At 54.5% G+C, this 229257-nt stretch carries 216 protein-coding genes, 7 tRNA genes and 1 riboswitch (1 of these 224 only partly in view); of the genes, 118 read left to right on the top strand and 105 right to left on the bottom strand.

Features of this window, described 5'->3' with window-relative positions; all coding sequences use genetic code 11:
- Window positions 1–277 carry the 5' end (the start) of a hypothetical protein gene (locus BC440_RS22225; protein ID WP_071241431.1) on the bottom strand. Its footprint begins 302 nt before the window's first position, so the window shows 277 of its 579 coding nt (coding positions 1–277); the start codon lies at window positions 275–277; its stop codon lies off the left edge, out of view.
- A 144-nt stretch (window positions 278–421) separates the two neighbouring features.
- Window positions 422–4132: a vitamin B12-dependent ribonucleotide reductase gene (locus BC440_RS22220; RefSeq protein ID WP_071241456.1), complete on the bottom strand. Its 3711-nt coding sequence runs from the start codon at window positions 4130–4132 to the stop codon at window positions 422–424.
- Window positions 4133–5099: 967 nt separating this feature from the next.
- Here BC440_RS22220 and BC440_RS22215 point away from each other — a divergent pair.
- From BC440_RS22215 to BC440_RS22180, 7 genes are all read left to right on the top strand, one after another.
- Complete coding sequence (locus BC440_RS22215; RefSeq protein WP_071241430.1) at window positions 5100–5462, top strand: NADH:ubiquinone oxidoreductase subunit NDUFA12; 363 nt, start codon at window positions 5100–5102, stop codon at window positions 5460–5462.
- 156 nt (window positions 5463–5618) lie between these two features.
- The gene (gene mlaD / locus BC440_RS22205; RefSeq protein ID WP_071241429.1) at window positions 5619–6134 is read left to right on the top strand and encodes an outer membrane lipid asymmetry maintenance protein MlaD; all 516 of its coding nucleotides are present in this window, start codon (window positions 5619–5621) and stop codon (window positions 6132–6134) included.
- 155 nt (window positions 6135–6289) lie between these two features.
- Window positions 6290–6535 carry a hypothetical protein gene (locus tag BC440_RS22200; RefSeq protein ID WP_007091962.1) on the top strand — a complete coding sequence of 82 codons (246 nt, stop codon included), beginning with the start codon at window positions 6290–6292 and terminating at the stop codon, window positions 6533–6535.
- Window positions 6536–6541: 6 nt separating this feature from the next.
- The gene (locus BC440_RS22195) at window positions 6542–6985 is read left to right on the top strand and encodes a DUF2155 domain-containing protein (RefSeq protein WP_071241428.1); all 444 of its coding nucleotides are present in this window, start codon (window positions 6542–6544) and stop codon (window positions 6983–6985) included.
- Between the two features lie 421 nt (window positions 6986–7406).
- Window positions 7407–8000 (top strand): YceI family protein, encoded by a 594-nt coding sequence (locus BC440_RS22190; RefSeq protein WP_071241427.1) that lies wholly within the window; start codon window positions 7407–7409, stop codon window positions 7998–8000.
- Window positions 8001–8073: 73 nt separating this feature from the next.
- Window positions 8074–8628 carry a cytochrome b gene (locus BC440_RS22185; protein ID WP_071241426.1) on the top strand — a complete coding sequence of 185 codons (555 nt, stop codon included), beginning with the start codon at window positions 8074–8076 and terminating at the stop codon, window positions 8626–8628.
- A gap of 2 nt (window positions 8629–8630) precedes the next feature.
- Window positions 8631–9203, top strand: coding sequence for a YceI family protein (locus BC440_RS22180; protein ID WP_071241425.1), 573 nt, complete (start codon window positions 8631–8633; stop codon window positions 9201–9203).
- An 89-nt stretch (window positions 9204–9292) separates the two neighbouring features.
- On the opposite strand, the gene BC440_RS22175 is transcribed toward BC440_RS22180, so the two are convergent.
- The gene (locus BC440_RS22175) at window positions 9293–10903 is read right to left on the bottom strand and encodes a cache domain-containing protein (RefSeq protein ID WP_247643644.1); all 1611 of its coding nucleotides are present in this window, start codon (window positions 10901–10903) and stop codon (window positions 9293–9295) included.
- A 329-nt stretch (window positions 10904–11232) separates the two neighbouring features.
- The gene (locus tag BC440_RS22170) at window positions 11233–11931 is read right to left on the bottom strand and encodes an alpha/beta fold hydrolase (protein ID WP_071241423.1); all 699 of its coding nucleotides are present in this window, start codon (window positions 11929–11931) and stop codon (window positions 11233–11235) included.
- Between the two features lie 706 nt (window positions 11932–12637).
- On the opposite strand from BC440_RS22170, the gene BC440_RS22160 reads away from it, so the two are divergent.
- On the top strand, window positions 12638–13975 hold the full coding sequence (locus BC440_RS22160; protein ID WP_071241421.1) for an MATE family efflux transporter: 1338 nt from the start codon (window positions 12638–12640) through the stop codon (window positions 13973–13975).
- Window positions 13976–13995: 20 nt separating this feature from the next.
- On the opposite strand, the gene BC440_RS22155 is transcribed toward BC440_RS22160, so the two are convergent.
- Window positions 13996–14472 (bottom strand): Lrp/AsnC family transcriptional regulator, encoded by a 477-nt coding sequence (locus BC440_RS22155; protein ID WP_007091953.1) that lies wholly within the window; start codon window positions 14470–14472, stop codon window positions 13996–13998.
- Window positions 14473–14953: 481 nt separating this feature from the next.
- On the opposite strand from BC440_RS22155, the gene BC440_RS22150 reads away from it, so the two are divergent.
- Both BC440_RS22150 and BC440_RS22145 read left to right on the top strand, forming a co-directional pair.
- Window positions 14954–15451 carry a GNAT family N-acetyltransferase gene (locus BC440_RS22150; RefSeq protein WP_223305055.1) on the top strand — a complete coding sequence of 166 codons (498 nt, stop codon included), beginning with the start codon at window positions 14954–14956 and terminating at the stop codon, window positions 15449–15451.
- 4 nt (window positions 15452–15455) lie between these two features.
- Entirely contained in the window at window positions 15456–15902 is a 447-nt protein-coding gene (locus BC440_RS22145; RefSeq protein ID WP_007091951.1) for an Rrf2 family transcriptional regulator, read from the top strand.
- A gap of 86 nt (window positions 15903–15988) precedes the next feature.
- Here the strand turns inward: BC440_RS22145 and BC440_RS22140 are convergent, their stop codons facing one another.
- Window positions 15989–17968: a DEAD/DEAH box helicase gene (locus BC440_RS22140; protein ID WP_071241420.1), complete on the bottom strand. Its 1980-nt coding sequence runs from the start codon at window positions 17966–17968 to the stop codon at window positions 15989–15991.
- Window positions 17969–18182: 214 nt separating this feature from the next.
- Between BC440_RS22140 and BC440_RS22135 the strand changes: the two genes are divergently transcribed.
- Both BC440_RS22135 and BC440_RS22130 read left to right on the top strand, forming a co-directional pair.
- Window positions 18183–18743: a hydrolase gene (locus BC440_RS22135; RefSeq protein WP_007091949.1), complete on the top strand. Its 561-nt coding sequence runs from the start codon at window positions 18183–18185 to the stop codon at window positions 18741–18743.
- Window positions 18740–19477: an alpha/beta hydrolase gene (locus BC440_RS22130; RefSeq protein WP_071241419.1), complete on the top strand. Its 738-nt coding sequence runs from the start codon at window positions 18740–18742 to the stop codon at window positions 19475–19477. The genes BC440_RS22135 and BC440_RS22130 overlap by 4 nt, the downstream gene beginning before the upstream one ends.
- On the opposite strand, the gene BC440_RS22125 is transcribed toward BC440_RS22130, so the two are convergent.
- Together BC440_RS22125 and BC440_RS22120 are read right to left on the bottom strand one after the other, a co-directional pair.
- Window positions 19474–20406 (bottom strand): transporter substrate-binding domain-containing protein, encoded by a 933-nt coding sequence (locus tag BC440_RS22125; protein ID WP_175484520.1) that lies wholly within the window; start codon window positions 20404–20406, stop codon window positions 19474–19476. The two genes, BC440_RS22130 and BC440_RS22125, sit on opposite strands and share 4 nt — an antisense overlap.
- Window positions 20407–20655: 249 nt before the next feature.
- Window positions 20656–21270, bottom strand: coding sequence for a hypothetical protein (locus tag BC440_RS22120; protein WP_071241417.1), 615 nt, complete (start codon window positions 21268–21270; stop codon window positions 20656–20658).
- A 138-nt stretch (window positions 21271–21408) separates the two neighbouring features.
- On the opposite strand from BC440_RS22120, the gene BC440_RS22115 reads away from it, so the two are divergent.
- Entirely contained in the window at window positions 21409–21969 is a 561-nt protein-coding gene (locus BC440_RS22115; RefSeq protein ID WP_083379479.1) for a cytochrome b, read from the top strand.
- 23 nt (window positions 21970–21992) lie between these two features.
- Here the strand turns inward: BC440_RS22115 and BC440_RS22110 are convergent, their stop codons facing one another.
- Together BC440_RS22110 and parE are read right to left on the bottom strand one after the other, a co-directional pair.
- Complete coding sequence (locus BC440_RS22110) at window positions 21993–22913, bottom strand: glutaminase (protein ID WP_071241416.1); 921 nt, start codon at window positions 22911–22913, stop codon at window positions 21993–21995.
- 97 nt (window positions 22914–23010) lie between these two features.
- A complete protein-coding gene (gene parE, locus BC440_RS22105; RefSeq protein WP_037987749.1) occupies window positions 23011–24993 on the bottom strand; it encodes a DNA topoisomerase IV subunit B in 1983 nt (660 codons plus the stop codon).
- A gap of 274 nt (window positions 24994–25267) precedes the next feature.
- Between parE and BC440_RS22100 the strand changes: the two genes are divergently transcribed.
- The gene (locus tag BC440_RS22100) at window positions 25268–25693 is read left to right on the top strand and encodes an acyl-CoA thioesterase (RefSeq protein WP_071241415.1); all 426 of its coding nucleotides are present in this window, start codon (window positions 25268–25270) and stop codon (window positions 25691–25693) included.
- An 18-nt stretch (window positions 25694–25711) separates the two neighbouring features.
- Here BC440_RS22100 and BC440_RS22095 read toward each other — a convergent pair whose 3' ends face one another.
- The 9 genes from BC440_RS22095 to BC440_RS22055 all read right to left on the bottom strand — a co-directional run bounded on the left by BC440_RS22095 (window position 25712) and on the right by BC440_RS22055 (window position 33414).
- The gene (locus tag BC440_RS22095; RefSeq protein WP_071241414.1) at window positions 25712–26323 is read right to left on the bottom strand and encodes a hypothetical protein; all 612 of its coding nucleotides are present in this window, start codon (window positions 26321–26323) and stop codon (window positions 25712–25714) included.
- Between the two features lie 17 nt (window positions 26324–26340).
- Window positions 26341–27357, bottom strand: a complete 1017-nt coding sequence (locus BC440_RS22090) for a membrane dipeptidase (protein ID WP_083379478.1) — start codon at window positions 27355–27357, stop codon at window positions 26341–26343.
- 54 nt (window positions 27358–27411) lie between these two features.
- Window positions 27412–28176, bottom strand: a complete 765-nt coding sequence (locus BC440_RS22085) for an ABC transporter ATP-binding protein (RefSeq protein WP_071241453.1) — start codon at window positions 28174–28176, stop codon at window positions 27412–27414.
- Between the two features lie 16 nt (window positions 28177–28192).
- Window positions 28193–29035, bottom strand: coding sequence for an ABC transporter ATP-binding protein (locus tag BC440_RS22080; RefSeq protein WP_071241413.1), 843 nt, complete (start codon window positions 29033–29035; stop codon window positions 28193–28195).
- Between the two features lie 2 nt (window positions 29036–29037).
- On the bottom strand, window positions 29038–29961 hold the full coding sequence (nikC, locus tag BC440_RS22075) for a nickel transporter permease (RefSeq protein ID WP_071241412.1): 924 nt from the start codon (window positions 29959–29961) through the stop codon (window positions 29038–29040).
- Window positions 29962–29967: 6 nt separating this feature from the next.
- Window positions 29968–31035, bottom strand: coding sequence for an ABC transporter permease (locus BC440_RS22070; RefSeq protein ID WP_114094307.1), 1068 nt, complete (start codon window positions 31033–31035; stop codon window positions 29968–29970).
- Between the two features lie 15 nt (window positions 31036–31050).
- Window positions 31051–32640, bottom strand: a complete 1590-nt coding sequence (locus BC440_RS22065) for an ABC transporter substrate-binding protein (protein WP_071241411.1) — start codon at window positions 32638–32640, stop codon at window positions 31051–31053.
- 288 nt (window positions 32641–32928) lie between these two features.
- Window positions 32929–33005: transfer RNA gene (locus tag BC440_RS22060), tRNA-Asp, on the bottom strand.
- A 332-nt stretch (window positions 33006–33337) separates the two neighbouring features.
- A tRNA-Asp gene (locus BC440_RS22055) sits at window positions 33338–33414 on the bottom strand.
- Between the two features lie 268 nt (window positions 33415–33682).
- Between BC440_RS22055 and BC440_RS22050 the strand changes: the two genes are divergently transcribed.
- Window positions 33683–34021 carry a hypothetical protein gene (locus BC440_RS22050; RefSeq protein WP_071241410.1) on the top strand — a complete coding sequence of 113 codons (339 nt, stop codon included), beginning with the start codon at window positions 33683–33685 and terminating at the stop codon, window positions 34019–34021.
- Between the two features lie 67 nt (window positions 34022–34088).
- Here BC440_RS22050 and BC440_RS22045 read toward each other — a convergent pair whose 3' ends face one another.
- The 3 genes from BC440_RS22045 to BC440_RS22035 form a co-directional block, all read right to left on the bottom strand.
- Window positions 34089–34637 carry a hypothetical protein gene (locus tag BC440_RS22045; protein WP_007091655.1) on the bottom strand — a complete coding sequence of 183 codons (549 nt, stop codon included), beginning with the start codon at window positions 34635–34637 and terminating at the stop codon, window positions 34089–34091.
- Window positions 34637–35131, bottom strand: coding sequence for a response regulator (locus tag BC440_RS22040; RefSeq protein ID WP_037987743.1), 495 nt, complete (start codon window positions 35129–35131; stop codon window positions 34637–34639). Before BC440_RS22040 ends, BC440_RS22045 begins: the two co-directional genes overlap by 1 nt.
- A gap of 279 nt (window positions 35132–35410) precedes the next feature.
- Window positions 35411–35905 carry a dCMP deaminase family protein gene (locus BC440_RS22035; protein WP_037987742.1) on the bottom strand — a complete coding sequence of 165 codons (495 nt, stop codon included), beginning with the start codon at window positions 35903–35905 and terminating at the stop codon, window positions 35411–35413.
- Between the two features lie 310 nt (window positions 35906–36215).
- Between BC440_RS22035 and pyk the strand changes: the two genes are divergently transcribed.
- The 3 genes from pyk to BC440_RS22020 all read left to right on the top strand — a co-directional run bounded on the left by pyk (window position 36216) and on the right by BC440_RS22020 (window position 40396).
- On the top strand, window positions 36216–37640 hold the full coding sequence (gene pyk, locus BC440_RS22030) for a pyruvate kinase (protein WP_007091652.1): 1425 nt from the start codon (window positions 36216–36218) through the stop codon (window positions 37638–37640).
- A gap of 345 nt (window positions 37641–37985) precedes the next feature.
- Window positions 37986–39452 (top strand): DUF2336 domain-containing protein, encoded by a 1467-nt coding sequence (locus BC440_RS22025; protein ID WP_071241409.1) that lies wholly within the window; start codon window positions 37986–37988, stop codon window positions 39450–39452.
- Between the two features lie 5 nt (window positions 39453–39457).
- Window positions 39458–40396 carry a hypothetical protein gene (locus BC440_RS22020; RefSeq protein ID WP_007091650.1) on the top strand — a complete coding sequence of 313 codons (939 nt, stop codon included), beginning with the start codon at window positions 39458–39460 and terminating at the stop codon, window positions 40394–40396.
- Between the two features lie 38 nt (window positions 40397–40434).
- Here the strand turns inward: BC440_RS22020 and BC440_RS22015 are convergent, their stop codons facing one another.
- The 3 genes from BC440_RS22015 to BC440_RS22005 form a co-directional block, all read right to left on the bottom strand.
- Window positions 40435–40752 (bottom strand): ribbon-helix-helix domain-containing protein, encoded by a 318-nt coding sequence (locus tag BC440_RS22015; RefSeq protein WP_071241408.1) that lies wholly within the window; start codon window positions 40750–40752, stop codon window positions 40435–40437.
- A gap of 101 nt (window positions 40753–40853) precedes the next feature.
- Window positions 40854–41435: a DJ-1/PfpI family protein gene (locus BC440_RS22010; RefSeq protein WP_037987738.1), complete on the bottom strand. Its 582-nt coding sequence runs from the start codon at window positions 41433–41435 to the stop codon at window positions 40854–40856.
- Window positions 41436–41600: 165 nt separating this feature from the next.
- Complete coding sequence (locus BC440_RS22005; protein ID WP_247643643.1) at window positions 41601–42581, bottom strand: mechanosensitive ion channel domain-containing protein; 981 nt, start codon at window positions 42579–42581, stop codon at window positions 41601–41603.
- 244 nt (window positions 42582–42825) lie between these two features.
- On the opposite strand from BC440_RS22005, the gene BC440_RS22000 reads away from it, so the two are divergent.
- Window positions 42826–43725, top strand: coding sequence for an OmpA family protein (locus BC440_RS22000; protein ID WP_071241406.1), 900 nt, complete (start codon window positions 42826–42828; stop codon window positions 43723–43725).
- Window positions 43726–43898: 173 nt separating this feature from the next.
- Window positions 43899–44540, top strand: a complete 642-nt coding sequence (locus BC440_RS21995) for a hypothetical protein (protein ID WP_007091645.1) — start codon at window positions 43899–43901, stop codon at window positions 44538–44540.
- An 84-nt stretch (window positions 44541–44624) separates the two neighbouring features.
- Here the strand turns inward: BC440_RS21995 and BC440_RS21990 are convergent, their stop codons facing one another.
- Window positions 44625–45068 carry a CoA-binding protein gene (locus tag BC440_RS21990; RefSeq protein WP_071241452.1) on the bottom strand — a complete coding sequence of 148 codons (444 nt, stop codon included), beginning with the start codon at window positions 45066–45068 and terminating at the stop codon, window positions 44625–44627.
- Window positions 45069–45275: 207 nt separating this feature from the next.
- On the opposite strand from BC440_RS21990, the gene BC440_RS21985 reads away from it, so the two are divergent.
- On the top strand, window positions 45276–46157 hold the full coding sequence (locus BC440_RS21985) for a protein-methionine-sulfoxide reductase heme-binding subunit MsrQ (protein WP_071241405.1): 882 nt from the start codon (window positions 45276–45278) through the stop codon (window positions 46155–46157).
- On the opposite strand, the gene BC440_RS21980 is transcribed toward BC440_RS21985, so the two are convergent.
- Entirely contained in the window at window positions 46129–46764 is a 636-nt protein-coding gene (locus BC440_RS21980; RefSeq protein WP_071241404.1) for a LysE family translocator, read from the bottom strand. The two genes, BC440_RS21985 and BC440_RS21980, sit on opposite strands and share 29 nt — an antisense overlap.
- A gap of 87 nt (window positions 46765–46851) precedes the next feature.
- Complete coding sequence (locus BC440_RS21975; protein WP_007091641.1) at window positions 46852–47661, bottom strand: enoyl-CoA hydratase; 810 nt, start codon at window positions 47659–47661, stop codon at window positions 46852–46854.
- A gap of 155 nt (window positions 47662–47816) precedes the next feature.
- Between BC440_RS21975 and BC440_RS21970 the strand changes: the two genes are divergently transcribed.
- The 6 genes from BC440_RS21970 (at window position 47817) to rpsI (ending at window position 51557) form a co-directional block, all read left to right on the top strand.
- On the top strand, window positions 47817–48719 hold the full coding sequence (locus tag BC440_RS21970) for a hypothetical protein (RefSeq protein WP_071241403.1): 903 nt from the start codon (window positions 47817–47819) through the stop codon (window positions 48717–48719).
- Between the two features lie 258 nt (window positions 48720–48977).
- Window positions 48978–49265 carry a hypothetical protein gene (locus BC440_RS21965; RefSeq protein ID WP_071241402.1) on the top strand — a complete coding sequence of 96 codons (288 nt, stop codon included), beginning with the start codon at window positions 48978–48980 and terminating at the stop codon, window positions 49263–49265.
- Between the two features lie 29 nt (window positions 49266–49294).
- Window positions 49295–49828, top strand: coding sequence for a hypothetical protein (locus BC440_RS21960; protein ID WP_139192174.1), 534 nt, complete (start codon window positions 49295–49297; stop codon window positions 49826–49828).
- Between the two features lie 157 nt (window positions 49829–49985).
- Window positions 49986–50444, top strand: coding sequence for a PaaI family thioesterase (locus tag BC440_RS21955; protein ID WP_071241400.1), 459 nt, complete (start codon window positions 49986–49988; stop codon window positions 50442–50444).
- A gap of 160 nt (window positions 50445–50604) precedes the next feature.
- On the top strand, window positions 50605–51072 hold the full coding sequence (gene rplM / locus BC440_RS21950; protein WP_007091636.1) for a 50S ribosomal protein L13: 468 nt from the start codon (window positions 50605–50607) through the stop codon (window positions 51070–51072).
- On the top strand, window positions 51072–51557 hold the full coding sequence (gene rpsI / locus BC440_RS21945) for a 30S ribosomal protein S9 (protein WP_007091635.1): 486 nt from the start codon (window positions 51072–51074) through the stop codon (window positions 51555–51557). Before rplM ends, rpsI begins: the two co-directional genes overlap by 1 nt.
- Window positions 51558–51734: 177 nt before the next feature.
- Here rpsI and BC440_RS21940 read toward each other — a convergent pair whose 3' ends face one another.
- Window positions 51735–52898: an alpha-hydroxy acid oxidase gene (locus tag BC440_RS21940; protein ID WP_071241399.1), complete on the bottom strand. Its 1164-nt coding sequence runs from the start codon at window positions 52896–52898 to the stop codon at window positions 51735–51737.
- A 387-nt stretch (window positions 52899–53285) separates the two neighbouring features.
- Here BC440_RS21940 and BC440_RS21930 point away from each other — a divergent pair, with 387 nt between their 5' ends.
- Window positions 53286–54146: a GNAT family N-acetyltransferase gene (locus BC440_RS21930; protein ID WP_071241397.1), complete on the top strand. Its 861-nt coding sequence runs from the start codon at window positions 53286–53288 to the stop codon at window positions 54144–54146.
- A gap of 89 nt (window positions 54147–54235) precedes the next feature.
- Here BC440_RS21930 and BC440_RS21925 read toward each other — a convergent pair whose 3' ends face one another.
- The 8 genes from BC440_RS21925 to BC440_RS21890 form a co-directional block, all read right to left on the bottom strand.
- Window positions 54236–55594, bottom strand: a complete 1359-nt coding sequence (locus tag BC440_RS21925) for a hypothetical protein (RefSeq protein WP_071241396.1) — start codon at window positions 55592–55594, stop codon at window positions 54236–54238.
- A 38-nt stretch (window positions 55595–55632) separates the two neighbouring features.
- Window positions 55633–56733: a DegT/DnrJ/EryC1/StrS family aminotransferase gene (locus BC440_RS21920; protein ID WP_071241395.1), complete on the bottom strand. Its 1101-nt coding sequence runs from the start codon at window positions 56731–56733 to the stop codon at window positions 55633–55635.
- On the bottom strand, window positions 56730–57143 hold the full coding sequence (locus BC440_RS21915; protein ID WP_063093394.1) for an FdtA/QdtA family cupin domain-containing protein: 414 nt from the start codon (window positions 57141–57143) through the stop codon (window positions 56730–56732). Before BC440_RS21915 ends, BC440_RS21920 begins: the two co-directional genes overlap by 4 nt.
- Before the next feature lie 107 nt (window positions 57144–57250).
- On the bottom strand, window positions 57251–57919 hold the full coding sequence (locus tag BC440_RS21910) for an HAD hydrolase-like protein (RefSeq protein WP_071241394.1): 669 nt from the start codon (window positions 57917–57919) through the stop codon (window positions 57251–57253).
- Window positions 57903–59591 (bottom strand): thiamine pyrophosphate-binding protein, encoded by a 1689-nt coding sequence (locus BC440_RS21905; protein WP_071241393.1) that lies wholly within the window; start codon window positions 59589–59591, stop codon window positions 57903–57905. The genes BC440_RS21910 and BC440_RS21905 overlap by 17 nt, the downstream gene beginning before the upstream one ends.
- Window positions 59588–60661, bottom strand: a complete 1074-nt coding sequence (locus BC440_RS21900) for a carboxylate--amine ligase (protein ID WP_071241392.1) — start codon at window positions 60659–60661, stop codon at window positions 59588–59590. Before BC440_RS21900 ends, BC440_RS21905 begins: the two co-directional genes overlap by 4 nt.
- Window positions 60658–61602 carry a hypothetical protein gene (locus BC440_RS21895; RefSeq protein ID WP_071241391.1) on the bottom strand — a complete coding sequence of 315 codons (945 nt, stop codon included), beginning with the start codon at window positions 61600–61602 and terminating at the stop codon, window positions 60658–60660. The genes BC440_RS21900 and BC440_RS21895 overlap by 4 nt, the downstream gene beginning before the upstream one ends.
- Window positions 61603–61661: 59 nt before the next feature.
- Entirely contained in the window at window positions 61662–62363 is a 702-nt protein-coding gene (locus BC440_RS21890; protein ID WP_063093399.1) for a class I SAM-dependent methyltransferase, read from the bottom strand.
- Between the two features lie 103 nt (window positions 62364–62466).
- Between BC440_RS21890 and BC440_RS21885 the strand changes: the two genes are divergently transcribed.
- The 4 genes from BC440_RS21885 to argC all read left to right on the top strand — a co-directional run bounded on the left by BC440_RS21885 (window position 62467) and on the right by argC (window position 66958).
- Entirely contained in the window at window positions 62467–63450 is a 984-nt protein-coding gene (locus BC440_RS21885) for a GNAT family N-acetyltransferase (protein WP_071241390.1), read from the top strand.
- A gap of 72 nt (window positions 63451–63522) precedes the next feature.
- Entirely contained in the window at window positions 63523–64380 is an 858-nt protein-coding gene (locus BC440_RS21880) for a hypothetical protein (protein ID WP_063093400.1), read from the top strand.
- Window positions 64381–64391: 11 nt separating this feature from the next.
- Window positions 64392–65738, top strand: a complete 1347-nt coding sequence (locus tag BC440_RS21875; protein WP_071241389.1) for a hypothetical protein — start codon at window positions 64392–64394, stop codon at window positions 65736–65738.
- A gap of 173 nt (window positions 65739–65911) precedes the next feature.
- A complete protein-coding gene (argC, locus tag BC440_RS21870; protein WP_037987726.1) occupies window positions 65912–66958 on the top strand; it encodes an N-acetyl-gamma-glutamyl-phosphate reductase in 1047 nt (348 codons plus the stop codon).
- A 62-nt stretch (window positions 66959–67020) separates the two neighbouring features.
- Here argC and BC440_RS21865 read toward each other — a convergent pair whose 3' ends face one another.
- Window positions 67021–68427: a PLP-dependent aminotransferase family protein gene (locus BC440_RS21865; protein ID WP_139192173.1), complete on the bottom strand. Its 1407-nt coding sequence runs from the start codon at window positions 68425–68427 to the stop codon at window positions 67021–67023.
- A gap of 109 nt (window positions 68428–68536) precedes the next feature.
- Here BC440_RS21865 and BC440_RS21860 point away from each other — a divergent pair, with 109 nt between their 5' ends.
- A complete protein-coding gene (locus BC440_RS21860) occupies window positions 68537–69412 on the top strand; it encodes a DMT family transporter (protein ID WP_071241388.1) in 876 nt (291 codons plus the stop codon).
- Window positions 69413–69469: 57 nt separating this feature from the next.
- Here the strand turns inward: BC440_RS21860 and BC440_RS21855 are convergent, their stop codons facing one another.
- Window positions 69470–69955: a transporter substrate-binding domain-containing protein gene (locus tag BC440_RS21855; RefSeq protein WP_175484519.1), complete on the bottom strand. Its 486-nt coding sequence runs from the start codon at window positions 69953–69955 to the stop codon at window positions 69470–69472.
- Between the two features lie 202 nt (window positions 69956–70157).
- Between BC440_RS21855 and BC440_RS21850 the strand changes: the two genes are divergently transcribed.
- The 3 genes from BC440_RS21850 (at window position 70158) to BC440_RS21840 (ending at window position 73156) form a co-directional block, all read left to right on the top strand.
- Window positions 70158–70691: a gamma carbonic anhydrase family protein gene (locus tag BC440_RS21850; RefSeq protein ID WP_071241386.1), complete on the top strand. Its 534-nt coding sequence runs from the start codon at window positions 70158–70160 to the stop codon at window positions 70689–70691.
- Window positions 70692–70821: 130 nt separating this feature from the next.
- A complete protein-coding gene (locus BC440_RS21845; protein WP_071241385.1) occupies window positions 70822–71721 on the top strand; it encodes a DMT family transporter in 900 nt (299 codons plus the stop codon).
- Between the two features lie 136 nt (window positions 71722–71857).
- Window positions 71858–73156 (top strand): cytochrome c peroxidase, encoded by a 1299-nt coding sequence (locus tag BC440_RS21840; RefSeq protein WP_247643642.1) that lies wholly within the window; start codon window positions 71858–71860, stop codon window positions 73154–73156.
- 2 nt (window positions 73157–73158) lie between these two features.
- Here BC440_RS21840 and BC440_RS21835 read toward each other — a convergent pair whose 3' ends face one another.
- Together BC440_RS21835 and phaC are read right to left on the bottom strand one after the other, a co-directional pair.
- Entirely contained in the window at window positions 73159–74034 is an 876-nt protein-coding gene (locus tag BC440_RS21835; RefSeq protein ID WP_071241450.1) for an NAD(P)-dependent oxidoreductase, read from the bottom strand.
- Between the two features lie 73 nt (window positions 74035–74107).
- Window positions 74108–75910, bottom strand: a complete 1803-nt coding sequence (gene phaC / locus BC440_RS21830) for a class I poly(R)-hydroxyalkanoic acid synthase (protein ID WP_071241383.1) — start codon at window positions 75908–75910, stop codon at window positions 74108–74110.
- A gap of 265 nt (window positions 75911–76175) precedes the next feature.
- Between phaC and BC440_RS21825 the strand changes: the two genes are divergently transcribed.
- The 5 genes from BC440_RS21825 (at window position 76176) to BC440_RS21805 (ending at window position 82821) form a co-directional block, all read left to right on the top strand.
- Window positions 76176–77489 carry an OmpA family protein gene (locus tag BC440_RS21825; protein ID WP_071241382.1) on the top strand — a complete coding sequence of 438 codons (1314 nt, stop codon included), beginning with the start codon at window positions 76176–76178 and terminating at the stop codon, window positions 77487–77489.
- Window positions 77490–77626: 137 nt separating this feature from the next.
- Window positions 77627–78868, top strand: coding sequence for an LL-diaminopimelate aminotransferase (locus BC440_RS21820; RefSeq protein WP_071241381.1), 1242 nt, complete (start codon window positions 77627–77629; stop codon window positions 78866–78868).
- Between the two features lie 124 nt (window positions 78869–78992).
- The gene (locus BC440_RS21815; protein WP_071241380.1) at window positions 78993–80297 is read left to right on the top strand and encodes a homoserine dehydrogenase; all 1305 of its coding nucleotides are present in this window, start codon (window positions 78993–78995) and stop codon (window positions 80295–80297) included.
- Between the two features lie 137 nt (window positions 80298–80434).
- Entirely contained in the window at window positions 80435–81394 is a 960-nt protein-coding gene (glpX, locus tag BC440_RS21810) for a class II fructose-bisphosphatase (protein ID WP_062951815.1), read from the top strand.
- A gap of 134 nt (window positions 81395–81528) precedes the next feature.
- Complete coding sequence (locus BC440_RS21805) at window positions 81529–82821, top strand: Hsp70 family protein (RefSeq protein ID WP_071241379.1); 1293 nt, start codon at window positions 81529–81531, stop codon at window positions 82819–82821.
- Here the strand turns inward: BC440_RS21805 and BC440_RS21800 are convergent.
- Window positions 82818–83135 (bottom strand): hypothetical protein, encoded by a 318-nt coding sequence (locus tag BC440_RS21800; RefSeq protein WP_007091614.1) that lies wholly within the window; start codon window positions 83133–83135, stop codon window positions 82818–82820. The genes BC440_RS21805 and BC440_RS21800 overlap by 4 nt on opposite strands.
- A 204-nt stretch (window positions 83136–83339) precedes the next feature.
- Here BC440_RS21800 and BC440_RS21795 point away from each other — a divergent pair, with 204 nt between their 5' ends.
- Together BC440_RS21795 and recJ are read left to right on the top strand one after the other, a co-directional pair.
- Window positions 83340–83876 (top strand): peroxiredoxin, encoded by a 537-nt coding sequence (locus BC440_RS21795; protein ID WP_071241378.1) that lies wholly within the window; start codon window positions 83340–83342, stop codon window positions 83874–83876.
- Window positions 83877–83923: 47 nt separating this feature from the next.
- Window positions 83924–85726 carry a single-stranded-DNA-specific exonuclease RecJ gene (gene recJ / locus BC440_RS21790; RefSeq protein ID WP_083379475.1) on the top strand — a complete coding sequence of 601 codons (1803 nt, stop codon included), beginning with the start codon at window positions 83924–83926 and terminating at the stop codon, window positions 85724–85726.
- An 88-nt stretch (window positions 85727–85814) separates the two neighbouring features.
- Here the strand turns inward: recJ and BC440_RS21785 are convergent, their stop codons facing one another.
- On the bottom strand, window positions 85815–86324 hold the full coding sequence (locus BC440_RS21785; protein WP_071241377.1) for a hypothetical protein: 510 nt from the start codon (window positions 86322–86324) through the stop codon (window positions 85815–85817).
- Between the two features lie 554 nt (window positions 86325–86878).
- On the opposite strand from BC440_RS21785, the gene BC440_RS21780 reads away from it, so the two are divergent.
- The 5 genes from BC440_RS21780 (at window position 86879) to BC440_RS21760 (ending at window position 89633) form a co-directional block, all read left to right on the top strand.
- Window positions 86879–87703 carry a transporter substrate-binding domain-containing protein gene (locus tag BC440_RS21780; RefSeq protein ID WP_071241376.1) on the top strand — a complete coding sequence of 275 codons (825 nt, stop codon included), beginning with the start codon at window positions 86879–86881 and terminating at the stop codon, window positions 87701–87703.
- A gap of 123 nt (window positions 87704–87826) precedes the next feature.
- Window positions 87827–89080: an MFS transporter gene (locus BC440_RS21775; RefSeq protein ID WP_247643641.1), complete on the top strand. Its 1254-nt coding sequence runs from the start codon at window positions 87827–87829 to the stop codon at window positions 89078–89080.
- 249 nt (window positions 89081–89329) lie between these two features.
- Window positions 89330–89405: transfer RNA gene (locus tag BC440_RS21770), tRNA-Glu, on the top strand.
- Between the two features lie 38 nt (window positions 89406–89443).
- A tRNA-Glu gene (locus tag BC440_RS21765) sits at window positions 89444–89519 on the top strand.
- A gap of 38 nt (window positions 89520–89557) precedes the next feature.
- Window positions 89558–89633: transfer RNA gene (locus BC440_RS21760), tRNA-Glu, on the top strand.
- 90 nt (window positions 89634–89723) lie between these two features.
- On the opposite strand, the gene BC440_RS21755 is transcribed toward BC440_RS21760, so the two are convergent.
- Window positions 89724–91094 carry a DNA polymerase IV gene (locus tag BC440_RS21755; RefSeq protein WP_071241374.1) on the bottom strand — a complete coding sequence of 457 codons (1371 nt, stop codon included), beginning with the start codon at window positions 91092–91094 and terminating at the stop codon, window positions 89724–89726.
- 105 nt (window positions 91095–91199) lie between these two features.
- Window positions 91200–92450, bottom strand: coding sequence for an EAL domain-containing protein (locus BC440_RS21750; RefSeq protein ID WP_007091607.1), 1251 nt, complete (start codon window positions 92448–92450; stop codon window positions 91200–91202).
- Between the two features lie 321 nt (window positions 92451–92771).
- On the opposite strand from BC440_RS21750, the gene BC440_RS21745 reads away from it, so the two are divergent.
- From BC440_RS21745 to BC440_RS21735, 3 genes are all read left to right on the top strand, one after another.
- Complete coding sequence (locus BC440_RS21745; protein WP_071241373.1) at window positions 92772–94196, top strand: tetratricopeptide repeat protein; 1425 nt, start codon at window positions 92772–92774, stop codon at window positions 94194–94196.
- Between the two features lie 62 nt (window positions 94197–94258).
- Window positions 94259–95005 carry an SAM-dependent chlorinase/fluorinase gene (locus BC440_RS21740; protein ID WP_037987774.1) on the top strand — a complete coding sequence of 249 codons (747 nt, stop codon included), beginning with the start codon at window positions 94259–94261 and terminating at the stop codon, window positions 95003–95005.
- A gap of 103 nt (window positions 95006–95108) precedes the next feature.
- Window positions 95109–95933, top strand: a complete 825-nt coding sequence (locus BC440_RS21735; RefSeq protein ID WP_071241372.1) for an MBL fold metallo-hydrolase — start codon at window positions 95109–95111, stop codon at window positions 95931–95933.
- 29 nt (window positions 95934–95962) lie between these two features.
- On the opposite strand, the gene BC440_RS21730 is transcribed toward BC440_RS21735, so the two are convergent.
- From BC440_RS21730 to BC440_RS21720, 3 genes are all read right to left on the bottom strand, one after another.
- Complete coding sequence (locus tag BC440_RS21730) at window positions 95963–96655, bottom strand: flagellar motor protein MotB (protein ID WP_083379473.1); 693 nt, start codon at window positions 96653–96655, stop codon at window positions 95963–95965.
- 37 nt (window positions 96656–96692) lie between these two features.
- Window positions 96693–97487: a MotA/TolQ/ExbB proton channel family protein gene (locus tag BC440_RS21725; protein WP_071241370.1), complete on the bottom strand. Its 795-nt coding sequence runs from the start codon at window positions 97485–97487 to the stop codon at window positions 96693–96695.
- 273 nt (window positions 97488–97760) lie between these two features.
- Window positions 97761–99473, bottom strand: a complete 1713-nt coding sequence (locus BC440_RS21720; RefSeq protein ID WP_247643640.1) for a HAMP domain-containing methyl-accepting chemotaxis protein — start codon at window positions 99471–99473, stop codon at window positions 97761–97763.
- Window positions 99474–99734: 261 nt separating this feature from the next.
- On the opposite strand from BC440_RS21720, the gene BC440_RS21715 reads away from it, so the two are divergent.
- The 5 genes from BC440_RS21715 (at window position 99735) to BC440_RS21695 (ending at window position 102341) form a co-directional block, all read left to right on the top strand.
- Entirely contained in the window at window positions 99735–100001 is a 267-nt protein-coding gene (locus BC440_RS21715; protein WP_007091600.1) for a hypothetical protein, read from the top strand.
- A 240-nt stretch (window positions 100002–100241) separates the two neighbouring features.
- Complete coding sequence (locus tag BC440_RS21710; protein WP_007091599.1) at window positions 100242–100463, top strand: hypothetical protein; 222 nt, start codon at window positions 100242–100244, stop codon at window positions 100461–100463.
- A 123-nt stretch (window positions 100464–100586) separates the two neighbouring features.
- Window positions 100587–101114 (top strand): adenine phosphoribosyltransferase, encoded by a 528-nt coding sequence (locus BC440_RS21705; protein WP_071241368.1) that lies wholly within the window; start codon window positions 100587–100589, stop codon window positions 101112–101114.
- 125 nt (window positions 101115–101239) lie between these two features.
- A complete protein-coding gene (locus BC440_RS21700) occupies window positions 101240–101686 on the top strand; it encodes a hypothetical protein (RefSeq protein ID WP_071241367.1) in 447 nt (148 codons plus the stop codon).
- 112 nt (window positions 101687–101798) lie between these two features.
- Window positions 101799–102341 carry a hypothetical protein gene (locus BC440_RS21695; protein WP_071241366.1) on the top strand — a complete coding sequence of 181 codons (543 nt, stop codon included), beginning with the start codon at window positions 101799–101801 and terminating at the stop codon, window positions 102339–102341.
- A gap of 20 nt (window positions 102342–102361) precedes the next feature.
- Here BC440_RS21695 and BC440_RS21690 read toward each other — a convergent pair whose 3' ends face one another.
- Entirely contained in the window at window positions 102362–103417 is a 1056-nt protein-coding gene (locus tag BC440_RS21690) for a ChaN family lipoprotein (RefSeq protein ID WP_071241365.1), read from the bottom strand.
- Between the two features lie 48 nt (window positions 103418–103465).
- A complete protein-coding gene (locus BC440_RS21685) occupies window positions 103466–104647 on the bottom strand; it encodes a PLP-dependent aspartate aminotransferase family protein (RefSeq protein WP_071241364.1) in 1182 nt (393 codons plus the stop codon).
- Between the two features lie 69 nt (window positions 104648–104716).
- Between BC440_RS21685 and BC440_RS21680 the strand changes: the two genes are divergently transcribed.
- Window positions 104717–106039 carry an FAD-binding oxidoreductase gene (locus BC440_RS21680; RefSeq protein ID WP_071241363.1) on the top strand — a complete coding sequence of 441 codons (1323 nt, stop codon included), beginning with the start codon at window positions 104717–104719 and terminating at the stop codon, window positions 106037–106039.
- Between the two features lie 286 nt (window positions 106040–106325).
- Here BC440_RS21680 and BC440_RS21675 read toward each other — a convergent pair whose 3' ends face one another.
- The 7 genes from BC440_RS21675 to BC440_RS21645 form a co-directional block, all read right to left on the bottom strand.
- On the bottom strand, window positions 106326–107369 hold the full coding sequence (locus BC440_RS21675; RefSeq protein ID WP_071241362.1) for an MBL fold metallo-hydrolase: 1044 nt from the start codon (window positions 107367–107369) through the stop codon (window positions 106326–106328).
- 135 nt (window positions 107370–107504) lie between these two features.
- Window positions 107505–108458: an ABC transporter substrate-binding protein gene (locus BC440_RS21670; protein ID WP_071241361.1), complete on the bottom strand. Its 954-nt coding sequence runs from the start codon at window positions 108456–108458 to the stop codon at window positions 107505–107507.
- Between the two features lie 71 nt (window positions 108459–108529).
- Window positions 108530–109327, bottom strand: a complete 798-nt coding sequence (locus BC440_RS21665) for an ABC transporter permease (RefSeq protein WP_071241360.1) — start codon at window positions 109325–109327, stop codon at window positions 108530–108532.
- Window positions 109324–110148 (bottom strand): ABC transporter ATP-binding protein, encoded by an 825-nt coding sequence (locus tag BC440_RS21660; RefSeq protein WP_139192172.1) that lies wholly within the window; start codon window positions 110146–110148, stop codon window positions 109324–109326. Before BC440_RS21660 ends, BC440_RS21665 begins: the two co-directional genes overlap by 4 nt.
- Window positions 110139–110250, bottom strand: a riboswitch (TPP riboswitch). It overlaps the preceding gene by 10 nt.
- A 1060-nt stretch (window positions 110251–111310) precedes the next feature.
- Window positions 111311–112063, bottom strand: a complete 753-nt coding sequence (locus tag BC440_RS21655) for a hypothetical protein (protein ID WP_071241359.1) — start codon at window positions 112061–112063, stop codon at window positions 111311–111313.
- The gene (locus BC440_RS21650) at window positions 112056–113705 is read right to left on the bottom strand and encodes an RNA-directed DNA polymerase (protein ID WP_071241358.1); all 1650 of its coding nucleotides are present in this window, start codon (window positions 113703–113705) and stop codon (window positions 112056–112058) included. The genes BC440_RS21655 and BC440_RS21650 overlap by 8 nt, the downstream gene beginning before the upstream one ends.
- A 115-nt stretch (window positions 113706–113820) precedes the next feature.
- Window positions 113821–115227, bottom strand: a complete 1407-nt coding sequence (locus tag BC440_RS21645; protein WP_071241357.1) for a CoA transferase — start codon at window positions 115225–115227, stop codon at window positions 113821–113823.
- Window positions 115228–115328: 101 nt separating this feature from the next.
- On the opposite strand from BC440_RS21645, the gene BC440_RS21640 reads away from it, so the two are divergent.
- Together BC440_RS21640 and BC440_RS21635 are read left to right on the top strand one after the other, a co-directional pair.
- On the top strand, window positions 115329–116474 hold the full coding sequence (locus BC440_RS21640) for a citrate/2-methylcitrate synthase (protein WP_071241356.1): 1146 nt from the start codon (window positions 115329–115331) through the stop codon (window positions 116472–116474).
- 320 nt (window positions 116475–116794) lie between these two features.
- Window positions 116795–117391, top strand: a complete 597-nt coding sequence (locus tag BC440_RS21635) for a GNAT family N-acetyltransferase (protein WP_071241355.1) — start codon at window positions 116795–116797, stop codon at window positions 117389–117391.
- Window positions 117392–117426: 35 nt separating this feature from the next.
- Here BC440_RS21635 and BC440_RS21630 read toward each other — a convergent pair whose 3' ends face one another.
- Both BC440_RS21630 and BC440_RS21625 read right to left on the bottom strand, forming a co-directional pair.
- The gene (locus BC440_RS21630) at window positions 117427–118503 is read right to left on the bottom strand and encodes an alpha/beta hydrolase (protein WP_071241354.1); all 1077 of its coding nucleotides are present in this window, start codon (window positions 118501–118503) and stop codon (window positions 117427–117429) included.
- Window positions 118504–118548: 45 nt separating this feature from the next.
- A complete protein-coding gene (locus BC440_RS21625) occupies window positions 118549–118854 on the bottom strand; it encodes a DUF6506 family protein (protein ID WP_007090046.1) in 306 nt (101 codons plus the stop codon).
- A 151-nt stretch (window positions 118855–119005) separates the two neighbouring features.
- On the opposite strand from BC440_RS21625, the gene BC440_RS21620 reads away from it, so the two are divergent.
- From BC440_RS21620 to BC440_RS21600, 5 genes are all read left to right on the top strand, one after another.
- On the top strand, window positions 119006–120166 hold the full coding sequence (locus tag BC440_RS21620; protein ID WP_071241353.1) for an acetoin utilization protein AcuC: 1161 nt from the start codon (window positions 119006–119008) through the stop codon (window positions 120164–120166).
- Entirely contained in the window at window positions 120163–120609 is a 447-nt protein-coding gene (locus BC440_RS21615; RefSeq protein WP_007090044.1) for a DUF192 domain-containing protein, read from the top strand. Before BC440_RS21620 ends, BC440_RS21615 begins: the two co-directional genes overlap by 4 nt.
- Window positions 120610–120793: 184 nt before the next feature.
- Window positions 120794–120870 (top strand) — tRNA-Pro (locus BC440_RS21610).
- Between the two features lie 127 nt (window positions 120871–120997).
- Complete coding sequence (locus BC440_RS21605) at window positions 120998–121291, top strand: ETC complex I subunit (protein ID WP_062951849.1); 294 nt, start codon at window positions 120998–121000, stop codon at window positions 121289–121291.
- Window positions 121292–121436: 145 nt separating this feature from the next.
- A tRNA-Arg gene (locus BC440_RS21600) sits at window positions 121437–121513 on the top strand.
- A 936-nt stretch (window positions 121514–122449) separates the two neighbouring features.
- Here BC440_RS21600 and BC440_RS21590 read toward each other — a convergent pair.
- The 7 genes from BC440_RS21590 to hisI all read right to left on the bottom strand — a co-directional run bounded on the left by BC440_RS21590 (window position 122450) and on the right by hisI (window position 127471).
- Window positions 122450–123037, bottom strand: coding sequence for a hypothetical protein (locus BC440_RS21590; RefSeq protein WP_071241351.1), 588 nt, complete (start codon window positions 123035–123037; stop codon window positions 122450–122452).
- A 3-nt stretch (window positions 123038–123040) separates the two neighbouring features.
- Complete coding sequence (locus BC440_RS21585) at window positions 123041–123484, bottom strand: helix-turn-helix transcriptional regulator (protein ID WP_083379472.1); 444 nt, start codon at window positions 123482–123484, stop codon at window positions 123041–123043.
- 43 nt (window positions 123485–123527) lie between these two features.
- The gene (locus tag BC440_RS21580; RefSeq protein WP_071241350.1) at window positions 123528–123776 is read right to left on the bottom strand and encodes a type II toxin-antitoxin system RelE/ParE family toxin; all 249 of its coding nucleotides are present in this window, start codon (window positions 123774–123776) and stop codon (window positions 123528–123530) included.
- A gap of 176 nt (window positions 123777–123952) precedes the next feature.
- A complete protein-coding gene (locus BC440_RS21575) occupies window positions 123953–124591 on the bottom strand; it encodes a YitT family protein (RefSeq protein WP_071241349.1) in 639 nt (212 codons plus the stop codon).
- A 180-nt stretch (window positions 124592–124771) separates the two neighbouring features.
- Entirely contained in the window at window positions 124772–125602 is an 831-nt protein-coding gene (locus BC440_RS21570; protein ID WP_071241348.1) for an aldo/keto reductase, read from the bottom strand.
- A gap of 312 nt (window positions 125603–125914) precedes the next feature.
- Window positions 125915–127042, bottom strand: a complete 1128-nt coding sequence (locus BC440_RS21565; protein WP_071241347.1) for a GTP-binding protein — start codon at window positions 127040–127042, stop codon at window positions 125915–125917.
- A gap of 9 nt (window positions 127043–127051) precedes the next feature.
- Entirely contained in the window at window positions 127052–127471 is a 420-nt protein-coding gene (hisI, locus tag BC440_RS21560) for a phosphoribosyl-AMP cyclohydrolase (RefSeq protein WP_071241346.1), read from the bottom strand.
- Window positions 127472–127605: 134 nt separating this feature from the next.
- Here hisI and BC440_RS21555 point away from each other — a divergent pair, with 134 nt between their 5' ends.
- From BC440_RS21555 to BC440_RS21520, 8 genes are all read left to right on the top strand, one after another.
- Window positions 127606–128082 carry a Fur family transcriptional regulator gene (locus BC440_RS21555; protein WP_051682109.1) on the top strand — a complete coding sequence of 159 codons (477 nt, stop codon included), beginning with the start codon at window positions 127606–127608 and terminating at the stop codon, window positions 128080–128082.
- Window positions 128063–128911 carry a zinc ABC transporter ATP-binding protein ZnuC gene (gene znuC, locus BC440_RS21550; protein ID WP_071241345.1) on the top strand — a complete coding sequence of 283 codons (849 nt, stop codon included), beginning with the start codon at window positions 128063–128065 and terminating at the stop codon, window positions 128909–128911. The genes BC440_RS21555 and znuC overlap by 20 nt, the downstream gene beginning before the upstream one ends.
- On the top strand, window positions 128908–129711 hold the full coding sequence (locus tag BC440_RS21545; RefSeq protein ID WP_247643639.1) for a metal ABC transporter permease: 804 nt from the start codon (window positions 128908–128910) through the stop codon (window positions 129709–129711). The genes znuC and BC440_RS21545 overlap by 4 nt, the downstream gene beginning before the upstream one ends.
- Window positions 129712–129790: 79 nt before the next feature.
- Window positions 129791–130792, top strand: a complete 1002-nt coding sequence (locus BC440_RS21540; RefSeq protein WP_071241344.1) for a homoserine dehydrogenase — start codon at window positions 129791–129793, stop codon at window positions 130790–130792.
- Between the two features lie 78 nt (window positions 130793–130870).
- On the top strand, window positions 130871–131101 hold the full coding sequence (locus tag BC440_RS21535; RefSeq protein ID WP_244205018.1) for a type II toxin-antitoxin system HicA family toxin: 231 nt from the start codon (window positions 130871–130873) through the stop codon (window positions 131099–131101).
- Window positions 131098–131448: a type II toxin-antitoxin system HicB family antitoxin gene (locus BC440_RS21530; RefSeq protein ID WP_037992300.1), complete on the top strand. Its 351-nt coding sequence runs from the start codon at window positions 131098–131100 to the stop codon at window positions 131446–131448. Before BC440_RS21535 ends, BC440_RS21530 begins: the two co-directional genes overlap by 4 nt.
- Window positions 131357–131722: a metal ABC transporter permease gene (locus tag BC440_RS23660; protein ID WP_278371964.1), complete on the top strand. Its 366-nt coding sequence runs from the start codon at window positions 131357–131359 to the stop codon at window positions 131720–131722. The genes BC440_RS21530 and BC440_RS23660 overlap by 92 nt, the downstream gene beginning before the upstream one ends.
- Window positions 131723–131759: 37 nt before the next feature.
- Window positions 131760–132269, top strand: coding sequence for a DUF3429 domain-containing protein (locus BC440_RS21520; protein WP_071241342.1), 510 nt, complete (start codon window positions 131760–131762; stop codon window positions 132267–132269).
- A gap of 65 nt (window positions 132270–132334) precedes the next feature.
- On the opposite strand, the gene metC is transcribed toward BC440_RS21520, so the two are convergent.
- Window positions 132335–133519: a cystathionine beta-lyase gene (gene metC, locus BC440_RS21515; RefSeq protein WP_071241341.1), complete on the bottom strand. Its 1185-nt coding sequence runs from the start codon at window positions 133517–133519 to the stop codon at window positions 132335–132337.
- Between the two features lie 233 nt (window positions 133520–133752).
- On the opposite strand from metC, the gene BC440_RS21510 reads away from it, so the two are divergent.
- The gene (locus tag BC440_RS21510; RefSeq protein WP_071241340.1) at window positions 133753–134709 is read left to right on the top strand and encodes a threonine/serine dehydratase; all 957 of its coding nucleotides are present in this window, start codon (window positions 133753–133755) and stop codon (window positions 134707–134709) included.
- A gap of 127 nt (window positions 134710–134836) precedes the next feature.
- Here the strand turns inward: BC440_RS21510 and rpmF are convergent, their stop codons facing one another.
- The 5 genes from rpmF to BC440_RS21485 all read right to left on the bottom strand — a co-directional run bounded on the left by rpmF (window position 134837) and on the right by BC440_RS21485 (window position 138041).
- Window positions 134837–135016 carry a 50S ribosomal protein L32 gene (gene rpmF / locus BC440_RS21505; RefSeq protein ID WP_007090029.1) on the bottom strand — a complete coding sequence of 60 codons (180 nt, stop codon included), beginning with the start codon at window positions 135014–135016 and terminating at the stop codon, window positions 134837–134839.
- A 41-nt stretch (window positions 135017–135057) separates the two neighbouring features.
- Window positions 135058–135732, bottom strand: a complete 675-nt coding sequence (locus BC440_RS21500; protein WP_007090028.1) for a GNAT family N-acetyltransferase — start codon at window positions 135730–135732, stop codon at window positions 135058–135060.
- Window positions 135729–136286 (bottom strand): GNAT family N-acetyltransferase, encoded by a 558-nt coding sequence (locus BC440_RS21495; protein WP_071241339.1) that lies wholly within the window; start codon window positions 136284–136286, stop codon window positions 135729–135731. Before BC440_RS21495 ends, BC440_RS21500 begins: the two co-directional genes overlap by 4 nt.
- A gap of 17 nt (window positions 136287–136303) precedes the next feature.
- The gene (locus tag BC440_RS21490; protein WP_071241338.1) at window positions 136304–137161 is read right to left on the bottom strand and encodes a sulfurtransferase; all 858 of its coding nucleotides are present in this window, start codon (window positions 137159–137161) and stop codon (window positions 136304–136306) included.
- Between the two features lie 169 nt (window positions 137162–137330).
- Window positions 137331–138041, bottom strand: coding sequence for an alanyl-tRNA editing protein (locus BC440_RS21485; RefSeq protein WP_083379470.1), 711 nt, complete (start codon window positions 138039–138041; stop codon window positions 137331–137333).
- A gap of 282 nt (window positions 138042–138323) precedes the next feature.
- Here BC440_RS21485 and BC440_RS23020 point away from each other — a divergent pair, with 282 nt between their 5' ends.
- The 3 genes from BC440_RS23020 (at window position 138324) to BC440_RS21465 (ending at window position 140379) form a co-directional block, all read left to right on the top strand.
- On the top strand, window positions 138324–139133 hold the full coding sequence (locus BC440_RS23020) for a hypothetical protein (protein WP_139192170.1): 810 nt from the start codon (window positions 138324–138326) through the stop codon (window positions 139131–139133).
- 84 nt (window positions 139134–139217) lie between these two features.
- The gene (locus BC440_RS21470) at window positions 139218–139739 is read left to right on the top strand and encodes a hypothetical protein (protein WP_071241334.1); all 522 of its coding nucleotides are present in this window, start codon (window positions 139218–139220) and stop codon (window positions 139737–139739) included.
- A 361-nt stretch (window positions 139740–140100) separates the two neighbouring features.
- Window positions 140101–140379: a tyrosyl-tRNA synthetase gene (locus tag BC440_RS21465; RefSeq protein WP_071241333.1), complete on the top strand. Its 279-nt coding sequence runs from the start codon at window positions 140101–140103 to the stop codon at window positions 140377–140379.
- Window positions 140380–140460: 81 nt separating this feature from the next.
- Here BC440_RS21465 and BC440_RS21460 read toward each other — a convergent pair whose 3' ends face one another.
- Complete coding sequence (locus BC440_RS21460) at window positions 140461–141624, bottom strand: PA0069 family radical SAM protein (protein ID WP_139192169.1); 1164 nt, start codon at window positions 141622–141624, stop codon at window positions 140461–140463.
- 132 nt (window positions 141625–141756) lie between these two features.
- Window positions 141757–143382, bottom strand: coding sequence for an inverse autotransporter beta domain-containing protein (locus BC440_RS21455; RefSeq protein WP_071241332.1), 1626 nt, complete (start codon window positions 143380–143382; stop codon window positions 141757–141759).
- A 362-nt stretch (window positions 143383–143744) separates the two neighbouring features.
- On the opposite strand from BC440_RS21455, the gene BC440_RS21450 reads away from it, so the two are divergent.
- Complete coding sequence (locus BC440_RS21450) at window positions 143745–144377, top strand: LysE family translocator (protein WP_071241331.1); 633 nt, start codon at window positions 143745–143747, stop codon at window positions 144375–144377.
- Window positions 144378–144395: 18 nt separating this feature from the next.
- Here BC440_RS21450 and BC440_RS21445 read toward each other — a convergent pair whose 3' ends face one another.
- From BC440_RS21445 to BC440_RS21430, 4 genes are all read right to left on the bottom strand, one after another.
- A complete protein-coding gene (locus BC440_RS21445) occupies window positions 144396–144581 on the bottom strand; it encodes a hypothetical protein (RefSeq protein ID WP_071241330.1) in 186 nt (61 codons plus the stop codon).
- 4 nt (window positions 144582–144585) lie between these two features.
- Window positions 144586–146157 carry an L-lactate permease gene (locus BC440_RS21440; protein ID WP_071241329.1) on the bottom strand — a complete coding sequence of 524 codons (1572 nt, stop codon included), beginning with the start codon at window positions 146155–146157 and terminating at the stop codon, window positions 144586–144588.
- Between the two features lie 177 nt (window positions 146158–146334).
- Window positions 146335–147354, bottom strand: a complete 1020-nt coding sequence (locus BC440_RS21435) for an LLM class flavin-dependent oxidoreductase (RefSeq protein WP_071241328.1) — start codon at window positions 147352–147354, stop codon at window positions 146335–146337.
- Window positions 147355–147490: 136 nt separating this feature from the next.
- Window positions 147491–148402 carry a LysR family transcriptional regulator gene (locus BC440_RS21430; protein ID WP_071241327.1) on the bottom strand — a complete coding sequence of 304 codons (912 nt, stop codon included), beginning with the start codon at window positions 148400–148402 and terminating at the stop codon, window positions 147491–147493.
- Between the two features lie 111 nt (window positions 148403–148513).
- Here BC440_RS21430 and BC440_RS21425 point away from each other — a divergent pair, with 111 nt between their 5' ends.
- Window positions 148514–149794, top strand: coding sequence for an MFS transporter (locus BC440_RS21425; protein WP_071241326.1), 1281 nt, complete (start codon window positions 148514–148516; stop codon window positions 149792–149794).
- 64 nt (window positions 149795–149858) lie between these two features.
- Here BC440_RS21425 and BC440_RS21420 read toward each other — a convergent pair whose 3' ends face one another.
- Together BC440_RS21420 and BC440_RS21415 are read right to left on the bottom strand one after the other, a co-directional pair.
- A complete protein-coding gene (locus BC440_RS21420; RefSeq protein ID WP_007090011.1) occupies window positions 149859–150857 on the bottom strand; it encodes a cysteine synthase A in 999 nt (332 codons plus the stop codon).
- A gap of 130 nt (window positions 150858–150987) precedes the next feature.
- Window positions 150988–151620, bottom strand: coding sequence for an NUDIX domain-containing protein (locus tag BC440_RS21415; RefSeq protein ID WP_071241325.1), 633 nt, complete (start codon window positions 151618–151620; stop codon window positions 150988–150990).
- Window positions 151621–151928: 308 nt separating this feature from the next.
- Here BC440_RS21415 and BC440_RS21410 point away from each other — a divergent pair, with 308 nt between their 5' ends.
- The 3 genes from BC440_RS21410 (at window position 151929) to BC440_RS21400 (ending at window position 155714) form a co-directional block, all read left to right on the top strand.
- Entirely contained in the window at window positions 151929–153563 is a 1635-nt protein-coding gene (locus BC440_RS21410) for a diguanylate cyclase (RefSeq protein ID WP_071241324.1), read from the top strand.
- 47 nt (window positions 153564–153610) lie between these two features.
- Window positions 153611–154120, top strand: a complete 510-nt coding sequence (locus BC440_RS21405) for a GNAT family N-acetyltransferase (RefSeq protein WP_037988534.1) — start codon at window positions 153611–153613, stop codon at window positions 154118–154120.
- Window positions 154121–154253: 133 nt separating this feature from the next.
- Window positions 154254–155714, top strand: coding sequence for an aminoacyl-histidine dipeptidase (locus tag BC440_RS21400; RefSeq protein ID WP_071241323.1), 1461 nt, complete (start codon window positions 154254–154256; stop codon window positions 155712–155714).
- Window positions 155715–155770: 56 nt separating this feature from the next.
- Here BC440_RS21400 and BC440_RS21395 read toward each other — a convergent pair whose 3' ends face one another.
- Complete coding sequence (locus BC440_RS21395; protein WP_071241322.1) at window positions 155771–157141, bottom strand: DnaJ domain-containing protein; 1371 nt, start codon at window positions 157139–157141, stop codon at window positions 155771–155773.
- Window positions 157142–157328: 187 nt separating this feature from the next.
- Here BC440_RS21395 and BC440_RS21390 point away from each other — a divergent pair, with 187 nt between their 5' ends.
- Window positions 157329–158375 carry a methyltransferase domain-containing protein gene (locus tag BC440_RS21390; RefSeq protein ID WP_071241321.1) on the top strand — a complete coding sequence of 349 codons (1047 nt, stop codon included), beginning with the start codon at window positions 157329–157331 and terminating at the stop codon, window positions 158373–158375.
- A gap of 150 nt (window positions 158376–158525) precedes the next feature.
- Window positions 158526–158651 carry a type B 50S ribosomal protein L36 gene (gene ykgO, locus BC440_RS21385; RefSeq protein ID WP_007090004.1) on the top strand — a complete coding sequence of 42 codons (126 nt, stop codon included), beginning with the start codon at window positions 158526–158528 and terminating at the stop codon, window positions 158649–158651.
- A gap of 92 nt (window positions 158652–158743) precedes the next feature.
- On the opposite strand, the gene BC440_RS21380 is transcribed toward ykgO, so the two are convergent.
- From BC440_RS21380 to BC440_RS21370, 3 genes are all read right to left on the bottom strand, one after another.
- Entirely contained in the window at window positions 158744–160525 is a 1782-nt protein-coding gene (locus BC440_RS21380) for an adenylate/guanylate cyclase domain-containing protein (protein ID WP_175484518.1), read from the bottom strand.
- Window positions 160526–160679: 154 nt separating this feature from the next.
- Window positions 160680–162524 carry an adenylate/guanylate cyclase domain-containing protein gene (locus BC440_RS21375; protein ID WP_071241320.1) on the bottom strand — a complete coding sequence of 615 codons (1845 nt, stop codon included), beginning with the start codon at window positions 162522–162524 and terminating at the stop codon, window positions 160680–160682.
- A 45-nt stretch (window positions 162525–162569) separates the two neighbouring features.
- Window positions 162570–163007, bottom strand: coding sequence for an Lrp/AsnC family transcriptional regulator (locus BC440_RS21370; RefSeq protein WP_071241319.1), 438 nt, complete (start codon window positions 163005–163007; stop codon window positions 162570–162572).
- Between the two features lie 177 nt (window positions 163008–163184).
- Here BC440_RS21370 and BC440_RS21365 point away from each other — a divergent pair, with 177 nt between their 5' ends.
- Together BC440_RS21365 and BC440_RS21360 are read left to right on the top strand one after the other, a co-directional pair.
- Window positions 163185–164267 (top strand): saccharopine dehydrogenase C-terminal domain-containing protein, encoded by a 1083-nt coding sequence (locus BC440_RS21365; protein WP_071241443.1) that lies wholly within the window; start codon window positions 163185–163187, stop codon window positions 164265–164267.
- A 172-nt stretch (window positions 164268–164439) separates the two neighbouring features.
- Window positions 164440–166866 (top strand): tetratricopeptide repeat protein, encoded by a 2427-nt coding sequence (locus BC440_RS21360; protein WP_247643638.1) that lies wholly within the window; start codon window positions 164440–164442, stop codon window positions 166864–166866.
- A 55-nt stretch (window positions 166867–166921) separates the two neighbouring features.
- Here BC440_RS21360 and BC440_RS21355 read toward each other — a convergent pair whose 3' ends face one another.
- The 3 genes from BC440_RS21355 to BC440_RS21345 form a co-directional block, all read right to left on the bottom strand.
- Window positions 166922–167428 carry a universal stress protein gene (locus tag BC440_RS21355; protein WP_037988523.1) on the bottom strand — a complete coding sequence of 169 codons (507 nt, stop codon included), beginning with the start codon at window positions 167426–167428 and terminating at the stop codon, window positions 166922–166924.
- 241 nt (window positions 167429–167669) lie between these two features.
- Window positions 167670–168428, bottom strand: a complete 759-nt coding sequence (locus BC440_RS21350; RefSeq protein ID WP_037988521.1) for a TIGR02186 family protein — start codon at window positions 168426–168428, stop codon at window positions 167670–167672.
- Window positions 168428–169351: a sulfite exporter TauE/SafE family protein gene (locus tag BC440_RS21345; protein ID WP_007089996.1), complete on the bottom strand. Its 924-nt coding sequence runs from the start codon at window positions 169349–169351 to the stop codon at window positions 168428–168430. The genes BC440_RS21350 and BC440_RS21345 overlap by 1 nt, the downstream gene beginning before the upstream one ends.
- Window positions 169352–169439: 88 nt before the next feature.
- Here BC440_RS21345 and BC440_RS21340 point away from each other — a divergent pair, with 88 nt between their 5' ends.
- A complete protein-coding gene (locus BC440_RS21340; protein ID WP_083379468.1) occupies window positions 169440–169724 on the top strand; it encodes a sulfurtransferase TusA family protein in 285 nt (94 codons plus the stop codon).
- Window positions 169725–169769: 45 nt separating this feature from the next.
- The gene (locus BC440_RS21335) at window positions 169770–170252 is read left to right on the top strand and encodes a GNAT family N-acetyltransferase (protein WP_065702201.1); all 483 of its coding nucleotides are present in this window, start codon (window positions 169770–169772) and stop codon (window positions 170250–170252) included.
- Window positions 170253–170287: 35 nt separating this feature from the next.
- Here BC440_RS21335 and BC440_RS21330 read toward each other — a convergent pair whose 3' ends face one another.
- The 4 genes from BC440_RS21330 to BC440_RS21315 form a co-directional block, all read right to left on the bottom strand.
- Window positions 170288–171658, bottom strand: coding sequence for a DUF2336 domain-containing protein (locus BC440_RS21330; RefSeq protein WP_063092895.1), 1371 nt, complete (start codon window positions 171656–171658; stop codon window positions 170288–170290).
- The gene (locus tag BC440_RS21325; RefSeq protein WP_247643637.1) at window positions 171655–173361 is read right to left on the bottom strand and encodes a diguanylate cyclase; all 1707 of its coding nucleotides are present in this window, start codon (window positions 173359–173361) and stop codon (window positions 171655–171657) included. The genes BC440_RS21330 and BC440_RS21325 overlap by 4 nt, the downstream gene beginning before the upstream one ends.
- Before the next feature lie 29 nt (window positions 173362–173390).
- On the bottom strand, window positions 173391–175208 hold the full coding sequence (locus tag BC440_RS21320) for an EAL domain-containing protein (protein WP_247643636.1): 1818 nt from the start codon (window positions 175206–175208) through the stop codon (window positions 173391–173393).
- Between the two features lie 240 nt (window positions 175209–175448).
- Window positions 175449–176135, bottom strand: coding sequence for a GGDEF domain-containing protein (locus tag BC440_RS21315; RefSeq protein ID WP_071241315.1), 687 nt, complete (start codon window positions 176133–176135; stop codon window positions 175449–175451).
- Between the two features lie 149 nt (window positions 176136–176284).
- On the opposite strand from BC440_RS21315, the gene BC440_RS21310 reads away from it, so the two are divergent.
- Window positions 176285–176596: a DUF5818 domain-containing protein gene (locus BC440_RS21310; RefSeq protein ID WP_007089989.1), complete on the top strand. Its 312-nt coding sequence runs from the start codon at window positions 176285–176287 to the stop codon at window positions 176594–176596.
- 39 nt (window positions 176597–176635) lie between these two features.
- On the opposite strand, the gene BC440_RS21305 is transcribed toward BC440_RS21310, so the two are convergent.
- The 3 genes from BC440_RS21305 to BC440_RS21295 all read right to left on the bottom strand — a co-directional run bounded on the left by BC440_RS21305 (window position 176636) and on the right by BC440_RS21295 (window position 181460).
- Window positions 176636–177262, bottom strand: coding sequence for an SPOR domain-containing protein (locus tag BC440_RS21305; RefSeq protein WP_175484517.1), 627 nt, complete (start codon window positions 177260–177262; stop codon window positions 176636–176638).
- A gap of 156 nt (window positions 177263–177418) precedes the next feature.
- Window positions 177419–179680, bottom strand: a complete 2262-nt coding sequence (locus BC440_RS21300; RefSeq protein WP_071241313.1) for an ATP-binding protein — start codon at window positions 179678–179680, stop codon at window positions 177419–177421.
- Window positions 179681–180017: 337 nt separating this feature from the next.
- A complete protein-coding gene (locus BC440_RS21295; RefSeq protein ID WP_071241312.1) occupies window positions 180018–181460 on the bottom strand; it encodes a PLP-dependent aminotransferase family protein in 1443 nt (480 codons plus the stop codon).
- Between the two features lie 139 nt (window positions 181461–181599).
- On the opposite strand from BC440_RS21295, the gene BC440_RS21290 reads away from it, so the two are divergent.
- From BC440_RS21290 to BC440_RS21245, 10 genes are all read left to right on the top strand, one after another.
- Window positions 181600–181824 (top strand): DUF1127 domain-containing protein, encoded by a 225-nt coding sequence (locus BC440_RS21290; RefSeq protein ID WP_231858556.1) that lies wholly within the window; start codon window positions 181600–181602, stop codon window positions 181822–181824.
- 116 nt (window positions 181825–181940) lie between these two features.
- Window positions 181941–182909 carry a threonine dehydratase gene (locus BC440_RS21285; RefSeq protein ID WP_071241311.1) on the top strand — a complete coding sequence of 323 codons (969 nt, stop codon included), beginning with the start codon at window positions 181941–181943 and terminating at the stop codon, window positions 182907–182909.
- A complete protein-coding gene (locus BC440_RS21280) occupies window positions 182906–184339 on the top strand; it encodes a pyridoxal-dependent decarboxylase (protein WP_071241310.1) in 1434 nt (477 codons plus the stop codon). The genes BC440_RS21285 and BC440_RS21280 overlap by 4 nt, the downstream gene beginning before the upstream one ends.
- Window positions 184340–184385: 46 nt before the next feature.
- Window positions 184386–185213 carry a PhzF family phenazine biosynthesis protein gene (locus tag BC440_RS21275; RefSeq protein ID WP_071241309.1) on the top strand — a complete coding sequence of 276 codons (828 nt, stop codon included), beginning with the start codon at window positions 184386–184388 and terminating at the stop codon, window positions 185211–185213.
- A gap of 279 nt (window positions 185214–185492) precedes the next feature.
- Window positions 185493–187364, top strand: coding sequence for an SLC13 family permease (locus BC440_RS21270; RefSeq protein ID WP_037988504.1), 1872 nt, complete (start codon window positions 185493–185495; stop codon window positions 187362–187364).
- A gap of 161 nt (window positions 187365–187525) precedes the next feature.
- Window positions 187526–188731 carry a phosphoserine transaminase gene (locus BC440_RS21265; protein WP_071241308.1) on the top strand — a complete coding sequence of 402 codons (1206 nt, stop codon included), beginning with the start codon at window positions 187526–187528 and terminating at the stop codon, window positions 188729–188731.
- Window positions 188732–188874: 143 nt separating this feature from the next.
- Entirely contained in the window at window positions 188875–190041 is a 1167-nt protein-coding gene (locus tag BC440_RS21260) for an ATP phosphoribosyltransferase regulatory subunit (RefSeq protein ID WP_063092906.1), read from the top strand.
- Between the two features lie 36 nt (window positions 190042–190077).
- Entirely contained in the window at window positions 190078–191373 is a 1296-nt protein-coding gene (locus tag BC440_RS21255) for an adenylosuccinate synthase (RefSeq protein WP_062949251.1), read from the top strand.
- A gap of 243 nt (window positions 191374–191616) precedes the next feature.
- On the top strand, window positions 191617–193722 hold the full coding sequence (locus tag BC440_RS21250; RefSeq protein ID WP_247643635.1) for a serine/threonine-protein kinase: 2106 nt from the start codon (window positions 191617–191619) through the stop codon (window positions 193720–193722).
- A gap of 9 nt (window positions 193723–193731) precedes the next feature.
- On the top strand, window positions 193732–194208 hold the full coding sequence (locus BC440_RS21245) for a hypothetical protein (protein WP_007089976.1): 477 nt from the start codon (window positions 193732–193734) through the stop codon (window positions 194206–194208).
- A gap of 98 nt (window positions 194209–194306) precedes the next feature.
- Here BC440_RS21245 and rpoH read toward each other — a convergent pair whose 3' ends face one another.
- Both rpoH and BC440_RS21235 read right to left on the bottom strand, forming a co-directional pair.
- Complete coding sequence (gene rpoH, locus BC440_RS21240) at window positions 194307–195173, bottom strand: RNA polymerase sigma factor RpoH (protein ID WP_007089975.1); 867 nt, start codon at window positions 195171–195173, stop codon at window positions 194307–194309.
- Window positions 195174–195284: 111 nt separating this feature from the next.
- Window positions 195285–196286: an RluA family pseudouridine synthase gene (locus BC440_RS21235; protein WP_071241306.1), complete on the bottom strand. Its 1002-nt coding sequence runs from the start codon at window positions 196284–196286 to the stop codon at window positions 195285–195287.
- A 204-nt stretch (window positions 196287–196490) separates the two neighbouring features.
- Between BC440_RS21235 and BC440_RS21230 the strand changes: the two genes are divergently transcribed.
- The gene (locus BC440_RS21230) at window positions 196491–196856 is read left to right on the top strand and encodes a hypothetical protein (RefSeq protein ID WP_071241305.1); all 366 of its coding nucleotides are present in this window, start codon (window positions 196491–196493) and stop codon (window positions 196854–196856) included.
- Window positions 196857–196882: 26 nt separating this feature from the next.
- A complete protein-coding gene (locus BC440_RS21225; RefSeq protein ID WP_071241304.1) occupies window positions 196883–197335 on the top strand; it encodes a M67 family metallopeptidase in 453 nt (150 codons plus the stop codon).
- Here the strand turns inward: BC440_RS21225 and BC440_RS21220 are convergent, their stop codons facing one another.
- Both BC440_RS21220 and BC440_RS21215 read right to left on the bottom strand, forming a co-directional pair.
- Complete coding sequence (locus BC440_RS21220; RefSeq protein WP_071241303.1) at window positions 197336–198529, bottom strand: glycosyltransferase; 1194 nt, start codon at window positions 198527–198529, stop codon at window positions 197336–197338. It abuts the gene before it with no gap.
- Window positions 198526–199026 carry a winged helix DNA-binding protein gene (locus tag BC440_RS21215; protein ID WP_007089970.1) on the bottom strand — a complete coding sequence of 167 codons (501 nt, stop codon included), beginning with the start codon at window positions 199024–199026 and terminating at the stop codon, window positions 198526–198528. The genes BC440_RS21220 and BC440_RS21215 overlap by 4 nt, the downstream gene beginning before the upstream one ends.
- A 455-nt stretch (window positions 199027–199481) precedes the next feature.
- Between BC440_RS21215 and BC440_RS21210 the strand changes: the two genes are divergently transcribed.
- From BC440_RS21210 to rfbC, 15 genes are all read left to right on the top strand, one after another.
- Window positions 199482–201143, top strand: coding sequence for a type I secretion system permease/ATPase (locus BC440_RS21210; RefSeq protein WP_233421858.1), 1662 nt, complete (start codon window positions 199482–199484; stop codon window positions 201141–201143).
- Complete coding sequence (locus tag BC440_RS21205) at window positions 201140–202522, top strand: HlyD family type I secretion periplasmic adaptor subunit (RefSeq protein WP_063092914.1); 1383 nt, start codon at window positions 201140–201142, stop codon at window positions 202520–202522. The genes BC440_RS21210 and BC440_RS21205 overlap by 4 nt, the downstream gene beginning before the upstream one ends.
- 333 nt (window positions 202523–202855) lie before the next feature.
- On the top strand, window positions 202856–203650 hold the full coding sequence (locus tag BC440_RS21200; protein ID WP_007089967.1) for a calcium-binding protein: 795 nt from the start codon (window positions 202856–202858) through the stop codon (window positions 203648–203650).
- 69 nt (window positions 203651–203719) lie between these two features.
- A complete protein-coding gene (locus BC440_RS21195) occupies window positions 203720–205972 on the top strand; it encodes a glycosyltransferase (protein WP_071241302.1) in 2253 nt (750 codons plus the stop codon).
- Window positions 205969–206814, top strand: coding sequence for a class I SAM-dependent methyltransferase (locus tag BC440_RS21190; protein ID WP_071241301.1), 846 nt, complete (start codon window positions 205969–205971; stop codon window positions 206812–206814). Before BC440_RS21195 ends, BC440_RS21190 begins: the two co-directional genes overlap by 4 nt.
- Window positions 206811–208073 carry a glycosyltransferase family 4 protein gene (locus BC440_RS21185; protein WP_071241300.1) on the top strand — a complete coding sequence of 421 codons (1263 nt, stop codon included), beginning with the start codon at window positions 206811–206813 and terminating at the stop codon, window positions 208071–208073. Before BC440_RS21190 ends, BC440_RS21185 begins: the two co-directional genes overlap by 4 nt.
- Before the next feature lie 21 nt (window positions 208074–208094).
- Complete coding sequence (locus tag BC440_RS21180; RefSeq protein WP_063092918.1) at window positions 208095–208877, top strand: hypothetical protein; 783 nt, start codon at window positions 208095–208097, stop codon at window positions 208875–208877.
- A gap of 11 nt (window positions 208878–208888) precedes the next feature.
- Window positions 208889–209044: a hypothetical protein gene (locus tag BC440_RS23210; RefSeq protein WP_175484515.1), complete on the top strand. Its 156-nt coding sequence runs from the start codon at window positions 208889–208891 to the stop codon at window positions 209042–209044.
- Window positions 209037–211229: a hypothetical protein gene (locus tag BC440_RS21175; RefSeq protein ID WP_071241299.1), complete on the top strand. Its 2193-nt coding sequence runs from the start codon at window positions 209037–209039 to the stop codon at window positions 211227–211229. Before BC440_RS23210 ends, BC440_RS21175 begins: the two co-directional genes overlap by 8 nt.
- Complete coding sequence (locus BC440_RS21170) at window positions 211216–212538, top strand: glycosyltransferase family 4 protein (RefSeq protein WP_007089961.1); 1323 nt, start codon at window positions 211216–211218, stop codon at window positions 212536–212538. Before BC440_RS21175 ends, BC440_RS21170 begins: the two co-directional genes overlap by 14 nt.
- 36 nt (window positions 212539–212574) lie before the next feature.
- On the top strand, window positions 212575–213765 hold the full coding sequence (locus BC440_RS21165; protein ID WP_007089960.1) for a polysaccharide pyruvyl transferase family protein: 1191 nt from the start codon (window positions 212575–212577) through the stop codon (window positions 213763–213765).
- Between the two features lie 101 nt (window positions 213766–213866).
- Entirely contained in the window at window positions 213867–214865 is a 999-nt protein-coding gene (gene galE / locus BC440_RS21160; RefSeq protein WP_007089959.1) for a UDP-glucose 4-epimerase GalE, read from the top strand.
- A gap of 145 nt (window positions 214866–215010) precedes the next feature.
- The gene (locus BC440_RS21155) at window positions 215011–216165 is read left to right on the top strand and encodes a polysaccharide pyruvyl transferase family protein (protein WP_007089958.1); all 1155 of its coding nucleotides are present in this window, start codon (window positions 215011–215013) and stop codon (window positions 216163–216165) included.
- 84 nt (window positions 216166–216249) lie between these two features.
- Complete coding sequence (locus tag BC440_RS21150; RefSeq protein WP_071241442.1) at window positions 216250–217440, top strand: hypothetical protein; 1191 nt, start codon at window positions 216250–216252, stop codon at window positions 217438–217440.
- 12 nt (window positions 217441–217452) lie between these two features.
- Window positions 217453–218076 (top strand): dTDP-4-dehydrorhamnose 3,5-epimerase, encoded by a 624-nt coding sequence (rfbC, locus tag BC440_RS21145; RefSeq protein WP_071241298.1) that lies wholly within the window; start codon window positions 217453–217455, stop codon window positions 218074–218076.
- On the opposite strand, the gene BC440_RS21140 is transcribed toward rfbC, so the two are convergent.
- The 6 genes from BC440_RS21140 to proV all read right to left on the bottom strand — a co-directional run bounded on the left by BC440_RS21140 (window position 218055) and on the right by proV (window position 224755).
- A complete protein-coding gene (locus BC440_RS21140; RefSeq protein WP_139192168.1) occupies window positions 218055–219125 on the bottom strand; it encodes an HD domain-containing phosphohydrolase in 1071 nt (356 codons plus the stop codon). The two genes, rfbC and BC440_RS21140, sit on opposite strands and share 22 nt — an antisense overlap.
- A gap of 157 nt (window positions 219126–219282) precedes the next feature.
- Entirely contained in the window at window positions 219283–220302 is a 1020-nt protein-coding gene (locus tag BC440_RS21135) for a glycine betaine/L-proline ABC transporter ATP-binding protein (RefSeq protein ID WP_071241296.1), read from the bottom strand.
- Window positions 220299–221165 carry a proline/glycine betaine ABC transporter permease gene (locus BC440_RS21130; RefSeq protein WP_071241295.1) on the bottom strand — a complete coding sequence of 289 codons (867 nt, stop codon included), beginning with the start codon at window positions 221163–221165 and terminating at the stop codon, window positions 220299–220301. The genes BC440_RS21135 and BC440_RS21130 overlap by 4 nt, the downstream gene beginning before the upstream one ends.
- Window positions 221166–221370: 205 nt before the next feature.
- On the bottom strand, window positions 221371–222387 hold the full coding sequence (proX, locus tag BC440_RS21125) for a glycine betaine/L-proline ABC transporter substrate-binding protein ProX (protein ID WP_071241294.1): 1017 nt from the start codon (window positions 222385–222387) through the stop codon (window positions 221371–221373).
- A 63-nt stretch (window positions 222388–222450) separates the two neighbouring features.
- Entirely contained in the window at window positions 222451–223557 is a 1107-nt protein-coding gene (proW, locus tag BC440_RS21120; RefSeq protein WP_063092928.1) for a glycine betaine/L-proline ABC transporter permease ProW, read from the bottom strand.
- Window positions 223550–224755, bottom strand: a complete 1206-nt coding sequence (proV, locus tag BC440_RS21115) for a glycine betaine/L-proline ABC transporter ATP-binding protein ProV (RefSeq protein WP_007089950.1) — start codon at window positions 224753–224755, stop codon at window positions 223550–223552. The genes proW and proV overlap by 8 nt, the downstream gene beginning before the upstream one ends.
- A 240-nt stretch (window positions 224756–224995) precedes the next feature.
- Here proV and BC440_RS21110 point away from each other — a divergent pair, with 240 nt between their 5' ends.
- Window positions 224996–225490, top strand: coding sequence for a MarR family transcriptional regulator (locus BC440_RS21110; protein ID WP_071241293.1), 495 nt, complete (start codon window positions 224996–224998; stop codon window positions 225488–225490).
- A 135-nt stretch (window positions 225491–225625) separates the two neighbouring features.
- Here the strand turns inward: BC440_RS21110 and BC440_RS21105 are convergent, their stop codons facing one another.
- Window positions 225626–226630 (bottom strand): ABC transporter substrate-binding protein, encoded by a 1005-nt coding sequence (locus BC440_RS21105; protein WP_247643634.1) that lies wholly within the window; start codon window positions 226628–226630, stop codon window positions 225626–225628.
- Window positions 226631–227016: 386 nt separating this feature from the next.
- Between BC440_RS21105 and BC440_RS21100 the strand changes: the two genes are divergently transcribed.
- The gene (locus BC440_RS21100; protein WP_071241291.1) at window positions 227017–227850 is read left to right on the top strand and encodes a 3'-5' exonuclease; all 834 of its coding nucleotides are present in this window, start codon (window positions 227017–227019) and stop codon (window positions 227848–227850) included.
- Window positions 227851–228009: 159 nt separating this feature from the next.
- A complete protein-coding gene (locus BC440_RS21095) occupies window positions 228010–229026 on the top strand; it encodes a Fe(3+) ABC transporter substrate-binding protein (protein WP_110252310.1) in 1017 nt (338 codons plus the stop codon).
- Window positions 229027–229257 lie beyond the last annotated feature (231 nt).

Below are 229257 nucleotides of genomic sequence, written 5' to 3'. Positions count from 1 at the left end.
TTGCCAAATCGAAGAAAGACGGTCGATATGAAAATTTGTGATAAATTTCAGGCCAACCGATTGGAAAACCATTGAAATTTGGCGCGTTACTATAGTGCTTGGGCCACTCAATTCGGGCAAAGTCCAATGCGTTTTTCTTTACTGAGGACAGAGTAACAATATCCCAGCTATGCGGTCCGCCAGTTTTTCGGAAACGCTTGATAAAGCTATCTGCAACCTTTTGACGACTGATAAATTTCAAATGGTCGTAATAAGCCGCAGGGTTGCTATCAAGCATACAATACCTCGCATATAGATGATATTTTTCTAAATAATGATGCGCATGATTGTGTTTTGTCAACCTTGGGGCGAAACAAAACCGGCCGGGAAATTAATCCCGGCCGGTTTTTATTAAATCCGTTTTGCGGTGGTGCGGGGGCTCTTACGAGCAGCCCGTAGTGCTTCCGCAAGAGTCGCATTTAAGGCAGGTGCCGTTGCGGACCAAGGTGAAGTTGCCGCATTCGGGGCAGCCGTCGCCTTCGTAGCCTTTCATGCGGGCTTCGCGGATGCGGTCCAGTTTAGCATCCGTGGCCGACATGACTTCTTCGCTGGCGTTCAGGATCGCGGTTTCGCTGCTGGTCGGGGCAGCGGTGGTTGCGATGCTGGCGGTTTCGGCCTGATGGCTGTGGTCATGCGAGTGGGCATGATCGGTACCGGTTGCCTTCATGATCACGCGTTCTTCGACCGGGGCACCGCCATCGACAACGTAAAGGTTGCGACGCACGAAGCCGCTGGATGCGACCTTGCGGATGGTTTCGATTGCGCGGTCTTCGGCCTTGGCTTCCTCGCCAAGGTCGCCCTCAGCCACACCCTTGCCAACGGCGTCCGGCAGAACGTCGGACGGCTGGACATGGGCGAGGTCGTTACGACCAAGATAGGAAATGGCCAGTTCGCGGAACATGTAATCAAGGATCGAGGTTGCCATTTTAATGGCGTCGTTCCCGGAAACCATGCCGGACGGTTCGAAGCGGGTGAAGGTGAAGGCTTCGACATATTCTTCAAGCGGCACGCCATATTGCAGGCCGATGGAAACCGCAATGGCGAAGTTGTTCATCAATGAGCGGAAAGCAGCGCCTTCCTTGTGCATGTCGATGAAGATTTCGCCAAGTTTGCCGTCTTCATATTCACCGGTCCGCAGATAGACCTTGTGTCCGCCGACGGTGGCCTTCTGGGTGTAACCCTTGCGGCGTGACGGCAGGGAACGACGGTCGCCACGAATGACGCGTTCGATGATTTTTTCGACGATCTGTTCGGAAACAGCGGCCGCCTTGGTTGCGGTCGGCTGATCGGCGTAATCGTCTTCTTCGACCAGCGCCGCATTCAGCGGCTGGCTGAGTTTCGAGCCATCACGATAGAGCGCGTTTGCCTTGAGGCAGAGACGCCAGGACAGCATATAGGCGTCCTTGCAATCCTGGATCGAGGCATTGTTCGGCATGTTGATGGTTTTCGAAATCGCACCGGAGATGAACGGCTGTGCCGCAGCCATCATGCGGATGTGGCTTTCAGCCGACAGGTAACGTTTGCCGATACGGCCACACGGGTTGGCGCAATCGAATACCGGAAGGTCTTCGTCACGCAGGTGCGGGGCCTGTTCCAGCGTCATCGCGCCGCAAACATAGGTGTTTGCCAGTTCGATCTGCTTTTTGTCGAAGCCAAGGGCGGCCAGCATGTCAAAGTCCATGCTGTTGAGTGCCTTGGCATCAAGGCCAAGCTGCTTGACGCAATATTCTTCGCCAAAGGTGTATTTGTTGAAGACGAATTTGATGTCGAATGCGTTGGCAAGTGCGCCTTCGATTTTCGAAATCGCATCATCGTCAAAGCCCTTGGCCTTGAGATCGTCATGGGTAATGGTTGGCGAACCGACCAGGGTGCCATGACCGACCGCGTATTTTTCAATGTCGCGGATCTGGCGTTCGGTATAGCCGAGTGTGGCGAGTGCAACCGGAACGGTGCGGTTGATGATTTTGAAGTAACCGCCACCGGCAAGCTTTTTGAACTTCACAAGCGCGAAGTCCGGCTCGATCCCCGTCGTGTCGCAATCCATGACCAGACCGATGGTGCCGGTCGGCGCGATAACGGTGGTCTGTGCGTTGCGATAACCGTGCTTTTCGCCCAGTTCCAGTGCCTTGTCCCATGCGGCACGTGCGGCAACCGGAAGTTCGGCATAAGGAGAATCAGCAGCAACCAGCGGAACCGGATTGATCGACAGGCCTTCGTAGCCTTCCTGTTCGCCGTGCGCGGCACGACGGTGGTTGCGCATGACACGCAGCATTTCCTTGGCGTTATCGGCATAGCCCGGGAAGGCACCGAGTTCGGACGCCATTTCGGCCGAGGTCGCATAGGAAACGCCACACATGATTGCGGTCAGGGACGCGCCGATTGCGCGGCCCTCGTCGCTGTCGTACGGGATGCCCATGCTCATGAGCAGGCCGCCAATATTGGCATAGCCAAGGCCAAGCGTGCGGTAACGATAGGACAGTTCGGCAATACGATCCGACGGGAATTGTGCCATCAGAACCGAGATTTCCAGAACAACAGTCCAGAGACGCACGGCATGTTCATATGCCGCGACATCAACGCCACCGTCGTCAGAACGGAAGTTCATCAGGTTCAGCGACGCCAGGTTACAGGCCGTATCGTCAAGGAACATATATTCCGAGCACGGGTTGGACGCATTGATGCGACCCGAATTCGGGCAGGTGTGCCATTCGTTGATGGTGGTGTCGTACTGGATACCCGGATCGGCACAGGCCCATGCGGCTTCGCCGACCTTGTCCCACAATTCGCGGGCGGCAAGGGTTTTATGAACCTTGCCATCGGTACGGCGGATCAGTTCCCAGTCGCCATTATCGAGAACAGCCTGAAGGAAGTCGTTCGAGACGCGAACCGAGTTGTTCGAGTTCTGACCCGAAACGGTCAGGTATGCCTCGGAGTCCCAATCGGTGTCGTAGGTCTTGAAGCTGATTTCGGTGAAGCCCTGACGGGCGAATTCGATGATCTTGTTGATATAGCTATCGGGGATCATCACCGCACGGGCGGCCAGCACGGCTTCTTTGAGCTGCGGGTTGGCACGCGGCAGGAAGCGATCCTCGGAATCGGCGGCACCGTCCCAGTTGGTGCAGGCAGCCAGAACGTCGGTCAGGTGCTTTTCGGCCAGTTTCGAACCGGCGACGAGGGCTGCGACCTTCTGTTCTTCGACGACTTTCCAGTCGATATAGTTTTCGATGTCCGGGTGGTTGATATCGACCACGACCATCTTGGCCGCACGGCGCGTGGTGCCGCCCGACTTGATCGCACCAGCTGCGCGATCCCCGATTTTAAGGAAGCTCATGAGGCCGGAAGAACGGCCGCCACCCGAAAGCGTTTCGCCTTCGCCGCGCACGTTCGAGAAGTTCGAACCGGTGCCCGAACCGAATTTGAACAGGCGGGCTTCGCGGGTCCAGAGATCCATGATGCCGCCCTCGTTGACGAGGTCATCGGAAACCGACTGGATGAAGCAGGCATGGGGCTGCGGATGTTCATATGCGCTGGCCGATTTGGTCAGTTCGCCGGTTTTGAAATCAACATAGGAGTGACCCTGCGCCGGGCCATCAATGCCATAGGCCCAATGCAGACCGGTATTGAACCATTGCGGCGAGTTCGGCGCGCCCATCTGGTGGGAGAGCTGATAGCGCATTTCATCAAAGAAGGCCTGGGCATCGGATTCGGCATCGAAATAGCCGCCCTTCCAGCCCCAATAGGTCCAGGTGCCCGCAAGGCGGTCAAAGACCTGGGTGGCGCTGGTTTCGCTGGTGTAGCGGGACTCTGATGGCATTTTTTCGAGCTTGGCCTTGTCGGGCGCCTGACGCCAGAGCCAGGACGGAACGTCCTTTTCCTTGACCGGTTTCAGCGCGACCGGAACACCCGCCTTTCGGAAGTATTTCTGCGCCAGGACGTCACTTGCCACCTGCGACCAGGAGGACGGGACGTCGATATCTTTCATTTCAAAAACAACCGATCCATCGGGGTTTTTGATGACGCAGGATGACTTACGAAAATCGATGTCTGCGTAGGGGCTGACACCTTCCTGGGTGAACTTTCTGCTGATCCGCATGGTCTGCTCCGTTTTGGTCAGACTTGATGTCGTGCGCATAAGCACCAACACGGCCTGAACATTATATAGTTTGCTCAACGCTCATACGCTGCCCCCTGACCCTTATAAACGGCCATGATTGGGCGAACGGAATTCGGTAATCTGTGGTGGTGGTTCCTTGGTTGTCCCCCCTTGGAACCGTCCTGTCCGTGGGCAGGACTATAAGGGGAAAATTTCGGGCTCGTCCACCAAACTTTGTGGTTGACAGCAATTTTTATCACTAGATGTAGTGTTTCAATTGATGTCGCGCATATCTGATGTTTGGAAAATCTCGTTAAGATTGTTTAAACGCGCGGCAAGCCCGCGGAATACTGCGCTTTTGCCGCGGCGGCGGCGAGGGCAAGCCCGTAAGACTCGGACTACATGTTGTGCCGGGACGAGAGAACCCCCACAAGGCAAAAACAAGCTAACGCCGTTTGGATTTGAAATCCAGCATCAAGCACAAACAATCTTGTCCCTGTTGTTTTGTTAGCATGAAAAAGTTCGATAACATTTTGATATTTATGTGAAAATCGTTGTTTCCGTCCGGCGCGAATTTTCAAGCCGGGCAGGGTATGTTTCAAACCGTTCGCGTTGAAATGCTGTGGATAAACAGGTGGACAAGGCGGCGTGATGATTGTGTTGCAATGAGTCGGGCATACACAAGTGGTTGTGGGTTGTTTTGATGGTGTTTTCGCGGAGTCATACCCCATATTGTGTGTATATTGTGTGTCTGTGGCGGTTTCGGGCGGCCGTGTGCGGGAAATGCGATGTGATGGCCTGTCTGAAACATTGACTTTGCGCTAACATCACGACATATAAGGTCCTTATTGACCGCCGGACACAGGCCGCAAAATCAGACCCGCCAGCAAACACCGGTTTGCATATACGGGCCTTTTGTCTGCGCGCCGCCAAAGGCGGAAGAACCAGATCTGGAGAGAGACCACACATGGCCACCGTCGGGACCCGCATTTATACCGCGCTGTATGGCAAACGCGTCGGCGAAGACCGTTTTGGAAATATCTATTACACCGAAAAGAAAGCCGCCAATGGTCGCCGTGCGAAACGTTGGGTGATCTATAAGGGTATTACCGAGGGTTCCAAGGTTCCGGCTGAATGGCATGCATGGCTGCATTACACCGTTGATGCGCCGCTGTCGGAAAAGGCCGAAGACCGTTATGAGTGGCAGAAAGAACATCTGCCGAACCTGACGGGGACCAAGCATGCCTATCGCCCGAAAGGCCATGAATATAGTGGTGGCAAGCGTGCGAAAGCGACCGGTGACTATCAGGCATGGTCGCCGGAAGGCTGATCAAAGATCGGTATATTCTGCATCCGGGCGCGACAATATGTTGGCGCCCGGTTGTGTTTTTGCTGTGTTTTGCCTGATGGTAATTGACCCGGTTGTTTTTTCGGGTCGCACAAGACAATATGCAGATCAACAAGATACCACAGACGGATCGTATCCATGAGCAACAGACTGATCGAGAGCCTTGCCGGGGCAGCCGTAATCGCAGTGGCGGTCGGCTTTGCGGCCTATTCCTATTCCCGGGCGGGCATCGAGTCTGTTGACGGATACGAACTTTCGGCAAACTTCAACAGGGTTGATGGTTTGGTGGTTGGCAACGATGTGCGGATTTCGGGGGTCAAGGTTGGCTCGGTCACGGCACAGGAGCTGAACCCGCAGACCTATATGGCCGTCGTCAGGATGACGGTGCGTTCGGATATCGAATTGCCGACCGACAGTTCGGCCAAGATTGCATCGGACGGTTTGCTCGGCGGCAAGTTTGTATCGCTGGAGCCGGGCGGGGATATCGATATGCTGGCCCCGGGTGGCGAGATTGAATACACGCAAGGATCGGTCAATCTGGAAGAACTGATCGGGCAGGTGATTTATTCGTCCGGTGGTGGTGCCGGTGGTGGCTCCGGTGGGGGTGCCAATAATGAGGCGGGCAGCACTTCATTGGAAGAAAGCCCGCAATAGGCAGACAGGGCAGATCGGTACAGGCGGCCATGATTTTGCCGGTTTTGCAGGTCAGTTTCCCCAGAATATCCTTTGGGCAGCTTGCGTGAAGCGATGTCGACACCGATATTCTCGGCAGATATCCAAAGCAGATCGAAAGGCAGCGGAGCCAATTGATGAGCAAGTCTGAGAGCATGAACAAGAATTTCCCCACATGGCAGGACCCGAAAGGGGCGCCGCTTTCGTGTGTGGAGAAAATCAAGGTTCTGAACGAGAATTTCGGCGAACTGCGCGACATGATGCAGGACGCCATGGAAGACGCGTTGCTGATGGGCTGCGACGAGGAACAGTTCCGCCAGGTGATGCGCAGCGTCGTTGAAGAGCTGCACAATCCCTATGGCAAGCCAGACGATCAGGACTGATTATTGATGAAAACCAAGATAGTGTTTGGTGCTGCTGTTGGCGCGGTTGTTTCGGTGGCGGCAATGACGTCTGCCTTTGCGCTGGATTACCGCCCGGCCGAGATCGCCCAGCTTCAGGGGCTTGATAAAATCACCGCGCGTATTTCGACATTCGAGGTGCCGGTCGGCCAGATGGCGAAATTCGGCACGCTTTCGATCCGGGTGGATGCCTGTTATCGTACGCCGCCGGAAGAACGCCCGGAAAGTGCCAGTTTCCTTGAAATCTCGGACCAGCGCGAAGATGCCAGTGGCACGGTTGATCAACTGTTTTCCGGCTGGATGTTTGCATCTACCCCCGGTCTGTCAGCCCTTGAACACCCGGTTTATGACGTTTGGGTCAAGGAATGCATTGATGCAGGCGATCAGGGAACCGGGGCCACCGAACAGGGGCAACCGGCACCGGCCCAATAATCTTGCCGCCGGGAACGCGTGATGCGCCATGTGTTTTCAAAACCTTCGGAGCATCAATTGTTTCCCAATGCTGGCCGATGCAAAGTGTGTCGGCCACAATTGTTTGGACGGGATGATTTGTGACGGCGTGATTTCAAGCGGTTTGACGTTACGTCATGCGGGGGATTCGCGGTTTGGGTGATGCGCCGTTTGCCTGTTGTTGCGCGAAATTGCGGGCAAAGTGCAGTGATTTTAGTTTCAATATAAGACCGTTCTCATTCTGGATAAAATAAGGCGGAAACGCCGATGATTGTTTCCATATGAGAAAATGAGTGTTGAGGACTGCCCGACTTGAGGCGGCGGAGGTCAAGTGTCATTCTCTGTTCAGTTTGTTGCGATGCGGTATTGTGTGTCGAACGATTTTGAAACAAGGGATGTGCATATGTTTACTTCGATCAAAAAGGCCGGTTTTGTTCTGGCGATTGCGGCGGGTCTTTCGGGTGCGGCGGTATCGGCGCAGGCAGCCGAGAATTACAAACTTGATCCGACGCATACCAGCGTGATTTTCATCGTTAACCATCTTGGTTTTTCCAACTTCCAGGGCCGTTTTGGCGGCACGAGCGGCGAGCTTACCCTGGACCGTGAAAACCCGGCAGCATCGTCGGCCACCATTTCGATTGACCTGACACAGGTCGATAGCGGTGTCGAAGGTCTCGACAATCATATGAAAACCGCTGATTTCCTGAATGTTGAACAGAGCCCGACCGCGACGTTCAAAAGCACTTCGGTTGAGATGACTGGCGACAAAACCGCCACCATCACCGGCGATCTGACGCTTCTGGGGCAGACCAAGCCGCTGGTTCTGGACGTGACGCTGACCGGTGAAGGCGATCACCCGATGACCGGTGATCATGTTCTTGGCTTTGGCGCGACCGGCACGGTGACCCGTTCGGAATATGGCATGAACTATCTGGTTCCGGCTGTCAGCGACGAAGTCGAACTTCAGATTTCGGCCGAGTTCCTGAAACAGAAATAATGATACTGACACACCGGCGGCGGCAGATGATGGCCCCGCCGGTGTGTCTGTTTTTGATCAGAAAGGATCACATATGGCGCTTCGCAGTACGCAAACGGGCTTTGGTCCGGTGACCAAGGGGTTTCACTGGCTGATTGCGATCCTGTTTGTCACCATGTTTGCGATTGGCTGGTATATGGATCTTCTGCCGCTGGGACTGGAAAAGCTGGCATGGATTTCGCGCCATAAATCGATTGGTGTGACCATCCTTTTGCTGGTGGTTTTACGCATCATCTGGCGTCTGACCGAACAGACACCGGAAGGGCTGGGCGAAAAGGCATGGGAACGACAGGCCGCGAAGCTTGCGCATTTCGCGCTTTATGCCGTGATGCTGGCCATGCCGCTTAGCGGGTGGTTGATGTCGTCGGCGGCGAATTTTTCGGTCAGTGTGTTTGGCCTGTTCACGCTTCCTGACCTTGTCGGGCCGGACAAGGTGCTTTATGAACAGCTGCGTTTCACCCACTGGATACTGTCCTGGGCGATTGTCGGCCTTGTCGGGCTGCATGTGTCGGCGGCTTTCAAACATCATTTTATCAATCGCGATGCGACGCTCCGCCGGATGCTTCCGGGGACGGGGAAAGGGAATTGATCATGACGTCTTTGTTTAAAAATATTCTGCGGGCTTCGGTGATTGTTCCGGCGATTGCCGTTTGCGCACCGGCCTTTGCCGCCGATACATGGCAGGTCAAAGCCGATGACAGCGATATTAAATTTGCAGGCACCCAGCTTGGTGCGGATTTCGAAGGTGCGTTCGATAAATTTACCGCCGAGATCGTATTTTCGCCGGATGATCTTGCCGGATCAAAGGTTAGCGTTCTGATCGATATCGCGTCGGTTGATACCGAAAATGCCGATCGCGACAGCCAGATCATTTCCGCAGACTGGTTTGATGTCGCCCAGTGGCCGACAGCAAAGTTTGAAACCAAGTCGTTCCGGGAAATCGGCCCAGGCCAGTATGAAGCACTGGCTGATCTGACGATCCGTGACGTGACCAAGGAAGTTGCGTTGCCCTTCAATCTCGAGATCGAAGGCAACGAAGCCGACGCGGAAGGGACGCTTGTGATCAAGCGTACCGATTTCGGCGTCGGGCAGGGCCAGTGGAGCGACACCAGCCAGGTTGGTGATGAGGTCACCATTCGTATTGATATCGACGCGACCCGGTAATCCGGATCGCCGTCTGGTTCTGATCCATGCAAAACAGCCGCCCGGATTACAGGCGGCTGTTTTTATTTGGATCGCAGAGTTGGCTGAAATCAGGCCGAGGCGCTGCGACGCAATTCGGCAAGGAAGCTTTCGACGGCTTCGTCGAGGGATACGGCTTCGGTGACGAGCTTTTCGGCGGTCTGGGCAAGCTGGGTCGTGCCCGAAGATACCTTGCCCGCATTGTCATTGACGGTTTCAATGCGTTCGGACACTTCGCGGGTGCCGTTGGCGGCTTCTTCGACGTTGCGCGCAATTTCGCCGATGGCGGCGTGCTGTTCTTCGACCGCGGCCGCAATCGCGGTGGAGCTATCGGCGACCTTAGCAATGGTTTCGGAAATGCGGCGGATGGCCTCGACGGCCTCGCCGGTTTCGTTCTGGACCGAGGTGATCTGCTGATTGATTTCCTCGGTCGCCTTGGCGGTCTGGTTGGCAAGGTTTTTGACCTCGCTTGCGACAACCGCAAAGCCCTTGCCCGCGTCGCCTGCGCGGGCGGCTTCGATGGTGGCGTTCAGGGCCAGAAGGTTGGTTTGTTCAGCGATGTCACCGATCAGTTTGGCGACGTCGCCGATTTTTTGCGCCGCATCGGCAAGGCCGGTCACGGTTTCATTGGTGCGGGTGGCTTCGTCATTTGCCTGATTGGCGATATCGGCCGAATGCGCGATCTGCTGGGCGATTTCATCGGAGGAGGCGGTCAGTTCCTCGGTCGCGGCCGAGACGGTCTGAACGTTGCCCGATGTCTGGGCCGTTGCGGTTGCAACCGCGCCGGAAAGCTTGCTGTTCATTTCGGTCGCGGACTGCATGTTTGCCGTCGCTTTTTTCATATCGGCAATCGATGCTGATATAGACTGGATCAGCCCCTTTACCCGGCTTTCAAGATTACGGGCCATTTCAAGCACGTCTTGACGGCGTTTGTTATCCGCCTCGGTTTCCTGCTGTTTCTGGCGATCCTGAAGTTTGCGGTTTTCGCGTGCCTGTTCGCGGAAGGCAACGACGGAGCGTGCCATATCGCCGACCTCATCACTGCGTTCCTGGCCTTCGATGTGGCCTTCGAGGTCACCATTGGCGATGTGGGTCATGCGTTCGGAAAGTTTTTGCAATCCGTTGGCAATGTCGCGCCCGATCCAGATTCCCGTCACGGCAATCAGGGCGACAATGATGCCGCACAGGATCATGAAGGATGTTGCGGCCTCCCAGAAGGCGGTGTCGACATCATCGATATAGATGCCGGTGCCAATTACAGCCCCCCACGGCAGGGGATGCGCATAGGACAGTTTTTCAAAGGTCAGTTCTTTGGGTTGACCGGGTTTGGGCCAGAAATAGGTTGAAAAACCACCACCGGGTGTGCTGCCTGCCTTGACCAGATCCTTGATGAAATAGGCGCCGGTTGAATCCTGAACCGCAGAGAAGTCCTTGCCGGCCAGTGCGGGGTTTGCACCATGCATGACCATGGTGTTATCCTTGGTCAGGGCAAAGAAATAGCCGATATCGCCATCGTACTTGCCTGATGCCGCGACCTTGTAGAAGGCGTCGATTGCTGCCTGCTGGTCAAGCTCACCGGACTTGACGCGTTGCTGGAAATCATTGGCGAGCGAGACGACATATTCCGTGGTCGCACGGATTTTTTCCTTTCGGTCTTCAAGCAGCGTGGTTCGCAAGTTCATCAATTCCACGAAGGAAATGACGATAAGTCCGATAAGAGCAACTATTGAAAGACCCGCAATTTTTCGGCCAATTTTGATTTTTTGCAGCATGAGACGTTTTCTCCCGGTGACGCCAATGCGAAAATGTCGGGCGGGACACCCCGGCCCGAACCCCTGATAGTCTTTATATCTACCACCATTTTTGTATAGCTAGCTATCCTAAAGTGGTATGTTTGGGCGCGGTATTTCACGCGCAGATGTTAAACGTCGCGCGGGAATCGAAAACACCTGCCATCGGTTCGATGGCAGGTGCCCGTTGTGCGGCTATTCAGAAGGACCGGGCCCGATCATCAGCCGAGGTGTTTTTGCAGGAATTTTGTCGCCAGCATGATGCCTTCTTCGTCGATGCCGTGCTGAAGGCCGGGGCGTTCGTGCAGTTCGGTGTCAAAGCCGTTGGAGGTCAGGGTATCAAGCGCTAGGCGCGATGCCTCGATCGGGACGACCGGATCAGCGGTGCCATGGACCAGCAAAACCGGCGGTCTGGTTTTGATCGCACTTGCAAAGGCTTCGTCGCCCAGAAGCGCGCCAGAGAAACCGACAACACCAGCCAGGGCCGGATCGCGGCGCGGGGCGGTTTGCAGGGCCATCATTGTGCCCTGCGAGAAGCCGATCAGCGCCAGTTTATCCGCCGGAAGGTCATGTTCGGCGAGAAGGGTGTCGATGAAGCGGTCGATATAGGCGGCATTTTTCGCCGCCCCCTCGGCCATGGCGCGAAGCGCGCCGGACATGGTTTCCGGCTGGCGACGGAGGAATTCCGGATCATATTCGGCCAGACTGAACCATTGCCGCCCGAAGGGCGACATTTCGCATGGAAACGGGGCATTGGGCGAATAAAACGCGGTGTCGGGCAGGGCACGGGCAAAATGCGGTGCCAGCCCGATCAGGTCATTGCCATCGGCACCATAGCCATGCAGCAGGATCACGATGCTTTTGGTCGTGCCTGATGCGGCCGGCAGCATCGGGCCGTTCAATGCGGTTTCAGCGGTCATGTCAGATCAGATCCCTTTGTTTGTCTTTGTTCCTGATTAGCAATGCTGCGTGGCAACGACCAGTCTTTTTATATCTGCTTATATCTGGCGATTTCCTGTGGCCGCAATTTGACCGGCCTGGGTTCCCCTAAATGATGCGAAAGATGATCGGTTTGCCAAGGATTGCATCAGGCCAAAGAGCAGGTCCGTCGGACAAATGCCGGATGGGTATGCATCGGGCATGTAAATGACGGAACAGGGTAGTGATACGGGTTGTGATAGCGCCTGTGGATAACTTTGGGGATAATTGGTTCGGTATAGTCAGAATTGATCAGGATTTCTGCTGTGAAAGTATGAAATTGCGTCGAGAGACTATGCATTGGGATAGTATTTTGGACAGGAAACATGGCCAAATGGCCGAAAATTTTTTCATAAATTTATCGCAGTTTCACAGTCGTTTGAGGGGGATTGTGAAAAAACTGTGAAACGTCGTTCCACGACAAACCGGAAATTTACCGATGCCGGGTACGCGCAAAAATCACCTAAAGGGTGAATAAGCCGCGGAGGTTGTTCACGAATGTGGATTCTTTGATGCATAACAGTTCCAAAGGTGCCTTTTGCGCCGGTGCAAACTGTGTCACAAGAAGTCCTCCGGGTGATCCGGAATTCGCCCCATCCGATCAGACGATTTTCCGAGGCCCCGATGAGTTCCCCGACGAGTTCCCCTGTGAGCCGCACGCGTCGCTGGTTCGGCAAGGGGGATCGACGCGTTCTGGCGTTGACCCTGCCGATTATCCTTTCGAATGCCACCGTTCCGTTGCTGGGCGCGGTTGATACCGCCGTGGTCGGTCATCTGGACAGCCCGCATTATATCGGGGCGGTTGCGGTCGGGGCGCTGATTTTTTCCTATGTGTTCTGGAGCTTTGGCTTTTTGCGCATGGCGACCACCGGGCTTGCCGCACAGGCCGATGGTCGGCGTGATCCCAACGGGGTCCGGGCGGTGTTTGCCCGTGCGGCCCTGATTGCGGTGACGGCGGGGCTTGCGGTTATGGTGCTGCAATGGCCGATCATTGAGCTTGCGATGGCCTTGATCCGACCGACCGCGGCGGTCGAGGCGGCGGCACGGGATTATTTCCATGTGCGCATCTGGGCATCGCCCGCGACATTGATGCAGTACTGCATGCTGGGCTGGTTGCTGGCGATGCGTGACGCGCGCGCGGTGTTTATTTTTCAGGTTGTTCTGAACAGCCTGAACATGGTTCTGGATATCCTGTTTGTCCAAGGCTTTGGCTGGGACGTCAAGGGGGTGGCAGGGGCCACGGTGATTGCCGATTATTCCGGTGTGATGCTGGGCTGGTTTTTGATGCAGCCGCATTTAAAACGGCTTGGCGGGACGTGGCGCGGGATTGGTATTTTTGATCGAACCCAACTGGCGCGCCTGATGAAAATCAATGGCGATATCTTTGTGCGCACCATGGCGCTGACATCTGCCTTTGCAATTTTCACCAGTTTTTCCGCTCGCTTTGGCGAGGTGACATTGGCGGCGAATGCGGTTTTACAAAACTTCCTGATGTTTGGCTCCTTCGCGCTGGACGGGTTTGCCCATGCGGCGGAAACGCTTGTCGGGCAGGCATACGGGGCGGAGCGGCGCAAACAGTTCCTTTGGGCGGTGCGCAAAACCACGATCTGGGCGATTGTATCGGCGGTGGTTATGGCGGCGATCTTTGGCCTTATGGGGCCGTGGATCATTGATGGCCTGACGTCGATCCCGGAAGTCCGCGATGCGTCATACAGCTATCTGTTATGGGCGGTGATGTTGCCGATTACCGGGGTGCTTGGTTTTCAGTTCGACGGGGTGTTTCTGGGCGCGATGCAGACCAAACACTGGCGCAACATGATGCTGTTGTCGGTGGCGATCTATGCCGGGATGGCATGGGGGGCGGTGGTGGCGGACAGCAACCATCTGCTGTGGGCGTCGTTTAACGCGTTTTTCCTGCTGCGCGGGGTGACGCTGGCGGTGCTGTTTCCGACGATCATTCCTGCCCGCCGGGTTGCCACGGTTTAGGGCAGGGGGCCGCGTGTCCCTTATGCCTCTGGCACGGGCAGGGTGGTGCTGTTTTTGACTTCGTGCAGGGTGAAGCTTGATTTGATGTTGGCGACACCGGGCAGCTTCATCATGACGTCGGACAGGAAACGCTGATAGGCGGCCGGGTCCTGCACGACGATGCGCATCATGTAATCCTGATTGCCGACCATGGCATAGCAATCAACGATTTCCGGGTGGGATTGCACGGCGGTTTCAAAGCGGCGCAGCGACGGTTCGTCATGCTGGGTCAGGGACACGGTGACAAAGACATTCACACCCAGACGCAGATGTGACGGGGCCAGCAGGGCGACATATTTGCGGATCACGCCGCTTTCTTCGAGCTTGCGCAGGCGGCGCAGGCAGGGAGACACGGAAAGACCGACCTTATCGGCCAGTTCGACCATCGAGATGCGCCCGTCTTCCTGAATCTCGCGAAGAATTTTGCGATCAATTGCGTCGAAACCGTTGCGCGCCATGGCGTGCCCCACTCCTTATACTCGATGGATATTATTGTGATCCGGGTTGATTTTGCCGCATTGCGGGCTTTGCATAAATTACCCGCCAGCGCAAAAATCATGCTGCGCGATAAGCCATGACTTCGCGTTCCTGTCAATCCTTGCGTGATCCGGGCGTGATCTTTTTACGGTAACAGATTGTGATTTCGAAGCCGGACCAAAAGACCCCGAAATTCCCGGTTGCCGGGTAGGGCAAAACAGTCTGGTTTGCAGTGCGAAAAGCGTTAGGACTTGCATGGAACAAATATCGGCGTTATGTCGTTCAAATCCTTGCATTGCTTTGCTTTGTTCGCACTTGCGGCGGAACTTATCGTTGCCGCGCGTGGTAATGACAGTGTAGTATAATCGTACCAATTTACGTATTTTTACGGTGGTTATTCTCCTGTCAGGAGCTGGGGGGTTGGGGTTTTGCCAACCTGCAGGACAAGAAAGGCATTACGTGGTGGACGCTGCGCAAGATACACCGGGATATAACCTGGTCTCGATTGGCGAGCATAAAATCAATATCCGTCCGGCGGTCAAGGATGACCTTGCCAATGTGGTCGCGCTTGACGACCGCACAACGGGCCTTCGCAAGCCGGAATATTGGGATGACCTGTTCACCCGTTATGGCAACAGGAAGGATTCCCGGTTTTTCCTGATTGCCGAAGAAGGCGATACGTTGCTGGGCTGCATTTTCGGGGAAGTCCGGTCATGGGAATTCAACTCGGTCCCGTGCGGCTGGGTCGGCACTGTCAGTGTTGAGCCGAATTTGCGCATGGGCGGGATCGGCAGCATTCTTTACAAGGAAATCTGCCGCTGTTTCCGCAAGGCCGGTGTGACCAAGATCCGCACCATGATCCCGCGCGATGCGACCGACCTTATGTCGTTCTTCCGCGCGCAGGGCATGATGGCCGGACCCTTTATCCAGCTTGAAACCGATATGGACGAAGGGGTGTAACGCCATGATGTCTTTGCAAAAGGCGACCCTGTTTGCGCTGTATGCCGTGCTGGAACTGGCCGAGGATACCGACCGGCAGCTTTCGGCATCCGAAATCGCCGAGAGATACAATATTTCGACCAACCATCTGGCGAAGGTCCTGCGCGATCTGGGCCGGGCGGGGCTGGTTGAATCGGTCCGTGGGGCCGGTGGCGGTTATCGTTTCTGCGGCAATGCCAAGCGCACGACGTTGCTTGATGTTGTCAGGCTGTTTGAGGAGGTCGGTGCAGGCCCGACAAGCGGCATTGTGCAGGATACCAATGCTGGTGTCGCGCTGTCTCAGGTGATGGACGAGATAGAGGAAATCACCCATGCAACCCTGCTGTCGATTTCGATTGAAACTATGCTGAAACTGATGCGCAAGCGCCGACCGGAAAAACCGCGGTCGACAGGATTGTTCCGCGCGGTATAAGCCGCCATTTCAGATAATCGCACCAAAATCAAAAGGCCGTCAGAGCAATCTGACGGCCTTTTTCGCATTCGATGAACCGGTAGGGATCAGCCTTCGCTGCCGGTCGTTTCGGCGTCCGCAGTTTCGGTTTTGGCGGCCTTTTTCGGGGCCGGTTTTTTGCGCGGACGACGGGCGGCTTTCGGTTTTTCTTCCTTGGCGGGCGCGTCATCGGCCACCGGTGCAGATGCAGGTTCCTGAGCCGGAGCTGGAGCCGGAGATGCAGCAGGAGCAGAAACGACTGCTGCCTCGTCCTTGGTCTCTGGTGCCGGGCTTGCCTTTTTTGCGGTTGCCCGTGTGGTTCTGGTGCGGGTCGGTTTGGCGCGTGCGGTTTTCGCCGTACCGGTTTTTTCTGACGCGGATTTTTCTGACGCGGATTTTTCAGCCGTTACTTTTTCGGCAGAGGCCTTTGACGATGTTTTTCTGGCCGGTGCCTTTTTCTCGACCTCGTCGGCGCGCGGCTTGCCAAGGCTAGAGGCCGGGACCGGGGTCAGAAGGAAGGCCGGAGTATGGTCAGCAAAACCGATGACCGGCTTGTCGTCACGATCATGCCGGTCATGACGATCATAACGATCATCGCGATCACGACGCGACGCGGAACGGCCAGAAGAACGATCATTACGATCCTGACGTTCAGGACGGTTCGAACGTTCGTTACGCGGTTTTGCGTCACGCTGCGGCGTACTGTCACGCGGCTGCTGGGCCGGACGTGCGTCCTGCTGCTTTGCTTCTGGCGCGGCGGCAGGGGCATTGGCACCGGTATTGGCAGCCTTGCTGTCGCGTTCTGCGCGGTCGTTACGGTTATTGCTACGTGCCGGACGATCATTGCGCGGGGATGCATCACGCTGCGGCGCCTTGCGGCTTTTCTTCACACGGCGTTTCTTGCCGGTGAAGTCGAGTTCAAGGGTTTCGATGCCTTCAAGCTCGGTCAGCGGAATATCCATGTTGATGGATTTGTTGATCGCAGCAACAAGTTTGCCGTCTTCGGGCACGGCCAGCATGAAGGCCTTGCCTGCGCGGCCGGCACGACCGGTACGGCCGGTACGATGGACGTAATCCTCGGCGTTGAAGGGCACGTCGAAGTTAAAGACGTGCGAGACATCGGCAACGTCAATGCCGCGTGCGGCAACGTCCGAGCAGATCAGCAGGGTGATTTCGCCCGTTTTGAATTTATCAAGCGTTTCGGTGCGTTCGCTCTGGACCAGATCGCCATGCATGCGACCGGCATTGAAGCCGTGCTTGGTCAGCGATTTGAACAGGATATCGACGTCTTTTTTGCGGTTGCAGAACACAAAGGCGTTTTTGACGTCTTCCTGACGGACAAGTTTGCGAAGGGCTTCGCGTTTGTCCATTTCATCCATGACAAGGAGTTTATGTTCCACCGTGGTCGCCATGGTCGAGGGCGGGGAAACGGTGATTTCCTTGGGATTGGAGAGGAATTTGTCGGCAAGGCGACGGATTTCCTTGGGCATGGTCGCCGAGAAGAAAAGCGTCTGGCGCTGTTTGGGCAGCATATTGACGATTTTTTCAATGTCGGGAATGAAGCCCATATCAAGCATGCGGTCGGCTTCGTCGATCACCAGCAATTTGCAGTCCGACAGAAGCAGTTTGCCGCGTTCAAAGGTATCGATCAGGCGACCCGGGGTCGCGATGATGACGTCGGCACCTTTTTCGAGGATTTTCTGCTGTTCGACGAAGGATTCCCCGCCGATGATCAGTGCCTTGGACAGCGACATGTATTTGCCGTAAATGTCGAAGTTTGCTGCTACCTGGGTCGCGAGTTCGCGGGTCGGTTCGAGAATGATCGAACGGGGCATCCGCATGCGCGCACGGCCATGATGCAGGATATCAAGCATCGGCAGGACGAAGCCTGCGGTTTTGCCTGTACCCGTCTGAGCACAGCCCAAAATATCACGTGCCATCAGAACGGACGGAATGGCCTGGCTCTGAATGGGGGTCGGGGTATCATAGCCGGCGTCTGCGACGGCTTTGAGGATATCTTCGCTCAGACCGAGATCGGCGAAATTCATATGGTTCGTTTTCCCGCAATAGAATGCGTTATGATGTGATTATCGCTGCGATAAAGCAGCTTGCGTCGTAAAGCGAAGCCTTAATTAAGTCAAGAAAAACGCCTCAAAAAAGGGTTAAAGAGGCAAATTAACCCGGTGCGAGAGGCTTGTTTGCCACAGACCGGAAGCGTAATCTGGTGAAATAGACAATGAAACGGGGAGAAAAACGGTGTTGATGGATGCATCACGTGCAAGTCTGGTGATTATCGATGTTCAGGAGAAACTCTATCCGGCGTGTCAGGACCCTGATCAGACCGTCGAGAATTGCTGCTTTCTTGTCAAATGCGCCAATCGTTTGAATGTTCCCGTCATTGTGACTGAACAATATCCCAAGGGGCTTGGCCATACGGCGGCCCCGATCCTTGATCTGGTGATGAAGGCATCCGATACGGTCGATGGCGGCAATGTCGTTTCCAAGGTCAGTTTTTCAAGTGTGCCAGCCGACGGCTTTATGGAAAAGATCGAAGAAACACCGGGCCGCGACCAGATCGTCATTGCCGGGATGGAAACCCATGTTTGTGTGCTTCAGACCGTGATGGAGCTGATTGATCGCGGGCGCGAGGTTTATGTGGTGGCCGATGCGGTGACATCGCGCAGCATGCATGACAAGATTTTCGGCCTGGAACGCATGCGCGATGCCGGGGCGAAAATCGTGACGCGGGAAAGCGTGATGTTTGAATGGCTGCGCGTGGCAGGCACCCCGGAATTCAAGGAATTGAGCGCGCTGATCAAATGACGGCCAATCCCCATACGACCATTCCGGTCGTCTTTCTGTCGGGCATGCTGGCCGATTATCGGATGTGGCAACCGGTGATGGCCCGCATGGATGCGCGTGCCCGGCGGGGTGTTGCCCCGGCGATCACGCCGATTATCCCGGCACTTGATACCAAGGATGATGTGGTGGCCATGGCAAGGGATGTCCTTGAACAGGTGCCGGATCGTTTTGTGTTGGTCGGGATGTCGATGGGCGGTTATGTCGCGTTTGAAATCCTGCGCATGGCGCGGGAACGGGTATCGCATCTGATGCTGCTCAATACGCGCGCGACGGCCGATGATCCGGTGATACGTCGGCGCAGGCTTTTGCTTGCCCGGCTTTCGGGGCGGAACCTGCCGTTCAGGGGGATCAATGACGCGATGCTTGATGACATGCTCCATCCCGATCATCGGCACAATCGAGAACTTGTGGGCCTGCTTTCGGATATGGCGGAGGATCTTGGCGAGGATGTTTTCAAGCGCCAGATCATAGCCGTTGCCAACCGGCCGGACAGCATGGCGTTGTTATCGGAACTCGATATCCCCTGCACCGTGATGGTGGGGGAGGCTGATCGGGTGATCAGCCCGGCATCGCATCATGACATGGCGGCCCGCATTCCCGGTGCACGCATGATCGAGGTTGCCGGGGCCGGGCATTATGTGCCGCTGGAACAGCCCGATATATGCGCCGATGCGCTTTGTGCGCTTATTACCTAGGGCGTTGATGTTTTGGTGTCGGACGGGGTGAGTGTGTCGCTCAGGACCATTTCGATGGTGTTTTCATTGGTCAGATACTGCGCATAGAGTTTTTCCAATGCACCACTGCTGCGCTGTCTGGCGAGGTAGCTGTTAAAGTGCCGCATCAGGCGGGCATTGTCGGGGGTGGCGGGCAATATCAGGCGGTTGATCGTATTCATCAGCGATGTCGGGTGGATCGACAATGCGGCAATTTCATCATCGGTCAAATGGGCGATCTGTTTAAGCGATGCCTTTTGCGCATATCCGCAATAGATCAGCGCAACATCAACCCGCCCGGCAAGCAGCAGGGCAATTGACTGTCGAATTGAATTGAACCGGGTGATATCAAATCGACCGTCGCGCAGATGGCGGGCCAAGGGGCCATGCAGTTCAAGGCCGCGCGCGATGGAAACCTGAAGCCCGTCAAGGTCGGCGGCGGTTGTGATGTTCAGGTCGCGCTGCTTAAGGGTAAGGGCAAGAAGGCTTGTCGTGCTGATACCGTCCGAAAAGATGACGGTATTGCTTGCCGTGTTGCCGGGAATGCCGATGAAGCCCGCGCGATTGTTGCCGCTGTTTTCAAGCGCGCGTTTGAGCGGCAATTGCTGAAAGGACATATCGATCTGCTGAAACTTGCTGAAATCACGCAGCAGATCGTATAGCGCGCCATTGGCATGGCCGTTAAGCTGATAGCTTTGCGGATAGAATTCCTGATCGGCAAGCACGGTCAGATGCAGGTCATCGGCACTGGTTGCATTGGCGGCATTGGGCGCAACATCGGGATAGCCATCACTGGCCTTTGCCCCCGCGCCAAAACCGGTGATTGCAACGGCGATGACAAGACCGGCACATGCCATGCGGAACAAGGATGGCCGGATCGATTGCCAGACGGACAGAATATGCGACGTCAAGTGTACCCTGTTTTTCATTTCAGGGTCGCCAGCCAGTGCCAGAGGCAACCAGATGGGCGCGCGCAATTTGCCGATACGTGCCATTTCTGGCAACGGTTATTCCCCATTCGAGTAGTCTTCCCTGTTTTTATCGGCACTTATTTTCATGCCTGAAACCTACCCTTCAGAGTAGTTGGCAACAGGGTGCCCGGAATAAAGGGCAAGAGCAAGCATGATAGGGGCAAAATTATACCAATTGCTATTTCGGGTTTAGCAACCGGCACGGAACATGCCGCAACGACGATCACTGTCATCGCGGATTTCGCGTGGGAAAAGCTGTGCGATGATGCTACCACCATTATTGGTAACCTGTTGTTCAAAATCATCTTTTACGAAATTCGCACGCAGTTCCGAGATCGGTTTGTCGCCTGCGCAAAAGGCAATGCGTGTCGGGATTCTGGTTGTATCTGCGGGGTAGTTGGTAGCCTCGGGCGTGGTGCAGATTTTTTCACCCATCGTGGCTTGTGACGGGCTTACGACGACGACAACACGATACCCGTCGCGCAGGACCTGATTCGGGCCGAGTTGGGTGGCATCGGTGACGAAATCAAGGCGCGGTGGAAATCCGTGACCGGACAGGGCGGATGCCCATGTTTCGGGCGATACAGATGATTGCTTGTCGTGGACTTCGACCATCATGATCTGGTTTGGCGCACCGTAAACCTTGAAGGTCTGCACATCATTGACCTGATAGGTTGGCGGTTCAATCGTTGTGATGTTGCCACATCCCGCCAGCAGCAGGGCACTTCCCAAAACGCCCCCTGCAAGCACGCGCAAGGTGACACGCGGAGACAATCGTTTGGACGCATTGAAAAGGATTCTCATGGGGGCTCCTTGCGGGTGCGGGGCGATAAAAGTCCGGTCTGCGACAAATTGATACAGATGCGACAAAACCTTGCGAAACTTTGCGGCTAGATTGGTGCCGGGATCAGTTACGTCATAGTCAGCAATGAGGTTACAATTATGTCAGATGTCTCTGAAACGCAAATTTCGCGATGGCCACACTGGTCTGTTCCGGCGCTACACTGGATCATGGCATTGTTGATGGCGGCCGCCTTTGGCATCGGTCAGGTCATGGAAGAAGTCCCGCGTGCCGAACGGCCTGAAATCATGGGATATCATGCGCTTGTTGGCATTTCGGTGCTGGTCCTGTTCCTGCCGCGGATTTTGGCGGTTTTGCGCCTGTCCCCAGCAGCGGTACAGGACGATCCCCGTCTGGTTAAAATCATGGCGCGCATTGCGCATGGTTTGCTGTATCTGGCGATGATTGCGATGCCGGTCACCGGGCTTCTGGCGGTGATGACATCGGGACGCAATTTTCCGGTCGCAGGATTATTTTCCCTGCCGGATCTGGGGCGGATCGAATGGCTGCATGAAGGGGCCGAGGAAATTCACGAATTTTTCGTGCCGGTTCTGGTGACGCTGGTGGTGCTGCATGTGATTGCCGCCATTTGGCACCATTATATCCGCCATGATGATGTGCTGGCGCGTTATGTGCCATCGTTGCGAAGGCGCGATTCCTGATCCTTTTTGATCGGCAAACCCGGTCAGAAAACGGATCGTCCGATGGCGCGGATCAGCATTTCAAGCGCCTTGATGCCGGCGGCGGAATTGCCGCGTGTATCAAGGCGCGGCGACCAGACACAGACGGAAAATTCACCGGGAATGACGCCGATGATGCCGCCGCCAACCCCGCTTTTGGCCGGGATGCCAACGGTAAAGGCAAAATCGCCCACCCCGTCATACATCCCGCAAGTTAGCATCAGGGCATTGATCCGGCTGGTTTCTTCGGGCGTGATCACGGTGCGGCCATCAATGCCGACACCCTTGTTGGCAAGGAAGAAGGCCGCACGCGCCATTTCACGGGCCGTCATCGCGACCGAGCATTGCTTGAAATAGGCCCGCACGACGTCTTCGACCGGGTTGTCGAGCTTGCCGAAGCTTTTCATCAGATAGGCAATGGCGCGGTTGCGATCCCCGTGCTGATCCTCGGACAGATAGACATCGTTATCAACGCGAATGCCGGGATTGCCGCAAAGCTGACCAAGGAATTCGGCCACCGAACGATCCGGGTTGGCGTAGCGCGAGGCGATCAGATCAGCAACACGGATCGCCCCGGCATTGATGAAGGGATTGCGCGGGATGCCGTGTTCCTGTTCGAGCAGGATCAGGGAATTGAAGGCCGAACCGGATGGTTCGCGCCGCACGGCTTTCCACAAATCATCACCATGCGCACGCTGGGCCAGCACAAGGGCGAAGACCTTGGAAATGCTTTGAATGGAAAAGGGCAGGTCGGGCTGGCCAATGGCAAGTTCGTTTCCATCGGCGGTGCGCAGAACCATGGCAAAATGATCGTCGGGGACGCTGGCAAGGGCCGGGATATAATCGACCTTGCGGGCGTCGGCAAAATCGGCCTGCCTGATCGCGTCCGAAATATCCTGGAGGATGGCGGCATAATTGTGGGTCATTATGTGTCCGCTTTGTTTGGTGTTATGTTTTTCTGGTCGTCAGGGACAAAAAACCCGGCGCAAGGCACCGGGTTTTTGATGTGAAATTCTGTTCCGATCAGACGTCAATATCCTCGACAAAGCGGGCATGTTCCTGAATGAACTGGAAGCGGAGCTCCGGCTTTTTGCCCATCAGGCGATTGACCAGATCCTTGGTCTGGCCACGGGCATCGGGTTCGGCCGCATCGGGCAGGCAGACGCGCAGCAATGTCCGCTTTTTCGGTGCCATTGTGGTTTCGCGAAGCTGCGGGGGCGGCATTTCGCCCAGACCCTTAAATCGGGAAATCTCGACCTTGCCACGATTTTTGAATTCGGTATCGAGCAGGACCTCTTTTTCCGCATCATCCATCGCATAGATGGATTTTCCGCCCTGTGTCAGGCGGTAAAGCGGCGGCATGGCAAGATACAGGTTACCGTTTTCAATAAGGCCGGTCATTTCCTGATAGAAGAAGGTCATCAGAAGGGAGGCGATATGTGCGCCATCGACGTCGGCATCGGTCATGATGATGATGCGTTCATAACGCAGATCGGCAAGCCGGAAATCGGACCCGGAACCGCAGCCAAAGGCTTCGATCATGTCCTTGATTTCCTGGTTGGCCATCATCTTTTCACGCGTCGCGGATGCGACGTTCAGGATTTTACCGCGCAGCGGCAGGACGGCCTGTGTTTCACGATCACGTGCCTGTTTGGCAGAACCACCTGCCGAGTCACCTTCGACAAGGAAGATTTCAGTGCCAGCCGCGATGGAACGTGAACAATCGGCAAGCTTGCCCGGAAGGCGCAGGCGACGGGTTGCTGACTGGCGTTTGGTTTCTTTCTTTTCCTTGCGGCGCTGGCGTTCTTCGGCGCGCAGGATGATGCGTTCAAGCAGACGTTTGGCATTTTCGGTATCACCGGTCAGCCAGTGATCGAAATGGTCGCGAACCGCGGTTTCAACCAGCTTGGTTGCCGATGCGGTGCCAAGCTTTTCCTTGGTCTGGCCCTGGAACTGCGGATCGGGAATAAAGACCGATAACATGATGCAGCCACCGCCAAAGACGTCCTCGGCGGTGATGGCCGCGGCCTTTTTCTGACCGACCATGTCGCCATAGGTCTTGATCGCCTTGGTCAGGGCATAGCGGAAACCGGCTTCGTGTGTGCCGCCAAGCGGGGTCGGAACGGTGTTACAATAGGAATGGAAGTATCCTTCGCCGCCGTCCGGCCATGCAATCGCCCATTCAACGCGACCGGCACTTTCGGAAAACTTGGCTTCGCCGGCGAACGGGCGTTCGGTGATCAGATCACGACCTTCGATGGTCATGTTCAGGTAATCGAGAATCCCGTTGGGGAATTTCAGGACTTCGCTTTGCGGCGTCGGATCGTCGCTTGTCAGCAATTCCGGATCAACCGACCAGCGGATTTCAACGCCCTTGAACAGATAGGCCTTGGACCGCGCCATGCGGAAGATGGTGGCGGGTTTCAGTTTGGCCCGGTTGCCGAAAATTTCGGGATCGGGGCGGAAGATGACCGTGGTGCCGCGGCGGTTATTGACCGCACCGCCATCCTGAAGCGGACCCAGCGGGGTGCCTTTGGAATATTCCTGAAACACCAGTTTGCGATCACGTGCGACTTCGACCCGGAATTTGTCGGTCAATGCGTTCACCACCGACATGCCCACCCCGTGCAGACCGCCCGAGGTTTCATACGCCTTGCCCGAAAACTTGCCGCCCGAATGAAGCGTGGTCAGGATGACTTCAAGGGCGGATTTATCGGGGAATTTCGGATGCGGATCGGTCGGGATACCACGGCCGTTATCACGCACCATGACGGTGTTGTCGGTTCTGAGTTCCAGCTCGATCCAGTCGGCATGGCCGGCGACGGCCTCGTCCATCGAGTTATCGAGGATTTCGGCAACCAGGTGATGCAGTGCGGCATCGTCCGTACCCCCGATATACATACCGGGACGGCGGCGCACAGGCTCCAGGCCTTCGAGAACTTCGATATCCTTGGCGGAATAGGCGTTTGTGGTCGATTGGTTTGAATCTTCGAAAAGGTCGGTCATGCCCCGGAACGCAACTTCTTTATTATGTTAAAACAAGGTCCAACGACGCATATCTGTTGATTGATTTTACGGGGTTGGATGCCTTTAGGCTTAACGAGTATCATATGTTTTCAGATGCGACCCATAAAAATGTTTTTTGATCGCGAATGCAAGCGGTGGTCTTGCCAGAGATCATAATTTCGTTGTGGCAGCGCAGAAAACGGTGCCAGACTTGTCGCGAAAACCGAGACCGTCAGGTCCAATAAAAATACCGGCTCAGACAGGAGTAAGCCCGATGGCAAATGAGAGTGAGACCACACATGGTACCGACAACAGCATGCCGCGCGGCGACATGTGCACCCGAACCCTTGCCATGCCTGCCGACACCAACCCGAGCGGCGATATTTTCGGCGGCTGGCTGATGTCGCAGATGGACATCGCGGGCGGTGTGATGGCAAGCCAGATCGCCGAGGGGCGCGTTGCCACGGTGGCGGTGGATGGCATGACGTTCCATCGCCCGGTCTATGTCGGGGATGTGGTGTGCGTGTATGGCGATATCGAACGGATCGGCAATACATCGATGGTGCTGCATCTTGAAAGCTGGGTGCTGCGCAAAAACCAGCCGCCGCGCATCAAGGTGACCGAAGCAACCTTTACCTTTGTCGCGATTGACGCCGAAGGCCGCCCGCGCCCGGTGCGCAAGGATGAGGTTGCGGTCTGAGGTTGTTGACTAACCGTTTCAGGAGTCCTGCTTTGGCGCATCCCATCCGAAACGTGCTTTTGTGATTACGATGCTGTCAGGCAGGACTTTAAGCAGCGGTGCGTCGTCCCATAACTGCATTTCAATGAATGGCTGCCGCCCGGATTGCGTAGAGGAAAAGTTTGTCGGCATGCCCCATTTTTGAACGGCCTCTTTCAAACTTTTCAGTGTGAACAGCTTTCTGGGAAAAGGTGGCGATTGTTCGTCGCCAGCGTTCGTGTTTTCGAAGCAGCTCATGCTGTCTGAGTAGGTGAAGGTAACAACATCTTCTGGAAAGGTGTCCAAACGCATTCGAAGCGATTTGGGGCGCAACGGGTCCTTGCCGTCTGCAAAATCACCGACAAAAAAATAGATTGGCGTCTTTCGATTTGTTGATCCAATCAGTTTGTGACGTTCAGATCGCAACCATTCTTCTACTTTGAAACGACGATCAAGATAGTTTGCCTTAAGTCTTGATTGGTGGGCTTTACGTATTTCCTGAAGAATGAGTTCAGCTTCTGATCTTGGTAAATCGCAGATGTTCTGGAAACGGCCCCTGATGGGATCGTAATTATGTGTCACGATATCAGGAAGGCCGTTTTGTGTTCTCATTGCCGAGACTTAATCCATTACCAGCATGCCTTTGCCACGCGGACAAAGTTTTCACCCATGATTTTATCGACGTCGTCGGGTTTGTAGCCTCCGGCGATCAGGGCGTCGGCAAGGGCGGGGAGTTTTTTCGGATCAAACACGGCGGCACCACCGGCACCAGGGCCATAGCCGCGTTCGGCGGGCCAGTAAAAGGTGCGGTCAACGCCATCGGGGAAGTCGTTGGTGCCCGCGACACTGGGCATCGTATCAAGGCCGATGCCGACATGGTCCACACCGACCAGTTTTACCGCATAGTCGATATGGCGGATCATGTCAGGGACTTCAGGCGCGTTGGGTGATTTGATGAAGCGCTGGAAGCCGCAAATGCCGATCACCCCACCGGTATCGGCACAGGCCTTGATCTGTTCATCATCGATGCAGCGTTCATGCCCGCCAAGCACCTTGGGGTTGGCGTGGCTGAAGACGACCGGCTTGGTCGATGCCCGCATGATATCAAGGCTGCTTTGGCGGCCGGTGTGGGAGCAATCCATGATCATGCCGCTGTTATTGACGGCCCGGACCATGGCATGGCCCAGCGCGGTCAGCGGGATGTCATCATCATGACAGCCACCCGCCACCGAATTGTTGCGGTTATAGGCAAAGTGGATTTGTTTCACGCCCAGTTTGGCAAAGACCGGGACCATTTCGGGCATGTCCTGCAACATGACCGAGCCTTCGAGGTCGAAACCAACCCCCAGCAACCCCTTTGATTTGGCAATTGCCAGATCATCAAAACGTTCGATCTGCATGTATTTATCGGGGTGGGCGGCGATTTTGGCCCGGAAGGCGGCAATCACGCGCAGGATATGGGCAACGGAATTCATATCCATGCCGACATTGACACAGACATAATCAACATCACCCGCGACATAGTTATCAAGCAGGCTGATCGGTGTTTTGGGATCAAGCGGCAGGCAGGCATGCGCATCCCACGTGAAAGTGGGGCGATGGCGTGACCTGTTGGCGGACGTGTTCGGGGCGGTGGTGACGTTCATGATGTCCCTTGTTGTTCTGGCGCGTGGTTCTTCTGGCGCGTGCGGGGCCGCTGTTCAGTCCCAATCCACGAAGCTGTCGATGACGGCGCGGTCATATCCCCCGGCGGCCTTGAAAAGCTGCTGTGAATAGGGGTTTTCCAGTTTGCCGTCGGCAAGCTGGGCGGCGGTGGCGCGTTCGACGATGCGGCCGTGGTTCATGATCGCGATATCGTCGCACATATGGGCGACCACGGCGAGATCGTGACTGACCATGATATAGGTAAGTCCCAGATCATTGCGCAACCGGGTCAACAGGTTGAGCACCTCGGCCTGGATCGAGACATCAAGGGCCGATGTCGGTTCATCAAGCAGCAGGATTTTCGGTTCGAGAATAAGCGCACGTGCAATCGCGACACGCTGGCGCTGCCCGCCGGAAAGCTGATGGGGGTAGCGGAAGCGGAAGGAATTATCGAGACCGACCTGTTTAAGGGCTTCGACCACGCGGGCATCCGAATTGCCAAGCCCGTGAATATTGACCGGCTCGGTCAGGATGCGGTCAATGGTGTGACGCGGATGAAGCGATCCGAACGGGTCCTGAAAGACCATTTGCGCCAGACGGTAAAATGTCTTGTCGCGCTTTTTGGTCAGTTCCTTGTCATTGACGACAATATTGCCTTCCCAGTCATCGACAAGACCGGTGATGGTGCGAAGAACGGTTGATTTGCCCGAACCGGATTCGCCCACCAGACCGAACGATCCGTTGGCCGGGACCGAAATATCGACATCCTTGAGCACGTGGTTGTCGTCAAACCAGGCATTGAGTTTGGTGATTTCAATCATTGCAGTCATTTTTATCTCAGGCCTCCGCCCAGCTTGCTTCGCGGGTCAGGACGGGGAGTTCGGCGTGGTTGCCATCCATTTTCGGCAGGCAGTTCAGAAGGCCGCGCGTATAGGGGTGTTTGGCCTGATCGAGTTCGGATGCGCGGATTTCTTCGACGACATGGCCCTGATACATCACCAGAACCCGGTCGCAGAAGCTTGAGACCAGATGCAGATCGTGGCTGATGAAAACCAGCGCCATGCCGCGTTCACGCACCAGATCATCAAGGATCGCCATTACCTGGAGCTGTACCGTGACATCAAGAGCCGATGTCGGTTCATCGGCAATCAGGATTTCCGGATCGGGGATCAGCATCATGGCGATCATGACGCGCTGGCCCATCCCGCCCGATACTTCGTGCGGGTAGGATTTGAACACGCGTTCGGGATCGCGGATTTTGACCGCGGCGAGCATATCGAGGGCGCGGCGTTTGGCCTCGGTCGCGTTGACCTTGTGGTGTTCGCGATAGGCTTCGATGATCTGATCACCGATGGTCATGACAGGATTTAGCGAATATTTCGGGTCCTGCATGATCATGGAAATACGCGCACCACGGACCTTGCGCCAGTCACGTTTCGACAGATTGCGCAGGTCCAGATCGTGGAACTGCATCTGATCGGCGGTGATTTTGCCGTTTGCCGCCGTCAGACCCAGAATGGCGCGCCCGGTCTGGGATTTGCCCGAACCGGATTCGCCAACAATACCCAGCCGTTCACGTCCGAGATCGAACGACACACCACGCACGGCATGGACCGGCCCCTTGGATGTGGAAAAGGTAATGGCGAGGTTTTTGACAGACAGAAGGGTTTCGTTTGTCATGATCAGTCGCCCCCACGTGGATCAAGAACATCGCGCAGGCCATCGCCCAGAAGGTTGAAACCAAGGCTGACCACGAAAATTGCAAGGCCCGGTACGGTCGACACCCACCATTGTTCCAGAAGGAACTGGCGGCCTTCGGATACCATTGCGCCCCATTCGGGCATCGGCGGCTGTGCGCCAAGGCCAAGGAAGCCAAGCCCCGCCGCAATCAGGATCATGCCCGCCATATCAAGGGTGACACGCACGACAAGCGAGCTTATGCACATCGGGGTGATGTGGCCCAGGATCAGACCCATATTCGAGACACCCTGCAACCGGGCGGCTTCGATATAGTCGGACCTGCGGACGGTGATGGTTTCGGCGCGTGCAATGCGGGCATAGGGTGGCCATGCGGTCAGGGCGATGGCCAGAACCGCATTTTCGATCCCCGGTCCCAATGCAGAAACGAAGGCAAGGGCCAGGATCAGTTTCGGGAAGGCCAGAAAAATATCGGTGATGCGCATCAATGTCGCATCAATCCAGCCGCCAAAGAATCCGGCAGCGGTTCCGACCAGAAGCCCGACGGGGGCGGCGGTAATCACCACGAGGGCCACGATCATCAGGGTGTATTGCGCGCCGTAAATCAGACGCGACAGGATATCGCGACCCAGCTGATCGGTGCCAAACCAGTGTTCGGCACTGGGCGACTGGATGCGATTGGCAAGGTCGGCGGCCAGCGGATCATAAGGTGCCAGAAGCGGGGCAAATATGGTGACAAGGATCAGGGCAAGCACGATCGAAAGACCGATCATGGCGAGCCTGTTTTCAGTGAATTTAAGCCAGCCCAGCCATGCCCGGCCACATTTGGCCTGCCAGCGTGATTGCGGGGTGTCCGATGTCAGCCACTGTTTCAGGCCGGGTTTGACGGCGTTGCTTGTGATATTCATGGTAACCTATCTCCGTGCGCGCGGGTCAAGCAGGCGATAGAGCACATCGGACAGCATATTGACCCCGATGAACACCGCACCCACGACGACGGTACCGCCCAGAACCGCGTTCATATCGGCATTGAGCAGCGAATTTGTGATGTAAAGACCCAGTCCCGGCCAGGCAAAGATGATTTCGGTCAGAACCGATCCTTCGAGCAGGTTGGCGTAGGACAGCGCAATCACGGTGACGAGGGGCACCATTACGTTGCCAAGGGCATGACGCCAGATGATGCGGGTTTCGGAAATGCCCTTTACCCGTGCGGTCAGGATGTATTCCTGACTGAGCTGTTCCAGCATGAAAGAGCGGGTCATGCGTGCAATATAGGCCAGCGAGAAATAGGCAAGGATCGAAGCCGGCAGAATGATATGCGACACCGCATTCCAGAACAGGTCCATGTCGCCTTCGATCAGGGTATCGACCAGCATCAGACCGGTGGTCGGTTCGATGAAATCGACATAGAAGGCATCCAGTCGGCCCGGACCCGCAACCCAGTCGAGTTTCAGGTAAAACACCAGAAGCCCCATCAGGCCCAGCCAGAAGATCGGCATCGAATACCCGGCAAGCCCGATGATGCGCACGATATGGTCGGGCCATTTTCCCTTGTTGATCGCGGCAAAAACACCGGCCGGAACGCCAAGGAAAACACCGATGACGGTGGCAAGGGTGGCCAGTTCCAATGTGGCGGGGAAGACGCGTTTGATGTCTTCGAGGACCGGGTTTGATGTCAGAACGGATGTTCCGAAATCACCCTGAACAACATTGCTGATATAGACAAAGAACTGCTGCCAAAGCGGCAGGTTCAGGCCCATTTCTTCTTTGACGCGCTCATAGACCTGTTCGGAGGCATGATCGCCGACAGCGGCCAGTACCGGATCGATTGGCAAAACGCGCCCGATCAGGAAGGTGACCAGCAAAAGCCCGAAAAAGGTTATGGCGAGCGATGAAGCAATACGCACAAGGCTTGCGCCCGTGCTGGAAAAGAGACGGGCGCGTGTGCGCCCGTCCCGTGATTTTCGCGTAGCTGCGGTCATCCGACCGTTGCCTCCCTAGTCCTTGGTGACAAAACGATAATAGTTGTTATCGAACGACGGACCGAGGACGAAATTGTTCACATTGTCCCGCATCGCGGCGATTTCGGTTTCCTGGAACATGATTACGAACGGACCGCTTTCGAGAACCTTTTTCTGAAGGTCCACATACATTGCTGCACGTTTTTCGCCGTCACGTTCAAGAATGGCCTTGTCGACCTCGGCGGTCATGTCACCCGGGTTCCAGGAGTTACGCCATGCAAGCGGCTTGGCCGATGCATCGTCGGAATTGTCGGGGTTCCACGCGAAGGTGGAGGCGTTGGTGTGCGGATCCTGATAATCCGGGCCCCAGCGACCGATATAGATATCGTGCTGGCGGGCGCGGTATTTGGTCAGGGTCTGTTTGTTATCACCCGGAATGATTTCCAGATTGATACCTGCCTGTGCCCAGGTCGCCTGGATCGACTGCGCCATCGACATCACTGCCGTGGTGTTGCGCGTATCCATGGTCACCTTGAAGCCATCGGCAAGGCCAGCGTCGGCAAGCAGCGACTTGGCTTTTTCGATGTCAAGCGAGTAGGGGTTTTCGTTATAGGCGCCAAGGAAACCTTCGGGCAGGAATGCCTGATGGGTCTGGGCGCGGCCCGCCATGATGGTTTCGGTAATGCCATCATAATCGACGAGATATTTAAGCGCTTCGCGAACTTCCGGTTTGGACAGGAATTCGTTTTTCTGTGACAGGCCAAGATACCAGAGTGCGCCTTTGCCTTTGGACAGCAGCTTGATGTTTTCGTCACCCTTGACCGAGGCAAGCTGATCGGCTTCGAGGTTACGCGCAATATCGATATCACCTTTCTGCAACAGGAGCTGCTGGGAAGCGGCTTCCTTGACGTTGCGAATGATGACGCGCTTCATTGCTGGTGCGCCGTCCCAGTATTCCTCGTTCGCCGTCAGGCTAAGGCTCTCGCCCGGGGTCCATTTGTTCAGGACAAACGGACCGGAACCGGCATAGTTGGTTTTCATCCATTCTGCGCCCAGGTCGCCGTCCTTTTCATGTTCAAGGACGAGTTCCTTGTCGACAACAGCGCCCACGCCCGAGGTCAGGCAGTACAGCACGAAGCTAGGCGCATAGGGCTTATCGACTTCCATGACCAGCGTGTTTGCGTCGGTCGCGTGAATCCTGTCCTTGACGTTATCGGCGGTAAAGCCGAACTGGCCGAGAATGAAGGCCGGGGACTGATCCATCAGGACGACACGTTGCAGCGAGAAAGCGGCGTCTTCGGCGGTCAGGTCGTTGCCCGATGCGAATTTGATGCCGTCGCGAATCTTGAAGGTAAAGGTCAGGCCGTCTTCGGAGACGTCCCAGCTTTCGGCGACGACACCATAAATTTTCGAGACGTCGTCATTATCAAAGCCAATCAGGCGGTCATATGTGTTGCCAGCATATTCCAAGGCGGTAAATTCGAACATCCCGGCCGGATCGAGTGTGATGAGGTCGTCGATGGCAAATGCCATGACGAGGGCATTTTTAGGGGTTTCGGCCTGGGCGGCCATTGGTGCGGTAGCCAGTGCGGTTCCCAGAACCAGCCCTGCGATCAGTTTGCGCATTTTGCGCCTCCCGTTTTGTTGCTTGTTGGATCAACAGGTCATTCTGTGTGGGGCGACCTGTAGGATCTTCGACTAGAACCTGTAGAGCGAAGCATAAATTATACGATTAATCAATGACCAGACGGTCAGGAATGCCTAAAAAGCACGCAAGATATTGTGTGGTATCTTGCCTGTTCACGTTTGGGTTGTGATGGTCTGGTTGGTGAGGGGCAGGAGATGGGAGGGGGCCTGATTTCAGGCACAAAAAAAGCCGCTGTGAAAGCGACTTTCCGTACTCTTTAAAAAGAGTGGCGCGAGTGACGGGACTTGAACCCGCGGCCTCCGGCGTGACAGGCCGGCGCTCTAACCAACTGAGCTACACCCGCTTGGTGTGGCGCGGTTTATATAAGGGGTGGTTCGGTCTGGCAAGGGCTTTTTTTCAAAAAAATGAAGCCTTGATTGGTCAGGGTAAAGGGGGCTTTGCAAATGCGTTGAAAACCGGGAGACGAAATGCTTTGGCGGTCGTGTGGTCGCGCCGTTTTCGCGCAGCACGGAATGGGAAAATCGACCTGCCTGTTTTTTCGACGTGTTGCGTATGAGCGATGGACGCCACGTCGCTCGTCGGCATGTCAGTCCAATACGAAAAAGGGGATGAGAAACAAAAAAACGCCAACGGCGAACCGTGGCGTCTTTTTTGAACTTTCCATCAGGCGGAAAGTGGCGCGAGTGACGGGACTTGAACCCGCGGCCTCCGGCGTGACAGGCCGGCGCTCTAACCAACTGAGCTACACCCGCTCGGTGTGTGGCGCGGTTTCTAACAGCAGGTCCGAGGGGGCGCAAGACCTTTTTTGATCGTGTTCGATACTTTTTTGGCTGTCGCCACCATGGCGCGTTTTGTGTCGTGCAAAATATATCCTTGAGGTGATGGATATCTGCTGAAGATCGTTTCCGGGACCTGTTTGATGCTGATCAAAGTACAGGTCGCTAAGCAGATGTAAAAGTTTGGGATGATTCAAAAACAGGGTGCGGGGCCCTGACAGGGAATAACCGAAGCGGGGGCTTCATGGGGAACACGATCCTTGCCGTGCTTGATGATATAGATGCCGGGTTAAAAGCCGATCTTGCGACGAGATCAAACGCGATATCGTCTGCAATCCGCCCCAGAGGCGGCGTGACGTGCGATCTGCGGATCGTGCGCAGCCTGATTTTGCTGTGGAGTGGGCAGAACGCCGCCTTGGCCGGGGGGAGTGACGAAGTCCGTCAATGGATCATGGATCAGCTGCCCGAAATTACCGAGCGACTGGAGCGGATCGAGGCGCGCATGGAGCATGCCATTGATGACAATGAGGGTGACGCGGCGGGACAGATCATGCTTTTCGCTGTGAACGGGAACGCACGGTGATGGCATGCATCGCCAGTATCCCTGTCCGATGCGGGCAAAGGCCTTTGATGGCTGGTTTGCTGGCAGGCTATTCGCGTGGCAGTTCGTAGCGTTCGGCAAGCTTGGTCAGTGCGGCAACGGTTGCCTGTTCGACGGTGGTGCCAAACCCTGTCACGCGGCTTGCCAGAATGACGTAAAGAGAATCAATATGAAGCTGAATGACAAGAAGCTGCTTCATGTTGGCGGTGGTCCGGTCTGCGACAAAGATTTCAAGTGACTTTGCGATCTGTGTCATCAGCGGATACTGGAATGTTCCACCCAGTGCCTTCACCGAATAGGCAAGGTCGGCACTGTTTTCCAGCGCGGTTGATGCCTTTGAATTATCGCTGATGGCGGCAACGACCAGTTTGCGGCAGTCGGCAAGGTCCTTTCCTATATCGCGAACAAAGGTTTCCGTGCTGCGCTGGACGACCTGCTCAAGTTCGTCGAGCTGTTGAGGGGATAGATTGATGTCAAAGCCCTTGACGAAATTGACCGTACGTCGCTTCAGATCCGTCTGAGGCGGAATGATCTGGGCTTTTTTCTTTTTCTTTTCGGGCGTCACGATTGCTCCGGTCCCCCAGTCAAAATGGGTCATTAATCATCGGGGCTCCGTCTGTCGGGGCCGTCGAAGGCGACCTGTCTGCGGCGGCGATCCGGCCCGAAATAGGTGCCGGTATTGACGAAATGCCGCGGACGGGTGATGACCGATACCAGTCTGCTATAAAGTGCCTTGGCATTGAACGGTTTGGCAAGAAATTCCGTGATGCCAAGGTCACGCGCAGTGGTGACGTATCGCTGCTCCGAATGTGCTGTCAACATGATTACCGGAATGAACCGGTTGGGCGAATTGACCGAATTCCTGAGAACATCAAGGAATTCAAGGCCATCCATCCCGCGCAGACGCCATTCGGTGACGATGATATCAATCTGCTGGGTCCGGAGAACATCGAACGCATCGTTCGGGGAGCGGACACGCTGTACGGCTGTCGCACCAAGATACGAAAGTGTATCGAAAACTACCTGGGCCGAAATCTTGTCGCCATCGACGACCAGAAAACTGATTTTACTGAAATCGATCTTTGCGCTCATTCGGCCTTTTATCCTGTGCGTCGTCACGGTCCCGGTCCTTGTTCTGGTCAGGGCCTTTTTTCGCGTGATGATCGTACTAGCGTGATCCTAATTGCTTATACCTTTGTCTGATTAGCAGCAAGGCTAAAGCGGCGTTTTGTCAGCTTGGAATTCTGACAAATACTGACGCCTAACCTTGTGCAGATATTGAACAAACGACGTTTGCGTTCTTTTTGTTCATGCTCATGATCCCACAGATCACCCTATATTGGGCGGGTCTGCAAAATTAAAAGGGCAAGATCAGGAATGATCGGGAACGGTGTCGGGCAGGGGTTCGGTTGTGCCTTCTTCGTCAATGACCTGAACGGCCACGCCCGCCTCGCCAAACATTTCGGTCGAGATGGTCATGTCCTGTTGCCAGCGTTCGAGAAAATCGGGGGTCAGTTTGCTTTTATCGACAAATACTTCGGCGATGCCAGCCTGAATGATGGCGCGCGCGCAGTCACAGCAGGGGAAATGGGTGACATAAAGCGCGCAGCCGTCAAGCGATGTGCCGGTGTAGCTGGCATTATAGATCGCATTGCGTTCGGCATGTTCGGTATAGGCGTATTTTTCCGGGCGTTGATGGCGGCTTTCGACATTGTCATCGACACCGCGGGGAAACCCGTTATAGCCAACGGCGCGAATTTCTTTTTTCGGGCCAATGACAACCGCGCCGACCTGGGTGCTACGGTCTTTTGACCATTCGGCAATATGGGATGCCAGTCCCAGGAAGCGATGATGCCATTTGCTCATTTGTCCGATCCCCGATGTGTTCGCGCACGGTTGTAAATGTGCGGTTATCAAAAGCGATTGCCGGGCAGGGCCGCCTGCCAGCAATTGATTGCTGCACTGCTTCTTTAAAGGAGTGCCTGCTTGTAATTGTCCAGAGAAAAATCACATTTTTGTAAAGGCATTTAGCGAAAAGTCCCTGTTCAAACAGGGCTTGATTGACTATTAAGGGGATACCCCCAGAGAAAAATCAGGACGTCTCGACGCCTCGCCGGGAAGCTATGGCCGAAGCGGAGAGACCCAATGGAAACCAAAAAACAAGAGGTAAGAGCCGATGCGCCGACAACGTAAGGCGAAGATCATCGCAACCCTGGGGCCAGCGAGCTCTCATCCGGAAACTCTGGAAAAGATCGTAAGGGCGGGTGTTGATGTATTCCGGCTGAATTTCTCGCATGGTGAACATGCAGAGCATCAGGCGCGTTTTGAAACAATCCGTGAAGTCGAGGCCAAGCTTGGCCGTCCGATTGGCGTGCTGATGGATTTGCAGGGGCCAAAGATCCGCTGCGGTACCTTTGCCGACGAAAAGATCGAACTTGAAGCCGGTGCGACCTTCCATTTCGATATGGACAAGAAGCCGGGGGATAAAACCCGCGTTTCATTGCCCCATCCCGAAGTTTTTGCCGCACTCAAGCCCGGTGCGAACCTGTTGCTTGACGATGGCAAGCTGCGTATGCGGGTGGAAAAATGCGATAGCAAATCAGCCGAGTGCACCGTTATTACCGGTGGGCCGCTGTCGAACCGCAAGGGCGTTAACCTGCCCGACGTGATGCTGCCGATGTCGCCCCTGACCGACAAGGATCGTATTGATCTGGATTACGGTCTTGAGATGGGCGTTGATTTCGTCGCACTTTCATTCGTCCAGCGTCCCGAAGACGTTGCCGAGGCGCGCAAGATCATCAATGGTCGTGCGGCAATCGTTTCCAAACTGGAAAAGCCGCAGGCGATTGAGCATCTTGATGAAATCGTGGCACTTTCGGACATCATCATGGTCGCACGTGGTGATCTGGGTGTTGAATGCCCGCCGGAAGATGTTCCGATCCTGCAGAAACGCATCATCAAGGCGTGCCGCGAAGCTGGCAAGCCGGTGATTGTTGCGACCCAGATGCTGGATTCGATGGTCAGCAACCCGGCCCCGACCCGTGCCGAAGCATCCGACGTTGCGACCGCCATTTATGACGGTGCCGATGCGGTGATGCTGTCAGCCGAGAGTGCGGTGGGCAAATATCCGATTGAAACCGTCAGCATCATGGACCGGATCATGATCCGGGTGGAGCAGGACGAGCTTTATTATCGTCTGCGCGATGCCAACCGTCCGGATCCCGAGCATAATGCGCCGGATGCGATCAGTGCTGCGGCCCGTCAGGTTGCCGGAACGATTGGTGCCAAGGCGGTCGTGACTTATACCACGTCGGGTTCAACGTCGCTTCGTGCGGCGCGTGAACGCCCGGAAGTTCCCATCCTTGGACTGACGCCGAAAATCCAGACGGCACGCCGGATGACGTTGTGCTGGGGCGTGCATGCGGTCTTTACCCGTGATGCGACCAACTTTGCCGAGATGGTCGGCATTGCCTGCGAGGTGGCCAAACGTGAAGAGTTTGCGGCGGCTGGGGATTCGCTGGTGATTACCGCAGGTGTCCCGTTTGGGACCCCGGGGGCGACCAATATCCTGCGCATTGCGTGGTTGTCCGCGAAAAACTGATCAGACTATTGCGTGACGAAACGAGACGGGCGGCAACAAGCCGCCCGTTTTTTTGTGCGAGAGTTTCGCGATGTTTGAAATACCGGCCATACCGCCGGATAGTGGTTTGTATTGTTAATGTTTTTTTGAGTGTTTGCCGTGATAGTCAAAGTGTTCTGACCTGTATCCTTGGTATTTCCGAGAAGCGGTCATGACCATGAGTTTAAAAGGTTTTTGGCTCTTGTATTGTTGTTTGGGGTGGATTGCTTTGCTATAAGCGATCCAAGGCCAGATAAAAAATGTTGGCGTTGCAAGGGGTTGACGCCGATTTGCCGAAAGGCAGGGGACAGGGGAATTACTGCGATAATGCTGAACTGGATGTTCAATCGGCAGAAATCGAAGGATGACGGCGCGCTTGACGACAAGTCGGCGGCGAAACTTCGTGATCTGGCGGAAACGGTCCGGAGCATCGCGCCTGACGAGTTTGGCGCGACCGAACAGGCAAATTCGCGTGCCACCCGTATCCCGCGTAAAAAAGATTCCGATGGTCAACTGGCGCAAAGTGGCCTTGATTATGCCGCGCGCCTGTCGGCCGACCTTGCCGATGATGACGAAGATGAGGACGGCCAGCCGGATTTTGACAGCGACGTCCGCATGGATGTTGCGCGCCGCCTGCGCCGTCATCTGAATGATCTTAGCCCGTCCGAACGCCTTGATATGGTCGAGGAATTCGTAACGGCGATCGGCAATATGGCCGATTGTTATCGCCCGCAGGTCATTGCTCTGATCGAGCAGGAACTGAGCCATACACCTTATATGACACGCCAGGCCGCGATGCGTTTGCGTCAGGATATTGCGGCGATTGGCCGGGTGTCGCTTGGCGAATATGTCGAACTTTTAAGCGATGCCGATTTCCTTGATATTCTGCGTGGGCGCGGCGAGTTTGTGCAAACAGCCGCCGAGAAGCTGGAAGCCGAACAGGAGGCGGCGGCGCAGGCACGTCTGGCACGGGATCGTTCGGAAAAGGGCGGGTTGCTTAACCGGTTGCTGTCATCGGATGACGCGCCGCGCAATGTGGTGGCCCTGACCCCGAAATTCGGCAGCAGGAAAGAAGCCGCCAGCAAGACACCACATGATGAAATGGCGGATGGTCGCAACAAGATTTCCCGTCAGGCGCAGCGCCGTGTGGCGCATTTCATTCTGGCATCGTTGTTCGACACGCTGGTCGAACGCGGTCGCATGCGGGCCGAAGTGGCACGGGCCATGCGCCAATCAGTGCGCCAGCGTATTGAAAAAGCAAAGTTCGAGAGTCGCATTGTAAGCCGCACGGCACCGGTTCCGGTGGAACATGAGTTTGACGATGTGATGCATGACGATGCGGGCGAGCAGGGCGGACCGGTCGAGCCGGTCACCATTGATCATTACATTCTTGATGCGTTGTCGCGTAACGAAGACGCGCTGGTGGTTCAGAGCCTTGCGCATTATGCGCAGATGCCTGCTGCAATCGTTTCCAAAATCCTTGATTCGGGAAGTGCGCGCGCCATTACCGCCCTGGCCTGGCGCGCGGGTATGAGCGCCCCGTCGGCGGTTGTCCTTCAGATGAGCGCTGCGATCCCCGAAGACAGTATCGAGCGCCCGGCGGCGGGGGGCCGTTATGCCATGGCATCGACGGATATGGACTGGTATATCGATTTCTTTAACGAGCTTCAGCCTTCCGGACCGCGTGGTCGTGCGGCGGGTACGACGGCTGCGGCATCGCCGCACGGTTCCGAAAAGTCTGGTCGTACACGCCGCTTGCCGGATGAACGACCCCAGGGGCCGAAGGGAGAGTAAACGGGATGCGCAAGGATCTCGGAATCTCCTATGACGGGTTGAAATATGCCCTTTCCATCAAAGATAATTATCGCAGTGGCGAACCGCTGACCGTTACCGGGGCAGGGGCGCAGCAGCGGCTTCTGATGCCGGAGCATTTGCTGAGCAATGATCTGGCATTGATGCAGTATGATGATCCGCTGGCACTTGCGGTGATTGCAACCAAGGATCCGGAAAGCCCGATGGCATTGGCCGCCGCGATCCGTATGGGACCGCACGCCAAGTGCAAGGAACTTATTACCGGCGTTTTTGAAGTGGTGTCAGAAGCAACCAAGCATGAACTGGTGGCCGATTGTGCCAAGCTTCTGTCGCGGAATGCGTTCAGCCCGGAAGCGTTCCAGTTGGTGCGCAACCGCGCAAGCAACCATGTTGTCGAAATTCGCGAAGCCTATCGCCGGGCGATGGCGGGCAATTTGCGCGCGCTTCTGGATGGCAAGATGGCCGCGCGCGAATTTGTCGAGGAATTCATCGAACTGGCATCGCATGGCAATCTGCGGATTGATATCTATCGTCGTCTGGTGATGAAGCTGATGCGTTCCGACGCCGTGCGCCCAAGTGTTAAATTCATGCTTCTGGAGCGGCTTGATAAATTTCCGCAGATGGTCAAGCTGCAGATTGTTAACGAGGTTAACTCTGCGCCGGATACGCCGGAATACCAGACCCTGAAACAGGAACTGCGCTGGATCTACGAAAGCAAGGCGCGGGAAAAGACCACGCCAGAAGCACCGGAAACATCGAAAAACTGGTTTGGCGGTTCGTCACTTGATTACGGTGCCGCAGCAGGGCTTCAAAGCCGCAATGCGATCATCAAGCCCCAGCAGCCAACCCTGAAACGGCAAAGCGTTCCGTCGATGATGGCCAGTGGCGGGTTCAGTTCACGTGAAATTTCATCCTGGCTGAACTGATTTAAGCCAGACGTGCTGCAACACCCGGAAATGACTGTTCAGCCCGCCAGACGACTGGCGGGTTTTGTCGTTTCCGGGGGCTGCGTGGCCAGGCCTGCCTGATGTTCCAGATAAACCGTACAGACGACACGCAGAAGCGATGCGAAATTGGGAATATCGCCGCGCTGGCTGACAACTTCATCATGCAGTTTGCCAAGAAATTGCGGGGTGCTGAAGCCCTCGCCCGCGGCGATTTCATCAAGGATCTGCCAGAATCGCTGTTCAAGACGGACACTGGTTACAACGCCATTGATGCGCAAAGATCGACTGACGGACTGATAAAGTTCGGGATTGGTGCCGGAATAGATCTGACACATGATGACGACCTCTCCTGTTTTTGCCACCGACGATGGACGTCGGTGGCTGGTTACAGGGTCATGGTCCGGCAAACCGTGCCGAAAGGCAATCGCCGATTGTTCTAGAGGCTGATTTCAGTCCCAAGCAGGGTCAGGAAACCGGCCAGCCATTTCGGATGTGCCGGCCATGCCGGTGCGGTGACAAGATTACCGTCGATGCAGGCATCATCAATCGCGATTTCAGCATAAGTCCCACCGGCAAGGCGTACTTCGGGGGCGCAGGCCGGATAGGCAGATACACGGCGATCTTTGAGGATATCCGCCGCAGCAAGAATTTGCGCACCGTGGCAGACCGCGGCAATCGGTTTATCGGCATCGTTAAAGTCACGAACCAGACGGATGACATCCTCGTTCAAGCGCAGATATTCCGGAGCGCGCCCGCCGGGGATCAGAAGGGCATCATAGTCCTGCACCCGGGCTTTTTCGAAATCGGCATTCAGCGCAAAATTGTGCCCGCGCTTTTCGCTGTAGGTCTGATCGCCTTCGAAATCGTGAATGGCGGTCGCAATCGAATCACCAGCTTTTTTGTTGGGGCAGACGGCGTCAACCGAATGGCCAACGGCAAGCAGCGTCTGGAACGGAACCATGGTTTCGTAATCTTCGGCATAGTCGCCGACCAGCATCAGGATTTTTTTCGCTGACATTATTTTATCCTCCCGTTTGTTGTGATCCTGAAACTATAGATCATGGCGGGGATCAGCGGGTAACAGCGGGCTACTACGCGCGAAAACGGGCGAAACGGATTGCGTGAAACGAAAAAAGACGGCCCGGATGGGGCCGCCTTTGGCAGATCAAATTTTTATGACAAATCAGCTTTTGGTTGTTGTTGATTTGCTGGTGGCAGGCTTTTTGGCTGCGGCTGCCTTGGTTGCCGGTTTGGCCGCCGTGCTGCGCGCTGCGGGCTTTTTCGCCGGGGCGGACTTGGCAGGGGCAGCCTTGGCCGAAGCAGCTGTTGATGCTGTTTCGACACCTTCCTTGATATGAAGATCGCGTTGCGGGAAGGGAATCGAGAAACCGGCGGCTTCCAGTTCGGTTTTCGAGCGTCGGCTAAGATCCCAGAAGGCGGCCCAGAAGTCAGCCGTATTGGTCCAGCCGCGTGCCGTCAGATCGACAGAGCTTTCGCCAAGGTTGGCGACGAAGCTCATGGGTTCGGGGTCCTTTAGAACGCGCGGATCGCTTGCGACCAGATTTTTGAGGAAGTCGAGTGCGGCATCGACATCGTCGTCATAGGAAATACCAACCTTGATATCCAGACGACGGGTCGGGTTGCGCGAATAGTTTTTGATCGAGCTGTTCCAGATCTGCGAGTTCGGGGCCGACACATAGATACCGTCCGGCGTTTTAAACAGTGTGGTGAACAGGGTGATTTCGACCACGGTCCCGGAAACCGAACCGGCTTCGACAAATTCGTCGACTTTGATCGGGCGCAGGATAAGGATCATGACGCCAGCGGCAATGTTTGAAAGCGTGCCTTGCAGGGCCAGACCGATAGCAAGACCGGCGGCACCGAGTACGGCGATAATGCTTGCTGTCTGGACGCCGAAGTTCGACAGAACCGCGATCAGAACAAAGATCAGTATCAGATAGCGCACAATGCTTGCAGCAAGCGGCTTGATTGTAGAGTCGACGAATTTTGCGTTCTTCAGGGAATGGCGGACCAGGGCGGAGGCGCGACCAGCGACCCACCAGCCGACAATCAGAATAAGAACTGCACCCAGCAGGTCCATTCCGAAGCCCAGCGCAAATGCCTTCAGCATCTCGGCAATTGTCGCCATATCTGTTTCCATCATTTAAACCTCACTTGCTCAGATAATGTATGTGCTGCTAACATGGGTTGTAGTCTAAAGCCCACATACTAGCGTATGATGCTTCAGCATCGCAGGTTTAGGCGATCTTGAAAAGTGACCACAAAATACCACCTGAACCTAATGTTATGGAACTTTTCGTATTTTCGGTCGTTTAGAGACATAATATGACCATCATTGGTGATATTGTAGGTTACTGAATAACAACCTGAACTATAGGGGCAAAAACATGCAGCTTCGTCCGTCTTTTATCTGTGCTATCGGGGGCATCGCCCTTCTTAGCGCGTGTAGCAGTGTCGACAACTCGGGTACGGCCGTCATGTACGGTGGTAACCCGCTGACTTATGGCAACTCCGTCAACAGTGCCGTTACCGGTGCAGAGCCGACCACCGCGTTTGGCAAGGCACTTAAAGCCGAATACATCGCTTACGCACAGCGCGAAGCCGATGAATGGTACGATTTCTTCGACGCCGACTTCTTTGCTAAGAAAGCAGGCAAGGTCGCCGAAAACGAAACCATCCTTCCGGAAGATCCGGCCAACTGGCGTTTTGACGCCGAAGAAATCGCACAGAAGCGCGCCGTTCGTGATGAACTGATCGCTCTTCTTGACGATGGCAAGCGTGAAGCAAAACCGGATACAGCCGCAATTGCGCAGGCTCGTTTCGATTGCTGGATCGAAGAAAGCGAAGAAGGCTGGCAGACCGAACTGATCAGCCAGTGCTGGAAAGATTTTGAAGCCGCAATGACAGAATTGCGCGCAGAAGAGCCGAAAGAAATGGCACCGGCACCGGTTGCAGCCGCACCGCGCCTGTTCACCATCTTCTTCGACTTTGACAGCACCGCGATCACCCCGGTTTCCGAGCGTGTCCTTGATGCCGCTGCCGAGCAGTGGGCTTCGAGCATGAGCAACGTTACCGTTGTTGGTCACACCGATGCGTCTGGTTCGGCTTCGTATAACCAGGGTCTGTCGGAGCGTCGTGCTTCTTCGGCTCTGTCCGAACTGACCAAACGTGGTGTTAAAGGCGACATGGTTGACAGCGAAGCTGTTGGCGAGAGCGATCTGCTTATCCCGACTCCGGATGGTGTTCGTGAACCGCGTAACCGTCGCGTTACCATCTCGATCGACTAATCCGCGATCGTTTACCAAATCTTCGGCAACGGGGTGGCATGATGCCACCCCGTTGTTTTTTATGGATAGTCTATTAAATACAGAATCTATCCTGTGAATAACGGTTGAAATTGGACGCAATACACCTAATGTCTGCGGGGTATCCGAGCCGCGAAAGGGAGAGACGGGGGAAGATGATCAGAAATTTGTGCCGTTCATTGCGCGGTGCCGGTATCTGCGCGATGGCCGTTGTTATCATGGCCGGAAGTTTTGCCCGACCAGGGGCTGCTGCAGATAAAACGCCACCAGTACCATTTGAAAAGCTTTATGCCGCCGAGCGCGGTGACGGCAAGTATCTTCGTTTCAATGCCTTTTCGGGCGAAATTCCGGGCAAGCGGATCAAGGCACTTTTGCGGTCCGGTCAGGTCATCGGTGATCGCATCCTTCTTGCCGAGGACGTCGCGGTCTATTTCCCGGATGGTTATATCGTCCAGTCACAGGTTCGTTTTGGCAAATATATTCCGCGTCCCGGTCTGATTGCCGGTGCTGTTGCCAAACGTGATCATCTGATCGAAAACCCGCGCTATGCGCTTGTCGGGCAGTTTGACCAGATTCTTGGCAAGGAATGCGCCCGTACCGAATATGCCAATGGCTTTGCTGCGCTCCGGATCAAGTCAGATGGCGTGATGTCGCTGGTGATGGAAACGTCGGGACTTTATGACCCGCTGGTGGACGAAGCGACGACAACCTACACGGTGACCAGTGCCGTGCAGCCGGATTTCATCGGCAATCAGGGGCTGGTTCCCGATTTGATGAAAATGTGCGGGCGCGGCTGATTTCGGTCTGCTTGGTATGAAATGAAAGGCACCGCCATTTACGCGGTGCCTTTTGTGTTTTTGGCGTCGGTCCGGCGGGCCGTGTCAGGCGACTTTCCAGTCCGGAGCGAAAAGACGGGGGATTTCGATTGCCGGGCAACGGTTCATCACGACATCAAGCCCGGCATCCTGCGCGCGGGTGGCACCACTGATGTTGATGACGCCAAGCTGCATCCAAACGGATTTGGCACCAATCGCAATGGCCTCGTCAATCACACCACCGGCATCCTCGCTATTGCGGAAGATATCGACCATATCGACCGGCTCATTGATATCGGCAAGGGTTGCAAAGACCCTTTGGCCGTGAATTTCACCGCCGGCCTGACCGGGATTGACCGGAATGACGTGATAGCCGCGCGATAAAAGGAACTTCATCACACCGTTTGACGGGCGTTCGGCTTTCGGGCTGGCGCCGACCAGCGCAATTGTCTTGGTACGTTCAAGCAATGCCTGCGTGGCATTGTCGTCGGGATTTTTGAAATCGCTCATGTCATCTGCCTTTGGTTTGCGATGCGGCATCGTTATGTCTGTATGATACATAAGGTTTTGATCTGCTGCTGCAATCTTCTGGCGTCGGGATTATGTGATGCCGCGACGCTCGCAGAAAGTTGATGGCAAATTTAACTGACGGATTGAACGAAACAGGGTTGAGTAAGGATATATTGCCCATTACCCAAAACACCAAAGGTATCCCGCATGTTTCCATGGCTTGATCCGTCCGGCAGATTTTCGGTTTTTAAGCTGACCGTGTTTGTGCTGCTGCTTGTGCCGGGCTGTTTCATTCTCTGGCCGGTGATTGCCGAAGGCGGGGCGACCATTCCGGTCAAGGAAGCGATCCTTGAAAGCGGCGATTGGGCGATCAGGATGTTGCTGATCTCGCTTCTGATCACGCCGCTTCGCCGGATTACACGTGCCAGCAAGCTTGTCCAAATTCGCCGTCAGGTTGGTTTGGCGGCGTTGGGATATGCCTTAACCCATCTGTTGTTATATACGCTGAGCCAGTCATGGGATGTGCTGCGCGTGGCTAATGAAATTCTGGTACGGATTTACCTGACCATTGGCTTTGTCGCGCTGACGGGGCTTGTCATTCTTGGGATGACATCGACCAAATCAGCCATGCGCAAGCTTGGCAGGAACTGGACCCGGTTGCACAAGATCAGTTATGGCATTGGCGTGTTGGCGGCCCTGCATTTCTTTATGCAGTCAAAGATCGATGTCAGCGAAGCGACCCTGATGTCGGGATTTTTTGTTGCACTTATGCTGTATCGTGCGGCCCATGCGCGCGACTGGTCGCTGCGATCACCGTTCGTTCTGGTCTCAATCGCGGTTCTGGCCGGGCTGGCAACCGCAGGGATTGAATATGCGTGGTATGGGCTTGCGACCGGTGTGCCGCCGTCGGCCGTTCTGGTCGCCAATCTGGATTTCATGTGGCCGTTGCGACCGGCATGGAATGTGTTGCTGTGCGGATTGGGTGTCGCGGTGATCAGCCTGTTCGGGCGTGATGCGATCGGCCGTGAATGGCTGGGCCAGATCGCATCGACCCTGTTCGTCAGACCGCAGCGTTCGCGCGGCGGGTAAGGGCGGTCAGAAGGCCCGCACCGATCATGACGGCACCGCCTGCACGGGTCAGGCGCAACATCGCGGTCGGTTTGCGGAATTTTTCGCGCAGGGCACCGGCCATGATTGCCCAGATCGCAACATTGACCGCCGCCAGCGAGACAAAGGTCGCGATCATAATCACGAATTGCGGCAATATGGGCATTGAGGCATTGACGAATTGCGGCACAAAGGCAATGAAGAACACGATGCCTTTGGGGTTTAAGGCCGTCACGATATAGGCCTGCAGGAACATGCGTGACGGTCGGTTGCGTTTGGCATCCGGGTTATCTTCCAGTGCGCCCGGTTTTTCGCGCCACATCTTGATGCCAAGATAAATCAGATATCCCGCGCCGCATAATTTCAGCACCGTAAACGCATTTGCCGATGCCGCCAGCAACGCACCGGCACCGGCCAGCGAAACCGTCATCGCGGTCAGGTCGCCCAGCGCAACACCCGGAACCGTCGCCCATGCGGTCTGGCGGCCCTTGCCAAGGGCATAGCTGACCACCAGCATGATGGTCGGACCGGGAATGGCCAGCACGATTGAGCAGGCCAGAACGAAGGTAAGCCAGATTTCCAAATTCATCATTCCCCTCCTTCGGGTGATTTTCGGCAATTATCAAGCCAGAGCCGACGGGGGAAGTCGAGGGCAAAGTAAGGGGCGATATCGCGCCTATTCGTGTCGCCATTCCGGATGGCGTTTTTCAACGAATGCGCCGATCCCTTCGCGGGCATCGTGTTTTTGCATGTTGTCGGTCATCACCCCGGATGCATAGGCATAAGCGTCGGACAATGGCATTTCGAGCTGGCGATAGAATGCTTCCTTGCCCAGTTTTACCGTCATGCCCGAACGTGATGCGATGCGTTTGGCAAGGTCGTCAGTTGCGGTGATCAGGTCGTCATCTTCGACGACATCGGAAATCAGTCCCATCTGCCACGCGGTTTGGGCATCAATCGGGTCACCGGTCAACAGCATGCGCATGGCATGTTTGCGCGATACATTGCGGCTGAGTGCGACCATCGGGGTCGAACAGAACAGCCCGATATTGACGCCGGGTGTGGCAAATTTTGCAAATGTTCCGGCAACGGCAAGATCGCAGCTTGCCACCAGTTGGCAACCAGCCGCGGTCGCCACGGCATGAACGCGTGCGATCACCGGCTGGGGCAGGGTGACAATCCGCATCATCAGCGCGCTGCATTGGGAAAACAGGGCCGCATGGCCGTCGCAGGTGGAAATGCCGTTCATTTCCTTAAGGTCATGACCGGCACAAAAAGCCGGACCGTTTGCCGCAAGGATCACACAGCGAATGGCAGGATCGCCTGCGATCTGATCCAATGCCGTGTGCAGAGCCGCCATCATCGCCCCGGAAAGGGCATTGCGGCTTTTGGCGGCATTCAGGGTCAGGGTTGCGACCGGACCCTCGTCTTTGCGCAGGACAAGGCTGGTTTCATCTGTGTGGCTGTTGGGCGAGTTTCTGGTCATTTATGCCTCCCTGTGATGGCGCGCACTGTATGTTTTTTACTTTTACGTCAATATACTGTCGTTGTAGAATTTCACGTCCCGGTTTTGTTGGAAACCAAAAATACCACAATAATGATCCTGACCTGTGGGGCGGTCCCGTTTATGGGCAGTGGGAAATGACCGACGACGAAAAACGTAAACCACAGCGGGCTCCTGGTCGTTTTGTCACGACCAAGGAAATCGTTAAAAAGCGCCAGCCGGTTTCGCCGGTCGCCAAGACGAAAATGAAACGCTATGACCGCAAGGAGGCCATAGACTGGGACATGGAGCGTCAGCGCGCCGAGGCACGCGCCCGGTTGTTAAGCCGCGGGTTTGACGTTCCCGAAATCCTTCAGCCCCGCCGACCGGAAAAGGATCCGGATAACCCGGATGTCAGCGCCCTTGATCCCGATATGGCGCGTGATATTTCCGGGACGGCAATGGCGGGACCGAAACCCGCCGCGCCGAAAAAGATAAAGCCGGTTACCGCAAATGATCTGCGCAGTACCGGTAAACCGGGCGACAGGCCGAAACCCAATCGTCACGTCCTTGCCGGAAATGCAGCCCTGTATCAGGCCCAGCCCAATGGGGCGCAGACAAATGCCGCGCAGGAAGACCCGCGGGGCGGGGATGACGGGACAGGAAGTGCGTATAAGGAATATCTGGAAAGTCTGGGCGATGGGGCGCAAGCCGGTCTGGATATGCATAACGATATTGCCGGTCGAGTAGATGATCTGAAATCCACATCGCGCAATGGATCTGGCAATATCGATCTGCCTGATAACAGTGCAAACTGGCTTAGTCAGGAAGAAGCCCGACGACTTAATGCCGGTATTGTATCGCCGGCGCATTCGGCACGCGTGGGCGGCAGGAAAGCCGCCAAGCAGCGCCGGGCTAACAAAAAGGCAACGGAACGCAGAAATGCTTTGGCGCTTGATAAAGTCCTGCCCAAGCTGGGTGCATATATGGTTGCAGCCATTGCTGTCGGCTATGTTCTGGTACTGGTTTATACCGAGCTTGGCAAATTGATCAGCGGATAGCGTAAAGGCAATCCAGGATAGAATATCAATTTCTGAACTTTGCCTCAAACCTGCCTAAATGTGGGGACTATTATACCGTGTTGCACGCTGAAGCGTGTGACAGGGGATTTTATGATTCGTAATTATGCGTAATGGGGAGAGTGCAAGACGAGGGGGGCCCTGTATTGGCTGGCAAGGTATGCCGGGTTAAGGCAGGGTTGCTGGAATGTGACATTAACCCTTGTTGCAGGAGACGGCGGAGGTAGCGCCGTAGTCGCCATGAAAAGTGACGTAAAAGGTCAGGAAGACCGCCACCCGGTTTACCTTCCGGAAAACCGGTATCACTGGGCGTCCAACGATGAAGTGGACAAGCCCACAGTTATCCTGCGTGGTCCGGTCAGGCCAAGATTTAAACGTCCCACATCCGATATCAGTTCCAATTTCGATCTGAATGACTGGTTGCGGAAAAAATTACCGCGCGCCAGTGCATCCCTGATTGTCAGTATCGTAATTGCGAGTGTGATCCTCGCGACCTATTCAGAACTTGCTGTTCTGTTATCACGATGATGGCACGCATATCAGGGGTGGATCGCGCGGTGCCAGCGCGTCTGGTGTCGGCCGGTGTTCGCCGTCGGGCGCACATGCAGGGCATGGATAATCCCCAGTCAGATGGTAATATGTCGGGGGTGCAGGACCCGATTGATCCTAACCCGGATCAGGATGCCCGCGACAGTGATCCACGCGAAAGCGGGGAGCAGCCCAAAAAAACAAATCCCAGTATCGCAGCGACCGAAACGATATCCGAAGACGTTAAACCGTTTGCTGATTTCATTTCGATCCTGACGCCCTTTGGGTACCGCTCCGTTGCCCAAGATGGTGACGACACGATGCATTCCAAGCTCCCACAAACCCGGCCAGCTGTGTTTTCCGAAGCCTTGCCGGGGCATCCACGAGAAATTCCTGTTCATGCAAATGCGCTCAGGCCGACTGCATTGTCTGAGGCTGCCGTGAAGCGGCGTGGAGTGGAAAAGTGGTTACCCAATATCGGATCCTTCCTGATTACGGTCATTGTGATTCTGGCCGTGATCTGGATAACGGTGATCGAGCTTTCGTCAATTCTTGGCGGGTAGGAGAGGGGATTTTCGGGGGCGTTTCTATGCGGCACCGGTTGTGATCATCAAGGGGGCTGGTTCGAAAATATTGACGTTAACGTAAACGTTATGTCAGGCTGTGTGCAAAGGGAACAGCGCCACCAAAGGCAAGGGTGGCGACAGGGAGGAACCCGCAATGACAGCCATGCCACCCCGCACGGGCATAACGCCTGCTGATTTTGATGTGATCATGCGCGAGAAAGTTCCGTTCGTCGGGGATATGAACGTACGAACCGAAGAACTTTCGGGGGGGCGTGCCCTGTTACGTCTGCCGTTCAATGAACGGCATATCCGGCCGGGCAATGTGATTTGTGGCCCGGCAATCTTTGGATTGGCCGATATTGCGCTTTATGCGGTGGCGTGGCTTGTGGTACCCAAGGCCGATCTGGCGGTGACGACCGAGGCGACGGTGCATTTCCTTTCCGGGGCGAAGCCGGGTGATTTGCTGGCAGAGGGGAAAATCCTCAAAGCCGGAAAGCGTCTTCTGATTGCGGAATGCCATATCCGCTCAGTTGTTGATGGCGCACTTTGTGCACATGTCATCGGGACCTATGCCATGCCGCCGGAAAAGGGGGCGGAGCCGAAACCGGTATGAAAATGATGAAAATCAGTGTGGTAAAATAATACCTATTGATTTAAGTCGTTGAAATTCAACGAAATATTCCTGTTGCTTTCCTGTTTAATGCTGGCATACTGCGCCGACTTTCAACGAGGGGCGATTCCCTCCGTGGAACCCAGTTTTCGAGTATTAAATTATGAAAACCTTCACTGCGACACCGAGTGACATCGAGCGCAAATGGTTTGTAGTCGACGCAGAAGACGTCGTACTCGGCCGTCTTGCTGCCGTTGTTGCCAACCGTCTTCGTGGTAAACACAAAGCGATGTTTACCCCGCACATGGATTGTGGCGATCACATCGTCATCGTCAATGCCGAAAAAGTCAAACTGACCGGCCGTAAACTTCAGAACAAGAAGTTCTACTGGCACACCGGTTATCCGGGCGGCATCAAAGAACGCACCATGGACAAGCTGCTGAATGGCGAGCATCCGGAACGTGTGATCATCAAAGCTGTCGAGCGTATGATGTCCCGTGGTCCGCTGCGCAGCCAGGTTCTTTCCAAGCTGCACGTCTATGCCGGTACCGAGCATCCGCATGATGCACAGAAGCCGGAAGTTCTCGATCTTGCCGCAATGAACGACAAGAATAAGCGGAGTGCTAAGTAATGGCCGACACCAAAACTCTTGAAGATCTCAAAGATCTGGCACAGGGCGGTGAAGCTGCTGCTGCAGAAGGCACCCTGCCGGAACCGAAGATCGACGCACAGGGCCGTTCCTATGCAACCGGTCGTCGTAAGAACGCAATTGCACGCGTCTGGATCAAGCCGGGCTCGGGTAAAGTCACCGTCAATGGCCGCGAATTCGAAGATTACTTCGCACGTCCGGTTCTGCGCATGGTGATCAACCAGCCGTTCGGCGTTGCCAATCGTAAAGATCAGTTCGACGTCGTTTGCACCGTTACCGGTGGTGGTCTTTCCGGTCAGGCCGGTGCCGTTCGTCACGGTATCTCGCGCGCGCTGACCCTGTTCGAGCCGGCACTGCGTCCGTCGCTCAAGGCAGGTGGCTTCCTGACCCGTGACTCCCGTGCTGTTGAACGTAAGAAATACGGTCGCGCCAAAGCACGTCGTAGCTTCCAGTTCTCGAAACGTTAAGTCGTTTTCGGGCATCAGGCTCGCGATTTTATCGGGAAAGCGCCACCTTCTGGTGGCGCTTTTTCTTTTTGCGGGTTTGCTTTTTTCTGTGGGAAAAGCGAACAAAAAAACGGTGCCTTCACCAGTGAAGGGCACCGTTTTTGTTTCGCGTTTAACGGCTGAATAGTCTCGGTCGCGTTATTGCCAGCGATCCGAGAAATCGCGCGGGATCATCAGAATATCGCGATCCACCTTGGTCACGTCAGTATGGCCGCAAAGCGCCATCGAAACTTCAAGTTCCTTGTGAATGATCTCAAGCGCCTTGGTCACACCGGTTTCGCCCATTGCGCCCAGACCATAAACATAAGCGCGCCCGATATAGGTGCCCTTGGCGCCCAGTGCCAGTGCTTTCAGCACATCCTGACCGGAACGGATCCCGCTATCCAGATGGACCTCGATCTTGTCACCGACGGCATCCATGATGGCTGGCAATGCACGGATTGAGGACAGGGCGCCATCAAGCTGGCGTCCGCCATGGTTGGAAACAATGATGGCATCTGCGCCAACGTTAAGTGCTTCCAGGGCATCACGCGGATCAATGATCCCCTTGATGATCAAGGGCCCATCCCACATTTTGCGGAACTCGCGAATACGGTCCCAATCAAGTGATTCATCGAACGCTTCGGCGGTCCAGGTGCTTAGTGATGAGGGGTCGCCAACCCCCTTGGCATGGCCGACGATGTTCCCAAAGAAGCGGCGCTTGGTGCCAAGCATGCCCAGCCCCCACTGTACTTTTGTCATCATGTTGGCGACGGATTTGACGGTCAACTTGGGCGGGGCCGACAGACCGTTCTTCAGATCCTTGTGGCGTTGGCCCAGCATCTGAAGGTCCACGGTGATGACCGCGGCAGAGCATTTGGCTGCCTTCGCCCGATCAAACAGGCGCTTCATGAAGTCATCGTCCTTGAGCGTATAAACCTGCAACCAGAAGGGCTTGGAGGTGTTCTCGGCAACATCTTCGATCGAACAGATCGACATGGTCGACAATGTGTACGGGACACCAAACTTCTCCGCCGCGCGGGCAGCCTTGATTTCGCCGTCTGCGCATTGCATGCCGGTCAGTCCCACCGGGGCAAGGGCGACAGGCATGGCGACATCCTGACCGATCATCCGGCTTTTGGTCGAGCGCCCGGCCATGTCGATTGCGACCCGCTGACGCAGGTGAATATCCTGAAAGTCGGTGGTGTTTTCACGGAATGTTTGCTCGGTCCAGCTTCCGGATTCTGCGTAATCGTAAAACATGCGCGGTGCGCGACGTTTATAGATACGTTTCAGGTCTTCGACGCAGGTAATCACTGGCATGAGGTCAACTCCGAATAAAATGCGCTCGGTAATGGTAATACCAGTTTCGGAGGTTATCGCAAACCGAATTGAAAATCAGCTTCTTGCAGGGCTCAAATTGTTTCCGTATTCCGGAAGCAGGGTGATGTTGTGGTCGGAAAAGAATTTTAAAAAGAAGGATCGAAAATTCGGAAGGTTGTGATAATAACAATCCATCGAAGAGACATTTTTTGAATTCAAGGTGACATCCAATGGTTGGAACAATGCGACGAGCTTTCAAGACATAAGTGTTTGAACCTCTGTTGGATTACCTTGCGATATGTGAAGGGCCGCTAATGGAGCGGTCTTTTTTTATGCCAATTCGGAAGGTTGGCAATTACCTGAAGCCCAAAGAAAGGGACCCCCGATATGCAGTACAGAAAGCTGCACGACACCGATTTTGATGCCGCAACCGCATTCCTTGCCAAACATGCTGCGACTTGCATGGTGCTGCGCGGGAACCTGCGAGCTGCCGGTATCGAGCGACGTCGTCACCCGCTTTCTGGGAACTGGTTCGGGGAAGTTGCCCCTGATGGTGGCATCAGCGCGATTGTCGCGCAGTTTGGCAATGGTAAGGTGTTTGTTGAGGTTGGCGATCAGAAGGCTATCCCCAAGGGGTTGACTGCGGCGTTTATTGCCGATCCACTCAAGCCGGTTTCTGGTGTGTTTGGTGATGCCGACGCAGCGCAGGATATGCTGTGCCAGTTGGGGCTTGAGGACGCGGCCTACGCGATCAACGTATCGGATGTGCTTTACGAGCTTGATCTCAGCAATTTGATCGTGCCACAAAATGCACGCGCTGACGATTTTCAGATGGTCGATGCGGAAAAGATTGACCGCAATACCCTGTTGCGCTGGTTGCGCGCCTACGAGATCGAGGCATTGGGGGCAGAAGACACACCAAGCCTTGATAGTAAAATTGCTTCGCGCCTTGTCCATGCACTTGATGCAAGAACAATGTGGGGCCTGATCGTTGATGGCAAGAGCGTGTCGCTTTCAGGCTTCAACGCGATCGTGCCCGACATGGTGCAAGTCGGCCCCGTCTGGACCCCGCCAGAGGAGCGCTCCAACGGTTATGCCCGTATTCTTGTTGCCAAAACGCTTTTGGCTGTGCGGGCGAGGGGCGTTAAACGTGCTATTCTGTCAACCGATAGTGACCCGGCCGCGAAGGCCTATGAAGCGCTTGGGTTTGAGAAGGTCGGGCGGTATCGGTTGGCGTTGTTGAAGTGAGTATTGATGTGTTCAGCGAGCCTGCTTCGGAATGCATCAAGTAAGCTTTGCATGTTAGGACTAAAACACATGCCAAAGTGTTTCGGTTGCTATTGCTGCTTCGGTGAATTGATTTTGATGAACGGCGGAACGTAGAAGCGTTCTGATGATAACCATTGCTTTTGATAGAAAGTGAGGTCGATCTCATCAGCTTGAAAATCAAAGGGGACTTGCAATCGCCCCCCCGCGATGGTCGATTCAAGACGGTCCGCACATGTCTTTAGCGAAAACGTTTTACGAATGAACTCAGCTCGCTCCTGCAACTTTTTTATGTTCGGCCCGTCTTTTCTAAAGTGTTGTATTCGATCAATTAGTTCTGTTGTTGAGGCGGACAGGTAGTCGTCGCCGAACATGCCTCCCTTCGCTTTGCACCCAAAGATCGGGAGACACAGAAGCATCGCATTGGTAACTGACGTTCCTCCGCCTTCGGGGAAGCTGTCAATGTAAGCCTTGGCATTCCTCATCTGACGAATGGTAGCATCCCTGGTTTGTGTGCCGAGGATCTCCAAATTTCTTTTTGCCTTATCAGACAGCTTACTGAAGGGGGTGGCGTTACCCACTCCAATAATTTTAAGTTTTTCATCAAGTTTTCCACAAAGTTCTTCAACGAAATCTACGAAGATTGTGGAATTATCCAGATGATATTTGTGGGCGCCGCCGACAGTAATGAAGTAGTTGCCGGTAACTTTGTCTTCAGTTGGCTCATTACTGACATTCAGATCCGTACATGGAATTCCAAGAAAAGATTGGCTTTTGGGATGACGGAATGCTTGCGTTGATAACCAACTTCCTGCCGAGATTTCGAGTACGGTAGAGCATTGAGACGGCCCGTAACTGAAATGAATATCTGCATGGTTTACAAACAGACACGGTATCCCCTCGCGTTCTGCAAATATTGCTGCGCAACATGCGACGATGTCATCTGGATGGATGTGTAATACGACCGCCTTGCTCTGCAAAAACAAGTTCGTCAGGCTATTGAGCTTCTCTAGGTGTGAGCCGCTGCAGATGTGCGTAGCAATACCCGACTGCTTGATATCTGATGCTACATTCGGCGTGACATTTCGCGTGATCGCAAGTTGTACGTGCTCGCCTCGCTGAGCTTGCTCTTTTGCGAGGTTAACACACAGGGGGGTATGACCACCGACGTCGTACCCTTCGGACAGTACATGGGTTATCGCTCCCTTTGTAACTGTTTTACCGTTCGTCGTGATTGCGGAGGAAACTTTGTGAAATACGTGTCTTTCGACCTCCGGACATGCCCATCTACTGGTTGTATTCAGCCAGTGAAACTTCCCGTAATGTTCGGCCAGATTGAATAGCTGGTTTAAATCTTCACTTTTTTCTATAGCTTGTAGAAGTACACCATCAATCTTGATTGCGAGTTGTTCTTTAGCTGGGCCGTGCATTCAACTTGCTTTCTCTTTCGGGGGTCCAATAAGCTTTTCTAGCCGAGAAAATCAAGGACGTGGTCCGCGACAATATTTGCGTCCGTTTTGGACATATGTGGTCCCATCGGTAGGCTCAGGACCTCTTGCGCCATCTGATTGGCAATTGGATAGCTCGTAGCGGCAATTCGTAGTTCTGAATATGCTTCTTGACGGTAGGGCGGAATTGGGTAGTGAATTAGGGTGCCTATCTGATTGGCTGCAAGGGCTTTTTGCAGTTGATCCCGCTTTGGATACCTTATGACAAACAGATGCCATGCGTGACCACAGTTTGCGGGGCTGGTTGGGAGAACAAGTTCGGTATCTCTGAGTTTATCAAAATAAACATTCGCAATATCCTTACGGCGCGCATTCCAAGTGTCGAGGTACTTAAGCTTGACCTGTAGCATTGCAGCCTGAAGTGGGTCTAACCGACTGTTCATTCCTTTAAGCTGGTTCTGGTATTTGACCGCAGAGCCATAGTTTCGAATTAACTTTAGTTTGTGTTCGATCTTCTTTGAATTGGTTGTGATGGCGCCACCATCTCCGAAAGCTCCCAGATTTTTTCCTGGATAGAAGCTCCAGCAGACTGCATCTCCGTGGCTGCCAATCTTTTTGTTATTGTAAGTCGCGCCATGAGCTTGAGCTGCGTCTTCAATTAGAAAGATAGAGTTTCTTTTGCAGAACTGTTGTATCCCAACAATATCGGCAGGAAGCCCATATAGGTGTACTGCTATGACAGCACGCGTCCTGGGAGTTAGTGCGCTGCCAAGCTGTTCAGCACTCAGATTAAACGTTCGCTGATCGGGCTCGACTGCTACTGGCACAGCACCGACAGCGGACACAGCCAGCCAGGTCGCAATAAAGGTATGTGAGGGAACAATAACCTCGTCGCCTGGGCCTATGTCTAATGCCTTTAGGCTAAGCACCAACGCGTCAAGTCCACTTGCCACGCCAACACAGAAACGTGCTTCACAATATGTTGCAAAGTCACGTTCAAAATTCTCGACAAACTCGCCAAGTATATAAATGCCTGAATCCATAACCGTCTGATACGCTTGGTCGAGCTCTTCCTTGATCTCCAGGTAGCTAGCTCTGGGGTCCAAAAAGGCAACAGTCATTCGTTGCTCCATCGGGCACGCATGAATTCAGCGTAATCGCGATGATAATCTTCCTCGCGATAAACACTCGATGCGAGTACCATGCAGACAGACCCAGAGGAAAAGTTGTCGAGTTCACGCCAAATCATAGGGCAGATATAAAGGCCATAATAGGAGCGATTGAGATGGTAAGTTTTCTTATCTTTTCCGTCGTCAATGGTGATGTCAAAGCTACCTGACATTGCAACTATAAGTTGATGAAGGTTTTTATGGGCATGGCCGCCACGGACTCCACCTCCTGGAACGTCATAAAGATAATAAACGCGCGCTATATCGAAGGGGATATGGTGAGTTCCCTCAACAAAGGTCAGGCTGCCTTGATCGCTGGATATTTTTGGTAGTTCGATGATTTTGCACCCATCAATCGACATCGAAAGGGCCCCGTGGCTGTCTGTAAAACGCTTCAACTCCAACACAGTAGCACATTCTTTTGGGAGAATATAACGCTCAGTTTTCGCTTTTGTGTTTGGCAGAAGGTTTAGTTGGCTAGGTGTTTGCGTAGGAGCAGTTGTTCCCAGAGAGAAGCATCAAACATTGATACGGACGGAATAATGGCATCTGGAGAGCACGCTTCAAAGGCCGATTTAAGAGTGTGACCGGTTTCTACAGCTACGGTTAAGATATCTAGTGCTTTGCCCGTACAGATATCTTCGCAGGTATCCCCGACGATAATGTCGGCTGCGCGTGGGACTGTGAGCGACTTTATTGCTTCTTCCTTGCTCGATTTTGCGAGCGTGACGATTACATTTTTGAAAAACCTGCTCCAACCCAGATCTGCTAACTGTTTTTCCACGCCGATGGAGGACTGACGAGCAGTGACCAGATGCAAATCTGAGTAAGTCGATAACTTCGATAAAAAGTTCTCGGCGCCCGGGAGGGGACAGTCTAGTGCCAAAAGCTCGGGATTTTCGATCTCTGATAGCCATCCGGCTTTGAAGTTTGTGACTTGCCGAGGGTTTAACCGAAGAATATTCGTCAGCAGGGATTCTTGAGTCAGTCCGGTATTCTTGAGGTCCCAGTATTCTGAGAACGAAATTTTTCGGCTTGTTGGATTGAGTTCACTGAAGAGTCTGTACAGACGTTTGCTCGGATCAATCAACGTACCGTCAAAATCAACATAGAGGTTTTTGTCAGATGGAAGCGTCATTTATTCGCTCTGCCTCAAAAAACTCTGCTTCGTCGTATCTGTTTGACAGTTTTGAGTCGAATGCAATCTCGAGTTCAATTATGTAGGGCTTATGGTCGGCTAGAGACTCTTTGAGAGTGGAAATTTCATCGAGAGTCTTGATGCAGACATATTCGATACCGTACGCCGTCGCTACTGCATTTAAATTGACGCATTGAAACTCATCTCGATTGGAGCCGTAGTAATGATTGTTGTAATATCGAGACTGAACCTCTCTCATCATTCCTAGCGTATTATTATTAAATACTAGGCACTTGATGGGGAGTTTGCGGTGTCCAATGAACATCAACTCTTGGATGTTCATTTGTAATCCTCCATCACCAGTAAAGCAAATAACCTGCTTGTCCGGATGAGCTATTTGGGCCCCAATAGCGCAGGGAAGCGAAAATCCCATACTTCCCAGTCCGGAGGAATTTAGGATGCGCTGCTCCCCGCGGGATCTGAAACCTTGAGCGACCCACATTTGGTTGTGACCAACATCAGAAGTGATTATCGCATTATGGCTTATAATATCGGACAGTTTTTCGACTGCTTTAACGGGGTCGAGACCCACGGTGTTAAGGTAAGCATTTTTCTTATATTTTTTTCCCCACTCTTGGATTATCGCATGCCAATGAGAAAAGTCAGGAAATGAAAAACCGGCACACTCAGAGTTTATGTTTTGCAGGAAGTGCTTCAAGTGTGATTTTACGGTTATTTCTTCTTTAAAAATTCGATGAAGCTCATTTTCGTCTATGTCGACATGAACAACCTTAGCGCCACTGTATTTGGACGGGTCTTTTCCTACTTGCCGTTGCCCAAAACGCGCTCCTAGGGCGATGATAAGATCGGAATTCTGAATTGCCATATTGGCATAAGTATTTCCGTGAAGCCCCGCGAAACCATAGTTTTCTTCAACACTGTCCAAGCCCATTAGGGTAGCTATAACTGGTATACCCGACAGTTTTGCAAATTCTCGTACTTCTGTGTGGGCTTTTGCTGTTCGAATGCCACCTCCGACCAAAATTGTAGGACGTATAGAACCGGCAATCAGTTTTTTGATTTGGGGGATTTTTAGGTCAGGAATGCTCAGGGCTGGAGGGGTAAATCCGTGAAGGCTCTCAGGTACTATTTCTGCAAACTGAACATCTATAGGGATATCGAGAAGCACAGCACCAGGGCGACCGGATACCGAAAGATGATAAGCTTTTTCCAGCTCAAACCTGATTTCTTGTGGATTGTCGATAAGTTTGGCGTATTTTGTGATCGGCTTTACAATTGCAGTAATGTTAAGATCTTGAAAGCCATTTTGGCGTGCGTTTCCCTTTGTGAGTATATTGCTACGGTAATCTTGGCCAGTGATAAACAGTGTCGGGGTTGAATCCAGATAGGCATTGGCAATACCTGTAACCAGATTGGTGGCGCCTGGGCCAGAAGTTGCCAAAGCGACACCGACAGTATCGGTTACTCGACCATACGCATCGGCCGCAAAAGAAGATGCTTGTTCATGGTAGTTTTGAATATACACGATCTGTCCGGTTGCGACCATTTCGTCAAGCATCTTCAGAATGGCGCCACCAGAGTATCCAAAAACATGCCTTACATTTTTGGAAACGAGGAATTCAGCAATATATTTTGCGACATTCATTTTCATGGGGCCTCGTTGAGCAAAGCGCGAATTTCTGCTGCTGTCGTCAGAAGCGGGGCGCGATCCATAGCCCTTAACCAAAGCAATCCATCAGGAAGAGGATTCCGCATCTTGGCCTCTTTGGGAGGAAGGCGATTGTACAGTACGATGTCTTTCAGGATCGCAGGCATATTGAGGCCGGCTTCTGCGAAGAACTGAATCGTGGTAAAAAAACGAGAAATATTGATCTCTGTAGGGTTCGGGACGCCATTCTTATCGTAAGTCATATCGACACCATATATACCATTAGGCGTCTTACTTACGGCCCGAACGGCATTTTTTCCTATTTCCTCAACTTCGGGATCAGAACAGGTTTCACCAATTTTCGTAACCCCGGTTACCCCTGAAGGACTAAGGGAACTGTGGGCCCAGCCTTTGCGCCGCCTTGATTGGGAAACGACCAGATCGCCATCTTTCCAGATTGATAGCCAAGTCACTGTTTGGCTTGTTAACAGTTCTGCTGCAGAAAAATGTCCCCAACCATCATACCGCTCAATCCATTCGATTGCTTCATTTAAGTCGTTGGTGGGAAAGGCACCTTTTCCTCCGCCACCAATTTCAGTGGAGCGAAGCCAGATTGTGCCTTCTTCGTCGCCTAAATTTTCTAGTGCGACTTTTAAGTCTTGCGGAGTGTTAATTAGTATATTTTCTGGGACCACTAAGCCATGACTTTTGAATTTTTCCCAAGACTTGAATTTGTGAACGCAAGTATCAATCGTTTCAAAATCAGGGACCAGCATTCTTACGCCGGTGGCTTCAATCTCGTCACGAAATTTAAGCGCGGTCCAAAGCTCTAAGTCATGTTGAAAATGAATCATATCGGGCTTAAGTGCCGCGAGTGTTGCAAGAAATTTAGTCTTGTAATCAGGATGTTGTGAGTGTGGTATCAAGTAACGAACGTCGGCATCACACATCACTAGGTCGATTGGATCAGAGCCAAACCCGATGATTTGTTCGCCGCTGTTGGCCATGCGCAAACAATTTATAACCCCGTTAGCCTGAGCGCTTCCTGCACCTGTGATAATAATTTTTTTCATTGTTCTTGAGTGTCCGATAGGAGTTCGGCATAACCCATGCCATCCATACCGTAATGATTTCCACAGTAGAACAGATAGACCTTATCTTTGAATTGGAAGCGCTCGGCAAAAGCAATCATTTCGCTATCCCAACCTGAGTTGGACACATCAATACCGATCTCCTCGTCTCTTCTTTCAAAATCGATACCATTTTTTGAGATCGCATATCCAAGACGATACCCCTGCGAAAGGCTCCGAATTGAGTATATGATGTGGTGCAAGTTGGCTTCTTTCCATAGTGTGCATTTCGCAATTCCATGTTCATCGCGACTTTTGAACGTTAAAGAAGTTTTTCCGGGCGACCGAGGCCATTCCGTTGGGCTGTTGGAGGATAGGTATTTCAGGTCATAAAGCGGAAGCTTTTTGCCGTTGCTGTTGATCCAGCCGTCTTCAGTATCGGCAGTATACCACATACGGTAAGTTCCACCTTCTTTTAGCACGAAGGGAGCACACCGAGTTGACTTCTCTCCTGTCGTGCGATCAAGCATTGGTGAATGCGAACTGATTTTGCGGAAAGACTTGCCGTTGTCATCACTTACAGCTACGCCAGCAAAAATCATGTAGGGGACTTTTACGCATAGTTGATATCCAGAGTAATAAAGGAACAGCTTATTGCCATCCTCTAGAATGGAAGCGGTTACGACGCCATTGTCATCAAAGGCACCGTCGGCACCAATATCAAGAACGGGTTGTTGGCTGTAATCAAGAATCTCAGAAGGATTGCTTGGAGATACATCGACATAACCAATTCTGCCGACATTGTTTTCGTCGCACATGGTGACGAAAATGCGAAGTCGGTCGTCATTGATCAGATGAGGTACCGGAACCATGGTGTTGCGTTGGTACCAAGGTAAATTAAACGTCTTATTGTTGCAGATGAGACCTTTCTTTAACCACTGCATCCAAGATTCCATTCAATTTGAAGTGATTTTTGCATTTTCGCACATGCCTATGATCAGCATTAAGTTTTGGTGCAGACGACTAGCCATAGGTGAACTGCGTCGCCCCAAAAATCATCTTTGGCGCTACCAATGGAAATATCCTTAAACCCATGCGTCAAGTAACTTCGGACTTCGTCTTCGGTTTTGAACTGCTTCATCAATGTGCCAACACGAACGCCGTATGGGTCTTCGGTGATCCTCATATGGCCTTCCCCAGTATCAATCGCATTTCTCATGATGAACGTGCTGGGCATAGGCAGGGAATGAATGAAAAGCCCGCCGGGTTTTAAAACGCGGTGGATCTCTGCGAGATTATCCTCGTACTTGTTCCCTTCATCCATGTAGTACGATGAGCTACTAGCGACGATACAGTCGAAGAAGGAGTTCGCGAACGGAATTGAAGTATTGCGTCCAACCCGGGCGTCGACGCTGATGCCTTTTCTCTGATAGAGCCGTTCTGTGATCAGCTTGCATATGGATTCGGTGATCTCGGTGCCATAAAGCTCCATACCAAGATCATGAAGCAACTGAAAGTTGCGGCCATCGCCAAAGCCTAAGTCCAGAACTTTTTTGCCCCGGAGAAGTTTGTGGTCGATTTTGAGTTTTTCGTAGGTCCCCAAGAAGGCTCTCACCAGAAACTCCGACGGATACACGTCTACCTCGGATGCTTTATAATGCCCGGTATAGTCTGTTTTCTTCGTGCTACTGGGAGAAGAGCTCATCGCATCGGTCCTTATTTGGCGGATCAGGGTGTTTGTTCAAAACTTTAGCATGCGAAGTCTGCCGAAACATTCTAAGTTTGCGTGAGATTTGAACCAGCGTTAAATGATTGGTGCAAAAGTGATACAGAGTTCGGGCAATAACAGAGTTCATATAGTTCGATATGACGGTAGCTCAGCGGAAGCTTGGCGCTCAATAGTTGTTGTTGCCGACAACGGTCACTTTATGTTTGACCGGGCCTATATGGACTATCACGAAGATCGCTTTGATGACTGCTCTTTCCTCGTGTACCGGGATCAGCATCTAATTGGGGTTGTTCCGGGAAATATTCGAGGTGAGGCGTGGTGTAGTCATGGCGGTTTGACCTTTGGTGGTCTGTTGCTGTTGCCCAAGTTCAACAGAATATCAGTCGTTAAAGAAGTGTATGATATGCTGTTTTCCACTCTGCTCGGGCAGGGCGTTAAGGCGGCCTTCGTTAAACCAGTTCCATGGATTTATCATCGAGTACCCGCAGAGGGCGAAATTTATGCTCTTAACGCGATTGCTGATGCGAGGTGTTTGACTGAAGTTACGACAACTGTGGATTTGAAGGCAGATGCAAAGCCGTCGAGCCTGAGGCTGCGTGGTCGCAAACGCGCTTTGAAAGCTGGATTCTCAGTAGTTCAAAGTAATGATTTCTCGTCGTTCTGGAAAATTTTAAGCGCTCGGTTGCAAGAAAAGTATGAGCGAATGCCCGTGCATTCCTGTGAAGAGATCATCCTTTTGGCGGCTCGGTTTCCAAAGCAAATAAAACTGTTCTTGGTTAACGACGATCAGGGAATTCCACAAGGTGGTACCGTGATTTTTGAGACTGAGACTGTTGCGCATGCCCAGTATATTTCGGCGACCCCTGACGGAATGAATAACGGGGCTTTGGACCTGTTGTTTCTTGAGGTCATTGAACAGTATCGAAGTATTGGAAAACGGTACTTTGACTTCGGAATTTCAACGGAAAATGATGGGAAGTACCTGAACGAACAGCTTGCATCGTTCAAGGAGGGCTTTGGCGGGCGCAGTGTGGTGCACCACAAGTTTGAAGTCGGCCTTTAATTTAAAATTGATGTATCGCTGTCACCGTTGGCGGAAATCGTTCGCTTCTGCAAACAGAAAAGATTTTTGATTATGACTCCCCAAAGACTCTACAACATCTGTATCGTTCAGCCTCCTGGTTACATTCATTCGCTGGCGTTTGCAGAGTTGGCAGAGCTTCTGATGTATTCGATCCGCGATGCCGGGCGTCCGGCGCAGATCCAGACCAATCAGTTTGTGCAAGGGGCGGTTAACGTTATTGTCGGGGCGCATTTGCTTGGTGTGTCGGCTCTGCGTGCTGTGCCGGAGGGGACGATTATTCTCAATACCGAACAGCTGACCGGGGTTGCAGAAAAATGGCGGGAGCAACTTACGGGCTGGTTCGAGTCAGGCCTTGAAATCTGGGATTACAGCCCGGCCAATATCGATGTCATCAAGGCTCTGGGGGCCGAGAAGGTCCGCCACTTGCCGATTGGCTTCCAGAGGGAACTCCAGCGCATTGATATCAGTGTCGAACAGGACATTGATGTTCTGTTTTATGGTTCAATCAATGAGCGTCGGCGCGAAATTCTGACTGAGATCGAAGGCAGGGGGCTTAACCTCAAGGTGTTGATGGGGGTTTACGGCAAGGAACGGGATCAGTGGATCGCGCGATCCAAAGTCATCCTGAACCATCATTTCTATGAGAGTCAGATTTTTGAAATCGTGCGCGTGTCCTACCTTTTGACCAACGCCAAGGCCGTGGTGGCGGAAGTAAACCCCGAAACGGTGATTGATGACCGGTTCCGCAAGGGGGTTGTCGATGTCCCCTATGCCGGTTTGGTGGACGCCGTATGTGACCTGGTTCAAGATACGACCAAGCGCAAGGCGCTGCAGCGTCGTGCATTGAACAGTGTCATCAAATATCCGCAGGTTGATTTCACCAAACCACTTCTGGAATTCACTCATTAAGGCTGATCACCATGGCCAGAGCACTCACGCGTCTGAAAGTTACAGCGTGCCGTGCCGGTGCAGTGTTCGCGCTTGTGTGTGTTACTGTGTTTTTATTATTGCGTCCAACATCTGCGCAGGATCTGTCGCAAGTCCTCTATCGCTTTGAGAACCGCGCGCTGACATTGGGACGTTATGGCGCAGTGGCGGTGTTTCAGGAACGGCTTTTTAGTCAGGCGGCGAACTGTGCGGGCAAATCGGTCGGCAGCTATGGCGCGCCGGACGGCATTGTCGGTGCAAAGACACGACAGGCGATCATTGATCTGCAGACTTGCCTGAATGCGTCGGTGCGTGCTGCGTTGGGGGCCGAGAGTTACGGAGCCATTACGGTCGGGCTTTGGCGATTGATGATGCCAGCCCAAATGCCGCCGCCCGATGCCATTACCCGTGCCAATCATCTGACCTTCGCACTGGAAGGCACGGATTACGATGCGATCCAGTTCAATTTCTGCCAGTCGCGCAACCCGAGGAGCGGCAAGCGGTATCTGGAAGGGGATCCGTGGTGTTATACTAACGATCCCAATGCCTATCTGACCTGGGGGCCGCGCGGGGCGACCGCCGGGGCCGGGGCGGAAATCCAGCAGATTGTCTTTGCCGCTGAACGGGCCAATCCCGGCTTGCTCAATGCCGTCTTTGGCCCGCATACGGATGCGATGCACCGGTTGGCGCTGGGCAATAATCAAAGTGCGTTTGATATCCTGTGTGCGATCTGGATTGATCCGGATCGCCGGGCCGATTTCACCGCCCGGTTTGCACGGTACGGCGCATTGCCCGAAGTGCAGCGCGCCTATCGCCGCGTTTATGATGCAGCCAATGCCGATGGCGGAAAAATCGCCCGGTTTTTCAAGATTTATGCTGCGCTAAAGCCTGTTATCGGTCGTGATCCGACGGAAATTGATCTGGCCTATTTTATCGATATGGCGACCCATGGCATGGCCCCGCCCGGCAATGTTTCCGATCTGTCGTCAAAGATGGTCAAGTTTGCCAGCCGGACGCGCAAGGTGCCAAGCCCCGGTGAATTGCGCCGCCAGCTTGCCGCGTGGTTGCCATCCCAGCACAAATATAACGACCGGATCGCACGTGATGCGATTTTCCTGATTGATGATCCGGAAATCACATTGTCCGATACCCATCGCCGTATCTGGCAACAGCGATCAGGCTTGAAAGCCAGCGATTTTGGTCTTTCGGATCATCGATATGTTTCGGATTATCCGGTGGCAGCGCCGACGGGTTTTGAGAAAATCGAACGGTTTTATACTGTTCTGCCCGAGGATAAGCGCGCCTGTCCGGCCAATGTGCGCAAATCCCGACGTCCGTAAAAGGCAACTTTTCCCTGTGATGCATGTCATCCCTGCATGGGGCATGATCGCGCAATGCAGGGGAAAAGCCGCCTAAGGGCTTGCATCTCCGGGGCTTGTTTGCCAACATCCGCCCGTTAATCGCGCCCGGTGACCATAAAGGTCCGGGCGAGCCTAAAGGAGCAGGATTTGAAATGAGCGACGTTAAGGTCAAAGTCGGAATTCTCGGTGCCAGCGGATATACCGGGGCGGAACTGGTTCGTATTCTTGCGCACCATGCCGCTTCTGAAATCACCCTGCTGACCGCAGACCGACGCGCCGGGCGTCCGTTCGGGGAGGTTTTCCCGCATCTTGCCCATCTGAAATTGCCGACCATGATCCGGATCGAGGATGCCGACTGGTCGATGGTTGATGTCATTTTCTGTGCGCTGCCGCATGGCACGACACAGGAAGTGATTGCCGGTTTGCCTGATCATGTCAAAGTTGTCGATCTGTCGGCGGATTTCCGGTTGTTTGATGCCGCGACCTACAAGGAATGGTACGGGGCGGAACATGCCGCACAGGATTTGCAGAAGGATGTGGTTTATGGCCTGACTGAACTGCACCGTGAAAAGATCAAAAAGGCGCGTGTGGTGGCCAATCCGGGATGTTATCCAACCCCGGTGCAGCTTTCGCTGACACCGCTTCTGGAACAGAAGCTGGTGCATGCCGATGACATCATCATTGATGCGAAATCCGGTGTCACCGGTGCGGGCCGTTCGCCCAAGGAAGGCATTCTGTATGCCGAGGTCACCGAAGGCATTCATGCCTATGGCACCGGCGGGCACCGCCATGCGCCAGAAATCGAGCAGGGCCTTGCCTGGGCCGCAGGGCGGGATGTCGTGGTGAATTTTTCCCCGCATCTGATGCCGATGAGCCGGGGCATCCTTGAGAGCATCTATGTCAAAATGACCGATGGCACGACGGCCGAAGACATTCAGGCCGCCCTTGAAAAACGTTATGCCGATGAGCCGTTCGTGCGGGTCCTGCCGTTTGGCGTAACCCCGCAGACACGTCACGTACGTGGATCGAACTATGTTCTGATCGGGGTGGTCAAGGATCGGGTGCCGGGCCGGGTGATCATTGTGGCGGTCGAAGACAACCTTGTTAAAGGGGCATCTGGCCAAGCAGTTCAGAACATGAATGTCATGCTGGGCCTGCCGGAAACCATGGGGCTCGAGATCGAGCCGCTGTTCCCGTAATCCGGTATCGGATCGTCAAAACAAAAAAAATGGGGCGCTGTCCAAAAGGATTGCGCCCCTTTTTATTTTTCAAGCGCGCGTTCAAGCACCCTGAAGATACGTTCATCCTGACATTGGGCGACGTTAAAGCGCATCAGGTTTCCAGCTGTTTGCGAGATGCTGAAAACATTTCCAGGGGCAAGAACCACACCATCGGAAAGCGCGTTTCGGGCCAGGGGTGCCGCATCCATGTGATCGGGCAAGCGGCACCATAAAAACAGACCAGCATCGGGATTGATAGCCGGTGTGATGCCAAGGTTGCGAAGCCGGGTTTCTGTGATGGTCATCGTGCGTGCCAGTCTATCGCGCAGGGTTTCCATATATTTGCGATAGGTGCCGTCCTTGAGAACCGCAAAAATCAGTTCGGCGGATAAATTCGGACTGGAAAAACCGGTTGCGATTTTAAGATCGGTCAGACCGTCGATCCAGTCCGCAGAGGCCGCGATATATCCGCATCGAACCGACGCCGAGAGGGTTTTGGAAAAGCTGCCGATATGGATTACGCGCTCTAGCCCGCCCAGTGCTGCCAGCCGCGGGGCAGGGGTGTTTTCGAAATCGGCAAAGATATCATCTTCGATGATGATCAGGTCGTGTTCTTCGGCGATATTCAAAACCCGATGCGCAACCATTGGCGAAAGTGACGCACCGGTCGGGTTGTGCAAGCCGGAATTGGTAATGTAAAGGCGCGGTTTCGTTGTTGCGGCCATCCGGGCAAAGGCATCCACATCCGGGCCATTTTCGGTAAAGGGGACGCCAACGATATTGGCGCGATGCGCGCGCAAGAGTGCCTGAAAATTGAAGTAACACGGATCATCAACCAAAACCGTATCGCCCGGTGCGATCAAAAAACGGCACAGCATGTCGATTGCCTGGGTTCCTGACTCTGTCAGAAGCAGATGGTCGGGATGGGCATCAATGCCGTATCCCGCCATGCGACGGGACAGGAAATGACGCAAGGATGCCAGGCCAAGCGGAGTTCCGTAATCGACCAGTGTGGCGTCATCGGCGCGCGACAGGCTGCGCAAGGCGCGCCTGATTGCGGTTTCGGGCATCCAGTCCGCCGGAAGCCAGCCGCAACCGGGTTTTAGCATATCGGGGCGCGCATCAAGCGACTGTCGTGAGACCCAGAACGGATCAATCGCCCGATCCAGTTTCGGTCCGATCCGGGCGATTGAAAGCGGGGCGGTATGAGGGGCGACATAAAACCCCGATCCGCGTCTGGCCTTAATAACGCCTTCGGCCACCAGTCGATCATAGGCTTCGACAACCGTCGAATTCGACACCTTCATTTGACGGGCAAAGCCACGGATGGATGGCAGACGATCCCCCGCAAGCAGGTTGCGCGTGCCAATCCGGTCGCGAATGACATTCATGACGCGGGTGACAAGTGTTCCGTCATCGGGTTGTTTTGATGCCCCGTCAGGTGCCACTGTATTGCTCCTGTAATCGGTACAGTTTGTTCAAATTGTATTTTATTGTGTCTGTTCGGTTCGATGCTGGCAAGCCATAGATAAACCTTCGTACATGACGGAGGTTTTGATGGCAATTGCAGTTCAAAGATCAAGTGGCGGCTGGATCAGCGGGTTGATCGGTATCCTGATTTTCAGCGGATCGCTGCCTGCGACCCGGATTGCTGTCATGGATTTCGATCCGCTGTTTCTTACGGTGGCGCGTGCAACGATTGCCGGAGTGCTTGCCGCGACTTTGCTTCTGATATCGCGGCCAAACCGTCCACAGAAATCAGACTGGATGTCGTTACTGGTGGTTGCCGGTGGGGTGGTTGTCGGGTTTCCGTTGTTAACGGCCCTTGCGCTTGAACATATCACGTCAGCACGATCAATTGTCTTCATCGGTTTGCTGCCTTTGGCGACAGCGATTTTTGGCGTCTTGCGCGGTGGTGAAAGGCCACAACCCGTATTCTGGCTGTTTTCGATTGTCGGTAGCGGCGTGGTCGCCGGATTTGCCGCCACGGAAAGCAGTGCCGGGGCGTTACGCGGTGATCTTTTTATGCTTGGCGCGGTCATCGTTTGCGGGCTTGGCTATGCCGAGGGTGCAAAACTGTCGCGCCGTCTTGGTGGATGGCAGGTGATCTGCTGGGCGTTGGTGATATCGCTTTTGCCGATGGCGGCATTCTGCCTTGCGACTTTGCCAGATAGCTTTGCTGGAGTTGGCGGTCCTGCGTGGTTTGGTCTTGGTTATGTTTCTCTGTTCAGCATGCTGATCGGTTTTTTCTTCTGGTATCGGGGACTGGCGCTTGGCGGCATTGCCGGGGTCGGGCAATTGCAATTGTTGCAGCCGTTCTTTGGTCTGCTTCTGGCGGGAATGGTCTTGGCGGAACCTGTTGGCGTGACCATGATGGCGGTTACCGTCGGGGTCGTTGCCTGTGTTGCCGGGGCAAAGCGGTTTTCCAGATAGGGCGGCGGCTGCTTTATTCATTCGCTGTGGATTGGTTTGCCTGCATCCGCTGCATCGTCACTGGCAGGCCAGTAACGTGCATGTACCCTGGCAATAAAACCCTCTTCGCGCAGGTCGGTGATGATTTTCGATATCTGGTCTGTCTGGCTCATCAGTGGGGAATTGCGCGATGTGCGTATTTTTGCCTTGCCGGACATAGAAAACCGGGCTGACGCGGCTATAAGGTGGTTTGATGTAAAACGCGAATTTTTCGCGTTCGGCGGTGTAGGCAAAGCTTGAAAGAATATCGATATCGCCATCTTCAAGCATTTTAAGACATCGCCGCCACGGGCAGGGATATAGCGACAGAGCCTTGTCCATGCGATGGGCCAGTTCTGTCAGGATCGCCATGTCGATCCCGTGTCGTCCTGTTTCATCGTCGATCACGAATGGTTCCCAGACCGAAAATGCCACGCGCAATTCGCTTGAGCTTGGCCCGGTGGACTGCGCGTACGCATCGCCATTCGGAAGGATTGTGCCGCAAAACGCCGTTGCTGCCATCATTATCATGATGCTGGCGCGACGGAAGCCTGCAAAGAGGGAAAAATACTGAATTGCGTGCATCTTCACGATTTGAATGAGAACGGGGTTTCCATATCCACATGTTAGAATTTAAACTGCCAAATCAAGATGCCGCTATTTTCCCGGTAACGGGCAAGTGCAGTGCCAGTGAAAACCGATCCCAGAAGTGAAAGGTCGTCAGACCATGATCCTGTTCTATCGCGGGGTACGCCCGACTATTGACGAGACGGCCTTTATCGCGCCGAATGCGACCATCATTGGCGATGTTGAAATCGGGGCGGAAACCGGGATCTGGTTTGGCTGCGTCATTCGTGGTGACGTGCATGAAATTCGCATTGGATCGCGGACCAATATTCAGGACCTGACCATGGTGCATGTCGCCAAGGGAAAGTTTGGAACCTATATCGGCGACGATGTTACTATTGGCCATTCCGCCGTCATCCATGCCTGCACACTTGAAGACAGAAGTTTCGTCGGCATGAGTGCCACGGTCATGGATGGTTGCGTGATCGAGCAGGGCGCAATGCTCGGGGCGGGGGCGCTTTTGGCACCCGGAAAACGCATTCCGGCGGGGGAACTTTGGGCAGGTGTCCCGGCACGCAAGGTGCGAGATCTGACGCAGGAAGAAATCGAGTTTTTCAAAGTATCTGCGGATCGTTATGCCGATCTTGCGCAGGAATATCGTGTGACAATTCCCGATGACCTGAAATCTGAGTAACAATCGCGATTGTCAAACGCAAAGGATCTTCTTGCCTGTGGCAGGACGCTACGATAGCAAGTAATTCAGAAAAACCATATAAACAGGCCGCGCGCCACCACGCCCGGCAATCAGGAAACGGAACCGGGAAATGACGCGTTGGCAGGCGAACGGTGTAATCGTCTTTGTTGCCCTTATTTGGGGTACGACTTTTGTCGTCCAGCAAACCAGCATGGACAATATTGGCCCGCAATATTTTACCGGTGTGCGGTTCCTTCTGGGGACGTTTGTGGTGCTGCCGTTTGCGCTGCGTGAATTGCGCAAAATGAAGCGCGAAGGACGGACGCTTTCGAGGGTCAACACGCTTGGCCTTATCGTTACCGGCGTTTCAATGTATCTGGCCAGCATCCTGCAACAGATCGGCATCATGGATACGACCGTGACCAATGCTGCGTTTCTGACGGCGTTTTATGTGCCTCTGGTACCGGTACTGGCTTTCGCTGTTTTCCGGGCAAAGCCGCACTGGTCGGTTTGGCCGGGCGGAATAATGTGCGTTTTGGGTACATATCTTCTGAGTGGCGGGAACCTCTCGGCACTTGGTAAAGGTGATTTCTGGGTGATGGGAAGTGCGCTGTTCTGGGCTGTTCAGGTGGTGATGATCGGTATAATGGTGACGCGCACAAATACCCCCGCGCTGGTCGCTGCCGTTCAGTTCTTTATTACCGGTCTGCTTGGCATGGCGATGGGCGGCATGTTCGAGACTTTCAGCTTTGCCGATATCCAGAATGCCGGATTTGAAATTCTTTATGCCGGGATCATGTCGGCCGGAATTGCCTTTACCCTGCAGGCGGTGGCGCAGAATTATACCGAAGCAGCAGATGCCGCGATCATCATGAGTGCCGAGGCGGTATTTGCCGCAATTGCCGGGGCGTTTTTCCTGGGCGAGCGGTTGGCACCCGCCGAATATGCCGGATGCGGTGTTATCCTTGCCGCGATCATTGGGGTGCAGTTGTTGCCGATGATGGGGCGTCGGCCCAAAGTTGCCATTTGATCAATATCGGGGGTTTCATCGCCCCGAATTAAAGGACGGTAACCATTGACCTTTATCAAGGCAGGGTGCAATTAAGGTATTGTAAGTGATTATTGGTCGCGATCATGCGGCCACCAGTGAATACCGGATATCGAACATGCCTGTCTTGTCGCGCGTTTCCAGCATGCCCCTTCGCGGGTTTCTTCACCTTGGTTGTGCGTTTGCAACTACGATGCTGATGATTGGTGCCGGTGGTGTCGGGATTACCAGTGCAAAGGCGCAAAATGGCCTTGGCGCGCCGAATTCGTCCGCGGCCTTGCTGGCGGAACTGGCAAGCAATACGTCTTCGTTTGCAGATAAAGCGGCACTGGGCGAAGCACTTTATTTCGATACCAACCTGTCAAAAAACCGGACGCAGGCCTGTGCGAGTTGTCATGAACCGACAACTGGGTTCCGTGATCCGCGTTCCGAAATCGCCCATGGGGCCTATTCGCTTGGCGATGATGGTGCATCGCTTGGCGACCGCAATGCGCCGATGGCGGCATATGCGAAGTTCGCACCCGATTTCCATTTCAAAGAAGACGGCACGCCGGTTGGCGGGCAGTTCTGGGATGGGCGTGCGAAGGATTTGGCCGAGCAGGCCGGTGGGCCGCCGCTTAACCCGGTTGAAATGGGCATGCCTGACAAGGCAACCGTTGTCGCGCGCCTTCAGGAAGATGAAGATTACGTCGAAAGCTTCAAGTCATTGTTTGGTGACGATGTCTGGAGCGATACGAACCGTGCTTATGCTGCAATGACCGATGCGATTGCCGCGTTCGAACGCACCGATCAGTTCGCACCCTTTGATTCAAAATATGATCGTTTCCTGCGCGGGGAATACAAAATGACGCCGCAGGAAGAATTGGGGCGTGTGCTTTTCTTCTCGCAGCAATTCACCAACTGCAATGTCTGCCATCAGCTTAAATCGTCGCCGACGGCAGAGGGCGAGACATTCACAAATTACGAATATCATAACATCGGCGTCCCCAGAAACGTTGCCGTGCGGTTGGAAAATGCCAAGGACCCGGATTTTACCGACAATGGATTGCTTGATAATCCGGCAATTGATGATCCGGCCCATAAGGGCAAGTACAAAACGCCGTCGCTGCGCAATGTCGCCGTCACCGGACCGTATATGCATAACGGTGTGTTTTCCGATTTGCGCACGGTGATCAAGTTTTACAACAAATATAACAGTCGCGCGAAATCGGCCCAGTTGAATCCGGAAACCAAACAGCCGTGGGGCGATGCCGAAGTCCCCGAGACCCTTTCCCTTAAAGAGCTGGAGCAGGGGGACGCCCTTGATACCAAGCGCATAGATGCGCTGGTCGCGTTCCTTAAAACACTGACCGACGCCCGTTACGAGCCGCTTCTGGCCGAGCAGGAAGAAGTCGCAGCCAGGGCCAAGAAGAAATAGGATTACCGGCCGCGGATGGTTTCCAGCACGGCACTTTGTGCAAGATCGCCAAGTCCGGCTTCGATGGCGCGGTCAAACATTTCGGTGGCTGATCTGCCAACCGGCAGGTCAAGGCCAAGTTCATCGGCAAGCCACATGGCATAACCGGCATCTTTGGCGCGCAACGCGGTTGTGAAATGGATGCCTTCATTGTGATTGCCGCTGATCATGCCCGGGATCGTCATGACTCCGGCCCGGCTGGCAACGGCACCATTGGCAAATGCGTCTGCAACCAGATCGCCATCCAGTCCGGCCTTTTGTGCCACCGCAACCAGTTCGGCGGCAGCGGCAATGTGGACCGCCCCCAAAAGGTTGTTCATCAGCTTGTAGATTGTCCCCGATCCAATAGGCCCGAAATGCACGATACGGTTGGCAACGGCTTCCATGATCGGGCGTGCCTGTTTCAGGACGGCGTCATCCGCACCGATTAAAAACATGGTTTCGCCCGCGGCAACCTGTGCCGGCACTGCGGTGACCGGTGCATCGACATAAAGGCAGCCTGCCGTCATGATCTTGCCGGACAGTTCCAGAACGAACCCGTGCGAAAGGGTGGAACACTCGATGGCAAGCGCCCCCGGCGTCATTGCACCAAGCGCCCCATTTTCGCCCAGCCAGACGGTTTCAGATGCAATATCGTCGGCCATGAAGGAAAGGACCGCGTCAACATCACTTGCTGCCTCGGCCGGTGTCGCGCAGGCAATGGCCCCCTTGGCAACCAACGGTTCGATTTTGGCAGCACTACGGTTCCAGACCTTGACCGAATAGCCTTGTTCAAGCAGGCGCGAAATCATTGCAGACGCCATGCGGCCTGCGCCTAGGAAACCGATTTTCTGGGGCATGATATTTTCCTTCGGACCAAAGAAACGGCCCGCCACCTCGGGCGGGCCGGAAATTCCAGTTATCAAGAGGTGATCAGGAAAGCTGCACTTTGACATATTCACCCGGTGCCGGGCCAAGCACTTTAAGCTTGCCATCGCCCGGTTTGCGGGCGTCGACTTGCCCTCCGGAACGGCGGCTGATCCAGTTTTGCCAATCGGTCCACCATGATCCTTCATGCTGGACCGCCTTGGCGATCCAGTCGTCGGGATTGGCGGGATTGCGGTTGTATGTCCAGTAGCAATATTTCTTGGCGGCGGGTGGATTAACCACACCGGCAATATGACCCGACGCCGAAAGGACGAATTTCACCTGACCCGACATCAGTTGCGTTCCGGCATAGGTTGCCTGCCACGGGGCGATGTGATCTTCACGGGTGGACAGGAAATAGACCGGAATTTTGATATCGCGCAGGTCGATCTTTTCACCCAGAATCGTAATGCCACCGGGTTCGCGCAGCAGGTTCTTGTTATACATATTGCGCAGATAGAAACTGTGCATGGCTTTGGGCATCCGGGTCGAATCGGAATTCCAGTACAGCAGGTCGAACGGGAAGGGGTCCTTGCCCAGCATGTAGTTGTTCACCACGAACGACCAGATCAGATCATTGGCGCGCAGCATGTTAAACGACATCGCCATGTCGCGACCGTCAAGATAGCCTTCTTTCGACATCCGGTTTTCAAGGCTTTCGATCTGTTCGTCATCGACAAAGACCGAAAGTTCGCCCGGTTTTTCAAAGTCGGTCAGGGTGGTAAAGAAGGTTGCTGATTTGATCCGTTCGTCACCAACCTTGGCCATATAGGCCAGCATCGCTGATAGAAGCGTGCCGCCAAGGCAATAGCCGATTGCATTGACTTCTTTTTCGCCGGTGGCCTTTTCGATCATGTCAAGTGCTGCCAGTACGCCATCGCGCCCGTAATCTTCAAAGCTTTCTTCGGCCAGTTTGCTGTCGGGATTGACCCAGGACAGGACAAATACCGTGTGCCCCTGATCAACAGCCCACTTGATGAAGGAATTTTCCGGACGCAGATCAAGAATGTAATATTTGTTGATCCATGGCGGCACGATCATCAGCGGGCGCTTCGCGACCTTGTCTGTTGCCGGTTTGTATTGCAGCAATTCCATCAACGGCGTTCGGCCGATCACGGATCCTTCGGTGGTTGCGACATTCTCGCCGATCTTGAAAGCGTCCAGATCGGTCATTTTGATCTGAAGCTTGCCCTTGCCGCGTTCCAGATCGTCCAGAAGGTTGCTAAGTCCCTTAAGAAGGTTTTCACCGCCACTTTCGATGGTGGCGCGCAGGACTTCCGGGTTGGTCATCATGAAATTGGTCGGCGAAATCGCGTCCGCAAACTGCCGGGTATAAAATTCGACCTTTTGGGCGGTTTTTTCATCCAGCCCGTCAACATCATGGACAACATTCTGCATCCATTGCGAGGACAGCAGATAGGATTGTTTGATGAAATCAAAAAGTTCGTTGTTTTCCCACGCCTCGTCGCGGAATCGACGATCCCCCTTTTGCGGGAAGGCGACAGGTTCCGATTCCTGCCCCAGCATACGCATCGTTGTATTATGCCAGAGCATATAATATTGCTGCCACAGGTCCATTTGTGCTTCGACCAGTTTGGTCGGATTTTGCATCATATGGGTGGTCAGTTCGACAAATGCCGATCCGATATTAAGCGGGTCCGGGTCGGAAATTTCCGGATCTTCTGCCTGTTTTGCAAGGAAGTCTGACACAAGTCTTTGACTTCTCTCCGCTATTTCTGCCATCGCTGATGACAGCTCTTCGGGATCAGGAAGATGAATTTCGGTTTCTTTGGCCTGTTGATCGTTCATGGCGCATTCCCTTATGATACGGCCGCCGGTGCATCGGAACATAAAACGGGAAATCCGATCTTTGCGATATCGCAATCATTTTCCCGTTTTATGATCCAATGCTCTCAAACTGCGTGCTGGGTTGAAACTCTGCTTGATCCCAAGCTTATCATGGCCTTAGCCTAGCTCGCTGATGAGGGGTAATACAAGAATTATAAGGTGACGGATTTGTCGCAATCTTCAACGGCAACGTCACACATAACATAGTTTGGAGCAGCGAAATCAAATGGGCGTTCTGAAATCGACGACATGGCGGTGGTCGGGGCACGGGTCCGCGAAAGTTAAATTGCGGCCCTTGCTGCATGCGGGATCGGCACTTGCTGTTGTGCTGATGCTGGGCGCCTGTTCTTCGGTCCCTGATGCAATCAATCCGGTCGAATGGGGAAAATCGATTGGTGATGCTTTTGACGGCGACGAGGAAACTGCTGCCAAGTCGGATCAGCCGATTCCGGGTGAAGACGAAGATTATCCGCGTCTGGCCGATACGCCGGCCAAGCCGGTTGTGACCGGTGATGCGGAACGTGATGCGCTTGTCGCCGGTTTGGCAGCAGACCGCGCCAATGCGCAATATTCCCAGTCGGGCCGTCGTCAAAGCACTCCGCCGGTCAACGCGCTTCAGCCGCAGCCGCAGCAAAGTGCCGAAAGTGTTGATATGCCGACGATTGCGCCGGCACCAACCACATCTGTTAGCAGTAGCGCCATGGCGGAGCCGCAAAAAGCAGCTGAAACCAAAGCAGCCGCAACGGGCAGTGCTGTGACTTCGGCGCAGTCCGGTTCTAGGATTGCCGATGAATGGAGTGCTAAGGCACCGGCGTCTGGACCCGTTCCAACACCGCAACCTGCGCCCGAGAAGCCCGATGTTCTGAAATCTGAACAGGAAAGAGCCGAGTCTTCACAAGTCGCGCCCGGATCGTCAGGATCATCAACCGGTGACCCGGTGATGGACCAGTACAATCGGCGTCTTGCAGAAGGTCAGGGCGTGTTTGCCAATGAACCGCCGGCACAATCATTTGACTATTCTGCCTATTCCGATAACGGGGCGGTAATTGTCGATGAAAGCCAGCTTGGTAGCGGTGGCAATGCCTATCTGTCCGATTCTGCCATGCCCTATGCCGAAACCGCGAACGAGGTTCTGGCATCGCGTCTTGGTGTGCGTTCCGTTGATACGCTGGGACCAAGTGTGAATGGTGTGCAGGTCGCACAAATCCAGTTTGGCCATGGTTCGTCGAATCTGTCGGGCACGGATAACAATGTCCTGAGCCAGGTTGCCCAGGCTTGGCGTCAGACCGGCGGTATCCTTCGTATTATCGGCCATGCGTCGATGCGTACCGCGAATATGAGCCTTGAAGAACATCTGGCGATCAACCGTCAGGTTTCGGAACAGCGCGCTTCGGCGGTGGTGTCGCAGCTTGTGTCTCTCGGTGTTAACCCTGACGCGATCTTTGTCGGGGCCGACGGATCGGCTGACCCGCGCTATTATGAAGGCGTTCCTGCCGGTGAAGCCGGAAACCGCCGTGTTGAAATCTTTATGGATTATTGATCCTAAAAAAGGTACATCCTTCGAATTGTACGGCGCGCCACCCGCATTTTGTCGTGTGGCGCGCAATTTTTTTCAATTCGACGACCCGGTTTTCGCAGGAAATTCGAAAATCGGCGAAATGACGAGGATGTAGGATAATGTCCCAGGAATTCCATCGCATAAAACGCCTCCCGCCATACGTATTTGCTGAAGTAAATGCGATGAAAGCGGCGGCGCGGCGAGCGGGAGAGGACATTATCGACTTCGGCATGGGCAACCCGGACCCGGCCACCCCGCAACATATTGTCGACAAGCTGGTTGAAACGATCAAGAATCCGCGCACGCATGGTTATTCCATGTCGCGCGGTATCCCCGGTCTGCGCAAGGCGCTGGCGGCTTATTACGGGCGCCGGTTCGGGGTGGATATTGATCCTGAAACCGAAACCGTTGTGACGCTGGGCTCCAAAGAAGGGCTTGCGAACCTTGCCGCAGCCATCACCAGCCCCGGTGACATCATTCTGGTGCCCAATCCGTCCTATCCGATCCATGCGTTCGGTTTCATCATTGCCGGTGCGGCATTACGCCACATTCCGATTGGTCATGACGAACAGGGCGAATTCAACGCCGAAAGCTTTATGGAGCAACTGCATCGGGCTGTGAAACATTCGGTCCCGAAACCGAGTGCGGTGGTCCTGAACTTCCCGGCCAACCCTACATCGCTGGTGGTTGACCTTGATTTCTATAAGGAAGTTGTCGATTTCTGCCGGGCGCAGGAAATCTATATCCTGTCGGATATCGCCTATTCGGAAATCTATTTTGATGGCAACCCGCCGCCCTCGATCCTTCAGGTCGAAGGGGCAAAGGAGATTGCCGTTGAATTCTATTCGCTGTCGAAGACCTATTCGATGGCAGGCTGGCGTATCGGGTTTGCGACCGGTAACAAGAAGCTTATCAATGCGCTGACTCGTATAAAATCATATCTTGATTACGGTGCATTTACTCCGATCCAGGTGGCGGCAACCGCGGCGCTTAATGGCCCGCAGGATTGTGTCGAGGAATTCCGCAATCTGTATCGTGACCGTCGCGATATCTTTATCGAGGGGATGCAAAGTGCCGGATGGAATATTCCGGTCCCGGCGGCAACCATGTTTGCATGGGCGCCGATTCCCAAGGCGTTCGAGGAGCTGGGATCGCTTGATTTCTCCAAGCTTCTTTTGCAGGAAGCAGGTGTCGCCGTGGCCCCCGGTCTTGGCTTTGGCGAGTATGGCGATCGCCATGTTCGTATCGCCCTTGTTGAAAACAAGCACCGCATCCGGCAGGCCAATCGCAACATCAAGGCATTCTTCCAGAAATATCCCGATGCAGAATCTGCACGTGAACTGTTGAAGAAATCTGTCTGATATTCGATAAAGCATTCTATGTTTCGCCCGGGACATGTCCCGGGCGAAGTTTTGTGTGCGCACCGGATGTTGTAAAAGACTCCGTCACCTATGCGCAAATCCAACCACGGCATGAGGAGTTATCGTGCAAAACGTCGTAAAGATCGGTGTGGCAGGCCTTGGTACGGTCGGTGCCGGAACCGTTAAACTGCTGAGCGAACACAGGGATAATCTGACGGACCGTTCCGGTTCCCCGATGACTGTCACAGCAGTATCGGCGCGCGATCGAACTCGGGACCGTGGATTTTCGACCGAAGGCATTACCTGGTACGAAGACGCCCGTGATCTTGCAACCGACAAGAATGTCGATGTGGTTGTTGAAACCATCGGCGGTTCGAACGGCATTGCCTATGACGTCTGCAAGGCCGCCCTTGAAAACGGCAAGCATGTCGTCACCGCGAACAAGGCACTGATTGCCCTGCATGGTGTCGAACTGGCGCGCATTGCCGATGCAAACAATGTCACCATCGCCTATGAAGCGGCCGTTGCTGGCGGTATCCCGGTGATCAAGGCGCTTCGCGAAGGGTTGGCAGGCAATGCCATATCCCGCGTGACAGGCATCCTGAACGGAACATGTAACTATATCCTGACCACCATGCGCGAACAGGGGCGTGATTTTGCCGATGTTCTGGCCGAAGCCCAGAAGCTTGGCTATGCCGAAGCCGATCCGACCTTTGACGTTGATGGCATTGATGCCGCGCACAAGCTTGCGATCCTGACCAGCCTTGCCTTTGGCGTCGAGGTCGACTTTGACGCGATTGCGGTTGAAGGCATTCGCAGCGTTTCCGCCCTTGATATCCAACTGGCTGAAGAGCTTGGTTATCGCATCAAGTTGCTGGCGATTGCCAAACAGACGTCTGAGGGCATCGAGCAGCGTGTTTCACCGGTTCTTGTTGACCGCAGCACCCAGATTTCAAAAGTTGAAGGTGTGTTTAACGCAGTCGTGCTTGAAGGCGATTATGTCGGGCCGGTCGTCCTGCAGGGGCGTGGGGCGGGCGAACGTCCGACCGCATCGGCTGTGGTTGCCGACCTTGTTGATATCGCGGCCGGGCGCAATGCGCCGGTCTTTGGCGTTCCGGCGGATCGTTTGAAAAAGAATGTGCGGGCCTCGCTCGAAAAGCATGTCGGGCCTTATTACCTGCGCCTGATGGTCTGGGATCGCCCCGGTGTCATGGCCGAGGTCACCGCGACCCTCGCCAAGCATGGTGTGTCGATGGCGTCCATGATACAGCACGGGCGGGCCGAGACCGAGGGTGGTGTTGTGCCGGTGGTCTTCGTGACCCACGAAACCAGCGAAGCGGCGATGTCCGGGGCGCTTTCCGACATTTCGGCGTTCGAAAGCAATTCGCAGCCGCCGGTCCTGATGCGGATCGAAGGATTTACTTCGTAACAAAACAAAAAAAAGACATATGCGCCTCGCAGGTATAATACCGCGAAGCGTAATTATAAGTCCCGAGCCAAACGGGACACGCCGGGAAACAGAAAGACGGGGCCCCCAGACCCCGCGTTAATGACGAGGATGAAGTTATGGATCGAAATCTCGCGCTTGAAACCGTTCGTGTTACCGAAGCCGCAGCACTTGCCTGTTCCGGGCTTATGGGGCGCGGTGATGAAAAGGCCGCCGATCAGGCCGCCGTGGACGCGATGCGCAATGCCCTTAACAGCATGGATATTCGCGGTACTGTCGTGATCGGCGAAGGTGAACGCGACGAAGCACCAATGCTGTTTATTGGCGAAGAAGTCGGTTCGGGCGAAGGCCCGGAAATCGATATCGCACTTGATCCGCTTGAAGGCACGACCATCTGCGCGACTGGTGGCCCGAACTCGTTGGCCGTTGTTGCCATGGCGGAAAAGGGCGGGTTCCTGAACGCACCGGACACCTATATGGACAAAATCGCCGTTGGTGGTGGTCTGCCAGATGATGTTGTCGACCTTGATGCGAGCCCGGCCGAAAACCTGAAAAGTCTTGCCTTGGCAAAGGGCTGCGATGTTTCCGATCTGGTGGTTTGCATTCTGGATCGTCCGCGCCATCAGGAAATCATCGCCAAAACCCGTGAAGCCGGTGCGCGTATCATGCTGATCGGTGATGGTGACGTTGCCGGTGTTATCGCGACCTCGCAGAAAACGTCGGGTATTGATCTGTATATGGGAACCGGTGGTGCGCCCGAAGGTGTTCTTGCGGCGGCCGCCCTTCGTTGCATCGGTGGGCAGTTCCAGGGACGTTTGGTCTTCCGCAATGATGACGAAATCGCGCGCGCCAAAAAATGGGGCATCGAAGACCTGACCCGTAAATACAAACTGACCGAACTTGCCAAGGGCAATGTCATGTTTGCCGCAACCGGTGTGACCGATGGTGCAATGCTGCGCGGTGTGCGCCGTTTCGCCAATGGTGCGGAAACCGAAAGCATCGTGATGCGGTCGCAGTCGGGCACGGTGCGCTATGTGCGCGCGGTTCACGATTTCAGCCGGAAAATCTGGTACAAGTAATTCGCCAAAGCGGATCGCGAAAACAAGGGAGTGCCTTTGCGCTCCCTTTTTTCGTTTATCGCTTGCGGGGATAGGCTGTCCGGGTTACATCCTCCGCCCCCTTGAAAATGAAACGCCTTTGCCGGAGCCACCATATGTCCGAGATTATCGCCCTTGATTTTGGTACGACCAATTCGGTGCTGGCCGTAGCCGACAGCAACGGCAATGTGCAATCGGCAACGTTCGAGGTCGGGCAGAACAGTTTCGATACTTATCGGACCATCCTGTATTTCTGGGAAGAACAGAAACTGACGACACCCGGTGCGCCGATCAGTTTGCAAAGCTGTTCCGGGCCGTTTGCCATGGCCGAATATCTGAAGGAAAGTCAGGATTGCCGACTGATCCAGTCGATCAAATCCTATCTGGCATCCAAGGATTTCGAGGGCACAGAGATTTTTGGCAATGTCTATACGATCGAAGATCTGATCGCGACGTTCCTGACCCAGATACATCATCACGCCCAATACAGCCTTGGTGGCCTTGGCTATCGCGTGATTTCCGGGCGTCCGGTCGCGTTTGCCGGAACAAATCCCGATAACGATTATGCCGAAATGCGCCTGCGTGCGGCCTATGAGCAGGCCGGGTTCGAGGTCGAGGCCATGGTGTTCGAGCCCTTGGCGGCAAGCTATTATTACGGTCGTCAGCTTGATAAACCCGAAACCGTTCTGGTCGCCGACTTTGGCGGCGGTACCAGCGACTTTTCGGTGATCCGCTTTACACCGGGCATGGGGATTCGCGGGGTTCAGGCGCTTTCGCATACCGGTCTTGGCATTGCGGGCGACAGCTTTGATTACCGCATCATCCAGAAAGCCATCTGGCCGCGTCTTGGTTTTGGTAGCGAATATCGCACGATGGGGGCAGCATTGCCGGTGCCGCGCCAGTATTACACCGCGTTTTCGCGCTGGCATTATCTGTCGATGATGCGCCAGCCCAAGGTGATCAACGAAATCAGAAGCCTGATCCGTACCGCGGAACAACCCGACGATATCGAAGATCTGGTAACAATCATCGAAGAAGAACTGGGTTTCCATCTGTATCAGGCGGTGTCAAAAGCCAAGGCGGAGCTTTCAAGCGAGCAAAGCACGATCCTGCAATTCAATCATGCCGGGGTCGAGATCGATGAGCGCCTGACGCGTGCCGATTTCGAAGCCGCGATTGCACCCGATATTGCCGATATCGAAAAGGCCGCCAAGCTGTGTCTTGAGCAGGCGGGTATTCAGGCCCACGAAGTATCGCGCGTTTTCATGACGGGTGGGACGTCCTATGTCCCGGCGGTGCGCAAAATCTTTGAAGACGGCTTTGGCCAGGAACGGGTCGAAATTGGTCAACCATTCCTGTCGGTTGCGCATGGTCTTGCGCTAATTGCAGCGGATGAGGGGATTGTTTAGCAACTAAAACTGCCCTGGCATTGGGTTTCAAGCAGGATCACGGCCACCGTTATCAGGACAAACCCGATCACGCCAAGCCCGTAAAGCCAAAGCGATTTCGGGTGGTTCTTTAGAATCCACGGCAGGATTCCGCCCATCAGGCACAGCACCGGAAACGCCAGAACGGCAAAAAACAGAAACCAGGTCAGGTTGTTTTCGTCCGAGCCCGGTGCATCGAATATCATCGGTGAAAACATCACCAGCGGGGCGGCCATCAGTGCGCCCAGAATGGAAAGGACGGTCAAACCGATCCGAAGACCTTTTCTATGGTTCATTGCGCGTATCCGTTTTTTGTTTATCCCGGCAGTCTGCACAGCTTTGACGTGTGAGCAAGAGGTTGCAGGCAGGCGGATGTTTTTCACGATGCGAAATCGTCACTTCTATTTGTGAAATATCGATCACACTTATCTTCAGGTTATCAAGGGGCGGGCATTCGTTGCTGTATAAGGCCCGATGAGCTTTTTCAGGGAGGATGATTGATGAGCAGTGAAAGTGACGCACATGTTATTGCACGGTTGACGGGCCAGATGCTGCCGTCCCTTGCGTTGGCGGCAACCGATGGCCAAGCGGTTGATCTTGCGACCCTGACCGGGCGCACGGTTGTCTATGCGTATCCGCGCACAGCCGAACCTGACAAGGCATCCCCCGATGGGTGGGATGAAATCCCCGGTGCCAAGGGCTGCACGCCGCAATCCTGTTCCTTCCGCGATCACGCCAAGGAGCTGTCGGCTGTGGGTGTGGATCACCTATTCGGGCTTTCCAGCCAGACCACGGAATATCAGAAGGAAGCCGTCGAACGGCTGCATCTGCCATTTGCGCTTTTGTCCGATGCGGATCACAGGTTCAAGGAATCGATGGCGATGCCCGACTTCGTTGCTGATGACATGCGGCTGTTCAAACGCCTGACCATGATCATTCATGACGGGCGGATTGCCAAGGTTTTCTATCCGGTTGATGCCCCGGCGCAAGATGCCGAAAATGTTTTGCGCTGGTGCCGCGATAATCCGAAGGGCTGATGGATTAAAATATCCGGTTTAAGCGCGCCCCGGATTAGGCTATTTCAATGGGCATGACAGACCATGCGCAAGAAAAGACATTTTTGGGAATAGAGCGATCCGTTACCGGTAAATGGTGGCGGGAACGCAATCTGGATGATCGGCTGGCAACCACCATTGCCCAGCGTTTTGGCGTTCCCGAAGTTGTCGGGCGGGTAATGGCTGCCCGCGATATCGGGCTGGATGATGCCGAAAGTTTCCTGAACCCGACCTTGCGCGACCTGATGCCCGATCCATCGACCTTGAAGGATATGGACAAGGCAGCCGCCCGTATTGCCGATGCGGTGATCAAGGGCGAGAATATCGCGGTTTTTGGCGATTATGACGTTGATGGCGCGACCAGTACCGCGCTGTTAAAGCGCCTTTTTGCGGCCCTTGGGCGCGATGTGGTCGTGCATATCCCGGACCGCCAGAAAGAAGGATATGGCCCCAATAGTCCGGCCTTGCTCGATTTGCAGCGCCGGGGAGCCAGTCTGATTCTGACGGTCGATTGCGGGGTGACGGCCTATGCGCCGCTGACCGATGCCAGGGAAGCGGGGATCGAGATCATTGTCGTTGATCACCATGCCGCCGAGCCGGAATTACCGCCCGCCGTTGCCGTGGTCAACCCGAACCGACTTGACGATGAAAGCGGCCTTGGGCATTTGTGTGCGGCGGGTGTCGCCTTTTTGCTTTCGGTTGCGATCCTGCGCGAATTGCGTTCGCGCGGCTGGCTGGAACAGGCAGGCATTCGTGCGCCCGATTTGCGTAACTGGCTTGACCTTGTGGCACTTGGCACGGTTTGCGATGTGGTGCCGCTGCGCGGGCTTAATCGGGCATTCGTGACGCAAGGCATCAAGATCATGCGCCATCGCCACAATGTCGGCATGGCGGCGCTGGCCGATATTGCCGGGGTAAATGAAACGCCCAGTGCCTATCATCTTGGATTCATGCTGGGGCCGCGGGTTAATGCCGGTGGGCGTGTCGGGGAATCGTTCCTTGGGACGACGTTGCTTTCGGGCGATGATCCCGCCCAGGCGCTGGATATCGCGCGCAAGCTTGATGAATATAACCGTGAACGCAAGGCGATCGAGGATATCGTGCTTGATCAGGCGATCAGCGCGGTTGAAAGTCAATCAAAGGTCGGTGCAATGGTGCTGGTCGGCGGCGAAGACTGGCACCCTGGTGTGATCGGTATTGTCGCCAGCCGTTTGAAGGATCGTTATCATGTTCCCGCCCTTGTGATGGGCATGGTTGATGGCCTGTTCAAGGGATCGGCGCGTTCGGTACGCGGGATTGACCTTGGGGCCGCGATCATTGCTGCACGGCAGGCAGGGCTTTTGATCAATGGCGGCGGGCATGGGATGGCGGCTGGTTTCACCCTTGATCCGGAAAAACGCCCGGCATTCGAAGAATTTCTTGAAACCCGGTTTGCCAAAATCATCGCTGAAAATGATATTCGCCCGACTATGACGGTTGATGGTGGTCTGCATGCGATGGGGGCGACGCTTGATCTGATCGAGGCCCTCGAAAAGCTTGGCCCGTTTGGTGCCGGCAATGCCGAGCCGCGCTTTGTTTTCCCGGAATGCCGGGTAGTCAAGGCTGACGTAGTGGGCGCTGATCACGTGCGTTGCATATTATCGGGAAGCAATGGCAAGGGGCGCCTTAAGGCCATTGCATTTCGCTGCCTTGACAATGATATGGGCCAGACCCTGCTGAAGCATGGCGGGCGGCCCTTGCATATCCTTGGCCATTTGCGGCGCGACAGCTGGCAGGGGCGTGATGGTGTGCAACTGATGATTGACGACATTGCCCTACCGGTTCTTGGCTAAGGTACATTTTCAGGTCCTTGTACCGGGCCGTTAAAACGGCCCGGTAACGCGTGGAAATAAATGCGGAAACTTTGCCCTGGCCATTCTTTCAGTTTTTGTCCGCGCGGCGTTCTTGCTGCCGATCAAGAATAATGGTGATCGCCTGCGACAATATGGTGGCCATCTCGCTGCTATCTCGATTATTTTCGAGGTTCTCGACGATCTGGTCATAGGCACCAATAATGTCATTGGCAATTTGAGGGCTGTTCGTGATGCCTTCGGCTGCGAGAAATCCGCTGATGATGGCGATAAGGACCTCGCGTTCTGCTGGCCCGGTACAATATGGATTTGGTGCCCGGGTTGTTTCAGGTTCGTTCACTGTATTCGGTTTCTTCGCGGTTCCCCTTGGGGGCTCACCGGTTGCGATCCACTGCAAAGAGATGCCTTTTGAAATGGCAAGGCGGGCAACGCCTACAAAGCGAGGTTCCGATTGTGCCTGACACCATCTGTTCAATTGTTCAGGGATGATGCCGGCGATCCGGGCCGCATCTTTTTTTCGATCAAACATATCGACGACATGGCGAATGCGATCCCCAAGCGCGCTATCAAGTACGGGCAAAGGGGCGTCTGTATCCCGCCTATCCATGATGCACGCAGTATATTGCCGGCTGTGAAAAGTCGTTCCCCGGTTTCCGCAAAATGCCGGAGCAACGAAATTTTTTAGTTGAATGTCGAATTTTTTCGTTGTAAATCTTGCTCATGTTCAACTTTAACTGGCTTTTTTAACCAAGGGGCTTGGTTTTGTTGTTCGGGCTTGGGGATCGGCGAAGAGTGGGCGCCGAAAGAATCGAAAACAGCATACTACATCAACATGTTCTAAAATTAGACTGCTACCCTTTCGGGCGGAATCCACCTTGCACGTGGCATGTTAGCGTCACGTGAAGGCGCATTCTTGTTCAAATGGATGGTTCCCTTTGAATCTAGATATGTACGACGTTACTGGCAATCAACATGTCGGGCTACCATGTTGAATAAACAGGTTATGTGACAGTTTGTTCTTTCGGTCCTGCAAGTTTCTTTTTTGCGGCTTTTTGCATTTCATAGCTGACAGGGAAACATATGCGACGGACGGGTATATTCTTTCATCCAAAGGAGCGGCGAGGCATTACGATTTTGCGGCGCATTGTCGTAATTGTTGCCTTTGCTGCCGTCATCCTGTGGTCGCACGGTATGGTCGCAGCTGCCCAGACGGGGGATATGCTTGCCGCGGCCCGGTCGATAAAGATTTATACCGAGGATTTTGCACCCTTTAATTACATGTCGGATACGGGGTTGACCGGTGCCGGGACGGATGTGGTCCGTGAAATGGCCGCGCGTCTGGGGCATGACGGAAAATTTGAGGTGCTTCCGTGGAAACGGGCCCTGCAAATTGTCGACAATGAACCCGGCACGGCTGTTTTTTCAATGGTGCGAACGTCTGAGCGAGAAGATGAGTATAAATGGGTTGGGCCAATCATTGTGACGCGTGGCTGGCTTTATAAAATGACCGACAGCAACCTTGAAATCCGCGATTTGAGTGACGCACGCAAAGTTGCCGCCATCGGGGTGCAGGCAGGCGGTGCGGCGGAACGAATGTTGCGCGAACAGGGCTTTAAAAACCTTGCGGCACTTTATACACCCGGGAATGCGTTGCAGCTTCTGGCCAGTGACCGGATAGACCTATGGGAAGCATCCGATCTGGTTCTGGAGCATCAGCGTCGCAAGTTCGGAATTGACCGGTCCGAAGTTGAACCGGTTATCGGCTTGGGAATTTACGAGCTTTATCTGGCATTCTCACTGCAAACGCCGGACTTCATCGTGGATCAATGGCAGATGGTTCTTAACGATCTGCGCAGTGACGGGACATTTGCCGAAATCGGCCGAAAATACGGTGTTTCGATGCTGCATGAGGGTGCCGAAGTTCCGTCAGGTGAAGAATTCAATCTGATGACGCGCTGATCGCGACAGAGGGTGATCTGAACCCGCCGGTGTCATCGCGCCAAACGTATCACGGCAATACATCAGGATATATCTTACGGGGGCTTGCGGGTATCCCGTGATCGGATTATGCCATTTGGCATCATGAATGATCATACAAAAACACCAAAGCAGGCCGTGCACGGGGTAGGGACATTTTTATGGATCCTGGCACCGGTCGTGCTGGCCTTTTCGCTCAGCCAGTTTTTCCGTTCAGCACAAGCCTTGCTGGCCGAATCCCTTCGCGCGGAGCTTTCGACCTCTCCCGAGGAACTTGGCCTGATATCGGGCAGTTTTCATTTTGCCTTTGCCTTGATGCAAATTCCCGTCGGTGTGATGCTGGACCGTTACGGGCCGCGTTTGACCAATGGTGTGATGATGATCATCACGGTGGCCGGTGTTCTGATCTTTGCCAATGCGCATAGTGTGGCGGGATTGATGATCGGGCAGGCGGTGATCGGCCTTGGCTGTTCAGCGGCCTTCATGGCGGCATTGGTGCTGGCATCGCGTTGGGTGGCACCGGAAAAGTTTGCCGCGACTTCTGGCCTGATTGTGGCATTCAGTTTGCTGGGCGTTCTGGCATCGGCAACGCCATTGGCCGCCCTGATCGAACTGCGCGGCTGGCGCGACGTTTATTACGGGCTTGCCGTGCTCAGCGCGCTCTCGGTTGTTCTGACATTCACCATGGTGCGCGACGCACCGCCAAACCACAGCTTCCATTCCCGAAAGGGCGAAACCGTGGGTGAGGCATTGTGCGGCATGATCTCTGTCTGGAAAAACCGGCAGGTCTGGTTTCTGGTTGGTGTTGCCTTCTTCAGCTATCCGGCGATCCTGACCGTACGTGGGCTTTGGGGCGGGCCGTACCTACAGGACGTCTTCCTTCTCGGGGCGGTGGATGTTGGTAACGTTCTTTTGGTGATGACAATCGGCATGATCATCGGACCGCCCGCCTATGGGCAACTTTCGCGCCTGATGGGCGGTGCGGCACATCCCCTGATCGTCTTTGCCGTTCTGATTGCGGCTGTGCTGTGCCTGTTGCAGGCGCTGCTGGGGACGACAGCTCTTTGGCTCGCCGCGGTCCTGATGGTCGCATACGGGCTTCTGGGTAGCTGTGCAACGCTTAACTATGCCGCATCGCGGGCCGCGGTGCCCGAACATATGATTGGCCGTGCCCTGACCACGGTCAATCTGGCGACCTTTGGCGGGCTGTTTGTCCTTCAGGGGATTGCAGGTGTGATCATTGGTCGGTTTGAGCCGGGCGCAACGGAGGGCTACCGCGTGATGTTTGCCTTCCTTGGTGTCTGCCTTGCGATTGCGGGAACGGCCTTCTGGATGGGAACCCGAAAACGGTCGAATTGATTTCAAGCGGTTTTGTACGGGTGCCTTTGCGGTTGTCGTTGCGGACATGCGTTCGCATATGTGTTGGACAAGGATATTGCAGGATCGGACTATGATCCTTGCGGTTAAACAGGATGCTTGGATTTCCCGGCTTTTGGCGTGTTATCGCCCTATTTGCGGTGGGGGATTAAAAAAAACGTCACAGCGGCGAAAAACGCGCTTGACCTTGCCCGACCCAATCGCTAAAAACCGGCCTCGTTAACGCGCTGCGTCCCCTTCGTCTAGAGGCCTAGGACACTGCCCTTTCACGGCGGCAACAGGGGTTCGAATCCCCTAGGGGACGCCACCAAAGCAGACCATACATAAGATCGCACCGCGATTTGCGTCCCCTTCGTCTAGAGGCCTAGGACACTGCCCTTTCACGGCGGCAACAGGGGTTCGAATCCCCTAGGGGACGCCACCAAAGCAGACCATACATAAGATCGCACCGCGATTTGCGTCCCCTTCGTCTAGAGGCCTAGGACACTGCCCTTTCACGGCGGCAACAGGGGTTCGAATCCCCTAGGGGACGCCATCTTCTTCCAAAGACGATTATCCTGTTTGTAATGCTCGTTCGGTTCGCGACGGGCATTTTTTGTTTTTTGCTTTCCGGACTTGGTAAAGTTCAGAATCCAAACCGGTGCTGGCGCGATGTTTTCTTGTGCTGGCGATACCGCCGCGTCAGGCTTTCGCGTAATTGCTCCGCCGTCGGGCGTGGGATTTGCGGGATCAGGCGGGCCGGGGGCAGGGTGCTTTCGCCATTATCCTCGATCAATTCGACGGGTGCTGTTTCCTCGGTTTCGCCAAACAGGTCGGCAGGGTCGGCTGTTTCGGCCGGGAAAAGATCGGCAACGCCAACACCCAGCAGGCGATAACGCGTGCCATCGACTTCCTTTTTCAAAAGTGTCAGGGCTGTTTCAAGGATCAGATCCTCGCGCAATGTCGGGTAGGTCAGGCGCATATTGCGCGTCCGCGTTTTGAAATCCGCTGATTTCAGTTTCAGGACAACGGTATGGCCAGCGATTTCCTTGCGTGCCAGATCACTCGCAACGCGCGCGGTCAGGCGTTTGGCGATATCGACCAGTTCATCAAGGTCGGAAATGTCTTCATTAAACGTAGTTTCTGATGACAGGCTTTTACGCTCGCTGCTTTGTTCGACCCTGCGATTGTCCTGCCCGCGCGAAAAATGGAAGAACCGTTTGCCAATGCTGCCGTAACGGCCCTGCAAGGCATGTATATCAAGCTGTTGCATCTGTCCGATGGTGGTGATGCCATCGTCGCGCAGCTTGCGCTCCATCGCCGGTCCAACGCCCCACATCATGCGTACCGGCTTATCGGCAAGGAACGATACGGCTTCTGCCGTGCCAATCATTGAAAAGCCGAACGGTTTATTGAGGTCGGATGCGATCTTGGCCAGAAATTTGTTGTAGGAAAGCCCGATGGAAACCGTGATGCCGACTTCGCGCCTGATTTCCGCCTGAAGATCAATCAGGCATTCGGCGGCTGTTTTGCCATGCGTTCCTTGCGCGTTGGTCAGGTCAAGAAACGCCTCGTCAATTGAAAGCGGTTCAATGTCCGGGGTTATGGCGCGCATCATGTCACGTACCCGGTATCCTTCGCGCTGATATTTCGCCATGTCGGGTTTCAGGAAAACGCCGTCGGGGCAAAGTTCGCGCGCCTTGAAGGCTGGCATGGCGGATCGCACGCCGAATTTGCGCGCGACATAACAGCAGGTGGAAACCACCCCGCGATGCCCGCCGCCAATGATGACAGGCTGATCCATCAGTTCCGGTCGGTCACGCTTTTCAATCGAGGCATAAAACGCATCGCAATCCAGGTGCCCGATGAAAAGTTCGGGCAGTTCGGCATGCGCGATCCCGCGTTTTCCGCCACAGACCGGGCAGGGGGCATAGGCCCCTTCGCCGCTTTTGGCAAGCGGCCGGTCTGCATGGAAACGCCATTTGTGATGGCAATCGGGACAAAGCGCGTAAAGCATATTTATTTGTACCGCTTTTGTTCCCTTTTTGCCAAGCAAAGAAACGCGGCAAATCCCCGTCAGGTGACAGGATTTGTCAGGTGCAATTATCAGATTCTGACGGGATTAGCGTTTCTGTGCGGCTGCCGCACGTTTCGCACGGCGCTGACGGGCAATCATGTTGTCGATATAGCGCCCCTGGAACAGGGTAATGCCCAGCGACTGACCGAATTTGATCGCAGTCGGGCTGTCGCAACGGCACAGGATCACACGTTCCCGGCCAGAGTCTTTCACAAGATTGTCCATTTCGGAATATTTCTTGCGAATGACGTTGTCTGTCATTTCCTCGCGCCAGGCGACCTTGATGAAATCAGCCTTAAGGCTTTTGCGATCCACAAACGAAAGGGCTTCGACAGTCAGATTGTCGATCAAAACGCGATAGCCGCGTTCATGGAATTCGTCACGCAGCCGCAGATAGGTTTCGAGGTTTGAGAACAGATCGACCTGATTGAGCTCGATGATCACATTGCCCGGCCATTTTTTACGAACAACTTCATCGAACCGCTCGAAATCCTTGGATGTCAGCGTTTCCAGATTGAGGTTGATCGAGAATGAGCTGGCATGTGTCTTGAACGTCCGCTTGCACAGATAATTCAGCATGCGTTTATCAAGCACTTCGGTCATATGCTGAAACAGCCAGCGGTTTGACGCAAGGTCAATGTTGGGCATGATCGCGTTGCGCAAGTCCGAGATCGAGACAAAGAATTCGTCAAAAACCGGATGCAGTTCCTTGGACCCCGCGCGGGCAAACACGCAAACAGGTTGCTGACGGATATGTTCGGAAAGATCAGCCGAATGAATGGTGTCTTCCAACTGGGCCAGATTTTCCGCATTGATCGGGCTCAGAACATTGGTTGGCTTCTGAGCCGGGCGCATATTGCTGCTTTGCTGCAGCTTTTTGGCGCGTTCATCAAGATGCTGGCACAGCAGCAGGAATTCCTGAAATTCCGTATTCAGATTGTACCATGTGCAGAATCCGGTTTCCTCGCTTTCGTCCTGCGAAAGCGGATCATCGCGGAACAGGTAGCGCAGCGTGTCAACTGCCGGTTCCACGTCGGCGATCGATTTGTCTTTCCAGATGAACAGAAGGTCATCGTTACTAAGAACAAAGATACGGCCGACATAAAGCTTTACGTAGCTTTCAAAGGTATTGGTCGCGACCCGGATATGATAATCGCGTCGGTGAAATGGCTTGAGCCGGGACAAATGGATATGAACAGCGCGGTGCCCGAATTTGCGGGTTTCCAGGCGCTGGACATAATCAAGCATCAGGTATTCCTGAAGGGCCTGTTGGCCATATTGTTTGGGCTCAATCAATCTACTTCCCCGAAAGAGACAGGATTAATTCCTGATATTTTGAATTCATACAATGGTATGGGACGATCTATCAAACCATATTGTCCCTGAATGCTGCGTTAACAGGTGCGACAGTTATATAGTTTATTTTTACGAATTATATTTTGGACATGTCCTATTGCATAGTTTCTGACATTGGAAAATGCTTTTAACGAATTGTTCGCAGCCATCGGGCAAACTGGATCACCATCAGGGAAATGATGGGGCGGTGCGCGTTGGACTTGACGACAGCCTGCGAAACATGCTCCCTGAATTGTCTTTTAATAATAGGGGGTTGACACCATGAAGGTATCCGCAATGCGGACCGGGAACTGGCTGAAGATCGGCGGCAGAAGCCTTGCCGTTGTCGGCATGGTTTCATGGGTGTCTGGCTGTGCGCCACTGCTTGATCAGGATTTCTGGGACGAGGCGACTTCATTTACCGACGAAAATTATACCGCCAATGGTTTGCAGCAGCTTGCAACCGGCGATTATGCCTCTGCGGAAAAATTCTTTGACGAAGCATTACGCAAAAATCCCCAGGACGGGCACGCGCTTTTGTGGCGCTCGGTGATGTATCAAAACACCAACCGTGCCGATCGTGCGCGGGATGGATACGATACCCTGATCGCCATGAACCCGCCCGGAACGGTTTTGATGACAACGGCCAACGGCACGCAACCGCGCCCGTTGCGCGATGCGGCTGAATTCAACCTGATGCGTTTGCAGCGCGGTCTTCCGGGATCGCTTAGCATCAATGACCAGATTGCGACGGCTCCGGCCGGGTTGGGGACGGCAAATCAATCCGTCATGGCACCGTCGAATGCCATGGTCGCAGCCCCGATGGTCGCCAGCAGTCAACCGCGTGCGAGAAGTGCCGATATGCCTGCCGGTGCTGCATTGAGCACGGGTGACGAAGCCATCGCAAAGCGGTTTGCCATTCTGCGTGATTTACAGGCCGCTGGCCTTGTCACGCCGGAGGAATTTTCAGCGCGCCGGTCTGCCAATCTGGGGGCATTGCTGCCCATGAGCCAGTCAGCACCGGCGGCATTTCTGGATAATCCGCCACCGGACAGCACGCAAATCGAGCAGCGCCTGAACCAGTTGAACCGTGCCCTTCAGATCGGGGCGATCACGGTGCAGGAACATGTCAATGAACGTACCGCTATTCTGGATGCGCTTTTACCGGCCCAACCGCGCCAGCGCGCAACCCCGCCGCCGGCACCACAAGGCTTGATGGATGCCGCACGCCAGATCGCGCGTATCGAAGATTTTTCGCAGATGAAACTGGTGACGCCCGACGAATTCAAACGAGAGCGTGATGCAATCGAAGCCGCCATTGTCGAACCGGCAAAGGCCAATGTAACGACCTTAAGCGCGGGCGAGCCTGTTCGTCGTGTCGCCACCGGCGAAAGCCGTGCGGTTCAGTCGGGCGGCGAAATGGCAGCGGCCCCGACCATGGGGACGGCAAATCCGGTTGCTGCAACAGCCGGGGGCAAAAGCCTTCATCTGGCATCTTATCGCAATCAGGCACAGGCCGAACGCGGTTGGCAAATCCTGACGCAACGTTATGCCGAGCTTGCGCCACTTCGGCACGGTGTCACGCAGGCAAACATTCCTGGCAAGGGGACCTATTTCCGTTTGATGGCGACCGGGCTTAGTGACAGTTCTGCCAGTTCAATCTGTGCTGAGCTTAAACGTCGTGGTCAGTTCTGCGAGGTCAAGTAACGGCGCTTTGCGCGCAACCTGACTGAAATCAGGCAGGTTTGCCGACGATCCGGATATCCGACATGATCCTGATTTTCAGCGATTTTGGCGTAATCGGCCCTTATAGTGGGGCGATGCGTGCGGTTGTTCATCGTAATGCCCCCGACATTACGGTTTGCGATCTGATGGTCGATGCGCCGGATCGCAATCCACGTGCATCAGCCTATCTTCTGGCCGCACTGTCGCGCGAATTTCAACCGGGCGATGTCGTGCTTTGCGTCGTTGATCCGGGTGTTGGCAGCCAGCGTCGCGGCATTGTTGTTGAATGCGACGGCGTTTTTTACGTCGGTCCCGACAACGGCTTGTTTGAAATACTGATTCGGCGGTCGAAAACATGCCGGGTGAGAGTGATCAACTGGCATCCCGAAAATGCGTCGGCAAGCTTTCACGGGCGCGATATTTTCGCCCCGGTGGCCTGCATGATTGCCAAGGGTGAACCAGTGGCACTTGGCGATATCGATGTCGGGTTGCGTTATGTCCCGCCCCAGAGCTGGCCGGATGAGCTTTCAGAAATCATTTATATCGACAGCTATGGCAATCTGATGACCGGTCTTCTTGCCGCACCGGGGTGGCAGAACCGCAATCTGAAGCTTTTGATCAACGGACAGTCTCTTTCGCCTGCCCGGACATTCTCCGATGTCGCGCTGGGGCAGGGCTTCCATTACCGAAATTCAATCGGACTTTGTGAGGTTGCCGTAAACTGTGGACGTGCCGATCAGGCGTTCGGGGCAGAGATCGGTACAGCGGTGTTTATCAAGCCGCAGAATTAGAACGCGGGTAATTTTCTTTTGCGAAATGAGTGTTATATTTCAACGGGATTGATGCATTCGTCTGTCGCGGACGACAGCCACAGACATATGTGAAGGGCAGCGAATGGCAATTGATGTAAAGTTCTGGGGAGTTCGTGGGAGCATTGCCTGTCCTTCCCCCGACCATGTTGTTTATGGCGGCAATACCAGTTGTGTCGAAATGCGGATCGGTGATCATACCCTGATCTTTGACGCCGGAACCGGTATTCGCAATCTTGGCAAGGATCTGATCCGGCGCAAGGTAACCGAAGCCAGTATTTATCTGACGCATACCCACTGGGACCATATCAACGGGTTCCCGTTTTTTGTACCGGCCTATAATCCTGCTGCACGTTTTCACGTATTGGCCGGACATTTGAAAGAGCAGGGCGGGGTCGAGCGCGTGTTTTCGGCCCAGATGGCCGATCCAACCTTTCCGGTACCGCTTTCGGCCATGAAGTCAAAACTGACATTCGAAGATTTCACAATCGGGACGGTTTTATATCCGGCCGATGGGATTGCCGTTCGGACCGCGCCGTTGCGTCATCCCAACGGGGCGACGGCGTATCGCGTGGAGCATGACGGCAAGTCTGTCTGTTATGTCACCGATACCGAACATATGCCGGGCCAACCTGACGAGGTGGTTCTTGATTTCATCCGGAATGCTGATCTCGTGATTTATGACAGCACCTACACCGACGATGAATTCCCGGCCAAAGTTGGTTGGGGGCATTCGACCTGGCAGGAGGGAGTTCGGCTGTGTCAGGCGGCAAACGGCAAACGGCTTGCCCTGTTTCATCATGATCCCGATCACAATGATGCGGTAATGGCCGGGATCGAGCTGCAGGCACGCAGCCAATGGTCAAATGTCTTTGCCGCGCGCGATGAAATGGTCGTCGTTATCGAATAGGGTACCCGGCAGAACGCACACCACCAACATCAGAATACGCGCGAATATTTTGGGAAAATGCGAATTTCGATACGGCGGTTGGCTTCGCGGTTTTCCTCGATCGGGTTGCCATCATCGCCGCGGTTTGGCAATTTCGGCTTGGTATCGCCATAGGAAATTGCCCGCATGCGGTCACTTTCCGGATCAACCCCGACCGCGGTTAAAAAGCGCACAACGGCAATGGATCGCCCGGCCGCCAGTTCCCAGTTCGACGGGAAACGTGGTGTGTTGATCGGGCTGTCATCTGTATGACCGGTCACTTCGACCTGAAAGCCAAGATAGCGGGGTTCTTTTAACAGGTCCCCAACATCTTTAAGGAACAGGACCGCATCCTGCGTCAAATTGGCCGATCCGGGATGGAAAAATGCGCCGCTGCCAAGTTCCATCAGAATACCTTCGTCGTCGGTCGAAACATTGACGGCATTATCCATTGATGTGTTGAACACAACATCCTTCAGATCGGTTTCGAGAACCTGCGTCGGGCGGACGATCTCGCGTTTGCCAATCTGTTCGGCAATACCTGATTGTACTTTTTCGAAAAGCGGGATTTCGACCTTGGAAAAGCTGACCAGCATCACAAAGAACGCCATCAGAAGCGTGATCGCATCGGCATAGGTTACGATCCAGTCTTCTTCGACCAGTTCTTCTTGGCGTCGCCCCATCGGTGATTTGCGTCGGGCCATCATGGCCTCCTGTCGTCAAGCATATCGTCTGTCGCCGCTATTTTGCGGACCTGTCGATATTGAAATGGATCGCCGGATCAAGGAACGAATTCATTTTGTCCTGTATGGCGCGCGGTCCCTTGCGATCGGCTAGCATGATCAGGCCTTCGGCAATCAGGTAATTGCGAAACCGCATGATTTCCTCGCGCTGCTGGATTTTGCTGGCGGCCGGCATGAAAAAGAACCGGGCGGCGACAATCCCGTAAAGGGTCGTGATCAGCGCAATCGCAAGACCCGAACCAAGCTGTGTCGGATCATCGGCCATTTTATCAAGCATGATGACAAGACCAACCAGCGTTCCGATCATGCCAAATGCCGGTGCGGCACCCGCCATGCTTTTCAGGATGGATACAGGCACAAGATTGCGGCTGAACGCGTTTTCAATCGCGTTGTGGAGCATTTCGGCGGTTTCATCACCGTTATAACCGGTGATGACGACTTCCATCGCCCAGCCCAGAAATGGCTCGTCCTTGCCAACGCGCTGTGCTTCCTGCTCCAGCGCGTTGATGCCTTTTTTCTGAAGCAGATAGCCCCATTTGACCACACGACCGACTTCGCCGGTCAATTGGCCCCGGCCCATCTGCGGTGCCCGAAAGATTTTGAAAATCAGCTTGAGCGCAAGCAGAACATAGCGTGCTTCATAGGCAATAAAAGTCGCTGCCAAGGTCCCGCCGATCACCATCAACGCACTCGACAGACTGATAAACACAAAATAGTTGTCGGTCGAAATGAAGATGGAGCCTACAAAAAGCCCCAAACCGACCAGAATCCCCAAGATCGTCGTAAAAGACATTGTCTTTTATTTTCTCCAAGCGTGAGCCGCTCGAATACCCCCAAGCCGATTAGAATTTTAAAGGTTTAATACCTTTTTTCCAGAATAGACAAATTGGCGGTTGTCGTCAGGTTAATTTTGATACCAAGATTTTAGCCGGCCCATATTTTCCGAAAATTTGTGACATTAATTCAATTTTGGATTTTGCCGGGGAATTGCAGTACACCAAAAAACAAACCCCGCACCACCAGAAATGGTGCGGGGCACAAAATGCAGTTCCGGAAAATTTCAGGATCAAGCCGACCGGATACTGATCAGGAAACTATCGACCTCTCGGCGAAGTTCTGTTGAAAGTTGCCCCAGTTCTTCAGCCACATTCAGGACCTGGTGGGCAGCCTGATCGGTTTCGGCCACCGTATCGCTGACGCGTTCGATATTGCTGCTGACTTCCTGCGTGCCAATGGCTGCCTGTTCGACATTCTGTGCGATTTCGCCGGTGGCATCGGCCTGTTCACGAACCGCATCGGAAATCGTGTTTGTGATGTCGGTAATCCGCGAAATAACGTTGGAAATGTCATCCATTGACTGGACCGTTTTGCCGGTTTCTTCCTGGATGGCCAAAATCTGTTCGGAAATTTCGCTGGTTGCGCGTGCCGTCTGGTTGGCAAGGTTTTTGACCTCTGCGGCAACAACGGCAAAGCCTTTACCTGCTTCGCCTGCGCGGGCGGCCTCGATGGTGGCGTTAAGCGCCAGAAGGTTGGTTTGACCGGCAATGTCACTGATCAGTTCGACAATCTCGCCAATGCGACCGGCGGCTTCTGAAAGTCCGGCGACGGTCTTGCTGGAAACTTCGGCTTCGCGCGATGCTTCGGCGGTGATTTCGGTTGAATGATGCGCCTGATTGCCGATCTGGGTGATCGAATGCGACAGATTTTCCGCTGCGTCGGCCACGGTGCGGACATTAACCGTGGCTTCTTCGGATGCGGCAGCAACGGTTGTGGCACTTTTGCTTGCCAGATCGGCGGCGCCGACCAAGGCGCGGGCCGTGCTTTGCATCCGGTCGGCCGATGTGGAGACCGAACCGACAATATTGGCAATTACCCCTTCGAACCCGCCAATGTGTTTTTCAAGCGTTTTCATGCGTTCTTCGCGCTTGCGCGATGCCGCTTCCTGTTCGGCTTCCATGCGTTTTTTTGCAATCGCATTGGTGCGGAACACATCGACCGATTGTGCCATGCGACCGATTTCGTCCTTGCGGTCAAGGTCATGGATGATCAGGTCGGTTTTGCCATCGGCAAGTTCAGTCATGACCGAACCCAGCTTGCTAAGCGGTTCGGTAACGATTTTCGACAGCAGCAACCGCATGCCAAAGATGGTGGCAAGTGCAATGACGATGCCGCCAATCACAATACCGATCAGGATCTGATTGGTTTTTGCCTGTTCGGGGGCAACCGAAAGACTTGATGACAGAACCGCAATCACGTCGCCCTTTTCGGCTTCCATTGCGCCATGGCAGCTAAAGCAAACCTCGCGATCGGCACCTTTGGTCACACCAAGAACAATTGGCATCGACAGGCGATAAGTGCCTTCGTCGGTATAACGTCCAATGGTTTGACCGGTTTCAATGGCTTCCTGATCAATCGCATCGCGCGGCGTTTTCAGGTCCTTGTCGCCATATTCCTTCATATAGGCCAGCGTGGTAGGACCCCATGCAGACCATAATTCGCCGGGATAATCCAGATTTCGGCTTTCAAACCAGTTGTTGAAAACATCAATACCGATGTCATCAGAGTCATCAGGACGGGCGGCCATCACATTTACAATCAGCGCATGAAGCGATGTCAGCTCATTCTGGCTTAGCTGATTAAGCTTGGCATCCATTGCCTTTTCTTCGGCAAACATCATCATGGCAAGTGCGATGATCACCGTGGAAGTAACGCCGAAGGCCGACGCCCACATAAAGCGTTTGCGAATGCCCATGGCATTGAAAGCCGATAACAACTTCATCACTGATCCCCGAATGGATTATGCAAATGCACGCGCACAGACCATCAATGATCCACTGATGGTCCGTATCAAACTGTCCCGAATGCAGCATCGGACCATGCGGGATGCAGGTCTTTGATTTGTCTCAAGTCGGATGGCAAAATGGCTGGATCATTCGGATAGGTAAGGGCGCGCCGGTATAGTTCGCGGGGGCGGAAACTTGTCATCTGGTAACTGGCAGGGCATAAGGTGCGTGGTTATCGTATCAGAACAGGAAACATCATGAGCATTTCATTCTCGGACGCGCAGAAAAAGCTCGAACAGATCACAGCCGAAATGCTGGAGCTGATCCGAAAATATGGTCTGGATGCTGAAAGTCCGTTTGATGTGATCCCGGTTGCACGCGCCAAAATCGACAATCAGCAGGACTATATCCGGTTTCTGGAGCTGTCGATCGAAGGCCGTATCTACGGCGAATATGCCGATGCGCTGCAAAAGAAGTTTGATGAAGAAGCGCGTCAGGCCGAAGCCCAGAAAAAGATGCACTGAACCGGGCTGGCTATTCGCCGGTTGGCGTCTTTTTTCTGTCTGATAGCAGTTTGTTCTGATTGCATTTTTTCCGATTAAGGCGATGTGTCACAAAATATTCCCGATCTTGTCACCGTCCTGCCGTTGAGAGGCGGCCTTTAGGGGATTATATCGCTGCTTGACGATGCGCTGGCAAAGCCGGGCGTCGTTATTCCGAAGGGGATTGTCATTCGGAACATCACGAGCAACAGGATGGCTGACATGAACAAAAGTTATGTCCAGACCTTGATGGAAGTTGAAAAAGTATTTGGTCAGATCAATGACCATGATTACCGCCTTTATCGCGCAGTATGGGGTAACCGGCAGGCCGCCGGGACCGGTTTGCCGCGTGGTACACGTGCTGAAATCAGCAAGAAACTTGCAAATGACTTTGTCACGGCAAACAACGCCGTAATGCATCGAAACACGGCGCACGCGGCCTAGCTGCGATTGCGGGCCGCAAACCCGATTTGCTGCCAATATTCGGGAACGCTTGATTTTAAACCGCCATCTGGTGTTAAAGATGGCGGTTTTGTTTTTCAGGTTAACCCCGGCCGGAGTTCTCCCATGTCGATCAAGTCGCTGATCCGTACCATTCCCGATTACCCGAAAAAGGGGATCATGTTTCGCGATATCACGACCCTGTTTGCCGATGCAGATGGTTTGCGTGATGTGATCGACAGTTTTGCTGCCGAATTTCAGGATAAACAGATCGACGTGATCGTCGGGATTGAGGCGCGCGGTTTTATCATCGGCCCGGCGGTCGCCGTAGCCCTTGGTGTCGGTTTTGTTCCGATCCGCAAACGCGGCAAACTTCCTGCTGAAACCATCGAAGTCGAATATGAACTGGAATATGGATCGGACGTGATCGAAATGCACACCGATGCGATCAAGCCCGGACAGCGTGTTCTGGTGATGGATGATCTGATCGCAACCGGTGGCACGGCTCTTGCCGCGATTGATCTGATCGAAAAGGCAGGCGGCGAAGTTGCCGGTTGTGCCTTTATTATCGATCTTCCTGATATTGGCGGGGCACAAAAAATCCGTGATCGCGGTGTCGATGTCTTCCATCTGGTCGAATTCGACGGCGACTAATGCCTCAAAACAGCTCGATACCCACTGAAAATGACGATTCTTGTCTCTTTTGAGCCGTAATTGGGATATAATCTTACGGTTGAATAATGCTGTAACATGTTCCGGTTTCGGCTGGAGAGAGGAAAATGGTCGCACCTGTCGTCAACAATCAGTCCATAAGCCAGGTCAGCCAGTATGGCCGACTTGCGGCTGCTGGTGCGCGCGGCGTTGCGACGGTTGACCGCAATAGCCAGATTCAGGCCCCCAGCGAGCATTACACTTATGACCCGGATAATGACGGTATCCTGTTCAATGCCTATATCGACGGCAAAGGCAAACAGCAATCCGGGCAGGGAAGTGCGGGTGATCAGAAAGACCAGCGTGCCGAACAAAGCCGCCTGTCGGCGGCTCGTCGGGCAAGCGACCGCGAAGGTGCGATTTCACCCGAAAGCGATATCGATTTCGCAAGCCTTCTTGATCCGGAAATTCCATTCGATCTAAGCGCGAACAGCGGAACATCATTTTATGCGGTGGTTAATGCTGTTGTGCATGGTGCGGGTATTCGCGGCACACGGGTTGATGCCTATATCTGATCGCTTGCCGGATTTCCTTGAAAAGTGAATACATTCCGTTCCGGTCCTTGCTGTCGTGCCCAAGCGGCATTATGATCGTGATCCGCCATGCGTTTCGTTTGCTGGGTCAGATATGCAGAACAAGCCGGTCCTTAATTCAGTATTCGAAGCCGTTTTTCGCCTGATTGATCATGCATTAAACGACAATGAATATCTGCAACCGCAAAAGCTTCATCGTCTGCTGTATCTGGCGCAGGCCTATTACGGGGCCAATTATCACGGTCGCATGTTGATGCCCGCTGTTTTCATCGCAGATGATATTGGTCCGATTGAACCGAACGTCTATGCCGTCATGGAAGAAAGTCGTCCGGATGTGCGGCTTAAATCGGTTGATCCCAAAACGCAGCATTTTATCGAAAGTATCTGGTCGCAGTTTGGTCATCACTCTGTCGAACATCTTAGCGAAACCGTGCGCAATCATCCGCCTTATCTTGATGCATATAAACAGGGGCCGGGTACGCTGATCCCGTTTCAGGTGATGGTGGATTTCTATGCCTCGGTCCGTAAAAGTGCCACCACGCCTGAGGCAAAAGAAGTTGTCCGCCCGCGTGTCATGCGTTCGCATAAGGGCAAACCGGTTGCGACCACCGATTGGTTGCCCCGTCGAATCAAATAATTTTCGGTTTTTGCTCGGATCTATTGTCCAATCTGAATGTCTTCGCACGGATCGGCACGTGGCAGATCATTTGTGAACCACATGAAATCCGCCACATTTTCTGATCCCATCCGAAGCGCATAATCACGCACACCAGGAAGGTCTTCACCCGGGTCATCTGCCTCGACCAGAATGACAACTGCAATATCGTTATCGTCGATATCAGGTGCATAACGCCGCAGATGGTAGGGTACCGCAATGTCATCACGCACATGCATGGCACCGGCAATCAGGAATGCGCCATCCGGGCTAATGGTTTTGTTCGCATCAATCATTGCGCGCGCAAGCGACGCATCGCGGGCAAACTGCACAAGCGAAAAAGCAGGTAATTGCGATTTGGGCAACATGTTGCAATGACCGTCTGCAATTTCCTGATCAAATCGTGCGGCAATATCATCGGGTAGCGCCGGCAGGGAGAGCTTTTGCGCAAGCTCGGTCGGCAGGGCGCTGATACCTTCGTTGATCATGGGCCGCAGGACATCCCGGGGCAGGTTGCCTGCAACCATCGGCAGCCCGTTTTCCTTTGCCGCCTCGGCAATCGGGGCATAGTCATGCCATGATGGCCAACCACTTTCGCCCCACTTCATTTCACTGCCAAGTTCCTCGGGGGGGACAGCCTGCCAGGCCTGATCAAGGCTTTCCTGCTGGTCGCGATTAAACATTTCCCAAACAACCGCACGCTTGGTGTCTTCGCGTTTGCTTAGCGCGCGGACCAATTGTGCCTGATGATGATGATGGATCGGATTGTCGTGTTTTTCCCCGATCAGGATAAAACGCGTCCCGGCAAGATGCGAAACCAAGTCGTCAAACATGATATAGCGCTGCCCGGCCATATCGAAAATCAGTCCCGGTGCCGGGGGCAGGGAATTGGCATCGGGAATATCACGCATGCCTGCCGGTTGGCTTGAGGTGCGGGCTTGCGCCTGCGCCGAACGAACCGGAAATTCCGTCGCCGCGATCATTGCTGTAATGGCAAGACACAGCGAAAGTGATTGTTTGAAACAAGATCGTGTGTGGGCACGAAACACAGTTTTCATCACGCGTGGAATTTCCAGTCCGTTGATTGGCCGATTTTCATTCCGACTTTATTTACTCAAATCCAGGGCGGTTTCAATATCATGGATCAAATCGTGGGCATCTTCGATACCGACGGACAAACGCAACAGATCATCGGGCACAGGGCTTGTTGGGCCTTCGACCGATGATCTGTGTTCAATCAGACTTTCGACCCCGCCAAGTGACGTCGCGCGTTTAAACAGTTTGCACTGATTGTGGAAATCCACGGCCCGTTTGCCGCCGCCCTTGACCCGGATCGACATCATGCCGCCAAATCCGCCGGTCATCTGACGCTTGGCAATGTCATGGCCGATATGGCTTTCAAGGCCGGGATACTGGACCTGCGCGATTTCAGAGTGGGTTTCGAAATGGCGGGCGATTGCCATGGCATTGGCACTGGCCCGTTCGACCCGGATTGACAGGGTACGCATACCACGCAAAAGCAGCCATGCTTCGAACACACCCAGAACACCGCCGCCGCCTGCATGCTGTTTGCAAACGCGTTGCCAGAATTCGCTGTCCTTGTTTGCAGTGGTAAGTGTGCCGGCCAGAACATCACTATGTCCGTTAAGATATTTGGTTGCCGAATGCATGACGATATCTGCACCCAGTTCAATCGGGCGGGTCAGAAGCGGTGTGGCAACCGTATTGTCAACCGCAACAATCGCACCGGCCTTGTGCGCGGCATCGGCAACGGCGGCGATATCGGTGATCTGCCAGTCCGGGTTGGCGGGGGTTTCCAGCCAGACCATTCTGGTTTTGCCCGGCTGGATATGTTTTACCCATTGGGCGGTATCGCCATTATCGACAAAATCAAATGTCAGTCCGGCGCGCACACCGCTATCAAGCATGAAGCTGCGCAGCGCCCAATACATTACCTTTGGCGCGACCACATGATCACCTGGTGATAACGCATGCAGCAAGGCAACTGCGGCGGCCATACCCGATGCGAAAAGCCGCGTCTGTGCGCCACCTTCGAGCGCGTCAAGAACCGCACAGGCCTGATCATAGGTCGGGTTGTCGGTACGAGTATAGCATCGGCCATCGTGATAGCTAAGATCGGTATTGCGTTCGAACGTGGTCGACGGATAGATCGGCGGGGTGACCGAACGGGTGGTTTCCTCGACCCAGCCCAATGCCTGAGCCGTAATGGTTGCGGGGTTCTGTTTCTTGTTATCGGCAGACATGGTGGCACCTGATTTTGTTGTCATTTATTGCCGCGCAACATAACGTGGAACACGCCACATCCCAAAACGAAAACAAAAGAACGACTGATTCAGATGCCCCATATTACGAACGATCCCCAATTCTACCTTCCCAAAGAATGCGATGTTGTCGTTATCGGCGGCGGAATTCATGGCTCTAGCAGCGCATATTACCTTGCCAAGGCGGGCATGAAGGTTGTCCTTCTGGAAAAGGATACCATTGCCTCGCATCAGTCGGGGCGGGCGTGGGGGTTCGTGCGTCAGCAGGGCCGCGATCCGGTTGAACTGCCCCTGATGATTGAATGCAACCGCATCTGGCAGGGGCTTGAAAAGGAACTCGACGCTGATCTGGAATGGCGGCAGGGCGGGGTCATGTTCGTTGCGCGCGATGATGCCGAAATGGCGGAATTTGAGCAATGGATCGAAGACGCCAAAGGATTTGATATCGAAACGCAGGTGCTTGATCCCAAGGGGGTTGCCAGGATCGCACCGGGCATCACGCGCCCCGGCGTTGGCGGGATTTATACCCCCTCTGACGGGCAGGCGGAGCCGAAAAAGGCCGCCCCGGCAATCGCAAAACGTGCTGGTGAACTCGGCGCCGTTATTGCCGAAGGTTGCGGTGCCATCGGCATTGAAACAATTGGCGGTGCAATCAGTTCGGTCATATCCGAACGTGGCGAGATCAAATGCAAATACGTGATCTGTGCCGCTGGGGCCGCGACGCATAAATTCGTCGCCAAATTCGGCCGTCGCCTGCCGCAGCAAACCACGCGCGGCACGGTGATCCGCACCACCCCGGTGCCTGATATCTCCGCAGCCGGTACATTGGCCGCTGGTTTGGCATTTCGTCAGCGTGCCGATGGTTCGATGAATATCGCGGACGAGTTCATGACGGACCTGGATCTGACATTGGGTCGGTTCAAATATGCCCGCGATTTTGCGCCGGGCCTGTTTGCCAACTGGGCGACCTTCAAGTTCCACCTGAACAAACGTTTCGTTGATGATCTGGTTGATCGCCTGCCGGGGTCGGCAGCATCAAAGCAGCCATTGATCGGGCGGCGGGAAAATCAGGCGCAGCCTTATGAAGTTCGCGTGAATAACGCGATGGCGAACCTGCAAAAGGTTTTCCCGCAAATCAAACAGGTGGGTGTTGTCGACAAGTGGGCTGGCGATATCGATGTTACCCCGGATGCCATACCGGTGATCGATCAGTTCGACAATCCAAAACATTTCTTTGTCGCCACCGGTTTTTCCGGCCACGGATTTGCGATGGGGCCGGTTGTCGGCAAGGTGCTGGCGGACTGGATCACAACCGGGCAGCCATCCATTACCCTTGCCGGGATGGAGCTTTCGCGGTTTGAGGATGGCACCATTCGCAAGCCGCGTACGCGGGTCTGATCTTTTTGTATGAGGAATAATCTGGCGTCGGGATCGTTTTCAAACGGTCTTGACGCAGGGTATCTGTCATGCAATTAAATGTTATGTTATAACGTAACTTTCAATTTGAGGCTCATGATGAAATTTGCATCGGTCGCCGGTGTTGGTCTGGCTCTTTTCGGTGCGGCACAAATCACCTAAAGCCGGGACCATGATCGCAGTTCTCCCAAACATTGCGGCCAGGGTTTCGGCTTTCGAAGACCGGCAACGATCTGCACGTTGCCGGTCTTCACCTATCTGTTATGCTTTATTGCGCGGCTTTGGTTTCGGGTAAATCATTCGTCTGATGATTGGTTTTGCCGTCAAAAAACCGTGTCGCCCCAATCGGGGCGGCAATGAAGTCATTCTCGCCAATGCCGGCATCCTTGCGTGCCGATGCCAACCGCACCGGCGGTTCGTCAACCGGTTCTGCGGTCAGGACGAAAGTCCCCCAATGAATGGCAAGCGCCTGCTTGATGCCCATTACCTGCATGATCTGAATGGCTTCTTCGGGGTTGGTATGGGCGTTGCGCATGAAATCGCTGGGCTCGTAAGCCCCGATCGGGATCAGGCCGAAATCGATCCCGCCATATTGTTCGCCCATCTCGGCAAACAGCCGTTCATTCCAGCCGGTATCGCCGACGAAATAGAAACGATAACCATCTGAGAATTCAAGGATGTAGCCGCCCCACAGCATTTCCTTGCGGTCCTTGGTGGTGCGCGCGGACCAGTGATTGCTGGGCACGTGGGTGATGGTAACGCCGCCATGCGAAAGGCTTTGGTCCCAGTCGAGTTCTTCGTACTGGTCGGGGGAGATTCCGGCCTTTTCCAGAAGGGTTCCGTTTTTCAGCGGCAGGATATAGCGCGGGCCATTGCCAATCTTTCCAAGGCTTTCGATATCGAAATGGTCGTAATGATTGTGCGACAGCAGCACCAGATCAAGCGTCGGCAACTGATCGATCCGCAATCCCGGCTGGCTGTATCGTTTGGGGCCGACATAACGGAACGGCGATGCCCGTTTGGCAAAGACCGGATCGGTCAGGATATTGAGCCCGCCATATTGCACCAGAGCCGTCGCATGTCCGATCCATGTGACTTGCAGGCGTGCCGGATCTGGATTGTGGATCGCGTCCATATCCGGGGCCTCGGTCGGGATTTTGCCGTGCTGGTGTTTGGCTTTTGGCCAGTTTTCAGAGCCGAAATAACGCCGCTTCAGGAAGCGCCAGAATGATCTTTTGCCGGTTTCCGGCAGGGGATAGCGGTTTTCAAATCCGAATGCTGTGTGGTGCGTTGGGCGTTTTTCGTCAGTCACGCGGTCAAATCCCCTGATCGGCTGATTGTTATTTTGATCCTATCAATGTGTCGCGGATCGGGAATTGTGCAAGTGCGGGCTGATCAATGGAAAAGGCCGGAACCGCGTTTGGTTCCGGCCTGCATTCCAGTCGGTTTATTCGATCACGGTCATGTAGCTGTCAAGCGGTGGAACGGTTTCGATAATGCCCTGATCCTTGAGATAATCGGCAAAGCGGGCATAACGGGTGCGGTCAACAGCAGCCGGACGGAGCGCAAAGCGCGGCAGGGTATCGGCCCATGCCTTGATGTTAAGCTCGTCATCCAGGTTCGGATAGGCCGCGATAAAGGCCTGCCAGCTGTCATCGGGATGGTTGACCAGATACTGCACACCTTCTTCAAGGGCGGCCAGCATGCGGGCAAAGCGCGGATCATCGGTGTTGTCGTTACGCACGGTCAGGATCAGCTCGTCATAGGGCGGAACACCTTCTTCCTCGACATAAAATGCCTTGCCCGGTTTGCCTTCGATTTCCATCTGGTTGAGTTCGAAATTGCGATAGCCGCCGATGATCGCATCGACCTGCCCGGAATAAAGCGATGGCGAGAGCGAGAAATTGACATTCACCAGCTCGACATCGTCAATCGAAACCCCGTATTTGCCGAGCATCGTGCCGAGTAACGCATCTTCGAAACCGGCCAGCGAATAACCGATTTTCTTGCCTTTAAGGTCGGCGATTTCCTTGATCGGGCCGTCTTTGAGAACGATCAGGCTGTTGAGCGGGGTTGCGACCAGCGTGCCGATCCGGGTCAATGGCAGGCCTTCGGCGGCCTGTACGTGAAGCTGTGGCTGATAATTGACGGCAACGTCACCCTGACCGGCGGCAACAAGACGCGGCGGGGCGGATGGATCGGCCGGTTCGATCAGCTCGACATCCAGATCATGCTTGGCAAAAAAGCCCTTTTCCTTGGCGACGATCAGCGGTGCGTGATCGGGATTAACAAACCAGTCCAGCAGTATGGTGAGCTTGTCGGCGGCAAAGGCCGGGCTGGTCATTCCCATCGCAACCGCGCCAATCGTAGCCGCGGTGATCATGGATTTCAGGCGTGACATGGATGAACCTCCTATCGGATATCGGATATATTTGTGATGTTCTGCCCCGCGGTTTTCGCAGGGAACTCGGTTTATTTTGCCGGTTTCAGGCTGTCGGGCTGCCAGGGCAAGGCCGCACGTAACGCCCGGTCGACAAGGAAATATTGCGTGATTGAAAAGGCACACAGGATCAGCAGGCAGGCAAAGACCATGTCGATCTGAACCCGGGCATTGGCATGTAGCATCAGATAGCCAAGGCCATGACTTGACCCGACCCATTCGCCGATCACCGCCCCGATGGGGGCAACCGCGGTTGCGACCCGAAAGCCCGAGGCAAATGAAGGCAGTGCGGCGGGCAGGCGCACATGGGTCAGCAATCGCCAGCGGCTGGCACCCATGGTGCGGGCAAGGTCGAGGAAACCCGGTTCGGTCCGTGATAACCCGTCAAAAAACGCGACCGTGACGGGGAAGAAAATGATCAAGGCCGCCATGGCGATTTTTGAGCCCAGACCAAAGCCCAGCCATAATACCAGAAGCGGTGCCAGCGCAAAAAACGGGATCGCCTGAGACACCAGCAGGATCGGCATCAGCCAGAACCGCACGGGGGCAAAAAGCGCCATCGGAAGCGCCGCCAAGGCGCCCAATGCCGCCCCGGCAAAAAGCCCGATCACGGTTTCGGCAATCGTGTATCTGGCATGGTCAAGTAATACGTCATGACGCTTGATCAGGGTCAGCCAGACTTCATAAGGGGCGGGCAGCATATATTTCGGCGCACCGGTGACGGTCACGACAATCTGCCATGTCGCGATCAGCGCGGCGATGATGATGAAAGGCCGGGCAAGTTTCAGCAGGCGCCGTTCGGTAAGCGGGGTGCGGGATGTCTTCGTCATGCCGTGCCCTCCGCCCGGTTGAGTTCTTCGGCGGTGGCGCCAAGCTGCCGGAGCAGTTCGGCCTGATGGCGGAGTATTTCCGGATCGGTGACATCGCGCGGGATGCTGCCCGCCGGAAGCATGGCGTCACTGAGGACCGCCGGGGTACCGCGCAGGACATGAACGCGATCCCCAATCCGAAGCGCTTCGAGCGGATCATGGGTGACCAGCAAAACCGTTTTGCCGCGCAATACCCGTGCCGCAAGATCCTGAAGGCGCATGCGGTTAAGCGGATCAAGGGCCGAAAACGGTTCATCCATGAGGACAACCGGGCGATCTTCCATCAGGGTGCGGGCAAGGGCGGCGCGCTGCTTCATGCCGCCAGAAAGTTCGGCGGGGCGCAGGTGTGCAGCATCCGATAGCCCGACCTTGGCAATCAGCGCATCGGCGCGCGCAAGGTCGGGGCGTTCATTGCGAAGCACCGCCCCCAGAACGACATTTTCCCGGACACTGCGCCATGGCAGAAGCAAATCCTGCTGCGCCATATAGGCAACCCGGCCCAAAAGTGGCCTGCCATCCGAGCAGGCAATATCCCCGCCCGCCTCGCCATCGACCAGCCCGGCGAGATAGCGCAACAATGTACTTTTGCCGACACCCGATGGGCCCAGCAGACAGGTGATGCTGCTGGCGGGCAGGGTCAGATCAAGATCATGGAAAATATCGTCGCCGTTAAAGGCCACGCGCCCGGCGCGCAGATGAACATCAAACGGCGTTGCGTTGCCCGGCATGACGGGGGAATTTGGGGAGGTTGCCGGTTTCGGCACTGGTTCTGTCTTGCGCATGCGATCCTTCCTACGCCGGTCTTAACCGGTTCAGGTTCAAAGGGTCGTCCGGCAACACCGAACCTCTCAGCCGATTTACGATCGGCCCCCCTGGAGATGACGGGACTATGCGCAGATCATGGCGGGACGTCAAGCATTGGAAAAAGTTCTTGATTTGTTCTTTTGTTTGTGGCATAAAGATAAAGTCAACGGGAGAAATGCACCCGGACCGAAACCCGCGAGGCCTTGTGCCTCGCGGGTTTTTGCGTTTGGGGCCAGATCAAAGAGGGGATCAGGATGCAGCGGCAAGGATTGAGGCAGGGCGGCGGGGTGGTCCGCAGGATATGGGTCGGGGGATGGCGAAGCCATTACGGCGGCGTTCCGCGCCGGTTCTAATACGCTTTTAACACGCTTGTTTGTCATGACGGGAGAGGTGCGTCTTGTCGGGGAACGGACCCCGGATTTGCCGAAAGAGGCAGCAATGGCAGCAGTGGCGGCATCGGATTGCGGCCCGTCGGTGGTGGACAGGTTGGGGGCAGTGCGCCCGAAATCCGTCTGCTGGTGAAAATGGCGAAGGCCCGAGGTGGGTCTGGACGCCGGGGGAGCAGGTTGCTGCCGTGGCCGGAAGATGATCGAAGTGGGCAGCGAGCCCCTGGACCGTCTGCTGGTGAAGATGGCAGTGGCCCGAGGTGTGTCTGGACGTCGAGGTGGCAGGTTGCCGCCTTGGCCCGAGGTGCGTCGAGGCGGCAGAGAGCCCGATGAGAGGCCGTCGGCGACGGTTGCTGGAGGCCCGAGTTTTGTTCCGGCATCGGTGGTCGGTGGTCATGGCATCGTCGAAAGAGCCCGAAATGGGCAGCGAGCCTTTGGGCCGTCTGTGGACCATCGGTTGGCGGGGCTGGCGGCGGCCCGAGTTGTGTCTGAACGTCGGGGGAGCAGGTTGTCGCCGCGGCCGGAGCGGGTCACGAGCCGGTGGGTGTTCCGTCGGGCATCAGTTGGGGAGGTTGCTGGAGGCCCCAGATTTGTCCGGGCTTCATGGTCATGGCATTGCCGAAAGGGGCCGGAGCGGGCAGCGATGCCGGGGGCGGTCAGTGGGCTGTCCGGCAACACCGAACCCAGGTCAATTCACGATTGGCCCCTGAAGATGACAGGACGTTAATAGTTGGTATCAACCGTTGATTCTTGACTAGAATCTTTCTCCGATACCATCCGCAACTAGGGATGAAAAAGTTTCTACCAGTTCTATCTTTGAGCGCCATCTGCCAAACGAATATATTAGGTCGTCAAATGGAAGTTCTAAGATGATATTTTTGCGAGGATTAAATAATACAATGTTTTTCCACTCAAATCCGTTTCCCTCTATTGCGTTTATATAGCTAAGAATCCAATACATCATTACTTGCCGATAGTCCGAAGCGGAAAATCTTTTATTTGTGCACTTAATTTCAATCAATGTGTCGTTGATGCTAAAATCTCCAACTCCATTGGATATCCAATTATAGCCAGGTATCTTAGGGGAGATCGCGACATCATTTAGATTTTTGGAAGAAATAATTCTGAGGCCGATATGCAGATTTTGGCCAATTTGGTTTGCTATTTTTTTATCAATGGCATCGATTTTCTGAGGAGCTGTAGCATCAAAATGTTTCCTTTGGCGATTTACGGCGGTGCGAAGGTTCTGTTCCCAATCGGGTTCAATGCGATTAGATAGTAATTCTTCTCCCCGAGCGACGCATAGTTCAAATAGCATTGCCCGTGATAGGGAGCTTTTAACTATATTGGCATCGTCAACTGCTTTGCACTCATCTATAGTATCGCAATCTTGGTTGTAGTACCCAACAAGGCTAGAGTTGAGTTGGGGGAAAACAGTGTCAATAATGCCGGGAATGTCTCGTGAGACAGTTCGTGGATCTCTTGCTGGCATACGTGGATTAAGCATTTTTTGTCCATGCCAGATAATGTTCTATTAGTGGGTCTTTTGAGTGTTCATTTCCATCTTCTGATGGAGTTTTAATCCCAATAGTCCAATTGTTAATAACTTTGATTTTTTCTTGTTTTCTGAAATGGGCTCCTTCTTCCCTAAAGAAATAGGTCGACATCCACAATGCTTTTTGTTCTTCATGTGGCATTGATGTCCATCTATTTCTAAGTTGATTAAACTTAGGCCTGTCCTTCCAGTGTCCCCAGCAGTTAATGCAAGATTTTCTTATTTCTACCGATTTTGTTTTGGAATAAAGATCAGAAATAAATCGTGATCTGATATCTGTTTTGGAAAAAGTTAAACATTTTAAAAAATGAAGGCAGTTGGATTCTGGTAGTAGAAGGTGTGATGAGTTTGTTATGACTCCATCAATTTTTTTGTTTATATGTTTGTGTATTATAGAGAATTCTTTGTTGTTTAGCGTTGCGTAAATGCCTCTCATTATCGTTCCGAATGATGCTCTGAATGCATTTATGTTTTTAGCATCTAGAAGCGTAGTTATTAAATCTTCCGCGACTTCAGGCTTTTGATATTGCACAGTTCTACTGATTTGCTTGACTAAATAGCTATCAGATTGACTTTTTTTCGACTCATCTAGAAGAAGCCTTTTGATATCTATTTGCGATACAGTGCTCTTTAATTCTTCGTAGTCGTCCTCCGCTTTGTCAGAATAAGGGTCGAAATATATATCGATTTCACGCAGGGTACCTGCATCGCCATCGTGAGAGAATAACTGCGTCTGAATATATTCTCTGTAATGTTTTGCGGTAAGAATTGTGGTCTTGTTTCGATTTAATGAAAGTCCATAATCAGCTAGGGCATGGGATAATGTTGATAGTGCTTTGTAGGCATCTTCCTGATTCTCTGTGATTAAAACGAAATCATCAACATACCGATGCCAGATTATTTTTTCAGAAGTCAATATCTCGTCAATTGAGTGCATCATTAATTCTGCAAGTATTCGTGAGCACTGTCCTCCAACTGGAAGTCCAAATGATCTTCCTGAAGATAGGTGAGAAAGTATTCTAATTATTTGTGTTGGTATTGTGCTGTGTTCAGAGAATAAATCGCTGAGGCTGTTTTCTAACCGATGGTGATATATGTGTTCGTAGAAGCTCGACACGTCAGTTTGAATGATTATATTTGAATCTTCTAAGGAATTTGGGTCATCTAGCGTTGATTGGCGGTATGATTTCCAAGACCTTTCCTTGTCAAATAATGTATCCTCACTCGGTAAGAACCTGTAAGAGTGTGCATTAGAATATCTTTTGGGTTCCAGCTTTTCCGCGATCGAAATACCGAGCGCGTTCAAGTAAATATTTAAGAATGGAGCAATCTTGGTTGCTATCCTGAAGCCGTGAGGACCAGTTGCAACCAGCATCCGTTCAGAAAAGAATTCTAGTTTTTTAATTTCATTATGTGCAAATTTATTTCCACCACTTTCTAGGCGTTGAAAATATTCGAGCGCGAGATTGGCGCTCTCATTGATATGCTCTCTGAAAAACGTCAATTCCCTATCATATGGCAACGTATCATTGTCACCATATTTCGCTGATTCTCTTATCGCGAGTTCGAAATGAGATAAGCTAACATCTGACATTTTTGATCAGGTTTCCGCGAGGTGATTAGAGTAAATTTATTGTGACCTAAGCATGTGTTTTATTTAACTGACGGTCAATTAAATGATGATCCTTTGGGTTGTTTTTCTGGGTGCGCTATGAGTTAATTTGGTTTTGGGCCCATGCCGCTTCATTTTGATTTAGAGGCCCTGCCGGGTGATCCCAAGCGTGTGCGACGCCCTCAATGGTGGCCGGAAACCTAACGCGCCGGGCCTTGCCCCAGTTTGTGGTTTCGATATGCGGGGCGATGTCGTTTTCCGTTTCATTGGCGATGGATTGGGTTCGGGTCGGTTGTGCGGTCTGGCAAAGCAGGTGGGCGGTGCAGGCGAGCGAATGGCGGGCGGTGGTGATCTGGCCGGTCTGGCTGCGGAGTTGCAGGGCGTGGACGGTACTTGCCGCCATCAGATAGCCGGTGGCGTGGTCAAGAGCCTGAACGGGAAGGGGCGTTGGCTTTGGTGCATCGGCATGTTTCATGCCGAAATCGGCGATGCCGCAGCTCATTTGCACCAAACTATCAAAGCCGCGCCGCTTGGCCCACGGGCCGGTCCAGCCATAGGCGCAGAGTGTGACATCAATCAGGCCGGGATTGATGCGGCGAAGTTCGTCCGCGTCATAGCCAAGACCCGGCAGGGCATCGGGGCGGTAGCCATGCAGCAGGATATCAGCACCCGCCAGAAGGCTTTCAAATGTTTGGCGATCCTCGGCACTCTTGAGGTCAAGCCCGGCACAGCGTTTGCCAAGGGTGACTTCGGGGATCACCGCCCCCTCGTCCCAGTGGGGCGGGTCGATGCGCAGGACATCGGCGCCATAGGCCGCCAGAAACCGCCCGGCGACGGGTCCGGCCAGAACGCGGGTCAGGTCAAGCACGCGAATCCCGGCCAAGGGGCGGTCGGGCCGGATAACGTGGCGCGATTTGGTGAATGTGCCATGATCCTGCCAGCCGATCAGCGGTTCGGCCGCAATTGCCGCCCCCTGCGGGTGGGATTGCCAGTCACCCAGGCTTCGCATGGTGGCGGCACAGCCGCCCGCCGCAATGATTGCGGTTTCGAGGTCATCGGATTTCCAGTTCGCGACAATGGGGGCGAGGGCTTCGCGGTCGGTGTAATCGCCCAGAACCGACAGGGCAGCGGCGCGGTGATGCGGGGCGTTGGTGTGAAGCCGTATCCAGCCATCAGCGGTTTGATAGTCACCGGCAATCGCATCCCAGACCGGCGGCAATTCCCAGCCCATCGGGCGGATCGTCATATCGAACCATTTTGATGCCAGCCGTTGATTAATGGTGACGTCTGCCAGATCGCCAGTCGCCAAACCGCGATAGCGCGAGATCATGGCGGATGCGATGCCGATGGACGCGGTCGCAAGATCGGTGACGGCAAAGAAGGATTGCAGGGCGTCCGTGCCGGTGATTTTGATATCGGGCAGGGCGTTTGTGCCGCCCGGTAGATCAAGGGCATTTGCAATCGGGGTGATGAACGGGTTGGGCTTGTTGGTCATGGCGGTCATGCTGGTGGCTCCTTTTTCCGCATCGGTGGCGCGGGAGGGATAGATCACCCAAGGATCACGCGGGGCTGGACAAATCGTCAATCTTGATCAAGATAATCAATATGAAAAATCTTGATGACCCGATCAACGAAACGGCATTTTTCACGCTGTCGGCACAGGAAGTCTGTGCGGCGACCGGCATATCGCGTGATACGCTTTATGCCTATGTCAGCCGCGGGATCGTGCGCGCCATTGCCCATCCGGGGGATGCGCGCAAAAGCCTGTATGACCATCGCGATGTGCGCAAAATCATCGCGGGTAAAAAACGCGGCCGGTCACGGCAATCGGTGGCGGCATCGACGATTGACTGGGGCGAGCCCATTCTGGTGTCGAAAATCACCCGCATTGCCGATGGCCGGTTTTTCTATCGCGGCAGGGATGCGGTGGGGCTGGCGGAGACCATGACACTTGAAGATGCCGCGCTTCTTCTGGCGGGATTACGGGTCGATCAGGATCGGTGTTGTGCACCCGATTTCATCCCGGCCAATCACGCCACCCCGTTTGACCGGATGATTGCGATGATGGCGGGCGAGGTGACAAACCACCCCGCCGGGGATGGTCGCCCGGTGGCGGCGAAGCTGATGCGGCTTGCAGCCTCGGCGGCGGCAGGTGTGCGTGATGACGGTGAAAGTCCGATCCATGTGATGCTGGCGCGCGCGTGGTCAAAACGACCGGAGGCCATGGATTTGCTGCGCCGTGCACTTGTGCTGTGTGCCGATCATGAATTAAATGCGTCGGCCTATGCGGTGCGGGTGGCGGCATCGGCAGGCGCGAGTATCCCGGCGTCGTTGCTGGCGGGGTTGGCGACATTATCGGGCAGTCGGCATGGCGGGTTGACGCCGCGCTGCCGGGCATGGATGGACCGTGTGGAAAGGCGCAAGATTGATCCGGTGCAGGATGGTGTGCCGCCCGGTTTCGGGCATCCGCTTTATCCCGATGGCGATCCGCGCACGCGCGCGATCATGCAATCCTGCGGGCAGGTCGGTGATGCGTTCTGGGCACGGATTGCGGATCGGGTGACGGATGAAACCGGGCAATATCCCAGCCTTGATTTCGGGCTGGCGTTGCTGGAACGCCAGCTTGATCTTCCGAAAGGTGCCGGGCTTGGCATTTTTGCCGTCGGGCGGATGGCAGGCTGGATCGCGCATCTGTTCGAGCAGCGCCAAAGCGGGAAGATCATCCGGCCGCGGGCGGCTGTGGCCGGGTGAGGGGGCGGAGTTCTGCTGCGCTATGGAGCCTGTGGCGCGATGGACTCCCGCGTTCGCGGGAGTGACGATTGAGGGGCGGGAGTGACGTTTAAGGGGGATTGCCCGCAACAAATTCAGCAGCAAATATTGTCATTCCCGCGCAGGCGGGAATCCAGAGGGCAGGTCAGAAAGGGATGATTTCGACCAGCAGCAGGCGGCGCGCCATTTAAGGACAGGCAAGCCCGAGCGCGGGTCACGCGCGTGATCTGTATCACATCCTTAACTTGTGAAATCATGCCGTCCGGCTATCTTTCAGATCGACAGGATCGCGGAAGGTAAAGATGCAGGACCGGCAAACATTTTCCATTCATCATGGCATCGAAGATGGCCATATCGACAAGGCACTTGATCTTTTCTGGCAGGCGTTCCGCCAGAAACTTGCCCCGGTGTTGAAGCCGGAGGACAAGGCGTTGCAGTTCCTGAGACGGGTTGTTGATCCGGCACATGCGATCAGTGCGGTGTCGTCCGATGGTGATCTGCTTGGCATTGCCGGTTTCAAAACGCCCGCGGGGGCGTTTATTGGCGGGACGCTATCGGATATCTGCGCGATTTATGGCGCGTTGGGCGGACTGTGGCGCGGGGTTCTGATCGATATTCTTGAACGGGATCTGTCCGAGGGGGGTCTGTTGATGGACGGCATTTTTGTTGATCCTGATGCGCGCCGCAAAGGCGTTGGCACGGCACTTCTGGATGCGATTGCACGTGAAGCCCGGGCGCGCGATCTGGCGCAGGTGCGGCTTGACGTGATCGATACCAATCCGCGCGCCCGTGCCCTTTATGAACGATGCGGCTTTGTTGCGGGCGAGGTGCAGGAGCTTGGCCTGCTTCGTCATCTGTTCGGGTTTCGCACGGCAACGACGATGATGTTGCCGGTTTGATGCGGATTAAACACAAAACGCTTTAGCGCGCCGGGCTATGGGCTTTGCGTGATCTGTTTGATCCAGGTGGTGATGTGATCCATCGCGCCCGGGGCATAGGCATGGCGCCCCATCACGACAAAGGCCAGTTTGACGATGTCGGGCATCTGATCGGCAAGCTGATAATTAAACAGGCTTGCGCGCAGCAGCCCGTGCGTCGCATCGGGAAGGGTGATGACCCTGTTTGCACGATTGTTGGGCAGGGCAAGTTTGCGATAGATCGTTGCATTATAAGCCGCATCAACATTGAGGTCATCTTCGCCCCATATGGCAAGCAGGGGCGACGTGACTGTTTCAAGCGGCCCGGTGGCGTCTGATCCGATATTGCGTTTCACAAATTCATAGCGGTCCTGTGACATGACTTCCTGATCATGGGGGATGGCCAGATAGTCCTGATAGGTGCTATCGGGGCCAAAAATCCGGTTATCCATGTTGTGCGCAGTTTCGATGCGCATGGCGATTTCATCGGGCCGGGTGCCAAGGGCCGCGAGGCGCGTGCGCATGTAATAGGTGCCCTGATGCTGCCAATTGACCGCCGCCCCGATCAGGATGTGAAAGGCGGCATCGGGCAGGCGATTGGCGATATCGGGGATGACCCAGCCGGCCTGCGAAAACCCCAGAAAACCGATTTTGCGGTTTTCGTTGCCATCAAGGTTGCGAAGGGCGGCGAAGGCCGACATCGCCTCGTTGGCGCGATCATTTATGGATTGATCAAGCCAGTTGCCCGTGCTGTTGCCAATACCCGCTTTGTCCCAGCTATACACACCGATCCCGTCATCAAGCAGGCTGTTGATCAGCGGCAGGTAACCGTCATTTGAAAAGCGGTCCTGCGGTCCGTCGCCATGGATCAGAATGACAATCGGGGCGGTATTGGCCGCCGCACCATCGGGCAGGATCAGGGTGCCTGAAAGCCGGTTGCCGTGATCGTCAAATTCGACAAGGCGGATATTGCGGCCTTCAAGATCAAAATCGGCAAGCCCCGAAAGGGCAAAACCGCCGAAAATGACAATAACGATGATCAGGATCGCAAGCCCCGCGAAAAGGCGGTGGCGTTTTGACGTTTTTCCGGGCACGGGCGGGGCTCCGACGGGTTGGTGATGACGATGGATTGAGAGCGATCAGGACGATGTCATGAAACGGGTCAGAAGGGCCTGATTGGCGGCGTCAAACGTGACCCGGCCAAGGGCGACGCGGCCATCAAGTGCGTTTTTGACCGCATCAAAATCCGTATCGGAAAAACCGCCACAGGTTTCAATGACCTCTATCCCGTTTTGGGCAAAGTTTTGCGCCGCAACGATCAGGGCCGCGATATTTGACGCGGCAAAGATATGGGTGGTGAAGCCATCGCCGGGCAGGGTGGTTTGTGTGCCACGTACCGGGTATCCGTCGGCCTTGATCAGAAAGGCATAGTTTTTGATCGGCATGGGGCGGCCTGTCGTTTAATTAAAAGGGCGTTTAAGAAAAGAGACGTTTAAGAAAAGAGAAAGTGTTCCGGGAGCAGAGTTACGCGGATGCGTTTGCGCGTCAATCCTGCGATGCCCGAATGAGCCCAGCCCGAATGAAGCATGATCGGTCATGATGCCATCTGATGAACCTGTTCTGAATTATCCCGATCATCGCCGCCACGATATTCGTCCGCGCATGATTGCGGCCGAGATTTATCGCGGGTCGAGTTACGGGCCCAAACACCCCCTGTCGATCCCGCGGGTGTCGCTGGTGGTGGATATGGTGCATGCGATGGGTTGGGTCGATGGGGATAGTTACCTGACCGGGCCGGTGGCGACGCCGGCACAACTGGCGCGGTTTCACGATCCCGACTATATCGCCGCCGTGGCACAGGCCGAACGTGACCAGATGTTGCCCGATGACATGATGGTCAGATACGGGTTGGGTAAAAACGGCAATCCGATCTATCCGGAAATTTTCCGGCGTCCGGCGACGGCGGCCGGATCATCGATCATGGCGGCCCGGCTGATTGCCGATGGCGGAATCATCCATCATCCGGCAGGGGGCACGCATCATGGATTGCGTGATCGGGCATCGGGGTTTTGCTACTTCAATGACCCGGTTCTGGGCATTCTTGAACTGCTCGATTCGGGGATGGATCGGGTGCTTTACCTTGATATTGATGCCCATCACGGGGATGGTGTGCAGATTGCCTTTGCCGATGATGACCGTGTTTTGACGGTTTCGATGCATGAAGAAGGGTTATGGCCGCGCACCGGGACGATTGATGATGTCGCCGGGGGAATGGCGCGGAACCTGCCGATGCCAAGTGGCATGCATGATGACGAGATGCGTTATGTCCTTCATGAATATTTCATGCCGCTTGCGCAGAAGTTCTCACCACAAGCCATTGTTTTGCAATGTGGATGTGATATATTAGCAGAAGATCCATTATCCAGACAGATGCTTGGCAATCAGGCCATTTGGGACGTGGTCGGGGCCATGATCAAAATGGCACCCAGGTGTCTGGTACTGGGGGGCGGAGGATATAACCCTTATGGGGTTGCGCGCTGTTGGTCCGGGGTGTGGGCGGTTGTAAACGAAATCGAAATACCACCTGTGTTAACCATCACAGCGGAAAATATCCTGCGTGCCGTAAAATGGACGCATAGCCGTGGAAAGCAGCCGGACGAAAAAATGCTGACCAGCATTAAAGATCCGTGGCGCGGCGGGGACATACGTGACGAAGTCAGGACACGCGTCCAAAGACTGAAGGGGTATGGGTTATGAAGTCGTTCATTCAAATGACCTTGGTCGTTTGCTTTATCAGTGCTGCCGTGATGGCGGGGCTGAATGCAAAGGCAACAGGGTTTGAACGATCGCGCCTGCTGGTGGATGGCAAGGTTTTCAATGTTGAAATGGCGGTAACGCCCGATGAACGGTCCCGCGGATTGATGTTCCGCACCGAAATGGCCGAAGATGCCGGGATGCTGTTTGATTTTGGCCGCGCCAGCGACATTTCAATGTGGATGAAGAATACCTTCATCTCGCTTGATATGCTGTTTATCGACAAGAATGGCGTGATTGTCGGGATTGAAAAACGCACGGTGCCGAAATCCGAAACCATCATTCCGGGGCCAAAGCCGGTGCGCTTTGTTCTGGAACTTAATGGCGGTTCGGCCGACCGGTTGGGATTTGAAGTTGGCGAGAAGGTCGAGGGGCTGCCGCGCTAAGACATAGTAACAGCAATCGTGACAGGCCCGTTGCGGCCACGCGATCCTCAATCAGCAATAGCAAGGCCGCGGATGATTTCTGCGGCCTTTGGTTTTTGGCCTGCATTTTATTTCCGATCCGGGCAAAAAACGCATAATGCGGTCTTGCCCGTGCGGAATTATGGTGCTAAATCCACATCCGCGTCGGGGAGTAGCGCAGTCTGGTAGCGTACCTGCTTTGGGAGCAGGGGGTCGCGAGTTCGAATCTCGCCTTCCCGACCATTTTTCCCTTTTGCCATACGGACACGTTTTCATGTGTCGGCAAAAGGTGTAAAAGATGACGAGACAGCGGGTGTTAGAGAGCCCCGCATTCATGTCATCTTATCCGACGGTCAAGACGAGGGTCCCGATGAAGGTCCGTGTTTACAAACCTGCCAAAAACGCCATGCAGTCCGGTCGTGCGGCGACCAAACACTGGGTGATGGAATTTGAACCGGGTGCAAAGAAGGTTGCTGATCAGCTTATGGGCTGGATCGGTTCGACCGATACCCGTGGCCAGGTGCGCATGTATTTCGATACCCTTGAGGAAGCACAGGCATTTGCCGCCCGTCACAAGCTGATTGCCGATATCGAACAGCCGAAATCGCGCGTCCGCCGGGTGCAGGCCTATGCCGACAACTTCGCGTTCAAACGCGTCGTCTGATCTTTCGGCCATCAAGGCGGTCGATCACCATCATCGGGGCGGTTTCCGCCCCGTTCGTCTGACAGAAGACGTTAAAGACTGAAAAGATATCATGCCGGGCAGGCGTCCAATGCTTTGCCCCGGGGCACCAACCGGCCCCCACAGCGGTCCCTTAGCTCAACTGGATAGAGCAACAGACTTCTAATCTGTAGGTTGCAGGTTCGAGTCCTGCAGGGATCGCCATTATTTCTATATGTTTCCCAATTAATTAACCGCTAAGCTTGGACTAACCAATTTTGAGGTTAGACACTCAGTGCGATTGATCAACTTGGATTAATTTGTCTATTCCGATACGATAGCGGGTTTGATCTTCTCCCCGAAGACAATAGCGTTTTCGTTGGGGAAGCTTTAGCATGTCTGCGTGGACGAGGACAATTGCGAGCCTGCTTCACAAAACATCTTAACGTATGAAGACGGTATTGAACCCGCCACCCCCGCCTATGCGGGGTGGCGGTATGGCTGACGCTTCTTTGTCAAATTCCATAATCACGCCAGCGCCGCAATCGCTTCATGATGAAGAACCAAATGGGACCGACTATCAGAAGCCACCACAGGGAACCGAGGGACTTTGCGCCGCACCCTGCTTTTTGAAAGATGTTCGGTTCATTCGTCCCAAAGGAATTGTTTCTGGAATAACCGAGGATGCTACTTGAGTTTTGGAGTCCGAGTTCAAGGCTATCTGGATTAAGGCAGGCGTCGTAGGTTGTTGTGGTGCTGAAGTATGCTGAGAGCAAGATTGTGGCAAGAGTCACAAGGTAGATTGTCCAGTATGTAAAGTCTCTGTTCATCTGGGCTTTTCCAAGAAGTTGCTGTGTTCGTGTTCTGGTTAGGTTGTCGGGGCAAATCTCCCGATACTAAAATCGTCGCACAGAACAAATCGGAAATGTTGTTTTTTTTGAAGTAACTACGTCTTGCATTAAGTTTCCGAGAGCTCATTGAGGGGTCTCGGCGCGTGGTGGCCGACATGACGCGGCTTTCCGATCGCCATCGCTGCTAGTTCGCCATTTTGATGCAACTGGCTGCGAGCGTGATTTTGGAGGCCGCGAATAAAAAACAAATAGAAAGGGGCAGCTCCGTTTTTGATGGGGGCCGATTTCAACTACATGATTTTGGGGAAGCTTAATGAATTTCCGACAGTATTTTACTGAAAAAATGCGTTTCAATAGCTTTAAGGTTGTTGCTCAGTATTGCGAGCAGCATTCTTAGGACGTCCGGATTGTCAACTTTGATGCCTGTGAAATCGCCAGAACTGTTGTAAACGCCAGAAATGCTGTTGTTCGCTTCGTGAAGATAGGGGATTATCCCGCAAAGTGTTTCCAGCTCATGAGAAAGTTCCGGTGGAAGGGGGCTTGGAAACCGAGCTGCTTTGTCTACGAGTTTGATGATCGCCTCAAGGTTGACGTCCGCACCCAAAATGATTCTGTCTCCGTAGTCTTTTGTCAGCATTTGTTCGGTTTTCTTCTGTGCCTTCCACAAATCGCTCATGTGGTTGGCCTGAAAAATGTACTCGTTCCGGTTTTCCGTCGCTCGTCGGTGATCGGTTGCAGCCTTGTAGGCGAGCCAACCGCCTGCGAGCCCAAGAGCGCCAGCAACCAACGTTTCACCTGTCCAATCGACCCAGCCATTGCGGGCGAGAACACCAATCGTAAATCCCCCGATTGTCGTGCTAATCAGCGGAATGACATCCTCAAGCTTGCGCAGATTCATGTCTTAGTTCCCATCCACGGTCCATGTTTCCAGATCGTCATAATCGACGCCAAGGATGCCGGCCAGTTTGGCTTGCAGTTTGCGCGAGGCATTCTTTTTGCCGGTTTCGATCATGCTGATATAGTTGGTTGAAACGTCTGCCCGTTCGGCGAGTTGCGGTTGGGTCATGTCGCGATGTTCGCGGTAAACCTTGACCGGGTTTTCCCCGTTGGAAAGGCGTTTGACGATCTCGAACGGGAAACTCTCATCGTCTTTGACTTCACCGGCAAGGCGGATCAGTTCCGCGTCCTCGGCGGCTTCGCTGTCGGCGAGGACGCTGGCGGCTTCGCGGGGGAATGCGGCCTTGAAGTCATCAAAGGCCATCACAACGGAAACCGGGTTCATCTGTGCATCGCGCACGACATGCCAGCGCGTGTTGTGTCCGGTGTGTTTGGTTTCGGTGCCCATGGTGCTGTGTTCCTGTTTGGTGGCGTTGGCGTGCCGGGCCGGTCTAGTAGACCGAACCCCGTGGCGCGATGCGTTCGATATTCAGGATCACGCCATCCTGATCAAAGATCACCCGGTATTCGCCAACCCGCATCCGGTGGAAGTTGCTACCGGTCAGGGGTTTGATATCGAGATCAGTGCGGGCCGGGTTTTCTGCCAGCTTTTCAATCGCGTCAAGGATGCGCTGGCGCGTCTTTGGCTGAATGCGTTTCAGCTCTTTGCTTGCCTGCTTTTTGATTTCGATTTTCAGCATCGTCCGCCTTGTTGTGAGGCAACTATATATAACTAATAGTTTTGCATTCGGCAAATAAAAATCGAACAAAACAAAACTTTTTGTTTGATCTGTCAGTGCGATGGCCAAGAAGCCCAAAACCAGCAAAGCTACTTTGATGCTTGGCGGAAATATCAGTAATACGGCGTTTGAACGGGTTATCGCGCAGCGAGGTAGCGGCCCGGGCGGTGGTTGAGTGCGATGATCAGGTTGAGCACGACCGCACCAAGGATCGAGAGCAGGACCTTGTCAAACGGCAGGGTCAGGAAGGCGCAGGCGAGGATGACCAGATCGACGGTGAGCTGGAAATAGCCCGCGCGGATGCCGAAATGTTCTTGCAGATACAGGGCAAGGATATTGATCCCGCCCAAGCCGGCACGGTGGCGAAACAGCATCAGAAGGCCGATCCCCATCAGCGCACCGCCAGCAATCGCGGCGAAGATCGGGTTGAGCATCGAGAAATCGATCCACATCGGCATCAGTTTTGAAAACAGCGAGACAAGCCCGACCGCGATGAAGGTCTTGATCGTGAAAGCAAGCCCCATGCGTTTGAAGGCCAGCCCGTAAAAGGGCAGATTGATCGCAAAGAAGATCACGCCAAACCCGATGCCGGTGGCATGTTCGATCAGAAGGGCCGCGCCCGCCGTGCTGCCGGTGACCAGCACGCTTTCGCTATAGAGCATCACACCGAGCGATACGACCATGGTGCCGAGCAGAAGGGCCAGCACATCCTCGTACAGGCGGTGGCCGAGATCGGGTTTGGTGGTTTCGGCGGTGTGGGTTGTGGTGCTGGTCATGAAGGAATCGCCGGTTACGGATTGAACAGGCTATCAAATTACGCTTTTCGCATGTGCGAAACAAGCCGGGGGTGGATAGCGAGGGCAATATGATGGTTTTTGGCAGGGCGGGGGGATTTAACGCAAAAGACCGGCCTGTCGGGGGCCGGTCTTGATGGTTTTATGCGTTATGCCGCTGGTTCAGGCGGCCTGATCCCATTCGGGGGCGAATTCCGGGTCGATCAGGCGGCCGTCGGGCCGGGCGAGTTCGTTGATGTCGGCGATGTCGGAATCCGAGAGTTCGAAATCAAAGATATCGAAATTGGCCTTGGCGTTTTTGGGCGAGCCGGATTTGGGGATCGCCATGACGCCATCCTGTTGCAGCAGCCAGCGCAAGGTGACCTGTGCCGGTGATTTGCCATAGGCCTTGCCGATGGCAACCAGCGTTTCGTCATTCATCACCTTGGCACGTGCCAGCGGGCAATAGGCGGTCAGCAGCATGTCATGGCTGCGCACGCATTCAAGCACCTTGGACTGGTCAAGATAGGGGTGATATTCGACCTGATTGACGGCAAGGGGAAGGTTGCTGTGGCCGACGGCGCGTTCGATCAGGGCGGTCGGGAAGTTGGAAATCCCGATCAGGTGCGTCATGCCGAGGTTTTTGACCTCGTTCAGCGCCGCGATGGTTTCGCGCAGCGGAATGTCATCATTGGGCCAATGGAGCAGCAAAAGATCGACATGGTCGAGATCAAGCTTGCGCAGGCTTTCGACCACGGAGGTTTGCAGATCGCCGCTTTGGAAATTGTCGGCCCAGATTTTGGTGGTGAGGAAGTAGTCATCACGTGAAAGGCCGGATGCCTTGAGCCCGCGGCCAACCCCTTCCTCGTTATGATACATCTGGGCGGTATCGAAATGGCGGTAACCGATCTTGGCGGCTTCGGCCACCATATGTTCAGCACTTGCGTTATCGAGCTCGTATGTTCCAAAGCCAAGTGCGGGGATTTTCGTACCCTGCCAGTTCCGGAAAATCATGATGTTCTACCCCCTTCGATTTGATTTGATTGATTGTTTTGAGAGTTTCGGAAAACTGAGGACAGCTTTGCCAACCTGCGCCAGATTTAGTGCAGCGCAACAGCAGCGCAACCTGTACGGTTGGATGGTGGATGCTGTCCTTCGGTTTGGCGAGGGGATAGAATGCCGATGAAAAACGGCAAGAAAAAGGGCGATCACCACATGTGGGATCGCCCGAAGTTCAGGACTTAGAGTGAGGCTGTATCAAGCCAAGACCCAATCTGATCCAATTTCGGGTTGAATGCCTTGATGTGGCTCAAATGCCGAAAGATTTCAGGTGTTCTCAGTCGTTTCCGAGACGGCGGCATTCAGGTGATAGAGCGATTCCCGGATCACCTGCGGGCCGAGATCCTTGGTGATGAAGACGATTTTTGATCGGCGATCCTCGTCAGGCCATGCGGGCAGGGTGGCGGGCGGATGAAAAACATGCTGCACGGCATGGATCGCAACCGGGTTGCTTTCACCCACCAGATTCAGGATGCCCTTGACGCGCAAAAGGCTTTCGCCGCGCATCTGGGTGAAGATTTCCGCCCAGGTGACAAACGCATCCCAATGCAGCGGTTCGTCAAAGGTGATGCAGAAGGACCGGATATGGTCGTCATGCCGGTTGACGTCATGGGAATGCGCGTGGTGGTGGTGATCATGGCCGTGATCGTGGTCATGATGGTCATGCGCGTGATCATGCCCGTCGTGGTGATCGTCGCCGTGCTGTTCATACGCCTCGTCGCGCAGCCATTTCTGCACATCCATGCTTTTGGTCGCCGGGTCATACAGTCCGGCATTGAACAGCTTAGCCGGGTCAATATCGCCCATGGTGACGGCATGGATCGGGGCGGCCGGGTTAAGCTGCCGCAGGCGGGTTTCAAGGCGTTCGCGCGTTTCGGCGTTGGCCAGATCGGATTTGGTGATCAGGATGCGGTCGGCAACGGCGGATTGCTTTACACTTTCGGGATGGTCATCAAGCTGCCCCGCGCCATGCAGGGCATCGACGGTAGTGACCACGCTATCAAGGCGGAATTTGGCCGTCAGCAACGGATCGGTCATCAGGGTATGCAGGATCGGGGCCGGGTCGGCCAAGCCGGTGGTTTCGATGATGACCCGGTCGAATTCCGGTACCTCGCCACGGGTGCGTTTGACAAACAGATCGCGCAAGCCCGAAATCAGATCGCCGCGCACCGAACAGCAGATGCAGCCGGAATTCAGCAGCACGACATCCTCGGACACCTCGCGCACCAGAAGGTGATCAAGCCCGATTTCGCCAAATTCATTGATCAGAACGGCGGTTTTTGCCATGCCGTCCTGTGCGAGAAGGGCGTTTAGAAGCGTTGTTTTGCCACTGCCAAGGAAGCCGGTGATGACGGTGGTGGCAACGCGGTCAAACTGTTCGTCGGAAATCGCCATGTCTGATGCTTACTTTTTGCCGTAAAGGTCTTCGACGGCGATTTCGGGTTGGGAAATCACCACTTCCTCGCCATCGCGAGCGGCGAAATAGAAACAGTTGCGACGCCCGGTGTGGCAGGCAACGCCAAGCTGATCGACCTGTATCAGAACCGTGTCCTGATCGCAGTCATAGCGGAAATCGATCAGTTTCTGCACCTGGCCGGAGCTTTCACCCTTGCGCCAGAGCTTGCCGCGCGAGCGCGAGTAATAGCAGACCCGGCCGGTTTCAAGCGTTTCGATCACCGCATCGCGGTTCATCCAGGCCATCATCAGAACCTCGCCGCTGTCATGCTGCTGGGCGATTGCCGGGATCAGGCCGCTTTCATTGAATTTCAGTTTGTCGGCAATATTCGCATTCTGGGCATTGGCGGCTTTTGTGGTCTCGGTCATCGAAAGCTCCGGTCGATGGTTGTTGACTTTTCGCGGCAGTCGCGTCAAGAAATGATATATTATAACATATCACCCTGTGCCATGGCTTTTTGCAGATTAATGCAAAAGGCCCGGCGTGACCTCGGATGTGAGACATGACCGATCTTTTCCCGAAAAAGGGCCACGATCACGACAGATGTATCGATAGCGCAATCGCGCAGGCAGAGAAAGTCTGCGAGGCGGAAAATGCGCGTTTTACCGATATGCGCCGCAAGGTGTTCAGCCTGATCTGGCAATCGCACAAGGCGGTTACCGCCTATGAGCTGCTTGATGCGCTGCAGGCTGAAGGGCAGCGGGTGCAGCCGCCCACCGTGTATCGGGCGCTGGAATTCCTGACCGACCTTGGGCTGGTGCATCGTATTGAGTCGCTTAATGCCTATTTCGGGTGTGATCAGCCTGATTGCGATCATCTGGGGCAGTATTTCATTTGCACCCGATGTGGCCGGGTTGCCGAAACGGTGGATGAGGATGTGAGCATCGCGGTTCGAAAGGCGGCAAGGCAGGTCGGATTTAAAATCGAAGCCACCACTGTTGAAATCAAGGGCCTGTGCCATGACTGCACCACTCATTGAGGGGCGGGGGCTGATCCTTTCGTTTGGCAGTGAACGGGTGCTTGATAACGTGTCGCTTTCGATCATGGCGGGCGAGATCATGACCCTGATCGGGCCGAACGGGGCGGGTAAATCCACACTGGTCAAGACGCTTCTGGGGCTTCAGCGCGCCGATCAGGGCGAAGTCATCCGCAAACCGGGTCTTCGCATCGGCTATGTGCCCCAAAAGCTTGCGATTGATCAGGTTTTGCCGATGACGGTGAAGCGGTTCCTGACACTCACCCGTTCCGCATCGCGCAGCGACTGCCAGAAGGTTCTGGAACAGGTCGGTGCCAGCCATGTGATCGATACTCAGATGAGCAGCCTTTCGGGGGGCGAGACGCAGCGCGTGATGCTGGCGCGGACCTTGTTGCTGCGCCCGGAATTGCTGGTGCTTGACGAGCCGACCCAAGGGGTTGATGTGACCGGGCAGGCAGAACTTTACCGCCTGATCGATGATATCCGGGCCGAGCTTAATTGTGCGGTTTTGATGATTTCGCATGATCTGCATCTGGTGATGGCAAAAACCGATCAGGTGGTGTGCTTTAACCGGCATGTCTGTTGTTCCGGGATCCCTGAAACCGTGCGCCAGCATCCTGAATACCGGTCGTTGTTTGGCAATCAGGCGGCGGATGCGATTGGCATTTATACCCATGCGCATGATCACGAACATGACCTTGCCGGGCATATTGTTGATGGCGGGCATGATCATCATCATGGTCATGGGCACGTACATGGACCGGGTTGCGCGCATGGACATCATCATGAAGAAGAAATCGACGAAAAAGATCGGATATGGCGGCCGGAATGATGGATGATTTTCTGACCCGTGCCGTGATCGGCGGAATTTTGCTGGCATTTGTCTGCGGGCCGTTCGGGGCATTTATCGTCTGGCGACGGATGGCGTTTTTTGGCGATACGCTGGCGCATTCGGCGTTGCTGGGCGTTGCACTTGGACTTTTGATGGGGGTGGATGTCCGGATCGGGATGATTGCCACCTGCCTTGCCGCAGCCCTTATCCTTGCCATCGGGCAACGCCAAAGCCGCCTTGGCAGCGATACGGTTCTGGGGATGCTGGCGCATTCGACACTGGCGCTAGGCATGGTCGCCCTTGCCTTTGTGCAGGGGATTGCGGTTGATCTGATGGCCTATCTGTTTGGCGATATTCTGGCGGTCAATGTTACCGATATCTGGCTTTTGGGGCTGGGCGGTGGATTGGCACTGGCGGTTCTTGTCTGGATGTGGCGGCCGTTGCTGGCACTGACCGTCAGCCCGGAAATTGCCGCAGCCGAAAGCATTCCTGTCGAACGGCTGCGTCTGGTTTTCATGCTGCTGATGGCGCTTGTGATTGGCATGGCGATCAAGATTGTCGGGGTTCTTCTGATCACGGCCCTTTTGATTGTGCCGGCGGCCAGTGCCAGGTTTTTTGCCAGAACACCCGAACAGATGGCGATTGGTGCGGCCCTGTTTGGGGCGGCGTCGGTTATGGCCGGGATCAGTCTTTCATGGCATGTCGATAGCCCGGCCGGGCCAAGCATCGTGATTTCGGCGGCGGGGTTGTTCCTGCTGGTCGGGATGGCATCCCCCGTGATTCGCCGTTTGCGGGGATAACCCGGTATCGGTAATGTTTGGATTGCGCGCTAAGCGTGCTCGAAAACGCGCAGTTTTAAATGAAACAGGGACGGACACTATGCGGGTGATCAGGGTTGCGATTGCGGGTTTTGGGGGCGTTGGCCGCGCCACGGCCAACCTGCTTTTGGCACGGCGGGAGCATTACCGCAGCGTTTATGATGCAGATGTCCGTCTGGTGGCGGTGTGTGGATCGCGTTCGGGGCTGTTTGATGCAAATGGGCTTAACGCTGATCAGTTTGATGCGCTGGAGCCGGGCCTGAGCGGGCCGGACTTTATCAGCACGTCCGGGGCAGATGTCCTGATTGAAGCCGGGCCCAGCGATTTCCGCACGGGTGGTCCGGGGTTTGCCTATATTCACTCGTCCTTGTCCCTCGGTCGGGACACAATTGTGATTTCCAAGGGCGCGCTGGTCCATAGCGGGCGGGAATTGCGCGATCTGGCGAAGGCATCGGGGGCGATTTTAAAGCTGAGCGGCGCAAGTGCCGCGGCCCTGCCGACCATTGATCTTGTGGAACATAGTCTGACCGGGTGCCGGGTTTTGAGTGTCGAGGGTATTTTGAATGCCACGACCAATTTCCTGCTGGATGCGATGGTTTCGAAAGGTGTGGGCTTTGACGCCGCCCTGAAAGAGGCGCAAAAAGGCGGCTTTGCCGAGGCTGATACGCGCAACGATACCGAAGGCTGGGACACGGCATGCAAGCTGTTGCTTCTTGCCAATTTCGGACTGGGGGCGGAGCTTGCGATGGACGACCTTGTTGTCGAGGGCATTCACGGCGTGACCGCAGAGCGGATTGATGCGTGGCGGGCGCAGCGGCTTGTTCCGAAACTTGTCGGCCGTCTGGAATGTGCGGATAATGGGACGATTTCTGCGCGTGTCGGCGTCAGGGCCTATCCGAATTCCGATCCTTTGGCGCAGGTCAGCGGCAAGAACAAGGCAATCCGGATCACCACCGATGCCATGGGCGAGACAATCGCCATCGGATGCGGTGAAGAGCCGCTGGCGACGGCGGCCGCAGCCCTAAAGGATTTCGAGCATATCCTGAAAGCCAGAGTGGCCTGATCTGATATCACATTATGATTGCGGTTTTCGATTTTGCTATCATATAATGATAGCATGCAGGGCAAGCACAGAAAAACCTTGATTGCAGTTTTTACCAATCCGGTATCCGCCAGTATTGAATGGCGGGCAATCGAGGCTTTGCTGAAAGCCACCGGTGCAAATGTGATTGAAGGTAGCGGATCGCGGGTCCGGTTTGAAAAGGATGGCGAAATCGCCACTTTCCATCGACCGCATCCGGCCAAAGAAGCCAAGCGGTATCAGGTGCGCGATGCGCGTGATTTTCTGATCCGCACAGGAGTAACGCCATGAATGCAATGACTTACAAAGGTTATATGGCGCGTGTCGAATTTGATTCCGATGACGAGATTTTCGTCGGCCATATTGCCGGTATTCGGGATCGTGTCGGATTTCATGCCGATACGGTTGCGGATTTGAAGGAAGCCTTTTACGAGGCGGTAGACGATTATCTTGAGACCTGTACCAAGACGGGCAAGACGCCGCAAAAACCTTATTCCGGCAAGATGATGTTGCGGGTCAGTCCCGATATTCACCGGAAGGCAGCGATTGCCGCAGAACTGGCGGGTAAAAGCCTTAACCAGTGGAGCGAGGAAATCATCGAAAAGGCGGTCAAACGCAAGGAGCCTTCGACCGCCTGATATTCGTTCCGGGCCGGAAATCGCGGCAGCGGAAAGCATTCCGGCGGCCTGGGCGCGGTTTTTTGCCAGAACGCCCGAGCAGATGGCAATTGGTGCGGCCCTGTTCGGGGCGGCATCGGTCATGGCGGGGATCAGCCTTTCGTGGCATATCGACAGCCCGGCCGGGCCCAGCATCGTGATTTCGGCTGCGGGGCTGTTTGTCCTGAGCGCGATGATGGTTCCCATTCTGCGCCGTTTCCAGGCGTGCTGGGGTGATCAGTCAGGGATAAAATAACGTAGAACGAGCATCTTGCGCCCAAACGGAGCTCGTCATGGAAGACGCAACCAATTCACCGCAGCAACCCGGTTCAATTCGCGCGATCAGGAGGGATGGATTTTTTGCGGTTATTCCACCTGCTGCGCGCTGGTTCGGGTTGATGGGCGCCATACCTTTCATGGTGCTCTCATTTGGGGGCGAGTTCTTATCGCCAGCTCATCAGTCTTATGCGCAGTTTTCGTTGATGGCTTACGGGGCGGTGATTCTTTCCTTTTTGGGTGGTGTGCACTGGGGAAGAACGATTGTATCTCCAGAGCATGGCCGACTTGAGGATAAAACCTTGTGGGTGCCGCTTGCGATCAGTGTGACCCCGTCGCTATTCGGGTGGGGTGCGTTGCTAGTGCCAGGATTTATCGCGCTGCCGATCCTGGCGGCGAGTTTTGCCGCAATGCTTCTGGTTGATCTGTTTATGGTCAGGATCGGTTCTTTGCCGGAATGGTATGGCAATTTGCGTGTGATTCTTTCGGCGGTGGTTGTGGCCTCTTTGCTTTTTGCGTGGGTATAGGATTCTTCTGCAAAAAGGGCGCCGAAATAATTCTGGCGCCCTTTTGCGTTTGACTGCGGGATATCTTAGTCTTTTGCCAGACGGGCAAGACCTGCTTCCAGATCGGCGATCAGGTCGTCGGTGTCTTCGAGGCCGACATGAAGTCGGATCAGTTGGCCGTCTTCGTCCCATTTGGTCGCGGTGCGGATGTTTTTCGGATCGGACGGCAGGATCAGGCTTTCGAAGCCACCCCAGCTAAATCCCATGCCAAACAGGTCCATATGATCGACCATATTGGCAAGCTGCGGCTTTGTGACCGGTTTCAGGATAAAGGAAAACAGGCCCGATGCGCCGGTGAAGTCGCGTTTCCAGATGGCATGGCCCGGATCATCGGGCAGGGCCGGGTGCAGGACACGTTTGACTTCAGAGCGGGTTTGCAGCCATTGGGCGACTTTCAGGCCGCTTTCATGATGCTGGCGCAGGCGCACGCCAAGGGTGCGAAGCCCGCGTTGTGCCAGATAGCAATCATCGGGACCAACCGCATCGCCCGATATGATGATCTGTTTTTTAATCGTCAGAAGGTCTTCTTCGGTGGCGGTGGTGATCGTGCCCAGCATGACGTCGGAATGACCGACGATGTATTTTGTGCCGGCCTGTACCGATACATCAACCCCCATGTCAAATGGACGGCACAGCATCGGCGATGCCCAGGTGTTATCGAGCAATACCTTGACACCGCGTGCACGGGCCGCCGCCGAAATCGCCGGGATATCCTGCATTTCGAAGGTTAGAGAGCCCGGGCTTTCGCACCAGACAAGGGCGGTATTGTCGCGAATGAGCCCCGCGATATCGCCGCCGATGGCCGGATCGTAATATTCGGTTTCAACGCCAAAGCGTTTCAGAAACGTGTTGCACAGATTGCGCGTCGGGTAATAGGTGCTGTCGGTCACCAGAATATGATCGCCCGGTTTGACAAAGGCGAGGATCGCATTGGTGATTGCCGCCACCCCGGATGATACGCATAGGGTGCCAAAGCCGCCTTCAAGCTCGGCCACGGCTTCTTCAAGCAGGAAGCGTGTCGGGGTTCCGTGCCGCCCATAGGTCACCTTGCCCGGTGCGGATGAGCCGGCCTTTTCAAGGTCGGCCAGGCTTTCAAACAGGATGGTCGATGCATGAAGAACCGGCGGGTTGACCACGCCGTGATATTCGCTGGATCGGCGACCGGCATGGACCAGTTGGGTTGCGGGCTTTTGGGGGCGGTGACCTGACATGGGTGGCTTTTCTCCTTGGATGCGTCGGGGGTGACGATGCGACGACGCGCGGGGCCTTGAATTTCTTCTATAACTCAAAGCATTTCAGATCATCGGGTTCAAGGTTTTTTCACCGCAAAGAGTTGTGAAACCGGCATTTTGCGATATTTCAAGCCTTATGCCTCGCGTCCGGTTCCGGGCCGCGTTACAACAGGTAAAGCCCGTTTAACACTATCCGACTTGCAGGAGGCCCCGTGCTTGAACTTCAGGATTTTCGCGCCGCGCGTCGTGCCATTTCCGATCACATGCGCCTGACGCCGGTATTTGCCGCCGGTATTTATGGCGACAAGTCGGTTTTTCCCGACCGGGATCATATTCCGGATTTGTATCTGAAGCTTGAAAACATGCAGATATCGGGTTCGTTCAAGGCACGCGGCGCGATGAATGCCGCCCTTGCCCTTGATGAAGACAAACGCGCCGTGGGCCTTTGTACCGCATCGGGTGGCAATCATGGCATGGGGGTGATCAACGCGGCCCGTGTGCTGGGAGTTCCGGTCAAGATATTCCTGCCAACCAATACGCCAAAGCCCAAGGTCGAAAAGCTGCGCAAGCAGGGCGTTGACGTCGCATTGACTGGGGCGGTCTGGGATGATGCCAACCGGGCGGCGATGGATCATGCGCGTGAAAGCGGCATGGCCTATATCCATCCCTTTGCCGATCCAAAGGTGATTGCAGGGCAGGGTACGATTGCGCTTGAGATGCTTGAACAGCAGGCCGACCTTGATACGCTGGTGGTGGCGATTGGCGGTGGCGGGCTTATTTCAGGGGTGGCGACAGCGGCCAAGCTTTTGCGACCATCGATCCGGGTGATCGGCGTCGAGCCGACTGGTGCCCCGACCTTGTTCGAGAGCCTCAAGCATAACGAGGTCGCGACATTGCCAAGTGTCAATACCGCGGCAACCAGTCTGGCACCGCGTCAGTCATCGGCGTTGAATGTCGATCTGATTGGCAGGAATGTTGATCGGATCGTTCTGGTCAGTGATGATGAAATGCGCGATGCGGCGCGCTGGCTTTGGCGGGAATTGGGAATTGCGGTTGAGCTTTCGGCGGCTGCCGGGATTGCCGCAGTGGCTTCTGACCGGCTGGGTGTTGAAAACCCCGGCAAGATCGGGGTCGTGATTTGCGGTACCGGTTCGGACGGGATGGCGTGATCAAATAAAAAAGGACGAAACCGCTGGGCTTCGTCCTTTTTTAAACCAAACGCCATCCGAAAAACGGATGGCGTGGAAACTTGTAGCGTCGCAAACCGCCAAAGAGCCAAAGCCCTCCGGTGCGGAATTACATCTTCGGCTCTACCACCTGACGACCACGGTACATACCGGTGTTCGGATCAATGTGGTGCGGGCGATGCAGTTCGCCGGTTTCTTTGTCTTCGCGGTACGAGCCCTTGGCGAGCTTGTCATGCGAGCGACGCATGCCCTGACGGGACTTGGTCACTTTTTTCTTTGGCACTGCCATGGGTCATCATCCTCTGGCTTGGGTAAACTCAGGCGCGCTTGTTAACGTGCGCGGTCGGGAAAGTCAACGATCAAAGTGCCGGAATTTTCATTTTCCTGCGACCTTTCGGCTTTTTTGCCGTGATCGGCACCGGCATCATGATCAACATGATGGTCGATGGCCGGGATCAGGCCGGTATCACGTGGATCGTCAACAATATCTGTTCGCTGGTCGTATACACCAAAGCCTGCCTTCTGGTAAGCCCCCAAAGCACTTGGATGATCGAGCGAACATGTATTGACTGTTATGCGTTGCGGTTTAAGGCCCCAGGCGGTGTCAATCGCCCAGTTCAGAAGGTATTTGCCATACCCCTTGCCGATGAAATCGGGGATCAGGCCCATATAATGCAGGTCGATCACGCCGTTTTCTTCAAGATCGGTCAGGTCAAGTTCGGCAAACCCGGCCGGGACGCCGCCGACATATAAAACGTAAACGTGGGTTTCGGGGCGGGCCAGAATTTCGGCAAGTTCGTCATCACCCATCAGGCGGCGGAACCACCACAGCCACGGTTCGCCGACCGTATCATAAAGGTAGCGATAAAAGGACAGGGTGGGATTTTCGGCGCGCACGATGGCGACCTTGCCCGGCGGGATGGTTGCCGCAGGGCGATCTGGCGGATCAAGCATTTCAAGGAAGGTGATGACGACTTCCAGCTTGCGCGGGTTGGATGCACTCATGACTTCAGCCTTTTTCGCATAACCACAAAATCGGTGCCGATTTCAGATATTTGCGTGTTGGTTCGTGGGAAAGTTTCGACAATTTCATAACCGAGCTTGCGATAAAAATCATGCACTGCCGGGTCTGTGACGGTGACCTTGTTTACAGCAAGGCCGGTGGCGGCAAGGATATCCTCGGCCAGGGCCAAAAGACCCGATCCAAGGCCGGTGCCGCGCGCATCGTTGGCCACGGCAAGATAATGAACCCAGCCACTTTCACCGTCATGACCGGCCATGATTGTGCCGATGATTGTAGCGTCTTTTGCCGATCGTGCCAAAATCACGCTGCCACGCCCGGAATTCAGGCATGTGGCGAGATCACGACCGGCATCGTGGTCCGGTCCGGTCAGTCCGGATTTATGCCAAAGGGTGCCGATGGCGGCGATGTCGTGCGCGGTCGGGGATTGCAGTCTTTCAAGAAAAACGCCCGGATCCTTGGCTTTGTCGCCTGTGCCGGCCGCGTCATATCGGGCGGCATCGGCGGGGGACAGGGTCGGGGAGCCGGGCGTTTTCATATCTTTTGTGCGCCGTATTATGCCGGGCCTTTGTCAACCGGGCTTCCTTCGGTGCTTGCCCATTCGGCCCAGGAGCCGTCATAAACCGCGACTTCCTTTTTGCCAGCAAGATAGGCACCAAGGGCGAGCACGCAGGCGGTCACGCCCGAGCCGCAGGATGTGACAACCGATTTATCCAGATTGACGCCTGCATCGTGGAAAGCGGTGCGAATGGCATCGGCATCCTTGAAGGTGCCGTCAGCATTCAGGAGTCTGTCAAATGGCAGATTCCGGGAGCCTGGGACATGGCCAGCCTTGCCCCAGGGTTCGTCGGCATCGCCGGTGAAGCGTTCGGTTGCGCGGGCATCGACAAGCTGTTCGCGTTTGCTTTTGACGTTTGCCAGCACCTGATCATATTCGCGCAAAAGGAAACTGTTGGCGCGCGCGGTGAAATGGCGTTCGCGCGGCGGGGTTGGAGCATCGGTCACCGGGCGGTTTTCCGCCAGCCATTTCGGCAGACCACCATCAAGCACGGCGACATCGTGATGCCCGAAATGGCGCAGCATCCACCATACCCGGCAGGCGGCAAGGGCCGATCCGGTTTGGCCGTAAACCACGATGCGGACACCGTCGCCAAGGCCAAGCTTGCGGACCTTGGCCGAAAACTTGATCGCGTCGGGCATCATGTGGGGAAGCGGTGCGCTATCATCAGCGGCGATTTCGTCGATATCGAAGAATACCGCGCCCGGAATGTGCTGCGCGTTATAAATCTCGCGCGCATTTTTGTTCTGGGCGGGCATGTACCAGCTCGCATCGACGACGCGAACGTCGGGTGCATCAAGGTGATCCGCAAGCCACTGGGTGGAGACCAGTGCGTCGGAAGTTGGGTTGGTCATCAAAGAGACTCCGGTTTGCAATGGTGGGTATTGCGCGATCCGGGGCGTTTCCGCAGATCTGTAACGTCAAATTCAAATGTTTCTTGTTTTAATTTCTATCCGTCCTGAAAGCGCATGGCAATATCCCGACTGAATTCGGGGATATGCCGATTGCGCGTTTCCGGGGAATTCATTCATCAAAGACGATATTGATGCGGCGGTTCTGGCGGCCTTTCTTTTCGATCTTGGCAACCAGAACCCTGCCGATTTCGGCCGTACTTTTGACATGCGTACCGCCGCAGGGCTGATAATCGATCCCCTCGATTGTGACGGTGCGGATGCTGTTGCCATCCATCGGCGGTTGCACCGACATGGTGCGGACCAGTTCGGGGTTGGCTTTAAGTTCGGCCACGCTGATTTCACCGTCATAAACCTCGGCATTGCTTGCGATCAGCTCGTTCAGTCTTGTGGTCAGCTCATCCTTGTCAGGCGCTTCGTCGGGCAGGTTGAAATCAAGCCGCGCCTTGTGGGCGGCGATATTGCCACCTGTGACGTCGCCTTCGACAATTGCACACAGCAAATGCAGGCAGGTGTGAAAGCGCATCAGGCGGTGGCGGGTTTCCCAATCCAGTTCGGCCGTGATGATATCGCCGATTGCTGGCAGGTCATGCCCCTCGGCGATGATATGCAGGATTTTGCCGCTGTCGCGGTCCTTGATCGTGGTTGCGACCGGTATTTCACGGCCATCGGCGGTTTTGAAAATCCCGACATCGCCGGTCTGGCCACCTGCGGTGGCGTAAAACACGGTCTGGTCCAGTTCGATGCCGCGGTCGGAAATCGACATGATTTTGGCGTCACAGTTCTGGCGATAGGCATCTTCGCGAAACAAAAGGCGGGTCACAGACTCCTCCATGCTTGGTGGCGATCAGATCATGCGACCGTCAGATTGCCGCCAAAATCGGGGAGGCGGCGAACGTGCCCTTGACGGGGCGGGGTAAGGTTACGGTGACGGTCCTGTCTGAAATCTTGCAGTGAAATCATGGTGCTGCGCGAAGGCTTGGTTTGTCGAGGAGTTTTTGTGAATGTGATATTTGTATAAAGTGATACATAATTTCGGGATTAATGTTGATAAATGTACGAAATGTATGGTATCCCCTTGGCCCAAATTGGGGGTGAAAGAAACTTGGCTGCTGTTATTCATGTCAAATTGACGGGCGAAGGTGATTTCGGACCGGTGGATCTCGAATGTGCGATCCCGCCTGCGCGCCTGCCTTTGGTGATGGCGGCCCTGTTTGGTTCTCCTACCAGTTTGCGGGCGGGGGCGGCGCAAGGGAGTGGTGCGGTTGATCATGGGGCAGCTTCTTCTTCGGGGGCTTCGATGTCGCCTGCTATGTCGGCTGCCACGTCCTCTACCATGTCATCTGCGGCATCATCTCCGTTTGTGCCATCTTCGTCATTCGGGCCTGGTGGCTCTTTGCGGGAGATGCCTGCTGGCGGGCAATTCCCTTTAACGGCGCGATCGGATCGATCCGGCACGGCTCTTTCTCCGGCCCGGTCGGCTATTGCGGGCGAGGCTGAATCTGGACCGGAAAACATACCGGGGCAGGTGGCCGCGCAGGCGACAGGGCGCGATTTCGGTGGGGCCGGTCTGCTTGGCGAAGGTACTGCGGATGCGATTGATCCTGCGAACTTCCTGATTGGATATATCGGCAATCTGGGCGATCTGATTGCCCTGCTGCAGCCACGTGGATTTGCCGAAACCATCCTGATTGCGGCGATCTGGCTGCATTACCGTGATGGGCGGAGCTTTGTGACGCGTGACGATATCCGGCGGTTGCTGCGGCGGCAGGAACATCTGCGCATGCCCCGGAATTTTGGTCGTGATTTTCATACCGCAATCACGCGGGGCTATATCGAACCGGTCGACGAGGATGGGGGATTTGCCGCGACCGGAACCGGGTATCAGTGGTTTCGTGACGCCTGTATTAAATGATACAAAAATCCGATAAAGTGGTTGACGTTATGTATTGATAATGTATCATTATTGACGTGGGACAAGAAAACAGGCGGGGACAAAATGCGGGAATGGGAAGTACGGACAAGCTGCAGGGTCTGGCGTGGGCGATATGTGATCCGTGGGGGCGTTGATCGCATCGCCAGTGATATCGTCAGCCTGCAGCAAAGCCGTTTTCCGGGGATTGAAACCGGCAAGGTTTCTCTTCGGGTGGTGACAATGGCAGTGATGGCGGTTCTGGCCGAGGAATGCTGCGAAGACGGCGTGACGGCAGCGGAACTTTCGTTTTTGCTGACCACATGCCTTGGTCGACCGATTTCGCCGACCCGGATCGAACGCGAAATGGAAACGCTTTCGGGGCTGGTCTGGTCCGGGCCGTGGGGGGCGGAAACGCTTTATGTTCTTGAAAAGCGCGGTCTTCGCTTTTTTGAAAGCGCGCGCATGATGGCGATGAACGACACCGACGCCAAAAACGAGGATTTGACAGAATATACAGGCGCGGAGGAAGGCGGGGTTTTGCCGAAGATCGATCCGTCGATTACGGCAAGCCCCGCCCCACACGCCCGGTACCGGGTGGTGGGATAAACCGCCATTATCTGGCTGATAATCAACACCCGCCTAACGGCTTTGCCCGGGCGGGTGTTTTGCTGTGTGCAGCATTGAACTGGTGCCCCGGTGGGCTGTTCACAGCAACTGCATCTGCCGGTTGGCATTCGGGCGGACAAAGCTGCTGCAATCAGGCTTGACCTGACAGCATAAGGTACGTAATGATTTAAAGATGGAAAACATTGTTACACATCAGAACGCCTATTTTACGTCGTGCACATAGCGCGGCGCCTGTTGATGTGTTTGTAAATTAAACCAAGACCGGCTGCCCCAGGGCGGCCTTTGTTTTTTCCATAAACCGGTTTGCCCGAGGTGGCCCCACCAACAAGGAAACCGGAAAATGACCCATATCTCCCTTGCGGATCGCATGCCGACACTTGATTTCACACCCAATGCCCTGAAAGACGGGGTCGGTGTGGTGCCGCTTATTCTGATGGCGGGGTTTGCCGATACCATTGCGGCAGCGAGCGCGCTGGTCGCAAATGGTGCTGTCATGATCGAGGACAAACAGATTGTGGATCCTGATCATCATATCCTCAGTTACGCGTTTGATGATGGCGAGGTATTGCGCCTTACCGTTGGCGGCCAAAGGACAATGCTGATCCGTCGTGCGGAGTGATTGGGGCGGATTGATCGGGTTGATGTGCGCCTGTCGCGCGAGCAAGGCTTGGGTGTGAGGAGGGCGATGTCGCTGGTGATATCAGAACAGCGACATTTGCCCGTTCGCGCTGGGGCGGACAAAGCCGCTGCAATCAAGGTTGAGCGACCGGCCGGTCATGCCGTGTTTTTTGCGTGCAGCATCAAACCGTCTGGCGATCAGGTCGGCAATCGGGCCGGTGCCGCGCATGCGGGTGCCAAATTCGGATTGATAGCGTTCGCCGTCGCGCATCTGGCGGATCAGGGACATGACCTTTGCCTTGCGATCAGGATAATGGGCCGCAAGCCATTCTTCGAACAGATCGGCGATTTCAAGCGGCAGGCGGACGACGATGTGGGATACGGACGTTGCCCCGGCGTCATGAACCGCGGCAACCAGATTTTCGATTTCCATGTCATTCAGGCCGGGAATGATTGGCGCGCACAGGACCGTGACGGGGATACCGGCATCGGCAAGTTTGCGAATGGCATCAAGCCGACGGTGCGGGGCAGAGGCACGCGGTTCGAGAAGGTTGGATAATCTGTGATCAAGGCTTGTGACCGATATTGCGACCGACGCGCGGTTTTTTGCGGCCATTGGCGCGATCAGATCAATGTCGCGGGTGACAAGTGCGCCCTTGGTGATGAGTGAGAACGGATGCTGGCAATCCGATAGCACCCTGATGATTGAGCGGGTCAGCTGTTTTTCACGTTCAACCGGCTGATAGGGATCGGTGCTGGTGCCAATGACAATCGGGGCGGGCATATAGCTTTTGACGGCGAGCTGTTTGCGCAAAAGGGTCGGGGCGTCGGGTTTCCAGAACAGTTTTGTTTCAAAATCCAAGCCTGGCGACAGGCCCAGATAAGCGTGGGTTGGCCTGGCAAAGCAATAGATGCAGCCATGTTCACAGCCGCGATAGGGATTGATCGAACGGTCAAACGGCACATCGGGGCTTTGATTTCTGGTGATCACGCTGCGCGCGCCATCAATGCCAAGGGTGGTGCGGATGCGCGGCGCGTCCTGATCTTCCATCAGGCTGGTCATCCAGCCATCATCGACCGCCTGATGGATATGGCGTTCAAATCGGCCATCAATGTTCGATACCGCCCCGCGGCCCTTTTGTCGGCGCGCGGGCAGCAGATCCGGATCAAAATCCGGATTGATCCAGCCTTCGCCCGGTTGGGCGGTTTCGATGTGATCGGGTGTTGGTTCGATGATGTTTCGCATATGTTCAAATTATAGAACAAAATAGGAACATTCAAGCGAAATACGCAGTGCCCAGGTTGCCCGCGCAGATGTCAACGCGGACAGCGGCAGGCCGTTGATTTGACATCATCCGGTTATCAACAGCATTCCTGATTACGGGCAGGTCGGCGTTGCTGTCGTGAAACTGATGGAGCCGGTGTTTGTCCCGCCACCGACATTGCATGTGCTTACATTGCCGCTGTTACCGGCGCCGGAGAGATTCGTATTGTTCAGGTTAAAGAAGATCAGGTGGTTGTTTGTCGCCCCGCTGACATTGAGTGTGTTGTTCTCGAAGACGAGATTGTCTGATCCGATGACTGACAGGGCATAGGCAAAGGTATCGTTACTGGTGGCTGTGATCGTATTACCGCGAATGACGGTGTTTTGTGCGTTTCCGATAACCTGTATGCCAAAGGACGTGTTGCCCGTAGCGTTGCTGGTCAATGTGCTATTGATGATTTCGACGTTATTCACGCCGTTGATCCGCACTGCTGTGGTCGCACCCGCGGAGGTGGTTGAGACAGTAACGCCAACAAGGCGACTATTGTCGGCCATGTTGAAAATATGGCTTGGACTGCCAAAGCCGGGCGGAGTGCCGCCTTGGCCGCTTAGGCTGGCACCCGGTGTGGTGATGGTCAGAGTACGACCGGAAGGTGTTTTAACATCAAGATTGCCCGTTCCCATGATGGTTTGGCCGTTTTGAACATCAAGGCGGCTGTTCACGTTGGCAAAACTGCCATTCAGGACCACGGTCGAATTGGTACCGGCGGATGAGATGGTCGTGGCGAGGTCGGCACTTGCTGTTGTTGCGCTGCTGACAAGCGTGATGGTGTTGCCGTTGGCCGTGCTTGTTATTTCCTCCGCCGTGGTGAATTGCCCAGCCTGACTGACGATATCAATGTCGCGCATGATCGGATCGGTCATGCGGCGTTCGATAGCGTTCAGGCGCGGTTTGGGATTGTCGCCAAAATCCTGAAGCGGGATGCGCAGGCGGAAGCTGGCAAAGCTTTGTGTGCCGCGCGGATCGTCATGCTGGATTTCAGCCCCCAGCGAAAAGCGCGAGCCTTGCCACAGGAACGGTATTTCATCAAAGGTCAGGTCAAGCCGCCCGCGAGGTCCCTGTACCGTGTCCACATCGTCGTCGGTAAAGCGATAGCCGCCTGCGTAAAGGCGCAATTGTTGTGGTGCCGTGGCTTCAAACAATGGTGCGCGCCAGCCGATTTCGGCATCAAAACCGCGAAGGGCGCGTTCTTCGCCCTGACGGTACATGATCGTGGTGCCGGAAAAATCCACCGTGCTCAGACTGTCTTCGATATAGCTTGTCTTGCCGACCGGCATATAGGCATTGGCGCGAAAATCCCAGTCAAGCGAGAGGGCTTCGGCCCCGAAAGTCACCTGATTGAATTTGTTGTCATACGCGCTGTGGCGGCGATCAAAATAGCCATAGCCGCCAATATTCCAGCCGCTATCAAGCATCTGGCGAATGCCGACACCGAAATTGCCTTCGTGACTGTTGGCATCATCCATCCGTGCGCGGATATTGGCAAAGGTCAAGGTATCGTCATCCTGCCATAGCGGAATGAACAGATCGGTTTCGCCAAGGTTGCGGTCTGTGCCTGCCTTGCCTTCAAGGTCGATATGCGGTCCCCATTTGTTGCCGCCATCTGCGTCCTGAGCATGCGCGGATGGCGCGAAAGCGACGGCGCAGCTACAGACAAATCCAACCGCATATTTTTTCATTTTTGTCTTCAATCATTTTGATCTGGCTTATGCGCGGCAGGAAAAATCGCTGGCATTTTGCGCATCAGTCAGATCGGCAGTTAAGCCAGTTCATGAAATGGAAGTCCGAGGATTAGGGGATTTGCGCATGGGTCGCCACAGCAACGGCAGGGATGCGATATTTTCCTGCGCGAAGTGGATATCCATTGCGTTTTATGGATAGGAAACAGTGCGAGGTGCGCAAAGGCGGACTATTGAGCCCCGTCTTTTGTCGACCTTTTAAATTGCCTTTTCGATTGTCATGTATCGGTACAATCGCGCGCTTGCCGGTTTTGACAATCCATCTATAGTTTCGTGGCCACCCTTTTTATGGAGCCATTCCGATGGATTGGACACAGTTTGTCAGCTTTACGCTTGTCACCGCCCTTCTGGTGATGTCACCGGGCCCCAATGGCGTTCTGATTGCCAAAACCGTTCCGACATCGGGCCGTGCGGCAGGTTTTGCCAATGTTGCCGGTTTCGTGACCGCCTTTTACTTGCATGGCACATTGTCGATTTTGGGGATTTCGGTGATCCTGGTGCAGTCGGCGCAACTGTTCATGATGGTGAAGATTGCCGGTGCGGCATATCTTTGCTGGGTCGGGTTCAAGGCGCTGCGTGAGGCGTGGCGCGGGGTTAAAACCGTTGCCGAAGTGGCCCCGGCCAAACGCCGCAGGACGCTTCTGGTGGCGTATGGCGAGGGGTTTCTGACCAATGCGCTTAACCCCAAGGTATCGATTTTCTATCTTGCGGCATTTCCGCAATTCATTCCGGTCGGTGACGGGGCGATTACATCGGCCTTCATGCTGGTGTGTGTGCATGCCAGCATCAATATCATCTGGTTTTCGGCCATGATCATTTTGCTGTCGCGCCTGAGCGGGATGGCGCGCAGTGGATCGTTCCAGCGCGCATTAAAGGCCGTGACCGGCAGCGTGTTTATTGCGTTTGGCATCAAGCTTGCGATGTTCCGGCCCTGATATCGGGCCGGGATCGCATTATTTCTTGATGGCAATCAGCGCCATGATGGCCGCGAACAGGCCAAACAGAATGCCGCCCACCGGAATATCAGAGAGGATACCTGAAAGGGCGGCATCTTCGTTTATCAGGGCTTCGAACGCGACCAGCGGCAGGATCAGGGATGCCAGAAACAGAAAGACCGGATTGAACAGTTTGTTTTTCATGGTCTTATCCCCCGATCATCGCAATCAGCAACAGGCCCAGCGCCATGAAGCCGCAAAGGGCGGTCAGAAGCACACCGGTTTTCAGCACGACCGATAATACCGGTCCTTCCTTGCCCGAAAGCCCGACCGTCGAACAGCCGACCAGGATTTTTGACGGGGCCAGCATGCTGCCAAGCGATGCGCCGGTTGCCTGTGCGGCCAGAACAAGGGCGGTGGAAATGCCCGAAAGTTCGGCGGTGTGGCGCTGGAACATGCCAAAGACCACGTTGGAATTATTCGTGCTGCCGGTCATGAAGGCACCCAATGCCCCGATTGCCGGGGCTACCACCGGATAGGCGATGGCAAAGGAGCCGGAAAACAGCGCAGCACCGCCTTCGGCCAAGGCATAGGTCATGCCCGCGTGATCCATAATAATCGCAAGGCCAATGACCGGCACCATGCCGATGCTGGTCGGAAGGCCGCTTTTGGCCGTGCGTTGCCAGATACGTCTGGCGATGCCGTTGTCATAGCGTCCGCGAATTTTAAAGAAGGCAAAGCTGATGGCGGCGGTATAAAGCAGCAACGCGCCCGGATGGCCGAAAATCGCAATCGGCTTGGCGCTTTCGGCATCGATATTCCAGCCGAGATCGGTTGAAACCGCCGGGAAATCGAAGGTCAGGCGAAGGCCCGACAGGAAATCCTCGACCGGGGGGATGAAAGTTGCGATGCCGACAATCACCATGAAAACGAGATAGGGGGTCAATGCCTCGATCAAAGGCATGTGATGATGGTCGTCGTCTTCGGTGGTTTCGGCAACGTCATCGGGATGGGGTTTCCAGAACCGGGTGACGATGATCGAGGTGACAAGCCCGGCAATCCCGGCAGTCAACCCGCCCAGTGTCCAGACGCCGTAATTCGCCATCAGATATTGAACGACACCCATGACCCCGGCAATCAGCACAAGCGGCACGATCCGGCGACGCACGGTGCGAAAACCGCCATCCAGCCACAGAACCGCCGCCCCGCAGGTAAAGCCCGACAGGCCAAGCAGAATGGCGGAATAATGCGTCAGTTCGGTACCGGGAATGCTGGTAACGCCAATCAGGGCCTCGAACGAGGTTGCCATATTGCCAAACAGCACCGACCAGCTATGGCCGATCATCGGGGCTGCAACCGCGATGACGGGCGAGAACCCCATGCCGAGCAAAAGTGGCGCGATCACCGCAATCGGCACACCGAACCCGGCGACACCCTGCAGGAAGGTGGCAAACACATAACCAAGGATCAGCAATTGCAGCGGGCGATCGTCGGTTAACTGGCGGATGGCCCGCCCGATGGTTTTGATTGCACCGGCTTCTTCGGCAGCGAAATAAAGGATCAGAGCGGCCCAGACGATATAAAGAATGTATAGGGCCAGCATCACGCCCTTGGCCTGCGCGATGATCAGCATATCGGTCGGCGCACCAAACGCGATCATGGCGATGGCAACGGTGACGAACCATGCGGCAGCACCGGCGCGTGCCGCGCCCCAGTTTGCCTTGATCATCAGAAACAGAATGGTGGCGATCGGCAGGGCAGCCAGAAGGAAGTCTGTCATCGGGGCGAGCCAAAACCTTTTGGAACAATGTGTTGCGGTTGATTTTCCAACCGGGCCGACATCTTGTCCCAGCGCATCTGCAAGCGCAAGAAAACAGTTATGGCATTTCGTATGATGAAATACAAAACCGGGCCCGGCTGGTTTCAGTCGAGCCCGGTTATTGTCTGACTAATTGTTTCAGGCGCAGTTTTGCGCGGTTTGTTCGGTTTCAAGTTCGTCGCGCAGTTCTGCGGCAATTGAGAATGATTTCAGACGTGCCGCGTGATCAAAGATATTGGCAGTGACCATGATTTCATCGGCCTTGGTCATATAGATGAAGTCGCGCAGCTTTTTGCGAACCGTATCGCGCGAGCCGATTGCGGCACAGCGCATGGCATGATCAACCCCGGCCTTTTCCACCCGGTTCCAGATGTCATCCATCGATTTGACCGGTTTAGGCAACTGGCCCGGCGAACCGCGCCGCAAGTTCAGGAATTGCTGCTGCATGGAGGTGGCAATAAATTTGCCTTCCTCGTCGGTATCGGCGGCGAAGAATCCCATCGCGGCAATCGCATAGGGTTTATCAAGCTGTTTGCTTGGTTCAAACCGGTGACGATACAGCGACAATGCATCCATCAGCATATCGGGCGCAAAGTGTGACGCAAAGGCAAAGGGCAGGCCAAGACGGGCGGCCAGATCAGCGGAAAACAGGCTGCTACCCAGAAGCCACATCGGGACTTCGGAGCCATAACCCGGAACGGCGCGGATCGGCGGGTTGCCTTCAAGGGGGGCGAGGAATTGCTGAACCTGAAGCACGTCCTGGATGAAGCGTTCCTCGGTGCCGTGCATGTCACGGCGAAGGGCGGCGGCGGTGCGTTGGTCGGTTCCCGGTGCGCGTCCGATGCCAAGATCGATACGGCCGGGATAAAGCGCATCAAGGGTGCCGAACTGTTCGGCAATCACCAATGGCGCATGGTTGGGCAGCATCACACCGCCCGAACCAACGCGGATGGTTTTGGTGCCCGCAGCCACATGGGATATGACAACCGATGTTGCGGCACTGGCAATGCCGGGCATGTTGTGATGTTCGGCCAGCCAGTAACGATGAAAGCCGAGCTTTTCGGCATGCTGGGCCAGTTCAAGCGTATTGCGAAGCGCATCGCGCGGGTGTTCGCCCTCGTTAACGGGGCAAAGATCAAGAACGGAAAAACGGGGCATAGGCATAATCCCAGTTGGGCGCAGGCCGAAAACGGCGCGCCGGATTTCAGTGTTGGGGTTAATCTAGCCCAAATTCAGGTGCTTGCCAGTGCGGGAGTGATAATCCCTTATTTGAAAGTGGCGAAAAGGCTTTAATTCAGCCGGTTGGTTCCGTTTCCGCATTGTGATGCGCATTCAGCGTGCGGCTGACGAAATTGCGCAGTACGGTCGAGATATCGTTGCTGCGATAGGCCAGTGCGAGATGCGCCATCGGGACATCGCCCGCGACCTTGCGATAGACGACGCCATTGACCTGCAATTGTGCCATGGCGGCGGGGACGAGCGAGAAACCGAGTTCGGCGGCGACAAAGTTGATCACCGAGCCCAATTGCGGTGCACTTTGCCCCATGACCGGTTCAAATCCGGCGGCACGGCAGGCGGCAACGACGATATCGAAATGGGTTGGTCCGACCTGGCGCGGGGTCAGGATCAGGGCATCGTCACGCAGGGTTTCGAGCGCAACCGTTTCATGCCGGGCGGCGGGATGACCCGCCGGAAGCACGATCAGCATCGGTTCGGATTTCAGGCGATGCAGTTTGATGGCATCGCTGTTGGCAGCACCTTGGCGCAGGAAGACGGCATCAAGCTGTTCATCCATCAGCGCATTCAAAAGGCGGGCGGAATTGTTTTCTTCCAGCGTCATTTCAACACCGGGATAGGCGCGCCTGAAATCGCGGAAAACGCGCGGGACGCTGGGGCTAAACGCGGCGGATGCGGTAAAACCCACCCGGATCGAGCCGATTTCACCCCGGCCCGCACGGCGGGCGGCGCGGATGGCGCGTTCCGCCAGTTCCGGGAAATGCTGCACGATATCGCGAAAGGCAATCCCGGCCTCGGTCAATTCCGCGCCATGCGGGACGCGATGAAATAGCTGGGTGCCGATTTCGGTTTCAAGATCGCGGATCTGCTGGCTTAGCGGCGGTTGACCGATGCCGATGCGGGCTGCGGCACGGGTAAAGTTCCCCTCGCGGGCAACTTCAAGAAAATATCGAATATGGCGCAGTTCCATCCGGTATCTCCAAAACATATCGAAAATGACTGTGACATATATTGGACGGATATCGGGAAAGCTGCAATCCTTTCGGTCAGATCAGAATTCTTCAAAAAACGAGGCCGGAATATGAGTGCCCACCGGGCGAAAAGCCCCGCAGCGCAGGCTGCCAGTGATGACATCAAGCCATCGACCGCCGGGGCCGAGCCGGTTTATACCGAACCGGGATCACCGGAATTTCGCCGGATCAGTCTTGCGCTGTTTCTGGCGGGGTATGCGACCTTTTCGCTGATCTACTGCGTGCAGCCGCTTTTACCGGAACTGGCGCGGGATTTTGCCGTCAGCCCGGCATCCAGTTCGCTTGCGCTGTCACTGACGACCGGGTTTCTTGCCTTTGCCATCCTGCTTGCCGGGGCGGTGTCCGAGGCATTCGGGCGCAAGCAGTTGATGTTTGCATCCATGTGCGGCGCGTCGCTTTTGAACCTGATTGCGCCGTTGCTTTCCGACTGGCATGCGTTTCTGGTGGTGCGTGCGCTTGAGGGCCTTATTTTAGGTGGGGTTCCGGCGGTTGCGATGGCGTATCTGGCCGAGGAAATGCATCCGCGCGGCCTTGGCACTACGATGGGCATTTACATCAGCGGGACCGCCCTTGGCGGGATGAGCGGGCGCGTGGTGATCGGCATTCTGACCGATATGTTTGGCTGGCATCTCGCACTTGGTGCGATGGGCGCACTTGGGTTGCTGGCGGCCCTTGGGTTTGTCATTCTGTTGCCGGCATCGCGCAATTTCGTGCGCCGCCCCGGCTTTCAATTGTCCTATCATGTCCGGGCATGGGAAGGGCATCTGCGCCATCCCGGTCTGCCATTCGTGTTCCTGATCGGGGCATTTGCGATGGGCTGTTTTGTGACGGTCTATAATTATGCCGGGTTCCGTTTATCCGCTGCCCCCTATGACCTGAGCCAGGGGCAGATCAGTCTGATTTTTGTGGTTTATCTTTGCGGGATGGTGACGTCTTCCATTGCCGGTGCCATGTCCGACCGGATCGGCCGGGGGCCGGTTTTGCTGGCGGGGATCCTGATTGCCGGGGCAGGGGTGGCTTTGACTTTGCTTTCCAGCCTTTGGGGCATGATTGGCGGCATCATGGTCCTGACCAGCGGCTTTTTCGTGGCTCATTCGGTGGCAAGTGGCTGGGTCGGGCGGATGGCGAAACAATCCAAGGGACATGCGTCGTCGCTTTATCTGCTGGCCTATTATCTGGGGTCTAGCATCATGGGATCGGTTGGCGGCTGGTTCTGGTCGCATGGTGGCTGGGACGCGGTGGCGGCATTTGCTGGCGCACTTCTGATTGGTGCGGCGATTTGCGGAACTTACCTTTGGCAGGCCGCAAGACGGGCCGAAGCCGTTGCCTGACACACAAAAAGAAACCCCCGCCAGAAGGCGGGGGTTTTTGTTTGATGGCCGGTAACAGGCACGATTAAAGCCAATCGGGGCTCGGCAGACCTTTTTCCTTGAGGAAGGCCGGGTTCCACAGCTTGCTTTGATAGCGGGTGCCAAGGTCACACAGGATGGTGACGATGGTTTTGCCCGGGCCGAGTTCACGGGCTAGACGTACCGCACCGGCGATGTTGATCCCGGTCGAACCGCCCATGCACAGCCCTTCCTCCTTGAGCAGGTCGAAGACGATCGGCAGCATTTCATCATCTGAAATCTGGAACGGGTGATCGATATCGATGCCTTCGAGGTTGGCGGTAATCCGTCCCTGACCGATCCCTTCGGAGATCGAGCTTCCTTCGGATTTCAGTTCGCCAAACTTGTAGTGGCTGTAAAGGGCAGCCCCCATCGGATCGGCAAGACCGATCTGAATGTCCTTGTTGCGATCTTTCAGCGCCATCGACACACCGGCAAGCGTCCCGCCGGTACCGACCGCACAGATAAAGCCGTCAATCTTGCCATCGGTCTGTTCCCAGATTTCGGGGCCGGTGGTGTCGATATGGCCCTGACGGTTGGCGACGTTATCGAACTGGTTGGCCCAGATGGCACCGTTCGGTTCGGTCTTTGCCAGTTCTTCGGCCAGACGGCGCGAAACGTGAACATAGTTGTTCTGATCGCGATAGGGGACGGCGGGGACTTCGCGAAGGTCGGCCCCCAGCAAACGCAAAAGGTCTTTCTTTTCCTGGCTTTGCGTTTCGGGAATGACGATCACGGTGCGATAGCCAAGTGCGTTGCCAACAACGGCAAGACCAATGCCGGTATTGCCAGCCGTGCCTTCGACAATAACGCCGCCCGGCTTCAGAAGGCCGCGTTTTTCCGCGTCACGAATGATGGCAAGGGCAGCACGGTCTTTGACCGATCCGCCCGGATTGGCATATTCCGCCTTGCCCAGAATGGTGCAGCCCGTAAGCTCGGAAACCTTTCTGAGTTTCACAAGCGGGGTGCGGCCAATGGCTTCAATGGTGCCATTGCGAATGTCCATGACAGACTCCAAGCGTGGTTAGAATGTGTTTTGTTACCTGTTGATTGGGTCTTTTATACACAAAAGTCAAGACTGATTAAAAATTACCACTAAATTTATGTGTTAATTAACTCGCATCCGGCAAACACGTTCACACGTCCGAAACCCCGGCTTCCCTGCGAATACGGTCGCGATTGAGCATCAGCCACTGAATGGCAATCGTCGCCGTTGCATTGCAGAGTTGTCCGTCACGCAACATGGCAAAGCATTCCTCGGACGATACCGTATAAACGCGGATGTCTTCGCCTTCTTCAGCGAGGCCATGCAGGCCACCGGCTTTGGACGCATCAACCCGACCATAATACATGGTGACTGTTTCGCTTGAACAGCCGGGGGTGACATAATAGCGCGAAATCAGTTCAAGGTCGCCGATGACCGAACAACCGGATTCTTCCATGGTTTCGCGGTGCGCGACATCCTGCATTTCCTCGCCATCCTCGACGATGCCAGCGACAATTTCCGTCAGCCAAAGCGGCATTTCCGGGAAACGCTGATGGACCGAAATGGCACCGGGGCGGAATTGTTCGATCAAAACAACTTCATCACGTACCGGGTCATAGGGCAGGACCGCGACGGCATGCCCGCGTTCAAGGACTTCGCGCTGCAGAACCGCGCTTTGGCCGCCGTCAAAAAGGTGATGGCGCAATTCATATACATCAAGTTTGAAATGGCCGTCCCAACCGCGTGTGCGGCGAATGATTTCGTAATTATTGTTGTGTTTCATAAATTCTGTCCGGTGGTGGTTCTGGAATTATCATTCTGGAGACAACATATATCTCATGGTTTCACATCAGATTTGTGAAGAGAAGAGGGCAGAGCCACTTTGCGGTTGATGCGCGCCTCCCGTGAGGGGGTGATTAGCCGAAACCGTTCAGGTTGCACTGCAACTATTCGCAAGGGTGTGAGGCCAAGTGCCGTATTTTAATAATTTTTAATGTAGTGTAAAATCTGATCAATTAGCGCGCGGAATGAACGCTGCCAAACCGGACAGGTAGCGCGTTAGATCGCATTGGCGGGGAAGATGGGGCTTTGATGCGATTCGAACCGACTGAAATCGCGCGTCTTTACGGGCGGTCGCGGGTGGGAGTTGTCGTGCACAGGGATTTGAACGCTGTGTATGTCAATGACGCCTATGCGAAAATGCTTGGCCGAAAAGACGTGAAGGATTTCATGGCGGAGCCCGATCTGCGCCAGTATATCCCGCCCAGTTTCCATTACGAAGCCAGCAAACTTGTTGCGAAGTTCCAGGATTCGACCGGTTTTCACGGTTGGAAAAAGGTCTATAACATCCGCACCGATGGAACCCCGGTCTGGATGGAGATCAGCGACGAAACCGTCGAATGGGGCGATGACAACGCGGTTCTAACCACTGCACAGCTGATTGATAACGGCACGACGGCCATGCAGGTCGATCACATGCTGGGACGATCCTTTATCGGCGTGATGGTCCATCGCGACATGACGGCACTTTACGTCAATGATGCCTTTGCCCGCCTGATGGGGGCGGAAAATGCCAGCGCATTCATGGAAAAACCCGATATCTTGCGGTTTATTCCCGAAGCGGATCGGGATCGGGCGATAAAACATGTTGCTGATATTTTACACGGCGCGCGTGAAGGCGAACGTCATCGTGTGCGCGATATTCTTGATGATGGCAGCACGGTCTGGCGCGATCTGACCGACGAGCGGATTTTGTGGCACGACGGACGCCCGGCAATCCTGACCACGGCACATGACGTGCGTGAAGAAGTCGAAATGAACGAAGCCCTGATGCGAACCAAGGCCGGGCTTGAAGAAGCCGTGACCGAGGTCATCCGCATGGTGCCATCGGCTGTTGCCATGCTTGATGTCTATCAGAATGTTACGAACTTCAATCGTGAATTTGCCCGCCTGTTTGGCGAAGAACAACAAAACAAAGATGACGATCCGGTCTTTGATATTTCGATTTTGTGCAATTTGTATGCATCCATGATCAAAGGTGGCCACGGGCACGCCAATGTCGATAGTGTTGAAACCCCGTCCGGTTCTCACGCCGATATTCGCATGAACTTGATGGAAGATGGCAGGGTGATGGTTTCGGCATTGGATATTTCCAGCCACAAGCGCAAGGAGCAGCATCTTGACGCACTTGCCTCGACCGATCCGCTGACCGGGGCGCTGAACCGGCGCGGATTTGAATCCGCTGTCAGCCGTCTTCGCGAAATTCGCCTGCTTAAAGGCAAGGTCTGGCAATTCGGGCTGGTGGTGCTGGATCTGGATTATTTCAAATACGTCAATGATACCTATGGCCATTCCGTTGGTGACAGGGTTCTTGAGAAAATTGCCATCACCTTGCGGCAGGCGCTTCGTGATGATGACCTTGTCGTGCGTCTGGGCGGAGAGGAGTTTGCTGTCCTGCTGCCATCTGCAACCACGGCGGTTACGAAGCGTATTGCGGAACGGCTTGCCAATATGATCCGTGCCATCGAAATCCCGGTCGGTGCTTCAGGCAACGAGATGGTGACCATCACGGCCAGTTTCGGTGTAACTGTCGGCGGGGAACTGCGTGGGCAGTTTGTGGAACTGGAGCAGGCGTTGCTGGTGGCGGACCGCGCGATGTATGACGCCAAGGAAGCCGGTCGCGACACGATCAGGTTCCTGACCTTCGATGATGATATCGACAACTGAATTTCCGTGAATTATCTTCGCGCTTTGCGCAATCGGGCAGGAGAAAGATGACAATTCGTGAAATGCTGTCTTCGGACGGTGATGCTGTTGTCGATATCTATGACCGGGCACTGAAATCCGGCCATGCATCCTTTCAACAAAACGGCGGAAGCTGGGACGACTGGGATCACGGGCATTTGACGAAATGCCGGTATGTTGCCGTCGATGAGGCCGGTCAGGTAACGGGCTGGGCGGGATTGTCTGCTGTTTCGGGGCGCTGTGCCTTTGCCGGTGTTGCGGAGGTATCGGTTTATGTCGATCCGCAATGCCAAGGGCGGGGCATCGGAAGTGCGTTGATGAACGCATTGATCCGTGGTTCGGAACAGAACGGTTTCTGGTCGCTTGAGGCCGGAATATTCCCGGAAAATACTGGCAGTGTTGCCCTTCATCGAAAACACGGGTTCGAGATTCTTTGCCAGCGTAGCGGATTTGGCCGGATGGGATATGGCCCGATGCAGGGGCAGTGGCGCGATGTGCTGCTGCTTGAACGGCGCAGCAATGTTGTCGGGATCGACTAGATATCAATCCAATCATTTGTCACTGGGTTGCGTAAAAACCCGTAGACGATCTGGAAATTGCGGTGCCGATGCGCTAAGCAGCAGGGGCACCCGCGATAAATGCCGCGAATAAACGATACAGGAGAGCGCCACCGTGAATGAGATCAGCAAAATTGCCCCGGTCGCAATCTGGGAAAACTTCCAGAAGCTTTGCGATACCCCACGCCCGTCGACCAAGGAAGAAGCCGTTTTACAGCTTCTGGAAAAGATGGCCGATGCCAAGGGTTTCGCCCATTTCCGCGACAGCGGCAGCAACCTTGTCATTTCCATTCCGGCCAAACCGGGGTTCGAGAATCGCAAGATGGTCATCCTTCAGGCCCATGTCGATATGGTGACCCAGGCCAATAGCGGATCGACCCACAATTTCGACACCGACCCGATCCGTATGATCATGGATGGTGAATGGATCACGGCCGACAATACCACTCTTGGTGCGGATAATGGCATCGGGGCGGCGGCCATGATGGGGTTCATGACCGAAGAAGGTCTTGAACATGGTTCGCTGGAACTGTTGTTCACGGTTGATGAGGAACGCGGCCTGACGGGTGCGATGAACCTTGAGCCGGGGCGGCTTAAGGGCGAAATCCTTCTGAACCTTGATACCGAAGACGAGTACGAGCTTTGTGTGGGGTGTGCCGGCGGTGGTGATCTGGTCGCGAGTTTTGCCTATACCCCCGAAGCGGTTGAAGGCGGGCAGGTCGCGCGTGAAATTGCCCTGACCGGGCTTAAGGGCGGCCATTCGGGCATTGATATCATTCTGGGCCTTGGCAATGCCAACAAGCTGATGGCGCGTTTCCTGCGCACGGCCATTCGTGATCTTGGTGCGCGGATTGTGACCATCAATGCTGGTACGGCGCGCAATGCGATCCCGCGGGAATCCTTTGCAACGGTTGTTTTGCCGTCCGACAAGGTATCGGCCTTTGATGGCGCGCTGAGCGCCTTTGCCGCCGAGGTCAAAGACGAGATCGGCGCGATTGAGCCGAATTTTGCCATCGCAGCCAAAGATGTCGCATTGCCAGCAAAAGCGATGAGTGTAGCGGATTCCAAACGTTTCAATAATGCGGTTGTCGGAGCACCGAACGGTGTGCACGCCATGAGCACCAGTGTTGAAGGTGTTGTTGAGACGTCGATCAATCTGGCGATTATCAAGCTGGCCGATGGCAAGGCGGATGTGACCCTTTCGGCGCGCAGTTCGATCAATTCGGCGCGTGATGCCCTGCGCGAGGTTGCGACATCGGTGTTTGAAAATATCGCTGCGACGGTGAAGTGGGGCGATGCCTATCCCGGTTGGAAGCCGAACGCGGATAGCGAAGTCGTCAATATGATGAAAGCGGTTCATCGCGACATGTTTGGCAAAGACCCTGAAATCCGGGTCATTCATGCCGGGCTTGAATGTGGTGTATTGGGCGCGAAATATCCTCACTGGGATATGGTTTCATTTGGCCCGACCATCAAACGCGCGCATAGCCCGGACGAATGCGTCCATGTGCCAAGTGTCCTGCGTTTCTGGGATTATCTTCTGGCGGCGCTGAAGGCGGTTCCGGTCAAGAACTGACCGGTTCCATCAGGCCATATCAAATGAGTTTCTGTTGCGACTGATCGTATCCGCGCTCAGTCGCAACTGTTTGTAGCGCACCATTCATCGCGGGCCTTGGCACCGCTTCCAGGAACCAGCGCATCCAGATTGACGAACCCTGTTTCGCCAAGGGCTGTTTCAATTTCAATCCAGAAATCCTCGCTTGGTCCGTCGACATAGACGGTTTCGAACCGTGCCAGACGCCGCATGACTGGATATTCGATGCCGGGGCCTTCGCGCATGTTCAGAAGATCACGGTCGATATAATAGGGATCGCGATCTTCGCCGATCAGCTTTTCGACGGATCGCGTCAGTTCGCTGGTCTTGTCGGCAACAAGTTGCGGGATGTCGTGACTGACAAAGCCTTGCCCCGGCCCAAACGCCACCAGCAAACAGAAAATGGCAACAAACAGCGGGCTTAGATGCAAAAGGGCATCGAGCATCCCGGCCTGTTTCCATTCGCTGCGGACCCGGCGAAGGGGTTTTCCGTCATCCAGACGCCGCAGATTGGCGCGGATCTGTTCGGCCAGCACCGACCGGTTGGTGCCGATGAAATCACTGGCTTGTAACAACACGGCCCGGGCAAGGGGTTTATTTCCGCTGCGTTCGAACGCGGTGGCCTGCGTGAACAGAAGTTTTGCATTGCCTTCTGCGGGCAGGGTGCCGCCGCGCATATTACCGATGATCGCGCGCCATGCCGGGATGAAGCTGCGCCAGCCCCAGAAACCGCGCAACCATGTTTTGAAACTGGCCTTAAGCGCCATGCGTTTTGCCCCTTTGGGAGCAAGGTTGGCGGTGATTTTTTCGATTTTCAGGGAATTGAGAAAACCGCGCACAATGGTGAATTCAACCATGCGGGGTTGGGCGGATACGACTTCTGTCACGGCACAGCGGACAAAACCGGCCTGATCGGGCTTTGCGCGTGCTTTTGCGTGGCGCTTGGCACCTGGATGGATGTTTGATTTGCGTGCCGCGTTGCGTTCCTGCTGCTGGCGATAGGCTTCGTTGGCGCGGGCAAAGCGTTCCTCTTCGCTTTCGTGGTTGGTTTCGGCCTTGCGCCCTGTACCGGCAAAGCCCTGACGGGTGCGTTGTTGCGAATTGGCGTTTTGGGCACCGGCGGCCTGTGGGCCATAGGGGCCGTTTTGCTGTTTGCCGGCTGTGCCATCATTTGTGCCGGTACCGTTTTTACCGTTACGTGATGGGTTTGGCGGTGCCTTGCGCGCACCGGTCAGGATTTCATAGGCTTCGGTGATGTCCTTGAATTTTTCCTCGGCATCGATATCTGTATTGCGATCGGGATGAAATTCAAAGGCAAGCTTGCGGTAGGCAAGCTTGATTTCCTTTGCGCTGGCGCCCGGCGCAATTTTCAGCAGGCGATAATAGATCCCGAGGTGATCCTGGCTCATTCGTGAAAAGGCATCCCGCACATAAACATTGTCCCGAAGCCGGGCAGGTTAAATCACATTCACTTTATATTCGTATCGATGCTGGGATCATATGATTGAAATCTTAACACGTTGTCACTTTTGCGTATTTGCCATATTTTGCAAGAATTGATCCGCTTATCTGCGAACCGCTTAGCGAGTATCCGCCTTGAAACTTAAATTCTGGCAACGCAATGCCGACCATGACGGCGATGTCCTTGATCACAATGGTGGTCATAGTGGTGATATGGCGGAATTCGTGATGCCCGAAGGTCACAGTCTGAGCCTTGCAACAAAGCTTCGTGCGCGTTGGCAGGGGTATGACAACCCGGTCGAATATTATCTTCTGCAAAAAGAAATCGATGATTACCGGGCGTGGCTTCATAAAATGCGCCTGTTTCTTGCCCGGCCGATTGAGCCGGAACTGGGCGAGCTTGACCTTGATGATGAAATCGGTCGCTGGCCACCGGAACGAATCAAACTTTATGCCAAGCTGTTTGATCGCGGCATCATGATCCCGGGTGGTCATGATTATGCCTTGGAACTGGCAAAGCCGCTTGCACTTGACGAGACGCTGAGCTGCCTTGAAATCGGGGCGAAGCTTGGCGGGGTTGCGCGTTTGCTTGCCGATAAGCTTGGTGTCTGGGTAACTGCCTACGAGCGGGATGGCGAACTGGCGTTGCTGGGGATGGAGCGGTCCGTGCAGGCCGGAGTTCAGAAAAAAGTCCCGGTGCAGGCCTTTGATCCGGCCAACCCCGATTTGCGCAAAGCCTATTTCAACGTGGTTTATTCGTTTGGCGATCTTTTCCACATCGAAAAAAAGGATGTCTTGCTGGTCTCGGTGGCGGAAACGCTGCGTGATCACGGCCAGATATTGTTGACCGACTATGTTCTGACGTCCGAGGGTCACGAAGATGAGGTGGCCAATTGGGCAAAGTACGAAGACTTCAAACCGTTTCCATGGACGGCTGACCAATACAAAAAGGTGTTGGGTAAGCTGAAATTCGATATCCGTATCGCCAAAGACGAGACGGATGTGCATGTCAGTCAGATCAAGGCCGCCTGGATGGCGATGCTGGCAGATATCCAGAACAGCGGTTTGGACCCGGATGTGCTGACATATCTGGTGCCAGAGATGGAAATGTGGATGAATCGCGTAAAAATGCTTGAAAACGGAACGCTAGCCTTTTATCGGTTCTACGCAACGATCAGGTGATTGCCCTGTTTCATGTCTACGGCGGGCGACGAAGGAATGGACTTTGTCTGGAATTCTGTCGCTGCAACCTGTTTTAGGTGTTGACAGGGGCTGGGTGTACTTCTATTTTCCGGCTTCCTCGAAGGGGCCAAGTTTCTAAGGTTTACTATTATGAAGATCCGGAACTCATTGAAATCCGCGAAGCTGCGGGAAAAAGGCTGCCGTATCGTGCGCCGCCGTGGCCGCGTATACGTGATCAATAAAAAGAACCCGCGTTTCAAGGCGCGCCAGGGTTAATTCCCGGTACCTTGTTCTCTCAGGTTTTACAAAACGCCGCATCGGTTTATCCAATGCGGCGTTTTGTGTTTTGCGGCTTGCCAACCCTTTTCTTAATCAATGCCATCTATCGGAATGGTATAGACAGCGGTTGTTTCGCTGCGTCCGCGCAGCAGAATTTCATCGGCAAGACGGGCCTGTGACGGGTCTGAAAGCTGATCGAATGTGGTGCTTGCGATCAGGATGCGTGTGCCCAGTTCCTTGTTCTTGGCTTCCAGTCTGGCTGCACTGTTGACCGCATCGCCATGCACGGTAAATGTCAGCCGATCCGGCGCCCCGACATTGCCCGCCACCAGCAGGCCGGTATTGATCCCGCATCGACAGCGCAGTTCTTCGCCGTCAAACAGATCATTGTGAACCAACTTTTGCAGGGCGACTGCCGTTTGTACCGCCGCATCGGCGTGATCGGGCACTTCGTCAAAGGCATTGAACACGGCAAGGATGGCATCGCCCTGAAACTGGGTAATGATGCCGCCATTTTGTTCGATGATTGCCGTTGCCTTGGCAAAATAGGCGTTCAGGATGGTGACGATCCGCTGCGGGGCGATCTTTTCGCTTAGGGTCGTAAAGCCGACCAGATCGACAAACAGGATGGATGCCTCGCACTGGCGGGATTGGATATTGCCGGTGTCATCGTCAGAGGCCAGTAATTGCTGGGCGATGGCCGTTGGCAGGAATTTGCCAAACAGCCGTCCGATGCGTTCGCGGTCACGCAGGGTGATGGCCATATTGTTGAATGATCGTGATGCATCGTTAAATTCGATGATATGGCTGCCGGGTAGGATCGGCAGATCGTCAAGCATGCCGGTTTCAAGTTGCCTTGTTGCGGCTGAGAACCGTTTCAGCGGGCGCGTGAAATAATGCGCGATCATGACGGCCAGTATGATCGCAAGAACCATGATTGCCGTTCCGATCAGTGTCGCGAGCTTCAGGCGTTCCCATTCGCGGGTAAAAACGGTCGGATCAAAATGCATGCCCATTACAATTGGAAGACCTGCCGATTCTTCAAATTTCCGGGTGATGATAACGTGGTATCCGCCCGCGGTTTCGAGTGCCGAGGCCGTCGAGCCATTGGTTCCATCAGGTGTTCGGCCGTCGTTGAAATCAAATGTCTGCCACTGGTCCATCTGTGCAAGAACCGGATCGGCAAGGTCGTCGATACGGGGCAGGACGCCAAGAACATCATCGGTTCCAATATTTGCGGGCGGGTGCAACTGGTGCCAGTCGGGCAGGGCGGGATGGGCAATGACATGATCATTGACGATGACAAATGGCGTGCGTCCGGCCTCTGTCGGATCCGTTTTCAGATCGCGTGAAAAATCGCCAAGTGATACAAGCTGCACAAGCGATCCGATATATTCCCCCCTTTGAAACAGCGGGATCATTTCGGTGATCACGACCTGATTGACCAGGCTGTTCCAGCGTGGAAACTGCGTGATGCTTTGGCCCGGGCCAAAGGCGATCAGGGATCGGGCGATGATGTCTTCCTGGGGATCGGCCTGGCGCGAGACAGTCCTGTCCGTCTTTGCGTCGTACCACCGGAAACGACCATCGGGCATCAGAATCCCGATGGCGGTCACATCGCGTTCATTGGTCACAAGGGCCGCCAGGGTATTGTCCCAGATGGCAGTGTCATCGGGTGAAAGATCGCCATTTGCCACTTCGCGGGCGACCCAGATATTGCGGCGTTGCATCCGTTCGATCCGGTTGCGCATGGCATTTTGCGCGTCTTTCAGGTCGGCATGGGTCATTGCAATCCATAGATTGCGGGTGTTGTCATAAGCCGTATCAAGGCCAAGGCGAAGTGCAAGCCCCACACCGAGTACGCTGGTCATAAAAAACGCGCCCAGCAATACGCCAAGTATCGAAAAACGCCCCCTGCGTTTGGTCATCATATTCCCCGTATGCCCCCAATGGCCCGGTTTGTTTTTCCGGGTTATCGGCAAAGCTTACTGATGATTGAACGCAATGAAAAGCATATCGCGCGGGTCAATTCCGGCAGGTATAGATTAGAGTTTCGGTATGACGGCCACGCAACTGGATTTGTCCGGCTTTTACCACCCGCTCGGGATCGGAAAGGAGATCGCGGGTGCTGTCTGATAGAAGGATGCGGGTTCCCAGTTCCTTGTTTTCCCGTTCAAGCCGCGACGCGGTGTTCACGGCATCGCCGTGCACGGTAAAGGACAGGCGGGCACTTGCACCGACATTCCCGGCGATCATGCGCCCGGTATTCACCCCGCAGCGGCAATGAATGGAAAGTCCGTCAAACTGGCGGGTTTCGACGGCATGCTGAATGGCGAGGGCCGAATCAAGGGCCGCATCGGCATGGTCATGCAATTCATCAAAGGCGTTAAATACCGCAAGAATTGCGTCACCCTGGAACTGGGTAATGATGCCACCATGTTCTTCGATAATACCGGTTGCACAGTCGAAATAGGCGTTCAGCATCGAAATGATCTGTTGCGGTTCGAGTTCTTCGCACAGGGTTGTAAAGCTCTCGATATCGACAAACAGGACAGTTGCCTCGCACTGCTGCGGCGGAAGAACCCCGGAATCGGTTCCCGATGCCAGAAGTTTGCGGGCAATGGAGGCCGGCAGGAATTTACCAAACAGGCTGCTGATCCGTTCGCGGTCATGGACGGCCTTGATCATGTGATTGAATGATCGTGCGGCATCATCATATTCGCGAATACGGCTGCCTTTAAGGTCGGGGAAATCGTGGTTTTCGATGCCATCTTCCTCAAATGCCCGGGCGGCAGCGGAAAAACGGCGGATCGGTTTGGTAAAGTGACGGGCAATGATCACGGCAACGATGATCGATAGCAACAAAACAGTCCCGCCCATCACCGATGCCAGAACCAGCCTGTTCCATTCGTCATCAAACAGTTCTTCTTCGAAATGGATCCCGATGATGATCGGCGAGAAGGGGGTATTCATCATCTGTTTGGTGACGATCATCGAATAGCGGCCATCAAGATCAAGGCCGGACAGGCGAAGGTTTTTGGCTTCGGGGCGTTTTTTGCTTTCATCGCCAATATCAATGGACTCGGACTTGCCGATATTGGCCAGAACCGGATCACCGATATCATTGATCGTCGGAAGGGGAATAGGGCTGCGTGCGATATCCGCGCCATTTACCAGTGCAGATGCAGCACTATCGCCCCATTCACGAAGACGTGGATGGGCCATGACACGGTTTCCGGCGATCAGGATAAACGGAACACCCGGCAAGTCCTCGCGCCCACGGATAAGGCTGTTGGACAGGTTTGACAGTGACAGATACTGGATGAATGTTCCGACGTAGCGACCGTCCGCAAACAATGGAATCCAATCAGCAATCACTGTCTGCTTGAAATAGGGGTCCCATCGTGGAAAACCGGTGTGATTAGCCGTTGGTCCACGCAAATGCGCCAGTTCTGAAAAAATAACATCATCGCTGGGCAATGTACGGCGGATTTCGCTCATATTTTCGGGATTATAGCCGATAAACTGGCGGTCGCCGGTAATCAGACCATAGGCCATCACATCGATTTGCGATGCCGAAAGTGCGCGCATCGCATTGTTCCAGCCATACTGAAAGCTTGGATCCAGAGCGCCACTTGCCACCTGATCGGCGACCCAGACCGCACGTTTACCCACATTGTCCATCCGTTCATGCATGGTTCGCTGGACCGATGTCAGGTCCAGATCGCTAAGCATGACCCAAAGGTTGCGGGTGTTTTGATAGGCGGCCCCAAGTCCGACATAAAGGGCAATACCGACACCAAGAATGCTGGTGACAGAAAACCCGGCAAGCAGAACAGTCAGGACGGAATATCTGCGTTTTTCAGCCAATTTTTTGAAAATTCCCGAACAGAGGCTCCCCAACCCGGGGGCAGTTTATCGTCTATCAAATTTCGTGGAAAGGATGATTGAGCTTGCCGTGCGTTTAATTCCGGGCAAGGCCCCGATTTGATCAAGAACGGTGTCAAGTTCTTCGGATGTGTCGGCGGCAATTTCGGCGATCAGGTCATATTCACCGGAAATCGCAAGGCACCGAATGCAGTGGGTTATTTTCTGAAGCGCGCCGACCACCCCGGCAGACTGTTTCTGTTCGACCTGTATCATGACTTCGGCAAGCAAAAGCGCACGTGCTTGTTCGCCAAGCTGTATTGTGTATCCGGTTATGATCTTTGCCTTTTCAAGGCGTTCAAGGCGTTCCTGAACAGCACTTCGTGACAGATCGACATCACGCGCAAGGGCCGCAATCGGGGTGCGGGCGTTTTGTTGCAGCCGGGCGATCAGGCGGCGATCAATGTCATCAATGTTGCGTTTCATCGGTGTAGCCCGTGATTTTAACGGTTAAATCATGAGAAATGACAGTATCGCCGGGTTGTAACCGGCAGTCCAGCGGAAGACCATCAAGACAGCATAACAATAACGTTATCAGGGCCGTAATCAGGCAGGGCCACGCATCATATGCGGTCAAAGGCGTCAAAATGGGAGTTTGCTGAAATGAAAAAAGTTCTGATCCTTGGAGCAGGAAAAATCGGTCGTATTGCGGCTGTCATGCTGCGTGAAAGTGGCGAATATGCGGTGACGCTGGCGGATTCCAACGGGCATATGCTTGAAATTTGTGCCAAGGATGATGCGGCAACGCTGGTCAAGGTTGATGTCACCGACGAGGCGGCATTGACGGATGTGGCCAAAGGCCATGATGCAATCCTGTCGACCTGTCCGTTTTACCTTAATGTCGCGATTGCGCGTGTGGCGCGCAGTGTTGGCGCATCTTATTTTGATGTCACCGAAGATGTTGAAACCACCCGTGCCATTCGTGATATTGCCAAGGATGCCGATGGGGCGTTTGTGCCGCAATGTGGTTTGGCACCCGGCTTTATTTCAATCGCGGCCCACGATCTTTTCAAGCGGTTTGATAGCGTTCAGAACCTGCGTCTTCGTGTCGGTGCCCTGCCGCAAAACCCGACCAACCGGTTGAAATACAACCTGACATGGTCGACAGATGGTCTGATCAACGAATATCTGAACCCGTGCGAAGCCATCCATAAAGGCAAGCGGATCGAGGTTCTGCCGCTTGAAGGATATGAGCGTTTCACCATCGATGGCACCGAATACGAGGCATTCAATACATCGGGCGGGGTCGGTGCGCTTTGTGACATGCTGGAAGGCAAGGTCGAAAACCTTGACTACAAGACCGTGCGTTACCCCGGGCATCAGGAAATCCTGAAAATCCTGATCGAAGACCTTGGGCTTGGCAAGCGCCCCGATCTGATGAAGGAGATCTTTGAAAAGTCGCTACCGATCACAAGTCAGGACGTGATCGTGATTTTTGCCGATGCAATTGGTACCCGCGATGGCGAGCTTTGCGAGGAAAACTTTATCCGCAAGGTTCATGGCACGGCAATCGGTGGCAGGAACTGGTCGGCGATCCAGATCACGACGTCGGCCGGGCTTTGTGCGGTGATGGATATGGTCCTGACCGGCAAACTGGCGGGCAAGGGATATATCCGGCAGGAACAGGTTTCGCTCGATGATTTCCTTGCCAACCGTTTCGGCCGTTACTTCAGCCACGAGGGTTGATGAATAACCCCCACATCATGCTTTTTGGCATGATGACAAACTTTGCCATCCGGTCTTGTCAGGCCGGGTGGTTTTTTGTGTGTGCTTGCCATAGTCAGAGCCCATATTTTGTGGCAAAGACGTGGTTTGTTAACGCTTGGTGCCTATGGTGGCGCATTAAACAAACTCTCGGGTGGCGATACGATCCTTGTCTGATCTTGGCGAGATGTTCCGGTTTGCAATCGACCTGTTTGAAACGGGTCAACTGGCGGAGGCAGAAAGCGCCTGCCGCAAGATGACGCTTGCCTATCCGCAGGCGGCAGAAGCCATGCATCTGGCCGGCCTGGTGGCGATGAAACAGGGCAATGGTGATATTGCTGCCGAACGCATGGGCCGGGCTGCAATCGCGGACGCCAATAACGCCGAAATCCAGCACGACCATGCGCAGGCGTTAAAGGCGGTCGGAAAATTGCGCGAAGCCGTTGGTGCGTTCAAGCGCGCGATTCGCCTATGCCCCGATTCCCCCGCACTTTATTGCAATATCGCCAATACCTATCGCCAGCTTGATGAACTTGAACTGGCGCATGAAAATTACATGCTGGCTCTTCGACTGGCACCCGATGTTGCCGAAATTCATGCCAATCTTGGGGCATGCCAGTATGCCATGGGGGATATCGCCGGGGCGGAGGCATCCTGCACAACCGCGCTCAGGCTGCGTGATGATATCGTCAATGCACTTGTGCTTATGGGGCAGATCCGGCTTGATCAGGGACGAACGGTTTCGGCATCCGAACCCCTTTTGCGCGCCCTTGAATTGCAACCGGGACATCAGCGCGCCCTGACGGCTTATGGCGATGCGCTTTTCCGACTGGGACAGTTTGCCGGGGCGCTGCATTGCCTGCGTCAGGTTCTGGCACTTGATCCGCAGGATGCCGGGGCGCGGCGGACGCTTGCACTGTTGTATTTGCGAACCGGGCAGGGGACCGAGGCGATTGGTGCGCTTGAAGCACTTTTGCATGCAAATCCCAACGATCCCGAACTTCTTTTGATGATGGGCGAGGCATTAAGCCTTGCCGGACGTCACAGCGAAGCCGTCGAGCGATTTGGGGCGTCGATTGGTGCGGGTGGTGGCGATGACGCCGTGTTCCGTCTTGCGGTCGAACTGGCGGAAGAAGGCGACGCGGCATCGGCCCAATCGGTTTTGCAGAACGCCATTGATCGCAAGATTGCGATTGGGGAAAATACGGCGTTGTTCCGAACGGCCCGCCGATTGCTGTTTGCGCCTGTTCCGGCCGATCTGGCAGCCCAGAATGACGAAGTTGTTCGTGATCTTCTCGACGATACGCTTGATGACGATGATCTTGACCTTGATCTTGGCCAAAGTGACCTGATCGATCCGATTACCCTGACACGGTTCCCGCCAGTGTGGCGTGCGGCCCTTCGTCCCGAAGGCGATGCACAATTGCGTGCAGTTGGTCATTATTGGGAACGGCTGGTTTCAGGTTATGACGTGCCTCATGTTGCGGCGCGAACCCGGCCAAAGGGTGGCAAGGTCCGGCTTGGCGTTGTATCGGCCAATATGCGCGATAATGGTATTGGTCGATGGATTGCGGGGCTGGTCCGTGCGATTGACCGGGACCGTTTTGATATTACGGTTATCCGCCCGCCACTGGGCGAGGATGACATTACCGCCCGCATCGACGCCGAGGCCGATCTGGTGGTGCCATTGCCGCTTGATCCGTTGCATTCGGCGCGCGTGATTGCGGGCCTTGACCTTGACGTTTTGCATTATGCCGATCCACAGGCCGATGCTTATACGATGTTGCTGGCAAGCTGGCGTCTGGCACCGTTGCAAATTGCCGGTGGCGGGATTGCCGCGACGACCGGGCTTGCAAATATTGACTGCCACCTGATTGCCGAGGATTGGGAAACCGCGGGCGGTGAAACCCGCTTTAGCGAGGAATTGATCCGTCTGCCCGGATTGTTTGTCAATGCAACACGGCCTGATGAGATCACCTTGTCGCCGGGCGATTTGCAGCGCCGCTGGCGGATTGATCAGGATCGGAATACCTATCTTTGCCCGCAGCCGCTTGATGTTCTGACGGCTGATTTTGATCCGCTGATTGCCGAAATCCTTCGTCTTGATGAAACCGCCGAACTTTTGCTGATCGCACCGGAACGCGATAGCTGGGACGCGGCATGGGGGCGGCGGTTTGCTCTTAACTATGCCGATGTCGCCGGACGCATGCGGTTTGTTTCGGTGCATAGTCGTGCAGATCTTCATTCCCTGCTGTGTGCGGTGGATGTGGTTCTTGAAAGTCCGGCATGGAACGATGCGATGCTGGCGTTTGACTGCCTTGGTCTTGGTGTGCCGCTGGTGACCTTGCCGGGCAAGGGCGCACGCTCACGGCGTAGCCATACCTGCTATCGCCAGATTTCGGTTTTTGATTGCGTTGCCTATCATTCGGCGGATTACGTTGAAACCGCCCTGACACTGGCAACAGATAAAAGGCGACGTTCGGTGGTTTCACAGGCTATTCGCAATCGTGCCCATGTCCTGTTTGGGCAACGGTCATCGTTTGAAACCTATATGAACTTCCTTGAAGATCGCGCCGTTTGATAAGCCTGTTGATCACTGCGCAAAAAGCCGGGCTATTGCGTTGTCTGTCGTGCGATCAGCTAAGCGCGTCGATATCGGCTTCTGACAGGGCTGCGGGCACAATGGTCAATGGCAGGCGTAATTGACCGACCACATCCCGGTTGGTCAATGCGGTGATCAGTGGGCCGGGGCCATCACTGTTGGTGCCAGCGGCCAGAACCAGAATGGAAATCTGTTCTTCTTCGTCGAGCAAATTCAGAAGTTCGTCTTTCAGGCGTCCTTCGCGAATGAACAGAAGTGGCATGGAGCCGGTCTGTTCATGGACATAGGCGGCCAGTTCGTTGACGCGTGTTTCTGCATTTTCGCGCGCTTCTTCCTGCATCAGATCGCCAACAGCCATCCAGTGCTGGAATTCAGCAGGTTGAATGACGCTTAGCAGTGCGACACGCCCCCCGGTATGCTGTGCACGGCGACAGGCATAGCGAAGCGCTTTGGTCATTTCGTCACTATCGTCGACCACAACAAGGAACGTGCGATCCGTGGTGGCAGCGCGCAGTTCGCGGTCGGCATCAAATGAATTCATGTCGTCCTGTCCTGAATAAAATGGGTTCCGGGGTGAATGGTCGCCAACGTGCGGGGCGGGGCGCAACCATACCGGACAGACAAAGTTTGCCGTAATTCAAGGCCGGTTTCCAAGCTATTTTTCAAGCATTCCGACAAAGAAAATATCTTTACGCAACTGCAAAACGCGATGGTGCATGTGCGAAAATCATCAAAGGAAGATGTAAGGTGTGCAATCGTTCAATTGGAGATTGGGGGGCGGATCAGCGTTTCCGGAAGGCGACGCTTGCGATCCAGCCGGCACCGATCGCAATGATGACAGCGATGATGCCATAAAGTGCCGAATAACGATGTGCGAAGTCATAAACTTCTGCGCTTACACCGGTTTTTGATACGACCAGCGGCGTTGTTTTAACGCTGGCAATGCGTCCGTCACGGATCAGATAGACATTGATGGTGTAGGTGCCGGTCGGGGTATTGGCCGGAAAATGGATATCGGTCCGGAAAAGCTGATTGGACAGGAAGCTGATTTTGGCCGGGCGCTGGTTGAAAAGGCCGGCCGCGCGCATGTTGCGCAGCAGGGCATCTCGATAATCGCTGCTGTTGCGATCCTTGTCGTCTATTTCAGTGACAAAGCGTTGATGTTCAAGCCCGATACGGTAATCGTTGTAAAGCTGGGAATTGGCGATGATTTCCATCGGCCGGTTCGACGCGCTGGCATAATAGGCGGGCACATTGCGGAATGTGGCGCTTTCGCTGTTGACCCAGATGCCAACTTTCCGTTCCTTGCGCCGCACGACCATATCCTGATCGGGACCCTTGACCGTCACGATCACATCGCCTTCGCTTTGCACGGCACCAAACAACAGAACATTGGTGCCGGTAAAGCCGGTGGTAATGGCGACCAGGTGGTTGGAAAGATCGACTACCAGTGCTTCGGCGCGCGCGCGTTCAGGCAGGGCCACGGCCAGCACCGCAGCAACGGCAAGCAGTGTGTGGATGATCGCGCCCGATTTGTGCATTACAAATTCTCCGGCGCGACGGAATACAGTTCGGTCGGCGTGATCACCAGATCGAACAGAAGTTTCAGGCAAACCGAAAGTACCAGAAGCCCCAGCATTGCGCGCAAATGCTCTGCCTTAAGCCGCGATCCGAATTGCGCGCCAAATTGCGCCCCGATGACCCCGCCAATCAAAAGAAGGATGGCAAGGGCGACATCGACGGTCTGTGTCTGGATTGATTGCAGGAAGGTGACGTTTGCTGTCACGAAAATGATCTGGAACAGCGACGTCCCGATAACGACACTGGTCGGCATGCCGAGGATATAGATCATGGCCGGAACCATGACAAACCCGCCACCAACCCCCATCAGAGCCGTCAATAATCCGACAAAGAGCCCGACAAGAAGCGGCAGTAATGCGCTGATATAAAGGCCCGAGCGATAAAACCGCATTTTAAATGGAAGGCCATGCACGAAGCTGTGCTGGTGCTTTTTGGTGCGGCGGAGCTGCCCGCCGCGGCGTCGGGTACGGAAAATGGCGCGCGATGCTTCGATCAGCATCATACCGCCAATGATCCCCAAAAAGATCACATAGCAAAGCGAAATGACCAGATCGATCTGGCCCAGGGAACGCAACCATGCAAAGACCCAAACCCCGGCGGTCGATCCGGCAATACCACCCGCAAGCAGCACGAGGCCCATTTTAAGGTCGACATTGCCGCGTCGCCAATGGGCAAAAACCCCGGAAACAGAGGATGCTACGATCTGGTTTGCCGCGGTGGCAACCGATACTGCGGGGGGGATTCCGTAAAAAATCAAAAGCGGCGTGATCAGAAATCCGCCGCCAACGCCGAACAATCCGGACAAAAATCCGACGCCGCCGCCAAGCCCCAATATCAGAAAAATGTTTACCGACATCTCGGCAATAGGCAGATAGATTTGCATTGCGGGCGGGCATCAGCGTTTGATTGATTCTGGAAAATCAGTCTAACATATTGTGCAAATGCAACAATCGCCAATTCACGGATTGGCGATGATTATCCCGATTTTTATAAGGTTTTTCATGTCGTTTACTCCAGAAGACCCTTTCGACCTTGTTCTTGATGCCCGTGGACTGATTTGTCCGATGCCAGTACTGAAGGCAAAGAAGGCGTTGCGCGATGTGCCGGTAGGCGGCGTTCTAAAGGTTTTGGCGACTGATCCGGGATCGGTTGCAGATATGAAATCCTTTTGCGATATGACAGGAAACCGCCTGTTGTCATCGACACAAGAGGATGATGTGTTTATCTATCATATCGAGAATCTGGCCGCGAAATAACCACAAGAACCGCGCCCGCCACGTCCGGAAATGAAAGTTGCCGCCATGTCCGCTTCATCATCACCCCTGCAATGGGTTCATTGTGCCTTTGACGATATGACGCCGCGTCTGGTCCATGACCTTTTTCAATTACGGCAACAGATTTTCATCATCGAACAGGAATGTCTTTTTCCCGATATCGATGGATTGGACCCGATTTGTCAGCATGTTCTGGGATTACTTGATGGCAGGGTGGTGGCAGCCGCGCGCATTGTGGCACCGGGTATTGACCCCGATCATTCCGCACAGGGGCAACATCCTGCAATCGGGCGTGTCGTTGCCAGCCCGGATTTGCGCGGGCAGGGGATCGGCCGTAAACTGATGTTGCAGGCCATTGCATCCTGCGAGGACAGCTTTGCGGGTAAGGGCATTTTTCTGAATGCCCAGCTGTATCTTAAAAACTTCTACGAGGGGCTTGGCTTCATCCAGTTCGGTGAGGCATTCTATGAAGATGGAATCGCCCACATATCAATGCTGCGTTCGGCCTGATCGCGGGCGGGTATGGCTGATACGGCCGGTACAGTTTAGCGCAGGCCGACCGTTGCCATACCGGTAAAGAATTCAAGCTGCCACTTCATGTCTTCTTCGCTTAAGGGATATGCCTCGCCACGGGGATTAAGCGTCTGACCGGGCGGAACATGACCGAGTTTGACCTGAATTTTAACGGCCAGTTCGGCCGAAAGGCCGGCCTTCCATGCCAACGACACAACCCCCTTGGCCGAATGGGTATTCAGGACCTTGCTTACCGCTTCTGGCGGAATTCCGGCAAGTACGGCCAAGGCGGCACGTGCCAGTTTGACATCATTGGCGGCCAATGCCTTGGCAACTTCCTTGTCGGTGAGTTTGCCTTTGCTATGCAGGGCCAAGGCCTTTTCGTAGGAGGATTCTTCTTCCTCTTCGCCTGCTGCGCCGTCTTTACCGTCTGCCTTGGCGGCGACTTTCTTTTCGGCCTCTTTTTGCTTGGCCTTGCGGGTTTCAACCGGGACTTCGTCGCGTTTGTCAAATTCGCCTGACGAAATGCGGCGATTGACCACTTCACGCACGGCTTCCAGCTGTTCCTTTTTCAGGTCTTTACGACGTTCAAGCACGCTGATGAGGCTTTCGGCCACAAATCGCGCCAGTTTCCCGGCCGCTGTTGGTGGCAGTTGCGGGCGTTCAACCAATGGCTTGTGCCATTCGGGATAATCCGGGGCACGATCAATCAGCTGATCAAGCGTCTCTTCGCGGATTTGCGCCGATTTATTGCCCAGAAGGTGCGAAATCGCGTCCTTATCGCTACTTGCCGCAATCGCATCAGCCAATTTTTCGCCGACATTGCGTCTGCGCGAAATAAAGCTTAGCGATCCGCGCCCGGTGCTGCCTTCGATGATTTCAAGCAGGTCCGTTTCGGTCAGAACCGGCGAATATTGCAGGACTGGTCCGCACACGACACTTTCCGTATCGCGTGCCAATTGCTGAATGATCGGCTGCGGCGCGTTGGCGATATCCTTGAGCGTTTCGGAAATCACCTGACGGACATGGACGGCCTGATCACGGGCAAGCTTGTCCAGCGCCTCGTAGGTCATGCGGCGCAGCTTGTCCGACTCGTTGGGTGTCAGTCCGGCTGACAGATTGGCAATCTTTTCGGCCAGACTGCCACGAACGCTGTCATCCTTGTCGTCGGTCAGCAGGACGTCGGCTTGTACCGGGGTTGCCTGGTTTGCTGCAATATGACGCCGCACCTGGGAATCCGCATCACTTGCAAGATAGTACAGGATTTCGGGTTTGGTATCGTGACGCTGGGCCAGTACCCCGCGCACATTTGCATCCGGGCTGGCTGCCATATCCTTGGCTTCATCATACGTGATCGGGGTTTCCCGACGTTTGGTGAAGACCCTCTGCAAAAAGCCCTTCATAGGGGTGTCTCCTGGTTTTCTATTTTTGCCGGTTCATCCGATCCGGGAGGGGCGGCAATACCGAAACTGCCTTTGCCGTGTTTTTTCACCTGATACATGGTCTGATCGGCGCGAAGCACAAGTTGTTCAAGCGGTTCTTTGGATGCGGCATCGCGTACCGCAATACCGACCGAAATACCAAGCGGGCGATCTTTGGCACCGGAAAACGACGATAAGGCTGCGCTTTTTTCCAGAAGGATGCGTGCGCGCTTAGCCGCGGTTTCCATATCGGCCCCATCCAGCCAGACGACAAATTCATCGCCGCCAAGACGCGCGACCAAGTCAACCGGGCGGGTGTTGTCCAGAAGAATGCGGGTTAGTGCCAGAATGGCCTCGTCGCCGGTCTGATGCCCGTGTACATCGTTGACCAGCTTGAAATTATCCATGTCAACATACATCAGTGCCGCGGGCATGTTGTCATGCAGCAGTCGGGCATGGCGACGACCGAGTTCGTCGAAAAAGGCACGCCGGTTCAATAGCCCGGTCAGACCATCGGTCCGCGACAGGGTGACGATCCGGTCATGCTGTGCGGCCTGTTCGATTGCAATGCCGATCTGATCGGAAACCTCGGACATGATGGCGCGTTCGCCTTCATTCGGGACGGGGTGATCGGCATTGAAGATAAATATCACTGCACCATTCACCCGCTGATGATAGTGGGAGTGATGAGCAAGAACGCGATAGTTTTCGATTTCTGCTTCGAAAACGTCTTCGTTTTCGTCAAGCTGTTTCAAGGCCTGATTGGCAATCGGGTCAATGTCTTCGGGGCCGTGACAGGCGACCATTTCGATCTCGTCGGTGTCTTCGTTGCGGCGAAAAATCGCGCATCCCGCACAGGCCAGAGCGCGCGCACTCGCATCCGCCGCTCCTTTCAGGACAAGGGTCGGATCGATTTCATCGCGCATGGTCCGCACGATATAGGTCATCAGCCGGTCACGGTTTCGCGCGGTGGCGACTTCGCTTTCTCGGCGGCGCTGTTCGGTAATGTCATGGGCAAGCCCGCGCGTGCCGGTCCAACGTCCATCACGCGTGTAAACCGGGGTCGAGGAAACGGCCAGACAGGCGGCATTACCATTGGCCCGTTTAAGCCAGATCGGCACATCCCGAACGGCCTTTTGGCTGCGAAATACGATTTCGCTGTCCTGATCGGCGGTATCAAGAAGGAAATCAAGAGGTGAGCGTCCGACAAGCTGTTCGGCCTTGTAGCCAAGTGCGCCGCGCGGCGAGACGAAAATGAATTTGCCGGTATCGTCGGTTTCCCATGCGAAGGCAGAGGATACTTCGACAATGTCACGGTAACGCTGGCGCGAATCAATCAAGGCCTCGCGCAGGTTACGATCCATACTGACATCACGTGGCAGCAGCAGGACACGGTTATCGGCCATTGGCAGGGCGGTCAGTTCAAGCGTTGCCGTGCCGCGCTGTACTTCGAAAGTCAGCAGTTCTACAACCCCGCCGGGTGTTGTGATCGCGCGCAAGACCAGTTTGTTGATTTCGGGGAATAGGCCGTCACGAATGCCTTCGGCGAAGCTTCGGGCATTTTTGTTGGCAAACAGGGGCGTTCCGTTCTTGTCCATGACCAGAACGGGGGCCTCTGCATCGGCCATGGTCTGTGGATCAAGGATGAAAACCTGTTCGGACGTCACATCGGTATGGTCAGACATTGCCTTCTCAGCATCCTTGTGGTGCCGGTTCATTTTCCGCCTCCGGTCGCATCGGCGGTTTGCGTGGTATTTGATGATCCGGTATTCACACTGGCAAGCGTTACAGGCGCGCCAAGATGATATCCTTGACCGTAATCAATGCCCAGATCGCGAACCAGTTCGAAGCTGGCCTGATCATAGATCATTTCTGCAATTGTATGGATGCCAAGATCCCGGCAAAGCAGGGCCGTAGCCTTGATAAAAGCGCGGCCTTTGGGTTTGGCCAGAGCGGTTCGCATGGCACCGCCATCAAATTTGATGATGTCGACGTCAAGCGCGCTCAGATATTCGAAATTGGCGGCCCCCGCCCCGAAATCGTCAAGGCAGACAAGGTGCCCGCGTCCGCGCAGGCGCTGCAGACCGTCATTCACGTCGCGCAATCCGCGAATGCGCGACGTTTCTGTCACCTCGAACATGATTTTTGCCGGATCGATATCATAGCGATCCAGAATTTGTTCAAGTGCTGGCAGAAAATCCTGCTGTTCAAGCGAGTGGCCGGATAAATTAACCGCAACAGAATGAGTTACGCGTTCAGGTTCAAGCGTGACGTGATCCAGCACCTTCTGACACATTGCCAGATCGAATTCGGTGATCAATCCGGTGCCTTCGGCAAAATGAATGATCTGATCAACCGCAAGGGCGCTGCCGCCATCATGGAACCGCGCCAATGCTTCGTAATGGTGCATTTCAAGGCTTTCGAGATGCACGATCGGTTGCAGTGCGACGGCAAAGGACCCATTCTGGACAATTTCGCGAAACGCCCGAACCGATTTCAGGGTTTCCTGAATAAGATGCGGCAAGCTTGCTGAAAGGCGTTCGGCCGATACATCCGAATCACCGCGATGCTGCAGACGATTAAGCGCATATGCAACAGCACGCGTCAGATTGGTTTCTCTTTCACCATTTTCTATCGGTTGGCGGACATTCTGTGTGAGGCGGTGAAACCCGCTGGCAAGGTCATAGTCACGGCCAAACAGATCATTGTTGGTGAGTGTCGAAGCACCCGACGTGCCAGAACCGCCCGTGGCAAGGTTCAGATTTTTGAAAGGATCGGGGGCGTTTGCCGCATCGCTGCAATCCGGATCGTCAAGATCGGCGCGTAATGCACTGGCATAGGCGACAATTCGGCGTTCCAGTTCGATCATCGGCTCGTCAACCAGATAACCGCCGTCTGGTTCAAGGTTTTGGAGGCTTCGGCGGTTGCCGATGCCAATCCCGATCAGGCGCGCAAGTTCGTTGGTCGCATCGGTTTCTGCCTGGCTGCGAAGGGCGGCGAGGTTTTCAAGAACCACAAGGGCTTCGCTATGGCTTGAGGCCATGCGTGCGGCGGTTTCGGCCTGCTGGTCGTTCTTGCCTGTTTTTGAGCTTACCGCAGACAACGTGTTTTGCAGGATCAGGCGATCAATGCCCGATCGTGCGCGCGGACGTATCGCGCGATGGCGGGCCGCAATAAAATAACGACCGATCGGTTCGGAAATCATATAGCCGCTAAGTGACAGGGGAACCGGATTGCCAAGGGCAATTCCATCATCCTCGATCAACTGAAAATCAAGATCGAGTTCTTCAAGCCGTTTGATCCCGGAACTGGCATGAAGATAGGCCCGTAACAGCGGCCGTTCCGACTTTATGACCAGCTTATCAAGTGCCTCGCCGATCAATCGTTCCGGCAGGCAGCCCAAAAGACTTTCGGTCGCACCGGCCACAAACAGGATGTATCCGTTCTCGTCGACTTCAAGCAGCATGTCCGCCCAGCAGAACGCCATGGCAGCCAGTAGGTCCCTGTCGTTTGTTTCTGCTGAATAACTCATATTGTCCGTCATACGAGAACCATCACAAGCCTGACCCCCAAAAGCTTCGGATGAGTTCCGAAGTCGTTTTCCCTGTTCTTCTTAAATAGCGATCTTAAGGGGCAATATGAAGGAAAAGGACTTAATAAACAAAAAAAAGCCGGTGGATACCGGGCATTGTGATTGCACAGGGCTGGTTTGTGTCACGTGACGCAGACGGGAACCGTATTTCAAACGACAATACTGACATCTCAGTCACTGTCAGGCGGCGTTGTGGCTGCTTTCGGAATGGGGGCGTTTTGCGTGTTTGTTGGCATACATTGCGTCATCTGCCTGCTGCAAAAGCTGTGCGATATCGCTTTTGCCACTATAGACGGTAAAGCCGAAGCTGGCTCGGATCGGAAGGGCTGCTCCCTGCCAAATTAGCGGGAAGCGCGATGTTGCTTTTTCAAGGTCACTTATCCGACGTTCTGCGACTTCGGGAATGCTGCCGACCAGCAGGATGGCAAATTCGTCACCACCAAAGCGGGCGACAAAATCATCAGCGCGTGTATGTGTGCGAAGGTTTTGGCCGAAATGGCGCAGGATGGCATCGCCAGCGGCATGGCCATGGTGATCATTGATCAATTTGAAGCCGTCAAGATCGGCAATGACCAGAATGCCGTTTTCCGGGTGACGGGCGGCACGTGCCATGGTTTCGCGAACACGACGCAGGAAACCGCGACGGTTATAGAGACCTGTCAACTCGTCGGTTTCGACCATTTGTTCAAGCTGTCGGATGCGGTTCTGCTGCTGGTCGAGACGGTTTTGCATGTCGCGTGCAAGATCAACAAGTGTCGCAAATGCATCCGTGCTTTCGGCTTCAACTGTGGCACGGGTGTTAACATCCGTTCGCGGTTGAAACTCGTCAGCCAGTTTTTTCAGAAGCTCTAGATGCGAGTTGTTCATCTTTGATCTTGTTATCAATGACAATGCAAACTGAAACGCGTAAAACGTTTGACAGTATCCTTTTTAAAGTCCAGTGCGTTACAACATCATTAACGAAGAAAGTAAGGTTTTGTGACGGCAGGAAACCGCACGAGCACAGGAGAACGATAATGAAAACCGGAATTGGCGCCGTGTCTGGCAAGTTTGCTGCGATTCTGGCTGCGGGAATGTTGATGTCGGCATGTTCGGCATTTCAGAAAGAAAACATGACCCTGACCGGGGAAATTACCGATAATGGCCGGGAATGCGTCACGTTTCGTGCGGATGACGGAACCCTTTATGCGCTGGCAAACAAGGCAAGCAATTTCCGTCCTGGTGACAAGGTTCGGGTGACCGGCCATGGTGCGTTGATGACGACCTGCACCGAGGCCGAAACCCTGATCGTTGACAAGATTGTATTGCTGGGCGGTGATGCCAAATAGGACGGTTTCCGGTCGCATTCACGCAACGTGAATGCGACTTTATTGATTATGCGTTGCAAAGCAATCCGTGCCGTCAGCTAAAAGCTGGCGGCATTGTTTTTCAGCGCTGGCAATATCAGCAAACCCACCAAGGCGCAGTCGATGAAACGTTCCCTTGGTTCCGATGTCTGTGGTTGAAAGGTTGCGGGGGTGGGATTGTGCCAGATCGGGATACCGGATCATGAAACTTGCCCAATAGGTTTGGGCACTGATCGTGTCGCGAAACGCACCAAGCTGGATCGCAAATGCGCCGTCGGTTCCGGCGGGGGAGAGACTCGTCGCTGTCAATGTTGATGCCTGTGACGCACCGGTTTCCGGAATTAAAGGCGATACTGTCACATGCTGTGTGTTCGCGGATGCAGATGCAGATTTTGGCTGGGCGATGAGTGCTGGCGCAGGTTTTTCCATGATTGTGCGTTTTGCGCCTGCTGCTCGCGATGGCGCGCGTTTGATACCCTGTTTTTCCATTCGATATTGCTCGGCAAGGCTTGGCCGATCTGTGTCTTCAAGTAAAACGGGGTCGGTTCGTATGGTGCCGGGCAGAAGGCTGAAAGGTTGATTGACCGGCGACGGGCTGCTGGTGTGAACGGGTAGATCGGTCGGTATGGCGTCCAGACCGGATTTCATTTCTTTGCTTGCGGGATGTGCTGTCTCGATATTTTGCGCCGTGACCCGACCCGGGCCCATGGTCATAAAAAGACCGGCGGCAATGCATCCTGTCACGATACTGGCCAGTTTGGATCCGTATCGAACGCGAACAGGGGATGTCGCCGCCGGTATCATTTATTGTTCCGACCATGCCGGGAAGGCGTGGCGTTCGCGCAGGATGCGGTCATTCTGGCGCAGCCGTTCCATTGCCTTGCCATAAACGCTGTCGGCGGTGTACTGGCCTTCGGGATGATCGCCACATGGCTTGCCGCTGAGCAATTCGATGGCGTCATTGATGTGTTCCACCGTCCAGATGTTGAACTTGCCCTGACGAATTGCCTGAACAACTTCCTCGCGCAGAACAACATTTTCCGCATTGGCCAGCGGGATGATCACACCCTGATCGCCGGTAAAGCCCTGATCGGCACAAATGCGATAAAATCCTTCGATCTTGTGCGAAATGCCCCCGACTGGCTGTGCCTGCCCGAACTGGTTCATTGATCCTGTTACACCGATATTCTGGCGCATCGGGATGTTGGAAATTGACGAAATGATCGCGCAAAGTTCGGCCATGGATGCCGAATCACCTTCTATCCCGCCATAGTTCTGTTCGAACGTCACGTTACAGGCAAAGGATAGGGGGAATTCCTGTGCAAAGCGGGATTTAAGGAACCCTTCGATTGTCATGACCGATTTCTGCTGCAATGGGCCAGACATATCGACCATGCGTTCGATGTTCAAAACGCCGAGGCTGCCGACATAGGAGCGTGCGGATACGCGTGCAGGCAAACCAAATGCGTGATCGCCATAATCGAGAACTGTCAGCGCGTTAACCTGCCCGACAACCGCACCATAGCTGTCGATCAGAATTTCGCGACGCTGAACCCGTTCATGGGATCGGTCTTCAAGTCGGCTGTTGCGATGACGGCGTTCTTCGATGGCGCGTCTGACATCGGCGGCCCGGATGCTGCTACGTTTGTCGGTCTTGGCCAGTGCGCCGGCTTCGATGGCTACATCTTCGACCCGCTCGATCTGTGCGGTCAGTTTGTCACGTTCCCCGGCCCAGCGGGCCGCCTGACCCAGCAATTGGCGGATGGCCCCGTTATCAAGCGGGATGCCGGTACGTGACAATGCAGAATCACGCAGTAATCCGGTATAGATCGAAATGTTACGACCTGCGGCGGGCATGTCGGCATCAATGTCGGCCTTCACCCGGAAATGGTTGCGAAAATCAACATCCAGCGAGAAGAATGTATAGTAATATTTCGGTGCGCCGACGATCACGACCTTGACGTCAAGCGGGATGGGGCGCGGTTCCGGTGCACCGGCAGTTGGCGGGCCGGATTTATGGGTTTCCTCGATCCGGATTTCGCCATCACGAAGGGCTGCTTTTAGGAACGCCCAGCTGTCTTCGTGTTCGACCAGCGATTCCGCGCGTAAAACCAGAACGCCGCCATTGGCGCGATGCAGGGCACCTGGCTTGATCAGGCTGAAATGCGGGTGCATGCCACCTGCTACCGGGCGGTACTGGATTTGGCCAAACAGGTTATCATAGCTTGGGCTTGGTTCCAGAACGACATCAGGATGCTTGTCGCGCGAATGGTCGATCAGAAGATTGACCGCATAACGGTCATCGACGGTTTCGGGCATTTTGCCATCGCCGCTGTCGATGGCGGGCTGGTCGCTGGCTTCTTCGAACGCGTCGATATTATCCAGAATGTCTTTTTCAAGCGCTTCGAACCACGCCTTCATTCCCGGTGCAGTGAATTTGTCGCGGATTTTGCGAATGCGCGGCTTCAGAACGACCTTTGCGGCCCCGCGGCGAAGCGCATCAAGCGTGTCGGAAATCTGTTCTTCAAGATCGCGGGTCGAAAGCAGCGTCTTGCGGGCTTCTTCGGCGACTTCTTCAAATGCATCTTCGGCTTCGGCGCGGCGCTCTTTGGGGATTTCGTCAAGCGAAACGGGCTCGCCGTCCTCGTTCAGGGCGACGATCATCACGCCTTTTTCGTTTTCCTGAACATCCAGACCGCGTTCGCGGGCATATTCGCGCAAGGCGTCGAATTTTTCGCGCAGTTGTGCACGCGCTTCTTCCGTCTGGGTCTGGGTTTCGGTCAGGTGGGCTGGCGCGTTGAATGCGGATGCAAATGCCTCGCGCAGGTGCGATAGCAGCGTTTCCATCGCATCGGCCAGTTTGCGGCCTTCACCGGCGGGAAGGGCATAAGGGCGCGGGCGATTGGTGCGGGAAAAGTTGTTCAGATATACCCAGTCCTGTGGTGCTGGGCGCTCTTCCATCGACTTTTTTAGATATTCGAGGGTTGCGGTCATACGACCAGCGCGATCAAGGCCCAGAACAAAGATGTTGAAGCCCGGCTCGGACATTGAAAGACCGAACTTCAATGCCTCTGCTGCTCGGTAATGCGATGAAAAAGCAAAAATTTCAGGAGACTGGTCTTTGTGTGGGCTGCGAATCCGGAAGTGGGGGAAGCCACAATCATCAGCGTCGAGGCGGGAAACTGGCATTTGCTGTCTTTCTGCTGCCCAAAAAGGATGTGATCAGGCAAGGACGCCGATCACGAAATCTTATCTTGGAAGCAACGCGATAGGACGGTCAAGAGCAGCTTGTCGATTTTGCGATATGGGCGTCCCGGGTATTGATGATGTGATGGTGTAATGCCCCGTGCAGCTATTATCAAACCGCAACCAAAAGGCGTTTCAGTCATGGACAAAAAACGGTTTACATCACGACCGTATTGCCAAACTCGCTGGTTTGCAGCAGGCGTTCGACAATCTGAACGCCGTGACGCAGACGTTCGGTCGATTTTTCGGCCCCGAAACAAAGCCTTAGCCCGCGTTGTGGATGCCCGACCGAAAACTGCTGTGCCGCGGTCAGAAGCACACCGTTATTGGCCGCATTCATGACCAGTTCACCCGGATCGATATGGTCGGGCAGATCAAGCCAGATATGATAGTTGGTTGGGTGGAACCGGACATTGTAGCCTTTAAGCGTGCCCAGAATGATCGAAAGTCGTCTTGCGGCTTCTTCACGGTGCCAGGCTTCATATCGTTTGAGGCTGCCATCTTCGATCAGGCGTGAAACAAGTTCCAGATTGATGGCCGATACCATCCAGCAGGTTGATCTAATGGCGCTTGCGAGTTTGGCGATCATTTCGCTTGGGGCGTGGATATAACCGACGCGAAGACCGCCGCCGATGCTTTTTGAGACCCCGTCCAGATAGATGCTGCGTTCCGGCGCAAAGCATGAGAGCGGCGGTGGCGCATCGGGATTGAGGAAGTGATAGATGCCATCCTCGATCAAAAGCAGATCATATTTGCGCATAATTTCAGCGATTTCCATGCGTCGCTGTTGGCTCATGGTGCAGCACAGCGGATTGTGCAGGGTTGGCATCAAATAAATGGCGCGCGGGCTTTGTGTCCGGCAAAGGGTTTCAAGAACATCCGGAATGATGCCTTCGTCGTCCATGGCAACACCACGCAGACGGAATTGCAAAAGATTGGCAAGGCTGCGCAGATTCGGATAGGTCAGTTCCTCGCACAGGACCAGATCGCCTGGTCGTACGGTTGCCAGCAATGAAACCGTCATTCCGTGCTGAACGCCTGCGGTTGGCAGAACACGTTCCGGATTGTCATCCAGTCCGAGTGCACCGGCCATTGAGGCAAGGGCGCGCCGGTGGCCCGGCATGCCATATTCCGACTTGTAGGTGATCATGTCATCCAGAGGGGTACATTTGGCGACATCAATCAGGACATTGCGAATATGGTCTTCGCGCGGGGGGAGGGGGCAATTCATGCGGAAATTGACCGGCCCGATATCCTCGTCATCATCATTTGCCGTTTCGCGGGCCATTTTCCCGATATTGTTACTGAAGTGTCCCGGTGCGGGAACCGTCGCCGCCATATCCAGTTCGCTTTGCAAACTGCCCAGCACATATGTGCCGCGTCCGACTTCGCCAGCAACAAGCCCCAGTCTTTCCGCCTCGCGGTAGGACCGCGTAATCGTGCCGACTGTAACGCCCAGGTGATAGGCAAGGTCGCGATGGGTGGGAAGACGGTCGCCGGGTTTGAGTGACCCGTCATCAACCGCGCTGCGGATGGCGTGTGCGATCCGTCGATAAACAGGGCCGCTGCCGCCTTCGATGTTTGGAAGCCATATTGTCATGGTGACAATGTTTAAATTGACACAATGTCAATGTCAATGACAAAACAAAATCGGTACAATTAATCGACAGGAGGAAGTGATGGTAAATTGTAACGATACAATCCGGGTTTCCGAACTCAATATCAAAGGAAACGTACAGATGAACACCAAAGGCGCTGTCAAGGCGACTGACTGGCGTTCTGCTGTTGCCGGCATCGCTGTCTTCGTCGTCGAATATCTTCGCGTCTGGCAGGAACACGCACGCGACCGCAGAATGTTGGAAAAGCTTGATGATCACCTTCTGAAGGATATCGGAATGACGCGATCCGATCTGGATCACGAATTGTCAAAGCCGTTTTGGACAGGGTTCCCCCCGCGCAACTAGATTATGTTGCGCCGAACGGAGGTTCACGCTCCCTCGTGCCTCCGTTCGAACCCTGTCTGAAATTGTCCCGATGAATATCATTCGATTGTACTGATGAACTATCCGAAAGGGTGACAATGTCGCTGTTTACCGAAAAGGAGCTTCGCGAAGCTGCGTCTTATGTCCACCAATATGTGGCTCCGACGCCGACAATACGCTGGCCGTTGCTGGATCGGGCGACTGGATTGTCCCTGTATGTGAAGCATGAAAACCATACCCGCCTTGGTGCGTTCAAAATTCGTGGCGGGCTGACATTTTGTCGTTATCTGAAAAATTCCATCGGAGTGTCGCGGGGCATCATAAGTGCCACGCGTGGCAATCACGGCCAAAGTCTGGCACATGCCGCCAGTCAGTCGGGCCTTTCGGCAACCATTATTGTTCCGCGCGGCAACTCGGTTGAAAAGAACGCAGCGATGCGGGCTTGGGGTGCCGAGGTCATCGAGCATGGCGACGATTTTCAGGATGCTGCGGAATATGCAGGCCAATATGCCGCTGCCGAAGATTTGGTGATGGTGCCGCCCTTTCACCCGGAACTGGTGCGCGGCGTTGCATCATACGGGCTGGAATTGTTTGATGCGGTCAGAAAGCTTGACCGGATTTACGTGCCGATTGGCATGGGGTCAGGGATTTGTTCGTTGATTACAGTGCGCGATGCTCTGGGCCTTGATACCGACATTATCGGTGTTGTCGCGACGGGGGCAGATGCCGTGCTGCGATCCTTCCGGGCGGGCAAGGTGATTACAACACCAACCGCGAATACGTTTGCAGATGGCGTTGCCTGTCGCAGTCCTGATCCGGCAGCGTTCGCAATCATCAAAGACGGCGCGTCAGATATTGTTGCGGTAAGCGATGATCAAATCCGCGATGCCATGCGCCTTTATTTCAGTTCCTGCCACACCCTTGCCGAGGGTGCGGGGGCGGTATCACTTGCCGCGGCGATTGCTGATCACGAACGCAATATCGGCAAGAAGACAGCCGTCATTCTGAGTGGTGCGAATATCGACCGGACCGACTATGCCCGTATCCTGAACGGAGATACCCAATGAGCCGCCCGTTAAATCGTGCCGACAGCAACCCCACTGCGACGACGGCGCGTCATCTGATGTTTGATGATCTTGAACAGCTTGACCAGATCCTGGCCGCAACCAGCGATATGGCACGCGACTTTGTTCAGGGTGCTGACGACATGGATGTGACCTGCCGCGACTTTTCTGCCTTTGATCCCTCGCGCCCGATGCCGGGGCAGGGTCGCGGTACGCTTGATGCGCTGCGGGCAGCGAAGGAAGCAATTCTGCCGCTGCTCGCCGCATCAATCGGTCCCCGTTATCTTGGTTTTGTGACCGGCGGCACGACACCGGCCGCCCTTGCCGGTGATTGGTTGACAGGCGCAATCGATCAGAACGCAACCGGCCCGGAGGGCAGCGTTACGGCAGCAGTCGAAGAACAGGTGATCAACTGGCTTTGCGAGATGGCCGGGCTACCCCACGGGCGTTTTGATGGTGTACTGACAACGGGTGCGACCGTATCGAACCTTTTGGGGCTTGTTGCCGGGCGCCAATGGTGCGGTCAGCAGATCGGCGTTGATGTTGACGCCGACGGGGCGAGTGTGCTGCCAGGTTTTGAAATATTTGCCGCAAGCCCGCATGCCAGCATGATCAAGGATTTGTCCGTCACCGGGATTGGTCGCAATAGCTTTACCAAGGTTGCAACCCGACCGGGGACCGAGGAAACCGATATCACCGATCTTAAGGCCAAGCTTGTGGCAAGTACGGCCAAGGCCAAGCTGGTTATCGCGTCTGCGGGCACGGTGAATGCGACGGATTTCGATGATCTGATCGCGATTGCCGATTTGTGTGCGGCTTATGGGGCGTGGCTGCATGTTGATGCAGCGTTTGGCATGTTTGCCGCCCTTGATGATCGGCGCGCCCATTTGCTAGCAGGACTTGACCGGGCAGACTCGATCACCTCAGATGGTCATAAATGGCTGAATGTTCCCTATGATTGCGGAATTTTCCTGACCCGGCATATCAGTGTGCTTGAAACCTGCTGCCGGGCGTTTGCGCCGTATTTGCAGACGGATGCGGTTGGAAATATGTACATCAATCGTGGGGTGGAAAATTCCCGCCGGTTCCGGGCTTTGCCGCTTTGGCTGGCGATGGTCGCCTATGGACGTGACGGTTTTGCCGGGATTGTTCGGGCGAACTGCGATCAGGCTGTTGATCTGGCGCAATGGGTGCGTGGTCATGACCGGCTTGAATTGCTGGCCGATCCCAAACTTAACGTGACCATGTTTACCGGCCCGGGCAGCGATGATGATAATCGTGCCTTGCTGGCGCGTATCAATGCGACTGGGAAACTGTTTATGACGCCGACGATTTATGGCGGGCGGTTCGGGTTCCGGGCTGCGTTCAGCAACTGGCGCATGCGCGATCACGATCTGCAAATCGTCAAGGATGCGATTGACAGTGTGCTGTAAAGGCGCTGTTTTCCAAGTATCAAAGACCATTCAGGATGAAAGACGAATGAAAACGCTTCCGATTTATCAGATTGATGCTTTTACCAACCGGATGTTTGCCGGTAATCCGGCGGCAGTCGTGCCGCTTGATGGCTGGCTGTCTGATGCGGTGATGCAAAATATTGCGATGGAAAACAATCTGTCGGAAACCGCCTTTGTGGTGAAGCTTGATCCGGCAAAGAATGACGGGGCTGATTTTCATATCCGATGGTTCACACCAACGGTCGAAGTGCCGCTTTGTGGTCACGCGACGCTGGCGAGTGCGTTTGTCATTTTCAATGTCCTGGGCTTCAAGGGCGATTTGATCCGCCTGCAAAGTGCCAGCGGCATTCTGACCGCGCGGCGCGATGGTGATGCGATTGTACTTAATTTCCCCAAGCAATCGATTGCTCCTGATGATGTTCCGGCGCACGTTATTGCCTCCATATCCGACGCAGCCCCGCGGGGGACTTTCCGTGTTACCAGCCGGGATACCGATTTTGTCGTGGTTTATGACGATGCATCGGTGGTGCGGAACATGAAACCGGATATGTCGGCATTAGGGAAACTTGCCGAACGCGGCGTAATCGTTACCGCACCAGGTGATCAGCCGGGCATTGATATGGTATCGCGGTATTTCCTGCCCGCCCTTGGCATCGATGAGGACCCTGTAACCGGCTATATGCATTGTGTTGTTTCGCCATATTGGGCGGAACATAGTGGTAAATCCAATGTTGTCGGGTATCAGGCGTCCAAGCGTGGCGGGATCGTTGATTGTACGATTGATGGGGAACGCGTCCATCTGAAGGGCAATGCGCTTTTGTATCTTAAGGGTGAGATTTATCTGCCTGATTGACGTCGGACAGACTGTCGAAAAGCGATCGTTGCAATGGCGGGCAGGGCACAACACTGTCCGCCATTTTTATGGCAAAATACCGGGTTTTGGTGATCTGGCAGGGTTGCGCGGTCTAACCACTATCGCGCAAGGCCGCGATCCGACGTTTGATTTTTATTGACCTATTGCGGGGGCTTTCGTCTAAGTAAGGGCAAAATACGACTTTCGGGGAATGGACGGGCGTTTTGAATGGCCTGCCACAACCCCGTATAAAAGCGCTGTTGCAGGGGAAGATAGATCGTGATCGATAGTGTTGTCGCCAGTTCTGCGACGCCATTGCAGATGTGGGTGGTTCTGGCGCTGGTCGCCGGATCGCTGGTCCTGTATGGGCTGGAGCGCATATCGCTTGAGCTGACCAGCATGGCGCTGATTGCCACTTTGCTGCTGTTCTTCAATTTCTTCCCGTTGCCCGATGCCGATGGCAACAACCTGCTTGATGCGGGCGCGCTGATGTCTGGGTTTGCCAACCCGGCCTTGCTGACTGTGCTTTCATTGTTGGTCGTCGGGCAGGGCATGGTGCTGACCGGCGGGGTCAGTTATATCGCTGGTCTGATTACCGAACATGGTGGCAAGAATGCCTCGATGGCGATTTTTGTCGGCTTGTTTGTCGTGATGCTGATGTCGGCATTCCTGAACAACACCCCGGTCGTTGTTATCTTCATACCAATCATTCAGGCGCTGTCGGAGCGTATTCAGCGTTCGCCCAGTGCATTGATGATCCCGTTGTCTTACGTCGCCATTCTGGGCGGCATGACGACCCTGATCGGGTCTTCGACCAACCTTCTGGTATCAAGCTCGTTGATCGAACTTGGGATGCCTGCACTCGAGTTTTTTGAATTCACGGTGATTGGCAGTGTGCTGGCGCTGGTGGGCTTTGTTTATGTGCTGTTCGTCGCGCCCCGCCTTTTGCCCGCGCTGGCATCGATGCGCAGCAAGCTTGCCAACCCCGATAGCAGTGGCAAACAATTCATCGCCCAGATTACGGTCGGCCCGGCGTCTCAGATGATCGGTACCCGTCCTGTGGCCGGGTTCTTTAAAGACCTGCCCAATATTACGATCCAGATGATTGTTCGGCGTGAACATGCCGATCTGCCGCCGTTTGACGAAGATATGGAAATTCAGGCAGGTGACGTTCTTGTCGTTGCGGCAACGCGCAAGGCCCTGACCGAGGCGCTGCAAAAAGACCCGGGCCTTCTGCATGCGGAAGCCGCGGCCGTCCATGAAGGCGGTGAAGAAATCCCACAAAAATCGACCCAGCTTCTGGCCGAGGTCATGCTGCCGCCAGGATCGCGTCTGATCGGTTTTAACCTTGAGCAGATTGGTTTCCGCTATCAGTACAAATGCCTTGTCCTTGGCATTCAGCGCCGTTCGCGCATGATCCGCACGCAGATGACCGAAATCCGCCTTGAAGCCGGTGACGTTCTTCTGGTGCAGGGGCGGTCCGAGGATGTTGAAGCCCTTCGTACCATTCGTGATGTGGTTTTGCTGGAATGGTCGACACGTACCTTGCCGCGCCCGTTCCATGCCCGTCGTGCCGCGGCCATTTTCCTTGGTGTGATTGCTGTGGCGGCGACCGGTCTGGTGCCGATCATGGTTTCAAGCTTTATCGGTGCGGCGCTTATGATTGCATCTGGTGCGCTTAACCTGCGTCAGGCAGCGCGCGCGATTGACCGGAAGATCGTGCTGCTGGTGGCGGCTGCCCTTGCCCTTGGCAATGCCTTGCAACTGACCGGCGGGGCGGAATTTGTGGCCGATCAGTTGCTTGCGGCAACGCGCGGGGCACCGGCACCGGTGATTTTGTCGCTGTTTTTCCTGATTGTTGCGGTGTTTACCAATGTTCTGTCGAACAATGCCTGTGCTGTTCTGTTTACGCCAATCGGGATTGGCATGGCCCAGAATCTTGGGGTTGAGCCGCATATCTTTGCCATTGCGGTGGTGATGGCGGCCAACTGTTCATTTGCATCACCGGTGGGGTATCAGACCAACCTTCTGGTGATGGGGCCGGGGCATTACCGATTTGTCGATTTCCTGCGCGCCGGGACGCCGTTGATCATCATTCTGTGGCTGGCATTCAGTCTGTTTGCGCCGTGGTATTACGACATCCCGTTCTGATCCTTGTTTTGGATGCGCGGTTGGCTGATCTGTCATGCAAATGCGGGCAGTTATAATGTGCCAAAGGCGTTTGACTTTTGAGCGTGCCGCAATAGGATCGGGCTCCGATTTTGACGCAGAATAGTGCGCCTGCACCGTTCGATTATCTCAGGAATATGCCGATGGCCCAGAATGCCAATGTAACCGCCAATTCCACTGATGCCTTTGCCAAACCAAACCAGCGCCCCGCAAGCCCGAATTTTTCGTCGGGTCCGTGCAAAAAACGTCCGGGCTGGTCGGCAGATGCGCTTGATACCCGTGTTCTTGGCCGGTCACATCGTTCCAAATTCGGCAAGGAACGCATGGAAGAGGTCATTGATCTTTCGCGTGCGATCCTGAACCTTCCTGATGATTATCTGCTTGGGGTTGTTCCGGCGTCCGATACCGGTGCGGTGGAAATGGCGTTGTGGTCACTTTTGGGGCCACGCGGCGTTGATATGCTGGCATGGGAAAGCTTCGGGTCGCTTTGGGTGACCGATGTTTTAAAACAGCTAAACCTGCGTGATGTTCGGGTCATGGAAGCCGATTATGGCAAGTTGCCCGATCTTGGTGCGGTTGATTTCGACCGGGACGTTGTCTTTACCTGGAACGGCACGACAGCCGGTGTGCGGGTGCCAAATGGCGACTGGATCGCATCGGACCGCAAGGGTTTGACAGTTTGCGATGCGACATCGGCGATTTTTGCCATGGAACTGCCTTGGGACAAGCTCGACGTTGTAACCTATAGCTGGCAGAAAGTTCTGGGTGGCGAGGGTGGTCATGGCATCATTATTCTGAGCCCGCGTGCCGTTGAACGCCTTGAAAGCCATAATCCCGCATGGCCGATGCCGAAAATATTCCGCATGACCAAGGGCGGTAAACTGATTGACGGCATTTTCCGTGGGGAAACGATCAATACCCCATCGATGCTGGTGGTTGAGGATGCCATTGACGCCCTGAAATGGGCCGAAGATATCGGCGGTCTTGACGGTTTGCTGAAACGCACCCGTCAGAATCGCGCCCATCTTGATGAATGGCTTGCCAAAAGTGACTGGGCGGCTGATTTGTCGGAAAAGCCGGAAACGGCGTCCAATACATCAATGTGCATCAAGATTGTCGATCCGTGGGCGTTATCATTGCCATCGGAAAAGCAGGCAGCATTGCCCAAACGCATTTCGCAGATCCTTGAGGCCGAAGAAATCGCAATGGATATCAATGGCTATCGCGATGCGCCTCCGGGGCTGCGGATTTGGGGTGGTGCGACGGTGGAACCCAGTGATGTCAAGGCGTTGCTGCCGTGGCTTGATTGGGCATATGCGACGGTCAAAGCTGAAATTCAGGCTGGATGATCGGTAATTCGTAAGTATTATTTGCGTCTTCGGGGGTTTTCCCGTTGCCCTGTCCGGAACAAAGCGTTAGTAACCGCTACCGGATATATAGATCAGGCACGACCTGAACAGATTTTGCGCGCCTTGTCCGGAAAGCACACATAATGACCGAACTTGCCAGGAAAGCTCTTTTGCCCGCCGGCCTTCAGGATGTTCTGCCTGGAATCGCTGCACGGGAAGCTGACATCCGTGAAAAGCTGATGAGCAGTTTCGCACATGCGGGCTACGACCGGGTCAAGACGCCGCTGGTCGAATTCGAAGAGAGCCTTCTGGAGGGTGCCGCGCCGGAACTAGCCACCCAGACTTTCCGCCTGATGGACCCGGTGTCGCACCGGATGATGGGTGTTCGTTCCGACATGACCCCGCAGGTTGGCCGTATTGCGGCAACCCGCCTTGGCGATGCGCCGCGTCCGTTGCGTCTTTCCTATTCCGGCGATGTATTGCGGATCAAGGGCACACAGTTGCGCCCGGAACGCCAGTTTGCCCAGGTCGGGGCGGAGTTGATTGGTGTATCCAGCGCCGCAGCAGATACCGAGATCGTGTTGCTGGCGCTTGAGGCGTTGGAACATGTCGGTTTGCCGGATGTTTCCGTTGATCTGAATTTGCCGACCCTGCCGGTCCGTTTGTTTGATGCCTTTGGTGTTGCAGCCGATGATCGCGAAACGCTGATCGCGGCCCTTGAACATCGCGATGTAGCAGCGGTCAAAGCTGTTAGTGGCAATGTGACCGATGTGCTGGTGGCCCTGCTTGAAGCCGCCGGTCCGGCGCAGGCAGCATTGCCGAAGCTTAAAAAGCTTGAACTGCCGTTAGGCGCATCTGAGGAATTGCATCGTCTGATCGAAGTTGCCGAACGTATTCTGGCATCCGATCTTGATGCGGCCTTGACCATTGATCCGGTTGAAATGGCCGGTTTCCGGTATCAGACCGGTGTCAGCTTTACCCTGTTTGCCAAACATGTTCGCGGTGAATTGGGGCGTGGCGGTCGTTACCGTGCGGGTGGTTCGGGCGGCGAGGCCGCAACCGGCATGTCGCTTTTTATGGATACGATTTTGCGCGGCCTTGCCGATGTAAAGCCGGTTGAACGGGTTTATTTGCCGTTAGGCACGCCGCAGCGCGAAGCGCGCCAATTGCGCAAAGACGGCCACTATACTGTAGCGGCACTTGAAGGTGCCGCCGAAGCCAAAACAGAAGATGCGGCGCGCAAGGAAGCACGCCGCATGGGATGCAGTTTCATTTATCTTGGCGGCCAGATCGTGCCGCTGGGTGCGTAACCCAGAACCATTTCTTATCGCGCAAGGAGTTTTGCGATGACCAATGTTGCCGTGATCGGTTCCCAATGGGGGGACGAGGGGAAAGGCAAGATCGTCGACTGGCTGTCCGAACGGGCAGACGTCGTTGTGCGTTTCCAGGGCGGTCATAACGCCGGTCATACTTTGGTGATCGACGGAACGACCTATAAGCTTAGCCTTCTGCCGTCCGGTATTGTTCGCAAGAACAAGCTGTCGGTTATCGGTAACGGCGTTGTCGTTGATCCGTGGGCGCTTCTGACCGAGATTGACCGCCTTAAAGGGCAGGGCGTTGAAATCACGCCGGAAAACCTGCGCGTTGCAGAAAATGCCTGTCTTATTCTGCCGTTGCACGGCAATCTGGACAAGGCACGCGAAGCTGCGGCAACCGGCAACAACAAGATCGGTACCACCGGTCGCGGGATCGGCCCGGCATATGAAGACCGCGTTGGTCGCCGTGCGATCCGCGTTGGTGATCTGGCCGATGTCGAACTTCTTGAAGCCAAGGTCGAAAACCTTCTGACTCACCACAATGCGCTTTTGCGCGGTCTGGGTCAGCCGGAAGTCGATGGTGCGGAACTGCTTGCGCAGCTTAAGGAAATCGCACCGAAAATCCTGCCGTTCTCGGATACTGTCTGGAAATCGCTTAACCAGTTCAAGGAAGCCGGTCAGCGTATCCTGTTTGAAGGCGCGCAGGGCACGATGCTTGATATCGATCATGGCACGTATCCGTTTGTGACCTCGTCCAATACGGTTTCGGGACAGGCTGCTGCCGGTTCTGGCATGGGCCCGTCGGGGGTCGGTTATGTTCTGGGGATTACCAAGGCATACACCACCCGTGTCGGCGAAGGCCCGTTCCCGTCCGAACTGTTTGACGCGGACGGTGAACGTCTTGGTGAACGCGGTCATGAATTTGGTGTTGTCACCGGGCGTAAACGTCGTTGTGGCTGGTTTGATGCGGCTCTTGTCCGTCAGTCGGTCAAGGTTAACGGCATTACCGGTATTGCATTGACCAAGCTTGATGTTCTTGACGGTTTCAAGGAAATCAAGATCTGCACCGGCTATGACATTGATGGCAAAATCTATGACCATCTTCCTGCCAACCAGCGTCTTCAGGCCAAAGCCAAACCGGTTTATGAAACCATTGAAGGCTGGTCGGAAACCACGATGGGCGCGCGCAGCTGGGCCGATCTTCCGGCGGCTGCGATCAAATATGTTCGCCGTATCGAAGAATTGATCGAGGCACCGGTGGCGTTGCTGTCAACCAGCCCGGAACGTGATGACACCATTCTGGTTCATGACCCGTTCAGTGCGTGATCACGTGCATGAATGAAAATGCAAAAGCCACCGGTTTTTCCGGTGGCTTTTTCCGTTTAAGACTAATGATTTGGCAGATCATACCCTTATGCCCCGCTTGGATAACGGCTTGCTCCGTTTTGCTATCGGCAGTATCGTTTCGGCAGATCAGAGGACGGGCTGAAACTGCTTTCCAGATAGGGAAGGGCAGGGCACGAATCCTCCAACAAAGAAAAACCGGGGCTCATGGCACAAGAAGCGGAAATGCAGAAACAGGATGTTTCCGACGGCGCTGACGAACAGGCTGCCGCAGCGGAGCAACAGGATTCCAGAGCCCCTGAGCCAGCCGTCAGGGACGGGGAGCCTTCTGCCCGTGCTGGCGGGCGCAGTGTCGAAGTCGGTAATTTTCGCGTGTTTTCGGATCTGCGATTGCCCGAATATGACATGGGCAGTTGCAAGGCCTATGCCGCCGATAACCTGCGCCGTGAAGAGGGCGGCGCCTTTGCGCTTGTGACCGACCCGACAGTTCCGACGCGCCATGATTTGATGCGGTTTTTGACGGGCGTTCATATCGGGGGACAGATTGATCTTCTGGATTACGAGATCGTTCACTGGCCGCTGTATGAGCGAAATACAATGGTACTTTTCTATGAAAAACCGGCAGGTGGCCGTGTTCTTGTCCCGGGAGAAAAGCAACGAAAGATTGATGAGCACGACTTTGCCAAGGTTGTCATCGAACCCTTGATGAATGTCTTGCAGGCCGTCGCGGACAAAGGGATGACCCATCGCAATATTCGGGCAGATAACTTGTTTTTTGGCGACCCTATGTCTGAAAAGGTCGTGGTTGGAGATTGCTGCTCGGCCCCGGCAGGGTTCAACCAGCCGCTTGTTTACGAAACCATATCGCGTATGACGGCCGATCCGGCCGGTCGCGGTTTGGGCTCGGTGCTTGACGATCTTTATGCCTTGGGGATGACGATTGCCGCCCTTGGCATTGGACATACACCACTCGAGAAACTGCGCGAACAGGACATCATTGATGTAAAATTGTCCAAAGGCTCGTTCCAAGCAGTTGTTATGAACGAAAAACTGCCGCTTGTGCTGATCGAGCCTGTGCGGGGACTTTTGTGTGATGATCCGCAAGAACGTTGGGGATTTGCCGAGTTGCATGCCTGGATCGACGGGCGTCGGGCAAAGCCAGTGCAATCCAATACCGAACGTCGTGCGGCACGCTCGCAGAATATTTCGGGCAAGGATTATTATACCGCGCGGTCGTTGGCGCAGGGGATTTCCAAGAACTGGGTCAATTCGCTTGCGCCATTGCGCGACGGGACCGTGGAAATATGGTTGCGGCGCGGGCTTGCCGATAATGATCGTGCCAAGCATATGGCAGAAGCGATCCGGCAACTGCAATGGGCTGGCGCAGACAAGCGAGCGGCGGAAGATATCCTGATCGCCAAATCAATCATCATTCTTGATCCATCGGGCGCGATCCGTTTCAAGGGCTTTTCGGCGATGGTCGACGGGCTTGGCAGCATGTTGTCCTATGATGTTCAGCATGGTCGCGGGCCACAGCGTTTTTCCGATGTCGTCGTGCGGGATATTCCGTCATTCTGGTTTGGACGCCAAGTTGGATACAGCCCGGAAATTCAGAAGCTTCAGCAGGCATATAAAAACCTGCGATACTATATCCAGCAGCAAAGTGCGGGTTATGGCTATGAACGCTGCCTTTATGCCATTGTGCGTAACCAGCATTGCCTGAGCCCGATGATTGAAAAAGATTATGTTGTAGATATCTCGCAGCTTTTGCCCGCGCTTGAAAAAGCGGCGGCTGACCTGCCCGAAGATAGCTGGCCGGTGGACCGTCATATCGCGGCTTTTATCGCGACCCGTCTTGAAGACGACGTCGAGGCACAGCTTCTGGCATTGCAAAATCCGTCAGATGAAGTCGAATACAGTCGCGCAATCATTAGCATGCTGGCACTTGTGCAATGGCGGCATGGGCCTGATAATCTGCAAAATCTGTCGCACTGGGTGGCCCGGTTGATGGAACCCGCGGTCAAGGTGTTTCACAGCAAGGCACGTCGGGAACGTGTTGAACACGAAATCCCGAAACTGGCCAAGCGCGGCAATCTTGTCGAACTGTACAACCTGATCAATGACGAGCAGGAACGCCGGAAGGATCAGACCGAATTCATCACCGCGGTCGAGGAATATTCCGAAGCAGAAAGCGAGGTTTTTGACCTTGAATCATCAGGCCCCGCACGACTTGAGCTGGCAGAAAAAGTTGGCCAGCAGGCAGCAGCCTTTGCGTCGACCATGATTGCGCTGCTGACGGTTTCGGCGCTATTTCTGATGCATATGTGGTAGGGGACAGGAATGGCGAGACAATCAGGCGGCCGTAAAAAGAAAAGCGCATTTTCCGGTTTGTCGGTGGTGGCTTCTGCCGTGCTTTTGTTCATGGTTGCGCTGCCGACATTCATTACCCTGGCGGTTGGGTTGTTACCATCAATGGTGGCGTTCATGTTTGACCGCAGCCAGGGGCGCACCATGTCGCGCTGCATTTTTGGTCTGAATTTTTCAGGGGTTGCGCCCTATATCATGGAAATCTGGCAGCAGGGCGGGCAGACGGCCAGTGTGGCAACTCAGGAAATTTTCCAACCCGTTGCCCTGTCGATCATGTATGGCTCGGCCGGTCTTGGATGGCTTTTGTATCTGGCGATGCCACCGATTGTCGCCAATGTGCTTAATCTTTCGGCCCAGCGCCGTGTTTCTGAATTGCGTAAAAGGCAGCGTGGTTTGATCAAAACCTGGGGCGACAGCCTGATCAAGGAAATCGACCGTTCAGGCAGTTAATCCGCAACCGAATCACAAACCATCGACCAATAAAAAAAGCGGCGGACAATTTGTCCGCCGCAGTCATGTTGGTTGGTTAACGAGGGTAAGCAAGGCACTCACATCGGCAGATCGGTGTGGATCGATTTGCGTACTTTTTCAAAGGCCCGAACTTCAATCTGACGAATGCGTTCGCGCGATATTCCGTATGCGACGCTCAGATTTTCAAGCGTTACAGGTGAATCGAGCAGGCGGCGCTGGGTCAGGATGTCACGTTCACGTGCATTCAGGTGTGACATCGCACTTTTCAGCAGATTCATACGCTGGACAAATTCCTCGCGCTTGCCATACAGGGTTTCCTGATCTTCATCTTCGCTTTCGATCCAGTCGACCCATTCACCGTCACCATCAATACGCACTGGCGCATTCAATGAGTGATCCGGCCCCGCGAGACGGCGGTTCATCATGATCACGTCATCTTCGGTGACGTTAAGTTTTGTGGCGATGAATTCGACCTGTTCCGGTCGCAGATCGCCTTCGTCAATCGCCTGCATCTGGCTTTTGAGTTTCCGAAGATTGAAGAAAAGTTTTTTCTGGGCGGCAGTGGTACCCATTTTCACCAGCGACCAGGAATGCAGGATATATTCCTGAATTGCGGCGCGGATCCACCACATCGCATAAGTCGCAAGGCGGAAACCTTTGTCCGGGTCAAAGCGCTTGACCGATTGAAGCAGGCCTACATTACCTTCGGAGATCAGTTCGTTTATCGGAAGTCCATAACCGCGATAGCTCATGGCTATCTTGGCAACCAGCCGCAAATGACTTGTAATCAGCTTTTCGGCGGCAGTTGCATCATCATTGTCACGGAATTCACATGCAAACGTCGTTTCCTGTTCAGGTGTAAGCATGGGGTAACGGCGGATGCGCTGCAAATAGACTGTCAGACCATCTTGGGAGATGATTGGAAGTGCATTTCCCTGTTTCATTGAAGCCTCCCGTTGCGCTTCGTATAAAGTGCGGTTTATCCCCTGGCACTTATTGAAAGGTATACGGGAGTATTAGGTGTCGTCAATAAAAATTAGACCAAAAAGGTTAGGTCAAACTATCCCAATGGGTAGGTTTAGGCAGGTAATGAGTTCCTGTAGGTCTTCCGGGAGGGGGGCTTTGGTGAGGACGTAATTCCCTGTTTTTGGGTGTAAAAATCCCAGTGTTCTGGCATGTAGCGCCTGTTTTTCAAAGCCCGTCAGGACCTCGTGCACGTGCTTGCTGAACTTCTGGGTAAGTTTGCTTCTACCGTAAACTGGATCACATATAAGTGAGTGACCAAGATGGGTCATGTGAACGCGAATTTGATGTGTTCTGCCAGTCAAAAGCCTGCATTCAACAAGAGATGCCAACGAGTCGTCGCGTTTTGCCAAAACCTTGTAACGCGTAAGGGCCGGTTTTCCCCCATTTCGAAGTACCGCCATCTTCTTTCTATTGCGCGGGCTTCGGCCGATATTTCCCTCTATGACGCCTTCGCTTTGGCGCGGGACACCCCAAACAACGGCGATATAAGCGCGTTCGATATTTTCCTTATCCTCGGAAAACAGGGTCGAGAGTGCCCGATGGGTTGCATCGTTCTTCGCGACCACCATTGCCCCACTGGTGTCTTTGTCGAGCCGGTGCACGATACCCGGACGCTTCACGCCGCCGATCCCCGACAGGCTGTCACCACAATGGGCCAGCAAAGCATTGACCAATGTACCGCTTTCATTGCCCGCAGCAGGATGAACAACCATCCCCGCGGGTTTATTGATCACCAGCAGATCGTCGTCTTCATAAAGGATATCGAGCGCGATTTTTTCGGCGATTGGGTCGGCCGCGACTGCGGGTGGGATTTCAAGCGCAAAGCGGTCGCCACTTTTTACCTTGTGTGACATCTTGGCGATCGGCGTGTCATTCAGCAGCAGATGTCCGTTCTCAATCAGGCTTTTGATACGTGAACGGGATTGCTCGGGCCATGCGGTTGCCAGAACCTTGTCAAGCCGCGCTCCCTCGTCAGCGGGAGAGGCAATATATTCAAGATGTTCGGTGTTCAAGCCGCTTTCCATATTCATATCTGCTGCTATTCTGGCCTGCTATGACCGTCAGTGTCCGTTAAAGGGCGGTTTTAATCGCTTACTGATGAAATGCAATCCCGCTTTGCAAACTTGCAATTGGCTTCTCTTGTCGCTATGGCCTTCAATATCGTCCTGTCAGGCCTGTTGTGATCGTAGCGTGACGCAAAGGGGCATTCGATCAACTTATCAATCGGAAATGTGATGCGCGTTATCAAGATTCTGGTCGCTTTTATGGGAGTGCTGATCGTTGCGGGCGTCGCACTCGTGGTTTATGGCCTGTCGCGTCAGGAAGATGGCAGCGTTGCATCCGATGCGCCTAAGCTATCCGCGCCGATTGCGGGGCAGTTTGAGACGCCAACAGATACAGGCCCACGATTCGCAACACAGATCGCACCGTTCGGAACGATCAATGTTGATTTGGCACCGGGTGAGACCTTGGTTGATTTTTCCCGTCAGGGAACAGAGGCAACTCTGCGTCTTGAGGGACGCCAAGGAAGCCGTCTGGTGATTGTTTCTTTGCGTGACGGCGCTATTCTTGGGCAGATTTTACTGGTGGAGCCGCAATAAGCACCGCTTGAACTGATGGTGGTTTGATGATCGACGCGGGTAAAATCATAAAACTGCGGACAGGTTTGTTGGCAGAGATTTCAGATATCGCAGCTGCGGCATGGCCGGAGGAATGCTGTGGTCTATTGATTGCCGAAGCGGAAGGTCCCGAAGTTATTCTGCGTTTTGTTGCAGCACGCAATGTCGCCATCGATCGCCAAAAAACATTCGAAATTGATCCGCACGTTCTGATTGCGACGCATCGATCGGTTCGGCAACGCGGAGAGGCGATTATCGGATGCTATCATTCACATCCGAATGGCGATTGTCAGCCATCGAAAACCGATTTGTCCCGCGCCGAAGAAACCGGTTTTCTGTGGCTGATTTTCGCCACCGGCAAAAACGGCGTTGATGAATGGAAGCTATATCGCCGGATGCCGGAACGTGCCGATGACACAGCACCGCGTTATTTCAAAACTTGTGAGATCGCCGAGCTCTGATCATTGCTTTGCCATGCGTTCGATCAGGCCAGTCTGCTTTGCAAGTGATTGTTGAAGCGCGAAGTTTTGCGTGATTGTCCGGCGCGCCAGTTGGCGTATTTCGCGAAGGCGGTCAGGATTGGCCAATGCTTCGGCCATTGTGCTGGCAAGCTGGTCTTCATTCCAGAAGCCACACATTAATCCATTCCTGCCATGACGAATGATATCGCGGCAGGGGCCAGTGTCCGATGCGATCACCGGCGTTCCGCATGCCATGGCTTCAAGTACCGACCATGACAAAACAAACGGATATGTCAGATAGACATGGGCCGAACTGATCTGGAATAGACGGATCAGCTGATCGTGGGGAATTTGCCCCAGAAAGACGATGCGAGAGGGATCCATACCGGTTTCAGCCATCATCGCATCACGCCATTTCTGGCCGTCGGCGCGCGGCGTTCCATAACTGACGCCATCCCCCCCGGCGATGACAAAGGTTACATCGGTGTTGCGCCGGGCCAACTTAGCTGCGGCACGCATGAATTGTGGAAAGCCGCGATAGGGTTCGAGATCGCGTGCAACATAGGTCACTATCGGATCGCCATGTCGCAGCACACGACCATCGGGCAGGCGAAGCAGTGCCTTGTCGTCCGGACGGCAACGATGGATATCGATACCATCGTGGCAAATACCGATCTTGTTATGGAAGCTTTGCGGAAAGGCGGCTTTCTGCCATGCCGTGGGGCTGATCCCGGTGTCTATTGCTTCCAGACTTGAGAGCTGTGCGCTGTTGCGCAGCCGCAATTGTGTGCGTTTGGCCAAGGTCACCGTTTCTGTCGGGTCAAAGCCGACATCGCGACCTTCGGCGTGGTAAAAATGTTCGCAATAGCCAACCAGTGGCGTTTTGCGCAGGACATCGCGCGCAAACATCATGCTGCCCCAGCCGATATGCCCGTAAACGATGTCGGGTGGGCCTTCCTGTGCGGCGAGTGAATCAAGTGTTGTCGCCGCATGCATGCCGATCTGCTGGTGATATTGCGGAAATGGGGTCGCAGGCGGTGGCGGAGTTGCCCGCTGACGCAGGACGCGAATGCCGGGAAGCTGTACGTTCATTGCTTCGCAAAGGAAGGAAACCTGCCATCCGGCATTTGCCAGATGACAGGCCAGGTGAACAAATTGTCCCGGTCCATGGCGGTGGACAAAGACAATTTTCATCGGCGACTGCGAAGCTCGTGTGTCATAACGCCACTTGTGACGGGGACACCGCCATACCGAAGGGTCTGTGTCCAGAATTCCTCCAGGCGACGCAAAGTTCGAAGTGCCGTTTCCATTTCCTGCTGGTCCTGCAGGTCATTGGTCAGTGCGTTGTGATATTCTTCGTGAAATTCATGCAGGGATTCACAAAGTTCGTGCCCCTTGCGCGTCAGTTTTATTCTGGCAGACCGTCGGTCACGGGCCATGACATGTCGTTCGACATAGCCCGATTCAGCCAGCTGTTTCAGATTATAGGATGCATTCGATCCCATATAGTGGCCGCGATCCAATAGATCACGTACCGACAGTTCATCGTCGCCGATGGTAAACAGCAACGCGACTTGTGCGGGGCTGATGTCATCTTTGCCGAGTCGAATAAGATCTACACGAAGCAGATCAGCAAAACGCCGATAAATACGCTCGACGGTATTTGCAAGTTCAAGATGAGTGACGGTCATGTTGTTTGATCCGTTATCTGGTCCCAAGCGAGAGTTGATGCCATGGCCTTTCGACCAAGGCAGGCCTTTCGTGTGGGGAAGATAACAGGACGTTGCTCTTGAACGATTTTTCCGCACGCCCAATTCTTCCCTCAGTTTGCTCGTAATTTCGAAGTAATTTCAAAGTATTTTTATTTTAAAATTACTTCGTATTCTTCTGTTTTTACATTGTCAGATCATGAACATGAGATCGACATATTTGATTTTATTGTAGATCATCATGACATCGCAACTATGTGATTAGATTGCGGAAAAACTATGACTTTTGGCTGATTGGATGAAAATCAATGCATTTTGGTCGTAAAAACACGCCAAAAACCGCAGAAAGCAAAGCTGTCAGACCATCTCTGGATGCAAAATCGGTTATCCGCGAGGCGAGATTCACTTTTGTACGCGGTCTTGGATGGGCCGGGGTCTTGAGTGGCTTTATCAATGTTCTGCAACTGACCGTGCCGCTTTTCATGCTTCAGGTGCATGATCGCGTGATTAACAGTCAAAGTACCGATACGCTTAAATTGCTGCTCGCAATTGCGATTGGTGCCATCATTCTATACGGCATTCTTGATTTCATTCGGGCCCTTATCTTTCAGGAAATGGCCAAATCATTGTTGCGTCGCCTGAACTTGCCGGCCATTTCGGCGGCAATGAGCGTGGCGCTTGAAAAAGGATCGATACAGGGCACGCAGGTTCTGCGCGATTTGTCGGATTTGCGCAATTTTATCAATGGCAATACCATCAGTGCGCCACTCGAAGCGATCTGGTCGCCGATTTTCCTTGGTGTGATGTTTGCCCTTCATCCGTTTTACGGTATTGCGGGGCTTGTGGCGGTGCTGGTCCTGATCGGGCTTAGTCTGTTGGGTGATTTGCTTGTGCGACAGATCACCAAAGAAGGCACCGATGCCAATCTGCGTAATATCGGCGATATCGGGTCAACCGTATCAAATGCCGAGGCGATTGAGGCAATGGGCATGTTACCTGCACTTGCCATGCGCTGGCGCCAATCGCAGGTCCATGCCAGTGAGTTGCTTGATATCGGGAATGTCCGAAGTAAAGGCATGTATTCTGTCACGCGCTCGGCCCGTTTCGGCATGCAGATTTGCGTGCTGGCGATGGGGGCGTATCTGGTTATTCTGGGGGAAACAACACCTGGGGCGATGATTGGCGGTACGATTATCATGGGCCGTCTTCTGTTGCCGTTTGATAATGTTACGCGCGACTGGCGGGCGTGGGTTTCTGCTCTTTCGTCATGGAAACGCATCCGGAATATCCTTGAGGAGCGTCAGTCGGAGCGCGAAATCGAACCGACACCGCGTTCCGAAGGGCCGCTTGTTGTCGATAATCTTGTATATGCGGTCCCCGGCTCGAACGTGCCGGTTCTTCGCGGGGTGAGCTTCGATCTTAACCCGGGCGAAATTCTGGGCGTGGTCGGGCCGTCGGCTGCTGGTAAATCGACCCTGTCGCGTCTGCTGGTCGGATCGGCGAAACCGACTGCTGGCGGCGTATTTCTTGACGGGCATAGCACCTATCTTTGGGAGCGCGGTTCGTTTGGCAACATGGTCGGTTATCTGCCGCAATCCGTGTCGCTTCTGAACGGCACCATCCGTGAAAATATTGGCCGCATGCGTGAAGCCAATCCGCGCAAGGTGATTGATGCGGCCCGCGCAGCAGGGGTGCATGAAATGATCGGCCGACTGCCACTTGGTTACGATACGCCGATCGGGGCGGGGCGACATACCCTGTCTGGTGGGCAGCAGCAACGCATTGCACTTGCCCGTGCTCTTTATGGCTGGCCACGTCTTCTGGTGCTTGATGAACCCAACGCCAACCTTGATGCTGAAGGTGAAGCATCACTGATCCGGGCGGTCCGTCAGGCAGCAGAAGGTGGGGCAATGGTTGTTCTGATCGCACACCGGCAAAGCATCATGCAATACGCCCACAAGCTGCTTGTCATGCAGGAAGGGCGGGTCAAACAGTTTGGTGAACGCACCAATGTGATCCGGGCGATGACGCAGGATGATAACGACATCAAAAACCTGCCCCCGGTTAAGCGCAATCAGCAAAGCGGGGGGGCAGCATGAACCGAGTGATCAATGTCGACAACCGTGGCGAGGTCATGATTCCCGAAGACCCGCAACCAGCATGGTATCAGGTCCTTGACGAAGAGCGCACCGCGTCGCGTCAAAGCCTGCGAAAGCCGATCATGGCGGGAATCATCGTTATTGCCGTCGGGTTTGGCGGCTTCTTTTCCTGGGCTTTTACGGCCGAACTCGACAGTGCTGCAGTGGCATCGGGCTCTGTCATTGTTGATTCCCGCAAAAAGGTTGTGAACCATTTCGAAGGCGGCATTTTGAAGAAGCTGCTGGTTGAAGAAGGTGATCGCGTCAAGGCGGGGCAAACATTGATGTTGCTGGATGGAACACGCAGTGAGTCCGAGTTGGGCCAGCTGCGCGGTGAACGATATGGGCTTATCGCCAAGCTTGCCCGACTTCGCGCGGAGCAAAGTGGCCGTGGTGAAATCGATTTTCCCGAGCAAATACTGAATGCGGAGCAGGATTATGTGGCCGATATCTTGCTGGATGAAAAGCGATTATTCGGCAAGCGTAATGAGGTTTACGATGCCAAACGAAATGCCCAAGCCAAGCAAATAGAACAATTTGATGCCGAGGCGCGCGCACTGGAATCCCAGATAAATGCCCGCACCCGTCAGGAAAAGCTTGTTGCCGAGCAGCTCAAGGGCATCAGGCAGCTTGCGGAAAAGGGCTTCGCGACGCGTACCCAGTTGGTCGAGATAGAAAACAACTGGTCTGACCTTGTCGGGGATATGGGCGAGTTCAAGGCCCAAAAAGCCGCCGCCGAACAGCAAAAGGCTGAGGCCGAAATCAATCTTGCCTCGATTGAAATGGAATGGCAAAGCGATATCGCGACAGAAATCCAGGAAGCGCAACTGGCACTGAATGATGTGACCCAGCGTATCCGCGCCAGCGAGGATGTTCTGAACCGGCGCGAAGTCAAGGCACCGCAGGACGGTATTGTTGCCAATATTCAGATTCGCACGCCGGGTGGCGTGATCAGTCCGGCGGAACCCATCATGGATATCATCCCGGAAAACGAGCCGCTTCTGATCGAAGCCATGATCAACCGTCAGGACATTGATTCGGTTCATGTCGGATCAAAAGCCCAAATCAAGCTTACGGCATATAGTCAGCGCCGGTTGGCACCGCTTGACGGCGAAGTCCGCTATGTTGCCGCCGACCAGACGGTCGATGAGAAACGCGATTCTTCCTATTACATCGTTCGGGCCGCAATTAACCCCGATGCATTGGCAAAACGCGATGATATCGAAATTCGACCGGGTATGCCGGCCGACATTCTGATCCTGAAATCCCCCAGAAGGGCGATCGACTATCTGATTGATCCGATCACTGAAAGCATGAGCAGGGCCTTCCGCGAGGACTGATTTTTGCTGATGCTGCGGGTGCGAAGGCCGCGGGCTGAAAGGTCTGCGGCCTTTTTCTTTGAATTATTGTTCAAAAGTAAAACTAAATAAAAATCAAAAAAACAACAAATACTTATTAAATAAATCTAGAAGTATAATGTGATTATTGCCTTAATCCATAATATTGACACAATAAAAACACGAGAATATCTTCCTAGGATAAAAGAAAAGAATATAGGGTTGCTGTGTGGCCGATCTCAGGGTGGCCTCTAGCTGCCTTGAGGGAACGGCCAGCCTCTCGTGAGGGGATAACCCCCGCGATGTCAATAATGTTGGGACACGAAGGAGGATACCATGGCAACTCTCGAAGGCGGCGCCTTTGATGATGCGCTTCTAGGGTCTCGTTTCAGCGACGTGATTTTCGGACGTGGCGGTGACGATACAATCTTCGGACAAGGTGATGACGATGTTCTGTTCGGTGAAGAGGGCGATGACGTTCTGTTCGGCGGCGCAGGAAACGATGTCGCGATTGGTGGCGAAGGTGACGATATCCTGTTCGGTGGATCGGGTGACGATGTGCTGATGGGGGATTCCGGCAGCGACCTGTTGATAGGTGGCTCTGGCGAAGACGTACTGTCAGGTGGTGCCGGTGACGACACCCTGCTTGGCGGTTCGGACAATGATGTCCTTGATGGTGGCGCAGGCGATGATCTTATGGTCGGCGGTGGCGGCGATGACATCATGCTGGGCGGTGCAGGCGACGATCAGTTGCTGGGCGGTTCTGGGGACGATGTTCTCCAGGGTGGCGATGGCAATGACGTCCTGCTTGGCGGCTCCGGGGACGATGTCCTTGACGGTGGTGCCGGGGACGACCTGCTGGTCGGTGGCTCGGGTAGCGATACCTTTGTCTTCACCGGTGGCGGCGGCAACGACGTCGTGCTCGACTTCACGGTTGGTGAAGACATGCTTTCCATTAGCAGCAACATCAATGATACCGGCATTGAAAGTGCCGATGATATTGCTGCGCGTGCATCGCAGGTTGGCGCCAACACTGTTATCGACCTTGGCAATGGGGATTCCATCACCCTCAACAATGTCGATGCAGAAGACGTCCAGGACAATCCGGACAGCTTCTTCAGCGTCCAGTAATCCGAATGTTGGCGTCCGCAACTTATGTTGCGGGCGTCACCCCGTTCTTCTTGTGAGGTGAAAATCGCCATGCTTGAATTTGCCTCGTCCGATGCTGTGCGGACGACCGGTGACGCGCCGGACGTTTGCCTGCTTAACCCGGAAACATTGCTTCTGATCTGGGATATGCCGACCCGCTTGTGGGCGGTTCCCAAACTTGAAACTACCGAAGGCAAGGCAATCTCGCCGCAAGCCACACTGCGTTTGCCGCTTAATGGTGGCGGCACGCGACTTCTGCGCCTGATCCGTCGGCCCAAGGACGAACCGGTTTCGTTCCTGGCAGAAGCAGGGACTCTTGGCCGCAAAGATGAAATCACCATTGATCCGGAAGGTGATTTTGAATTTGCCAATGCGAGCATGCTGCTTGAAGACGTGACGCCATCGGGACGCTTGTCTCTTATGTCTGCGCTGCTTGGTGCGTGGGCAAGCATGTTTCGTACCCGCCGAAGCAAAAGTTACACCGCATTTCTCAATAAACTGGTTTCCGAAATTGTCGATACGCCACAGCGCGCCAAAGCGGTCGCAAAACTCTCAGATCAGCAGATACTGATCTCGGCCGGGCTGCCGGTGGCGTTTGGTGACATCGAAGCTGTTTATATCGTGTCCTCGTTCGGATTCCGCCGTCTGGCTGTTCCGCCACATGAAAGCAGCGAGGGGCCCCAAGGCAAAAAACAGACCTACATGATCGCTGATCGCGACGGCACTGAGAACGGTGCCTATCTCGTCGTGACCGGCGGACGCGCGCTGGCCATTCGCCATCTGGCGGCGACGCCAGTTTTGCCCTCGTTGTCGCGATGGTGGCTGGCGCGCGGCAAATCCGATGCCGATCTGCGTGAATATATCATTGGCGCAATGGCGCGTGGCGATACCAAGGCCAGAAAGGCCGCGCTTGAATTCCAGCTACGCTGTCCGCTTTCAAGCCAGCGGGTTACGGGTGGCGGTGGCTTGCCCAGTGGTGAGGTCGACCTTGCCGTAACCACTGCGCGTGGCACCCTGATTGGCGGCTGGTATCGTGATCCGGCTGAAATGATCGCCAGCATCGATATTCTTGACAGCAAAGGCACAGCCCATCCATTCGGCGATGGTTTTTATCGCTATGCCGGGAATGTCATGGATGACGACCGAACGGTTTCGGCCACCGGGTTTGTCGGGTTTTATCGTGACATTCAAAGCCAGGTACCGATCCTTCAACCACGCAGTTTGATGCGACTGACCTCGGGCAGCCGTCACCTGATGGTGCCAACCGCCCAGCCGATTGACCCGGCAGAGGCGCGGGCACGTATCCTGCGTGCGGTCCCACCGCAGCACCTGACTGACGAGATCATTGAAAACTGTCTGGCACCGGTCATTGGTGATTTGCAGCAGAAATTGCTTGCTGCTGCCAAAGCGGATCGAACCATCGAGTTTGGTGAGCAGCTTAAAGAGCCCGCTGTTTCGATTGTTGTGCCGCTGTATCGGGTGCTCGATTTCCTGCGTGCCCAGGTTGGTGCCTTTGCCTGTGACCCCTGGATTTCACGGTATTGCGAAGTGATTTACGTTCTGGATTCTCCGGAACACGCAGAAGAGTGCGAACATCTGCTGCGTGGGTTGCATCTGCTTTATGACATGCCGATGCGTCTGGTGGTCATGACACGAAATGGGGGGTATGCGCGGGCCTGCAATTCAGGTGCCGAACAGGCTCGGTCAGACCTGATCGCGATGCTGAATTCGGATGTCATTCCCTATCAGATTGGCTGGCTGGAATTGATGGCCTCAAAAATGGGCGGTCCGCAGGATGTCGCCGCGGTCGGGCCAAAGCTTTTGTTCGAAGATGGTTCGTTACAGCATGCCGGAATGTATTTTGCCCGCAATGAACGCGGACAATGGCTGAACCATCATTTCTATAAAGGGCTGCCCGATCAGTTCCGTGACGCCAATGTTGAACGATCCGTTCCCGGGATCACCGGGGCTTGCATGCTGTTGCATCGTGGCACGTTCAATGATGTCGGTGGCTTTACCGAAGATTACGTGATCGGCGATTACGAGGACAGTGACCTTTGCCTCAAAATCCGCAAGGCCGATTTCGATATCAAATATGTACCTGACGCCAGCCTTTATCATTTCGAGCGCAAGTCGATCTCGACCCACACCGATTACATGCTTGGTGTGGCGACACAATACAACGCCTGGCTTCATACCTCGCGCTGGTCAGACATGCTCGAAGATTTCCACAAAAACGATGTTCCGCAGAACCGGCCGCAAAACCGTGTTTCAGATAAAGACGATCAAGGAGAAGCGGCATGAGCCAGGTTCTGGCATTTTCCAACCATGATGACCCGGTGCTCGACGCCAAAAGCGAACAGCATCTGGACTGGCTTTGCGAGCAGATCATCGCCAATCGTTTTCTGCCGGTACCGCCCGAAGAAGCCGTTTTTGTCGGCGATGGCGACTATCGTGCCATCGGTGCCGAATTTCTGGGGCATTTTGTCCGTCGGGCGGGCCTTATGCCTGATCATGATGTGCTTGATATCGGGTGCGGCATCGGGCGGATGGCGGTGCCACTGACCCAGTATATTGATGCGTCCAATGCGATCTACGAAGGCATTGACCCGGTTGCAAACGGGATTGAATGGTGCAAGCGCACGATTTCACCCGCTTATCCAAATTTTGGTTTCCAGACGCAGGACGTCAAAAACGCGCTGTATAATCCCGAAGGATCCATCGGCGGGCGTGGCATGCGGTTGCCTTTTCAGGATGGTGCATTCGATTTCACCGCAATGATCTCGGTGGCAACCCACTTGCCGCCTGAAGAAATCGAAACCTATTGCACCGAGGTGTTCCGCGTGCTGCGCCCGGGCGGGAAGCTGTTTCTAACGGCCTTTATCATTCGTGATCCTCAGGAACTTTCATATCCCGGCTGCGACCCGCGTTTAACCAGTCTTGAGAGACTTGAAAACCAGCCGTGCTGGCATCTTAAGGGTGAAAACCCGATGGCGGCCGTCGGCTTTGATGATGGTTTCATCGACGGCGCGATGAGTGCCGCCGGATTTACCCTGAAATCCAAAAGTTTCGGAACCTGGCACGGTGATCAGGCCGATCATTACCAGGACTTCCTGATTGCAGAAAAACCGCGGAGGAACGCATGAACCCGCGCATCATGGTTCTGGCTCATAATCATCCCGATTTGCATCCCGGCGGCACCGAGATTTTCGCCCACGATCTGTTTAATGCCTATAAGCGGGCAGGGTGCGAAGCCATTTTCATTGGCGCGACCAACGATATCCATCGTGAACGTCGCCCTGGCACCAGCTTTCAGGCGATCAATGATGCCGGTGATGAAATGCTGTTCTGGGCGGGGCATTTTGACCGGTTCAACATGTCGCAGACAGATCTGTATGCCGTCGCGCCGAATTTTACCGAGCTTCTGAAAACCTGGGATCCGGATGTGGTGCATATCCACCATCTGGTTCTTTGGGGTATCGAGTTGCCGATGCTGATCCGCCGTGTTCTGCCGCATTGTCAGATCGTAATGACCTTGCATGACTACTATGCGATTTGCCCGAATGACGGGTTGATGATCCATCGAGGCACCCGTCAGCGTTATCTGGAAGCGGACCGGATTGGCAAACGTTGCGGTCTTGATGGCATTGCGCCGGAACGGTTTTCAATGCGGACGGTCAATCTGCGCAATCATCTTCGCGTTGTTGATCGCTTTCTGTCTCCAAGCGCGTTCCTGCGTGATCGCTATGTCGATTGGGGAATTGACCCGGCAAAGATCGAAGTCATGCACAATGGTCGCCCGTCCGTACCGGCCGCACCCAAACGTGATATGGGGGCCGGGATGCCAAATGTGTTTGGTTATTTCGGCAATCTGAACCCATGGAAGGGGGCGGATGTTCTGCTTGAAGCCAGTCAGAAACTTGCAGCCGATGATGTCGATTTTGAATTGCGTATTCACGGCGGGGCACCGTTCCAGACGGTTGCCTTTAATGAAAAGATTGATGGTCTTTTTGATGCAACCGGTTCGAAAGTTCACCGTATGGGGGCCTATGAACGAGCCGATATTCCCGAACTTATGGCACGTGTCGACTGGATCGTTGTGCCATCAATCTGGTGGGAAAATGCTCCGCTGGTCATTCAGGAAGCGTTCCAGCATGGCCGTCCTGTGATCACAAGCGGCATCGGCGGCATGGCTGAAATGGTCCGCGATGGTCATGACGGCATTCACGTGCGCGCCGATGATCCGGCCGATCTTGCCCGTGTGATGAAGGACTGTGCCACCAATCCGAAACTCTGGAAGAAGCTGTCGGGGAATGTGCGTCCGCCAGCCGGTATCGATGATGTCGCGCAAAAGCACCTTGTGCTGTTTCGCAAGATGATCCGTCCCGATTTCGTCGCGGCCTGACACAGATAAAAGGAGGCATTCATGGCGATTGCCCAGAAAGACCTATCAGAAACATCTGCAAAGCCCGTTGCCAATGATGCGGCAAAAAACGATGTCGAACCGGCGATCCCGACAATCGAGGGACGCGTTGATGCGATTGACCGTCAACGGTTGTTTGGCTGGGTCTGGTGCCCGGAACGCCCGGATGCGCGCATCGAAGTTATCGTTCGTCTGAACGGGCATACCTTGTTGCGTATGAAGGCCGAAAACGAGCGTGTCGACCTGCGCCGTAATGGCATAGGCGACGGTGCCCACGCATTCGAGGTGGAGCTCCCCGAAGCCGCCTTGGCAAGTGTTGAAAATGTTAGCGTTTTCGCGATTGCGCCTGAAACCGGCGATCAGATCGAGTTGCGCATTCCGTCGCAAAGCGAACAGCAGGCGCAATCGGCCGTCAACGCGCCGCTTTCGAAAATTCTGGACCGGCTTGATCGTTTGCTGGCGGCTCAGCACATTTTGCAAAATGGTCAGCGTGAAGCCGCCAAGCGCCTTGTTGATGCATCCAAGCGCATGGATGAACTGGCGTCCGCCGATGACGGGATCGAGGCCGGTGTGAAGCTTGTTCGTACCGGGCAGGACGAACTGACCCGTCGTGTTGAGGAACTCGAAGTTTTCCTGGTTCGCTTCGACAAGTCACTTGGCGGATTTGACGAACGTCTTTCCGTATTGACCGAGCGGCATCGCAACGATCTGAAAACGCCGCTTTTGGTGCTGTCCTGCCTGATTGGTGTGACGGTCGGACTTTCCATCGGCGCAATGGTTTGGTGAGGCAGGGCGTCATGACAAAGGCCACCAATCATCGCGAATTGCTCGAAAGTACCGGCAGCGCGGATTTTTCGGCGCCGTCATTTGTAATGATGTTGCCGTTCGGTCTGGCTGAACTGTTTTTCAATTCACAATCACAAGAAATGACAAGGAGGGCAGGGCATGACTGAACCGTCTGGAATGCCGCTGGACGGCAGGACCGTTGTGGCCGCTTTGGTCGATGACGGGCTTGCGCTTATGGCGGGTGTCGGAGCTGCGATGCCCGCGACAATCGATGTATTCCTGAACGGTCAATCCGATGCCAAGGTTCAGGCATCAATCATCAGCTGGCGTCGTGCCGATGGCCCACCCGAGGCTGCTTTTGGTTTTGTCGCACTTCTGCCGATGCAGAATGTATCGCAACGCCGATTGAAAACGGCCCTGTTCAAGGCACCGGGACAGCCCGGCGAATATCGGATTGAAAGCCGCTCGCAGGGACTTGAATCCATTCTATCTGCTGTGGCCGAGCAATCCGGGTCGGCATTCGCGACCGTGATTGACGGCGTTATCGAGGCGCTGCTGGCCGGCAACCCGAACAAGAAGCGTCTGCGCACTGTGGCTGCCCTTGTCCGGATTGCGGCACGAAGTAACGGCTTTATCGAAGTTCTGGGCGGTCTGGAAGAAGGCGATATTTACATTCAGGGCTGGTCGAGCAATTTCCCGACCGGCCGCACCCGCGTGATCGCGATAGACGAAGGCCCGGTTCTTGCCGAACTGACCAGTGCTGAATTTCAACGCGATGATCTTGGTGAACATGCATCGGGCGTTACCGGGCTTATGGCTGGCGACACCAGGATCAATCCGAGCAAGTTGCAGCGCGTTTATTTCCGTGGTCGTGATGGCTGGTTCTCGATCGAGGTTTATCAGCAGCGTGTGCTGGTTGCCTTGCAAGACGTGCCTGCACATATCCGTTCTGTTCTGGATCGGGTAAAGGCGCCCGATAACATCCTTGCGCAAATCCGGATGGCAGCCCATCGCTTTGACGGTCGCGATACTGTTTCCGAACTGGATCGTCCGGTGCGGATCGGGATCGACTTTTCGCTGGTGATAGAAGGCAGTGGCATTCTGGTATCGGGCTGGATGCTTGACCCGGATCGCGCGGTTGAAACCGTCATGTTGCGCGTTGGCGGTGAAGCGGTTCGGATTGATGATCGCTGGACCCGGCAGTCACGGCCCGACGTTACCAATGCATTTCTGAACGATCCGATGTTTTCGGGGCTTAACCCGGCACGCAACAGCCATGGTTTTCTGGTGTTCTGTCCGCTGGAAGATACACCGTCATCCGATCAGCCGGTTTATCTGGAACTGGCCATATCCGACGCGTTCCCGGCCTATTGCCCGCTAAATCCGACCCGTGCGTCGGCCCGACAGGCCTTGTCGCGGGTTCTGCCGTCCCTTGATCCGCGTTCGGTTACGGCATCAAACAGCATCGAACGACAGTTTGGGCCGATGTTGCAGAACATGACGGCGCAAAGCCCGTTTGCCATCGATACCCATGATATCGGCAATTTCGATGAAGACGCGCCAGTTGCCCTGATCGTTGGTGTTGACGACACGATTAGCGATATTGGTGTGACTATTGCCTTGCTTGGTCTTGATGAGGTTACGCGACATCTGCCGATTGTGATAGCAGGCCCCGCCGAAAGTTTTGATCAGGTCGGCAGCGATATGATGAGGCTGGCGGCCTTTTACAAACTTAATGTCCGCATCGTTTTTGCCGAGGGCGTCGAGGATTTCTGCGATGCGCTTGAGGTTGGCGTTGCTGCAACGAATTCCGAAACAATCGCGTTGGTGTCAGCACACATCCTGCCGCATGACACAGGCTGGTTCGAGCCATTGCTGGCGGCTTATCGCAAACGCGGCAGCAAATGCGTCGTCTGTCCGACGATCCTGTTTGAAGATGATTCCGTCCGTTGGGCAGGCACCTGGATCGAGGGCGATGTTGACGGGCAGTATTTGTCGGATCGTTATGTCGGTTATCCGCGTGCCGTTCTGGCCGATGCCGAACCGACCGAAGTCAGTGCCGGAACCCCGGAATGCTGCGTCATGCCGCGCAAGGCATTCGAAGACATAAACGGTTTTACCCGTGGCTATATTGGCCCGTCGGAAAAGGGGCTCGACCTTGCGCTGAAACTGCGCATGGGCGGAACGGCGTCATGGTGGATTCCGGAAATCGAAGTCCTGGGGAGCGAACAATCGATAACAAGCGCCCCCGCCTGGGAGGAACTTTCGCATCGTCTTGACCGCTGGGCGTTTGATCGCCGCTGGTCATTGGTCGTCTCAAATTTGCGGAGCCACAATCATGCCGTCGACTGACCTGCGTGTCCTCATCATTTCTCACGGACATCCCAGCATGTCGCTGGGCGGGGCCGAAGTGGCCTCCTACAACCTGCATAAAGGCTTGAACGAACTGGACGGGGTGGAAAGCTTCTATCTGGCCCGTGTCGGTCATCCGGTGCCGCGTCACGGTGCGTCTGCACTGATGAGCTTGCGCCAGAAAGATAACGAAATCCTGTATCATGCAGAAAACTATGATCATTTTCTGCTGTCGAACGGGAATACTGACGAAATTGATCGCGATCTGTTGCGCTTTGTGCGCGATTATGAGCCGGATGTTGTGCATTTTCACCACTATCTCGGCCTCGGTTTGGAAACGATCTATGCGATCCGCGAAGCCCTGCCGGATGCGGCGATCTTCTTTACCTTCCACGAATTCCTGACGATCTGTCACAACCATGGACAGATGGTAAAAAGCGGCGGGACGAAGCTTTGCAACCGGGCAAGCCCCATCGAATGTAACGGCTGTTTCCAGAACATCTCGCCGGCATCCTTCCTGCGTCGTGAACGGTTCATCAAGGCGATGCTTAATCTGGCCGATCATTATGTGTCGCCCAGCGATTTTTTGGCGGACCGGTTTGTCGACTGGGGATTGGATCGTGACAAGATGTCGGTGATCGAAAACGGTCTGGACGTCAAGGAGGCGGCAAATACCCGGGCACTTTCCAAGGCGCAACCACGCCGGTCGCGTTTCGCGTTCTTTGGTCAACTGACCATGTTCAAGGGTGCTGATATCCTGCTTGATGCGGTGGGCCGTGTGCCTGATGACATCTGGGGGGATGATGCCCGGATGATGATCTTTGGTGGCAACCTTGAACGACAACCCATTGAATATCAGGAAAAAGTTCACGACCTGATCGAAAAGGCCGGTGAACGTGTCCGGTTCTATGGCGCTTATCAGAACAGCGAAATGCCTAAACTGATGGAGCTTGCCGACTGGACGATCATTCCGTCGATCTGGTGGGAAAATTCACCGATCGTCATTCAGGAAGCCTTCTTCCATGGGCGTCCGATGATCTGTTCTAACATCGGTGGCATGGCCGAAAAAATTACTGATGGCGTCAATGGTCTGCATTTCCGTGTCGGCAGTGCCGAAGACCTTGCCGACCGTCTTGTTGATGCCCTTACCGACAATAAAATCTGGGATCGGATGCGTGAGGGGATTCCTCGCCCGCCGACCTATATCGATTGCGCCGAGCAACATCTCGCGCAGTACCGGGAGGTTCTCGAGACCCGCCCGATGTCTGTGACTCCTGTGTCGCAGCACTCCGTCGCCAGCACGGCATAACGATAATCAGAAGTCACCTAGCCAAGGAGAAATACTATGGCGCGCGTTCTCGTAATGATTCCATCGGGCGAAGTCTACGACCATGATTGTGTCCGCTGGTACAATTATCAGGATATTCAACGTAGTATCGACCACTATCACAATATTGGCGATGCGTTCGTATACGATTCATCACTGAAATTGATGAATTATGACAAGCTTGGCGTTCTGCCGATTGCAGAGCCCAAAATGGAAGATATTGATCGTCTGCGTGAAGAATACGATTACGTCTTCCTACGTGGGTCGAACTATATCCATTCTGACATGGATTGGCGCAATACCATCGAAGTCCTCGAACGGCTGCGCTTGCCTGTTCTGGGTTTTGGTATCGGTGCGCAGGCTCCGGTCAAGGGCAAGCTGGAATTGTCCGACCAGACCAAACGCGTCTTGCGGATGATGGCCGATTCCACGACTTCAATCGGTGTGCGCGGGGCTTACACTGCCCAGGTTCTTTGGGATCTGGGAATTACCAATGTTCGCATTGTCGGGTGTCCGACGGCCTTCCGGTCCAATAATCCGGATATGCGCATCAAGCTCCCGTCGCTTGACGCTGTACGCAATGTCGGTATCACCCTGCGGCGCGAAGTTTCCCCGGCCTATGCACAGAATATTGAACGGTATCTGACTTTCCATCGTGATCTGGTCAAGGAACTGGCACATCGGTTCGATGACATCACCCTGATGGCCCAGGGCGAACCCGAAGAAAAGAAACTGGTTTTCGGGACCAATGCCCAGAAAGAAGAGGCAATGCAGGCCCTTAAAAACAACGATTGGGTCAAGAACTGGTATCTCGATCCGACGATGGAAAAGCTGTATCGCGAAAAGCTGTTCTATTCCGATGTCGTGGCCGATTACGAACATCTGGTCCGCACCAAGGATTGTGTTCTGGGCTATCGCCTGCACGGCAATCTGATGGCGTTGTCGAACGGTGTTCCATCGATCTATTTCACCTATGACAGCCGCACGGTGGAATTTGCCGAAACCTATCAGATTCCTTCCTACGACGTGTTCTCGAAAAAGGAATTCGTGCTTGAGGATTACTGGAATCAGGATCTGTTCGACAAATTCAATCGCGCCTGGTTCCAGACCTATCGCGAGATGGCAACGTTCCTTACGGAAAACAATATCGATCACAAGATGGTCGATGTGATGGCCCGAGACGCTCAGCCCGAGCGCAAGGTCGCATGATTAAACCCGGTGCAGCCATTTCGCACCGTACTATCGGGCGGAATGGCTGTGCCACCACAAGCATGTCCGCAAACGGGCAGCGATAGCAAGGAGACACGGCAATGACTGTACTTGTAACGGGTGGCGCAGGTTATATCGGTAGCCACGCAGCGCTTGCACTTCTGGATGCCGGGCGACATGTCGTCGTCCTCGATAACCTTAGTCAGGGGCACCGCTGGGCTGTTCCGGCCGGGGCTGCCTTTGTCGAAGGTGACTGCGGCGATTATGAGCTGGTTCGCAAACTCATCACCGATCACGATGTGACGGCAATCATGCATTTTGCGGGCTCGATCATCGTGCCGGAATCGGTCGTTTATCCGCTTGATTATTACTACAACAACACGGTGAATTCCCGTGCGCTTGCACAGGCCGCTGTTGATGCCGGTATCCGGCATTTCATCTTTTCCTCGACCGCAGGTGTTTATGGTGAACCGGCCAAAACCCCGATCCTTGAAGATTTCCCGTCAAAACCGATTTCGCCTTATGGCACGTCGAAAATGATGACGGAAAAGATGCTGGCCGATGCCTCGGTTGCCCATGACATGAATTATGTCGCATTGCGCTATTTCAATGTTGCCGGTGCGGATCCCAAAGGTCGGGCAGGGCAGACGTCACGCAAGGCGACCCATCTGATCAAGATCGCAAGCCAGGCCGCGACCGGTGTCCGCTCGCATCTGGAAATCTATGGCGAAGATTACGAAACCCCTGATGGAACCTGCATTCGCGATTACATCCATGTTTCCGATCTTGCCAATGCGCATGTTCTTGCATTGGAATATCTGGAAAATGGCGGCGAAAGCGACGTGATGAATTGTGGTTACGGTCGCGGTTTCTCCGTCAAGGAAGTGATTTCGGCGGTTAAGGAAGTATCAGGCGTTGATTTCCCGGTCAAACTGGCCGAACGCCGGCCGGGTGATCCCGCGGCGCTGATTGCCGGAGCAGACCGTGTTCGCGAAAAACTCGGTTGGGTGCCGAAACATGATGATCTTGAAATGATCGTGCGTCATGCCCTTGACTGGGAGGAAAGCCTGAAAAACCGTCAGGTGGTCGACGCCGCATAACACCCGAGCGCCAGAAAGGGAGGAAACGTCCATTACGAGCAAGCGGTTCAGAAGGATCAAAATGACCCGAACCGCCATAGCAGGAGTACCAGAAATGAGCCAGATAACCCCCTCAACTGGCCAGAGGCCCCGTATCGGCGTTCTCATGCCGGCAGGCAGAGTTGTCGAAAATGTCGGAGTGGTAACGCATACTTTTGGATCCCCGGAAAAAGCCACTCGGCTATTTACCAATATCGGTGACTGCTTCGTCTATGACTCATCCCTGAGAATTCTTGATTACGCTGAACTCTATCCTATTTATGCTTCGGCCAATGGCGATATTTCAGAAGCCCAGATCGAAAAAATCAACCAGCTTGATTATCTGTTTCTGCGCGGATCGAATTACATCCATACCAACGGTCAATGGGACCCGATCATTCGGGTGTTGGAGCGAACCAAAGTTCCGGTAATTGCATTTGGTATTGGTGTGCAAACACCTGACAATTCCGAAGACTACGTCAATGAGTCGACCAAGCGTTTCCTTCAAATCGTATCTCATCGGTCGGCAACGCTGGGTGTGCGCGGGAATCTCTCGAAAAAGGCGCTGAACTCGATCGGGATCAAGAATGTCCGCGTTTTTGGGTGTCCGACGGCGTTCCGCCACTGCAAACCGAAACTCAGTCTCCCCCGCATCAAGGCCAACGAAATTAAAAGGCTTGGTTTTACCCTAAGGCGCAAAACACATGGCTTTGGGACGCTGCAACGCTATTTGATGCGCACACTTGCGGAGAGATATCAGACCGAATTCCTGTGTGCGGGTGAACTGGAAGAAAAGGCCATTTTCTATGCCCGCTGCAACCAGATTGCCAACGCGGACGAAGTGATGGCAAAGGCCGTCAACCAGCTTATCAAGGAACGCTGGCTTTACGGCGAAAACGACCCGATCCTGCAACTGTATAAATCGTCACTGGCGGTTTTCGAAACGGTGGCAGATTTCGAGGAAGCAGAACGGCATCTTGATGCCGTAACCGGCTTCCGTCTGCATGGTAATCTTCTGGCGCTCGCCAACGAAGTGCCAGCGCTTTACATCACCTACGACACGCGAACCCGCGAATTTGTCAAAACGCTGGGCATTCCGCATGTCGACGGTCGCTATATCGACAAGTTTTCCTTCGAAGAAGCTTGGGATCAGGCAGATTTCGGCCATTTCGAGGAAACCTACCAGATGCGGTTTGGCGAACTTAAAACCTTCCTTGAAGAGAACGGCATGGCGCACCGCCTTGGTGCAACTCCGACCCCATACGTGGTCGAGGCGGCGTGATCAATGCTGCGCGGGCGTGGCCGGTTTTCCTAGTGCCGGTCATGCCTGTGTTTCTTTTCGCTTCAAACGGTAATGGATGGCGACGTGTTAACCAGATCGCATTTCCGCTACGCGGCAGTATTGATTGCGACCGTCTTTTCCGGTGGCGGCATACTTGCTTTCTCATCTCCGAATTCCTCGGCGCTTGAATTGACCGTCACGGGACCGGAAAAAGTCATTTTTGACAGTGACGTTGCGGGTTGTGATTCACATCATTTGCCCGATGCGCCAGCACGTGCCTTTCGCGATGACAAGGGGCGCATGATCCTGTTTGCGCCGAATTTTCAGAACCGGGCATTTGTCGGGTATGGTTTCGATAGCCTGAAACCCGATTGCGACAGCCGGTTTATGGCGGCAGGCAAGGCGCAGCCCGATCTTCTCGATGACCGCACCTGGATCCACGCCATTTACACCAATGATGGCAGAAATGTTTATGCACTGGGCAGTGCCAGCTTCATGCCGTATCGGCACGAAATGCCCTGCAAGGGACGGACAAAGCGGATTGATTGCTGGATCAACGGATTGGTAACGCTGAAATCGACCGATGGTGGCAAGACATTTGATTATCTGGGAAAACCGCCTCATCACGCACCCTTTCCGCCACCCGAACCTTATCGCGATGACCGCAAACGTGCGCCAAGCTACGTAACCGTGACCAACATCATCAATTGGCAGAATTATCTTTATGCCATTGTCTGGCGACGGGAAGAGGAATGGAAAAATTCGCGCAATTGTCTGGTCCGCGCCCCCGCCAATGACCCGTCAAGCTGGCAGGTTTGGGATGGCGAGGATTTCATCGACGCTGCCCGCCTGACTGAAAACGTATGGCATGTCAAACAGACTGATTGCGCCCGCGTTGGGCCAAGAGGCATTACCTCGATCCGGGGGCTGGTGCGACACGAAGGCACCAATAACTTTATTGCGATCTATCAGCACCGGCAACGCAACAAGGACGGTACAGATCGTCACGGAATCTTTTATTCGACGTCGGCAGATATGAAAAACTGGTCGGATCCGCAGTTCCTTCTGGATGAGGATCTGGACCCCGATGCCGGACCGGGGGATCCGTTTGCGGCCTATGCCACCATGATTGATGAAGACAGTCAGGATCGGCTTTTTAGCACTGTGGATGACGAGGCCAGCCTCGTGTTCGTGCGTTTGATCCCAAAGCCTCATAACGGGAAGTGGCGGGTGCCGCGACAGTTGGTACGTTTTCCCGTTTCCATCAGGAAGTAAAAGGATAAGGCCATGGAATTTGATCGTTTTGACATTGACGGGCCGGTGCTTTTTGTCCCCAACCGTCATCGTGACCCGCGTGGAACATTTGCCGAAACCTTCCGCGAGGATGAATTTCGTGCGGCAATTGGCGATGTAACACTCGTGCAGGAAAACCAGTCCATCAGCAAACCGATCAACACCATTCGTGGTTTGCATTACCAATCTGAACCCCATGTTCAGGGTAAGCTGGTCCGGGTGACAACGGGGGAGATCATGGATATCGCCGTTGATATCCGCCCGCATTCACCGACTTTCGGGCACCACATCAAGATCAAACTGTCGGCGGAAAACTGGTATCAGCTATGGATACCGCCGGGATTTGCCCATGGTTTCCGTACCATGCGGCCCGACACCACCGTGATTTACAAGGTGTCGGATTATTACAGCCCTGAAAATGACCGTGGGATCGCGTGGAATGACCCTGATCTTCAGATCGATTGGGAATTATTTGGTCAGCAGCCCGTACTATCGGAAAAAGACAGAGCTCAGCCCGCATTGATCGAACTGTTTTCAGTTGATGTTGCGCGTGCGGCGGCGGCGCATCATGCTCTTGCCGGGGATATCGGGCGTTATCACGCGTCGACGGGTGATTGATATAGCGGAGCCAGCGCAATCAGGCTTTCGTCCGGGATTTTATCGTTGATTGCGTTGATGTTCTTTTCAAGCGTCCTGCCCAGGGCGTGCACCAGGACCTTTTCCACTTTGCCGTCGTTGGCCATTTGCAAAAGGATGGATAAAGATTCTGTGACGCTGAAGGGTTCTTTGTAGGATCGCCGTTCAAGCAGTGCACCCATGATATCGCAAACGGTCAGAATACGGGTCAGATCGCGAATTTGGTCACCTGACAGGCCATCCGGGTAGCCAGTGCCGTTCAGGAATTCATGATGATGCAGGATGGCATCCAGAACGTCTTCGTCGATGCCGCCTTGCCGGGAAAGGAACCGGTAACCCGCCAAGGGATGGGTACGGATGACGTCAAACTCTTCGGAGGTTAATTTTCCCGGCTTATCAAGGATTGCAGCCGGGATATCGACCTTGCCGATATCATGCAGCAATCCGGCGATGGTCAGCTTTTCGATATCGCCGCGCCGCATTCCCATTGCAGTAGCAAACGAGCAGGCAAGACCGGTTACGATCAGGATGTGCTGGAAGGTTGTCTGGTGATAGGCCCGCACAGTCGATAGCCATTCATTTACACCGACATCGCCAATGGTTTTTGCAACTTCCTCGCCGGTTGCCGCAACTTCGTCAAGATCGACGGGCCTGTTTGCTCCGAACTGGGTGAAGGTTTTTTCAAGTGTCTTTGCTGCTGCGTTTATCGCTTTGGTCGCTGTCGGGGTAAATATGCCCTCCGCCTCGCGAATGTCTTCGATAATCTTTGCCAGCCCGACATCGTTTAACGGTTTGTGCGTTGTCTTGCGCGCGCCAAGAGTGGTCGCCTGCAATTCTTCCTGCAGGTTGCCTTTGGTGATCGCGAAAATCTGTTTGCAGCGGGCAGGAGCCGTTTTGCGAAACGCTGTCAGCTTGGTGATATTATCGGCCTTCGCAAGATCGATATCTAGAACGATGGTTTGCGCATCCAGCGGAATTTTATCAGCAATGGACGAGACCCGAATGTCAAAACCAAGCAGGGATACCGGCATCAAAGCCGTGCGGTCGCTTTCGCACACGACATGCAATATGTTTTGGGTTCCGGTGGTCAACGAAGTGCCATGAGACTGAATTCCTGCCCGATATTATCGCTTGTATTCGTATGAATATAAGATTTTATCAAGCAATTAGAAGCCTCTAATCAAAAAATTATGCGGCCAGTGCTGCAATCACCTGTTGTTTGCTTAAGATGCCGACCGTTTCTTGCCTGTCGTTAATCACGGCCATTGATCCCTCGGTCGCCAGTGCGACGGGCAGGATATCTTCAAGGCGCATGTCCCCGGCAATCCTGGGCCAACCCGCATTGACGTCGCAGCCATTTGCAACGGGCTGCATCAAGGTACGGGCACGCAGTACCCGTGATCTGTTCACATCGCGGGTGAAGGCACGTACATACGCATCAGCGGGCTGCATGATGATTTCTTCGGGTCGACCGACCTGAATGAGTTTGCCATCCTTCAGGATCGCAATCCGATCGCCCAGCTTAAGTGCCTCGTCCAGATCATGGGTAATGAACACGATGGTTTTATGAAGCTCGCCCTGAAGTTTCATCAACTCATCCTGCATGTCATTGCGGATGAGTGGATCAAGGGCTGAAAATGCCTCGTCCATCAGAAGGACTTCGGGATCGGTTGTTAAAGCACGGGCAAGGCCCACGCGCTGCTGCATGCCGCCTGAAAGCTGATCGGGGAATTTATCTTCGTATCCGGCAAGGCCGACCCGTTCGATCCAGTTGCGAGCCGCATCTTCGCGTGGTTTGCGATCAATCCCCTGAATTTCCAAACCATAGCCGACATTGTCGATCACACTGCGGTGGGGCAAAAGCCCGAAGCGCTGAAACACCATGCCAAGCCTTTTGCGCCGAAATGCATTCAATTCACTGATGCTCATGGCAAGGATATCGGTGCCGTCAAAAAGGACTTCGCCTGACGTCGGATCAATCAGGCGGTTCAGATGCCGGATCAGGGTTGATTTTCCTGACCCCGAAAGCCCCATAACCACAAATGTTTCACCCCGTTCGACAGAGAGTGATACATCATGCAGGCCGACCGTATGGCCGGTCTTGGCAAGGATTTCATCCTTATCGGCACCGTCTTGCGCCAGTTTAAGTGCTGTTTGCGGATCCGGGCCGAAGATTTTGAAAATATTGCGGATTTCAATATAACTCATGGCTTTTCCTCCGCCTTGTGACTGCGTTGGGACCGTCTGCCATAAGCCTGACCGATCCGGTCAAACACAACCGCCAGAAGCACAATCGCAATACCGGCCTCCATACCCGCACCAACATCAAGGCGCTGGATGCCCATCAATACCTGTTCACCAAGGCCGCGCGCACCGATCATGGATGCAATCACCACCATCGAGATCGACATCATTGTCGTCTGATTGATCCCGGCCATGATGTTGGGCAGGGCGAGGGGGAGTTGCACTTTCCAGAGGATTTGCTTGCGGCTGGCTCCGAATGACCGGGATGCTTCAAGAACTTCGGCATCGACCAGCCTGATGCCCAGATCGGTCAGACGGATTACCGGCGGGGCCGCGTAAATCACAGTTGCAAGGATGGCTGGTACCTTGCCCAGACCAAACAGCATCAAAGCTGGAATCAGATACACAAAGCTTGGCATTGTCTGCATGGTATCAAGGATCGGCAGCATTACGGCGCGTAGCCGGTTTGACATCGCCATCGCAATGCCGACCGGAACGCCGATGATCACCGAAAGTGACGTCGCCACGATCATCAGGGCAAGGGTCTGCATCGCCTTGTCCCAAAGCCCCAGCGATCCGATGGCAACCATGGCAATTGCCAGTCCAGCGGCAATTTTCCAGTTGCGGCTGGCATGAAATCCGATCACCGCAACCGCGATCACCACGATCCACCAAGGCGTTCCGCGCAGGATTTGTTCAAGCCAGACCAGAATTGTCAGCAGGCTGTCGGCAAACGCCTCAAACGCATCGCCATAATTCACCACCAACCAGTCGACAAAGCGATTGACCCATTTGCCCAAGGGCACATTCAATTGTTCTGGAAACATCGTGTGCGTCCGGCCGGTTGTGTTCAGAAAACCAATGAACGTAGGAGCCTAGCAATATGATCCCGCCTGCGCACGATTAATTGCTTGAGGGACTGACATCTCCTGACAGTTTTTTGCGTCAGGAACTGATAATAAAACAGCCCGCCCCATTCAGGCGGGCTGCTTTACACGTCAAAGACGTCAAAGCTTAAAAGCCTTAACGCGATTACATCGCAGCTTTACGTGCTTCTTCAAGCCAGCCATCGAATTTCGCTTGGTTGGCTTTGATCCAGGCATCGGCATGACGGTTGATGTCTTCGGCCGACTTTTCACCATCGCGCATGCGAAGGTTCTGGGCCGAGATGTCGTTGGCTGACAGTTCCATGATCGCAAACAGTTTCGCTGCAGCCGGGTTTTCTTCGGCCCATGCCTTGTTGGCGATGATCTGCTGGTTGTTCACCTGGAAGCCATAGTTCGAACCGTCCGGAAGGGCGGTGTCGGCTTCCTTGTTTTCACCCGGAAGCGACGAGAACGGAACCTGAAGCCAGGTAACGTCTTTGCCCGGTACGAGAACGCCTGAAACCCAATAAGGGGTCCACGTGTAATACAGGATCGGCTCGCCAGCCTTATAACGGGTGATGGTGTCGGCGATGATCGCAGAATAGGAACCCTGATTGTGGGCCACCGTATCGCGCAGGTCATAGGCATCAAGGTGATGTTCGATTACACCTTCGCAGCCCCAGCCCGGGTTGCAACCGGCAAGGTCGGCTTTGCCGTCACCATTATTGTCGAAAATCTTGGCAATTTCCGGATCGGACAACTGGCTGATATTGGTGATGTTGTATTCATCAGCTGTTTTCTTGTCGATCAGGTAACCCTGCAAGGCGCCCGGTGAATATACACCTTCGCGATAGATTTTCTCATCGCCACCGGCTGCCTTGTAGAAATCGGCATGTAGCGGGTTCCAGTGATCGGCCATGAAAGTTGCATCACCATTACCAATGGCAACGTGACCAGCGGCATATTCGATTTCCTGGATGTCCTGGACGTCATAGCCAAGTTCTTCAAGCGCCTTGTTCGCCAGAACGGTCTGGAATGTTTCTTCGGCGATCGAGCTTTTAAGCGGCTGAACTTCAACGCCTTCGCCCGGTTTCATGTTGTCGGCAAAAGCAGTGCCGCTGATCAGAAACGAGCTGGTCACAGCAATGGCTGCACCGGTGGAAAGTTTCTTCAGGATCGTCATTAGCTTCTCCTTGTTGATTGATTGGAGCAGTTTTCTGCCCTTGTTTTCAAACCGGCGTGCCGGTTATTTTTTGCCCATAAGGGAACGGATAGCTGCGGCCGGGCCGCTTTCGTACCAGTGGCGGGTGCCCTTGCTGCGGCTATCCTGACCAAGCGCCTGCGTCATGCGGTCAAGCACGATGGCCAGAAGGACAATCCCAACACCGCCAACTGTGGCAAGGCCCATGTCAAGGCGACCAATGCCGCGCAAAACCATCTGACCAAGGCCACCAACAGCGATCATCGAGGCGATCACCACCATCGAAAGGGCAAGCATCAGGGTCTGGTTCACGCCTGCCATGATTGTCGGCATGGCAAGCGGAAGCTGAACACGGAACAGAAGCTGTTTCGGGCTGGCGCCAAACGAACGAGCCGCTTCGACCAGATCGCCGGGCACCTGACGGATACCCAGAATGGTCAGGCGGATCAGTGGCGGCAGGGCAAAGATGATGGTCACCACCACGCCCGGAACGTTGCCAATACCAAACAGCATCACGATAGGCACAAGGTAAACAAACGCAGGTGTTGTCTGCATTGCGTCAAGGACGGGGCGTGCCGTATTTGCTGCCCGTTCATTGCGTGCCAGCCAGATACCGGTCGGCAGGCCCAGAACCACGCAGAACAGAACCGATGTGATAACCAGTGATAATGTCACCATGGCTTCTGACCAGGCACCGATCAGACCAACGGCAATCATCGAAATCAAAGTACCAATCGCAAGGCGACGACCGGCCAACTGCCACGCAATCAATGACAGGATCAGAATGACAACGATGGCTGGTGTTGCCTGCAACCCGGTTTCGACACCCGATAGGACCGCATCAATCGGCCAGCGGATCGCCTGAAAGACGCTGCGAAAGTTATCGACGACCCATTCCAACCCATGATTGACCCAGATATCAAGTGGAATGACCGCATCCTGAAAAGGATGGAGGATATCAAAATGATGTTCCGGGGCAGGGGCGGCATTCGAAAGCCAGTCTCCTGCCGTGTCAGAAGCGTCACCGCCACCCCATGGATTGGATGCGCCGTTCCGGGCCGCATCGGCGGCACCTGATGTGGTTGCGTCTTTTGCTGCATCTGCCGCGCCGGTATCGGTGGCAGCACCCCACGGATTGCTGTTATCAGCCATTTGCGCCATCTCCTTCGCGGTCGAGAGTCGCCAAAAGATTGGCTCTGTTGATTACGCCAAGATATTTGCCGTTTTCATTGACGACCGGCACGCCGCATGGCGTATGTGCCACGGTTCCGATCAGGTCGGAAAGCTGGGTGTCATGGGAAACGGCTTCGATATCAGGCAGGAAAGCTGCTGAAAGTTTGTCGGCACCTGATTTGATCGCCTGATCGACGCTGTCGACGGAAATGATCCCGTGGAAATCAAGCTTGTCACCAACGATATAGCCATATTCGCGGTCTTCGTTACGCAGGCGGTTAAGGGCTGTTTTAAGGCCAACACCTTCGCGTTCGATCACAGTAACCTGGCGTTTTACGACGATATCCTTGGCCGTAAGAATTGTTGAGACATCAACACCACGGAAGAACGATTTGACATAGTCATTGGCCGGATTGTTGAGGATTTCCTCAGGCGTTCCGACCTGAACGACAATGCCGCCTTCCATGATTGCGATCCGGTCACCGATGCGCATCGCTTCATCCAGATCGTGCGAGATGAAGATGATGGTGCGCTTGTGTTCACGTTGCAGGGTTAGAAGTTCGTCCTGCATTTCTGTACGGATCAGCGGATCAAGGGCGGAAAATGCTTCGTCCATCAACATAACGGATGGGTCGTTGGCAAGGGCACGGGCAAGGCCGACGCGCTGCTGCATGCCACCCGAAAGTTCATCGGGGTAGGAATTGGCCTGTGCTTTCAGTCCGACCTGATCAAGCGCATTCAGGGCGCGCTCATGGCGTTCGTTTTCGGCAACACCCGCCAATTCAAGGCCAAATGCTGCATTTTCGACAACGCTCATATGGGGCATCAGTGCAAAGGACTGGAATACCATGGACATGTCCCTGCGGCGTAATTCGCGCAATTCTTCGTCATTCATGGCGGCAATGTCGGTGCCGTCATAAAGAACCTGGCCCGACGTTGGCTCGATCAAACGGTTCAGCAGGCGAACAAGTGTCGATTTTCCAGATCCCGAGAGCCCCATCACAACGAAAATCTCGCCCTGGCGGACGGTGAAGCTGGCGCCGCAAACCCCGACGGTTTGTCCGGTTTTGTCAAAAATTTCGGCTTTGTCGATCCCGTCATTGATCATCTGCATTGCCTGATCAGGACGGTCGCCAAAGACTTTGTAAAGGTCCTTTACAACGATTTTATCGGTCATTGGCCCTTGTCATTTGTTGTTGTCGGACAACAAGCGTCGGTCGATCCCGGGTTGCGGAAACCACGCGATGTCATCCATTGAAAATGTCATGTCGAGACAGGTGTGATCTTTGCGCCGGATCGCGCCTGCTCCCCCAATTTCGTCACATTCTGTGTTTTGATAGTTACAGATCAAAACATTTGATGTCAAATTATAATGGCGCTAAGTTGGCCCGATAACATGACAGGGAGAACGGCGCGTATGATCACGGATCAGCAGAAAAGAAGAGAGTTTCTCGATGTTCTGGTCGCGCTGAGGCAGATCATTCGTGCAACCGATCTGCATTCAAAACATGTGATGAAGGTTTGTGGTCTTACTGTTCCGCAGCTTGTCGTGCTTCTGGCAATCGAAGAATTGGGGGCGGTGACGGTCAAGGAAATCTCGCGGCATGTCTCGCTTAGTCAGGCAACCGTTACGACGATCCTGAACCGGCTTGAAGATCGCGGTTTTATCGAGCGGGCCCGCAACGCGGATGACAAGAGGGTGGTCAATAGTCGCCTTACCGACAAGGGGCTTGCCGTACTGAGCGATACGCCACCGCTGATGGACGGTGAATTCATGCAGCGCTATGAAATGCTTGATATGAACGAACGCAGTCGCATTCTGACCTCATTGCAGCGTGTTGCCCGCCTGATGGATACCGAAGAAGTCGACCCCAGGCCGCCGACCGGACACGATCGGTTTTCCGTGGACTAGAATGGGGCAATCGGGATTGCCTCGATTGTTTCCACCCCTAACCAATTTTGAAGGCGCAGCAAAAAGGGGCAGATCGAAATCTGCCCCGTGATCAATATTTGCAAGACCGCATTGCGATCAGGTTGCTACCTGTTTTTAAAGCGCGGCCTCAACCCGCTCTGCCACTTTCTCCGGCACCCAGGCTTTCCAAACGTCCGGCTTTTCTTTCAGGAAATAAAGTGCTGCATCTTCGGGCTTTTCTTCGTTTTCCTGCATATAGGCCAGCATTTCCGAAACCATGGCGTTGCTGGTTTCATAATGCGTCAGGAATTCGATCAGTTTGGGCGCTGATTTCATGAATTCCGTATTAACCCCGACCGTAACCGTGCTTTCGGGATAGGCCGTGGCTTTTTTCGGGTTTGGATCTGTTTTCAGCTTGTCGAAGATCGACTGATCATAGGCCGGTTCTTCAAGGCGATAGCTGTCATAAAGACCCATCACCCATGTCGGCCCCCAATAGTAATAAAGTGCCGCCTCGCCACGCTTGTGCGCAGAGGCGATTGCCGCAGAAAGCGCCGCACCGGTGCCTGGGCGGAAGTTGGTGAAGCTGTCATCAAGGCCATAGGCCACGAGTTTCGCCGAATTGACCTTTTCGCAAACCCAGCCCGCCGGGCAATTGTAAAAGCGGCCTTTGTCCGGTTCTTCGGCGTCTTCGAACAGTTTGGCGTATTTGGGCAGAGCATCGACCGACTTTAGATCGGGCGCCATCGGCTCGATCCCGCGTTCCTTATCGCCTTCGATCACATAACGCGGCACGAACCAGCCTTCGACCGCATCATCGAAATTCACCCCGATTTGGGTAACATTTCCGGCGGCCTCTGCCTTTTTCCATGCGTCTGCCACGTTATCGCGCCAGATTTCCATGACAACGTCGATGTCGCCTTTACCCGCACCGGTCAAAAGCGGAATCACATCACCGGGCAGGGCGTCGGTCTGGCAGCCATAACCCTTTTCAATGATAAAGCGCGCGACAGCATTGTGGAAAAGCGCACTGTCATAATTCAGCCCGGCGAACATCACCGGGCGATCAATCTCGCAACTGGCATCCTGTGCCTGTGCGCTTGTGAAACTGGAAAATGCAAGGCCAGCGGCCATAAGCATTGCGGCTCCGGTAGGCAGGATGTTCATCATTTTTCCCTTTGACTATCTTCTACGGTCCGGAAGCGCATCAAATGCAATGTCCGACGGTTGGATGCCGTCATGTCACCAGTGGTTGTTCATTTGGTCCCCTGACTGGACTTTGCCCCTGATACAGGTAGGTCGAAGTTTAACCTCGGGTCCAAAGATGACGCAACCCTGCTTGCCGACATTTGCCGGACTTGTGATGAGCCATGATGGGTTGCAGTATAAAACGCTCCTCCTGACAACGATGTCAGGAGATGTCAGTGTATTTACGATTGCGGGGGGTGGAATTTTGACCGGAAGTTCGTGAAACTTTCCTGTGGCATGTTTATGCTGCGCCAAACGCATTTTCGCCGGGGGTCACCATGACGCATGACAGTCTGTTTGTTTTTGATATCGAAACCGTTCCCGATATCGATGTTCTGCCACAATTGACCGGCGAAACCGCACCTGATCCGGCAACAGGCCGCGAGATGCTCGAAAAATATCATCTAGATATCACCGATGGTCGAAACGGTTTCCCGCGCCAACCATTTCACAAGGTTGTCGCGATCAGTTTCCTGCGCGCCACGATCCAGCGCGACGGAAATCTTGAAACTTACGAGATCGAAGAACTGCGTTCCGGTGGTGATCTGATCAGCGAGGAAAAGGACCTTGTGAACGGTTTCTTTGCCTATTGCGGTAAACTTTATCCTAGGCTTGTCAGTTTCAATGGTCGCGGGTTCGATCTGCCGGTTTTGAAATATCGCGCGATGAAGCATGGGGTGAGTGCGCGGTGGTTACACCAATCCGCCAACAAGTGGGAAAATTATACGTCGCGTTATGCGCCAAACTGGCATTGCGACCTTGCCGAAGTTCTTTCCGACTACGGTGCATCCGCAAGAACCAAAATGAACGAGGTCTGTGCCGCCCTTGATCTTCCGGGCAAGACCGGCGTTGATGGTAGCAAAGTTTCGGACATGTATGACAATGGCGAGATTGAAGGCATTCGTCGTTACTGCGAAACGGATGTTCTCAACACCTATCTTCTTTATCTTCGCTATGTTCTCCACACCGGATTAAGCGACCATGACGGTTATAATCACGCCATCAATCTGACCGTCGCATGGCTTGAGGAACGGGCAGGGGATATCCCGGCTTATCAGGAATTCCTCGACGCCTGGCGGGCTTCAAGCGCCGGATCATTCAATCTGCTTTAAGATATCCCGGTTTCGGTAAAGTGAAACGTTTCACACCGACGGGATCGTTTTGTGTGATCTGTATTGAATTGCGAATCATTTGCGATTAGTGCTGATGCCTGGTTGCAAGTGACTTGCAAACGCATGTCGTGGTGAAAAGATTTCAAGGGAAACGTTTCGATGGATATCAGGAGAATCATCTGTGGCACGGTGTTGGGTGCTGCCGCCGTTACGGCTTCGGCCGCCTCTGCACAGGAAGTGAATGTCTACTCCCTGCGCCAGCCTTTCCTTGTTGAGCCCCTGTTCGAGAGCTTCACCAAGGAAACCGGAGTTAAGGTCAATGTGATCTTCGCGGAAAAAGGTCTGGTTGAGCGGATCAAGCAGGAAGGTGCAAACAGCCCGGCGGATGTCCTGATGACCGTCGATATCAGCCGCATCAAGGAAGCCGTCGATGCCGGTGTCACCGACGCCGTCAATAGTGATGTTCTGGAAGCAAATATTCCGGCCCACTTGCGCGATGAAAACGATCAGTGGTTCGCGCTGACCCAGCGTGGTCGCGCTCTTTATGCATCGAAAGACCGTGTGACCGAGGGCGAAATTGCCACATACGAAGATCTTGCCGATCCGAAATGGAAGGGCCGCGTTTGTACCCGTTCTGGTACGCATGATTACAATATCGCGCTGGTTTCTTCGATGATTGCGCATCACGGCACAGAAGAAGCCAAAACATGGCTCGAAGGGTTGAAAGCAAACCTTGCACGCAAGCCACAGGGCAATGATCGTGGTCAGGTCAAGGCGATCAAGGAAGGCGAATGCGATGTCGCGATTGCCAATACCTATTACTACGGCAAGATGCTTGATGACCCGGAACAGCGCGCATGGGCGGAATCGGTAAATATTATCTTCCCCAATCAGAATGACCGCGGCATGTCGATGAACATTTCCGGCATGACCCTGATCAAAGGTGCCCCGAACAAGGAAAACGCCGTCAAGTTGATGGAATTCCTTTCGGGTGACGAGGCACAGAAAATCTATGCCGAAGTGAATTACGAATATCCGGTCAAGCCGGGTGTTGAATGGTCCGACTATGTGAAGTCGTGGGGCACGTTCAAGGCTGATGAGCTGCCGTTGTCTGAAATTGCGCGTCTGCGTGCGGATGCCGTACGCATGATCGATGAAGTGGGATACAACGAATAAACGAATTTTCGTTTTCAGACCGCTGACAAACCCCGTCATATTTTGGCGGGGTTTTGCTTTTAGAGGTGTTTGAAAGCTGGCTTGAGTGTGCCGAGGGGATTATGCCTCGGCGATTGGCCCCTTGGGGCCCAAAGCCAGGGCTATTTTCTTGATGTTTTGGGCGGCGGCGGCCAGCAGACATTGGCATTTGACATTGATCAGTCCCCGGAACCTTGCATATCGATGACCGTG

Source organism: Thalassospira sp. MIT1004 (genome assembly GCF_001858545.1).
GTDB classification, from domain to species: domain Bacteria; phylum Pseudomonadota; class Alphaproteobacteria; order Rhodospirillales; family Thalassospiraceae; genus Thalassospira; species Thalassospira xiamenensis.
This window is presented reverse-complemented; position numbering and strand designations above follow the sequence as displayed.

Excerpts from the sequence above, each read along its gene's own strand:
- BC440_RS21440 (WP_071241329.1), bottom strand. The coding sequence starts at position 146,157 with ATGACAGACTTCCTTCTGGCTGCCCTGCCGATCGCCACCATTCTGTTT.
- BC440_RS22095 (WP_071241414.1), bottom strand. The coding sequence starts at position 26,323 with ATGAGAACACAAAACGGCCTTCCTGATATCGTGACACATAATTACGAT.
- BC440_RS21775 (WP_247643641.1), top strand. The coding sequence starts at position 87,827 with ATGAATGATCATACAAAAACACCAAAGCAGGCCGTGCACGGGGTAGGG.
- hisI (WP_071241346.1), bottom strand. The coding sequence starts at position 127,471 with ATGACCGAGACCACAAAAGCCGCCAATGCCCAGAATGCGAATATTGCC.
- BC440_RS22145 (WP_007091951.1), top strand. The coding sequence starts at position 15,456 with ATGATGTCTTTGCAAAAGGCGACCCTGTTTGCGCTGTATGCCGTGCTG.
- BC440_RS22020 (WP_007091650.1), top strand. The coding sequence starts at position 39,458 with ATGCGCAAGGATCTCGGAATCTCCTATGACGGGTTGAAATATGCCCTT.
- BC440_RS22005 (WP_247643643.1), bottom strand. The coding sequence starts at position 42,581 with ATGATGGAAACAGATATGGCGACAATTGCCGAGATGCTGAAGGCATTT.
- BC440_RS22085 (WP_071241453.1), bottom strand. The coding sequence starts at position 28,176 with ATGATTGAAATCACCAAACTCAATGCCTGGTTTGACGACAACCACGTG.
- BC440_RS21925 (WP_071241396.1), bottom strand. The coding sequence starts at position 55,594 with ATGCACGGCCCAGCTAAAGAACAACTCGCAATCAAGATTGATGGTGTA.
- BC440_RS21665 (WP_071241360.1), bottom strand. The coding sequence starts at position 109,327 with ATGACGAAGACATCCCGCACCCCGCTTACCGAACGGCGCCTGCTGAAA.
- BC440_RS21155 (WP_007089958.1), top strand. The coding sequence starts at position 215,011 with ATGCCGGCAGGCAGAGTTGTCGAAAATGTCGGAGTGGTAACGCATACT.
- BC440_RS21905 (WP_071241393.1), bottom strand. The coding sequence starts at position 59,591 with ATGAAAATGAATGTCGCAAAATATATTGCTGAATTCCTCGTTTCCAAA.
- BC440_RS21800 (WP_007091614.1), bottom strand. The coding sequence starts at position 83,135 with ATGAACCATAGAAAAGGTCTTCGGATCGGTTTGACCGTCCTTTCCATT.
- BC440_RS21705 (WP_071241368.1), top strand. The coding sequence starts at position 100,587 with ATGTCGATCAAGTCGCTGATCCGTACCATTCCCGATTACCCGAAAAAG.
- BC440_RS21455 (WP_071241332.1), bottom strand. The coding sequence starts at position 143,382 with ATGAAAAAATATGCGGTTGGATTTGTCTGTAGCTGCGCCGTCGCTTTC.
- BC440_RS21100 (WP_071241291.1), top strand. The coding sequence starts at position 227,017 with ATGACGCATGACAGTCTGTTTGTTTTTGATATCGAAACCGTTCCCGAT.
- glpX (WP_062951815.1), top strand. The coding sequence starts at position 80,435 with ATGGATCGAAATCTCGCGCTTGAAACCGTTCGTGTTACCGAAGCCGCA.
- BC440_RS21180 (WP_063092918.1), top strand. The coding sequence starts at position 208,095 with ATGGCGATTGCCCAGAAAGACCTATCAGAAACATCTGCAAAGCCCGTT.
- BC440_RS21235 (WP_071241306.1), bottom strand. The coding sequence starts at position 196,286 with ATGAATATGGAAAGCGGCTTGAACACCGAACATCTTGAATATATTGCC.
- BC440_RS21575 (WP_071241349.1), bottom strand. The coding sequence starts at position 124,591 with ATGACCAGCACCACAACCCACACCGCCGAAACCACCAAACCCGATCTC.
- BC440_RS21955 (WP_071241400.1), top strand. The coding sequence starts at position 49,986 with ATGACAGCCATGCCACCCCGCACGGGCATAACGCCTGCTGATTTTGAT.
- BC440_RS21225 (WP_071241304.1), top strand. The coding sequence starts at position 196,883 with ATGATCGACGCGGGTAAAATCATAAAACTGCGGACAGGTTTGTTGGCA.
- BC440_RS21190 (WP_071241301.1), top strand. The coding sequence starts at position 205,969 with ATGAGCCAGGTTCTGGCATTTTCCAACCATGATGACCCGGTGCTCGAC.
- BC440_RS22170 (WP_071241423.1), bottom strand. The coding sequence starts at position 11,931 with ATGACCGCTGAAACCGCATTGAACGGCCCGATGCTGCCGGCCGCATCA.
- BC440_RS21690 (WP_071241365.1), bottom strand. The coding sequence starts at position 103,417 with ATGAAAACTGTGTTTCGTGCCCACACACGATCTTGTTTCAAACAATCA.
- BC440_RS21195 (WP_071241302.1), top strand. The coding sequence starts at position 203,720 with ATGCTTGAATTTGCCTCGTCCGATGCTGTGCGGACGACCGGTGACGCG.
- BC440_RS22140 (WP_071241420.1), bottom strand. The coding sequence starts at position 17,968 with ATGAATTTCGCCGATCTCGGTCTGAGCGAAGATATCCTCAAAGCCGTC.
- parE (WP_037987749.1), bottom strand. The coding sequence starts at position 24,993 with ATGACCGACCTTTTCGAAGATTCAAACCAATCGACCACAAACGCCTAT.
- BC440_RS22025 (WP_071241409.1), top strand. The coding sequence starts at position 37,986 with ATGCTGAACTGGATGTTCAATCGGCAGAAATCGAAGGATGACGGCGCG.
- BC440_RS21720 (WP_247643640.1), bottom strand. The coding sequence starts at position 99,473 with ATGAAGTTGTTATCGGCTTTCAATGCCATGGGCATTCGCAAACGCTTT.
- BC440_RS21500 (WP_007090028.1), bottom strand. The coding sequence starts at position 135,732 with ATGAGTGCATCCAACCCGCGCAAGCTGGAAGTCGTCATCACCTTCCTT.
- BC440_RS21940 (WP_071241399.1), bottom strand. The coding sequence starts at position 52,898 with ATGCCAGTGATTACCTGCGTCGAAGACCTGAAACGTATCTATAAACGT.
- proX (WP_071241294.1), bottom strand. The coding sequence starts at position 222,387 with ATGACGATCCTGAAGAAACTTTCCACCGGTGCAGCCATTGCTGTGACC.
- BC440_RS21570 (WP_071241348.1), bottom strand. The coding sequence starts at position 125,602 with ATGATTTTCCGGAACTGGCAGGGTACGAAAATCCCCGCACTTGGCTTT.
- BC440_RS21670 (WP_071241361.1), bottom strand. The coding sequence starts at position 108,458 with ATGTCACGCCTGAAATCCATGATCACCGCGGCTACGATTGGCGCGGTT.
- BC440_RS21370 (WP_071241319.1), bottom strand. The coding sequence starts at position 163,007 with ATGAAACGCAACATTGATGACATTGATCGCCGCCTGATCGCCCGGCTG.
- BC440_RS21910 (WP_071241394.1), bottom strand. The coding sequence starts at position 57,919 with ATGACGCTTCCATCTGACAAAAACCTCTATGTTGATTTTGACGGTACG.
- BC440_RS21930 (WP_071241397.1), top strand. The coding sequence starts at position 53,286 with ATGCAGTACAGAAAGCTGCACGACACCGATTTTGATGCCGCAACCGCA.
- BC440_RS21465 (WP_071241333.1), top strand. The coding sequence starts at position 140,101 with ATGACCCATATCTCCCTTGCGGATCGCATGCCGACACTTGATTTCACA.
- ykgO (WP_007090004.1), top strand. The coding sequence starts at position 158,526 with ATGAAGATCCGGAACTCATTGAAATCCGCGAAGCTGCGGGAAAAAGGC.
- recJ (WP_083379475.1), top strand. The coding sequence starts at position 83,924 with ATGGGCATGACAGACCATGCGCAAGAAAAGACATTTTTGGGAATAGAG.
- BC440_RS21285 (WP_071241311.1), top strand. The coding sequence starts at position 181,941 with ATGTCGCTGTTTACCGAAAAGGAGCTTCGCGAAGCTGCGTCTTATGTC.
- BC440_RS22130 (WP_071241419.1), top strand. The coding sequence starts at position 18,740 with ATGACGGCCAATCCCCATACGACCATTCCGGTCGTCTTTCTGTCGGGC.
- BC440_RS21430 (WP_071241327.1), bottom strand. The coding sequence starts at position 148,402 with ATGGAACTGCGCCATATTCGATATTTTCTTGAAGTTGCCCGCGAGGGG.
- BC440_RS21420 (WP_007090011.1), bottom strand. The coding sequence starts at position 150,857 with ATGGACATTCGCAATGGCACCATTGAAGCCATTGGCCGCACCCCGCTT.
- BC440_RS21980 (WP_071241404.1), bottom strand. The coding sequence starts at position 46,764 with ATGAATTTGGAAATCTGGCTTACCTTCGTTCTGGCCTGCTCAATCGTG.
- BC440_RS22090 (WP_083379478.1), bottom strand. The coding sequence starts at position 27,357 with ATGAACGTCACCACCGCCCCGAACACGTCCGCCAACAGGTCACGCCAT.
- rfbC (WP_071241298.1), top strand. The coding sequence starts at position 217,453 with ATGGAATTTGATCGTTTTGACATTGACGGGCCGGTGCTTTTTGTCCCC.
- BC440_RS21885 (WP_071241390.1), top strand. The coding sequence starts at position 62,467 with ATGATTGGTGCAAAAGTGATACAGAGTTCGGGCAATAACAGAGTTCAT.
- BC440_RS21590 (WP_071241351.1), bottom strand. The coding sequence starts at position 123,037 with ATGAATCTGCGCAAGCTTGAGGATGTCATTCCGCTGATTAGCACGACA.
- BC440_RS21450 (WP_071241331.1), top strand. The coding sequence starts at position 143,745 with ATGGATTGGACACAGTTTGTCAGCTTTACGCTTGTCACCGCCCTTCTG.
- BC440_RS21860 (WP_071241388.1), top strand. The coding sequence starts at position 68,537 with ATGGCAATTGCAGTTCAAAGATCAAGTGGCGGCTGGATCAGCGGGTTG.
- BC440_RS21740 (WP_037987774.1), top strand. The coding sequence starts at position 94,259 with ATGATCCTGATTTTCAGCGATTTTGGCGTAATCGGCCCTTATAGTGGG.
- BC440_RS21920 (WP_071241395.1), bottom strand. The coding sequence starts at position 56,733 with ATGACTGTTGCCTTTTTGGACCCCAGAGCTAGCTACCTGGAGATCAAG.
- BC440_RS21230 (WP_071241305.1), top strand. The coding sequence starts at position 196,491 with ATGCGCGTTATCAAGATTCTGGTCGCTTTTATGGGAGTGCTGATCGTT.
- BC440_RS21640 (WP_071241356.1), top strand. The coding sequence starts at position 115,329 with ATGAAAAATCTTGATGACCCGATCAACGAAACGGCATTTTTCACGCTG.
- BC440_RS21220 (WP_071241303.1), bottom strand. The coding sequence starts at position 198,529 with ATGAAAATTGTCTTTGTCCACCGCCATGGACCGGGACAATTTGTTCAC.
- BC440_RS21855 (WP_175484519.1), bottom strand. The coding sequence starts at position 69,955 with ATGATGGCAGCAACGGCGTTTTGCGGCACAATCCTTCCGAATGGCGAT.
- BC440_RS21700 (WP_071241367.1), top strand. The coding sequence starts at position 101,240 with ATGGTCGCACCTGTCGTCAACAATCAGTCCATAAGCCAGGTCAGCCAG.
- BC440_RS21545 (WP_247643639.1), top strand. The coding sequence starts at position 128,908 with ATGATGGATGATTTTCTGACCCGTGCCGTGATCGGCGGAATTTTGCTG.
- BC440_RS21745 (WP_071241373.1), top strand. The coding sequence starts at position 92,772 with ATGAAGGTATCCGCAATGCGGACCGGGAACTGGCTGAAGATCGGCGGC.
- BC440_RS21290 (WP_231858556.1), top strand. The coding sequence starts at position 181,600 with ATGAACACCAAAGGCGCTGTCAAGGCGACTGACTGGCGTTCTGCTGTT.
- BC440_RS22110 (WP_071241416.1), bottom strand. The coding sequence starts at position 22,913 with ATGACCCACAATTATGCCGCCATCCTCCAGGATATTTCGGACGCGATC.
- BC440_RS21305 (WP_175484517.1), bottom strand. The coding sequence starts at position 177,262 with ATGAAATCCGGTCTGGACGCCATACCGACCGATCTACCCGTTCACACC.
- BC440_RS21340 (WP_083379468.1), top strand. The coding sequence starts at position 169,440 with ATGATTATCCCGATTTTTATAAGGTTTTTCATGTCGTTTACTCCAGAA.
- BC440_RS21255 (WP_062949251.1), top strand. The coding sequence starts at position 190,078 with ATGACCAATGTTGCCGTGATCGGTTCCCAATGGGGGGACGAGGGGAAA.
- BC440_RS21840 (WP_247643642.1), top strand. The coding sequence starts at position 71,858 with ATGCCTGTCTTGTCGCGCGTTTCCAGCATGCCCCTTCGCGGGTTTCTT.
- BC440_RS21260 (WP_063092906.1), top strand. The coding sequence starts at position 188,875 with ATGACCGAACTTGCCAGGAAAGCTCTTTTGCCCGCCGGCCTTCAGGAT.
- BC440_RS22080 (WP_071241413.1), bottom strand. The coding sequence starts at position 29,035 with ATGACAAACGAAACCCTTCTGTCTGTCAAAAACCTCGCCATTACCTTT.
- BC440_RS21850 (WP_071241386.1), top strand. The coding sequence starts at position 70,158 with ATGATCCTGTTCTATCGCGGGGTACGCCCGACTATTGACGAGACGGCC.
- BC440_RS21715 (WP_007091600.1), top strand. The coding sequence starts at position 99,735 with ATGAGCATTTCATTCTCGGACGCGCAGAAAAAGCTCGAACAGATCACA.
- BC440_RS21970 (WP_071241403.1), top strand. The coding sequence starts at position 47,817 with ATGACCGACGACGAAAAACGTAAACCACAGCGGGCTCCTGGTCGTTTT.
- BC440_RS21200 (WP_007089967.1), top strand. The coding sequence starts at position 202,856 with ATGGCAACTCTCGAAGGCGGCGCCTTTGATGATGCGCTTCTAGGGTCT.
- BC440_RS21985 (WP_071241405.1), top strand. The coding sequence starts at position 45,276 with ATGTTTCCATGGCTTGATCCGTCCGGCAGATTTTCGGTTTTTAAGCTG.
- BC440_RS21645 (WP_071241357.1), bottom strand. The coding sequence starts at position 115,227 with ATGACCGCCATGACCAACAAGCCCAACCCGTTCATCACCCCGATTGCA.
- BC440_RS21540 (WP_071241344.1), top strand. The coding sequence starts at position 129,791 with ATGCGGGTGATCAGGGTTGCGATTGCGGGTTTTGGGGGCGTTGGCCGC.
- BC440_RS22045 (WP_007091655.1), bottom strand. The coding sequence starts at position 34,637 with ATGACCCATTTTGACTGGGGGACCGGAGCAATCGTGACGCCCGAAAAG.
- BC440_RS21710 (WP_007091599.1), top strand. The coding sequence starts at position 100,242 with ATGAACAAAAGTTATGTCCAGACCTTGATGGAAGTTGAAAAAGTATTT.
- BC440_RS22200 (WP_007091962.1), top strand. The coding sequence starts at position 6,290 with ATGAGCAAGTCTGAGAGCATGAACAAGAATTTCCCCACATGGCAGGAC.
- BC440_RS21135 (WP_071241296.1), bottom strand. The coding sequence starts at position 220,302 with ATGAGTTATATTGAAATCCGCAATATTTTCAAAATCTTCGGCCCGGAT.
- BC440_RS21460 (WP_139192169.1), bottom strand. The coding sequence starts at position 141,624 with ATGCGAAACATCATCGAACCAACACCCGATCACATCGAAACCGCCCAA.
- rpsI (WP_007091635.1), top strand. The coding sequence starts at position 51,072 with ATGGCCGACACCAAAACTCTTGAAGATCTCAAAGATCTGGCACAGGGC.
- BC440_RS21345 (WP_007089996.1), bottom strand. The coding sequence starts at position 169,351 with ATGCAAATCTATCTGCCTATTGCCGAGATGTCGGTAAACATTTTTCTG.
- BC440_RS21355 (WP_037988523.1), bottom strand. The coding sequence starts at position 167,428 with ATGAATTCATTTGATGCCGACCGCGAACTGCGCGCTGCCACCACGGAT.
- BC440_RS21170 (WP_007089961.1), top strand. The coding sequence starts at position 211,216 with ATGCCGTCGACTGACCTGCGTGTCCTCATCATTTCTCACGGACATCCC.
- BC440_RS22120 (WP_071241417.1), bottom strand. The coding sequence starts at position 21,270 with ATGAGAATCCTTTTCAATGCGTCCAAACGATTGTCTCCGCGTGTCACC.
- BC440_RS21405 (WP_037988534.1), top strand. The coding sequence starts at position 153,611 with ATGACAATTCGTGAAATGCTGTCTTCGGACGGTGATGCTGTTGTCGAT.
- BC440_RS22010 (WP_037987738.1), bottom strand. The coding sequence starts at position 41,435 with ATGTCAGCGAAAAAAATCCTGATGCTGGTCGGCGACTATGCCGAAGAT.
- BC440_RS21845 (WP_071241385.1), top strand. The coding sequence starts at position 70,822 with ATGACGCGTTGGCAGGCGAACGGTGTAATCGTCTTTGTTGCCCTTATT.
- BC440_RS21685 (WP_071241364.1), bottom strand. The coding sequence starts at position 104,647 with ATGACAACAAAATCAGGTGCCACCATGTCTGCCGATAACAAGAAACAG.
- BC440_RS21915 (WP_063093394.1), bottom strand. The coding sequence starts at position 57,143 with ATGTCGATTGATGGGTGCAAAATCATCGAACTACCAAAAATATCCAGC.
- BC440_RS22035 (WP_037987742.1), bottom strand. The coding sequence starts at position 35,905 with ATGAGCAAATGGCATCATCGCTTCCTGGGACTGGCATCCCATATTGCC.
- BC440_RS21165 (WP_007089960.1), top strand. The coding sequence starts at position 212,575 with ATGGCGCGCGTTCTCGTAATGATTCCATCGGGCGAAGTCTACGACCAT.
- BC440_RS21335 (WP_065702201.1), top strand. The coding sequence starts at position 169,770 with ATGTCCGCTTCATCATCACCCCTGCAATGGGTTCATTGTGCCTTTGAC.
- mlaD (WP_071241429.1), top strand. The coding sequence starts at position 5,619 with ATGAGCAACAGACTGATCGAGAGCCTTGCCGGGGCAGCCGTAATCGCA.
- BC440_RS21470 (WP_071241334.1), top strand. The coding sequence starts at position 139,218 with ATGCGGGAATGGGAAGTACGGACAAGCTGCAGGGTCTGGCGTGGGCGA.
- BC440_RS21395 (WP_071241322.1), bottom strand. The coding sequence starts at position 157,141 with ATGAGCCAGGATCACCTCGGGATCTATTATCGCCTGCTGAAAATTGCG.
- BC440_RS21140 (WP_139192168.1), bottom strand. The coding sequence starts at position 219,125 with ATGCCGGTATCCCTGCTTGGTTTTGACATTCGGGTCTCGTCCATTGCT.
- BC440_RS21580 (WP_071241350.1), bottom strand. The coding sequence starts at position 123,776 with ATGCTGAAAATCGAAATCAAAAAGCAGGCAAGCAAAGAGCTGAAACGC.
- BC440_RS21680 (WP_071241363.1), top strand. The coding sequence starts at position 104,717 with ATGCCCCATATTACGAACGATCCCCAATTCTACCTTCCCAAAGAATGC.
- BC440_RS21130 (WP_071241295.1), bottom strand. The coding sequence starts at position 221,165 with ATGTTTCCAGAACAATTGAATGTGCCCTTGGGCAAATGGGTCAATCGC.
- BC440_RS22015 (WP_071241408.1), bottom strand. The coding sequence starts at position 40,752 with ATGTGTCAGATCTATTCCGGCACCAATCCCGAACTTTATCAGTCCGTC.
- nikC (WP_071241412.1), bottom strand. The coding sequence starts at position 29,961 with ATGAATATCACAAGCAACGCCGTCAAACCCGGCCTGAAACAGTGGCTG.
- rpoH (WP_007089975.1), bottom strand. The coding sequence starts at position 195,173 with ATGAAACAGGGAAATGCACTTCCAATCATCTCCCAAGATGGTCTGACA.
- BC440_RS23210 (WP_175484515.1), top strand. The coding sequence starts at position 208,889 with ATGACAAAGGCCACCAATCATCGCGAATTGCTCGAAAGTACCGGCAGC.
- BC440_RS22180 (WP_071241425.1), top strand. The coding sequence starts at position 8,631 with ATGACGTCTTTGTTTAAAAATATTCTGCGGGCTTCGGTGATTGTTCCG.
- BC440_RS21730 (WP_083379473.1), bottom strand. The coding sequence starts at position 96,655 with ATGGCCCGACGCAAATCACCGATGGGGCGACGCCAAGAAGAACTGGTC.
- BC440_RS21605 (WP_062951849.1), top strand. The coding sequence starts at position 120,998 with ATGAAGGTCCGTGTTTACAAACCTGCCAAAAACGCCATGCAGTCCGGT.
- argC (WP_037987726.1), top strand. The coding sequence starts at position 65,912 with ATGAGCGACGTTAAGGTCAAAGTCGGAATTCTCGGTGCCAGCGGATAT.
- BC440_RS22155 (WP_007091953.1), bottom strand. The coding sequence starts at position 14,472 with ATGGCGCGCAACGGTTTCGACGCAATTGATCGCAAAATTCTTCGCGAG.
- BC440_RS21280 (WP_071241310.1), top strand. The coding sequence starts at position 182,906 with ATGAGCCGCCCGTTAAATCGTGCCGACAGCAACCCCACTGCGACGACG.
- BC440_RS21615 (WP_007090044.1), top strand. The coding sequence starts at position 120,163 with ATGAAGTCGTTCATTCAAATGACCTTGGTCGTTTGCTTTATCAGTGCT.
- BC440_RS21725 (WP_071241370.1), bottom strand. The coding sequence starts at position 97,487 with ATGTCTTTTACGACGATCTTGGGGATTCTGGTCGGTTTGGGGCTTTTT.
- BC440_RS21350 (WP_037988521.1), bottom strand. The coding sequence starts at position 168,428 with ATGCACAAATCGGGCGCGATCATCCACACACTGCTTGCCGTTGCTGCG.
- BC440_RS22220 (WP_071241456.1), bottom strand. The coding sequence starts at position 4,132 with ATGCGGATCAGCAGAAAGTTCACCCAGGAAGGTGTCAGCCCCTACGCA.
- pyk (WP_007091652.1), top strand. The coding sequence starts at position 36,216 with ATGCGCCGACAACGTAAGGCGAAGATCATCGCAACCCTGGGGCCAGCG.
- BC440_RS21990 (WP_071241452.1), bottom strand. The coding sequence starts at position 45,068 with ATGAGCGATTTCAAAAATCCCGACGACAATGCCACGCAGGCATTGCTT.
- BC440_RS21520 (WP_071241342.1), top strand. The coding sequence starts at position 131,760 with ATGGAAGACGCAACCAATTCACCGCAGCAACCCGGTTCAATTCGCGCG.
- BC440_RS22175 (WP_247643644.1), bottom strand. The coding sequence starts at position 10,903 with ATGAACTTGCGAACCACGCTGCTTGAAGACCGAAAGGAAAAAATCCGT.
- BC440_RS21205 (WP_063092914.1), top strand. The coding sequence starts at position 201,140 with ATGAACCGAGTGATCAATGTCGACAACCGTGGCGAGGTCATGATTCCC.
- BC440_RS21620 (WP_071241353.1), top strand. The coding sequence starts at position 119,006 with ATGATGCCATCTGATGAACCTGTTCTGAATTATCCCGATCATCGCCGC.
- BC440_RS21245 (WP_007089976.1), top strand. The coding sequence starts at position 193,732 with ATGGCGAGACAATCAGGCGGCCGTAAAAAGAAAAGCGCATTTTCCGGT.
- BC440_RS21110 (WP_071241293.1), top strand. The coding sequence starts at position 224,996 with ATGATCACGGATCAGCAGAAAAGAAGAGAGTTTCTCGATGTTCTGGTC.
- BC440_RS21105 (WP_247643634.1), bottom strand. The coding sequence starts at position 226,630 with ATGCTTATGGCCGCTGGCCTTGCATTTTCCAGTTTCACAAGCGCACAG.
- BC440_RS21425 (WP_071241326.1), top strand. The coding sequence starts at position 148,514 with ATGAGTGCCCACCGGGCGAAAAGCCCCGCAGCGCAGGCTGCCAGTGAT.
- BC440_RS22215 (WP_071241430.1), top strand. The coding sequence starts at position 5,100 with ATGGCCACCGTCGGGACCCGCATTTATACCGCGCTGTATGGCAAACGC.
- BC440_RS22000 (WP_071241406.1), top strand. The coding sequence starts at position 42,826 with ATGCAGCTTCGTCCGTCTTTTATCTGTGCTATCGGGGGCATCGCCCTT.
- BC440_RS22070 (WP_114094307.1), bottom strand. The coding sequence starts at position 31,035 with ATGACCGCAGCTACGCGAAAATCACGGGACGGGCGCACACGCGCCCGT.
- BC440_RS22185 (WP_071241426.1), top strand. The coding sequence starts at position 8,074 with ATGGCGCTTCGCAGTACGCAAACGGGCTTTGGTCCGGTGACCAAGGGG.
- proV (WP_007089950.1), bottom strand. The coding sequence starts at position 224,755 with ATGACCGATAAAATCGTTGTAAAGGACCTTTACAAAGTCTTTGGCGAC.
- BC440_RS21820 (WP_071241381.1), top strand. The coding sequence starts at position 77,627 with ATGTCCCAGGAATTCCATCGCATAAAACGCCTCCCGCCATACGTATTT.
- BC440_RS21585 (WP_083379472.1), bottom strand. The coding sequence starts at position 123,484 with ATGGGCACCGAAACCAAACACACCGGACACAACACGCGCTGGCATGTC.
- BC440_RS21495 (WP_071241339.1), bottom strand. The coding sequence starts at position 136,286 with ATGAAAACGCCCGGCTCCCCGACCCTGTCCCCCGCCGATGCCGCCCGA.
- BC440_RS22115 (WP_083379479.1), top strand. The coding sequence starts at position 21,409 with ATGTCAGATGTCTCTGAAACGCAAATTTCGCGATGGCCACACTGGTCT.
- BC440_RS21635 (WP_071241355.1), top strand. The coding sequence starts at position 116,795 with ATGCAGGACCGGCAAACATTTTCCATTCATCATGGCATCGAAGATGGC.
- BC440_RS21825 (WP_071241382.1), top strand. The coding sequence starts at position 76,176 with ATGGGCGTTCTGAAATCGACGACATGGCGGTGGTCGGGGCACGGGTCC.
- BC440_RS21660 (WP_139192172.1), bottom strand. The coding sequence starts at position 110,148 with ATGCGCAAGACAGAACCAGTGCCGAAACCGGCAACCTCCCCAAATTCC.
- BC440_RS21250 (WP_247643635.1), top strand. The coding sequence starts at position 191,617 with ATGCAGAAACAGGATGTTTCCGACGGCGCTGACGAACAGGCTGCCGCA.
- BC440_RS22040 (WP_037987743.1), bottom strand. The coding sequence starts at position 35,131 with ATGAGCGCAAAGATCGATTTCAGTAAAATCAGTTTTCTGGTCGTCGAT.
- BC440_RS21320 (WP_247643636.1), bottom strand. The coding sequence starts at position 175,208 with ATGAGTTATTCAGCAGAAACAAACGACAGGGACCTACTGGCTGCCATG.
- BC440_RS21185 (WP_071241300.1), top strand. The coding sequence starts at position 206,811 with ATGAACCCGCGCATCATGGTTCTGGCTCATAATCATCCCGATTTGCAT.
- BC440_RS21410 (WP_071241324.1), top strand. The coding sequence starts at position 151,929 with ATGCGATTCGAACCGACTGAAATCGCGCGTCTTTACGGGCGGTCGCGG.
- rpmF (WP_007090029.1), bottom strand. The coding sequence starts at position 135,016 with ATGGCAGTGCCAAAGAAAAAAGTGACCAAGTCCCGTCAGGGCATGCGT.
- BC440_RS21695 (WP_071241366.1), top strand. The coding sequence starts at position 101,799 with ATGCAGAACAAGCCGGTCCTTAATTCAGTATTCGAAGCCGTTTTTCGC.
- BC440_RS22065 (WP_071241411.1), bottom strand. The coding sequence starts at position 32,640 with ATGCGCAAACTGATCGCAGGGCTGGTTCTGGGAACCGCACTGGCTACC.
- BC440_RS22195 (WP_071241428.1), top strand. The coding sequence starts at position 6,542 with ATGAAAACCAAGATAGTGTTTGGTGCTGCTGTTGGCGCGGTTGTTTCG.
- BC440_RS21415 (WP_071241325.1), bottom strand. The coding sequence starts at position 151,620 with ATGAAACACAACAATAATTACGAAATCATTCGCCGCACACGCGGTTGG.
- BC440_RS21895 (WP_071241391.1), bottom strand. The coding sequence starts at position 61,602 with ATGCAGTGGTTAAAGAAAGGTCTCATCTGCAACAATAAGACGTTTAAT.
- BC440_RS22190 (WP_071241427.1), top strand. The coding sequence starts at position 7,407 with ATGTTTACTTCGATCAAAAAGGCCGGTTTTGTTCTGGCGATTGCGGCG.
- proW (WP_063092928.1), bottom strand. The coding sequence starts at position 223,557 with ATGGCTGATAACAGCAATCCGTGGGGTGCTGCCACCGATACCGGCGCG.
- BC440_RS21265 (WP_071241308.1), top strand. The coding sequence starts at position 187,526 with ATGGCCCAGAATGCCAATGTAACCGCCAATTCCACTGATGCCTTTGCC.
- BC440_RS21380 (WP_175484518.1), bottom strand. The coding sequence starts at position 160,525 with ATGACCAGCGTACTCGGTGTGGGGCTTGCACTTCGCCTTGGCCTTGAT.
- BC440_RS21555 (WP_051682109.1), top strand. The coding sequence starts at position 127,606 with ATGACCGATCTTTTCCCGAAAAAGGGCCACGATCACGACAGATGTATC.
- BC440_RS21315 (WP_071241315.1), bottom strand. The coding sequence starts at position 176,135 with ATGAACAACTCGCATCTAGAGCTTCTGAAAAAACTGGCTGACGAGTTT.
- BC440_RS21565 (WP_071241347.1), bottom strand. The coding sequence starts at position 127,042 with ATGGCGATTTCCGACGAACAGTTTGACCGCGTTGCCACCACCGTCATC.
- BC440_RS21900 (WP_071241392.1), bottom strand. The coding sequence starts at position 60,661 with ATGAAAAAAATTATTATCACAGGTGCAGGAAGCGCTCAGGCTAACGGG.
- metC (WP_071241341.1), bottom strand. The coding sequence starts at position 133,519 with ATGTCAGGTCACCGCCCCCAAAAGCCCGCAACCCAACTGGTCCATGCC.
- BC440_RS21095 (WP_110252310.1), top strand. The coding sequence starts at position 228,010 with ATGGATATCAGGAGAATCATCTGTGGCACGGTGTTGGGTGCTGCCGCC.
- BC440_RS21995 (WP_007091645.1), top strand. The coding sequence starts at position 43,899 with ATGATCAGAAATTTGTGCCGTTCATTGCGCGGTGCCGGTATCTGCGCG.
- BC440_RS22100 (WP_071241415.1), top strand. The coding sequence starts at position 25,268 with ATGGCAAATGAGAGTGAGACCACACATGGTACCGACAACAGCATGCCG.
- rplM (WP_007091636.1), top strand. The coding sequence starts at position 50,605 with ATGAAAACCTTCACTGCGACACCGAGTGACATCGAGCGCAAATGGTTT.
- BC440_RS21175 (WP_071241299.1), top strand. The coding sequence starts at position 209,037 with ATGACTGAACCGTCTGGAATGCCGCTGGACGGCAGGACCGTTGTGGCC.
- BC440_RS21735 (WP_071241372.1), top strand. The coding sequence starts at position 95,109 with ATGGCAATTGATGTAAAGTTCTGGGGAGTTCGTGGGAGCATTGCCTGT.
- BC440_RS21490 (WP_071241338.1), bottom strand. The coding sequence starts at position 137,161 with ATGACCAACCCAACTTCCGACGCACTGGTCTCCACCCAGTGGCTTGCG.
- BC440_RS21875 (WP_071241389.1), top strand. The coding sequence starts at position 64,392 with ATGGCCAGAGCACTCACGCGTCTGAAAGTTACAGCGTGCCGTGCCGGT.
- BC440_RS21325 (WP_247643637.1), bottom strand. The coding sequence starts at position 173,361 with ATGTCTGACCATACCGATGTGACGTCCGAACAGGTTTTCATCCTTGAT.
- BC440_RS21805 (WP_071241379.1), top strand. The coding sequence starts at position 81,529 with ATGTCCGAGATTATCGCCCTTGATTTTGGTACGACCAATTCGGTGCTG.
- BC440_RS21435 (WP_071241328.1), bottom strand. The coding sequence starts at position 147,354 with ATGCCCCGTTTTTCCGTTCTTGATCTTTGCCCCGTTAACGAGGGCGAA.
- BC440_RS21295 (WP_071241312.1), bottom strand. The coding sequence starts at position 181,460 with ATGACAATATGGCTTCCAAACATCGAAGGCGGCAGCGGCCCTGTTTAT.
- BC440_RS21795 (WP_071241378.1), top strand. The coding sequence starts at position 83,340 with ATGAGCAGTGAAAGTGACGCACATGTTATTGCACGGTTGACGGGCCAG.
- BC440_RS21880 (WP_063093400.1), top strand. The coding sequence starts at position 63,523 with ATGACTCCCCAAAGACTCTACAACATCTGTATCGTTCAGCCTCCTGGT.
- BC440_RS21310 (WP_007089989.1), top strand. The coding sequence starts at position 176,285 with ATGAAAACCGGAATTGGCGCCGTGTCTGGCAAGTTTGCTGCGATTCTG.
- BC440_RS21835 (WP_071241450.1), bottom strand. The coding sequence starts at position 74,034 with ATGCCCCAGAAAATCGGTTTCCTAGGCGCAGGCCGCATGGCGTCTGCA.
- znuC (WP_071241345.1), top strand. The coding sequence starts at position 128,063 with ATGACTGCACCACTCATTGAGGGGCGGGGGCTGATCCTTTCGTTTGGC.
- BC440_RS21625 (WP_007090046.1), bottom strand. The coding sequence starts at position 118,854 with ATGCCGATCAAAAACTATGCCTTTCTGATCAAGGCCGACGGATACCCG.
- BC440_RS21650 (WP_071241358.1), bottom strand. The coding sequence starts at position 113,705 with ATGTCAGATGTTAGCTTATCTCATTTCGAACTCGCGATAAGAGAATCA.
- BC440_RS21445 (WP_071241330.1), bottom strand. The coding sequence starts at position 144,581 with ATGAAAAACAAACTGTTCAATCCGGTCTTTCTGTTTCTGGCATCCCTG.
- BC440_RS21365 (WP_071241443.1), top strand. The coding sequence starts at position 163,185 with ATGAAAAAAGTTCTGATCCTTGGAGCAGGAAAAATCGGTCGTATTGCG.
- BC440_RS22135 (WP_007091949.1), top strand. The coding sequence starts at position 18,183 with ATGGATGCATCACGTGCAAGTCTGGTGATTATCGATGTTCAGGAGAAA.
- BC440_RS22050 (WP_071241410.1), top strand. The coding sequence starts at position 33,683 with ATGGGGAACACGATCCTTGCCGTGCTTGATGATATAGATGCCGGGTTA.
- phaC (WP_071241383.1), bottom strand. The coding sequence starts at position 75,910 with ATGAACGATCAACAGGCCAAAGAAACCGAAATTCATCTTCCTGATCCC.
- BC440_RS21655 (WP_071241359.1), bottom strand. The coding sequence starts at position 112,063 with ATGCTTAATCCACGTATGCCAGCAAGAGATCCACGAACTGTCTCACGA.
- galE (WP_007089959.1), top strand. The coding sequence starts at position 213,867 with ATGACTGTACTTGTAACGGGTGGCGCAGGTTATATCGGTAGCCACGCA.
- BC440_RS21530 (WP_037992300.1), top strand. The coding sequence starts at position 131,098 with ATGAATGCAATGACTTACAAAGGTTATATGGCGCGTGTCGAATTTGAT.
- BC440_RS21890 (WP_063093399.1), bottom strand. The coding sequence starts at position 62,363 with ATGAGCTCTTCTCCCAGTAGCACGAAGAAAACAGACTATACCGGGCAT.
- BC440_RS21330 (WP_063092895.1), bottom strand. The coding sequence starts at position 171,658 with ATGAAGGGCTTTTTGCAGAGGGTCTTCACCAAACGTCGGGAAACCCCG.
- BC440_RS21975 (WP_007091641.1), bottom strand. The coding sequence starts at position 47,661 with ATGACCAGAAACTCGCCCAACAGCCACACAGATGAAACCAGCCTTGTC.
- BC440_RS21275 (WP_071241309.1), top strand. The coding sequence starts at position 184,386 with ATGAAAACGCTTCCGATTTATCAGATTGATGCTTTTACCAACCGGATG.
- BC440_RS21215 (WP_007089970.1), bottom strand. The coding sequence starts at position 199,026 with ATGACCGTCACTCATCTTGAACTTGCAAATACCGTCGAGCGTATTTAT.
- BC440_RS21965 (WP_071241402.1), top strand. The coding sequence starts at position 48,978 with ATGAAAAGTGACGTAAAAGGTCAGGAAGACCGCCACCCGGTTTACCTT.
- BC440_RS21755 (WP_071241374.1), bottom strand. The coding sequence starts at position 91,094 with ATGCTTTACGCGCTTTGTCCCGATTGCCATCACAAATGGCGTTTCCAT.